Source organism: Nocardia veterana NBRC 100344, assembly GCF_000308855.1.
Taxonomy (GTDB): domain Bacteria; phylum Actinomycetota; class Actinomycetes; order Mycobacteriales; family Mycobacteriaceae; genus Nocardia; species Nocardia veterana.
Genome location: NZ_BAGM01000117.1, coordinates 1 through 230686, shown reverse-complemented (window position 1 = coordinate 230686; position 230686 = coordinate 1). Strand labels below are relative to the sequence as shown.

137 protein-coding genes and 1 pseudogene (1 of these 138 cut by a window edge) are annotated in these 230686 nt (G+C 68.2%); 74 read left to right on the top strand and 64 right to left on the bottom strand.

Features of this window, described 5'->3' with window-relative positions; all coding sequences use genetic code 11:
- Positions 1-140, top strand: partial view of an ArsR/SmtB family transcription factor gene (locus ON37_RS22715; protein WP_040722070.1) — the 3' end only. It extends 250 nt beyond the left edge of the window; 140 of the gene's 390 nt are visible here — the last part of the coding sequence; the start codon falls outside the window, past its left edge; its stop codon occupies positions 138-140.
- A gap of 17 nt (positions 141-157) precedes the next feature.
- Here the strand turns inward: ON37_RS22715 and ON37_RS22710 are convergent, their stop codons facing one another.
- Positions 158-2278 (bottom strand): ATP-binding protein, encoded by a 2121-nt coding sequence (locus tag ON37_RS22710; protein WP_168441198.1) that lies wholly within the window; start codon positions 2276-2278, stop codon positions 158-160.
- A 603-nt stretch (positions 2279-2881) separates the two neighbouring features.
- Between ON37_RS22710 and ON37_RS22705 the strand changes: the two genes are divergently transcribed.
- From ON37_RS22705 to ON37_RS22695, 3 genes are read left to right on the top strand one after another with little or no spacing between them, the layout of a single operon-like run.
- Positions 2882-3235 carry a hypothetical protein gene (locus ON37_RS22705; RefSeq protein WP_157171550.1) on the top strand — a complete coding sequence of 118 codons (354 nt, stop codon included), beginning with the start codon at positions 2882-2884 and terminating at the stop codon, positions 3233-3235.
- A gap of 52 nt (positions 3236-3287) precedes the next feature.
- Positions 3288-3998, top strand: coding sequence for an NUDIX hydrolase (locus ON37_RS22700; RefSeq protein ID WP_040722066.1), 711 nt, complete (start codon positions 3288-3290; stop codon positions 3996-3998).
- A 58-nt stretch (positions 3999-4056) separates the two neighbouring features.
- A complete protein-coding gene (locus ON37_RS22695) occupies positions 4057-4707 on the top strand; it encodes a hypothetical protein (RefSeq protein ID WP_040722063.1) in 651 nt (216 codons plus the stop codon).
- Between the two features lie 11 nt (positions 4708-4718).
- On the opposite strand, the gene ON37_RS22690 is transcribed toward ON37_RS22695, so the two are convergent.
- The gene (locus ON37_RS22690) at positions 4719-5972 is read right to left on the bottom strand and encodes a TetR/AcrR family transcriptional regulator (RefSeq protein ID WP_040722128.1); all 1254 of its coding nucleotides are present in this window, start codon (positions 5970-5972) and stop codon (positions 4719-4721) included.
- 487 nt (positions 5973-6459) lie between these two features.
- Here ON37_RS22690 and ON37_RS22685 point away from each other — a divergent pair, with 487 nt between their 5' ends.
- Positions 6460-6903: an SRPBCC family protein gene (locus ON37_RS22685; RefSeq protein WP_040722126.1), complete on the top strand. Its 444-nt coding sequence runs from the start codon at positions 6460-6462 to the stop codon at positions 6901-6903.
- Positions 6904-6916: 13 nt separating this feature from the next.
- Here ON37_RS22685 and ON37_RS22680 read toward each other — a convergent pair whose 3' ends face one another.
- Positions 6917-7510: an SACE_7040 family transcriptional regulator gene (locus tag ON37_RS22680; protein WP_040722061.1), complete on the bottom strand. Its 594-nt coding sequence runs from the start codon at positions 7508-7510 to the stop codon at positions 6917-6919.
- Positions 7511-7604: 94 nt separating this feature from the next.
- Between ON37_RS22680 and ON37_RS22675 the strand changes: the two genes are divergently transcribed.
- The 6 genes from ON37_RS22675 to ON37_RS22650 are packed head-to-tail and all read left to right on the top strand — an operon-like array spanning position 7605 to position 15659.
- On the top strand, positions 7605-9182 hold the full coding sequence (locus ON37_RS22675; RefSeq protein WP_040722059.1) for a carboxyl transferase domain-containing protein: 1578 nt from the start codon (positions 7605-7607) through the stop codon (positions 9180-9182).
- 4 nt (positions 9183-9186) lie between these two features.
- The gene (locus tag ON37_RS22670) at positions 9187-11232 is read left to right on the top strand and encodes an acetyl-CoA carboxylase biotin carboxylase subunit (RefSeq protein WP_051031923.1); all 2046 of its coding nucleotides are present in this window, start codon (positions 9187-9189) and stop codon (positions 11230-11232) included.
- On the top strand, positions 11229-12389 hold the full coding sequence (locus tag ON37_RS22665; RefSeq protein WP_040722057.1) for an acyl-CoA dehydrogenase family protein: 1161 nt from the start codon (positions 11229-11231) through the stop codon (positions 12387-12389). Before ON37_RS22670 ends, ON37_RS22665 begins: the two co-directional genes overlap by 4 nt.
- Entirely contained in the window at positions 12386-12883 is a 498-nt protein-coding gene (locus ON37_RS22660; protein ID WP_174362140.1) for a MaoC family dehydratase, read from the top strand. Before ON37_RS22665 ends, ON37_RS22660 begins: the two co-directional genes overlap by 4 nt.
- A 9-nt stretch (positions 12884-12892) precedes the next feature.
- On the top strand, positions 12893-13705 hold the full coding sequence (locus ON37_RS22655) for an HpcH/HpaI aldolase/citrate lyase family protein (protein WP_040722056.1): 813 nt from the start codon (positions 12893-12895) through the stop codon (positions 13703-13705).
- A 7-nt stretch (positions 13706-13712) separates the two neighbouring features.
- Positions 13713-15659, top strand: coding sequence for an acetoacetate--CoA ligase (locus tag ON37_RS22650; RefSeq protein ID WP_040722054.1), 1947 nt, complete (start codon positions 13713-13715; stop codon positions 15657-15659).
- A 150-nt stretch (positions 15660-15809) separates the two neighbouring features.
- Here ON37_RS22650 and ON37_RS22645 read toward each other — a convergent pair whose 3' ends face one another.
- Both ON37_RS22645 and ON37_RS22640 read right to left on the bottom strand, forming a co-directional pair.
- Entirely contained in the window at positions 15810-16538 is a 729-nt protein-coding gene (locus ON37_RS22645; protein ID WP_040722052.1) for an ABC transporter ATP-binding protein, read from the bottom strand.
- Between the two features lie 26 nt (positions 16539-16564).
- Positions 16565-17614, bottom strand: a complete 1050-nt coding sequence (locus ON37_RS22640; RefSeq protein ID WP_040722122.1) for an ABC transporter permease — start codon at positions 17612-17614, stop codon at positions 16565-16567.
- Between the two features lie 129 nt (positions 17615-17743).
- Here ON37_RS22640 and ON37_RS22635 point away from each other — a divergent pair, with 129 nt between their 5' ends.
- The 3 genes from ON37_RS22635 (at position 17744) to ON37_RS22625 (ending at position 20174) form a co-directional block, all read left to right on the top strand.
- Positions 17744-19021 (top strand): sensor histidine kinase, encoded by a 1278-nt coding sequence (locus tag ON37_RS22635; protein WP_174362139.1) that lies wholly within the window; start codon positions 17744-17746, stop codon positions 19019-19021.
- Positions 19018-19635, top strand: a complete 618-nt coding sequence (locus ON37_RS22630) for a response regulator (protein ID WP_040722051.1) — start codon at positions 19018-19020, stop codon at positions 19633-19635. The genes ON37_RS22635 and ON37_RS22630 overlap by 4 nt, the downstream gene beginning before the upstream one ends.
- 113 nt (positions 19636-19748) lie before the next feature.
- The gene (locus tag ON37_RS22625) at positions 19749-20174 is read left to right on the top strand and encodes a PPOX class F420-dependent oxidoreductase (RefSeq protein WP_040722050.1); all 426 of its coding nucleotides are present in this window, start codon (positions 19749-19751) and stop codon (positions 20172-20174) included.
- Positions 20175-20183: 9 nt separating this feature from the next.
- Here ON37_RS22625 and ON37_RS34310 read toward each other — a convergent pair whose 3' ends face one another.
- Positions 20184-20858: a cupin domain-containing protein gene (locus ON37_RS34310; protein WP_245553362.1), complete on the bottom strand. Its 675-nt coding sequence runs from the start codon at positions 20856-20858 to the stop codon at positions 20184-20186.
- A 285-nt stretch (positions 20859-21143) separates the two neighbouring features.
- Between ON37_RS34310 and cobM the strand changes: the two genes are divergently transcribed.
- From cobM to ON37_RS22595, 5 genes are all read left to right on the top strand, one after another.
- Positions 21144-21911 (top strand): precorrin-4 C(11)-methyltransferase, encoded by a 768-nt coding sequence (gene cobM, locus ON37_RS22615; RefSeq protein ID WP_040722048.1) that lies wholly within the window; start codon positions 21144-21146, stop codon positions 21909-21911.
- A 390-nt stretch (positions 21912-22301) separates the two neighbouring features.
- Positions 22302-66356, top strand: a complete 44055-nt coding sequence (locus tag ON37_RS22610; protein ID WP_040722047.1) for a non-ribosomal peptide synthase/polyketide synthase — start codon at positions 22302-22304, stop codon at positions 66354-66356.
- Between the two features lie 135 nt (positions 66357-66491).
- Positions 66492-67085 (top strand): Uma2 family endonuclease, encoded by a 594-nt coding sequence (locus ON37_RS22605; protein WP_051031932.1) that lies wholly within the window; start codon positions 66492-66494, stop codon positions 67083-67085.
- Positions 67086-67163: 78 nt separating this feature from the next.
- Positions 67164-67931 (top strand): ABC transporter ATP-binding protein, encoded by a 768-nt coding sequence (locus ON37_RS22600; protein WP_040722046.1) that lies wholly within the window; start codon positions 67164-67166, stop codon positions 67929-67931.
- Positions 67916-69493: a hypothetical protein gene (locus tag ON37_RS22595; protein WP_040722044.1), complete on the top strand. Its 1578-nt coding sequence runs from the start codon at positions 67916-67918 to the stop codon at positions 69491-69493. The genes ON37_RS22600 and ON37_RS22595 overlap by 16 nt, the downstream gene beginning before the upstream one ends.
- 188 nt (positions 69494-69681) lie before the next feature.
- On the opposite strand, the gene ON37_RS22590 is transcribed toward ON37_RS22595, so the two are convergent.
- Positions 69682-70329, bottom strand: a complete 648-nt coding sequence (locus ON37_RS22590; protein ID WP_157171549.1) for a hypothetical protein — start codon at positions 70327-70329, stop codon at positions 69682-69684.
- A 285-nt stretch (positions 70330-70614) separates the two neighbouring features.
- On the opposite strand from ON37_RS22590, the gene ON37_RS22585 reads away from it, so the two are divergent.
- Positions 70615-72324 (top strand): MFS transporter, encoded by a 1710-nt coding sequence (locus tag ON37_RS22585; protein ID WP_083893210.1) that lies wholly within the window; start codon positions 70615-70617, stop codon positions 72322-72324.
- 10 nt (positions 72325-72334) lie between these two features.
- On the opposite strand, the gene ON37_RS22580 is transcribed toward ON37_RS22585, so the two are convergent.
- The 7 genes from ON37_RS22580 to ON37_RS22550 form a co-directional block, all read right to left on the bottom strand.
- Positions 72335-72748 (bottom strand): NUDIX hydrolase, encoded by a 414-nt coding sequence (locus tag ON37_RS22580; RefSeq protein WP_040722042.1) that lies wholly within the window; start codon positions 72746-72748, stop codon positions 72335-72337.
- 22 nt (positions 72749-72770) lie between these two features.
- Complete coding sequence (locus ON37_RS22575; protein WP_245553360.1) at positions 72771-73367, bottom strand: hypothetical protein; 597 nt, start codon at positions 73365-73367, stop codon at positions 72771-72773.
- A gap of 196 nt (positions 73368-73563) precedes the next feature.
- On the bottom strand, positions 73564-74364 hold the full coding sequence (locus ON37_RS22570; protein WP_040722040.1) for a family 1 encapsulin nanocompartment shell protein: 801 nt from the start codon (positions 74362-74364) through the stop codon (positions 73564-73566).
- Complete coding sequence (locus tag ON37_RS22565; RefSeq protein WP_040722114.1) at positions 74361-75413, bottom strand: Dyp-type peroxidase; 1053 nt, start codon at positions 75411-75413, stop codon at positions 74361-74363. Before ON37_RS22565 ends, ON37_RS22570 begins: the two co-directional genes overlap by 4 nt.
- Before the next feature lie 107 nt (positions 75414-75520).
- Positions 75521-75847: a cupin domain-containing protein gene (locus ON37_RS22560; RefSeq protein WP_040722113.1), complete on the bottom strand. Its 327-nt coding sequence runs from the start codon at positions 75845-75847 to the stop codon at positions 75521-75523.
- A gap of 141 nt (positions 75848-75988) precedes the next feature.
- Positions 75989-76495, bottom strand: a complete 507-nt coding sequence (locus ON37_RS22555) for a dihydrofolate reductase (RefSeq protein ID WP_040722038.1) — start codon at positions 76493-76495, stop codon at positions 75989-75991.
- Positions 76492-77304: a thymidylate synthase gene (locus tag ON37_RS22550; protein ID WP_040722036.1), complete on the bottom strand. Its 813-nt coding sequence runs from the start codon at positions 77302-77304 to the stop codon at positions 76492-76494. Before ON37_RS22550 ends, ON37_RS22555 begins: the two co-directional genes overlap by 4 nt.
- Positions 77305-77348: 44 nt before the next feature.
- On the opposite strand from ON37_RS22550, the gene cobF reads away from it, so the two are divergent.
- From cobF to ON37_RS22535, 3 genes are all read left to right on the top strand, one after another.
- A complete protein-coding gene (gene cobF / locus ON37_RS22545) occupies positions 77349-78101 on the top strand; it encodes a precorrin-6A synthase (deacetylating) (protein ID WP_040722111.1) in 753 nt (250 codons plus the stop codon).
- A gap of 120 nt (positions 78102-78221) precedes the next feature.
- On the top strand, positions 78222-79151 hold the full coding sequence (locus tag ON37_RS33710; RefSeq protein WP_174362138.1) for a hypothetical protein: 930 nt from the start codon (positions 78222-78224) through the stop codon (positions 79149-79151).
- 142 nt (positions 79152-79293) lie between these two features.
- Positions 79294-80160, top strand: a complete 867-nt coding sequence (locus ON37_RS22535) for an Fpg/Nei family DNA glycosylase (protein WP_040722035.1) — start codon at positions 79294-79296, stop codon at positions 80158-80160.
- A 3-nt stretch (positions 80161-80163) separates the two neighbouring features.
- On the opposite strand, the gene ON37_RS22530 is transcribed toward ON37_RS22535, so the two are convergent.
- The 6 genes from ON37_RS22530 to ON37_RS22505 all read right to left on the bottom strand — a co-directional run bounded on the left by ON37_RS22530 (position 80164) and on the right by ON37_RS22505 (position 147174).
- Positions 80164-80598: an SRPBCC domain-containing protein gene (locus ON37_RS22530; protein WP_040722033.1), complete on the bottom strand. Its 435-nt coding sequence runs from the start codon at positions 80596-80598 to the stop codon at positions 80164-80166.
- Between the two features lie 93 nt (positions 80599-80691).
- The gene (locus ON37_RS22525) at positions 80692-82197 is read right to left on the bottom strand and encodes a carboxylesterase/lipase family protein (protein WP_040722031.1); all 1506 of its coding nucleotides are present in this window, start codon (positions 82195-82197) and stop codon (positions 80692-80694) included.
- 16 nt (positions 82198-82213) lie between these two features.
- Positions 82214-82459 (bottom strand): DUF2630 family protein, encoded by a 246-nt coding sequence (locus tag ON37_RS22520; RefSeq protein ID WP_040722109.1) that lies wholly within the window; start codon positions 82457-82459, stop codon positions 82214-82216.
- 19 nt (positions 82460-82478) lie between these two features.
- On the bottom strand, positions 82479-143879 hold the full coding sequence (locus tag ON37_RS22515) for an MFS transporter (RefSeq protein WP_083893209.1): 61401 nt from the start codon (positions 143877-143879) through the stop codon (positions 82479-82481).
- A gap of 145 nt (positions 143880-144024) precedes the next feature.
- Positions 144025-145671: a hypothetical protein gene (locus tag ON37_RS22510; RefSeq protein WP_040722028.1), complete on the bottom strand. Its 1647-nt coding sequence runs from the start codon at positions 145669-145671 to the stop codon at positions 144025-144027.
- Between the two features lie 117 nt (positions 145672-145788).
- Entirely contained in the window at positions 145789-147174 is a 1386-nt protein-coding gene (locus tag ON37_RS22505) for an aminotransferase-like domain-containing protein (RefSeq protein ID WP_040722026.1), read from the bottom strand.
- A gap of 94 nt (positions 147175-147268) precedes the next feature.
- Here ON37_RS22505 and ON37_RS22500 point away from each other — a divergent pair, with 94 nt between their 5' ends.
- The gene (locus tag ON37_RS22500) at positions 147269-147955 is read left to right on the top strand and encodes a pyridoxamine 5'-phosphate oxidase family protein (RefSeq protein WP_040722025.1); all 687 of its coding nucleotides are present in this window, start codon (positions 147269-147271) and stop codon (positions 147953-147955) included.
- 94 nt (positions 147956-148049) lie between these two features.
- Here the strand turns inward: ON37_RS22500 and ON37_RS22495 are convergent, their stop codons facing one another.
- Both ON37_RS22495 and ON37_RS22490 read right to left on the bottom strand, forming a co-directional pair.
- Positions 148050-149276, bottom strand: coding sequence for a hypothetical protein (locus ON37_RS22495; RefSeq protein WP_040722023.1), 1227 nt, complete (start codon positions 149274-149276; stop codon positions 148050-148052).
- A 6-nt stretch (positions 149277-149282) separates the two neighbouring features.
- Positions 149283-150056 (bottom strand): crotonase/enoyl-CoA hydratase family protein, encoded by a 774-nt coding sequence (locus ON37_RS22490; protein WP_040722021.1) that lies wholly within the window; start codon positions 150054-150056, stop codon positions 149283-149285.
- Positions 150057-150109: 53 nt separating this feature from the next.
- On the opposite strand from ON37_RS22490, the gene ON37_RS22485 reads away from it, so the two are divergent.
- Complete coding sequence (locus tag ON37_RS22485) at positions 150110-150730, top strand: TetR/AcrR family transcriptional regulator (RefSeq protein WP_040722108.1); 621 nt, start codon at positions 150110-150112, stop codon at positions 150728-150730.
- A gap of 4 nt (positions 150731-150734) precedes the next feature.
- Positions 150735-152354 (top strand): acyl-CoA dehydrogenase family protein, encoded by a 1620-nt coding sequence (locus ON37_RS22480; protein ID WP_040722019.1) that lies wholly within the window; start codon positions 150735-150737, stop codon positions 152352-152354.
- A 21-nt stretch (positions 152355-152375) separates the two neighbouring features.
- On the opposite strand, the gene ON37_RS22475 is transcribed toward ON37_RS22480, so the two are convergent.
- Positions 152376-153146 carry an ArsR/SmtB family transcription factor gene (locus tag ON37_RS22475; protein ID WP_217999954.1) on the bottom strand — a complete coding sequence of 257 codons (771 nt, stop codon included), beginning with the start codon at positions 153144-153146 and terminating at the stop codon, positions 152376-152378.
- Between the two features lie 143 nt (positions 153147-153289).
- On the opposite strand from ON37_RS22475, the gene ON37_RS22470 reads away from it, so the two are divergent.
- Entirely contained in the window at positions 153290-153505 is a 216-nt protein-coding gene (locus ON37_RS22470; RefSeq protein WP_040722017.1) for a type II toxin-antitoxin system VapB family antitoxin, read from the top strand.
- Entirely contained in the window at positions 153502-153942 is a 441-nt protein-coding gene (locus ON37_RS22465) for a PIN domain-containing protein (RefSeq protein WP_157171548.1), read from the top strand. Before ON37_RS22470 ends, ON37_RS22465 begins: the two co-directional genes overlap by 4 nt.
- Before the next feature lie 48 nt (positions 153943-153990).
- Here ON37_RS22465 and pgi read toward each other — a convergent pair whose 3' ends face one another.
- Positions 153991-155643, bottom strand: coding sequence for a glucose-6-phosphate isomerase (gene pgi / locus ON37_RS22460; RefSeq protein ID WP_040722106.1), 1653 nt, complete (start codon positions 155641-155643; stop codon positions 153991-153993).
- A 110-nt stretch (positions 155644-155753) separates the two neighbouring features.
- On the opposite strand from pgi, the gene ON37_RS22455 reads away from it, so the two are divergent.
- Positions 155754-157205, top strand: a complete 1452-nt coding sequence (locus tag ON37_RS22455; protein WP_040722015.1) for an NAD-dependent succinate-semialdehyde dehydrogenase — start codon at positions 155754-155756, stop codon at positions 157203-157205.
- A 138-nt stretch (positions 157206-157343) separates the two neighbouring features.
- Here the strand turns inward: ON37_RS22455 and ON37_RS22450 are convergent, their stop codons facing one another.
- The gene (locus ON37_RS22450; RefSeq protein ID WP_040722013.1) at positions 157344-157652 is read right to left on the bottom strand and encodes a chorismate mutase; all 309 of its coding nucleotides are present in this window, start codon (positions 157650-157652) and stop codon (positions 157344-157346) included.
- 315 nt (positions 157653-157967) lie between these two features.
- Here ON37_RS22450 and pcrA point away from each other — a divergent pair, with 315 nt between their 5' ends.
- Positions 157968-160517, top strand: coding sequence for a DNA helicase PcrA (pcrA, locus tag ON37_RS22445; RefSeq protein ID WP_040722012.1), 2550 nt, complete (start codon positions 157968-157970; stop codon positions 160515-160517).
- Positions 160518-160529: 12 nt separating this feature from the next.
- On the opposite strand, the gene ON37_RS22440 is transcribed toward pcrA, so the two are convergent.
- Together ON37_RS22440 and ON37_RS34305 are read right to left on the bottom strand one after the other, a co-directional pair.
- Positions 160530-161048 (bottom strand): GNAT family N-acetyltransferase, encoded by a 519-nt coding sequence (locus ON37_RS22440; protein WP_040722011.1) that lies wholly within the window; start codon positions 161046-161048, stop codon positions 160530-160532.
- 76 nt (positions 161049-161124) lie between these two features.
- Positions 161125-161934, bottom strand: coding sequence for a M23 family metallopeptidase (locus tag ON37_RS34305; protein WP_245553368.1), 810 nt, complete (start codon positions 161932-161934; stop codon positions 161125-161127).
- A gap of 1083 nt (positions 161935-163017) precedes the next feature.
- Here ON37_RS34305 and sucC point away from each other — a divergent pair.
- From sucC to purH, 6 genes are all read left to right on the top strand, one after another.
- Positions 163018-164184 carry an ADP-forming succinate--CoA ligase subunit beta gene (sucC, locus tag ON37_RS22430; RefSeq protein WP_040722009.1) on the top strand — a complete coding sequence of 389 codons (1167 nt, stop codon included), beginning with the start codon at positions 163018-163020 and terminating at the stop codon, positions 164182-164184.
- A gap of 15 nt (positions 164185-164199) precedes the next feature.
- Positions 164200-165114: a succinate--CoA ligase subunit alpha gene (sucD, locus tag ON37_RS22425; RefSeq protein WP_040722008.1), complete on the top strand. Its 915-nt coding sequence runs from the start codon at positions 164200-164202 to the stop codon at positions 165112-165114.
- A 429-nt stretch (positions 165115-165543) separates the two neighbouring features.
- Positions 165544-166695, top strand: coding sequence for a DUF5336 domain-containing protein (locus tag ON37_RS34505; RefSeq protein ID WP_281004696.1), 1152 nt, complete (start codon positions 165544-165546; stop codon positions 166693-166695).
- 156 nt (positions 166696-166851) lie between these two features.
- Positions 166852-168531 carry a cell division protein PerM gene (locus ON37_RS22415; RefSeq protein WP_040722006.1) on the top strand — a complete coding sequence of 560 codons (1680 nt, stop codon included), beginning with the start codon at positions 166852-166854 and terminating at the stop codon, positions 168529-168531.
- 89 nt (positions 168532-168620) lie between these two features.
- Positions 168621-169241, top strand: a complete 621-nt coding sequence (gene purN, locus ON37_RS22410) for a phosphoribosylglycinamide formyltransferase (RefSeq protein WP_040722005.1) — start codon at positions 168621-168623, stop codon at positions 169239-169241.
- A 7-nt stretch (positions 169242-169248) separates the two neighbouring features.
- Entirely contained in the window at positions 169249-170850 is a 1602-nt protein-coding gene (gene purH, locus ON37_RS22405) for a bifunctional phosphoribosylaminoimidazolecarboxamide formyltransferase/IMP cyclohydrolase (RefSeq protein WP_040722105.1), read from the top strand.
- An 82-nt stretch (positions 170851-170932) separates the two neighbouring features.
- On the opposite strand, the gene ON37_RS22400 is transcribed toward purH, so the two are convergent.
- On the bottom strand, positions 170933-171397 hold the full coding sequence (locus ON37_RS22400; protein WP_051031917.1) for a hypothetical protein: 465 nt from the start codon (positions 171395-171397) through the stop codon (positions 170933-170935).
- Positions 171398-171583: 186 nt separating this feature from the next.
- On the opposite strand from ON37_RS22400, the gene ON37_RS22395 reads away from it, so the two are divergent.
- The gene (locus ON37_RS22395; RefSeq protein WP_040722003.1) at positions 171584-172150 is read left to right on the top strand and encodes a LysM peptidoglycan-binding domain-containing protein; all 567 of its coding nucleotides are present in this window, start codon (positions 171584-171586) and stop codon (positions 172148-172150) included.
- Between the two features lie 72 nt (positions 172151-172222).
- Here ON37_RS22395 and rpsR read toward each other — a convergent pair whose 3' ends face one another.
- From rpsR to rpmB, 4 genes are all read right to left on the bottom strand, one after another.
- Positions 172223-172477 carry a 30S ribosomal protein S18 gene (gene rpsR, locus ON37_RS22390; RefSeq protein WP_040722001.1) on the bottom strand — a complete coding sequence of 85 codons (255 nt, stop codon included), beginning with the start codon at positions 172475-172477 and terminating at the stop codon, positions 172223-172225.
- A gap of 97 nt (positions 172478-172574) precedes the next feature.
- Positions 172575-172880, bottom strand: a complete 306-nt coding sequence (gene rpsN, locus ON37_RS22385; RefSeq protein ID WP_040722000.1) for a 30S ribosomal protein S14 — start codon at positions 172878-172880, stop codon at positions 172575-172577.
- Entirely contained in the window at positions 172880-173047 is a 168-nt protein-coding gene (gene rpmG / locus ON37_RS22380; RefSeq protein ID WP_040721998.1) for a 50S ribosomal protein L33, read from the bottom strand. The genes rpsN and rpmG overlap by 1 nt, the downstream gene beginning before the upstream one ends.
- A complete protein-coding gene (gene rpmB / locus ON37_RS22375) occupies positions 173047-173283 on the bottom strand; it encodes a 50S ribosomal protein L28 (RefSeq protein WP_040721996.1) in 237 nt (78 codons plus the stop codon). Before rpmB ends, rpmG begins: the two co-directional genes overlap by 1 nt.
- 95 nt (positions 173284-173378) lie before the next feature.
- Between rpmB and mrf the strand changes: the two genes are divergently transcribed.
- From mrf to rpmF, 3 genes are read left to right on the top strand one after another with little or no spacing between them, the layout of a single operon-like run.
- The gene (gene mrf, locus ON37_RS22370; RefSeq protein ID WP_040721994.1) at positions 173379-174677 is read left to right on the top strand and encodes a ribosome hibernation factor-recruiting GTPase MRF; all 1299 of its coding nucleotides are present in this window, start codon (positions 173379-173381) and stop codon (positions 174675-174677) included.
- A gap of 4 nt (positions 174678-174681) precedes the next feature.
- Complete coding sequence (locus ON37_RS22365) at positions 174682-174960, top strand: type B 50S ribosomal protein L31 (RefSeq protein ID WP_040721992.1); 279 nt, start codon at positions 174682-174684, stop codon at positions 174958-174960.
- 1 nt (position 174961) lies between these two features.
- Positions 174962-175135, top strand: a complete 174-nt coding sequence (rpmF, locus tag ON37_RS22360; protein WP_040721990.1) for a 50S ribosomal protein L32 — start codon at positions 174962-174964, stop codon at positions 175133-175135.
- An 81-nt stretch (positions 175136-175216) separates the two neighbouring features.
- On the opposite strand, the gene ON37_RS22355 is transcribed toward rpmF, so the two are convergent.
- Both ON37_RS22355 and ON37_RS22350 read right to left on the bottom strand, forming a co-directional pair.
- Positions 175217-175441 (bottom strand): hypothetical protein, encoded by a 225-nt coding sequence (locus ON37_RS22355; protein ID WP_040721988.1) that lies wholly within the window; start codon positions 175439-175441, stop codon positions 175217-175219.
- A gap of 364 nt (positions 175442-175805) precedes the next feature.
- Complete coding sequence (locus ON37_RS22350) at positions 175806-176210, bottom strand: hypothetical protein (protein ID WP_040721987.1); 405 nt, start codon at positions 176208-176210, stop codon at positions 175806-175808.
- A 390-nt stretch (positions 176211-176600) separates the two neighbouring features.
- Here ON37_RS22350 and ON37_RS22345 point away from each other — a divergent pair, with 390 nt between their 5' ends.
- Positions 176601-177251 carry a DUF8020 domain-containing protein gene (locus ON37_RS22345; RefSeq protein ID WP_040721985.1) on the top strand — a complete coding sequence of 217 codons (651 nt, stop codon included), beginning with the start codon at positions 176601-176603 and terminating at the stop codon, positions 177249-177251.
- Positions 177252-177376: 125 nt separating this feature from the next.
- Here ON37_RS22345 and ON37_RS22340 read toward each other — a convergent pair whose 3' ends face one another.
- From ON37_RS22340 to ON37_RS22320, 5 genes are all read right to left on the bottom strand, one after another.
- Positions 177377-178234 (bottom strand): MHYT domain-containing protein, encoded by an 858-nt coding sequence (locus tag ON37_RS22340; protein ID WP_051031916.1) that lies wholly within the window; start codon positions 178232-178234, stop codon positions 177377-177379.
- Positions 178235-178259: 25 nt separating this feature from the next.
- Complete coding sequence (locus ON37_RS22335) at positions 178260-178883, bottom strand: GTP-binding protein (RefSeq protein WP_051031915.1); 624 nt, start codon at positions 178881-178883, stop codon at positions 178260-178262.
- Positions 178884-178965: 82 nt separating this feature from the next.
- Positions 178966-179340 (bottom strand): DUF742 domain-containing protein, encoded by a 375-nt coding sequence (locus ON37_RS22330; protein ID WP_051031914.1) that lies wholly within the window; start codon positions 179338-179340, stop codon positions 178966-178968.
- A gap of 8 nt (positions 179341-179348) precedes the next feature.
- Positions 179349-179759 carry a roadblock/LC7 domain-containing protein gene (locus tag ON37_RS22325; protein WP_040721983.1) on the bottom strand — a complete coding sequence of 137 codons (411 nt, stop codon included), beginning with the start codon at positions 179757-179759 and terminating at the stop codon, positions 179349-179351.
- Complete coding sequence (locus tag ON37_RS22320; protein WP_245553358.1) at positions 179756-182674, bottom strand: ATP-binding protein; 2919 nt, start codon at positions 182672-182674, stop codon at positions 179756-179758. The genes ON37_RS22325 and ON37_RS22320 overlap by 4 nt, the downstream gene beginning before the upstream one ends.
- Positions 182675-183040: 366 nt before the next feature.
- Between ON37_RS22320 and ON37_RS22315 the strand changes: the two genes are divergently transcribed.
- From ON37_RS22315 to ON37_RS22285, 7 genes are all read left to right on the top strand, one after another.
- The gene (locus tag ON37_RS22315; protein WP_040722096.1) at positions 183041-183730 is read left to right on the top strand and encodes a response regulator transcription factor; all 690 of its coding nucleotides are present in this window, start codon (positions 183041-183043) and stop codon (positions 183728-183730) included.
- Positions 183731-183817: 87 nt separating this feature from the next.
- Complete coding sequence (locus ON37_RS22310; protein WP_083893213.1) at positions 183818-185215, top strand: sensor histidine kinase; 1398 nt, start codon at positions 183818-183820, stop codon at positions 185213-185215.
- A 176-nt stretch (positions 185216-185391) separates the two neighbouring features.
- Entirely contained in the window at positions 185392-186915 is a 1524-nt protein-coding gene (locus ON37_RS22305) for a S1C family serine protease (RefSeq protein WP_083893206.1), read from the top strand.
- A 98-nt stretch (positions 186916-187013) separates the two neighbouring features.
- Complete coding sequence (locus ON37_RS22300) at positions 187014-187508, top strand: MogA/MoaB family molybdenum cofactor biosynthesis protein (RefSeq protein WP_083893212.1); 495 nt, start codon at positions 187014-187016, stop codon at positions 187506-187508.
- A gap of 7 nt (positions 187509-187515) precedes the next feature.
- Positions 187516-187734, top strand: a complete 219-nt coding sequence (locus ON37_RS22295; RefSeq protein WP_040721980.1) for a hypothetical protein — start codon at positions 187516-187518, stop codon at positions 187732-187734.
- A 447-nt stretch (positions 187735-188181) separates the two neighbouring features.
- Positions 188182-188859: an MspA family porin gene (locus ON37_RS22290; protein WP_040722092.1), complete on the top strand. Its 678-nt coding sequence runs from the start codon at positions 188182-188184 to the stop codon at positions 188857-188859.
- 60 nt (positions 188860-188919) lie between these two features.
- Complete coding sequence (locus tag ON37_RS22285) at positions 188920-189600, top strand: MspA family porin (protein WP_040721978.1); 681 nt, start codon at positions 188920-188922, stop codon at positions 189598-189600.
- 71 nt (positions 189601-189671) lie between these two features.
- On the opposite strand, the gene mscL is transcribed toward ON37_RS22285, so the two are convergent.
- From mscL to ON37_RS22270, 4 genes are all read right to left on the bottom strand, one after another.
- Positions 189672-190079 carry a large conductance mechanosensitive channel protein MscL gene (mscL, locus tag ON37_RS22280; protein ID WP_040721977.1) on the bottom strand — a complete coding sequence of 136 codons (408 nt, stop codon included), beginning with the start codon at positions 190077-190079 and terminating at the stop codon, positions 189672-189674.
- 145 nt (positions 190080-190224) lie between these two features.
- Positions 190225-190953 (bottom strand): SAF domain-containing protein, encoded by a 729-nt coding sequence (locus tag ON37_RS22275; protein ID WP_083893205.1) that lies wholly within the window; start codon positions 190951-190953, stop codon positions 190225-190227.
- 162 nt (positions 190954-191115) lie between these two features.
- Positions 191116-191433: an FmdB family zinc ribbon protein gene (locus ON37_RS31935; RefSeq protein WP_083893204.1), complete on the bottom strand. Its 318-nt coding sequence runs from the start codon at positions 191431-191433 to the stop codon at positions 191116-191118.
- A gap of 128 nt (positions 191434-191561) precedes the next feature.
- Positions 191562-192221: a 5-formyltetrahydrofolate cyclo-ligase gene (locus ON37_RS22270; protein WP_040721975.1), complete on the bottom strand. Its 660-nt coding sequence runs from the start codon at positions 192219-192221 to the stop codon at positions 191562-191564.
- A gap of 293 nt (positions 192222-192514) precedes the next feature.
- Between ON37_RS22270 and ON37_RS22265 the strand changes: the two genes are divergently transcribed.
- From ON37_RS22265 to ON37_RS22230, 7 genes are all read left to right on the top strand, one after another.
- On the top strand, positions 192515-193480 hold the full coding sequence (locus ON37_RS22265; protein ID WP_245553354.1) for a UTP--glucose-1-phosphate uridylyltransferase: 966 nt from the start codon (positions 192515-192517) through the stop codon (positions 193478-193480).
- Between the two features lie 64 nt (positions 193481-193544).
- Positions 193545-194798, top strand: a complete 1254-nt coding sequence (gene glp, locus ON37_RS22260) for a molybdotransferase-like divisome protein Glp (RefSeq protein ID WP_040721972.1) — start codon at positions 193545-193547, stop codon at positions 194796-194798.
- A 9-nt stretch (positions 194799-194807) separates the two neighbouring features.
- Entirely contained in the window at positions 194808-195458 is a 651-nt protein-coding gene (locus ON37_RS22255) for a GNAT family N-acetyltransferase (RefSeq protein WP_040722090.1), read from the top strand.
- 188 nt (positions 195459-195646) lie between these two features.
- Complete coding sequence (gene sepX / locus ON37_RS22250; RefSeq protein WP_040721971.1) at positions 195647-196864, top strand: divisome protein SepX/GlpR; 1218 nt, start codon at positions 195647-195649, stop codon at positions 196862-196864.
- A gap of 562 nt (positions 196865-197426) precedes the next feature.
- Positions 197427-197735: a hypothetical protein gene (locus ON37_RS22240; RefSeq protein WP_040721968.1), complete on the top strand. Its 309-nt coding sequence runs from the start codon at positions 197427-197429 to the stop codon at positions 197733-197735.
- A complete protein-coding gene (locus ON37_RS33555; protein ID WP_040721966.1) occupies positions 197732-198163 on the top strand; it encodes a hypothetical protein in 432 nt (143 codons plus the stop codon). The genes ON37_RS22240 and ON37_RS33555 overlap by 4 nt, the downstream gene beginning before the upstream one ends.
- Positions 198153-198761, top strand: a complete 609-nt coding sequence (locus ON37_RS22230; RefSeq protein WP_168441197.1) for a TetR/AcrR family transcriptional regulator — start codon at positions 198153-198155, stop codon at positions 198759-198761. Before ON37_RS33555 ends, ON37_RS22230 begins: the two co-directional genes overlap by 11 nt.
- A gap of 14 nt (positions 198762-198775) precedes the next feature.
- Here the strand turns inward: ON37_RS22230 and ON37_RS22225 are convergent, their stop codons facing one another.
- Complete coding sequence (locus tag ON37_RS22225; RefSeq protein WP_157171546.1) at positions 198776-198952, bottom strand: hypothetical protein; 177 nt, start codon at positions 198950-198952, stop codon at positions 198776-198778.
- Positions 198953-199083: 131 nt separating this feature from the next.
- Here ON37_RS22225 and ON37_RS22220 point away from each other — a divergent pair, with 131 nt between their 5' ends.
- A complete protein-coding gene (locus ON37_RS22220) occupies positions 199084-200121 on the top strand; it encodes an AraC family transcriptional regulator (protein ID WP_040721963.1) in 1038 nt (345 codons plus the stop codon).
- A 4-nt stretch (positions 200122-200125) separates the two neighbouring features.
- On the opposite strand, the gene ON37_RS33065 is transcribed toward ON37_RS22220, so the two are convergent.
- The gene (locus tag ON37_RS33065; RefSeq protein WP_157171545.1) at positions 200126-200389 is read right to left on the bottom strand and encodes a hypothetical protein; all 264 of its coding nucleotides are present in this window, start codon (positions 200387-200389) and stop codon (positions 200126-200128) included.
- Positions 200390-200429: 40 nt separating this feature from the next.
- Here ON37_RS33065 and ON37_RS22215 point away from each other — a divergent pair, with 40 nt between their 5' ends.
- Both ON37_RS22215 and ON37_RS22210 read left to right on the top strand, forming a co-directional pair.
- A complete protein-coding gene (locus ON37_RS22215; protein ID WP_040721961.1) occupies positions 200430-202211 on the top strand; it encodes an FUSC family protein in 1782 nt (593 codons plus the stop codon).
- Complete coding sequence (locus ON37_RS22210) at positions 202208-202735, top strand: MarR family winged helix-turn-helix transcriptional regulator (RefSeq protein WP_040721960.1); 528 nt, start codon at positions 202208-202210, stop codon at positions 202733-202735. Before ON37_RS22215 ends, ON37_RS22210 begins: the two co-directional genes overlap by 4 nt.
- A 66-nt stretch (positions 202736-202801) precedes the next feature.
- Here the strand turns inward: ON37_RS22210 and ON37_RS22205 are convergent, their stop codons facing one another.
- Positions 202802-203905 carry a glycosyltransferase family 4 protein gene (locus ON37_RS22205; RefSeq protein ID WP_245553366.1) on the bottom strand — a complete coding sequence of 368 codons (1104 nt, stop codon included), beginning with the start codon at positions 203903-203905 and terminating at the stop codon, positions 202802-202804.
- An 872-nt stretch (positions 203906-204777) separates the two neighbouring features.
- On the opposite strand from ON37_RS22205, the gene ON37_RS22200 reads away from it, so the two are divergent.
- Genes ON37_RS22200 through ON37_RS22180 form a run of 5 tightly spaced genes read left to right on the top strand, consistent with a single transcriptional unit; the run spans position 204778 to position 207310 of the window.
- Positions 204778-205158 carry an ATP synthase I gene (locus tag ON37_RS22200; RefSeq protein WP_040721959.1) on the top strand — a complete coding sequence of 127 codons (381 nt, stop codon included), beginning with the start codon at positions 204778-204780 and terminating at the stop codon, positions 205156-205158.
- Positions 205155-205916 (top strand): F0F1 ATP synthase subunit A, encoded by a 762-nt coding sequence (atpB, locus tag ON37_RS22195; RefSeq protein ID WP_083893200.1) that lies wholly within the window; start codon positions 205155-205157, stop codon positions 205914-205916. Before ON37_RS22200 ends, atpB begins: the two co-directional genes overlap by 4 nt.
- A 55-nt stretch (positions 205917-205971) precedes the next feature.
- A complete protein-coding gene (locus ON37_RS22190) occupies positions 205972-206223 on the top strand; it encodes a F0F1 ATP synthase subunit C (protein ID WP_025352811.1) in 252 nt (83 codons plus the stop codon).
- A gap of 8 nt (positions 206224-206231) precedes the next feature.
- On the top strand, positions 206232-206732 hold the full coding sequence (locus tag ON37_RS22185; protein ID WP_040721955.1) for a F0F1 ATP synthase subunit B: 501 nt from the start codon (positions 206232-206234) through the stop codon (positions 206730-206732).
- Positions 206732-207310: a F0F1 ATP synthase subunit B family protein gene (locus ON37_RS22180; protein WP_051031910.1), complete on the top strand. Its 579-nt coding sequence runs from the start codon at positions 206732-206734 to the stop codon at positions 207308-207310. The genes ON37_RS22185 and ON37_RS22180 overlap by 1 nt, the downstream gene beginning before the upstream one ends.
- Positions 207311-207381: 71 nt before the next feature.
- Here the strand turns inward: ON37_RS22180 and ON37_RS22175 are convergent, their stop codons facing one another.
- The 3 genes from ON37_RS22175 to ON37_RS22165 all read right to left on the bottom strand — a co-directional run bounded on the left by ON37_RS22175 (position 207382) and on the right by ON37_RS22165 (position 209387).
- Positions 207382-208233 (bottom strand): NAD-dependent protein deacetylase, encoded by an 852-nt coding sequence (locus ON37_RS22175; protein ID WP_040721954.1) that lies wholly within the window; start codon positions 208231-208233, stop codon positions 207382-207384.
- A 299-nt stretch (positions 208234-208532) separates the two neighbouring features.
- On the bottom strand, positions 208533-208880 hold the full coding sequence (locus ON37_RS22170; RefSeq protein WP_040721953.1) for a DoxX family protein: 348 nt from the start codon (positions 208878-208880) through the stop codon (positions 208533-208535).
- Positions 208881-208970: 90 nt separating this feature from the next.
- A complete protein-coding gene (locus ON37_RS22165) occupies positions 208971-209387 on the bottom strand; it encodes a hypothetical protein (protein ID WP_085997366.1) in 417 nt (138 codons plus the stop codon).
- A gap of 317 nt (positions 209388-209704) precedes the next feature.
- Between ON37_RS22165 and ON37_RS22160 the strand changes: the two genes are divergently transcribed.
- The 3 genes from ON37_RS22160 to ON37_RS22150 all read left to right on the top strand — a co-directional run bounded on the left by ON37_RS22160 (position 209705) and on the right by ON37_RS22150 (position 212847).
- The gene (locus tag ON37_RS22160) at positions 209705-211069 is read left to right on the top strand and encodes a WS/DGAT/MGAT family O-acyltransferase (RefSeq protein WP_040721952.1); all 1365 of its coding nucleotides are present in this window, start codon (positions 209705-209707) and stop codon (positions 211067-211069) included.
- 93 nt (positions 211070-211162) lie between these two features.
- A complete protein-coding gene (locus ON37_RS22155; RefSeq protein ID WP_040721950.1) occupies positions 211163-211960 on the top strand; it encodes a hypothetical protein in 798 nt (265 codons plus the stop codon).
- 101 nt (positions 211961-212061) lie between these two features.
- The gene (locus ON37_RS22150; RefSeq protein ID WP_040721948.1) at positions 212062-212847 is read left to right on the top strand and encodes an acyl-[acyl-carrier-protein] thioesterase; all 786 of its coding nucleotides are present in this window, start codon (positions 212062-212064) and stop codon (positions 212845-212847) included.
- Between the two features lie 43 nt (positions 212848-212890).
- On the opposite strand, the gene ON37_RS22145 is transcribed toward ON37_RS22150, so the two are convergent.
- Entirely contained in the window at positions 212891-213106 is a 216-nt protein-coding gene (locus ON37_RS22145) for a DUF8691 family protein (protein ID WP_040722080.1), read from the bottom strand.
- Between the two features lie 257 nt (positions 213107-213363).
- Between ON37_RS22145 and ON37_RS22140 the strand changes: the two genes are divergently transcribed.
- The 3 genes from ON37_RS22140 to ON37_RS22130 are packed head-to-tail and all read left to right on the top strand — an operon-like array spanning position 213364 to position 216006.
- On the top strand, positions 213364-213786 hold the full coding sequence (locus ON37_RS22140; protein WP_040721946.1) for a DUF7144 family membrane protein: 423 nt from the start codon (positions 213364-213366) through the stop codon (positions 213784-213786).
- A gap of 21 nt (positions 213787-213807) precedes the next feature.
- Positions 213808-214467, top strand: a complete 660-nt coding sequence (locus tag ON37_RS22135; RefSeq protein ID WP_040721945.1) for a GAP family protein — start codon at positions 213808-213810, stop codon at positions 214465-214467.
- Positions 214468-214515: 48 nt separating this feature from the next.
- Complete coding sequence (locus ON37_RS22130) at positions 214516-216006, top strand: SulP family inorganic anion transporter (RefSeq protein WP_040722078.1); 1491 nt, start codon at positions 214516-214518, stop codon at positions 216004-216006.
- 24 nt (positions 216007-216030) lie between these two features.
- Here ON37_RS22130 and ON37_RS22125 read toward each other — a convergent pair whose 3' ends face one another.
- From ON37_RS22125 to ON37_RS22100, 6 genes are all read right to left on the bottom strand, one after another.
- Entirely contained in the window at positions 216031-217419 is a 1389-nt protein-coding gene (locus ON37_RS22125; RefSeq protein WP_040722077.1) for an MFS transporter, read from the bottom strand.
- A 116-nt stretch (positions 217420-217535) separates the two neighbouring features.
- A complete protein-coding gene (locus ON37_RS22120) occupies positions 217536-218348 on the bottom strand; it encodes a DUF8832 domain-containing protein (protein ID WP_040721943.1) in 813 nt (270 codons plus the stop codon).
- A 272-nt stretch (positions 218349-218620) separates the two neighbouring features.
- Positions 218621-219583 carry a DUF8129 domain-containing protein gene (locus tag ON37_RS22115; RefSeq protein ID WP_040721942.1) on the bottom strand — a complete coding sequence of 321 codons (963 nt, stop codon included), beginning with the start codon at positions 219581-219583 and terminating at the stop codon, positions 218621-218623.
- A gap of 180 nt (positions 219584-219763) precedes the next feature.
- Positions 219764-220696, bottom strand: a complete 933-nt coding sequence (locus tag ON37_RS22110) for an SMP-30/gluconolactonase/LRE family protein (RefSeq protein ID WP_051031909.1) — start codon at positions 220694-220696, stop codon at positions 219764-219766.
- Complete coding sequence (locus ON37_RS22105) at positions 220693-221556, bottom strand: NmrA/HSCARG family protein (protein ID WP_040721941.1); 864 nt, start codon at positions 221554-221556, stop codon at positions 220693-220695. Before ON37_RS22105 ends, ON37_RS22110 begins: the two co-directional genes overlap by 4 nt.
- Positions 221553-222488 (bottom strand): EamA family transporter, encoded by a 936-nt coding sequence (locus ON37_RS22100; RefSeq protein ID WP_083893198.1) that lies wholly within the window; start codon positions 222486-222488, stop codon positions 221553-221555. Before ON37_RS22100 ends, ON37_RS22105 begins: the two co-directional genes overlap by 4 nt.
- Before the next feature lie 79 nt (positions 222489-222567).
- On the opposite strand from ON37_RS22100, the gene ON37_RS22095 reads away from it, so the two are divergent.
- The gene (locus ON37_RS22095) at positions 222568-223452 is read left to right on the top strand and encodes a LysR family transcriptional regulator (RefSeq protein WP_040721939.1); all 885 of its coding nucleotides are present in this window, start codon (positions 222568-222570) and stop codon (positions 223450-223452) included.
- On the opposite strand, the gene ON37_RS22090 is transcribed toward ON37_RS22095, so the two are convergent.
- From ON37_RS22090 to ON37_RS22080, 3 genes and pseudogenes are all read right to left on the bottom strand, one after another.
- Positions 223430-223720, bottom strand: coding sequence for a hypothetical protein (locus tag ON37_RS22090; RefSeq protein ID WP_040721938.1), 291 nt, complete (start codon positions 223718-223720; stop codon positions 223430-223432). The genes ON37_RS22095 and ON37_RS22090 overlap by 23 nt on opposite strands.
- Positions 223720-224268: an RNA polymerase sigma factor gene (locus ON37_RS22085; RefSeq protein ID WP_040721937.1), complete on the bottom strand. Its 549-nt coding sequence runs from the start codon at positions 224266-224268 to the stop codon at positions 223720-223722. The genes ON37_RS22090 and ON37_RS22085 overlap by 1 nt, the downstream gene beginning before the upstream one ends.
- A 203-nt stretch (positions 224269-224471) precedes the next feature.
- Positions 224472-224933 (bottom strand): annotated as a pseudogene (locus ON37_RS22080) (alpha/beta hydrolase); the annotation flags it as partial.
- A 147-nt stretch (positions 224934-225080) separates the two neighbouring features.
- On the opposite strand from ON37_RS22080, the gene ON37_RS22075 reads away from it, so the two are divergent.
- Positions 225081-225281, top strand: coding sequence for a hypothetical protein (locus ON37_RS22075; protein ID WP_040721933.1), 201 nt, complete (start codon positions 225081-225083; stop codon positions 225279-225281).
- Between the two features lie 20 nt (positions 225282-225301).
- Here the strand turns inward: ON37_RS22075 and ON37_RS22070 are convergent, their stop codons facing one another.
- A complete protein-coding gene (locus ON37_RS22070) occupies positions 225302-225853 on the bottom strand; it encodes a dihydrofolate reductase family protein (protein WP_040721931.1) in 552 nt (183 codons plus the stop codon).
- A 230-nt stretch (positions 225854-226083) separates the two neighbouring features.
- On the opposite strand from ON37_RS22070, the gene ON37_RS22065 reads away from it, so the two are divergent.
- On the top strand, positions 226084-226821 hold the full coding sequence (locus ON37_RS22065) for a dienelactone hydrolase family protein (protein ID WP_040721929.1): 738 nt from the start codon (positions 226084-226086) through the stop codon (positions 226819-226821).
- Between the two features lie 237 nt (positions 226822-227058).
- Here ON37_RS22065 and ON37_RS33060 read toward each other — a convergent pair whose 3' ends face one another.
- Complete coding sequence (locus ON37_RS33060; RefSeq protein WP_157171544.1) at positions 227059-227499, bottom strand: hypothetical protein; 441 nt, start codon at positions 227497-227499, stop codon at positions 227059-227061.
- Here ON37_RS33060 and ON37_RS31135 point away from each other — a divergent pair.
- Positions 227492-227818 (top strand): hypothetical protein, encoded by a 327-nt coding sequence (locus tag ON37_RS31135; protein ID WP_210741145.1) that lies wholly within the window; start codon positions 227492-227494, stop codon positions 227816-227818. The genes ON37_RS33060 and ON37_RS31135 overlap by 8 nt on opposite strands.
- A gap of 452 nt (positions 227819-228270) precedes the next feature.
- Positions 228271-228768: a MarR family winged helix-turn-helix transcriptional regulator gene (locus ON37_RS22050; protein ID WP_040721925.1), complete on the top strand. Its 498-nt coding sequence runs from the start codon at positions 228271-228273 to the stop codon at positions 228766-228768.
- 128 nt (positions 228769-228896) lie between these two features.
- Here the strand turns inward: ON37_RS22050 and ON37_RS22045 are convergent, their stop codons facing one another.
- From ON37_RS22045 to ON37_RS33880, 3 genes are all read right to left on the bottom strand, one after another.
- Complete coding sequence (locus ON37_RS22045; RefSeq protein WP_040721924.1) at positions 228897-229427, bottom strand: hypothetical protein; 531 nt, start codon at positions 229425-229427, stop codon at positions 228897-228899.
- 45 nt (positions 229428-229472) lie between these two features.
- Positions 229473-229937: a hypothetical protein gene (locus ON37_RS22040; protein WP_040721922.1), complete on the bottom strand. Its 465-nt coding sequence runs from the start codon at positions 229935-229937 to the stop codon at positions 229473-229475.
- 485 nt (positions 229938-230422) lie between these two features.
- A partial coding sequence (locus tag ON37_RS33880) for a hypothetical protein (RefSeq protein WP_040721920.1) occupies positions 230423-230686 on the bottom strand: 264 nt, incomplete at its 5' end.

The window sequence follows — 230686 nt, the reverse complement described above, 5'->3', positions numbered from 1 at the left end:
GCACCTGGCTCACCGCACTGCTCGATCCGCTGCACCAGCTGGCCAACCCGCTCGACGCCCTCGGCACCGAGATCGCCCGGGGCAAACGCGCACGCCGGGAGGGGCGCGCGTCGGGCGACGCGGGGCGCGCGGCGGGTTAGGAGCGAACGGGTCGGGCTCACGGGGGAATTCCGGCCGCTCGGTCCGCCGGACCGGAGGCGCAGCAGGGGCAGCCGATCGGACACCGGCCGACGGTGGAACCGGTGAGCCGGTCCGGCTCCGGGACCACGCGCCACCGCGGTGCCGCGCCGGCGTGCGGCCGGCGGGCGGCGGGCGACACGGGCTCGGCGCCCGCATCGATGGTTACCGAGCGCGGTTGCGGATGGGCGGGCGCATCCGCCACGCGGATGCCGCCCGGCCCGGTGGTGCCACGGAGCTCGTGCATGCTCCGGTGCATTCCCGCGCGACGAAGGAGCGGAATGCCGGCGAATACCGTATCGCGGATCAGCGTGTGCGCGAAGGCGATTCGACCGGCCGGATCGATCGTCACCAGTCGGGCCCGCTCGGCGGCTCCGAGCAATTCGATCAGCTCGGATTCCGGCCGTCCGGTCACGGCCGCCAGGGTCGCCGGTGCGACGCGGTCGCCGCAGACGGCCGCGTGGGCGAGCACCTCGCGGACGTCGTCCCGCAGCCGCGTCAACTGCTGTTCGATAACACCGCGGGTACTCGGCGGCAGGTCGTGTACCGCACCACCGGCCGCCATCGCGGCGGTCAGTTCCCGGAGGAACAACGGGTTTCCGCCGGTGCGCTCGTGCAACACCGCGAGCAGTCCGGAATCGAGCCGGGTGAGTCCGGCGGCCCGGGCAATCGCACAGGCGCCGTCGTGATCCACCCCGGTGAGCTCGATATGAGCGGCGGTCGGCTCGGCCAGCTCCGCCATCGTCGCGCGCACCGGGTCGGGTGCTTCCACATCCCGCAGGGTGGCGATCACCAGCAGCGGCCGGTCGTGCAACCATGTCATGGCCTGGCGCAGGATCTGCAGGGTCGCCTCGTCGGCGCGATGCAGATCCTCCAGGATCAGAGCCACCGGACCGTCGGCGAAGGCGCCGCGGCAGCCTTCGACGAGCACGCGGGAAATGTGGAACGGATCGCCCGGCCGACCGCTGACGGTCGGATCCACGCCCAATTGGGGAACCATCTCCGCCCATGTCCAGCCCGGCGGCGCGGCGTCGACATCCGGACAGCGGCCGGCCGCGACGGTCCAGCCGCGGCGGCGCAGTTCGTCGGCGATCGCGCCGGTGAATGTCGTTTTCCCGTAGCCGGCGCCACCGCCGATCCAGACCACGCGGGCGCCGTATACCGCCGCCTCGTACGCGGCCTCCAGGGCGACCTTGTGCTGCATCGGATAACCGGGAGCGGCGGCGGGCGCGATGCAGTCGATTCGATCCGTGGGCGGTTCGTCGCCTGGGGCAGTGACCGCGGCGCGCACCGCGATCGGTGCCGTCCGCGGCGTCGGGCGGGGGACCGGCACCGACTGGTTCAGGATCGCGGTCTCCAGATCCTGGATCCGCCGACCGGGATCGAGTCCCATTTCGCGCGTAAGGAATTCGGCGGTGCGTCGCAGTGTGGCCAGCGCCTCGGTCTGCTGGCCCAGCCGGTACTGGGCGATCGCGAGCAGCCGCACACTCTCCTCGCGATCCGGTCGATCTTCGACCGTGCGCCGCAATCCGCTGATCACCTCGGTGGCGCGGTCCAGTTCCAGTGCGGCCTGTGCGCGCAGTTCGCCCGCGGTCAGATACAGATCGGTGAGCCGGGCCGCTTCCGCCCCGGCCCAGCCGCAATCGGCGAAACTCTCCAGCGCACGGCCCTGCCAACATTCCAGCGCGCTGTCCAGCAGCCGGATGCGGGTCTCCGCTTCCGGCGGACGCGCACCGCTGTTCATGTGCAGGTAGGCATCCATCAGCGATTCGAAGTGCCAGGCGTCGACCTCGGTATCGCCCAGTCGCAGTGCGTAGCCGAGCCCTTCGGACACCACGACGGTCGCCGGCGCCCGCGCCGGGCGCTCCGGTTCGAATACCCGGCGCAGGTTGTGGATGTGTACCTGCAGAACCGAGGTCGCCTTCGGGGGCGGACAGCCGTCCCACAATTCGTCGGCGAGACGGTCGGTCGACACCGCATGGCCCCGTGCGATCACCAAGCGTGCGAGCAGCGCCCGGGTGAGCCGGCCGGGCAGCCGGATCGGCGCGTCGTCCAGTTCGATATGCATCGGTCCGAGGACATGGATGCGCCGGTCAGCCATACCTTGCCCCCTGCAACCGTGACATCCCGGACACCTTCCCCATGGCCGCCCGCTGCCGAGATCGGCCATTAGCTGGACATCTGATTTAAATCAGAATTTCTACTATAAATTTACCTTGCTGTCCAACGTTAGCCTGCCAGTTGCCAAATTGTTATATCGGTTCCACTTGGTAGTACCGAGCGTCGCGTTGTGCAACACACCTGCTGTGTTTCCGGTTGCAGCTCAACCTATTCGAGGCCGACCGGCCAGGTCGGACCGAGTCCGTCCGAATGCGACACGACAACGGAACCGTCCGACGACAGCGCCGTCAGCGCTCGGTGTCCCCGGAATTTCCCGACAACTTGTCGATTGCTCGGGAGTCGGACGCGCATCTCGGACCTGTCCGATTCGACCGGAAGTGAATCAGAAGTCGGGTGGACGAGGCTGGTGTTCGCAAACCTGATGGATGGGGAGGTTTCGAATGGTTCGACCGGCGCGCATCGCCGCAACGCAATTCGGTGACACAGGGCAGGGGAAATGATGAGTCAGAGCACGATTCGCCCCCGGCCGATCGTGCCGGACGCGGTGGCCCTCTTACGTGACGATCAGGCGGGAGGAACATCCATGCGTACCGATGCGGTGATCGCGGTGCCGGCCGGTCAGTTCGTGGCCATGGCCCGCGCCGTCGCGCAACTCGCCGGCCGGCCCCTGGTAGCCGGCGGAATTCATGCCGACGGCCCCGGCCAGGGCATCGTGGGCGACGGCGCGGCGTCCGGTGCCGAGCAGCAGCGGAATCGCCGTGAGCCGGCCATCTGCGGTCTGTATGTGGACGGCGACGGTGATATCTGGGAACACGACGATCTCGGCTGGCGGCTGTTGTTGCAGGACGGTGTGGTCGTCGATCCGGTGTCGCATTGGGACTGGATCGGCGGCCACGTCGACGAATTCGGCCCGTTCACCTTCGTCGCCGAGAGCTGAACCGGAATCCGGTCACCTTTTTATCGTCAGACTGACGATTAGAATGCCCGTCATGGGCAGTGGTTTTCGCCTCAATGCAGCGCTCGCGGTCGATTTGGTGGTTCTCACCCTGGGCGCCCGGCACACTGCCAACGACACGCTGTGCGCGCTGCTGGTGCAGCGGCTCTATGCCCCCTATCGCGGAAGGTGGGCGCTGCCAGGGGGTTTCATCCGTCCGGACGAGAGTCTGTCCGCCGCCGCCGTGCGGGAGCTGCGGGAGGAGACCGGAATTCGCGGTGACCGTCTGCATCTGGAGCAGCTGGCGACCTACGGCGAACCCGGCCGGGATCCGCGTGGCCGGGTCGTCAGCACCGCGTATCTGGCGCTGACTCCGAATCTCCCCGCGCCGCAGGCGGGTTCGGAGGCGACCGCCGCCGGTATCTGGTCGGTGGAGCAACTGCTCGCCGACCGCGGCCGGCTGGCGTTCGACCACCGCCGCATCCTCACCGACGGGGTCGAGCGCGCCCGCGCGAAACTCGAGTACACCCCGCTGGCCACGGCGTTCTGCCGGCGAGAGTTCACCGTGGCCGAACTGCGGCGGGTCTACGAGGTGATGTGGGGGACCGATATCGATCCGCGCAACTTCCACCGCAAGGTCACCACCACACCCGGTTTCGTCGTCGCGACCGGTGCGACCACCACGCGTGACGGGGGCCGGCCGGCGAAGCTCTACCGGGCCGGACCCGCGCAGGTCCTGCACCCGCCGATGTTGCGCCCGGCCTGAACCGACGAATTCGCCCGTCGGGCCGCCGTTCCGGCGCACTTGGTGGTACACCGGGAGTATGACGGAGGTCACTACCGGCGCACCGGCTGTCGGCGGCCGGTCGGCGGAGTTCTGGGGATACCTGATGTGGGGGCTGGCGGGCGTCGTGATCGCGGTGCCCGAATTGGCCGCCGTCTTCGAACTGGCGGACTGGCCGACGATTTCGGCCACGATCGGCCATCTCGAGCGCGACCACTCCTGGGTCCGCCTGGTGGTGGTGTTCGTCATCGTGGTGCTCGCCTACTACTCCCTGCCCCAGCTGGCAATGCCGCCGCGGCAGCCGGCCGCATTGCCCGGCCGGGTCACCACCGCCAACGGCCGGGTGACCCCCGACCCCGATGCGGTGCGCACCGAGGGGATGGGCGGCTATCTGGTGCTCGCCTGTGCCGCACTGGCCGCCGCGGTGGCTTTCGCCGGCGGCGCCCGCGCGGTGGACCCGGGCAGCTTCACCGGCGCCTACGTCCTCTACGGGACGATCGCGGTGATGTGGGTCGTGGTGCCCAGCGTGCTGTCGATGTTCTTCGCGCGGGAAGTGCCGTTTCCCACCCTGTTTCGCACGATCGGGTATCTCGAGCATCGGGCCGGATTCGTGGCGGCGACAGTGCTCGCCCTGCTCGCGATTCTGCTGCTCCATCTCGCGCTCTATCCGTGGCCGCGCATGAACAGCTGAACGCCGGGCGACTAGGTCGAGTGCGGCCGGCCGAAGAGCACGATCTCCATCAGCGCGACGACGCGATCGGGCGGGCAGCGATTCTCGTCGTCGCCGTAGACGCGGCCCAGGTCGACCACGAGCGCGAAGGCGGCCTGCACCAGAATGCGGGCCTGTGCCTCGGTGAGCTCGGGCCGCACCGCGATCAGCAGTTTCACCCATTCCGCCACGATCAGGCGCTGGATATTGCGCAGGACCGTGCGTTCCTCGGGCGGGACGTGGCTGAATTCGGCGTAGTAGACGAAGGTCAGTTCGCGTTCGGCGAAGGACCCCGCCACATACAGATCGATCAGCTTCGACAGCGCCTCGGCGGGCGTCTTCGAGGATGCGGTGGCCGGACCGATCGCGCCGGATACCCGGTCGGCGGCGCGCCGGAAGGCGGCGGCCAGCAGATCGCTCTTACTGCGGTAGTACCGATAGACCGCCGACGCGGCCGACAGATCCGCGGCGGTCGCGATATCCTCCACGCTCACATTGGGGTATCCGCGCTGATGGAACAGTTCCACCGATTTCTTCAGCAGCAGTTCGTGTTTGAACGACTGCGGGATCTCGACCGAACCGGACGGCCGGGCGGTGCTCTCGGCCTCGGGCAGATCCGCGCGAATCAGGGCCCATGCCGCCGAATTCAGCACGGCGGTAAGGGATTTCACGGGCAGCGTGGCGTGGTGGTCACCGATACTGCTCACGATGCTGAGTAGTGCCACCGCGCGTAGCGAGCGGTCGGGGCGTGGCAATTCGGGGCGCAGCTCGCCGATGAGGTCGGCCAGCGCGTGGATGGCGGTGGTGAATTGCTCGTTCAGCGTGGCGCGGTCGGTCTCGTCGAGGTAGCGGCCCTCCCAGCGCACCAGGGTGACGGTCGGTCGATTGGCGATCGTCGCCGCGATCACCGCGTCGAGAACGCCGGCCAACCGCTGTTCGACGGGCAGTTCGGCGGCCTCCGGCGCGACCGTGGTCGATTCCGCGGTCAGCGCGCCCAGCCGCAGCAATTCCTCCCGGAACAGCGCGTACTTGCTCGGATAGTGCCGGTAGAGTGCGGCCGAGGAGATGCCGAGCCGGGAGGCGATATCCTCCATGCTGACCCCGTGGTAGCCCAGGGATCCGAAGGCGGCCGCCGAGGTTGCCGCGATCTGGGCGCGACGATTCTTCGGGCGACGGCGAATCACCCGCTCCTGCGGCTTTGTTGTCGCCTGTTCTGCGGGGCTCGTGGTGCCACGCTCTGGGGTCACGGTTTCGGCCTGTCTGTGGTGCGGCGGCACTCCTCGGCACTCATGAATGCCATGGTAGTCATCGGGTGATCGGTCTCCGCTCGGTGTTACCGACGGTTCCGCATCGGGACGGGGTGGAGGTGGGCCGGCTCACAGTGGCACCGGGTGCGCTCCAGCGATCTCGCCGAGCTGCCGCCCGATCCGATGGCAGGTGAGTCCCGCCGGTTCCGGATTGCCCGGGTTGTGGTCCAGGTGCGCCCGGGGGTTGTGTGGTCCTCTTCCCAGTCGCGGCGTGGTCGGTGAAAATCACTATGCCACAACGATTTATCCCGGCCGGTCCGCTGGGCGAGCGACCAGGTCGCTGACGGATATCGAAACCGCATCGTTTCGAGTCGCGCCGCTGGCAGCCGGTGCCGATACCGCCGTAGGCTGCGCTGCGACTCGACACCGATCGGCACCGGTGACCGCTCGGAACGGACGCGACGACGCGGCAGTGAAGGGATACTCGATGCGCACGCTGGACCTGGAACGGATCATCCGGGCACCCCGCGCCGATGTCTTCGACTGGATCACCGATGCCACCAATTATCAGCGCGTTCCGGCGATCCGGCGGGTCACCCCGGTGCGGCCGGGGAATGTCTCCGAGCACGGGGTCGGCGCCGTGCGGCTGCTGGTGACCCCGCTGTTGCGGCTCACCGAAGAGGTCGTCGACTACGACCCGCCGCGCCTGTTTCGTTATCGCGTGGTGAAATCCCTTCCGCCGCTGCGTCATCAGGACGGAACGGTCACCTTCGAGGATCATCCCGCCGGTACGCGGGTGCGCTGGCAGTCCCAATTCGAGGTTGCCGCACCGATTTTCGCCGCGGCCTGCACGCTGGCGCTGTTACCCGCGGTGTACCTCGGCCTGCATTTCGTGCTGGCGACGGCGGATCAGGAATTGCGCCGCGACTGAACCGGCGCGCCCCTCAGCTCAGCGCGGCCCAGGCCATATCGCGCAGGATGGGCCGGGCGCGCCCGGCCAGGGTCGGCGAGGCGCTGTGCGGAGTGGAGTTGATGAGGCCGAATGCCGCATGGGCCATCACCCGGGCGGCGGTTTCGGCCAGATCCGGATGCAGCTCGCACAGCACGCCCACCCAGATCTCCACATACTGACGCTGCAGTCGCCGCACCTGCCGGCGCGCGGCCTCGGGCAGGCTCTCCAGGTCACGATCCTGAATGCGGATGAGTTCGGGTTCGCCCAGCGCGAAGTCGAGGTGGAATTCGATCAGCCCCGACAGGGCCTCGCGCGGTGAGGCGGCCTGGTCGGCCACGGCCCGCCCGCCCTCGAACAGCCGGGTGCTGATTCCGACCAGCAGCTCGACCAGCACCGCCTCCTTGTTGGGGAAGTGCCGGTAGACCGCCGGACCGCTGATGCCCGCCGCCGCGCCCAGATCGTCGAGCCGGACGCCGGGGAACCCGCGATCGGCGATCAGGCGGGCGCCGGCATCCAGCAGCTGTTGCCGCCGCTGCGCCTTGAGTTGTTCGCGGCGCGTCGGGGCGACTGCCTCACTGCTGCCCATCACCCCTCCTATCGGCACGTCTGGACATTTCAGTTAGTCAAGATTATCTTGGATTCCAGTTATTGGCCACTAACCGAATGGGCAGGATGGCGTGATGACCGTTACCCAGGACGTGCAGACCGGTAATCGGGCCGCACATCTGGCGCTGCTCGACGAGCTGCGCGCAAAGCTGGCGGCGAGTGCACTGGGCGGACCCGAACGGGCGCGCGAGCGGCATGTCGCGCGCGGCAAACTGCTGCCGCGGCAGCGGGTGGACCGGCTGCTGGACCCCGGTAGCCCGTTTCTGGAACTGTCCCCGCTGGCGGCCGACGGGATGTACGGCGACGAATGTCCGGGGGCCGGGGTGATCGGCGGCATCGGCCGGGTCTCGGGGCGCGAATGCGTCATCGTCGCCAACGACGCCACCGTCAAGGGCGGCACCTATTACCCGATGACCGTGAAGAAGCATCTGCGGGCCCAGGAGATCGCGCTGCAGAACCATCTGCCGTGTATCTATCTGGTCGACTCCGGCGGTGCGCACCTGCCCCATCAGGACGACGTCTTCCCCGACCGCGAACATTTCGGTCGCATCTTCTACAACCAGGCGACCATGAGCGCCAAGGGGATTCCGCAGATCGCCGCGGTGCTCGGTTCCTGCACGGCCGGCGGCGCCTATGTGCCCGCGATGAGCGACGAAGCGGTGATCGTGCGCAATCAGGGCACGATCTTCCTGGGCGGCCCGCCGCTGGTGAAGGCGGCCACCGGTGAGGTGGTGACCGCGGAGGAGCTCGGCGGCGGTGAATTGCATTCGCGCACCTCGGGCGTCACCGATCATCTGGCCGACAACGACGAGGATGCGCTGCGGATCGTGCGCCGCATCGTCGGCACCTTCGCACCGAAATCGCCGAGTCCGTGGGAGATCGCCGCACCGGTCGACCCGATCGCCGCGCAGGACGAGCTCTACGACGTGGTGCCGGTCGACCTGCGCACCCCCTACGACGTGCACGAGGTGATCGAGCGCATCGTCGACGGCGGGCAGTTCCAGGAGTTCAAAGCCGAGTACGGGCGCACGCTGGTCACCGGCTTCGCCCGCATCCACGGACACCCGGTCGGCATCGTCGCCAACAACGGGGTGTTGTTCGGCGAATCCGCCCAGAAGGGCGCGCATTTCATCGAATTGTGCGACAAACGGGTGATCCCGCTGGTGTTCCTGCAGAACATCACCGGCTTCATGGTCGGGCGTGACTACGAGGCGAGCGGTATCGCCAAACACGGCGCGAAGATGGTCACCGCCGTCGCGTGTGCGCGGGTGCCGAAACTGACGGTGGTCATCGGCGGCTCCTACGGCGCCGGCAACTATTCGATGTGCGGCCGCGCGTACTCGCCGCGCTTCCTGTGGATGTGGCCGAATGCGCGCATCTCGGTGATGGGTGGCGAACAGGCCGCATCGGTGCTGGCGACCGTGCGCGGTGACCAGTTGGGCGAGGCCTGGACTCCCGAACAGCAGGAGGAGTTCAAGGCGCCGATCCGGGACCAGTACGAGCGCCAGGGCAATCCGTACTACTCCACCGCGCGGCTCTGGGACGACGGCGTGATCGACCCCGCGGACACCCGCACCGTACTCGGGCTCGCACTCTCGGTCTGCGCGCAGGCACCCCTCGAACCTGTCTCCTACGGCGTCTTCCGGATGTGATCGCATGCTGAACAAATCTCAACCGGTCTCCTTCGACACGGTGCTGGTCGCCAATCGCGGGGAGATCGCGGTCCGGGTGATCCGGACATTGCGGGCCATGGGCATTCGCTCGGTCGCGGTCTACAGCGATGCCGATGTGACCGCCCGGCACGTGGCCGAGGCCGATATCGCGGTCCGGCTCGGACCGGCGCCGGCGCGGCAGAGCTACCTCGACATCGACCGCGTGGTGGACGCGGCACTGCGTTCCGGTGCGCAGGCGGTCCATCCGGGATACGGCTTCCTGTCGGAGAATTCGGCCTTCGCCGCGGCGCTGGAGCAGGCGGGCATCGTCTTCCTCGGCCCGCCGGTGCGGGCGATCGAGATCATGGGGGACAAGATCGCGGCCAAGACCGCGGTCGCCGCCTTCGGCGTTCCGGTGGTGCCCGGTATCGCCCGGCCCGGGCTCACGGATGCCGAATTGATCGCCGCGGCAACCGGTATCGGGTACCCGGTGTTGGTCAAGCCGTCGGCCGGTGGTGGCGGTAAGGGGATGCGCCGGGTCGATGATCCCGCCGATCTGCCCGCCGCCCTGGTCAGCGCGCGCCGGGAGGCGGCGTCCGCCTTCGGCGACGACACACTGTTCCTGGAACGCTTCGTCGCGACCCCGCGGCATATCGAGGTCCAGGTGCTCGCGGACCGATTCGGCAACGTCGTGCATCTGGGCGAACGGGAATGCAGTCTGCAACGCCGCCACCAGAAGGTGATCGAGGAGGCGCCCTCGCCGCTGCTGGATCCCGAGACCCGCGCTCGTATCGGCGCCGCGGCCTGCAATACCGCCCGCAGTGTCGACTATGTCGGCGCCGGAACCGTCGAATTCATCGTCTCGGCCGACCGCCCCGACGAATTCTTCTTCATGGAGATGAATACCCGGCTGCAGGTCGAGCATCCGGTCACCGAACTCGTGACCGGCGTGGACCTGGTGGAATGCCAGGTGCGCGTCGCGGCCGGGCAGAAGATCATCGCGCAGCAGGACGATATCCAGCTCACCGGGCACGCGATGGAGGCCCGCGTCTACGCCGAGGATCCGGGCCGGGACTTCCTGCCGACCGGTGGCACCGTGCTGGCCCTGTCCGAACCGCAGGGCCCGGGCGTGCGAGTGGATTCCGGCCTACGCACGGGCAGCGTGATCGGCAGCGATTACGACCCGATGTTGTCGAAGGTCATCGCGCACGGCCCCGACCGCGATACGGCGCTCCTCCGGCTGGACCGAGCTCTGGCCGACACCGAGGTTCTGGGTGTGCGGACCAATACCGATTTCCTTCGCTTCCTGCTGGCCGACCCCGACGTGCGCCGCGGCGCGCTCGACACCGGCCTGCTCGATCGACGCGCGGGCGACTTCCGGCCCGCCGATGTCACCGACGAGCAGTTCATCGCGGCGGCCGTCACCCGCTGGCTACGTACCTGGCCGGCCGCGCCGCGCGGGCCGTGGGAGATTCCGAACGGCTGGCGGATCGGTGCGCCCGCACCGACCGTGCTGCGGCTCGAGGGCGGGGATCGCCTTGTGCACGTGGCGATTACGGGGGCGCCCACAGCGGCCTCGGTAGCGGTGGACGACGCCGAACCCCGCCCGCTGACCGCGACCCTGGACGGTGCGGTGCTGACGATGACACTCGACGACATTCGTATCCGGTACCGGGTCGCCGAGGCCGACGGACCGATCTGGGTGGCCGGTGCCGACGGCGTGGTCGCGGTGCGCGAGGTCGCCGAACCCAGCCTGCGCGGCGGAGACGAGCAGCTCACCGACGCCCAGATCCTCAGCCCGATGCCGGGTTCGGTGATCGCGGTGCACGTGCAGCCGGGCACCGAGGTGGCCGCCGGCACCCCGGTTGTGGTGGTCGAGGCGATGAAGATGGAACACACCCTGACCGCGCCCGTGGCGGGGACCGTGGAGCTGTTGGTGGCGGCGGGCGATCAGGTGCAGGTCGAGCAGGTGCTGGCCCGGATCGCCGCAGCGCCCCGACCGGACGGCGAACAGGGCGCCGGCAACAAGCAGAAAGAGGCACACGCATGAGCGATTTCCTGTCCACCGGCACGCTGCCGCAGGAGTACCGGGACCTGGCCCTGACCGTCCGCGACTTCGCGAATCAGGTGGTCGCGCCGGTCGCGGCGAAACACGATGCGGACCACAGTTTCCCGTACGACGTGGTCGCCGGGATGGCCGATATGGGTCTGTTCGGGCTCCCGTTCCCGGAGGAGTACGGCGGCATGGGCGGCGACTACTTCGCGCTGTGCCTGGCGCTCGAGGAACTGGGCAAGATCGACCAGAGCGTCGCGATCACACTGGAGGCGGGTGTGTCGCTGGGCGCGATGCCGATCTACCGCTTCGGTAACGAGGAGCAGAAGCAGCAGTGGCTGCCGCAGCTGACCTCCGGCCGCGCACTGGCCGCGTTCGGGCTCACCGAGCCGGGTGCCGGCAGTGATGCGGGCGGTACCCGCACCACCGCCGTACTCGACGGGGACGAGTGGATCATCAACGGCAGCAAGCAGTTCATCACCAACTCCGGCACCGACATCACCCGGCTCGTGACGGTGACCGCGGTGACCGGTGAGACGGCGGGGAAGAAGGAGATCTCCACCATTCTCGTGCCGACCGACACCCCCGGATTCGTCGCCGAACCGGCATACAACAAGGTGGGCTGGCACGCCTCGGACACCCACCCGCTGAGCTTCACCGATGTGCGGGTGCCGCAGGCCAATCTGCTCGGCGAACGCGGGCGCGGGTATGCCAACTTCCTGCGGATTCTCGACGAGGGGCGGATCGCGATCGCGGCGCTGTCGGTCGGCGCGGCCCAGGGCTGCGTCGACGAGAGTGTGCGCTACGCCGGGGAACGCGAGGCGTTCGGCCGCACCATCGGCCGCAACCAAGCGGTGGCGTTCAAGATCGCGCGAATGGAAGCCCGCGCCCACGCGGCACGCACCGCCTACTACGACGCGGCCGCGCTGATGCTGGCCGGCAAGCCGTTCAAGAAGGAGGCGGCCATCGCCAAACTCGTCGCCAGCGAGGCCGCGATGGACAACGCCCGCGACGCCACCCAGATCTTCGGTGGCTACGGTTTCATGAACGAATACGCCGTCGCCCGGCATTATCGGGATTCGAAGATTCTGGAAATCGGTGAGGGCACCACCGAGGTGCAGTTGATGCTGATCGGACGGGAGCTGGGACTGTGAGCGAAACGGTGGAACCGGTACGCCGGGTGGTGCAGCGCGGGCTCTGGTTCGAGGAGCTGGAAGTCGGTGTGCTGTATGAACATCGGCCCGGCCGCACCATTACCGAGGCCGACAACGTCGGCTTCACGACACAGACGATGAATACCCAGGCCCTGCACCTGGACGCGGCCTTCGCCGACGCGCTGCCGCCGTTCAATCAGCGGCTGGTCAATTCCATGCTCACTCTGTCGATTCTGGTCGGCTTGTCCGTGACGCAACTGACCCAGGGCACCATCGTCGGCAATCTCGGCTTCTCGGAGATCACCTTCCCGAAGCCGATGTACCACGGCGACACCCTGTACGCCGAAACGCTGGTGACGGCCAAACGCAAGTCCGAGAGCCGGCCGGGTGAGGGCATCGCGACCTTCGTCCACACCGGCCGTAATCAGCACGGCGACGTGGTGGCCACCGCGGTGCGCAAGACCCTCATGCGCATGCGCCCGGACGGCGAGTAGGGGGCCGGGATGAGTTGGGAACCTCCGGGCCCGGCCTGGCTGTTCTGTCCCGCCGACCGCGGCGAACGCTACGAAAAGGCTGCTGCCGCAGCCGATGTCGTGATCATCGATCTGGAGGACGGGGTGGCGGCCGGGGACAAGGAGGCCGCCCGCGAGGTACTGCTGGCGACACCGCTCGATCCGGAGCGCACGGTGGTCCGGGTCAATGCCGCCGGAACCCACGACTTCGACGCCGACCTGTCCGCCCTGGCCTCGACCTCCTACCACCGGCTCATGTTGCCCAAATGCGAATCGGCCGAACAGCTCTCGCTGCTGTCCGACTACGAGGTGATCGCGCTGTTCGAATCGCCGCTGGGGGCCCTGCGTACCGAAGCGGTCATGGCCGAACCGAATGCGATCGCCTCGATGGCCGGGGCGGAGGATCTGGTCGCCGGACTCGGCGGCAATTCCAGCCGCCGCGCCGACGGCAGCTACCGCGATGTGGCACGGCAGCTGCGCTCGACCGCGCTGCTGGCGGCGAAGGCGTACGGCAAGCTCGCCCTCGACTCGGTGTATCTGGACATCGCCGACCTCGACGGATTGCGGGCCGAATGCGACGAAGCGGTGGCCGTCGGCTACGACGTCAAGGTGGCCATCCACCCGAAGCAGCTCGCGGTCATCCGAGCGGCGTACGCCCCCGGCGACGACGAAGTGGACTGGGCCCGGCGCGTACTGGCGGAGGTACCCCGCAACCGTGGTGTGTTCAGTTTCGAGGGCCGCATGGTGGACGGTCCGGTGATCCGGCACGCCGAGCGGATTCTCCAGCGCGCGGGAACACGGTAGGAGGCAGATGGTGGAACCGCAGTGGGAGCCCAGCGCGGCGGACGTGGCAGCGGCGCGCATCACCGATTTCGCACGGTTCGCCGGAGCTCGGATCGGGCGGGAGTTCGACGACTACCGGGCGCTGTGGGAGTGGTCGGTCACCGACCTCGCCGGATTCTGGGGCGCGATCTGGGACTACTTCGAACTCGGCGGCACGCCGGAGACCGTCCTCGCGGATGCGACCATGCCCGGCGCGCAATGGTTTCCGGGACAGCGACTCAATTACGTCGACCTGGTCGCCCGCAACGCCCGCACCGACCGGCCGGCCATCCTCGCTGCCGACGAGCAACACGGCCTGACCGAGATTTCGTGGTCGGAGCTGCTGGGACGCACCGCCGCCCTCGCAGCGACCCTGCGGGAGCTCGGAGTGGGGCCCGGTGACCGGGTGGTCGGCTACCTGCCGAACATTCCCGAGGCGGTCGTCGCCTTCCTCGCTTCGGCCAGTATCGGCGCGGTGTGGAGCGCGTGCGGGCAGGACTATTCGGCCAAGGCGGCGCTGGACCGGCTGGGGCAGTTGGAACCGGTGGTCCTGGTCACCGCGGACGGCTACCGCTTCGGTGGGAAAGAGCACGACAAGCGCGACGATATCGCCGCGCTGCGGGCGGGGTTGCCGACCGTGCGCGCCACCGTCATGGTGTCGCGGCTCGGTACCGCGATGCCCGGCACTCTGGACTGGAATGCGGTCGCCGCGCCCGAGGGTGCCGAATTGTCCATCGAGCGGGTCGATTTCGCGCATCCGCTGTGGATTCTGTTCTCCTCCGGCACCACCGGCCTGCCGAAGGGTATCGTGCACGGGCACGGCGGCGTCCTGCTCGAACATCTGAAAGCCGCTGCGCTGCAATCGGATATCGGTCGCGACGACGTGTTCTTCTGGTACACCAGCCCCAGCTGGATGATGTGGAACTTCCAGGTCGCGGGACTACTGGTGGGCGCGACCATCGTCTGCTACGACGGCAGCCCCACCCATCCACATCCGGATTCGCTGTTCGACCTGGCCGCGCGCACCCGCACGACCGTGCTGGGAAGCAGTCCGGGCTATGTCCTGGCCTGCATCAAGGCCGGTGCGGTGCCGCGCCGCGATCATGATCTGTCGGCGCTGCGGTCGCTCGGCATCACCGGATCGTCGTTGCCGCCGTCGTCGGCACTCTGGTTGCGCGACAACGTCGGTGACCGCGTACAGGTCAATTCCATCAGCGGCGGCACCGACGTGGTGTCGGCCTTCATCGGCGGCGTGCGCACGGTGCCGGTCTGGCCCGGCGAGTTGTCGGCGCCGTTCCTCGGCGCGGCGGTGGACGCCTGGGACGAGTCGGGGCGACCGGTGCGCGACGAGGTGGGCGAGCTGGTGATCACCGCACCGATGCCGTCCATGCCGGTATCGTTCTGGAACGATCCGGACGGAACGCGGTATCGCGCCGCGTATTTCGAGATGTTCCCGGGTGTCTGGCGGCACGGCGACTGGATCACGATCACCGACCACGGCAGCGTCATCGTGCATGGGCGATCGGATTCGACGTTGAACCGCCACGGCATCCGGATGGGTTCGGCCGATATCTATCAAGCGGTGGAACAACTTCCGGAGATCGCCGAGGCCCTGGTTATCGGTGTCGAACAGCCCGAGGGCGGCTACTGGATGCCGTTGTTCGTCACGCCGGCCCCCGGCGCCGAGCTGACCGACGAGGTGAAACAGCGGATCGCCGACACCATTCGCCGCGAGGTCTCACCCCGCCACGTCCCCGACGAGATCATCGCCGCCCCCGGGATTCCGCACACTCGCACCGGCAAGAAACTCGAGGTCCCGATCAAAAAGCTGTTCCAGGGCGCGGACGTCGACCGGGTAGTGGAACGCAGCGCGGTCGACAACCCCGACCTGCTGAGCTGGTACGCCGCGGTCCGGGTGCCGACCGCGAGGGGATAGCCCGGCCCCGGCGGCCGGGATCGGTCAGCTCGGCCATCGGCTCGGCATCAGGCGTCGAACACCGCGTCAGCGTGGGTGCGCCGATCGCGCGCTCGACCCAGCGGTCGAGCAGATCCTCGTCGGTGGTCTCGCGGACAGGAAATTGCCTGGTCAAGCCGCCGATTGGGTGGATCGGGCGATCGACAGGCGGCCGTCGACCATGCGGTACACCGCATCCATCCGGTGCAGGTGGGCGGAGTCGTGGGTGACCAGGAGGGTGGCGGTGTCGTGGGTGCGGACCACCTCGAGGAGGAGGTCGATGATGGCGGCGCCGCGGTCCTGATCCAGGGCGCTGGTCGGTTCGTCGACGACCAGCAGGGCGGGGTTGTTCATGAGGGCACGGGCGATGTTGACGCGCTGGCGTTGGCCGCCGGACAGGTGTGCCGGGCGCTTCTGCTCGTGACCGCGAAGACCGACCGCGTCGAGCAGATCCATTGCCTCCGTGCGGGTTCGGCGTCGCAGTCGCGGCGAGACGATCGAACGACCGCCGAGGTGCCGCATCACCTCGAGCTGTTCGACCGCGGTCAGGGCGGGGATCAGGTTCGGCTGCTGGAAGACGATCCCGATGCGCTCGCGGCGCAGGGTGGTCGCTTCGCGCCGGCTCGCGCGGGCCAGATCGATGTGGGTGCCCCCGGTGTCGAGCAGTATTCGGCCGGCGTCCGGACGCACGAGCGTCGACACCGCGGCCAGCAGACTGGATTTACCGGAACCGGATGGCCCGGTGATGGCCGCGATCTCACCACCGCGCACGGTCAACGCGACCCGGTCGAGCGCGGTGACACGGCCGGCGCCGTCCGGGTAGGTGAGGGTGAGGTCGGCGACGGACAAGGTGGTGGACATCGAAAACTCCTGTGCGGTAAGCGGATTCAACGGGCCTGATGCAGGGCGGTCAGTGGGTCGGCGGTGCGGAGGAAGCGCAGGGCGAATGCCGCGCCGAGCAGTCCGAGCCCGATCAGCGCGAGCGCCGGCGCCACCGTCGTCGAGGCGCTGAGCACGAACGGCACCGAGCCGGCGAGGAACGTCCCGGCGATCGCGGTAACTCCGACTCCCGCACCGACGCCGAGGAGTAGCACGATCAGCGCCTGTCCGAGGGCATCGCGGACCAGTTGCGCGGTGGTGGCGCCCAGCGCCTTCAACGTCGCGATATCCGGGGTGCGCTGAATGGTCCACACGGTGAAGAACGCGCCGATCACCAAGGCGGAGATGACGAACAGCATGACCGTCATCAAGGTGAGCGAGCCGTTCTCGGCCTGATACGAGCCGATCGCCCGCAGCGAACCGGCCACGCTGGTCGTACGGGTATGCGCGGCCTCGTTCAGGGCATCGAGATCGGTGACCCCCGAGGCGATGAGCACGGTGGCCGCACCGCCGCGCGGATCGAGCCGCTGCCAGTCCGGCAGCGTGGTCCACACCACGGGAGTGTGCGCGTACCAGTCGTCGCCGCCGATTCCGGCGACGGTGAAGGTCTGCGCGCCGAGCTCGACCTGGTCACCGGTCGTGGCCGAGAGCCGGTCGGCGGCGGCCCGGCTCAGCACCACCGTGCCGGGCTCGGTAACCACTGGATTGCCGAAGGCGCTTCCCGTGACCCCGAACACCGCGACCGGCGCGGGGGCGGAATCCGCTCGCCCGGCCTGGACGCGACCGATGCCCACCGGCTCCACGTGTTCGGAGTTCCGTTGCCAGCGCTGCACCTGGTCCCCGGTCAGCACCGAGGTCTCGAAGGACGGGTCCGTCCCGGTGTCGGCGAAGACCACGGTGCCGCCGGACAGCCGCTGCAGCGCGGAAATATTCTGGTGCGCGAGCCCGGCCGTGAGCCCGCTCAGGAAGCTCACCAGCAGCGCCACCATGGTGACCACCAGGGTGATGAGCAGAAAACGGCCCCGTGCGGCCCGCAGATCTCGCAGTGCGACGAACATGCCTCCACCCTCGCGATGGCGGGCGCCGCGCGCATCGCCATCGCGGACGGTGGTGGCACCATCGACGGTCGACCGGTGATTCCATCTTTCGATGGATGCCGCCACGGTAACCCCGCATAAGCTGGCAGCGTGCACCGCTCTCCGTTGACCCCCGTCTTCGCCGCACTGCAGGTCGGCCTGCACGTGTTGATGACGGCGCTCACGGTGGTCGTGGTGGTGCGTGCGATGGTGCCCGCCGGCGGCGACTCCGCGCACACCGTGCCCGTGATCGTGCTCGCGGCGCTGTTCCTGATCGTCTACTTCGCGGGCGGACTGCTGCGCGGACGGCCGGTCGCCGCGCGATTCTGGCTCGCCGGGCTGACCCTGCTCTGGCTGGCGCTGATCGGTCTCGCGCCGGATGCCGTGTATCTCGTCTTCGGACTGTTCTTCCTGTATCTGCATCTGCTCCCGAGGCTGTGGGGGCTGGCGGCGGTGGTGGCCGCGACGGCGGTGTCGGTGGTCGGTTTCGGGCTGCACAAGGGCTGGTCGGTGGCGGGGGTCGTCGGTCCGGTGCTCGGTGCGATCGTGGCGATCGCGATCGGGCTGGGTTATCGCGCGCTGTTCCGGGAAGCCGCCGACCGGCAAGCACTCATCGACGAATTGCTGTCCACCCGAGCCGCTCTCGCCGAACGCGAACGCACCGCGGGCCGGCTGGCGGAGCGCGAACGGCTGGCGCAGGAGATCCACGACACCGTGGCGCAGGGGCTGTCCAGCATCCAGATGCTGTTGCATGCCGCCGAACGCGACGCGCCGGATCACCCCGCGCTGCCACAGATTCGGCTCGCTCGCGAAACAGCCGCCGACAATCTGGCCGAAACCCGGCAGCTGATCGGGGACCTCACCCCCGCGGCCCTGGAAGGACAGTCGCTCGGCGACGCGCTGGAACGGCTCGCTCGCCGTGCCGAAGGTCCCGGACTCAGCGCGCGCACCGTGGTCGAGGGCACGCCGATGCGGCTGCCGATGCCGATCGAGGCGGCGTTGGTCCGGGTGGCGCAGGGTGCGGTGTCGAACGTGGTGCGGCACGCGCGGGCCGATCGGATGCGAATCACCCTCACCTACGCAGACGACGCCGTACGCCTCGACGTGGTCGACGACGGCATCGGAATCGATCCGGCGGTGTTCGGGCGCGGCACCTTCGGGCTCAACGCGATGCGTAGCCGCGTCGAACAGCAGGGCGGCACGATGGAGGTGGAATCGGAGCCGGGGCATACCGCCGTCGCGGTCTCGTTTCCGCTGCACGCGGCCGACGGTGACGTGCCTGAGCATGCCGCGCGGCTGTCGGGCCCCGCATCGGACGACCGGCGCGGCGTCGTGTCCGAGGTGGAATCCGTTGCGGCCGAACCTTCTTCGGGAAAGGACCGATCGTGATCCGGCTCCTGCTCGCCGACGACCACGCGATCGTCCGGGCCGGTCTGCGGGCACTGCTCGATTCCGGCGAAGACATCACGGTGGTGGGCGAGGCCGCCAGCGCCGAGGAAGCGGTGGCCTTCTGCAGTACCACCGAGGTCGATCTGGTGCTGATGGACCTGCGCTTCGGTCCCGGCAAATCCGGTGTGGACGCCACCGCCGCGTTGCGTGCCCTGTCCGAGCCGCCGAACGTGCTGGTGGTCACCAACTACGACACCGACGCCGACATCCTCGGCGCCATCGAGGCGGGCGCGTGCGGCTACATCCTCAAGGACACCCCACCGGCCGACCTGCTGGCCGCCGTTCGCGGCGCGGCGGCGGGGGAGAGCGTGCTGTCGCCCTCGGTGGCCTCCAAACTCATGACCCGGGTCCGTAAACCGGACAGTACCCTGAGCGCCCGCGAAATCGAGGTGCTACGGCTGGTCGCCGACGGCCACTCCAACCGCGACATCGGCAAGCGCCTGTTCCTCAGCGAGACCACCGTGAAATCCCATCTGGTGCATATCTATTCGAAGCTGGGAGTCAAGTCGCGCACCTCCGCGGTGGCGCGGGCGCGGGAACGCGGCGCGATCTGAGGCCGCTGCGCGGCCGCTCGAACGGGGAGATCCGGTCCGCGGCGGGCCCGCGGGGACATCGCCCGGGGCGTGTCGAGCCCCGCGGATGATTCACCGCTTCCTAGGGTGGCGGTATGCCTTCGATCAACGACCCCGATGTGCGCGAATTCCTTTCCGCCGGAACCCGCACCGGCAAACTGGCGCTCGTGGCCTCCGACGGCCGTCCGATCGTCAATCCGGTGTGGTTCATCCTCGACGGCGACGATCTGGTCTTCAACACGGGCAAGACCACCGCCAAGGGCAAGGCGCTGGCTCGCGACCCCCGAGTCGCCCTCTGCGTGGATCTCGACGAACCGCCGTACGCCTACTTCCAGGTGCAGGGCCTCGCCACGCTGTCCGAGGACCCGGACGAACTGCTGCGAACCGCGACCGCCATCGCCGCCCGATACATGGGCGCCGATCGTGCCGAGGAATTCGGCAAACGCAACGCGGTTCCCGGCGAGCTGGTGGTGCGCGTTCGCCCGGTCAAGATCCTCGGTGGACTGAATATGACCGGTTAGACCAACGGTTCAGCGGCGGCGGGCGTAGTCGGCCGCGGCGGCCCAGTCGATCATCACGCAGGGCTCGTCGCCGAGGGTCCAGGCGTCGTGTCCGGGCGGGCACTGCATGAAATCACCCGCGCCGACGTCGCATTCCGTGCCGTCGTCCATCCGGATGTGCATCCGGCCGGATACGCAGTAGCCGATATGCGCGGCCTGGCAGCTGTCGGTGCCGGCGATCGGCTTGACGTGGGTGGACCAGCGCCAGCCCGGCTGGAAGACGGCCCGGCCGACCGCGCCGGCGGGAGCCTGCACGACCTGGAGTTGCCCGCTGCCGGCTTCGAATTCCCGCGTCTCGTCGGCGGAATCGAAGTTCTTCACCAGCAGTGACGTGGCGGGGTGCGAGTCCATATCGTCCTCGCGCACCAGGTCGAGGTTGCGGAATACCGCCGGTTCGTCGCACAGCGCGGCGAGCGTTTCGGCGAATCCGGTGGTCTCGGGCAGCTCGGAATTAGCCATCGCCTCTTCGTACGACGGGAACTCCACGATCTGCAGATAGGTGTTGTCGCGATCGCGGTCCCTGGTTTCCATCGCGTGGGTCGCCAGGCGCTTGCCCTCGGTGGCGGTCAGCCACTGATCCAGAGTGTGATTGAACTCGTCGAGCCGTGAGGTCTTGAACTCGATGGTCTGAACGAACTTCGTCATCGTGGTCACCTTCGAACTTATGGATGACCCCGGCCACAACTTTACGCCGCTGCGGCCGGGGTGAACCCAGCGAATTCGAGCCCGTTCCCGGCGGGGTGCGTCCGGTGCGGACGGCAACCGCTCCGGCCCGGGCTCGTCGCTCGGTCCCGAAGTCGGCGCGGCACAGCCGATTCGGGTTCCGTGCGCTGACCGAACTGCGGACGGCCGGCACTGCCCGGTCCTGTCCGGCGGTGCCGGCGTGGGCGGCCGCCCTGCCCGCGGTCCGCCCCCACCTACACTCGGCCCATGACCGTGCACTTCATCGGGGCCGGCCCCGGAGCCGCCGATCTGCTGACCGTGCGGGCGGTGACGTTGCTGCGGGAATCACCGGTCTGTCTGTATGCGGGTACCTATCTGGATCCCGAGGTGCTCGGACATTGCGCGCCGGGAGCGGAGTTGATCGACACCCAGGGATTGGATCTGGACGAGATCGTCGAGCACTGCGCCCGGGCGGACGCCGAAGGCAAGGATGTGGCCCGACTGTGCTCGGGGGATCCCTCCCTGTATTCGGCGTTGACCGAGCAGACGCGGCGGCTGGACGAGCGGGGGATCGGCTGGGACGTGACACCGGGGGTGCCGGCCTACGCGGCGGCGGCCGCGGTCCTGGGCCGCGAACTGACCGTGCCCGAGGTGGTGCAGTCGGTCGTGCTGACCCGGACGCAGGCCCGCTCCACCGCGATGCCGGAGTCCGAGGCGCTGGCCGATTTCGCGCGGACCCGGGCGAGTCTGGTCCTGCATCTGGCGATCACGCGGATCCGGACCCTGGCCGTCGAGCTGACGGCCGAGTACGGCGCCGACTGTCCGGCGGTGGTCGTCTATCGCGTCAGTCAGCCGCAGCAGCAGATTCTGCGCGGGACCCTCGCCGACATCGCCGACCAGGTCGAGGCCGCCGGTTTGCGGCAGGCCGCGGTGGTGCTGGTGGGTCGGGCGCTCGCCCCGGCTTCGGACTGCGCGCAGTCGCATCTCTACGACCCGCGGCGGGAGCGGCATCCGATGTCCGGGCGGGGCGCGTGACGTCCTCGTGACATCCCGCGATCGCGCCGAGACACCGGCTCCCACCCGAGGGAGGGGTCGCGCATCACACCCCGATTCGGTTCGAGCAAGCGGGCCTGCGCTGATGTCGCAGCGCTATCGCCCTTCTTGGTTCCTTGTCGGTAGCGGGCGGTAGATTGGTTCGGTGTTCATCAGCGAATGTCGAAATGAGGCCGATCCGTGGCCGGCGGGTGTGGTCGGGCCCATGTAACAAGATCGGCCCGAAGGACGGATAGGTCCTATGAACATTTTTGTCTGATTGCAATCGAAGTGTGTCCCGTGCGCCGGACGCCACGCTCGAATGAGGTGGGCGTCGGCATCGGTGTGCCATCGGGGGAGCGCTGTGTGGCGTTCCGGAAGTGAGGTTACGGGTTGGACCGGCTGGATTTCGGCGGAAACGGCGAAGCTGGCGGCGAGGTAACGCCCGCGGCAGGGTCCGGGGATCGGCTGTTCCCGCTGTCGCCCGCGCAACTCGGAATCTGGTATGCCCAGCACCTGGACCCCCAGGTGCCGATCACGATTGCGCAATACGTCGACCTGCCCGGTGAGATCGACGTCGAGCTGCTGACTCGGGCCAGCCAGGACGCGTCCCACGAGCTGGGCTCCGGCTTCGTCCGCATCGTCGAGCGCAACGGCGAACCGATGCAGTTCGTCGACCACGATCTCGGCACGGACGAGGTCGAACTGGTCGATCTGCGGGCCGAGTCCGATCCGGTCGCCGCCGCGCACCGATGGATGCGTGCCGACTACGGCCGTCCGCTCGATATCGTCGCAGACCGATTGGTTCGTTCCGCGGCGCTGCGGGTCGCCGACGACCGCTGGTTCTGGTACTCGCGTGCCCATCACATCGTGCTCGACGGCTTCGGCGCGATGAACAACATGAACCGGATCGCGGAGCTCTACACCGCCTACCGGTCGGGGACCGAACCCACGCCGAACAAGGCCACCGATCTGGCCACGCTGGTCGAATCCGAATTCGCCTACCGCGACAGCGCCCGCTTCGAGAACGACAAACAGTACTGGGCGCAGCGGGTCGCCGGTCTGGAGGAAGGCTCCAGCCTCACCGGCCGCAACGCCGCCCCGGCGCCGCTGAACACCGTGGTCGGCGCGGCGCTGTCGGATACCCGCAACGATCTGCTCGCCGCCGCGGTCGGCCGGCACGATTCGTCACCTGCGGCCCTGCTGATCGCCGGTTTCGCCGCCTACCTGGCGCAGTGGACCGGCGCCGAGGACGTCATTCTCAGCCTCCCGGTCACCGCGCGAACCACCGCCGCCATGCGCCGTTCCGGCGGTGCCACCTCGAACATCGTGCCGCTGCGACTGCATGTCGGGCACGACACCACCCTGACCGACCTGCTGAAGGCGGTGCAGGTCGAGGTGTCGGGTGCGCTGCGGCATCAGCGGTACCGGCACGAGGACATCCGCCGCGACAGCGCCGCCGCGGCGCTGGCGGCCGGTACCGGTGACGGTGTCGTCACCAAGGAGTTCTTCGGTCCGTGGGTCAACATCATGTTGTTCCAGGACGAGATCGTGCTGGACGAGATCCCGGGCCGGGTGCACGTGCTGTCCACCGGCTCGATCGAGGATCTGGGCGTCAACTTCTATCAGAGCCAGGGCGGGGCGAGCACTCGGATCGACTTCGAGGCCAACCCGAACCTCTACACCGAATCCGAAGCGCGGCAACATCATTCGCGCTTCCTGGAATTCTTCGACCGATTGCTGCAGGCGGACGGCGCCGACCGGCTGTGGACACTGCCGATCACCACGGCCGCGGAACTGGACGCCACCGTCGGGGCATGGAGCTCGAACCCGCACGAGGTCGCCTCGACCACTCTGCCGGATCTGCTGGACGCCGCCATCGCGCGGCACCCGGAGCGGATCGCCGTCGAATTCGACGGCGAGGCACTGACCTACGCCGAATTCGGCGCTCGCGTCAACCGGCTGGCCCGGGTGCTGATCGCCGACGGCGTGGGCCCGGAATCGCTGGTGGCGCTCGGTATGCGCCGCTCGCTGGACCTCGTGGTCGGGATGCACGCGGTGTTGCGGGCCGGTGGCGCCTATGTGCCGATCGACCCGGACCATCCGGCCGAGCGCACCGCCTACATCCTCGACAGTGCCGATCCGGTCTGTGTGCTGACCGCCGGCGAGGGGGAGCTGGAGCTGCCGGATTCGGTGCGGCAGTTGCGCATCGACACCCTCGACACCACGGGAATCGCGGACGCTCCGGTCACGGATGCCGACCGATGCGCGCCGCTGCGCCCGGCCCATACCGCCTACGTCATCTACACCTCGGGTTCGACCGGTCGCCCCAAGGGCGTGGCGGTCACCCATGACGCCATCGTCAACCAGCAGCTGTGGATGCTGCAGGAGTACGGCATCCACGCCGACGACGTCTACCTGCAGAAGACGGCGACCACCTTCGACGTCTCGCTGTGGGGTTACTTCCTGCCGTTGCTGGTGGGCGCGAAACTCCTCGTCGCCGATCCGGACGGGCACCGCGATCCGGTCTACGTCGCGCAGCTGATCGAACGGCACCAGGTCACGGTCACCGACTTCGTGCCCTCGATGCTGACCGTCTTCCTCTCGCACGTGACCGCGGGTCAATGTGATTCGCTGCGTGCGGTTTTCGTCATCGGTGAGGCGCTGCCGCCGGAGACCGGCGCGATGTTCCGCGCGGTGAATCCGGATGCGGGACTCTACAACCTCTACGGGCCCACCGAGGCCGCGGTGTCGGTGACGGCATGGGAGGTGGGCGAAGCCGATACGGTCACCGTCCCGATCGGTGTTCCGGAATGGAATGTCGATGTCTACGTGCTGGATTCGCGGCTGCGGCCCGCGCCGATCGGTGCTCCGGGTGAGCTGTATCTGGCCGGCCGGCAGCTGGCGCGCGGCTATCGCGGGCGCCCGGATCTGACCTCCGACCGATTCGTGGCGAACCCGTTCTCCGAGCACGGCGAACGGATGTACCGCACCGGCGACCTGGTGCGTTGGGTCCGTCGCAGTGTTGAAGGCGACCTCCGCGGGCCCTCCGTGGTTACGCAGGCTGCCGCCTCCGGGCCTGACGCTGCGGTCGCGGACGGGACCGGGGTCCTCGAGTACATCGGCCGCACCGACTTCCAGGTCAAGTTCCGCGGTCAGCGCATCGAGCTCGGCGAGATCGAGACCGATCTGCTGAGCCATCCGGCGGTGAGCCAGGCCGTGGTGCTGGTCGCCGATACCGCGACCGGCCAGCAGCTGGCGGCGTATGTCGTTGCGGCGCCGGGCTTTTCGGTGGACCCGGCCGAACTCACCCGATTCGTCGCCGACCATCTGCCCAGCTACATGGTGCCCGCGTCGATCATGGTGCTGGACGCCTTCCCGCTCAACACCTCGGGCAAGCTGGATCGGAAGGCCCTGCCGGAGCCCGTGTTCAGCGCGGACGCCGCCGGGTTCCGCGCCCCCCGCACCCAGGCCGAGGAGATCGTCGCCGGAATCTTCGCCGACGTGCTGAGCCAGCCGCGGGTCGGCGCCGACGACAACTTCTTCGATCTCGGCGGTAACTCGCTGGTCGCCACGCAGGTGGTCGCCCGGATCTCCGCCGCGTTCGGGATCGCGCTCGGGGTCCGGGCGCTGTTCGAGACCCCGACGGTCGCGGGGATCGCGGCCCGCGCCGAGGCGGCCGCGGATGCGGGCGCCGAGGACGGCGCCCTCGCGCGCCCGCCGCTGGTGGCACAGCATCGGCCCGACATCGTGCCGCTGTCGCCGGCGCAGCAGCGGATGTGGTTCATCAACCAGTTCGATCCGAGTGCGCCGACCTACAACCTGCCGTTCGTGGTGCGGTTGCGCGGCACCGTCGAGATCGACGCCCTGCGCAAGGCGCTGCTGGACGTGATGCAGCGGCAGGAGTCGCTGCACACCGTCTTCCCGGAATCCGGTGACGGTGGATACCAGCAGGTGGTGCCGATCGACGAGGTCGATTTCGTCATCCCGGTGCTGCCCATCGGCGCGGCCGAACTACAGGGCGCGCTGACCGAATTCGCCGCGATCGGCTTCGACGTCTCGCGCGAGCTGCCGATCCGGGTGCGCATCTATCGGATCACCGATTCCGGCGCGGACGCCGACGATTACGCGGTGGCCTTCGTGGTGCACCACATCGCCGCCGACGGCTTCTCCTTCGGCCCGCTGTCGCGCGATGTGGCCGCCGCCTACCTCGCTCGCACCAGCGGCGGGGCACCGCAGTGGGCGCCGCTGCCGGTGCAGTACATCGACTACACGCTGTGGCAGCGCCAGGTGCTCGGCGACGAGGACGACGAGGCTTCGGTCGCCGCGCGCCAGATCGAGTACTGGCGTTCCACGCTCGCCGGGCTGCCGGATCAGCTGGATCTGCCCACCGACCGCCCGCGGCCGGCGACGCAGAGTTTCCGGGGTAGCCGGATCGGGTTCGAGATCGACGCCGACCTGCACGCCCGCTTGTCGAGTCTGGCTCGGGCCCAGGGTGTTTCGCTGTTCATGGTGTTGCACGGCGCCCTGGCGACGTTGCTGGCGCGGTTGTCGGGCACCAGCGATATCGCGGTCGGCACCCCGGTGGCCGGTCGTGGCGAACAGGCCCTCGACGACCTCATCGGCATGTTCGTGAACACGCTCGTGCTGCGGTCGGAGGTCGACGGCGCCGAGTCCTTCACCGACTTCCTCGCCCGGACCCGGGACAACGACCTGTCGGCTTTCGCCCATGCGGATGTTCCGTTCGAGCGGCTGGTCGAACTGCTCAACCCCACTCGGTCCCAGGCGCGGCATCCCCTGTTCCAGGTGATGCTGTCGTTCCAGGAGATGTCGCACGCGGCCCTGGAGCTGCCGGGGCTGTCGATCACCGCCGAAGAACTCGAGATTCCGATCTCGAAGTTCGACCTGCAGTGGACCCTCACCGAACAGCGTGGCGGCCGCGGCGAACCCAGCGGAATCGCGGGCGCGGTGGACTTCGCGACGGATCTGTTCGACGCGGTCACCGTCGAGGCCTTCGCCGAGCGGTTCCTGCGCGTGCTGCGGGGCATCGCCGCCGATCCGGCGGTCGCGGTCGGTGATATCGATCTGCTCGGTGCGGCCGAGCGGACCGAGGTCTCCCGCACCTGGGTGACCTCGGCGCCCGATCGGGCCGAGGGCCGGTTCGCGAATCCCGATGCCACCCTGGTGGATCTGTTCGACGCCGTCGTCGCCGAATACGGCGATCGCACGGCGGTGATCTTCGACGAGCAGTCGCTGACCTATGCCGAGCTGGACGCGCGGGTGAATGCCGCGGCCCGGCGACTGATCGCCGGCGGCGCCGGCCCGGAATCGCTGGTGGCGGTGATCGCGCCGCGCTCGCTGGAGATGGTGATCGCGCTGCTCGCGGTGGTCAAATCCGGCGCCGGTTACGTCCCGGTGGATCCGACCTATCCGGCGGATCGCATCGCCTACATCCTGTCCGACTCCCGGCTGTCCGGCGTGATCGTCGATCCCTCGGCCGAGGTCGCGCCGCCGGCCGGCGTCCCGGTGCTGACCCTCGCCGAACTGTCCGACCTCGACGCCGCCGCACCCGGCGCCACCGCGCCGGTCACCGACGCCGACCGGCGGGCCCCGCTGCTGCCCGACAACGTCGCCTACGTCATCTACACCTCGGGCTCGACCGGCCGGCCGAAGGGTGTGGCGGTCGCCCATCGCAATGTGGTGCGGCTGCTGGCCAACACCGATGCCGACTTCGGCTTCGGATCCCAGGACGTGTGGACGATGTTCCACTCGTTCGCCTTCGACTTCTCGGTGTGGGAGCTGTGGGGGCCGCTGGCCTTCGGTGGCTCCCTGGTGGTGGTCGACTACTACACCTCGCGGTCGCCGGAACAGTTCCTGGAGCTGCTGCGCCGCGAACGCGTCACCGTCCTCAACCAGACGCCGTCGGCGTTCTACCAGCTTGCCGAGGCCGAGCGCAGCGCCGATGCGGCCGAACCGCTCGCGCTGCGGTACGTGGTGTTCGGCGGTGAGGCGCTGGAGTTGCGCCGGCTCGCGGATTGGGTTGCGCGGCACGGGGATTCGTCGCCGGTCCTGGTGAACATGTACGGCATCACCGAGACCACCGTGCACGTGACCTATCGGCGTCTGGACGCCGAGGCGATCGCGAATGCGGCGGGCAGCGTCGTCGGCCGCGCGATCGGCGGCCTGAGCGTGTATGTCCTCGACGACCGGTTGCGGCCCGCCCCGGTCGGCGTGGTCGGCGAAATGTATGTCGCCGGCCCACAGCTCGCCCGCGGCTACCTCGGCCGGCCCGATCTGACCACCGCCCGGTTCGTGGCGAATCCGCTGGCCGGGCCGGAGGCGCCGGGCTCGCGGCTGTACCGCTCCGGTGACCTCGCGCGCTGGAATCGCTTCGGCGAGTTGGAATATCTGGGTCGCGCCGACGACCAGGTGAAGGTGCGCGGTTTCCGGATCGAGCTCGGCGAGATCGAGGCCGCGGTGCTGGCCCAGCCGGGCGTGGCGCAGGCCGCCGTGATCGTGCGTGAGGACCAGCCCGGTGGCCAGCGCATCGTTGCGTATCTGGTGGCCGAGCCGGGCCACGAACTCGACACCGACGCCGTGCGCGACGGGGCGGGCGAGCTGTTGCCCGCCTACATGGTGCCGTCCGCGTTCATGGTGCTGGACGCGATCCCGCTGACCGTCAACGGCAAGCTCGACCGCCGGGCGCTGCCCGCGCCGCTGTTCGAGATCCGAGCCTTCCGCGCGCCCTCCACGCCGATCGAGGAGATCGTCGCCGGAATCTTCGCCGATGTGCTGGACCTGCCGCGGGTCGGTGTGGACGACGACTTCTTCGAACTCGGCGGCAACTCGCTGATCGCCACCCAGGTCGCCTCGCGGCTGGGCATCGCGCTCGACACCCGGGTGCCGGTGCGGATGCTGTTCGAGGCGCCCACCGTGGCCGCCCTCGCGGCCCGGGTCGAATCCCAGGCCGGTGACGGCGCCCGCAAGGCGCTGGTGGCCCGGCAGCGCCCGGCCGAGGTGCCGTTGTCGCTGGCGCAGCAGCGGATGTGGTTCTTGAACCGGTACGACACCACGTCGGCGGTCAACAACATCCCGGTCGCGATCCGGCTCTCCGGTGAACTCGACGTGGCCGCCCTGCAGGTCGCGGTCATCGACGTGATCGACCGGCACGAATCGTTGCGCACGGTGTTCCCGGAGACCGGCCGCGCGCCCGTGCAGGTGGTGCTCGACGCCGCGCAGATCGTTCCCGACCTGACTCCGGTGCCGGTCACCGAGGCCAACCTGATCGAGCATCTGGTCGAGCTGGCGTCGATGGCCTTCGACGTCACCAGCGAAGTTCCGCTGCACGCCAGCCTCTTCGAGATCAGCGAGACCGAGTACGTGCTCGGCATGGTGGTGCACCACATCTCCGCGGACGGCTGGTCGATGGGCCCGCTGGCCCGCGACGTGATGGTCGCCTACGCCGCGCGCACCAGCTGGGAACAGCCGACCTGGACCGAACTGCCGGTCCAGTACGCCGACTACGCACTGTGGCAGCGCGAGACGCTCGGTTCCGAAGACGACCCGAACTCGTTGATCTCCAAGCAGATCCAGTACTGGTCGAACGAACTCGCGGATCTGCCCGACGAATTGACGCTGCCCTCCGATCGGCCGCGCCCGGCGGTGTCGAGCTACCGGGGTGGTACGCACAGCTTCGTGATCTCGCCCGAGATCCAGTCGCGCCTGGCGGAACTGGGCCGTCAGCACAACGCCTCGCTGTTCATGGTCATGCACGGCGCGCTGGCCGTGCTGCTGGCCCGCATCTCCGGCACCTCCGATATCGCCATCGGCACCCCGGTCGCCGGTCGTGGTGAGGCCGCGCTCGACGACCTGATCGGCATGTTCGTCAACACCCTGGTGTTGCGGACGAACGTCGACGCCGGCACGAGCTTCGCCGAACTGCTGGCCGCCGCCCGCAACACCGACCTGCAGGCCTTCGCGCATGCGGATGTGCCGTTCGAGCGGCTGGTGGAGGTGCTCAACCCGGCGCGTTCGCAGGCGCGGCATCCGCTGTTCCAGGTGGCGCTGTCGTTCGAGAATCTGCCCGAGCGCAACTTCGAGCTGCCCGGATTGCGGGTCACCACCGTCGATTTCGACGTCGAGACCGCGAAATTCGACCTGGCCCTGACCCTGCGCGAGGCCGGTACGGTGAGCGAGACCGGCATGCTCGCCGAATTCTCCTTCGCCCGTGACCTTTTCGACGAGCCTACGGTGGCGACCATCGCCGAGCGGTTCGTCCGGTTGCTCGAGGCGATCACCACGGCGCCGCAGGCGCCCGTCGGTGATCTGGACATCCTGTCCGGCCGGGAGCGGGCGGAGCTGCTCGCGCGTTCCGGCGGCGCGGCCGTCCCACCGGCGACCCTGCCCGAGTTGATGTCGGCCGCGGTGGCGGCCAACCCCGACGGTCAGGCCGTGGTCTTCGAGGGCCGCGCGCTGACCTATGCCGAACTGGATGCCGCGGCGAACCGCCTCGCCCGCGTGCTGATCGCGCACGGCGCCGGCCCCGAGGTCGTGGTGGCGATCGCCGTGCCGCGTTCGATCGAATCGGTGCTGGCGCTGTGGGCGGTGGCCCGCACCGGTGCGGCGTTCCTGCCGGTCGACCCCGCCTATCCGGCGGACCGCATCGCGCACATGATCTCCGATTCCGGTGCGCTGCTCGGGATTACGATCGACGCCGAACGGGACGCGCTGCCCGCGCCGGCCGCCGGCGCCTGGCTGGCGCTCGACGATCCGGCCTTCGCGGCCGAGGTCGACCGGGCCGCCGCGGATCCGATCACCGACCGCGATCGCCGGTCCGCACTGCGTCCGGAGAACGCCGCGTACCTCATCTACACCTCGGGCTCCACCGGTCTGCCCAAGGGCGTGGTGGTCAGCCATCTGGGCTTGGCCAACTTCGCCACCCTGCAGGTCGAGCACTACGGCCTCGACCGCGATACCCGGGCGCTGGCCTTCGCCTCGCCGTCGTTCGACGCCTCGATCCTCGAGCTGCTGCTCGCCGTCGGTTCGGCCGGCGGTCTCGTGGTGGTGCCGCCGGGCACCTACGGCGGCGACGAACTCGGCGCCCTGATCGCGCGGGAGCGGGTCACAGTCGGCCTGATCACGCCGTCGGTGCTGGCGTCGCTGGATCCGGCGTCGCTGGCCGGCATGTCGGTCATCATCGCCGGCGGCGAGGCGCTGACGGCCGATCTGGTCGCGAAATGGTCGGTGCTGCCGCCGCATTCGGGTGGGAACACCAACGGTTCGCATCCGCCGGTGCGGCGCCGCTTCCACAACGCCTACGGCCCGACCGAGGCGACCATCGCCACCAACATCAGCGCCCCGCTGCGCGCGGGCGCACCGGTGACCATCGGTGGCCCGGTCCGCGGGATGCGGACGCTGGTCCTCGACAGCCGGCTGCATCCGGTGCCCGAGGGCGTGACCGGCGAACTCTACGTCTCCGGCATCCAGCTGGCCCGTGGCTACCACGCGCGCCCCGGCCTGACCGCCGAGCGCTTCGTCGCCGATCCGTACGGTCCGGCCGGCAGCCGCCTGTACCGCACCGGTGACGTGGTCCGCTGGCGGCGCGACGCCGCGGGCGCGCCCGCGGTGGAGTACGTGGGCCGCAACGACTTCCAGGTGAAGATCCGCGGTTTCCGCATCGAACTGGGTGAGATCGACGCGACCCTGACCAGTCACGAATCGGTCGATTTCGCGGTCACGGTGGGACATCGCGCCGACAGCGGCGCGACCGTCCTGGTGTCGTACCTGCGCGCGACGCCCGGGCACACCATCGACGTCGACGCGGTGTCCGCGTATGCGGCACAACGACTTCCGGCCTACATGGTGCCGACGGCACTGGTGGTGCTGGCGGAGATCCCGCTCACCCCGGCGGGCAAACTCGATCGCCGGGCACTGCCCGCGCCCGAACTCGCCGCGCGGGAATTCCGGGCACCGGCCGGTCCGATCGAGGAACTGGTCGCGAACATCTTCGCCGACCTGCTCGGTGTCGAACGCGTCGGCGCCGACGACGACTTCTTCGCCCTCGGCGGCAACTCGCTGATCGCCACCCAGGTGACGGCGCGGCTCGGTGCCGCGCTGGGTGTCGAGGTCGGCGTGCGGGCGCTGTTCGAGGCCTCGACCGTCGCCGGACTGGCGGCCCTGGTCGGGCTGCAGACGAGTACCGGTACGCGCCAGGCGTTGTCGCCGCGGCCGCGGCCGGAGCGTCCGCCGCTGTCGCTGGCACAGCAGCGGATGTGGTTCCTCAACCGGTTCGACACCGACTCGGCGGCGAACAACATCCCGATCGCCGTGCAGCTGCGCGGCGACCTCGATCCGGTCGCGCTGCGCGGCGCGGTGTCCGACGTCGTCGCCCGCCACGAATCGCTGCGCACCATCTACCCGTCGTACGACGGCATCGGCTATCAGCAGGTGCTGCCGGCGGCGGAGGCGGTGCCGGAGATCGAAACCGTCGAGCTGCACGATGCGCACGACGCCGGGGAGCTTGTCGCCTCGGTGACCGAATTCGCCGAACGCGGATTCGACGTCACCACCCGGCCTCCGCTGCGGATGCGCCTCTACCGTCGCGGCGCCGACGATCACGTGCTGGTGGTCGTCGCCCACCACATCGCCGCGGACGGCTTCTCGATGCGCCCGCTGGTGCGCGATCTGATGACCGCGTACCTGGCCCGCACCGCCGGGACGGTGCCGAACTGGCCGCCGCTGGCGATCCAGTACGTCGATTACGCGCTGTGGCAGCGTGACGTCCTCGGCTCGGAGGACGATCCGCGCTCGCTGATCTCCACCCAGCTGGACTACTGGCGGGAGACCCTGGCCGGTCTGCCCGACGAACTGCGACTGTCGAACCGGCCGCGGCCGGCGGTGGCGTCGTATGCGGCGGGCACGCACCGCTTCCAGGTTCCGGCTCATCTGGTCGAGGCGCTGAACCGGTTGGCGCGCGCCCAGCAGACCACCCTGTTCATGGTGGTGCACGGCGCCTTCGCCACCTTGCTGGCGCGGTTGAGCGGCACCGACGACATCGCCATCGGTATTCCCGTCGCGGGTCGTGGCGAGCAGGCCCTCGACGAGCTGGTCGGCATGGTGGTCAACACCCTGGTGCTGCGCGCCGAGGTCGACTCGACCGCCTCGTTCACCGACCTGCTGGCAGCAGTGCGGGAGCGGGATCTGGCCGCCTTCGCCCACGCGGGCGTGCCGTTCGAGCGCCTGGTCGAGGTCCTGAATCCGGCTCGATCCCAGGGCCGGCACCCGCTGTTCCAGGTGATGCTGACCTTCCAGAACACCGGCCCGAGCGCCCTGGAGCTGCCCGGACTGGCGGTGTCGGAGCTGCGCATCGATCCGCCCACGGCGAAGTTCGATCTGCAGCTGACCCTGACCGACAGCACCGAGCCCGGGGCCGAGACCGTCGGCATGGATGCCGAACTGGTCTATGCCACCGACCTTTTCGACGCGACCTTCGCCCGGACCTTCGCGGCGCGACTGCTGCGGGTGCTCGAGGCGGTCGCCGCGGATCCGGCGATCGTGGTCGGCGAGATCGAACTGCTCGACCCCGCCGAACGCGCGCTGCTGGTGCGGCATTGGAACGAGACCGCATTCGAAATCGATGCCGCCCTGCCGCGCACCTCCGGTGACGCCGCGCAGACGCTGATTTCGCTGTTCGAGGCGCAGGTGGCGCGCACCCCGGACGCACCCGCGCTCACGTTCGAGGGGACAACTCTGTCCTATGCCGAATTCGCCGAGCGGGTGCACCGCCTGGCACGGCACCTCGTCGCCGCGGGCGTCGGACCGGAGTCGGTGGTGGCGCTCGGGATGCGGCGCTCGATCGAGCTGGTGGTCGGAATCTACGCGGTGACCGCCGCCGGTGGCGCGTATCTGCCGCTGGATCCGGATCATCCGGCCGAGCGCATCCGCAACATCGTCGAGACCGCGCGGCCGGCGCTACTGCTGACCTCGACCGCCGACCGGATCGGTGACGCCTTCACCGACCTGCCCGCGGGCACCGCCGTGACCGCCGTCGACGAACTTGATCTGTCGCCGTATTCGACCGAACCGCTCACCGACGCGGACCGGCTGGCGCCGCTGCATCCGGCCGACACCGCGTACGTGATCTTCACCTCGGGTTCGACCGGCCGGCCGAAGGGTGTGGCGGTGCCGCACGCGGCGATCGTCAACCGCCTGGTGTGGATGCACGCCCAGTACGGGCTGGCCGCCTTCGACGTGGTGCTGCAGAAGACCCCGTCGACCTTCGACGTGTCGGTGTGGGAGTTCTTCTGGCCCTTGCAGATCGGCGCGCGGCTGGTGGTCGCGAAGCCGGACGGCCATCGCGACCCGGCCTATCTGGCGGAACTGATCGCGGCCGAGGGTGTCACCGTCGCCCACTTCGTGCCGTCGATGCTGGCGGTCTACCTGACCGCGCTGGGCGCCGACGCCGGGGCGGGCAGCACGTTGCGTCACGTCTTCGCCTCCGGTGAGGCGCTGCCGGCGCAGACGGCCCAGCAGTTGCGTGCCGTGACCGGCGCTCGGTTGCACAATCTGTACGGCCCGACCGAGGCCGCGGTCGACGTCACCTATCACGAGGTGGTCGACGCCGACACCACGACCGTGCCGATCGGCGCTCCCGTCTTCAACACCCAGGTCTACGTGCTGGATTCGCGGTTGCGGCCGGTTCCGGCGGGGGTCGCGGGTGAGCTGTATCTGGCGGGCGCGCAGCTCGCGCACGGGTACGTCGGCCGGGTGGATCTGACCGCGGATCGCTTCGTGGCCAATCCGTTCGGCACCGGTGAGCGGATGTACCGCACCGGTGACCTGGTGTATTGGAGCCCGGCGGCCGCCAACGGCGGTACCGGAGCCGGTGGCGAGCTGGTTTATCTGGGCCGCACCGACTTCCAGGTGAAGTTGCGTGGTCAGCGCATCGAACTCGGCGAGATCGAGTCCGCCCTGACCGCGATGGACGCCGTGGCGCAGGCCGTCGTGGTGGTGCGCTCCGACGATCGGCTCGGCGATCAACTGGTGGCCTATCTGGTCCCGTCCGTCGCCGACCTCGATATCGACGCGGTGAAATCCGGTCTGGCACAGCACCTTCCGGCCTACATGGTGCCGAACGCGTATGTCGTGCTGGACGAGCTCCCGCTCAACGCCTCGGGCAAGCTCGATCGTCGCGCCCTGCCCGCCCCGACCTTCGAGGCGAAGGTGTTCCGGGCGCCGACCACGTCGGTGGAGCAGACCGTCGCCGACACCCTGGCCGAGGTGCTGGGTGTCGAGCGGGTCGGCCTGGACGACGACTTCTTCGAACTCGGCGGCAACTCGCTGATCGCCACCCAGGTGGCCGCCCGCCTGGGCGCCGCCCTGGACACCGAGGTCGCGGTGCGGACGCTGTTCGAGGCGACCACGGTCGCGGCACTGGCCGCACGGGTGGAAACCCACGCCGGCGAGGGCGGCCGGGTGCCGCTGGCGCCGCGCACCCGCCCGGCGCTGGTTCCGCTGTCGCCGGCGCAGCAGCGGATGTGGTTCCTGAACCGGTTCGACAACCGCACCGCGGTGAACAACATTCCGGTCGCGATCCGGTTGACCGGCGAACTCGACGTCGCGGCGCTGACCGCCGCGGTGACCGATGTGCTGGCCCGGCACGAGGTGCTGCGCACCGTGTACCCGGCGGTCGCCGGCGTCGGCTACCAGCAGGTGCTGCCGGTATCCCAGGTCGCCCTCGACCTGACGCCGGAACCGGTGACCGCGGCCGAATTGCCCGCGCGCATCGAACAACTCGTCGGTGTGTTCTTCGACGTCACCACCGAGATCCCGTTCCGGGCGACACTGCTCGAACTCGGTGCGGACGAGCATGTCGTCGTCCTGGTGATGCACCACATCAGCAGCGACGGTTTCTCGCTGCGACCGCTGCTGCGCGATGTCGTCTCGGCCTACGCCGAACGCACCCGCGGGGAGGCGCCGGCCTGGACACCGCTGCCGGTGCAGTACGCCGACTACGCGCTGTGGCAGCACGAGGTCTTGGGCGACGAGAACGATCCGGAGTCCCCGGCCGCGCGCCAGATCGCGTACTGGAGCGCGCAGCTGCGCGATCTGCCGGATCAGATCGAGCTCCCGGCCGACCGGCCCCGCCCCGAGGTGGCGAGCAACGCCGGTGCGACCCATGGCTTCTCGATCGACGCGGAACTGCACGCCGCCCTGACCGAGCTGGCGCGCGCCCGCGGCGTGACGCTCTTCATGCTCGTGCACGCCGTGCTGGCCACCTGGGCGGCGCGGTTGTCGGGCACCGACGACATCGCGATCGGCACCCCGATCGCGGGCCGTGGTGAGGCCGCGCTCGACGATCTGGTCGGCATGTTCGTCAACACGCTGGTGTTGCGCACGCCGGTGCGTTCGGACGCGACCTTCACCGATGTGCTGGACGAGGTGCGCCGCACCGATCTGGCCGCCTTCGCGAACGCGGACGTGCCCTTCGAGCGGCTCGTCGACGTGCTCAGCCCGGTCCGGTCGCAGGCCCACCACCCGCTGTTCCAGGTGGCCTTGACCTTCGAGGCCGCCGGCCAGGCGGACGCGACCACGGTCGCCCTGCCCGGACTGAACCTCGACGTCGTCGAATTCGACGCCGGCACGGCCAAATTCGACCTGCAGCTGACCGTCGGCGAGAACGTCACCGGTGGCCTCGACCTGCTGTGGAACTACGCCACCGAGCTGTTCGATCCGGAGACGGTCGCGGCCTTCTCCGACCGGTTCGTGCGGATTCTGCACACCGTGGTCGAGGACCCCGCGGCCGTCGTGGGCGATATCGATCTGCTCGGTGAGGCCGAGCGCATCGACGTCGCCGATCGCTGGGTCTCCTCGGGCCGCGACAACGTCTCCGGACGCTTCGCGGACGAGTCGGCGACGCTGTCGGATCTGTTCGACGCCGTCGCGGCCGCGCACCCGGACCGGATCGCGGTGACCTTCGGCGACGACGACCGGCTCACCTACGCGTCGCTGGATCAGCGCGCCAACCAGCTCGCCCGCCGCCTCATCGACGAGGGCGCCGGCCCGGGCAGCCTGGTCGCGGTGATGTTGCCGCGCTCGGCCGATCTCGTGGTCGCGCTGCTGGCCGTCGTCAAGTCCGGCGCCGGGTACGTGCCGGTCGATCCGACCTATCCGGCCGAACGCATCGCGTACGTGCTCGAAGACTCGCGGCCGGTAGCGCTCGTGGTCGACGGTTCGGTGACCGTGGATCCGGACGGTCCGGCCGCCGAGATCGTCGCGGCCCTGCCGACCGTCCTGATGGACGATTACGGCATCGACGTCCCGGATATGGTCGACGCGGGGGAGACCCCGATCACCGACGCCGATCGCCTGGCGCCGCTGACGGCCGACACCGTCGCCTACGTCATCTACACCTCCGGATCCACCGGCCGGCCGAAGGGCGTGGCCGTCGAACACCGGAACGTGGTGCGGCTGTTCGCCAATACCGACCGCGAATTCGGATTCGGCGCCGACGACGTGTGGACGCTGTTCCACTCGTTCGCCTTCGACTTCTCGGTGTGGGAGCTGTGGGGCCCGCTGCTCTACGGCGGCCGCCTCGTGGTGGTGGACTACTACACCTCGCGCTCGCCGGAACAGTTCCTGGAACTGCTGCGGCGCGAGCAGGTCACGGTGCTCAACCAGACGCCGTCGGCGTTCTACCAGTTGGCCGAGGCCGATCGCAATGCCGCGCCCGCGGTCTCGCAGCCGCGCCCGAACGTGGTGGCGCCGCTGGCGCTGCGGTACGTGGTGTTCGGCGGTGAGGCACTGGAACTGCGCCGGCTCGCCGACTGGGTGGCTCGCCACGGCGACGGCCACGGCGCCGACGCCCGCCCGGGGTCGCCGAAGCTGGTCAACATGTACGGCATCACCGAGACTACGGTGCACGTCTCGCACCGGGTGCTGGATGCCGAAACCATCGCCACCGCAACGGGTTCGATCGTCGGCCGGGCCATCGCCGGGCTGCGCGTGTACGTACTCGACAACCGGTTGCATCCGGTTCCGGTCGGCGTCGCCGGCGAAATGTATGTGGCCGGCCCGCAGCTGTCCCGCGGCTACCTCGGCCGGCCCGATCTGACCGCGGTCCGGTTCGTCGCCGATCCGCTGGGTGCGCCCGGAACCCGCCTGTACCGCACGGGTGACGTCGCGCGCTGGAACCGGTTCGGTGAACTGGAATACCTCGGCCGTGCCGACGACCAGGTCAAGGTGCGTGGCTTCCGCATCGAACTCGGTGAGATCGAGGCCGCGGTGCTGGCCCAGCCGGGAGTCGCGCAGACCGCCGTGGTGGTGCGCGAGGACCAGCCGGGCGATCAGCGCATCGTCGCCTACCTGGTGCCCGACGGCGGCGCACCCGATCTGGACGCGGTCCGCGCCGGAGCGGCCGAGCTGCTGCCCTCCTACATGGTGCCCGCGGCCTTCGTGGTGCTCGACCGAATTCCGTTGACCGTCAACGGGAAACTGGATCGCCGGGCGCTGCCCGCCCCGGCCGTGCAGGCGCGGGCGTTCCGGGCGCCGCAGACCCCCGTCGAGGAGACGGTGGCCGCGGTGTTCGCCGACGTCCTCGACCTGGACCGGGTCGGGCTCGACGACGACTTCTTCGACCTCGGCGGTAACTCGCTGATCGCGACCCGGGTCGCGGCCCGGATCTCCGACGCGCTCGGCGTCCCGGTCGCGGTGCGGTCGCTGTTCGAGGCCTCCACCGTGGAGGCGCTGGCCGCCAAGGTCGAATCGCATACCGGTGGTGAGGCCCGGCAGCGTCTGGTCGCGCGGCCGCGGCCGGAGCTGGTGCCGCTGTCCTACGCCCAGCAGCGGATGTGGTTCCTCAACCAGTACGACACCTCCGCGGCGGCCTACAACCTGCCGCTGGCGATCCGGTTGTCCGGTGAATTGGACACCGCCGCACTGGAATTGGCGATCTTCGATGTGATCCGCCGGCACGAGTCGCTGCGCACCCGGTACCCGGAGCACGGCGGCACCCCCACCCAGTTGGTGGTTCCGGCCGAACGGATCCCGCTGGATCTGCGTGCCTACCGCATCGACGAGGCCGAGCTGACCAGTGCGCTGGCCGAGTTCGCCGCCATCGGATTCGATGTGGCCGAGCAGGTTCCGCTGCGCGTGCGCCTGTTCGAGGTGCATCCGGACGAGCACGTGCTCGTGGTCGTGGTGCACCACATCGCCGGTGACGGTATCTCGATGGGGCCGTTGGCTCGCGACGTGATGACCGCCTACACCGCACGCACCCAGGGTGGCGCGCCGGGTTGGGCGCCGCTGGCCGTGCAGTACGCCGACTTCGCGATCTGGCAGCGCGAGGTCCTCGGCACGGAGGACGATCCGGAGTCGGTGCTGGCCCGGCAGATCGCCTACTGGCAGCAGGCGCTCGACGGTGTTCCCGACGAGCTGTCCCTGCCGACCGACCGGCCGCGCCCGACGGTGGCCTCGCATCGGGGCGCGACGTTGCGCCGCACCCTCTCGCCGGAACTGATCTCGGCGCTGGAAGAGGTTGCGCGGCAACGCGGTTCGTCGTTGTTCATGGTCGTTCACGGTGCGCTGGCGGTGCTGCTGGCCCGGCTGTCGGGTACCGACGACATCGCGATCGGTACGCCGATCGCGGGCCGTGGTGAGGCCGCGCTCGACGATCTGGTCGGCATGTTCGTCAACACGCTGGTGCTGCGTACCGAGATCGACCGCGGCGAACCCTTCGCCGCGTTGCTCGACCGGGTCCGCCACGTCGACCTCGAGGCCTTCGGCAATGCCGACGTGCCGTTCGAGCGACTGGTGGATGTGCTCGCGCCGGAACGGTCGCAGGCCCGCAACCCGCTGTTCCAGGTGGCGCTGTCGTTCCAGAACATGGAGCGGGCGACGCTGGAGCTGCCCGGCCTGACCGTATCCGCGTTGGAACTCGACGAGCACATCGCGCGCTTCGATCTGCAGTTCACGCTCTCGGAGCAGGACGCGTCGCGGATGGCGCTGGCGTTGACCTACGCCACCGATCTGTTCGACGAGGCGACCGCGGAAGCGATCGTGGTGCGCTGGCTGGGCGTGCTCGAGGCGATCGCCGCCGACCCCGACGTGCCGGTGGGCAGGATCGAGATCCTCGATGCGGCCGAGCGGGCCGATCTGATCTCCCGGACCGGCGGTCCGGCCCTGCCGCCCGGCTGCCTGCCGGACCTGCTGGCTGCCTCGGTGGCCCGTAATCCGTTGGGCGAGGCCGTGGTTCACGGTGATGTCCGGCTCACCTATCGCGAGCTCGACGAGCGGTCCAACCGCCTGGCGCGGCTGCTGATCGCGCAGGGCGTCGGTCCCGAGGATCTGGTGGCGATCGCGGCCCCGCGTTCGGCGGATTCGTATCTCGCCCAGTGGGCGGTGGCGAAGGCCGGTGCGGCCTTCCTGCCGATCGATCCGACCTATCCGGCGGACCGCATTCTGCACATGGTCACCGATTCCGGGACCCGGATCGGCCTGACCACCGCCGAGGCGGTGGACGAGCTGCCCGATTCGGTGAACTGGCTGGTCCTGGAACGGATCACGGAGACCGAACTGGCCGGCTTCGCCGGCGAGGCGATCACCGATGCCGATCGGGTGCGTCCGCTGCACCCGCAGCATCCGGCCTACGTCATCTACACCTCCGGTTCCACCGGTGTGCCCAAGGGTGTCGTGGTGCCCCATGCCGGCCTGGCGACCCTGAACGCCGAGCAGATCGAGCGGTACGGGCTGGACACCGAGTCGCGCACCCTGCACTTCTCGTCGCCCAGCTTCGACGCCTCGATCATGGAGTTGCTGTACGCGCTGGGCCCGGGCGGCACCCTGATCGTGGTCCCCACCGGCGTGTTCGGTGGGTCGGAGTTGTCCGACCTGATCCGGCGCGAGCGGGTGACGCATCTGTTCAGCACCCCGGCGGTGCTGGCAACGATCGAACCCACGGGGCTGGACAGCGTGCGGATGATCGCCGTCGGTGGCGAGTCGTTCACCCAGGATCTGATCGCCAAGTGGGCGACCCCGATCGGTGCCGGCGACGACCGGCGCGTGCGTGGCTTCTACGACATCTACGGACCGACCGAGGCCACCATCGTGGTCAACATCGGCGAACCGTTGCTGCCCGGCGATTCGGTCACCATGGGCGGCCCGATTCGCGGTGTGCGGTCGCTGGTGCTGGACAACCTGCTGCAGCCGGTGCCCGACGGGGTCGTGGGGGAGCTGTACGTCTCCGGTACGGCGGTGACCCGCGGCTATCTCGGTCGTCCGGGCCTGACCGCCGACCGGTTCGTCGCCAACCCGTTCGTTCCGGGTGAGCGCATGTACCGCACCGGTGACGTGGTGCGCTGGACCTCGCGCCAGCTGCCCGATGGGGATGTCGAGAACCGCATCGAATACATGGGCCGGTCGGACTTCCAGGTGAAGGTCCGCGGCTTCCGTATCGAGCTGGGCGAGATCGACGCCGCGCTCGCCTCGCATCCGGCGGTGGACTTCGCCGTGACCGTGGGGCACCGCAGCAGCACCGGCGCCGTCTCGCTGGTCTCGTATGTCACTGCGGCGCAAGGGCATTCGATCGACGTCGGGGCGATCACCGACCACGTCGCCGAGCGGCTGCCCGGGTACATGGTGCCCGCCGCCATCATGGTGCTGGACCGGATTCCGCTGACCCCGGCCGGCAAGCTGGACCGACGCGCGCTGCCGGAGCCGGTCTTCGCCTCCGATGCCGCGTTCCAGGCTCCCCGTACCCCGTTGGAGCACACCATCGCCGAGGTGTTCTGCGAGGTGCTCGGCCTGGATCGGGTCGGTATCGAGGACTCGTTCTTCGCTCTCGGTGGCGACAGCATCGTGTCCATCCAACTGGTCTCCCGGGCCAAGGCCCGGCGCGTGGTGTTCTCGCCGCGCGACGTGTTCGAACAGCGCACGGTCGCCGGACTGGCGGCCGTGGCACGGACCGGTGACGCCCAAGGGGCGGCGCCCGTCCGGCTGGCCGAACTTCCGGGCGGTGGCGTCGGCACCATGCCGTTGACGCCGGTGGTCCGGTTCATGATGGAGCGGCCGGGTTCGATCCGGCGCTTCAATCAGACCGTGGCGCTGGAACTTCCGGCGGGTATCGATCGGGCGGGGATCGCCGCCACGGCCGGTGCCGTCATCGACCGCCACGACATGCTGCGGGCCCGGCTGCGCCGGCACGCGGGCGCGGAGTGGATCGTCGAAACCGCCGAGCCCGGCACCGTGGATGTCGACGCGCTGATCGACCGGGTGGAGTTCGACCCGGCGATCGACGACGACGCCCTGTTCGACCTCGCGACCGCCGCCCTGAACGAGACCCTGGACCGCCTGGATCCCGAAGCGGGCGTGGTGATCCGGTTCCTCTGGCTGGAGCCCGCGCGGTCCGGTGAACGCACCGGCCGGCTGGTCGTCGTCGCCCACCACCTGGTGATCGACGGCGTCTCCTGGCGCATCCTGGTCCCCGACTTCGTCATGGCGTGGGGGCAGATCTCGTCCGGCCAGACCCCCGACTTGGCCCCGGCGGCGACCAGCATGCGCACCTGGGCTCATGCCCTGGAGCGGGTGGCGGCCGAGCGCGCCGGCGAACTCGACCGGTGGCTCGAGGTCGTCGAGGGTCCGGACCCGCTGTTCACCCGACGCCCGATGGATCCGCTGGTCGATGTCTCCGCGGTGCTGGAGCGGCACCGGGTGCAGACCTCCGCCGAGGTGACCCGGACGCTGCTGACCACGGTTCCGGCGCTGTTCCACGGCGGCGTGAACGACGGCCTGGTGACCGCGCTGGTGCTGGCCGCCGCCGCCTGGCGGGCGCGCCGGACCACCCCGTCGGATTCGCTGCTGATGCGGATGGAGGGCCACGGCCGCGAAGAGGATCTGGTCCCGGGTGCGGACCTGTCCCGGACCGTCGGCTGGTTCACCTCGATCTTCCCGGTCCGCTTCGACCTGACCGATATCGATGTCGAGGCCGCGCTGACCGGTGGTCCGGCGATGGGCGCGGCCATCAAGGCGGTCAAGGAGCAGTTGCGTGCCGTCCCGGACAAGGGTCTGGGTTACGGGCTGCTGCGCTACCTGAACGCGGAGACCGCGCAGCGGTTGCCGGATCAGTTGCCCGGCCAGATCAGCTTCAACTACCTGGGCCGGGTCGCCGACGGCGCGATTCCCGACGCGCTGCGCGGATTCGGCTGGATCCCGGCGCCCGAATTGGGTTCGCTGGGTGGCGATTACGACGCCGATATGCCGGTGATGGCGCCGCTGGACATCAACGCCATCGTGGTCGGTGACGAGCTGATCGCCACCATCGGCTACCCGAGCACCCTGCTCGACGCCGAGGCGGTCGCCGAATTCGGTCGCCTGTGGGCCACGGCCGTGGAAGCGGTTGCCCAGCACGCGGAATCGGCGCAGGCCGGCGGCCACACGCCGTCGGACTTCCCGCTGGTGCCCAGCACCCAGCGCGATATCGACGAGTGGGAGCGACGCTTCCCGGCTCTCACCGACGTGTGGCCGCTGTCGGCCCTGCAGGCCGGTCTGCTGTTCCACGCGCAGCTGGCCTCCGCCTCGGTCGACGTCTACACCGCGCAGGCCGTCCTCACGCTGACCGGGCGCGTGGACGCGGCCCGATTGCGTTCGGCCGCACAGGCACTGGTCGATCGGCACGAGAGCCTGCGGGCCGCCTTCGTCTCCGACGCCGAGGGCAATCCGGTGCAGGTCGTGCTCGACGAGGTCGACCTGGCCTGGATCGAGCACGATCGCCGGGCCAGTGGCGAATTCGCCGACCTGATCGAAGCCGATCGGATGCATCGCTTCGATCTGGCCGCCCCGCCGCTGATCCGCTTCACCCTCATCCAGGTCGCCGACGACAGCTGGCGGCTGGCGGTGTCCAACCACCACATCCTGCTCGACGGCTGGTCGATGCCGCTGTTGATGCGAGATCTGCTGGTGCTCTACGCCACGCACGGCGACGCCGCCGCGCTGGCGCCGGTGCGCTCGTATCGGTACTTCCTGGAATGGGCTGCGCAGCAGGATCATTCGGCCTCGATCGAGGCCTGGAAGCAGGCGCTGGACGGCGTCGACGAGCCGACCCTGCTGACCCGTCCCGATGCCGGTCGTGAGATCACCGCGTTGTCGGGCGAGTACGTCTTCGAACTCGGCGAGACGACCACCGGCCGGCTCACGGCGCTGGCGGGCGAACTCGGCGTCACGGTCAACACCGTGTTGCAGGCGGCCTGGGGTGTGCTGCTCGGCCGGTGGACCGGCCACGACGACGTGCTGTTCGGCACTACGGTGTCCGGCCGGCCGCCGCAGCTGTCCGGTGTCGAATCGATGGTCGGCCTGTTCATCAACACGGTGCCGGTGCGGGTCCGCTTCGACGAATCGGAGTCGCCGCGCGAACTGTTGCGGCGCGTGCAGGGCGAACAGGCGGACCTGCTCGACCACCACTATGTGGGGCTGGCCGAGATTCAGGCGGCGGCCGGGATCGGCAATCTGTTCGACACCCTGGTGGTGTTCGAGTCGTATCCGGTCGATGCCGAGGGCATTCAGGCTCAGGCCGCCGATATCGACGGCATGGCCGTCACCGGCCTCGACGCCACCGACGCCACGCACTATCCGCTGACGCTGATCGTGCAGCTGGACACGATCGCCGGTGAACAGAACGCGACCGCCCCGCGGCAGAACCTGCGGATCCGGGCGGGCTATCTGCAGGATCTGTTCGACGAGAGCACGGTCCGGCGGATCGCGGATCGCCTGGTGCGGGTGTTCGAATCGATGACCGCCGCGCCGGACACCGCACTGGGCGATATCGATCTGCTCGAGGCCGGTGAGCGTGACCTGCTCGTCTCGCGCTGGAACAGCACCGAATTCGACACCGCCGCCGCCCTAGCCGATCGCGAGATCGCGCGCGCCGACCTGGTCGCGATGTTCGAGGCGCAGGTGGCGCGCACTCCGGACGCGCCCGCGCTGACGTTCGAGGGGACAAGTCTGTCCTACGGCGAGTTCGCGGCCCGCGCCAACCGCCTGGCGCGCTGGCTGATCGAGCGCGGTGTGGGCCCGGAGACATTGGTCGCGCTGGGGATGCGCCGTTCGCTCGATCTGCTGATCGGGATGTACGCGGTGGCCGCGACCGGTGCGGCCTACGTGCCGCTGGATCCGGACCATCCGGCCGAGCGCACCCGCTACATCCTCGCGACCGCCGATCCGATGTGCGTGCTGACCTCCGAGGCCGATCTCGAGATCGACACCGCGCAGGTCCGGATCGACCTGCTGGATCTGTCGGGCTATTCGACCGAACCGGTGACCGATCGGGAGCGCCGGGCGCCGCTGCGGCCCGAGAACACGGCCTACGTGATCTTCACCTCCGGCTCGACCGGACGGCCCAAGGGCGTGGCGGTCTCGCACGCGGCGATCGTCAACCGTCTGGTCTGGATGCAGACGCAGTACGAGCTCACCGCCGCGGATGTGGTGTTGCAGAAGACCCCGTCCACCTTCGACGTGTCGGTGTGGGAGTTCTTCTGGCCGTTGCAGATCGGTGCGCGACTGGTCGTCGCGAAGCCGGAAGGACACCGGGATCCGGGCTATCTGGCCGAGCTGATCACCGCCGAAGGGGTCACCGTGACCCACTTCGTGCCGTCGATGCTGTCGGTGTTCGTCATGGAACCGGCGGTGGCGCACTGTGTTTCGCTGCGGATGGTGTTCGCCTCCGGTGAGGCGCTGACCCCGAAGTCCGCTCATCGGCTGCGGGAACTCACCGGGACCGAGGTGCACAACCTGTACGGTCCGACCGAGGCCGCGGTCGACGTCACCTACCACCGGGTGGTCGACGGCGACGTCGACACCGTGCCGATCGGCCGGCCCGTGTTCAACACCCGGGTCTACGTGCTGGATGCGCGCCTGCGCCCGGCGCCGGTGGGTGTCGCGGGTGAGCTGTATCTGGCGGGCGATCAGCTGGCCCGCGGGTACGTCTCGCGCGCCGAGCTGACCGCGGACCGCTTCGTCGCCAACCCGTTCGGGCCGGCCGGGGCGCGCATGTACCGCACCGGCGACCTGGTGTTGTGGAATGCCGACGGTGAGCTGAATTATCTGGGCCGCACCGACTTCCAGGTGAAGTTGCGCGGTCAGCGCCTCGAACTCGGCGAGATCGAGGCCGACCTCGCCGCGCTCGACGAGATCTCGCAATCGGTCGTGGTGGTCCGCAGCGATCAGCACACCGGCGATCACCTGGTGGCGTATGTCGTCGCGGCACCGGATCACACGGTCGATCCGGATGCGGTGCGCGACGAGCTGGCGCAGCGCCTGCCCGCGTACATGGTGCCTTCGGTGGTAATGGTGCTTGACGAGCTGCCGCTCAACGCGTCGGGCAAACTCGATCGCCGCGCACTGCCCGCACCGGTCTTCGAGGCCGCGGTGTTCCGCGCGCCGAACACACCGGTGGAACAGATCGTCGCCACCACCTTCGCCGAGGTGCTCGGTGTCGACCGGGTCGGCCTGGACGACGACTTCTTCGCCCTGGGCGGCAACTCGCTGATCGCCACCCAGGTGGCGGCGCGGCTGTCGGCGTCGTTGGACGCTCAGCTGGGTGTGCGGGAGATCTTCGAGGCGTCCACGGTCGCGGCCCTGGCCGCCCGGGCGGAATCCGGAGCCGGGACCGCCGCGCGGATGCCGCTGGTGCCGCAGGTGCGTCCGGAACGCATTCCGCTGTCGCTGGCGCAGCAGCGGATGTGGTTCCTGAACCGCTTCGATCCGGAATCGGCCGTCGACAACATCCCGATCGTGGTGCGGCTGTCCGGTCTGCTCGACCGGCAGGCGCTGCACATCGCGGTCGCCGACGTGATCGCCCGGCACGAGTCGCTGCGTACCCGCTACCCCGAGGTCGACGGCGCGGCGTACCAGGAGATCATGCCGACCGGGGGAGTGATTCCCGATCTGACCCCGGTGGAGGTGACCGAAGCCGAACTGCCGCTGCGGCTTTCCGAACTCGTCCTCACCGGATTCGATGTGACGGCCGAACCGCCGTTCCGGGCCCGGCTGTTCGAGATCACCCCGACCGAACACGTGCTGGCCGTGGTGGTGCACCACATTTCGGGTGACGGGTTCTCGATGGGCCCGTTCGCGCGCGACGTGATGATCGCCTACGGTGCGCGGGTCGAGGGTGGCGAGCCCGGCTGGCGGCCGCTCGAGGTCCAGTACGCCGACTTCGCGCTCTGGCAGCGCGCCGTGCTCGGCTCCGAGAACGACCCGAATTCGACGATCTCGCAGCAGATCTCGTTCTGGAAGCAGACACTCAGCGGGGCGCCGGAACAGTTGGACCTGCCCTCGGATCGGCCGCGGCCGGCCGTGGCGTCCGGGCGCGGTGGCATCCACACCTTCGAAATCGGTGCGGATGTGCAGACCCGCCTCGCCGATCTGGCCCGCGATCGTGGCGCCACCATGTTCATGGTGGTGCACGCGGCACTCGCCGTGCTGCTGTCCCGGTTGAGCGGTGAGTCCGACATCAACATCGGTACGCCGGTGGCCGGTCGCGGTGACAAGGCGCTCGACGACATGATCGGCATGTTCGTCAACACCCTGGTGCTGCGCACGGAGATCGACGGCGCCACCACCTTCGGCGATCTGCTGCAGACGGTGCGCAGCGGCGATATCGCGGCCTTCGGGCATGCGGATCTGCCGTTCGAGCGACTGGTCGAGATTCTCAACCCGCGTCGTTCGCAGGCCCGCAACCCGCTGTTCCAGGTGCTGCTGTCGCTGCAGAACACCCGTCAGACCACCCTGGAACTGCCGGGCCTGACCGTCGGTGGTGTCGAATTGCCCACCGAGACCGCGAAATTCGACCTCGCGGTGGAGCTCACCGAGCGGTTGCGCCCAGCCGAGGCCGGTGGCAACGGCGGGATGGAACCGGCCGGCATCACCGCCAAGTTCGTCTACGCGACGGATCTGTTCGATCCCGAGACCGTCGTCGGTTTCGCTCAGCGTTTCGTGCGCATCCTGAAGGCCGTCACCGCGGCACCGGACCGTCCGGTCGGCGATCTGCCGCTGCTGGACACCTGGGAGGCCGCACAGCAGCTGCGCGGCTGGAACTCCACCGCGGTCACCGTCGGGACGCCGGTGCCGATGTCCGAACTGCTGGACGCGCAGGCGCAGGCGACCCCCGAGGTCGTCGCGGTCGTGGACCGGTCGACCGCCGACCGCGTGGCGGCCGGGTCGATCGCGCCGACGCTGACCTACGCGGAACTGACCGGTCGCGTGCATCGCCTGGCGCGCCGGCTCATCGCCGCCGGTGTCGGCCCGGATGTGCGGGTGGTGCTGGGTATGCGCCGCTCGGTCGATCTGGTGGTCGCGATTCACGCGGTGCTCGCCGCCGGTGGCGCGTACGTCCCGCTGGACCTCGACCAGCCGGAGGAGCGCATCGCGCACGTCGTCGAGACGGCGGCGCCCGGCTGTGTGCTGACCACTTCTCGCGACGCCTTCACCGTGGGTGACGTACCGGCACTGGTCGTGGACGAGCTGGATCTGTCCGAGTTCGCCGACGACCCGATCACCGATGCGGACCGGATCGCGCCGCTGCGGCCGCAGCATCTGGCCTACGTGATCTTCACCTCCGGTTCCACCGGCCGCCCGAAGGGCGTCGGGGTGAGCCACGGCGCGCTGTACAACCAGATGCGCTGGCTCATCACGGAATTCGGTATCGGGGCCGAGGACGTGGTGCTGTACAAGACCCCGGCGACCTTCGACGCCTCGGTCTGGGAGCCGCTGGCTCCGCTGGCGGTGGGCGCGCGCGTCGTGGTCGCGAGCCCCGACGGCCATCGCGACACCGACTTCCTGCGCGAGGTCATCGCCGCCGAGCGCATCACCCTGGCCTCGTTCGTGCCGTCGCTGCTGACCGTGTTCGCCGGTGCCGCCGATGCCGAGGCGCTCGGTTCGCTGCGGGCGCTGCTGGTCGGTGGTGAGAGCTTCACCGGTGACACCGTCCGCGCGTTCCGGCGACTCGGACTGTCCGACGTGATGCTGGTCAACCTGTACGGCCCGACCGAATTCACGGTCAACGCAACCTATTCGGTCGCGCCCGCCGAGGGCGACCGGATCCCGGCGACTCTGCCGATCGGGATGCCGGTGTGGAACACCCAGGCCTACGTGCTGGATTCGCGTCTGCACCCGGTTCCCTCCGGGGTCACGGGGGAGCTGTACCTGGCGGGCGACCAGCTGGCCCGCGGCTACGTCGGGCGCGCCGGGCTGACCGCCGAGCGGTTCGTCGCGAACCCGTTCGGCGCCGCCGGCACGCGCTTGTACCGCACGGGTGACCTGGTCGCCCGCGACCGCGACGGTGTGCTGTTCTACCGCGGCCGCAGCGACTTCCAGGTGAAGCTGCGCGGTCTGCGCATCGAGCCGGGCGAAATCGAATACGCGCTGCTGGAACATGATTCGGTGGCGCAGGCGGTTGTCCTGGTGCGTTCGGGCGAACGCACCGGCGAGCGGCTGGTCGCCTATGTGGTGCCGACCGATCCGGCCGTCGCGCCGCGCGAGCTGGACGCCGAGTTGCGCAGCCGGTTGGCCGGCGCGCTGCCGTCCTACATGGTGCCGTCGGCGATCGTGGTCTTGGACGCGCTGCCGCTGAGCCCCAACGGCAAGCTCGATCGTCGTGCCCTGCCCGAGCCGGCCTTCGAGGTCCGCGAGTTCCGCGCCCCATCGACGCCGATCGAGGAGATCGTCGCCAACACCTTCGCCGAGGTGCTCGGCCTCGAGGCCGGCACCCGCGCGGTGGGCGTCGACGACGACTTCTTCGAACTCGGCGGCAACTCGCTGATCGCCACCCAGGTGGTGGCCCGCCTGGGCAGCGCGTTGAACACCCGGATCCCGGTGCGGCTGCTGTTCGAGGCGCCCACGGTCGGTGCGCTGGCCGCACGGGTCGAGGGCCGCGCCGGTTCCGGCCGCCAGGAATTGGTGGCCGGGCCGCGACCGGACCGTATCCCGCTGTCGCTGGCGCAGCAGCGGATGTGGTTCCTCAACCGCTTCGACCAGCAGTCCGCGGCCTACAACGTGCCGATGGCGGTGCGGTTGACCGGAACCCTGGATATCGACGCGTTGCGCGCGGCGATCGACGATCTGGTGATCCGGCACGAGGTGCTGCGTACGGTCTATCCGCAGACCGACAGCGGCCCGGTGCAGGTGATCCTGGCGCCGTCGCAGGTGGGTATCGAACTCGAGGTGCGCACGGTGACCGCGGCCGAGGTCGAAGCCGCCGTCGTCGAACTCAGTTCGACCATTTTCGATGTCACGCGCGAGGTTCCGCTGCGGGTGACGCTGTTCGAGATCGCCGCCGAACCGGGGCAGCCGCACACCGGTGAGTACGTGCTCGCGATGGTCGTGCACCACATCTCCGGTGACGGTTCCTCGATGGGACCGCTGACTCGCGATCTCATGACCGCCTATGCGGCGCGTTCCGCCGGTGCGGCGCCGGGCTGGGCCCCGTTGCCGATCCAGTACGCGGACTACAGCATCTGGCAGCGCGCCGTGCTGGGCGACGAGGACGATCCGGAATCGCCGGCGGCCAAGCAGATCGACTACTGGCGTTCGGCCCTGGCCGATCTGCCGGATCAGCTGGATCTGCCGGCCGACCGCCCGCGCCCGGCCGTGCAGTCGTTCGCCGGTGGCAAGGTGCCGGTCGAGATCGACGCCGACATCCACGCCGCGCTGGCCGATTTGGCGCGGGCCGAGGGTGCGACGCTGTTCATGGTCGTGCACACCGCGCTGGCGGTGCTGCTGGCTCGCCTGTCCGGCACCGACGACATCGCGATCGGTACGCCGATCGCGGGCCGTGGTGAGGCCGCGCTCGACGATCTGGTCGGCATGTTCGTCAACACCCTGGTGTTCCGGACCCGGGTCGACGGCGGCGAATCCTTCACGGATCTGCTGGCCCGGCAGCGCACCATCGACATCCAGGCCTTCGCCAATGCCGATGTGCCGTTCGAGCGCCTGGTCGAGGTGCTCAACCCGGTCCGGTCGACGGCGCGGCATCCGCTGTTCCAGGTCGGTCTGTCGTTCCAGAACCTGGCGCAGACCAGCCTCGAACTGCCGGGACTGACGGTCTCCGGCATCGACTTCGACACCCGGCTGTCACAGTTCGATCTGCATCTGATCGTCGCCGACACCTACGGCGAAACCGGTACCCCCGAAGGCCTCAGTGGTGTACTCACCTACGCCACAGACCTTTTCGACCACGACACGGTGGTCGGCTTCGTCGAGCGATTCCAGCGCCTGCTGGCCGCCGTCGTCGCCGCGCCGCGGACCGCGGTCGGCGACTACGACCTGCTCGAGCCGGCCGAGCGCCGGGCCCTGGTGGTCGAGCGCAACGCCACCGCGCACGCCGTGGATCAGGAGGCGACCCTCGCCTCGCTGTTGGCCGCGACCGTGGCCGCGCAGCCGAAGGCGGAGGCCCTGGTCGGTCCCGAGGGCGAGACGCTGACCTACGCCCAGCTGGGTGAACGGGTGAACACGCTGGCCCGGCAGCTGATCGAGGCGGGCGTCGGCCCGGAGGCCCGGGTGGCGCTGGCGCTGCGGCGCTCGGTGAATCTGGTGGTGGCCATGTACGCCGTGGCCGCGGCCGGTGGCGCCTACGTGCCGGTGGATCCCGATCAGCCGGCCGAGCGCACCGACTACATCCTCGGTACCGCGGCACCGGTCTGTGTGCTGACCGATGCCGAGACCGCGTTCGACACCGCCGTGGCCCCGGTCGTGCGGATCGACGAGGTGGATCTGTCCGGGTACCCGAGCGCCCCGGTCACCGATGCCGATCGGATCGCGCCGCTGCGCCCGTCGAACACCGCGTACGTGATCTTCACCTCCGGTTCGACCGGCCGCCCCAAGGGCGTCGCCGTATCGCATGCCGCGATCGCGAACCAATTGCAGTGGAAGACAGCCGAATTCGGCCTCGATTCCTCGGATGCCGTGCTACTCAAGACGGCGGCGACCTTCGACCTGTCGGTGTGGGAGTTCTGGAGTGCGGCGGTCTGTGGCGGCCGCCTGGTGATCGCGGCGCCCGATGGGCATCGCGACCCGACCTACCTGAACCAGCTGATGGAACGGGAATGGGTCACGACCCTGCACGTGGTGCCGTCGATGCTGGACGCCCTGGTCGCCGACGGGTTGCCCGATTCGGTCTGGCGCGTGCTGGCCATCGGCGAGGCGCTGCCCGCGAGCCTGGCGCAGCGGCTGCGTACCGAGGCGCCGCGCACCGAGCTGTTCAACCTGTACGGGCCGACCGAGGCGGCCGTCTCGATCACCACGCATCGGGTGACCGCCGCCGACACCACGTCGGTGCCGATCGGCGTTCCGGAGTTCAACAGCGGTGTGTACGTGCTCGACGACCGGCTGCATCCGGTACCGGCCGGGGTGTCGGGTGAGCTGTACCTGACGGGCGCTCAGTTGGCGCGCGGCTACTTCGGCCGGGCCGACCTGACCGCCGAGCGGTTCGTGGCGAGCCCCTTCGGTACCGGCGAGCGGATGTACCGCACCGGTGACCTGGTGGCCTGGAACGCCGCGGGCGAACTGGAATACCGCGGTCGCATCGACTTCCAGGTCAAGATTCGCGGCTTCCGCATCGAACTCGGCGAGATCGAGGCGGCGCTGCTGGCGCTGCCGCAGATCGCGCAGACCGCGGTGGTGGCCAAGACGGATCCGCGCCTGGGCGACCGCCTGGTCGCCTACCTGGTGCCGGCGGACGCGCCGATCGACATGGAAAGCGTTCGCGCCGAACTGCATTCGACGCTGCCGTCCTATATGGTCCCGGCCGCCTTCGTCGAACTGGCCGAGCTGCCGCTCAACGTGAACGGCAAACTGGACCGGCGCGCCCTGCCCGAGCCGGAGTTCGAAGCGGCGGTCTTCCGGGCGCCGGAAACGCCGATCGAGGAGGCGGTCGCGGCCGTCTACGGCGAGGTCCTGTCCGTCGAGCGCGTCGGCCTGGACGACGACTTCTTCGCACTCGGTGGTAACTCGCTGCTCGCGACGCAGGTCGCCGCTCGCCTGGGCGCACTGCTGGACACCCATGTGCCGGTGCGGACGCTGTTCGAGGCCTCGACGGTCGCCGGTCTGGCCGCCAACCTCGCCCAGCACGCGGGTGGCGGTGGACGCCCGGCGCTGACCGCGCAGCCGCGCACCGATCGGGTGCCGTTGTCGCTGGCGCAGACCCGCATGTGGTTCCTGAACCAGTTCGACACCACCTCGGCGGTGGACAACATTCCGGCCGCGATCCGGCTGTCCGGTGCGCTGGACATCCCGGCGTTGCGTGCCGCCGTCGCGGATCTCGTTGCGCGGCACGAGATTCTGCGCACCGTCTACCCGGAAACGGCCGACGGGCCGGTGCAGCAGGTGCTCTCGCCGGCGCAGGTCTCGGTGCGATTCGACATCGTCTCGGTCACCGAGGACGAGGTGATGGGCGCGGTCGCGGATACGGTGGCGACCGGATTCGACGTGACCACCGAGATCCCGTTCCGGATCCGGTTGTTGCAGTTGAGTGCCGAGGACTTCGTCCTGGTGTTCGTGGCCCAGCACATCGCGGCCGACGGCTGGTCGATGGGTCCGCTGACCCGCGATCTGATGGTCGCCTACGCCGCCCGCGCCGAGGGTGAGGCGCCGGCCTGGGCGCCGCTGCCGGTGCAGTACGCGGACTTCAGCATCTGGCAGCGGGACCTGCTCGGCTCCGAGGACGATCCGGAGAGCCTGCTGCGGGCCCAGGCCGACTACTGGCGGTCGGCTCTGGCCGGCCTGCCGGACGAGCTGAACCTGCCCGCGGACCGGCCTCGGCCGACGGTGCAGTCGTTCCGCGGCGGCAAGGTCACCTTCGAGATCGAGCCCGCACTGCACGAGCAATTGCAGCGGATCGCGCGCGAGCACAACGCCACCATGTTCATGGTGGTGCACAGCGCCCTCGCGGTCCTGCTGGCGCGGTTGTCGGGCACCGACGACATCGCGATCGGCACCCCGATCGCCGGTCGCGGCGAGGCCGAACTCGACGATCTGATCGGCATGTTCGTCAATACGCTGGTCCTGCGGACGCATGTGCCGGGCGGATCGACGTTCGAGGAACTGCTCGCCGCCGCGAAGGACGCCGATCTGCAGGCCTTCGCCCACGCCGACATCCCGTTCGAACGGCTGGTGGAACTGCTCAACCCGGAGCGGTCCACCGCCCGGCATCCGCTGTTCCAGGTGGCGCTGTCGTTCGCGAACCTGCCCGAGGGTTCCTTCGAACTGCCGGGCCTGCGGGTCTCGGCGGTCGACTTCGATGTCGACACCGCGAAGTTCGACCTGTCGCTGACCGTCCGCGAAGTCGGCGAAGGCGGCGGTATGCATGCCGAATTCTCGTATGCGCGTGACCTTTTCGACGAGGAGACGGTTGCCGTATTCGCCCGGCGGTTCACCCGCCTGCTGGCGGCGATCACCGCCGAGCCGCAGACGCCGGTCGGCGATCTGGCACTGCTGGACGAGGCCGAATACGAGCTGCTGACCCATGTCCACGGCGACGAGGTCATGGCGACCGGCCTGCTGCCGGATCTGATGAGCCACGGCCTGCGCCTGGGCCGCGATCGCATCGCCGTGCGCTACAACGGCCGATCCATCACCTACGGCGAACTCGACGAGCGGTCCTCGCGGCTGGCGCGGGTACTGATCGAGCGCGGCGTCGGACCGGAGAAGCTGGTCGCGGTGTCGTTCCCGCGGTCGTTCGAGATGGTGCTGGCCGTGCTCGCGGTGACCAAGGCGGGCGGTGCGCACGTCCCGGTCGATCCCACCTACCCCGAGGATCGGGTGCGGCACATGCTCACCGATTCCGGTGCCGTCCTCGGCATCACCGGATCGCGGCATGTCGACGCCCTGCCCGCGGACGTGGATTGGCTGGTCCTCGACGCCGAGACCACGGACGAGCTGTGCGCGGCGCAGCCGGCCACCCCGATCACCGACGCGGACCGGCTGCAGCCGCTGCGCATGTCGCATCCGGCCTACGTCATCTACACCTCCGGTTCGACCGGTATGCCCAAGGGCGTCACGGTCACCCACGCGGGTCTCGGCGGTCTGGCCGACGTGGCGACCGGGCTGTACGAGCTGGAGCCGCACCACCGGTTCCTGCAGATCTGTTCGCCCAGCTTCGACCCGTCGGTGCTGGAATGGGTGTGCGCCTTCTACACCGGCGCGACGCTGGTCATCGTGCCCGCCGAGATCATCGGTGGTCCGGAGCTGGCGCAATTGCTGCGCGCCGAGCAGGTGACCCACACCATCATCACGCCCGCGGTGCTGGGCACGATGGATCCGGCGGGTCAGCAACAGCTGCTGGTCACCTCGGTCGGTGGCGATGTCACCACGCCGGAGCTGCTGGCGAAGTGGCAGCCGGGGCGTAAGTACTTCAACGCCTACGGCCCGACCGAGACCACGATCATCTCCTCCTACGCCCGGTTGTTCCCGGGGCAGCACATCACCATCGGCTCGCCCGTGCACGGCATGTCGGCGCTGGTGCTGGACGCGCGGATGAACCCGGTGCCGCCGGGTGTCGCGGGTGAGCTGTATCTGGCCGGCGGCGCCCTCGCCCGGGGCTACCAGCGGCGGCCGGGTCTGACCGCGGAGCGGTTCGTCCCCAACCCGTGGGGTGCGCCCGGTAGCCGGATGTATCGCACCGGCGACGTGGTGCGCTGGTACGCCGCACCCGAGGTGCGGGGCGGCAATATCGCACGCGACACGGTCCAGTGGGAGCTCGATTACGTCGGGCGCAGCGACTTCCAGGTCAAGATCCGCGGGTTCCGCATCGAACTCGGCGAGATCGACGCGGTCCTCGGGCAGCATCCGGATGTCGAATTCGCGACTACCATCGGCCGCGAAACCGACGCGGGCGCAACGATTCTCGTGTCGTATGTGCTCGGCGCGCCGGGTGCCGCGCCGGATCCGGCGCGGCTGACCGATCATGTGGCCGCGGCGCTGCCGCCGCACATGGTGCCGGCCGCGATCGTGGTGCTGGACGAGATTCCGCTGACCCCGGTCGGCAAGCTCGACCGCAAGGCGCTGCCCGAACCGCAGCTCGCGCCGCGGGAATTCCGGGCACCGGCCACCGAGGTGGAAGCGATCGTCGCGGCGGTCTTCGCCGAGGTGCTCGGTGTCGACCAGGTGGGTCTGGACGATTCGTTCTTCGCCCTCGGCGGTGACTCGATCCTGTCGATCCAGCTGGTGTCGCGGGCCAAGGCGCGGGGCGTGGTCTTCACCCCGCGCGATGTGTTCGAACGTCGCACGGTCGCCGCGCTGGCCGAAATCGCCACCCGCGGTGGGGATTCGGATGTGCCTCGGTTGGCCGAGCTGCCCGGTGGCGGGGTCGGCGAGATCCCGCTGACGCCGATCATGGCCTCGGTGCTGTCGAGCGGCGCGTCCTACCGGCGGTTCTCGCAGTCGGTGGCGCTGCGGCTGCCCGACGGGATCGATCGCGACACCCTGGTCGCGACCATCGCGGCCGTGGTGGACCACCACGACGTGCTGCGCACTCGGTTGCGTGCCGACGAGTCGGCCGCCGGCGGCTGGGTCTTCGAGGCGCTCGAGCCCGGTGCCGTCCGGGTCGACGCCCTGGTGCATCGCATCGACGTTCCGGCCGATATCGATGCCGCCGGACTGACCGCCCTGGCCGGCCGCGAGGCCGACGCCGCGCTCGATCGTCTCGATCCCGCCGGCGCGGTGATGCTGCAGTTCGTCTGGTTCGCGTTCGACGCCGAGGGCCGGGCCGCCGGCCACCGCGACGTGCTGCTGGTCGTCGCCCACCACTTCGTGGTCGACGGTGTGTCCTGGCGCATCCTGGTGCCGGATCTGGCCACCGCGTGGTCGCAGCTGATCTCCGGGCAGCCGGTGGCACTGCCGGCCAACGGGACGTCGATGCGGCGCTGGGCACATGCCCTCGTCGATGCGGCGCACAGCCCGGAGCGGGTCGCGGAACTGCCGTTCTGGCAGGAGGTCTGCGCGACTCCGGATCCGCTGCTGGGATCTCGTGCCCTCGACCCGGCGGTCGACACCATCGCCACGGTGGAGCAGGTGGAGGTCTCCGTCTCCGCCGAGGTGACCGATGCGGTCCTGACTGCTGCCCCCGCCCTGTACCACGGCGGCGTCAACGACGGTCTGCTGTCCGCGCTGGCGATGGCGGTCGCCCGCTGGCGCCGGGAATCGGTCGACAAGGTGCTGGTCCACCTGGAAGGCCACGGCCGTGAGGAAGAGGTGGCGCCCGGCGCCGACCTGTCCCGCACGATCGGCTGGTTCACCAGCGCCGGCCCGGTCCGGCTCGATCTCGCCGGCGCCGACCTCACCGACGCCTTCGCGGGCGGAAAAGCCCTGGGCGACATCGTGAAATCGGTGAAGGAGCAGCTGCTCGCGGTGCCCGACAAGGGCATCGGGTACGGCTTGCTGCGGTATCTGAACGCGGAGACCGCCGGGCAACTCGGCGACAGCGCGCAGATCAGCTTCAACTATCTGGGCCGCGTCGCGACCGGTGCGACCGCGGAAACCGGTGACCTCGCCGCGCAGCTGCGCGAACTGGGCTGGGCTCCGGTCTCGGATCTGGGTCAGTTCGAAGCCGCCGGCGATGCGGATATGCCCGCGCACGGTGTGGTGTCGATCAACGCGATCGTCACCGACGGTCCGGACGGTCCGCAGCTCGGCGCCTCGTTCGCCTACCCGTCCGGCCTGCTGAGCCGGGAGCGGGTGCAGGAGTTCGCCGATCTGTGGACGGCCGCGCTGACCGCTCTGGCCGAGCATGCCCGCCGTCCGGAGGCCGGTGGCCTGACTCCGTCGGATCTGCCGCTGGTCCGGGTCGGCCAGTCCGAGATCGAGAAGTGGGAACGCGACTACCCGTCGCTGTCGGACGTGTGGTCGCTCTCGCCGCTGCAGTCCGGTCTGCTGTTCCACGCGCTGCTGACCCAGTCGACGGTCGACGTGTACACCATGCAGGCGACGGTCGAACTGACCGGCGCGGTGGACGAGCAGCGGCTGCGGGCCGCCGCCCAGGCGATCCTCGACCGCTACCCGAACCTGCGCACCGCCTTCGTCACCGACGCCGACGGCCGCGCGGTCCAGGTCGTGCTCGACCGGGTCGAGGTGCCCTGGCATTCGGTGGATCTCACCGATCTGCCGGAGTCGCAGCGGATGGCGGAGTTCCAGCGTCGCAGCGTCGCCGATCGGGAGAACCACTTCGATCTGGCGGAGCCGCCGCTGATGCGGTTCACCCTGTACCGGACCGCAGCCGACACCTGGCAGCTGGCGATCACCACCCACCACATCCTGCTCGACGGCTGGTCGATGCCGCTGTTGATGCGAGACATGTTGGTGCTGTACGCGGTTCGCGGCGACCAGGCGGCCTTGCCGCGGATCCCGTCCTACCGCAACTTCCTGGTCTGGCTCGCCGAGCGCGACCGGGCGGAATCGCTGCGGATGTGGACCCGCACCCTGTCCGGCGTGACCGAACCGACCCAGCTGGTCACCCAGGCCAAGCGCAGCGCCGACGAGCAGGACCAGATCGGCAAGCTGATCGTCGGCATCGACGCCGAGCGCACCGCGCACATCGGCCGCCGAGCGGCGGAGCTGGGTGTCACGGTGAACACCCTGGTGCAGGCGGCGTGGGGCATTCTGCTCGGACGCCTGACCGGGCGGTCGGACGTGGTCTTCGGTACCACCGTCTCCGGACGCCCGGCGGAACTGCCGAATATCGAGTCGATGGTGGGCCTGTTCATCAATACGCTCCCGGTGCGGGTGCGGATCGACGACCACCGGTCCATCGCCGACTTCCTGACCGGACTGCAGGGCGAGCAGGCCGATCTGCTCGAGCACCACTACATCGGCCTCACCGAGATTCAGCAGGCCGTCGGCGCCGGCGCGCTGTTCGACACGCTGCTGATCTTCGAGTCCTATCCGATCGACAGCGATTCGATCGCCGCGGCGAGTGCCATCGACGGTATGGCCGTGACGGGTGTCCGGGTGGACGACAACACCCACTACCCGCTCACCCTGCTGGTGACAGCGGAGTCGACGATCGAGCTGGCGCTGAAGTACCAGGTCGGCAGCTTCTCCGCCGAACAGGCGCAGACGCTCGCGGATCGGTTGATCGGCGTGCTCGAATCGCTGGTCGGCGATCCCGCCACCCAGGTGGGCGAGCTCGACATCCTGATCGACGCGGCCGAACGCGACCGGATCCTGGTGGAGTGGAACGACACTCGCCGGCCGGTTGCGCCGGAACTGCTGCTCGACGGCTACCGTGCCGCGGTGGCCGCGTATCCGGATCGGATCGCGGTCTCCTACGAGGGTGACGAGCTGACCTATCGCGAATTCGACGAGCGGGTCAATCTGCTCGCACGCCGGTTGATCTGGGCGGGCGTCGGGCCGGAATCCCTGGTGGGCCTGGCGATTCGGCGCTCACTGGACCAGGTTGTCGCCATGTACGCGATCGTCGCCGCGGGCGGTGCGTACGTACCGCTGGACCCCGATCACCCCGCCGAGCGGATCGCGCATGTGCTCGACACCGCGCAGCCGGTGTGTGTGCTGACCCGGACCGCGGATGCGATTCCGCTGCCCGACGGGGTGGCCGCCATCAATCTCGACACGGTGGATCTGGACGGATTCGACACCACTCCGGTGCGCCCGGAGGAGTTGTCGGCGCCACTGCATCCGGCCAACCCGGCGTACGTCATCTTCACGTCCGGATCGACCGGGCGCCCGAAGGGTGTGGCGATCTCGCATGCGGCGATCCAGAATCAGATCTCGGTCATGCTGTCGCGGTATCCGATGTCGGCGGACGACGTCTACTTCCAGAAGACGCCCACCACCTTCGACATCTCGCTGTGGGGCTACTTCATGCCGTTGCGGGTCGGCGCGAAACTCCTGCTCGCCACCCCGGACGGGCATCGCGATCCGCTGTACATGGCGGAAACGATCGCGGCCCGGAAGGTGACGATCACCGACTTCGTGCCGTCGATGCTGGCCGTGCTCGCCGCGCACACCCCGGCGGGTGCGATGCCGACCCTGCGCACGATCTTCTCCGCCGGTGAAGCGTTGCCGCCGGAGACCGTCGTCACGGTCCAGGCGATCAGCGATGCGGCGATCCACAACATGTACGGGCCCACCGAAGCCACGGTGAGTATCACCGAGTGGACCGCCACGGGTACCGAGACGCTCAGCGTCCCGATCGGGCGCCCACAGGGTAATTCGCAGGTCTACGTGCTGGATTCGCGGTTGCGACCGGTGCCTGCCGGTGTCATCGGCGAGCTGTACCTGGCCGGTGATCAGCTGGCCCGCGGCTATGCCCGCCGCCCCGACCTGACCGCGGATCGATTCGTGGCCAACCCGTTCGGGCACGGTGAGCGCATGTACCGCACCGGCGACCTGGTGCAGTGGCGCGAGGAAGCGGGTGAGCGGCCCGGCACGACCATCGGCATCCTGGAATACCTGGGTCGCGCGGACTTCCAGGTGAAGTTCCGTGGCCAGCGCATCGAGCTCGGCGAAATCGAATCGGTGCTGCTCGCGCATCCTTCGGTGAGCCAGGCCGTCGCCCTGGTGGTGCCGTCCGAACTGGGTGAACAGCTGGTGGCCTACGCGGTGCCGCGGCCCGGTCAGCGCATCGAGCAGACACTCCTGCTCGACGCCGCGGCCGAACAACTGCCGTCCTACATGGTGCCCTCGCAGGTGATCGAGCTGGCGGCGTTCCCGCTCAACCCGAGCGGCAAGCTGGATCGCAAGGCGCTGCCGGCGCCGACGTTCAGCCGCCGGGAGTTCCGCGCTCCCGCCACACCGGTCGAGGAAATCGTGGCCGGTGTCTTCGCCGAGGTTCTCGGGGCCGAGCGCGTGGGCGCCGATGACGACTTCTTCGCCCTGGGCGGCAACTCGCTGGTCGCCACCCAGGTCATCGCCCGGGTCGCCGCGGCGATCGGCACGCGCGTCGCGGTGCGGGAGTTGTTCGAGCGTCCGACGGTCTCCGGTTTCGCGGCGGCGATCGAATCGCAGACCCGCGAGTCCGGTGCGCCGCAGCTCGGCAGTCTGCCTCGGCCGCAGCGGATTCCGTTGTCGCCGGCCCAGCAGCGGATGTGGTTCCTGAACCGGTTCGACCCCGATTCCGCGGCCTACAACATGCCTATCGCGGTGCGCCTGTCCGGGGTGCTCGACATCGACGCGCTGCAGGCGGCGATCGGTGATCTGGTGGCGCGGCACGAGGTGTTGCGGACGGTGTACCCGCTCGACGACACGAGCGAAACCGGTTCCGGCGCAACCGAACCGGCGCAGGTCGTGTTGCCGGCCTCGCAGGCGGTGCCGGAACTGGAACTGCGGACCGTAACGACCGCCGAGCTCGAGTCGGCCCTGCTGTCGGTGGTGTCGACCTCGTTCGACATCACCGCCCAGGTCCCGATGCGGGTCGTGCTGTTCGAACTGTCCGATCTGCCGACCACCGGCGATAGGCCGGCGCCTGCCCGGGAATACGTGTTGTCGATGGTCGTCCACCACATCGCGGGCGACGGATCGTCGATGGCGCCGTTGACCCGGGACGTGATGACCGCCTACGCCGCCCGATCGATGGGTGAGGCCCCGAACTGGCAGCCGCTGCCGGTCCAGTACGCCGACTACAGCGTCTGGCAGCGCGAACTGCTCGGTTCCGAGGACGATCCGGATTCGCTGGCGAGCAAGCAGATCGCGTACTGGACCGAGGCGCTCGCCGATCTGCCGGACCAGCTGGACCTGCCGCTGGATCGGCCCCGTCCGGCCGCGCAGTCGTTCGCGGGTGCGACCATTCCGGTCGAGATCGATGCGCAGTTGCACCGGGCCCTGACCGAGTTGGCTCGGGAACAGGGCGCCACCCTGTTCATGGTGGTGCACACCGCGTTCGCGCTGTTGCTGGCGCGGCTGTCGGGGACCGGCGACGTCGCGATCGGCACGCCGATCGCGGGCCGCGGCGAACGAGAGCTGGACGACCTGATCGGTATGTTCGTCAACACCCTGGTGTTCCGCACCCGGGTGGACCCGGCCGAGCCGTTCGTCGGCCTGCTGGCCCGGCAGCGTGAATCGGATCTGCAGGCCTTCGCGCACGCCGACATCCCGTTCGAGCGGTTGGTGGAGGTCCTCAACCCGGTCCGGTCGACGGCACATTCGCCGTTGTTCCAGGTGGGGCTGTCGTTCCAGAACCAGGGCGGTACCACGCTCGAGCTGCCGGGGCTGACGGTCTCCGGGGTCGAACTCGACACTCGGCTGTCGCAGTTCGACCTGAACCTGATCGTCTCCGACAGCTACGACACCTCGGGTGCGCCCAGCGGTATGACCGGTGCGCTCACCTACGCCACCGCGCTGTTCGACGAGAGCACGGTGGGCGGTGTGGTGGATCGGTTCGTCCGGATTCTGCGTGAGATCGTCGACCGGCCCGAGCTGGCGGTGGGCGAGCTCGACATCCTCGATGCCGCCGAACGACGGGCGCTGTTCGCCCGCAACGACACCGCGCACGAGACCGATCGCTCGGCGACCTTGGCCTCGCTGTTGCAGCAGGCGATGGCGGCCGCACCCGAGGCCGTCGCACTGACCGGGGTCGACGGCAGTTCGGTCACCTATGCCGAACTCTCGGCTCGGGTGAACACGCTGGCCCGCTACCTGATTTCGCGGGGTGTCGGGCCGGACGCCCGGGTCGTGCTGGCGCTGCGCCGGTCGGTGGATCTGGTCGTGGCCATGTACGCGGTCACGGTGGCCGGTGGCGCCTATGTGCCGGTCGACGCGGATCAGCCGGTCGACCGCACCGATTACATCCTCGAGACCGCCGCTCCGGTCTGTGTCCTGACCGACGCCGAAACCGGCTTCGACACCCGACTGGCACCGGTGGTGTCGCTCGACGCGCTGGATCTGTCGGAGTATTCGCCGGCCGAGGTCACCGACGCCGACCGGTCGTCGCCGCTGCGTCCGGACAACACGGCCTACGTGTTGTTCACCTCCGGGTCCACCGGGCGTCCGAAGGGCGTGGCGGTGCCCCATGTCGCGATCGTCAACCAGATGCTCTGGCTGGCCGACGAATTCGAGCTCGACGCGCGGGACGTGGTGCTCCTGCAGACGCCGACGACCTTCGACGTCTCGATGTGGGCGTTCTGGTCGCCGGCGGTGACCGGTGGCCGGATGGTCGTCGCCCGCGACGGCGGACAACGCGATCCGGCGTACCTGAACGAGCTGATGGCTCGCGAATCGGTGACCAGTCTGCATCTGGTGCCGTCGCTGCTGGACGCGCTGCTGATCGATTCCGGTGGGCCGCTGGCGGATTCGTTGCGTCAGGTGCTCACCATCGGTGAGGCGCTGCCCGGTTCCGCGGCGCAGCGCTTCCTCGCCGCCAACCGGGCCGGGCTGTACAACGTGTACGGCCCGACCGAAGCGGCGGTGTCGATCACGAACCATCGGGTCACCGAGGCCGATCAGCAGTCGGTGTCGATCGGTGTTCCGGAATGGAACAGCCGCGTCTACGTGCTGGACTCGAGGTTGCATCCGGTGCCCGACGGCGTCGCCGGTGAGCTGTACCTCGGCGGTGTGCAGTTGGCACGCGGCTATTTCGGTCGTCCGGATCTGACCGCCGACCGGTTCGTCGCCGATCCGTTCGTCCCGGGTGAGCGGATGTACCGCACCGGTGACCTGGTGGCATGGACCGCGGCCGGTGAACTGGATTACCGCGGCCGCACCGACTTCCAGGTCAAGATCCGCGGGTTCCGGATCGAGCTCGGCGAGATCGAAGCGGCCATCCTCGCGCTCGACAGCGTCGCGCGGACCGCGGTACTGGCCAAGACCGACGAGCGGCTCGGCGATCGGCTGGTCGCCTACCTGGTGCCGGCCGATGTCGATGCCGGAGTCGACGTCGACGCTGTCGCGGCGGCGCTGACCGAGGCGTTGCCGTCGTACATGGTGCCGTCGGCCTTCGTGGTGCTGCCCGAGCTGCCGCTCAACAGCAGCGGCAAACTCGACCGAAAGGCGTTGCCGGAGCCCGAATTCCGGACCACGCAGTATCGAGCGCCGTCCACGCCGGCCGAGCAGGTGCTGGCCGAGATCGTGCACGAGATGCTGGGCAACGATCAGATCGGCGTCGACGACGATTTCTTCGCCGTCGGCGGCAACAGCATCCTGTCGATCCAACTGGTATCGCGGGCGAAGGCCCGGGGCATCAACTTCGGCGCCCGCGACGTGTTCGAGCGGCGTACCATCGCCGCGCTGGCTGCCGCCGGGCTCGGTGACCAGGAGCTGCTGGAATTGCCGACCGGTCCGCTGGTGGAGGTCGATCCCGAGGATCTGGGTCGCTGGGAACAGGATTACCCGGGTCTGGTCGAGGTGTGGCCGCTGTCGCCGCTGCAGTCCGGTCTGCTCTTCCACGCGATGATGACCCAGTCCACCGTCGACGTGTACGGGCAGCAGGCGATCATCGCGTTCGAGGGCGCCCTGGACATCGACCGGTTGCACTCGGCCGCACAGGCCATGCTGAACCGCTACGACAGCTTGCGGGTGGCGTTCACCGCCGACCACGACGGCCGGCCGGTGCAGCTGGTGCTGGACCGGGTCGAGGTCCCGTGGCAGGTGGTGGACCTGACCGAGCTGCCCGCGGACGCGGGCGAGGCGGCGCTGCGCGAGCGGCTCGCCGAGGATCGCAGCACTCGCTTCGATATGGCTACACCGCCGCTGCTGCGGTTCACGCTGTACCGGGTCGGGGCCGAGGATGCGCGGCAGTGGCGACTGGCCATCACGGCGCATCACATCGTCTTCGACGGTTGGTCGATGCCGCTGCTGATGCGTGATCTGCTGGTGCTGTACGCCACGGGCGGTGATCTGACGGCGCTGCCGCAGGTCAATTCGTACCGGGACTTCCTGGCGTGGCTGTCGACCCGCGATGTCGAGGATTCGCTGCGGGCTTGGCAGCAGGCGCTGGCCGGGGTTTCCGAGCCGACGCAGCTGGCCCCGCCGCTGCAGTCGGCCGAGACCTACGGCGCCGACAAGCTGGTGACCGAACTGGATTCCGCACTCACCCAGCGGCTGAACAAGTTCTGCGCCGACCTCGGTATCACCGTGAACACGCTGGTGCAGGCGTCGTGGGGCCTGTTGCTCGGCCGGTTGACCAACCGCGAAGACGTGGTCTTCGGTGCGACGGTCTCCGGTCGCCCGCCGGAGCTGCCCGGGGTCGAATCCATGGTCGGCCTGTTCATCAACACGCTGCCGGTGCGGGTGCATCTCGACGACCGCGCCACGGTGGCGGAGATGTTGACGGCGTTGCAGCGGGAACAGGCCGCACTGCTGGATCACCACTACGTGGGTCTCACCGATATCCAGCGGGTCAGCGGACCGGCCGCTGCCTTCGACTCGCTCGTCGTCTTCGAGTCCTATCCGGTCGACCGCGAGTCGATCGAGGCGGTCACCTCGATCGACGGTATGTCGGTGACGGGTGTCGATTTCGCCGGCGCCACGCACTACCCGATGACCCTGTGGGTCACCGCGGAAGCGACGATCGGTCTGAACCTGGAGTATCTGACCAGCCGCTTCTCCGAGGCGGACGTGCGTACGCTGGCCGAACGCCTGGTCCGGGTACTCACGGCGCTGGCGGACGATCCGCAGCGGTCGGTGGGCGCGGTCGACATCCTCGATCAGGAGGAGCGCGAACGCATCCTCGCGGAGTCGCGGGTCGCGACCGCACCCGCCGCCGAGCCGACGCGGATCGGCACCCGCACGGTGGCTGCCGCGCTGGGCAAGGTCGTCGAGGAGGATCCGCAGGCACCGGCACTGCTGGCCGGCGAGGCGGAAATCGCCTACCACGAGGTCGATTCCCGCTCGTCGAAGCTGGCGCGGGTGCTGATCAGCCGGGGCGTGGGTCCGGGCGACATCGTGGCGGTCGCGCTTCCGCATTCGGTGGACGCGGTGATCGCGCTGTGGGCGGTCCAGAAGGCCGGTGCCGCGGCGTTGTTCGCCGAGGGACTCTCCTTCGGTGAAATCGTCGCCGCGGGGGCCGGTTTCGGCATCGCGCTGGAGCCGGCGGCCAAGTCGGTGCGCTGGCTGGTGCCGACCGATCCCAAGGTGCGGGCGGAAATCGATGCGGCGCAAGCGCATCCGGTGTCCTATGCCGACCGGGTGCGGACGCTGCAGGACGACCACCCGGCGTTCGTGGTCCGGACCGCGGACGGCACGCTGCGCACGCTGACCCAGGAGCAGGCCCTCCAGCACGCCGACACGCTGCGCGAGGAGTACGAGATCGACTACGAGTCGACCACGTACACCACGGCGGCGGCGGGTCCGGCGGCGCTGGCGGAATTCCTGGTCGCGGCGACCGCGGGCGCACTGTCGGTGCTGCCCACCGGCGATCCCGCGGGTGATCTGGCCGAGGGCGAGGTGAGCCATTGGTTCGCCACCGCGGGTGAGCCGACCGAGGCGGCCGATGGCGAGGTCCGGGTGATCGTCGCCGAGTAGACCGTGCCCGGAGGCGGTCGTATCCCGGCCGGGGTGCGGCTGCCTCCGGAGCCCGGCCCGCGGCGCCGGCCCTCGTCTAGACTCGGACCCAGTTGTCCATCGCGATCAGCGGGCTAGGAGGTGACTGTCGTGGCGATGCCGGTTCCCGAGCGGCCTTCGGCGTTGCAGCCGATGGGTGATCGCTGGACAGCCGCGGATCTCGAACATCTGCCCGACAACGGAATCCGCTACGAGGTGCTGAATGGTCAGCTGGTCGTGAACGCGGCCCCGAAACCCAGGCATCAGGAAGTGCTGACGTGGCTACTTGTCGCGCTCACATCGGCTATGCCGCGCGATATGTGGGTCTTACCAGGAGTCGGCGTGCTGATCGGTGATGACGAGCCGATTCCGGATCTCATTGCGGGCCGTGGGGCCGTCGACAAGGACGAGCGGGGGGTTCGCGTCGATCGGGTGGGTTTGGCAGTCGAGATCGTATCGGCCTCGACAACGCTCCAGGATCGGATGGCCAAGCCGAGCTTGTACGCGCAAGCCGGTATACCCAATTACTGGCGTATCGAAATCAACTCGTTCAAGGGACGTCTACCGGGGGAACAGTTGCCGGTCCTGTTCGCCTACGCCCTCGGTGAGAACGGCGAATACGAACTGGTTCAGCGCGCGGCCGCCGGGGCCGAGGTGACGTTGCACGCGCCGTTCGAGCTCACGGTCGACCCGGCCACCTTGCTGCGGTAACGAAGGGCCGCACTTGCCGGCGACGACTTCACGAGGTGGTCGATCACGGACGCGGGCGGGGCTCGCGGAGGAGGGGAGATGGAAGCCGATGATGTGCCCGCTCTGCGGTTGAGCGGGCTGTACAAGCGATTCGGCGGGCCGTGGGTGGTCGACGGGGTGAGCCTGACGGTGCCGCCGGGTTCGTTCTTCGGTCTGGTCGGCCCGAACGGCGCGGGGAAGACCACCACGCTGTCGATGGCGGTCGGCCTGCTGCGGCCCGACGCCGGGCAGGCACAGATCTTCGGCGCCGATGTCTGGGCGGATCCGGTGCGGGCCAAGACGATCGTCGGGGTACTGCCCGACGGCCTGGCACTGCCGGAACGACTTACCGGACGCGAATTGCTCACCTACACCGGACTTCTGCGCGGAATGCCGCCCGGCACGGTGGCCGAGCGGGCGCAGGAGTTGCTGTCGGTGCTGGAGCTCACCGGCGCGGAACGCACGCTCGTCGTGGATTATTCGGCCGGTATGCGCAAGAAGATCGGGCTCGCGACGGCCCTGCTGCACGGTCCGAAGCTGCTGGTACTCGACGAGCCCTTCGAAGCGGTGGATCCGGTGTCGGCCAGCACTATTCGCACCATTCTGCGGCGGTTCGTCGCGGCCGGCGGTTCGGTGGTGCTGTCCAGTCATGTGATGGCGCTGATGGAGAACCTGTGCGATCATCTGGCGGTCATCGACAAGGGCCGGGTGGTGGCGACCGGATCGGTCGCCGAGGTCCGTGGGGAGGGCAGTCTCGAGGAGGCGTTCGTGCGCCTGGTCGGCGGACGGATCGGGGGAGATGAGGGACTGTCGTGGTTGGCGTCCTGATCCGGATGCGCTGGCGGCTCACCGCCCGCGCGATGAGCGGCGGCCGCGCCGCGGTCGGTTTCTGGATCGGGCTGATCATCGGCGTGCTCGCCGCGATCGTCACCGCCGCGCTGATGGCGGTCGCAGGGTACGGCTGGGACGCCCGCGCGGCGGTCAATGTCGCCGCCACCCTGTACGCGATGTGGACGCTGGGCTGGCTGTGCGGTCCGATCTTCACCGGCAGTAGCGACGAAACCCTGCAGCCCGAGCATTTCCGGCTGTTGCCGCTGAGCTACCGCCGGCTGGCGGTCGGGCTCGCCGCGGTCGCGTTCACCGGCCCGGCCGGGGTGGTGAATCTGATCGCCTTCGGTGGTCTGGTCGCGCTTGCAGTCCAATTGGGCGTTCTCCCAGTGTTTTTCGCACTCGTCGGTGTCGTGCTGCAGCTGATCTTCGTGGTCCTGCTGTCGCGGGTCGTGCTGGCCTGGATCGGGGCGGCGATGCGTTCGCGGCGCGGACGTGACCTCGGTGTGGTGCTCGCCGGCCTGACCGGTCTCGCCTACTATCCGCTGCAATTGCTGGTCGGCTACCTCGGGCCGCGGCTGAAAGAGGTCTCGCCCGGCCTCGGAATCACGTTGCGCGCCTTGCCGTCGGGCTGGGCGCCCTACTCGGTACAGGCCGCCGCCGAGGGCCGCTGGTGGTTCGGCCTCCTGCCCTTGGCCGGCCTCGCGGCACTGGCTGCTCTGTTGTGGCAGGCGTGGGCGGTCCTGCTCCGCCGGCGCCTCACCACCACCGCCGCACCCGCCGGCCCGGTCGGCGAGCGCGCCGGCGCGGCCCGATGGGAGCGGCTGATCCCACCGACTCCCGTCGGCGCGGTGGTCTTGAAAGAACTTCGCACCTGGTGGCGGGACGGGCGCCGCCGCGCGGCGCTGCTGCCGCTGATGCTGATCGGGGTGGTGCTCCCGATCTTCCTCGGCCTGCAGAACGGCGCCGCCGGTGTGCCGTTCGCCGGTGTCTTCGTGGTGTGGTTGGCCGCGATGGCCAGCGCCAACATGTACGCCTTCGACGGAACCGCCCTCTGGCACACCCTCGTCGTCCCTGGCGCCACCCGAGCCGACGTACGAGGCCGCGTGATCGCCTGGCTCCTAGTCGTCGCGCCGTTGGCGGTGGTTCTCACCCTCGTGCTGCCGGGCGCCCTCGGGCGGCGGCAGATGTATCCCTGGGTGGTCTCCGCCCTCCCGGTCGTACTCGGCGTCGGCGCGGCGACCGCGATCTTCCTCTCGGTCTACGCCGCGTATCCCCTTCCGCAGCAACGAGGCAACCCGTTTGCCGGCAATTCCGGCAACCCCGGATGCGCCCGTGCCCTCGTGCAACTGGCCATCGGATTCGGCCAACTCCTCGTCAGCCTCCCGGTTCTGGGCATCGTCGGTCTCGGCGTCTACCTGCACAGCGGGGTCATCGAGTGGTGTGCGTTCCCGGTAGGCATCACCCTGGGCGTCGGCACAACCCTACTGAGCGTGCGACTCGTGACCACCCGAGTCGAGAGCCACGGCCCGGAACTCCTGGCAGAGGTGAAACCGCGCTGAGAAGCCATCGGTTGGGACGCGCGGAGTTCAGCGCCGCCCATGCCACGCATCGGCTCTCGCCGCCGCCACGGCGAACAGATCGAGCGAACCTCGATCGATAGCAGGGAAATCTCCGTTGGCTGCGGCGATATTGGCACGATCTGTTCGGCCCCTCCGGGGACGCGCTCCGATGTGCGTTGGTACGCCGGTCAGATGGTGTTGAACCCCAGCACGGGTGGCATCAACTGGAACGGCTCGTCGGGGATTTTCGGCAAGTTGGATGTAGACAGGCCGACTTCCTTTTCGGCGACCAGCACACTGTCGTATACGTCTTCCATGGCGTCACTGACGGCTTCGGTCATGACCTGCTCCACCGCCAACGACAAACCACTGGCTCTGGTCGAGGAAACCGGCTGATAGTGCGCTGTCGGAGTGGAGCCAGCGGTACGCAGCGTGTGCCGTAATTGCGCCACGGTGTGTTTGATGTCTTCGAGCACAGCCTCGGCGATGGTCGACGTCTGCGCGCTCACCGCATGAATGTCCGGCTCGCGTTCTTGCCAGCGCGCCACATGCGTCGCGATCTGTCCGCGCATCACCTGATACTCCGCAGCAGCCGATCCGACGAAATCATGATCGACGGGCACCGGTTCGGGTGGTTTCGGAGCTGGGGGTTTTCGCGTGAGGGCAGGAGTACCCAGTAAGTCGACCAGCTTCTGCATGGTATTGCGTACCCGATGGATATAACCCGAAAGCAGGGTCGATGCCGCGGGAGGCGGTTCCAGGTCGACTACCCAGTAGTGGCCTGATGCAGCAGTACCTTCGCGCAGGGGATCGGGTGCGGGCGAGTGACCTGTCATGGTGGATGTCCCTCGATATCCGGTTCCTGTTCGAATCAGTGTAAGGACTCTTCGAGCCTCGATGAACGCAAATCTCTCCCGGCGACGAGCGGTGTTCGAGCCTGGAACGGGCTGTCCGAGCAGGCAAGAGCCGCGGACCGGCCGTATTCGGTAGCCGATTACTCGCGATCGCTGCACGGTCCGGTATCACCCTGTCTCGATTGCCGAGATTCGTCCCGCTCGGCTCGTAGACTCGACCGATACGAGTTACTTCCCAGCGACACCGGTCGACGACGGGAGCGGCGCATGGCTGATCACGTTCGAACAGACGCTGAGCCCGATGTGCCGCCCACGGGAGCCAGACGCTGGCCCGCGCTCGCGATCGTCTCGCTCGGGCTGGCGATGGTACTGCTGGACGGCACGGTCGTCGGCGTGTCGCTGCCCGCGATCATCGGTGACCTGGGTCTGGACTTCACGCAGGCACAGTGGGTCTTCTGTGTGTATTCGGTGGTCCTCGCCGTGCTGCTGATCACCGTCGGCCGGATCGCCGATCGGTTCGGTCGGCGCGCGATCCTGGCGCTGGGCGTGCTGGTATTCGTGGGCGGTAGCGTGCTCGCCGCTTCCGCCGATTCGGCGAGTCCGCTCATCTGGGGGCGGCTCGTGCAGGGGATCGGGGGTGCCGCCGTCGTGGCCGGATCGGTGTCCACCGTCTCCGTGCTGTTCCGCGGGCGGGCCCGGGCCGTCGCCTTCACGGTGTGGGCGACCGCGTCGGCCGCGGCCGCGGTCGTGGGCGCCGCGTTGGGCGGCTGGTTCACCAACTCCTTCACCTGGCCGTGGATATTCCTGATCAACGTGCCGATCGGGGTGGTCGTGCTGATCGGCACCCTGGTGCTGGTCCCCGAAACCCGCATCGGTCGCGCCGCGACCGGCCTCGATGTGGACGGATGGCTGCTCAGCACCGCCGGATTCGCGTTGGTGATCTTCGCGCTGATCGAGGGGCAGCGCTACGGCTGGTGGCGGCCCCGGCGGGAGTTCACCCTGTTCGGCCTGACCTGGTCGGTCCAATCGGCGAGTTCGGTGATCCCGTTCGTCCTCGGCGTGGGCGTACTGCTGCTCGTGCTGTTCTTCTTCTGGGAGCGGCACCGGGTGAGGGTGGAACATGCGGCGCTGATGGACTTTTCGCGACTGTCCGATCCGCGACGCTGGAGCGACGGCGCGGCGATGCTGGTGGCGGCAGCCCAGTTCGCTGTGCTGTTCGCGCTACCGCTGTATCTGGTGAACTGTCTCGGGTTGTCGCCGCTGCGGACCGGTTCGATCCTCGTGGTGTTGACCGGCTGTGCGCTCATCGCCGGCGTGCTGACCGCCGGGCCGGCGCGGGCGATACCGCCGTTGTGGCTGGTGCGAGTAGGGCTGGCGATCGCGCTGCTCGCGATCGCGGTGACCGCTCTGGCCCTCACGGCCACGATCTCGGCGTGGGTGCCGACGGTTTTGCTCGCCTGCTACGGGGTCGGTCTCGGACTCGCGGTGGCGCCGCTGACCGTGCGAGTGCGCACCGATCTATGGGCGGGTGCCTCGGATCCGGGATCGGTCACGGCGTTGACCGCTCGCCCCGCCGGTGCGGCGCTCGGGGTGGCGGTACTCGGCAGCACCCTCTCGATCGGACTCGGCCACTTCCTGCCCGATCGGCTCGGCTATGTGCCCGGACTGGCGCCGCGTGCCGCCGCCGCCGTGGCCGCGGCCACCCGGGATTCGGCGGGCGGTGCGATCGTCGGCCTCCGCGGTCAGCACGCGCCCGCGGCAGTGACCGATGCGCTCGCCAACGGGTTCGCCGACGCTACCCGCGTCATGCTGCTCGGCGTCGCTGTGGCGTTGCTGCTGGCCTTCGTCGCGGCGAGTCGAATTCCGTTGGATTCCGGGCAGATCGACGCCGATATGTCCGTACCGGCCGAGCCGCCGGTTCCTGGGGAACAGCCGACCGCCGACTCCGATGCCGGGGCGGCGCAGCCCGAATCGTGAGCCGCGGCGCTCACCAGTCGATCAGATCGAGTTCGTGGAGCCGCCGGAACACCATCATGGAGCCGGGCGCCACATGCCGCATGGCGGCATACTCGCCGACGGTGAAATAGCGCAATTCGGCGATCTCACTGGTCGGGGTGGGTTCGCCGGTGAGGTCGGCGGTGAAGCACGTCATATGCAGGGGCGTGCCGGGCGCGTGCCCGTAGGCCTCGCATTCGAAAACACCGAGTTCGTCGTGCGAGCGCACGCTCACCCCCAGTTCCTCCCGCACCTCCCGGTACAGCGCCTCGACCGGAGACTCGCCGGGATCGATTTTTCCGCCCGCCATGTAGAACACGTCCTTGCCGACCGATCGCGCCTGCAACAGCCGGCGATCCCGGACATGAGCCAATGCGGCGGTACGGATCATCGAGGGAGCCTTCATATCCGACGACGGTACAAAGCGATCAGTGGGCGGCGGGTGCCAGCTTCCAATGTTCGTGCAGTGCCGCCGCGATCTCGGGCAGCAGCGTGACCGGCACGCGCTTGTGCCGCAGGATGCGGCGGACATCCGCGACCTGTTCCCGTTTGCGGTGTTCGTAGGCATTGGAGACCGGGCGGTCGATCGGTGGGATGCTGAGCAGCACCAGTTCGTCGTGTGGCTCGTCCCCACCGGTCAGATCCAACGCGAGCGACCACCGGGACCGCTCGTCGAGCGCGAACCGCCCGGCCACCACTCGATCCCACTCCAGTCGCGATTCCGCCCACGGGGTCCGACGGTAGATCGCGCGATCGGTCAGGACCACGACGTCGCGGCCGAACAGCCACACCAGCACCGCGATCGCCGCCCCCACCCCGACCAGCAGCCCGGTGAAGATCCGGTTCAGCCCGAACAGACCGACCGTGGCCGCGCAGATCACCGCGGCGACCGAAACGGCGAGCGCGCCGTAACCGAGGATGCGGCGGCCGGTGACGACCCCGGCCCGCACCGGGCGCATCGGATCGTCGGACCGGGGCGAGAGGTCGGAGCGCTCGCCGGGGGTCGGCTGCACGTCGTCGTTCATGCCGGCCTCCGCGCGATCATTCGCAGCCGACCGGCCCCGGTGGGCCGCACGATGTCGTCCACGCCGCCTCCACGTTCATCCGGTGCACCCGGCACCCGCTGATATTCCGGGTCCACGGTACCGGCTGCCGGACCGTTGTCCATCTGCCTTTTCGGGGCATGCGGCGACGTGATCACGACGACGGGGCCGCGCCGGTTCAGGCGCGCAGCGCGACCGCCGCCTCTGCGGTGTAGACCAGGAAGGTCAGGCTCTCCTGGAAATACAGCTGGACGGTGTCGGCGTCGTGGGACAGGTAGCCGATCGAAAGATCCTGTCCCAGTTGCAGATCGAAATCCCCACCGCGGGTGGTGAGGACGAAGGCGCCGTCGATCGCGGGGGCCCAGATGATCTGGCCCTCGGGAATCAGGCGTTCGATGTGGGTGCGGATCATATGGCCGTGATCGGAGGTCTCGCTGACCGCGGTGTACAGATCGGCGCTGAGCAGGACCGAATACGGACCGTCCACACCGGCCAGCCGCAGTTCACTGAGGGCCTGGGCGATCGCCTCGGGGATCAACCGCGGATCGCTCGGCGCGGTGACCGGCGTATTGGAGGCCGAGGCCCGGATCCCGGTGATGCCGGCCGCCGGATAGCCCTCGAAGACGGCGCGGTCCTCGGCGAAGGCGATCTTCTTGGCCGCATCCTTCACCGGGTCCAGATCGGCGTCCATGGCGCCGCGCTCGACGTTGTCGAGTTCCTCGCGGGACAGGGTGAACGGCACCCGCAGTTCCACCAGGGGCGCGACCAGCCGCTGGCGCGCCTGCACCCCCTGGTCCGGCGCGTCGATCACGGTGGTGCGACCCAATCCGACCGCGGAGTAGGCGGTGCCGTGCGGGCCGGACAGGTCCACGACCCGGCGGCCGGCGATGTGCCGCCGGAAGGTCCGCGTCGCCTCCTCCTCGATGGCCGACCACGCTTCGGAGGTGATCGGCGCGAGTTCACGGTGCAGATTGTTCATTGGGGGATCCTTTTCAACGTGCCGATACCGAGGGAGCCGTCGCCGGACGGCGCGGCCGCGGGCAGGTCGGTGACACCGACCGCCTCCAGTGCCAGGTCCTGCTCCGAATCCGCCGACGAATCGGGGGCGTCCGGCAGGTCGTCGAAGAAATCGTTGGCCGGGGTGAAGAACAAGGTCCCGGTGATCGCGGTGGAGAAGTCGAGAATGCGGTCGTAGGGCGCCTCGTCGGTGCCGAGGAACATGCGGACCAACATGCGCTCGGTGACATCCGGGGTGGCCGCGTAAGCGATGTAATAGGTCCCGAATTCGCCCTCTCGCACACTGCCGAAAGGCATGTTCGCGCGCAGGATCTGGCGTTCGGTGCCGTCCGGATCGATCAACGTGTTCACCGCGACATGGGAATCCGCGGGCTTGTCCTCGTCGGACAGTTCCAGATCCTCGAGCTTGGTGCGGCCGATGACGAGTTGCTGTTCCTCGACGGTCAGCGAACTCCACGCTTCCAGATCGTGCAGGTACTTCTGCACGATCACGTAGCTGCCACCGGCGAATTCGGGATCCTCGTCACCGATCAGCGCCGCGGCGACCGCGGCGGGGCCCTCGGGATTCTCGGTGCCGTCGACGAATCCGAGCAGATCGCGCTGTTCGAAATACCGGAACCCCACGGTTTCGTCGATGATCGTGGCGGCCCCCTTCAGCCGGGAACCGATCAGCATCGCCAATTCGAAGCAGGCATCGGGCATTTCGCCCTTGATGTGGAACAGTAGATCGCCGGGCGTCGCCGGGGCCTGATGCTTCGGTCCGATGTAGCCCGGGAATTCGTGCAGCTCAGCGGGTTTCGGTCCGGCGAAGAGCCGGTCCCAGGCGGCGGAACCGATACTGGTCACACAGGACAGCCGCGTCTCCGGCACCCGGAACCCGATCGAACGCCGCAAACCCGCGAGATCGGCGAGAAGGTCGCGAACCACCGGCTCACCGCCCTCGTCGATGGTGGCGACGAGGAAGATCGCGGCGCGCGAGAGCGGATCGAGGATCGGCTGCGGCTCACCCATGATCAACAGGGTACGGGGCGCACCCGCCACCGTGCGCGCACGGGCCGCGGTGCGCGCCGCCGACGCCCGCTACCGCCCGGCATCCATCCACTCGGCGCGGGCCGGCCTCATTTGGCGACGGTCAGCAGGAATACCGCGTCGTCGATGGCCTTTACGCTGTGCCGCCCGGACGGGATCACCAGGAGGTCGCCGGGCGATCCCTTCCACTCGTTGGTGCCACAGATCAGCACCAGGGTTCCGGTGAGCACCTGGAGCGTGGCCTCTCCGTGGGTCTCGTGTTCGGCGAGGCTCTGGCCGGCGGTCAGCGCGATCACGGTCTGGCGCAGGCTGTGGGTGTGGCCGCCGTAGAGGGTTTGCGAACTGCGTCCACTCGTGGCGGATGCGGCCAGCTTCAGCTGCTGGCGAGCTACCGCCGTCAGCGATTTCTTGTCCATGATCTGCCTCTCGCGGTTCAGCCGGGATCGGTACGGGGTCACAGGCTGGATATCGGTGAGTATGCCGGACCCGCCTCGCGCGGTCGGGCGTTTCGCCGATGCGATTCGGGTTCGAGACCTGCCGGGCCGGCCGGCCACAGATCAGTGCGCGACGATCGGTGGCTGTTCGCGGGCGAACCGCCGGATCCGATAGCGCAGCCCGGTGCGCGACTGTGTCCACGGCGCGTCCTCGACGTGCCAAGCACCCTCGATGGCGGGGGCGTAGGTATCGCCGGGGATATCGGCGTCGATTTCGGTCACCATCAGATCCGTGGCGTAATCCATTGCCTGGCGGTAGATTTCGCCGCCGCCGATCACCCAGACGGTATCCGAGCCGGCCAGGGTGAGGGCCGCCGGCACCGATTCGGCGCGTTCCGCACCGGGCGCCGACCAATCCGTGCGCCGGGTGATCACGATATTGCGGCGCCCGGGCAGTGGCCGGAACCGATCCGGCAGCGAATCCCAGGTGCGCCGGCCCATCACCACGGGATGCTCGGCGGTCACGAGCTTGAAATGCGCCATATCCTCCGGCACCCGCCAGGGAATGGCGTTGTCCGCGCCGATCACTCCGGCCGCGGTCTGTGCCCAGATCAGCCCGATGCGGTTCATACCGCCACCGGCGCCTTGATCGCGGGATGGTGACGGTAGCCGACGACGTCGACATCCTCGTAGACGTAGTCGAACAGGCTCGGCGCCGGGCGCAGCCGCAATTGCGGGAACGGATACGGTTCGCGGGTCAGCTGTTCGCGCACCTGGGTCAGGTGATTGTCGTAGATGTGGCAATCGCCGCCCGTCCAGATGAAATCGCCGGGTTCCAGCTCGGTCTGCTGGGCCACCATATGGGTGAGCAGGGCATAGCTGGCGATATTGAACGGCACCCCGAGAAACAGGTCGGCGCTACGCTGATACAGCTGGCAGGAGAGCTTGCCGTCGGCGACATGGAATTGGAAGAACGCGTGGCAGGGCGCCAGCGCCATCTTGTCCAGGTCGGCCACATTCCACGCCGAGACGATGATGCGCCGCGAATCCGGATCGGTGCGCAGGGTCTGTAGCACCTGGGCGATCTGGTCGATGTGGGTGCCGTCCGGCGTGGGCCAGCTGCGCCACTGCACGCCGTACACCGGACCGAGTTCGCCGTTCCGGTCGGCCCATTCGTCCCAGATCGTCACCCCGTGGTCGTGCAGCCAGCCGATATTGGAATCGCCGCGCAGGAACCACAGCAATTCGTAGACGATCGACTTCAGATGCACTTTTTTCGTGGTGATCAGCGGGAAGCCGGCGGACAGGTCGTACCGCAGCTGGTGACCGAAGATCGAGCGGGTGCCGGTGCCGGTCCGATCGGCCTTCGGGGTGCCCCGCTCGAGGACGAGTCTCAGCAGATCCTCGTACTGGGTGTCGATTCTCGGCGCGCCGTCCATACCGGCCAGCCTAGCCACGCGTGCGCTGGCTAGCCTTGGGCCCCGTGCGCAAGCTCTATGTGGTCGGGATCGGCGCCGGTGATCCGCGGCAGGTGACCGTTCAGGCGATCGAGGCGATCCGGCAGGTCGACACGTTCTTCGTCATCGGCAAGGGGGAGGCCAAGCGGGAACTGACCGAGGTTCGGGCCGCGATTCTGGCCGAGCATGCGGCTGCGGGCCATCGCGTGGTCACCATCGCCGACCCGCCTCGCGAGCGCACCGTCGACGACGCCACCGACTATCGCGACGTCGTCGAGGACTGGCACCGGCGCCGGGCGGACCTGCTGGCCGAGGCGTTCGAGGCCACCGACGGAGTGGGGGGAATTCTGGTCTGGGGTGACCCCTCGCTCTACGACAGCACGCTGCGGATGGTGCAGCGGGTCCTCGCCGGCGGAACCCGGTTCGACTACGCCGTGATCCCGGGGGTCACCAGCGCCCAGGCGTTGGCGGCCGCGCACCGGATCGTGTTGCACGAAATCGGGGAGCCGGTGCACATCACCACCGGGCGGCGGTTGCGCGCCGAGGGCATTGCGGCCGAGGGGTCGACGGTGGTCATGCTCGACGGCGACTGTTCGTTCGCGGAACTATCCGATACCGACCTGCACATCTGGTGGGGCGCATATCTGGGAATGCCGGACGAAACGCTGATCGAAGGTCCGCTGCGGGCGGTGGCCGACCGAATTGTGCGGCGGCGCAACGAACTTCGTGAATCCAAGGGATGGATCATGGATATCTACCTGCTGCGCAGGGGCGACTGAAAAGCCGGAATTCGCCATTTTCAGCGGAATTTTCCCGGAAATTATTACGAAGCGTGTGATCCACACCACCTGCCGGTTCGAATCACTGTCATTCGATTCGAACCCGACTGGAGGTTTTTCATGGCAGGGCAGCACACGGCGACAACGGGACAGTGGTGTCGGCGCATCGGATCCTCGCTCGTCCTCGGCGCATTGCCGCTGAGTGTGGCACTGTGGCAGACCGGCGTGGCCGGGGCGGCAGCCCCGACGACCGATCCGGCGCCTGCCGCCGGGGCGCTGCCGGACGCCGCCACCGTCGCCGCCGGGGTGTCGGATGCCGTCTCGCAGGCTGTTTCGCAGCTCGTGCCGGCCGATCCCTGGCAGTTCCGCCCGGCCGCCGCGACGGACCCGGCCGTGCCGCCGATCGCCACCCCGGTCGCGGAGCCCACGCCGAACACCGCCGTGCCCGCCGGTAACGTCGCGTCGAATCGCAACGCCGCCAACGGCACCCGCCCGGTACCCGACCTCGCCGCGCCGGCCGCGGTGAATCCCGGGGCGCTGCATCTGCCCGACCTGGCGCATCCGGCCCCGCCGGTGGCGCCCATCCAGGCACCCGACAACACCATCCGGATCGGTTCGATGCAGACGCCGCGGCCCGATTTCGTCGATCCGCAGCTGACCGCGCAGATCAACGATTCGGCCGCACAGGCCGAGGCGGGGCTGGCCCAGGGCCTCGATTCCTTCGGATTCGAGCCGTCGCGTTCGGATCGCATCGCCGCGGACACCCTCGCCGGCGCGGCAGTCGGGGCGAGCGTCGGCAATATCGTCAGCAGCCCCATCGCCACCACCAGTGCGCTGGTCGGCGCGGTCGCCGGCCTGATCGCCGGGGTCCCCTTCCTGCCGGCGGGGCTGGTCGTCATGCCGGTGGTCGGCGCCGCCATCGGCTATGTGGTGATCGCGGCACCGGCCGCTGCCGCGGGCGCCGCGATCGGCGCCGGTGTGGGCGCGATCGAGGGTGCGGCCGCGCCCGGTGTCGCCACGCCGCAGCAGTCGAGCCCGGCCGCGATGTGATCCGGCGGCGCTTCCGGTGATCGGACGGCCGCGTTCCCCGCAGGAGCGCGGCCGCCCCGGTCGCGAGGTACCGCCCGGCCGACCTGCCCTGATCAGCGGGTGAATCCCGCGGAATGTCGGAGCCCGTCGGTAAGCTGCGGGAGTGCCCGAGTTGCCGGAGATCATGGCGCTCGAACAGTTTCTGGTCGAGCATGCTGTCGGCGCGGTCGTCGGGCGGGTCGATGTCGCGGCACTGAGTGTGCTGAAGACGTTCGATCCGCCGGTGACCGCGCTGTCCGGTCGTGACGTCACCGGGGCCGGGCACTGGGGTAAGCATCTGGGGCTGAATTGCGACGGGCTGTGGTTGATCACCCATCTGTCCCGGGGCGGCTGGCTGCGGTGGATCGACGAGCCGGGCGCGTCCCCGCCGAAGCCGGGTAAGGGGCCGCTGGCGCTGCGCGTGCATTTCTTCACCCGTGAGGGCGCGACCCCGGCGTTCGACCTGACCGAGGCCGGCACCAAGAAGCGGCTCGCGGTGTGGATCACCGAGGATCCGCAGTCGGTGCCGGGGATCGCGCGGCTGGGTCCGGACGCCCTCGAAATCTCCGAGGACCGGTTCGCCGAACTGCTCTCCGGTACCTCGCAGCGATTGAAAACCGTGCTGGCCGACCAGACCGTGCTGGCCGGCATCGGCAACGCCTACTCCGACGAAATCCTGCACGCGGCAAGGCTTTCCCCGTTCGCGACCGCATCCTCGCTGAGCGCGGACAAGGTCGCCGAACTGTATCGCGCGATGCGCGACATCCTCACCGATGCGATCACCCGATCGGTGGGCCAGGACGCGGCCCGGCTCAAGGGTGAGAAGCGGTCCGGAATGCAGGTGCACGCCCGGACCGGACTACCGTGCCCGGTCTGTGGCGATATCGTTCGAGAGGTCGCGTACGCGGACAAATCCTTCCAGTACTGCCCGACCTGTCAGACCGGCGGCAAAATCCTGGCCGACCGGCGGATGTCCCGGCTGCTGAAATAGCGATCAATCGTCGCTTTCGGCCCGTTTCTTCAGCGCGTCGTTGAGCCCGGCGAACTCCCGTGCGGTGTTGTCGATCAGGGATCCGGTGAACGGCACCAGCAGTCCGCGGAACTGCTCGGCCTGTTCCAGCAGCGTCCGGCCGGCACCCAGCGGCGTCAGCACGAACCGGTGTTCGCCGTCGAAGATGCCGGGCAGCAACAGCCGGCCGAGCCAGCGCAGCTCCCGATTCGGTTCGGCGACCAGCACGGTGGGCTTGAAGGTCATCGCCCTGCCCTCGGAGGGAACCATGCGCAGCGTCAGCCGCGACCCCACCCGGAGCTCGCCGGATGCTTCCTGGATGAACGGATTCCACAGCGGATAGGTGGACAGATCGGATAACACCGTCCACACCCGCTCGGGTGTGGCATCGATTTCGACAGCGGCGCTGATCTCACGCATCGGCGACTCGGCTTCTGCTAGCTGGGACAGAGACGAAGATTCCGGCTCCCGCCCCGCCGGTCCGGGCGAGACCTCTCGCCCGGACCGAGTATATCACATCAGGGCCGGAACCCGAACCCCTTGCCAGGCGATACGTTTCGTGCGATCGGGATCGACCTCCACCCGCGCCGGGCTGTCGATGATCCGGGTACTGCGCCGCTGTTCGGAGTATTGCGGCCAGGACGGCAGCGGTTCGCCCTTGCGCGCGAACGACAGCCAGTTGTCCTGGAACTCGCGTTGCACCGCGAGAAAGTCCCGATAGCCGCCGGCCGCGGTCAAACTCCGGCCGATCGGACTGTCCACGCCGCCGAAGACCGGGATCAGATCCAGGGCGTGGGTGGCGCCGAATCCGGCCAGCTGTACCGTGCGCGGGGCGAAGTCGAGGCGGTAGGCGTAGGTCGGCGCATGCCGGCTGTGACCCTCGAGCACCTCGACCGTGGGCCGCCAGAAGACGAAATCCCCGCCCATGCGCAGCGCCGCGCGGCGCGACGGATAACCGGGATAGGCTGCCACCACACGCTTTTCGAGATCGGCGCCGCCACACCGGGACAACGCCACGTGCAATTGTTCCGGCGTCGTCGGCAGGGTGCGGTCGAACCGCTTGAACAGCGTCGCCTCGTCCCGGTTGGTGCCGATGATCAGCGGTACGGCGTGGGCCTTCCCGGCGGCGATCGCGTCGATCGGGTCCATCGGCAGGAAGTCGCCGTCGACGACGGGTGCGGCCGGGAAACTGCCCGGCTGCCGCCACAGCACATCACCGATCGCCCGGTCGACCGCCTTGCGAATATCGTTGGCACCGGCCGAGATCAACGCCTGCGCCGCCTGTTCCGGTGCGACGCCGAGGTTGTCGAGGCAGCGGCGGGCGAAGATGCGGGCCTCCTCGGCGGTGAGCGACCAGTCCGCCGGCGCGCTCTGCGCGATGGCGCGGTGGAACAGGCCGGCCGCCGCCGGGGTGGCGAGCAGGCTGACCACGGCGTGCGCTCCGGCCGATTCACCGAAGATGGTCACATTGTTCGGATCACCACCGAAGGCCGCGATATTGCGCTGCACCCAGTTCAGGGCCGCAACCTGGTCGCGCAGACCCAGGTTCGATTCGAAAGGCCTTTGCGGCGTGGCGAATTCACTGAAATCGACATAGCCGAACGCACCCAGCCGATAGTTGAACGATACGACGATCACGTCACCGCGCAGCGCCAGCCGGGCACCCGAATACAGGCGCAGCGCCGAGGTGCCGAGAACATAGCCGCCGCCGTGGATGAACACCATGACCGGGCGCGGGGCGGTCGCCGGCTCCGCGGGCGCGGTGACATTCAGGGTCAGGCAGTCCTCGCTGGTCGGCTGGGGTTTGCGCGGTCCGATCCGGGCGCCGTCGCGCTGCTGCATGGCGGCGTATCCGTATTGGGTCGCCGCTCGCACACCGGTCCAGCTACGAACCGGTTGCGGTGCGCGGAAGCGCAGGTCACCGACCGGCGGTGCGGCATACGGAATGGACCGCCACTGCGCGATCCGGCGCCGTCGGAGACCGCGGACAACGCCGTCGGCGGTCGTGATGTCTACCATCTCCCGATGGTAACTGTTACTGCAGGTACCCCTCGACCTGCTTGACGGGGTTGGCCTGCGCCTCGTCCGGATCGGCGCCCTGGTCGATGCGGGCCCGCCGCTGCCGCAGCAGATCCCAGCATTGATCCAGCATCACCTCGAGATCGGCCAGTTTCGCCCGCTCCGTCTCGGGATCGAGCTCGCCACTGGTGGCCTTGGACCGCAGCTGATGCTCCTGCTTCACCAGGTCCTGGATATGCGCAAGGATGTCCTGTTCGGTCATGAAGTCCATGGTACGGACGTCAGGGCGCGGTGCGACCCTGCCAATGCACCCCGTCGAAGAACTCGGCCATGTTCAGTTCCGACGGCAACTGCTGGAGTCGCTGGGCGCGCTCGATCTGCGCGGCGATCTCCGCCAAGGTCGGGTAGTTGGCGTCCGGAGCGGGGTTCTCCAGGAGCTGCAGGGTTCGTTCCAGCTCCGGTGGCAGCTGCGCCGGATGCCCGGCCAGTGCGATGCCCACCCGGATCCGGCTCGCCAATGCCCACATGTGGGTGGCCAGCAACTCCGGGTCGTTGGCACCGTTCCAGTCGAGTCCGTGATGGATCGCGGCCGCGGCCCCGCGCCGTCCGCGCACCGGGAACGTCACCGCCTCGACTCCGGAGCGGCGCAGGTAGTCCCGCAGCGCCGGGACCAGGTGGCGGCCGGCCCCGATCGGCCCCAGCCACGGCTCCACCCACAGGCGGCCGAATCGCGCGGTGAGCCGGCCGCTGTCGTCGAGCCCGATCGAGAGATCGATATCGCCGGCCTCGACCGGACGATCTCGGCCTGGCACCGTCATGACCCCGCGAATCCGCACCCCGGTCGGCACTCCGTCGCTGCGCAGGTACTCGACGCGGTTCAGGACGAACTCGAGGTCCCCGTAGCGCTGTTGCAAACCCGAAAGTCGCGACAGCAGTGCGTGTTCCGGGGGCGGGGCGGCGAACAGTTCGGAGAAGGTCGGAACCGCGGACAGATCGGGTACCGGCGACCCGCCCGCCTGCTGGGCCCGAGCCGTCGCGGTGCGGGTGTCGAAATCGAGCTCCGGAAGGTGGGCCGGGCGGTGCGTGGGATCGGCTGCGTGCATCAGCAGGTCGTAGACCTGCTCGTAACTGAGCGGTCGGGCACCTCGCGACGACCAGGTCCCGGTGTCCTCGGCGTACTCCCACAGGGTTCGGTAGTCGGAGTAGAACCGGTGGGCCAGCGTCGCGGCCGCGCGGCGGTCACGACGAATCTTCGCCACGAAATCGTTGGAGTCGGAGTACAGCGAATCCAGGCAGGCGATGGCGCGCAACCGCCGGAATTCCCGCACGCCCGATTCGCCGTACAGCTCCCGGATTTCGGCCTCGACCAGTTCCCGCACCTGGTCGACGCGCCCCGGCGGCCACGGGCTCCAGAAGATGGTCACGTAGTCCCAGAGCTTGTGGCGCACGCTCGCGAGATTCCAATTGTCCAGCAGCACTTCGCCATCGGGACGGGCCCACAGATTGCGCGTGGTCACGTTTCCGTGACTGAGGCCGGCCTCCCAGGTGGTATCGCCGGGCACCGAGATCTCGTTCGGCATCGGGATTCGCATCAGGTCCAGCAGCGGATGACGCTGTTCGTACTTGATGCGCTGCATACTCCGGTACAGATGTTCGTGCTCGGCCAGGGTGCGGACCTGCAACTCCGCCGGCAATTCGAGGGACTGCAGCCGGCGCAGTTGTGCCAGCACGCCGCGTAGGAGGTGTTCCCAGTTCGCATCGTCGACGGTGGGAACCTCGCCTTCGCCCATCCGGCGGATCGAGCGATCGCCCCACTGCGCCACCGTTTCCGGAATCAACACCCCGGCCCGGTGGGCCAATTCTTCGGCATAGTCCTCGTCGTCGAGCGGGATGCGATGCAGTTCCCGTTCCCGGTCCAGCAGTTTCGGATGTGTGGGATTGGCACCCAGGTCCTTGCCACCGGGCTTCGCCGTCACCTGCCGAACTTTGTACTGTTCACCGTCGGGACCGCGGACACACCAGTAGCTGATGTGGTGACCGATGCCGTCGGCGCGGAGCATCGCTGTGGTGACCGCGATCTGCGCGGCATGTTCGAGGTTCATACGTCCTGTCTGTACGGCTTCGGTGATATCGGGCAGCGGGTCGAGGCGCCGCGGCCGGATGCGCGGGCGGAGCTCGATCGGCGTCGCCGGGAGAGCCGGATCGGTGAGGTCCTTACCGGCCCACCACTCGGTGTGCAGTACCAGCGGGCCCGCCTGCCGGACCGCGTCCTGCGGGGTGTCGGGCAGCGGGGGGACCGGATCCCCGAGGGCGGCGGCGCTGTCGTCGCCGCCCCGCATATTGTTCGTCGATGCCCGGATCGCGCGCGCCGTCTCGGCACGTTTTGCCGGGTCGGTCGACCACCCGAAGCCGTTGGCGGCCGCGCGCGGGCCCTCGTCGTGGGAAACCCGCACTTCCAGTGCGTCGGCGCCCAGACGGCGAGCCAGATCCTCGCAGACGCCCAGGAGGTACGGGCCGCCGTATTCGCGCGCCAATTCGTCCGAGCCGGGCGCGGGCTCCGGATGGGCGGTGATCCGTCCGGAGCGGTCCAGGTCGAAGCGCACGTGCACGGTGCCGTATTCGTACGGGCCGGCCATCAGTTCGGTGCGGATCACGATTCTGCTCACGAGATCACCGGCCGCATCGGCATCGATCGGTTCGAACCACGCGCGGGCGGGTTCCAGGCGCGGTGGACCGTCGGCGCACCGGACGGTCGGGAGCGCCTCCCGCAGCCGGTCTTCGGCGGCACGCAGATCTTCGCCGCCCGCGCGCAACAGCGTGCGGAGGTCCAGCCGCGGTAGCCGCGCCGCCTCGGTCGGGTAGGGCGCAGCGGTGTCTGCGGTGCTGTCGGAGCGCAGTTCGTCGGGAAGGTTGACCAGCTGACGCGACCATTTCAGCAGCAGGTCGCGAAGCTCCGGTACGGACTGCGGCTCGCGGCCGACCTGCGCCAGTACCCGAGACATGTTGCGGTGCAATATGCGCGCCGCTTCCTCGGCGAAGGCCGGATTCTCGGCGACCCGTTTCGTCAATCGATTACTGTCGCCCGCAACGGATTTCCATGCCTCCAACAGCAGATAGCGGTCGAAGTCCGCCGCGGCGGCACGTCCGTATTTGCGCAGGATCCGGCGTCGGCACCAGTTCTCGACGGCTGCCCGCACCTCGGGATTCGACCACGAACCGCGCGACGCGAACGCCACGTAGTCCCAAACCGGTGGTCCCGGCTGGACGAACTCCAGGTCGATCAGCGCGAATTCGCCGTCCCGGCGGCGCAGGATGTTGCCCAGGGTGGGATCGCCGTGCAGGGTGCCGAGTTGCACATCGTCGGCGGATTGCGGTCGGATGTCGAAGATTTCGCGGAGGCCGGGCATCCGCAACTCGCGATGGAACCGGAACCGATGCTGCGGTTCGGCGGTGTCGTCGTACTCCAGTGGAATGCGTTCGATCTCGCGGACCAGGCGCCGCTCCCATTCGACGCGGTCGGCGGGCATGGTGGCGACGAGTTCGGGATCGTTCCAATCCTGCGGATGCAGTGCGTGCGCGTGATCGAGTGCGTCGAACAGCTTTTCGGCCAGCGGCTGCCACGGCTCGTCGGGCGACGGATTCGTCCCGTCGATGAATTCGTAGTACAGGTAGCGTTCGGGGTGCGGGTCGTGCAGACCGTCGTGGTAGAGCTTCTGGACCCGGACCCCCGCACTGCGGAACAGGCGCTCGGCGGCCTGCTCGCCGACCACCAAGCCGATGCGCGGGTCGAAGTCGGGATTCGCCGTCTGGGTCGCGACCCGAACGACCACCTTCTCCTCGTTGGGCATGGTGACGACCCAGACGCCACGGTAGTTCCCGGTGAACGAAGACCGGCTCTTCACCATCGTGGCGAGCAGATCGATCACCGATTCGGTGAGAATCGGGTCGGCCGCTTCCGGACGCCGGGGCGCGACGCGCGGCGTGGCCGGCCGCTGTTCCGGCTCCGCCGCGGTGTCGGTCGCGAGACCGCCGTCCAACACGCCCCACCAGCGATGGTCGGTCGGCCAGTGGCGGGGCAGATCCTCGAAGTAGTCGGCCAGTTCGGCGAGAGCGGGATGCGCCTCGGCCGGGCGATCGAACCGGTCGAGCATCGGATCGGCCACCACCGGGCAGCCGTGAGCGGTGAGGACCTGTGCGGTGTTGCGGCGGGATTCGGCGAGATGGGCCGGGTCGGGATCCAGCCGCAGACCGTGCCGCGCGGCGACGTGCAGGCCGACGCGGCCGTGCACGGGCATGACGACCCGGCCACCGGTGCCGACGGCCGCTCGCAGCCGAGGGATGAAGTCCTTGGTGAACCCGTGGCCGGTGAAATTCTGGTCGATCACCAGATGGTCGAATGTGACAATGCAGCGGCCGTCCGTTGACGGGCGGATGTGGAACCGCATATCGCCGGCTTCGTCGAGCCGCCTGCGCCCGGATTCGTGCCGATTGCCATCGCCCGCAACGATGGTCGCGGCCACCGTCAGGCAGCGATCCGCTCCGGTTCCGGTGAGCTTCGCCGCGGTGAGGCGTAGCTGGTATCGGTGAGTGCCGTAGGTTCTGTCCACGAGGTCGTCGGCGATCCCGAGCAGGGCAGCGTCACCCGGCTCGGCCGCCGAAGGAAGCGCTGGGCTCGAAGCCGCGGTCGCTGCGCCGCCCACCGGCCGATCGGGCCTCGGCAGCGGCTCCAGTCCGGCCGCCCTCCGGCGCGCGTTGACATCGGACAGAATCAGGCCGCGGACAACGGTGGAGTCCGCCGGCTCCCAGCCACGCAACCGGCACAACCGCCGGTAATCGGAATCGAATCGCTGGATCAACGTATCCGCTTTGCTGGGGTCTTCGGCGATCTGCTCGACGAAGTACTTCGAATCGCCGTAGAGGGAGTCCAGGCACGCCATCGTGAGCAGCCGGTCCAGTTCTACTTCCCCCCGCGCTCCGAACAGGTCGCGGACCTCGGCCCTGATCTTGGCTTCCACCGCGTCGACCAGCTCCGCCGGCCACATGGTCCACAGAATCGTGACGTAGTCCCACAGCGGATGGGTGATCGCCGCATTGTCCCAGTCGATCAGCGTCATGTTGCCGTCTCGATCGATCCGGATGTTGCTCAGCGTCATGTCGTTGTGGTTGAGGCTCGGCTGCCACACCTCGTCGTCGGTATCCGGCGACCACGCTTCATGCGGCGCGACGGCGCACAGGCTGTCGAGCCAGTCCGCTCGATTCCGGTACTTCTCCCGCTGTTTGTCCAGGTAGAGGTACAGATGTTCGGTCACCGACCGCACCCGCAGATGTTCGGGCACCCGGATGTTCAGTAGTGCTCGTTTCGCGGTGAACATCTGGTCGAGCAGACGTTCCATCGATTCCCGGTCCATCGACTCCGGTGCCGGAGTGCGGCCCCCGATCCGTTGCTCGATCCGGTCCCGGCCCTGCCGGTGCAGCACCTTCGGGACCTCGACGGCCGTCGCTGCCAGGTCCACCGCGTCGAACGCATCGAAGTCGAGCGGACGGAACCAGCGCCCGTCGGTGCCGGTGCGGCGCGGGTTGCGGGTGAGGTCCTTGTCGGAGCTGGTGTCCATGGCACGACGCAGGATCACGGGGCTGCCCGACCCGTCCCGGTCGCTCCAGGCCCAGTTGTTGGCGCCGTGGTAGTCGGCGGCCCGGAGCGACGCGCGCAAGGTGATGCGGGCCACGTCCTCGGCCGGCAGCACTCCGACGCCTTCGCTTTCGATGACCTCCATCAGCGACGGGCCGAGTGGCGGCGGATTCACCGGCGGTTCGACCGGTAGCGTTCCGGTCGGTGTCCAGACGGCGTCGCCGGCGTCGGCCACGGTGTGCAGGTCCAGGAAGCCCCACCAGTGCGGCGCGACCGCGGCGGGGTCCAGGCCGAGATCGAGCAGCTGTCGCGGATTCGGCACGCCGCCTTCGCGCAGCAGCCGCTGAGCCTCGGTGACATGGTCGGGGATCGGTGCGCCACGGTAGGTGAGATCGGCGACCACGCGTTCGACGGCGGCGCGCAGGGCCGGCCGAATCTCATCCAGATGGTCGCTGTCCCAATCGAATCCGGCACGCGCGGCCCCCGTTCCGTCGGTGACCCGCAGGCAGAGCCGGTCGGCCCCCGCATCCCGCACGAACTTCAGCACGAGAGAGTCGATCACGATGGACGTGTCCGCTCCTTCGCAGACCGCGGTGATCCGGCCGGACCGATCCAGCTCGAAGCGGATCACGACGTCGTCGTATGCGCGCGTGCCTTCCATGACCACGGCGTCGATGTACAGACGCGCGTGGATGTCGCCGTAGCCCGGGTACTCGAGCCGGGCGCGAGCCGGCTCCAGCCGCAGCGAACCGTCCCATCGTTGCACCGCCGCCAAGGCCGTTCGCGCCTCTTCCGGTTCCGCGCGTACACCCGGCTCCGGGAGCGCGGTCGCGAACAGCCGCCGCACCCAACCCTCCACCGCCTGGGTGTTGGGCGCCTCCTGGACCGGCGGGCTGACCGCCGCGGGCGCGCCCGGCATGTGTGACTGCAGTTCGCGGCGCGACCACTCGAGCAGGAGTTCACGAACCTGTTCCCGGGTCAACGGTTTCCAGCCCGCGGTGCGTCGTACGCCACCGAGGCTCACCAATTCGACATTGCGATGGAAGTCGTCGACCACATCGTCGACCGATACAATGCCGGCGGCGATCTTCTTGGGAAGCCGGTATGCGTCGCCGGCCAGCGATTTGCGTGCCTCCAGTTGGACATACCGTTTGAAATCGTCCACGGTGCCGGGGTATTCGGCTTCGTACTGCGACTCCAGCTTCTCCAGAATGTAGCGGTAGACCTGTTCGCGTTCGGCGTCGTCGGCCCAGTCGTTGATGAGGTAGTACCGCGCCCAATCCCACGCGATCGGTGCGTACTGGGCGGATTTGGCGTCGGTGAAGCCGATGCGGCCGTCCGCGCCACGACGCATCTTGCGACGGATCGGGTTGCCGTGGGTGAACCCCATCGCCCCGGCCGACGCTTCCTCCGGCAGCGGCAGCCAGGTCGCGAACAGGGGCACGCCGCCGGTCAGCGCGTCCAACCGGCGATCGGTATCGGCGCGCTCCAGGCGGCGCACTCGATCCTGCTGCACGCGATCCCAATAGTGTTGTGTCAGATACGAATCCGCTACCGGCATGCTGTGCAGCCGATCCAGCTCATGCTCGGCGTCCGAGGTCGTCCGTTGCCAGCCTTCCTCGGGTGTAACCGGCTCACCGGGCACGTACTCGTGCATGCTGACCCGGGTCGGATATCCGGGCGCCGTGGAACCGGACTGCGAGTCGTAGAGCAAGCGCGGACCGCGGACTCCGGCGGCGTGGAACATATCGGAGGCGTCCGGTGCCGAGACCGCCAGTTCGTCGAGGTCGAATCCGAGTTGCTGGGCCTCGGGCAGATACACCCGGACCGCCACCATCGGGCCGTTCGGATCCTGAGCCGGGTTCAGCGGCAGATACCAGACGCCGCACTGATTTTCGTACTCGTCCGGATGGGTGACGCTCACCCGGCCCATCAACTGGAGGACCTGATCGCGGGTCAGGCGCTGGCTGAGCGCCGGCGTTCCGCCTTCGTCCAGCGGCACCGGGGTGCGGCAGGGCTCACTCAGCCAGGACCCATCGTGGGCCATCGGTGTGAAGCCCGCGTCCAGCAAGCATTCTCGGTCGTACAGCCCGTGGCATGCGGGATCATCCTTCAGCGCGAGCCGGTCCGCGCCGGCCGTCCGCGCGAGATGTCGCATCATGTCGATGAACGAGCCCCGGCCCGCACCGCCGCGCGCGGTTCGATACTCCGGGATGAACTGCGCGGCGGTGACAGGAGCGATATAGGCGGTCACCGTGCCGTCGGCCTCGAGTTCGAAAGCGATATCACGGACGTCGCCGAATTCGGCGCAGCCGATCATCACGGTCGCCCGCAGTCCGATGGATGCCACCACGTCTTCGGCGCGTCCCCGCGGCGGGTTCCATCGCAGGGGAAGGTTGTACGCGCGCAGCACGTTCAGCCGGTGCGTGCCGGTGGTCTGTTGCAAGGGCTGGATCGCCGCCAGCAGCGCCTCGGGATCGTCATCGTTCTCCAGGAGCTCGCGGATCGGCCGGCCGAGTCGTGGCGGTAGCGGCTCGCCCAACCGGGGGACGACCTCGGCACGATGTTCCGGCCGCGCCCAGCCGCGCGCCGCGAGCGCGCACAGCTGGTCCAGGAGGCGCCGGCTGCCCGTTTCGAAGGAGCCGACATGGTCGGTTTCGCCGCTCGATATCGTGAGGTATCTGCCGAGCTCGGCCAGGGCGGCGGACCGCTGGGTGGTGTTGCGGACGATCTCCTGGGGGAGCTGAAAAGCTCTGCGCAGCAATGTGAGCCGCGTATCGATCGCGACGTGGTTGAAGAAGCCGGCCATTGTCGTCGTGCCCGGAGCGTCGTGATGGTCCTGCAGCCGGCGCAGGCACCACTCGCGGACCTGAGCGTGGACCTCGGGCGGCCACGGGTTCCGGGTGAGGAAAGTGGCGTATGCCCACGAGGGCGGACCGGCTTCGGTGAAATCGGATCCGACCCAGACCGGCGCGCCGCCCTCGTTCGCCAGCAGATCGGCCAGGACGGCCGGGGCGTGGAGGGAGATCGCCGGATCCTCGGTTCTGTTGAAGGGACGGAAGGTCTCGGTCAACGTCGAGATCGGCAGAAGCTCCGAGCCCACGCCGAGCGCGGCGATTCGCGCCTCGGCGACCCGAAGGGAGTGGTGTATCCGTCGCTCCCAACTCGTCAACGTGGTATCGGAGCCGGCCGCCTGCGGGGGGACCAAGCGGTCGAAGAGTTCGTCCGCCAGATCTGCCCGGAAGGTCATGTTCGGGCCGATGAAATCCGCGACGCTCAGCCCCTTCCCGGACGCATGCTCCCGGATCAGCATGGTGTCGTCGCGGTACAGCTCCCGAGGCAGGCGAATGCCGTCCACCGGCTGGTCTGCTGCGGATCCCTCGGTTCCGCTGACCGTGTGCAGGGCTGCCCCCACGGCGACCGGAGGACTCGCTGCGCCGTCGGCCTCGGTGCGTGCCACCCGGACCGACACCGATGCACCAGCCCGCCCCGGCCGCGGATCCGGTAGGACCCACACCTGGTAGCGGGCATCTTCCCGGTCGGGCAGCCGCCCCGCTGTCCGGTCCCGCAGCTCGCGGGCCTGCGCCGCGGTGAGCGGTTCGGATTCCCATGACCCACCGTCGGGCGGATGGTGGTATTCCACGCCCGGTTCGTACCTGTCGCCCGGTGTCGTCCGTGTTTCCGCCCCGGAGCGTTTCGGGGCCGGTAGGTCCAATGCCTCGGCTCGATCCGGCGGTGATACCGCGGCGGCCGCGTCGGTCGCGCCGGTGTTCGGTCGGCTCCACGGCGATTGTGCCGCCGGTTCGCGCGTCATCACCGGATCCCATGGCATGCCGTCATCCGGCCGGTGGTGATACGCGTTCGGATCGGGTGCTCGTCTCCGAAACTTCTTGCGGGGCAGATCGAGCGCTTCCTCCGGCGACAGCGGGATTCCTGGTGCGGACGCTGTGGCGGCGCGTGGCCGCGTGCGCCAGGGCGTTTCCTTACCCGGTCGAGCCGATTCGGTGGTGGCGGAGCGTGATTCGGCGGCGAGCGACGCGGGCGTCGGGCCCGGATTATCGATGGAACTGATCCATGGAATTCCCGCCGCCGCCAACGCCTCCTGCAGTTCCCGGCTGGGACGTTCCCCGTGAAAGACGACGTAGGCGATGTCGGACACCGTGACGCCGCCGTGGGTCTGTGCCTGCACCAGGGCTTTTCGATGGAAATCGTCCCCGTCGTAGTTGCGGCCGACACCGGTGAGGCCGACGTAGCCGTATTCGGAATTCGCGGTCGGTGCCGCAGCGAAGGATTCCGGACGCGGATCGGTGATCGCGCTCGGAATAACGTGAGTCTGTGTCGGACTGCCGAGGCAGCCCGTGGTGCGCTCCCGGACCGTGGACTTCAGAACGATGTCCACGTCGCCGTACTCCTGAAGCAGCGGGGAATCGGCTTCGTCGCGCCACCGCCGCCAAGCCCTGCGGATTCGGCTGTGCACCGGCCGCAGTTCCACCGGGAGATCCGGCCCGTACCCGAACAGAGATTGTTCGAGTATCTGCCGGTCCGCCAACGGAAGTTGCGCGAGCACACCGCGTCCGGCGAGCTCGAAAAGCGTCTTGAACCGACCGGATCGCAGAATATTCAACAGCGTCGCGGATTTGGTGCGATGCACGATCTCGCCGTCGAACGCTTGCTCCAGCTCCTGTGACATCACGGTGTCGAGTTGTTCCGCGGCCATCCCCACTTCCGCCGCCAGCGCAGCGGTTCGGCGCGCATTCTCGACATACCGTTCGGCATAGGCACGTGCGGCCTGGTCGGGGATGAGTTGTGCCGCTTCCGCCCGAAGTTGGGCCTCCCTCGGATCGCCGGCCTTCCGCGCATCGAGAATGCGCTCGAACAGTGCGATCGCGTCCTCGCTCGGTCGACCGGGGAACTTCGGCACGGTCGTCGTTCCCTCGGCCCCGTCGCTGGGCTCTGTTGCCGCGGAGTTGTTCGCTTGCTGCGTATTTCGCTGCTGGACCGGAACTTTCGACGAGCGCCATCCGCCCCCGGCCGGATCGTGGTGGAACCCCATGGCCCACATGGGTTCCGCGGGAACATGTCCGGTCGCCGCACGGCCGGCCGCGCCGGCGGGTCGGTCGAGAATTTCCGGGCCGAATTCGGGAGCGAAACGGGTGGCGGGGCCCGGGGGCGGGCCGCCGGCGCCCGTCCGGCGGCCGACAGCCGAGCTGGTGCCGGGCGCGTCGGTCGGCGCCGCCTCGATGATGTTGGCGAGGAACGGCACGCGGGCGACCTCGGCCGCGGAATGCCGCTGCAGGAGGGTTTCGCGCACGGTCCGGACGTAGCCCGCGATCTCCGGATCATTGCGGCGGCGCAGGTAGCGACCGAAATCGTAATCCCCGGCCAGTAGTTCGTCGATTGTCGCCACGAACTGCTCGAGTAGGCCCTGTTCCGACCCGGAACCACTATGTTGCCCTCGGTGGGCGCGCAACGCTCGGTCGAGGATGTCGGCAGCGGCATCCGGTGGCGCGGCCATCAGATCCGCGACCACCGAGGTGAACCAGTGTGCGATCCGATCTTCCGGCGAGACCTTATCCGCGAATCCGTCCCGCAATTCCTCGGCGCAGCGGAGCAGGTACGGCTCTACCCAGTGGTTCAGATAGCGGTCGTATACCGCCGGACAGGCGATCTTGGGTAGCAGACTGTCACCCGCGTACCGCGCGCGGAAGTACGCCGGCAACTGCCGATCCAGCATGCGACAGCCCGGGAAGTTCAGCCCGAACACTCCGTTGCGCGGAATCGTATTGAAGTGCCGGAACTCGCCCGGTGACAAGAACTTTCGGGTCAAATCGAGGTCGACCTGAAGAACGGGCCGTGGGTCCACCAGTTCGTAGTACGCGTACTGCGGAAGCTCGTCTCCCGAGAATGCGCGCAGGAGGCGGCCGATGATGCTGGCATGCGCCGCCGTGTCGGGTCCACTGGGCCGCTCCGGCTCGTCGCCCCGCAGCGTTCCCAATTTGTAGTTCTTCCGTACTTCGCCGGGCGTGCGAGGCCGGTCTTGGACGATGAGGAGCGGGCGGTTGCTGGTGTTGGGCAGACCCAGTGCTTTTTCCGCTTCCAGTGCCGCGGCGGACAACGCGGCGAGCACAGTCAGGCGGGGGCCGCGTTCGGCCAGTTTTTCCAGGTGCCATTTCCAGTAGTCGGGGCTGCGGAGCCAGCCCGGGCCGTGTGACTGGCCCGCCGCGATGCGCAGGAGATCCCTGACGTAGGCGAAACTCGAGTCGAGACCGCATAGTTCCGCGGCGAGCTGGTAGGGGTCGGGTTCGCCCGGCGTCAGAACTCCGTGGTGTAGGTCGAGGCCGACCTGGAGGTTGTTCGGTGGTGACGACGTCGCCGCAGCCGGCGTGGATCGGCCGGGCCGCAAGTCGTCATGGCTCCGCGGATCGAAGCGGTTGACTGTCCAGGGGTTCGAGCCGCCCGGAAGGCGGGCGATCGAAGGATCGGTCTCGACGCGGCGTGGATCGGTGTCGAGGCTGGCAGCGAGGTCGACGCTGGCCGGCATCGCACCGCGGCCGGCATGCACGGTTTCGGAGTCGTCAGCAGTGGCATTTCCGACAGCGTTCCGACCGCGGCTTCCCGCAGGCCGGGCGGGTTCGGTGGCGCCGTCGCGCGCTTCTCCCGTGATGGCCCCCTTTCGTGGCGGCTCACCACGGTCCTCGCGAGGCATACGCTCCTGGGCGTCGTGGAGCTCGCCCGTCTGCTCGGCTGTGTAGAACCGGGCGACGTGGGCACGGGTGATCGTGGGAAACGATTGAGTGAAGTCGTCGGCATCGAGGACACGGGGGATACGCAGCGGTTCCCGATCGGGCTCACCGGCGAGGCGCACGGAGTGCTTGACATTCGTGTCGAAGATGAGGGCGCGGCCCGGGCCGGTATTGGTGATTGTGTAGCAGTGCATTTCGGCACCGTTGTCGATCAGTACGACCGCGGTATCGGTACCGGTGATGTCCTTGTTCTTCACTTCCTCGATGATCGGCTCGAGGGGATCGGCCGTATCGGTGTGAAGCGAGGTTTCGACCAAGCGAGCTTTGATGCGTCTACTCAGAGTCTTGTGGGTTCGGTCCTTGCCACGTGGCGGACCGGCCGCGTCCCTTCCGAGGGCGTGGATGATCCGGGACGTGCGATCCAGGCAGTCGTCGAGCAACTCTTCCCGGGTGCGCTGCTTCCTGCGCCGGCCGTACAGTGCGAGCGAGGTGGCCGCGTAGCCGAGGAACGTGCCGGCCAGAATCGTGTTGGTGTTCTGTAGCCCTATCGCACCGAGGGTCAGCCCACCGACTATCCCGCCTACAGCCGATCCGGCTCGGCTCGGGGTTTGTATGATCGCGGAGGCACCGCTGCGCATTTCTGCGGGAATCGTCGAATTGGCGTATTGTATGTAATTCACCCCGGCAGCGCCGACGGCCGCCATATTGGTGAGTATGCCGAGGAAAAGCCCGCCGGGTCCGGTATAGGTAGCCTGCACCAGCCCCGCCGCCGCCACCCCCACGATCCGGGTGGTATGCCAGCCGTCCACTGTGGTCGGCAGGTGGATCCGGCGCGATGGCCGGGGCGCCGAGCCGTCGACGTATTTCAGCGCTGCGGAGCCGATCTTGGTGCCCAGCTGGAACCCGATCGGGAAGGCGGCGGAGAGAGCACCGCCCTGCCACCAATTCAGATCGGATTCCACGATTGTCGTCGCGGTGCCGAGGGCCTGCACGGAATAGAAGAAATTCGCAGCCGTGACCGTTTCGATATTGCGTACCAGTATCGGATCGTTGCGTACCAGTTGGACGCTGTCTGCGATACCTCGCCGCAGTCCGCGCCAGCTGGTGTCCGTGCGCATCGGTATCGGCAGATCTCGGAACTTCCGGGCCGTCAACGTGTTCCAGGCGAACGCCGCCGAATCGAGTGCCGATGCTATCGGTCGGCCCAAACTCACCAACCCGGTCCCCAGCATTTGACCTGCCAGCTGCGGAACCGCACTGAGGTATTGAGTGAGCTTGCTGTGTGCGGTAATTCGCTCCTGACCGGCGAGGTGGAGTTTCATTTGATTCGAACTGTGGGTGTACACCGCGCTGGCGCCGGCTTTCACCACAGAAGTTGCGAGCAGCACTTCGGGCATATACGGCGTTCCCTCGATGAGAAACGCGGTCGCCAAGGCCGAAGCACCGAAACCGAGTGTTCCGACCAACGGCAGGATTTTTCTCGGATGATGGGAACCCGCGAGGGCGCCGGCCACCGGCTGGAAGACGATGTGTGGGAAGTAGTTGGCGAAAGTAATCGCGCCGGCCCAGCCCGGGCCTGCTTCCGCGGTAACGATCAACCCCGTGGCAATCGTCGTGAGTTGATCACCGATACCCGTGGCAAGATCATTGGCGACGGCGAGACGGTAGAGCGGGGAATCCGTCAGAAGTCGCCAGACGGAATTTCGGTTCGGGTCGGCAGAGTCTCCGATATCGGCGTGCGTCCGCCGCCGTAGGCCCAGGAAGTTGCGAGGAATCGGGCTTACGTCGCCGGAACCGGCGGTCGCTGCGGGGGCTTGCTCGTTGTCGCCGTGGGCGGAGGCGTCCGGCCGCGCCCACTTCTTGCCGAATATTCCCGCGTGCCAAGGCTTTCCGGTACGCGGGTCGCGGTTGAACGCCAAGATTTCCATCGGCGCGTCCCGAGAAATGTGGGCGGCGGTGTGCCGATGGGGGCTGCCGGTGGTCGGGTCGACTTCGGTACCGAGGTCATAGCTTTCCTGCCATGGGAGCGGTGTCGTGCGACCGCCGCCACCACGTCGCTGCGCGGTCGGGCCGTCCGTGTCGTGCCCAACTGCGACATCCGCTGACGGCGCTGCCGAGGTGCGCTGCTTCGCGGATCGACGGTCAGCCGCCAGGATTCGGTCGGCACGCGCATCGAGACCGAGGACGAGCCGCGCCATCGCCTCGGATGCGGTTTTGGCGCCCAGCGCTCGTCGGCCCTCGTTGAGGTACTGCTGAGCTGTCGCCGTGGAAATGCCCATCGCGGCTGCGACTTCGGCAATCGATTTGCCCCGTGATCGATGCAGGAAGGCCAGGCGTTGGGGCGGCCGCAACCTGTCGACGGCATCGGTGTCGACCCGCTCGGGACGAAGATGGCCGCGCCGGAACGCTTCGGCGACCAGCAGCGGTTCTTCGGGACGAATCCCCCACTCCTGGGCCACCGCATCTCTGAGCGCACGGATTTCGTCCGAGCTCAGGTTCAGCTCGTCGACGACAGCATGTTTATCCGCACCGGCGGCCAGCAGTTCGAGCAGTTCTTGCCGATGCTCGGGATTCACCCGCGCCGCAGTGGTGCGGGTCGTCTCGGAGTCCGTCACGGACACCGGCAGCCCGCGGGCGCGAGCGATCGCACGATTGCCGGCTTCGGCCGTCGGCGGGGTGCCCGGCCCGCCTTCGGCGTCGGACGTTTCGGAAAAGTGGGTCGCCGCCAAGTCCAGGGCGTAGGCGATCACGGCTCCGGGGCCGCTATCCATCCGTGTAAATGCCTCGGCAGTAATCGTATTCGCCAGCCGTTCGTCGCCGACCACGGCCCGCACGTCTCGGAGGACTCGCTGCCGAAGAGCGGAACGTGCAATCTGGTCGGGCGACACCGGGAAGGCGGTATCCACTCCCCAAGCGAAATTTGCGGCGCCGAGCGCAGTGTTGATGTACCGGGCCGCATTGTACAGTTTCTTAAGGTCCGGCTCGGCCGACATCGCCTCCTGCATGAGATTGAGCGTGTCGTTCAGGACTCGTGCGACGTCGAGAAACGCGAAAAAGGCTGCGATCTCCGGACTTATCGGTACATCCCGGGCCGAGGTATTCCCCGGGGATCGGTATATGCTTACGGCAATTTCGTATATTTCCGGTCCATATAGCCCCAATGGATCACCGACGACCACGCCGCGGGGCGTCCGCCAAACATTTCCTGTCGTAAGGTCCGCGTGTAGTGCATAAAATCTACGGGGGTGCAGATAGTCGATGAACCGCTCCAATCCTTCGGTAATCGACCGAGGGAAGTGCAGTTCTCTGAACATGGCCCGGTACGGCTCCATCGCCGGGTCTTCCGAATTGTTGTAGTGTTGATAGACCTTTTCGGTATGGTCCATCAGCATCCGATAGAAACCTTCGGTATCACCCGATTCCGGATAGTCGTCGGGAATGAGAAGAACTCCGGGTGGAGCCTGCCCGGCGACTTCCAGGTCGCGGTCCCGCATAACGGGCACTGCTCGTAGTATTTGTCGATACGCCTTGATTGCCGGCCCGACGTCCTGGTCAGCGAAATTCTTTACCGGACCGCCTTCCACACGTTCCTGGATCGCCCATAGAACTTTCCCTTGGGTATCCCGTTCGACGTGCAGAACCCGCGGCAACAGCACCTGCGCCGGCACTGCCATCCCTTCCGCGACTCGGGTGAATACCGCGTGCATTTCGATCTCCGGCCAGACCGAAAAGTCCAGCTTGATTGCGCTACTGTCCTTCTCGGTGAGGATGGCGTAATGGCCGAACAAGTGAACCGTCTTGTAGGTTCCTTCCAGCTGTTGCCCGTACCGGACCGCGACATCGTGCAGGGCGTGGGCCACCTCGCGGGGCATCTCGACGCCCCGGTCGCTCCCGAGAGCCCGGTATTCGCTTGCCGTCAGAACATGCCGCAACGTTGGGAACTCGGTGAGGAGTTCTTCGTTCGCCAGTACGTATATCTGCTCTTCGGTCGGCAGAGAGAGTGCGTTGTGCTCGACCGCGGAGCCCGCCTTCGGTGCTTCTTCGGCGCCGCGGGGCGGCCCGGTGACGGCGCCCGAGCGTGGTGTCGTGAGTTCGTCATCGAAGGCGAAAACCGGTGCAAAGCTGCCGTTGTCGTTTTTCAGGTAGGCGACGTAGGCCTTGTCGGCGCTGCGGTGGGCTTGCGTCCACTTCTCTCGGGTGCGAACGCGCGGAACCTGTTGCGGGTCGGCCCCACCCGTATCGGTGTCGAAGATGACGGCGGTGCCGTCGACATTCGTGACCAGATAGGTGTGCATGCTGTCGCCCGCACCGTGGTCGACGAGAACGACGGCGGTATCGACTCCGCCGGTCTTGTTTTCCACGGCCTCGAGGACGTACGCGAGGGGTTCGTCGGCGGCGGAATCGAATTCGGTCGCAACGAGCTGGGCTTCGATCGCCCGCTGGAGATGTTGCCATTGGTTCTCGCCGGGGCGCAGCGATGCGGCGGTGTGCCCGAGTGCACGCAGTCCCTCGACCACCTGATTGATGCAGTCCTGCAGCACGCGCGGACGGGTCGTCGCGGCGATCTCGCGGTCGAACCACGCCTGCCATTCGGCCTCCGAGCGGGTGGTCAGAGCCGGATACGGCACGCCCTGCATGAGGTCGGACAGACGTTCGTGCAGGAAGTCCAGATAGACCTCTCCGAGCATGACGCCGGAGGCGTTTTCGAAGTGCCCGGCTTCGGTGAGATCGTCGGTGCTCACGCCTCGTATCGACTCGGCCCGATAGAGCTTGATGACGTGGTTGAGCGCCGCGATATCGGCGCCCGCAACTTCGCCCGACATTTCTGCGGCCATGCGGCGTAGGCGGACCACCACCGACATGCGGTTGACGACGGATGGTAGATCGTCCGGGAGCGACAGCGGGAGCTTGTTGATCAGCTCGGTGTAGAGCCGCTCCAACAGCACGTCCAGAGGGCGTGGTCCGGACGCGTCCGGCGACGGCGGTGGGGCTTTTCTCACCACCGCGTCCATTTCCTGCAGGACGCGCTCGTGCCAAGACTTCTTGTTCCGGCGTTCGAACCGCTGCCACCGTTCGACGATATTCCGGCGGTATTCCTCCAGCACTGCGAGCGGCACCGTGTGGTAGTCGCCATCGAGTCGAGCGGAATGCTCGGCCGAGTCTCCCGGTTCCCCAGGGAATGCGAAGCTGTTGCTGAAGTCGAAGGGGCGTAGCAGAAAGTTGAATTCGGCCACCAGGTTCTTGCCCTCGTAGCGATCCCACACGGCGGTCAGCAGGTCGCCCAGACGCTGTCGCTTGGCGGCGGGTAGAGCCACGTAGTCGTGCCAGTTCTCGTGCCCCACATACGGTGACCGTCTCGACGAGCCGACGCCCGGCACGAATTCGGCGAAGATCGTGTGATCACGGTCCGGCCACCCTTCGGTACCGGGGACGTCGGTGGCCAAGCAGGTCGCGACCGGATCGGCACCGACGCTCTCGTAGATCGTCGGCGCCAGATCCTCGGCGGCGGCCTGCTCGGCATTGCGCACGACCTTCGCGACCGCGATATACCCGTTTTCGAAGTCGATGCGATGGACGGACCGGGCCATGGTGGCGTCGCCCTCATCGCCTTTGAGGAGTTTTCTCGACTCCACTCCGGACGCGACAGCCTCACCGAGCTTCACTTCGAACGGTCGCTCATCGATGAGGTCTCTCATCCAGAAGCGGGCGACCTCGTCACCGTAGTAGTGGTCGCCGGTCGCATCGGCGAACCCGGGGTTCGTCGGCGATGCGGGCTCGTCGACGACCGTGCCGTCCGCGGCCAGGGACACGTGCCGGTAGTGGATCGGGACGCCTGCCTTCGCCGCCCAAGCCCGAACATCGTTGCGCAGGAGCCACTCCTGCGGCCCGGAGAGCGGCGCGATGACCACTACCCGATCCGTTCCGACTCCCACGCCCTCGCCCGCCGGTTGCAATCCCTGCGCCCGGATGATGTCCCGGGCGGCCAGGACGGACAGCGCCGTGCGGACCTCTGCCAGGTACCGGTGCGCGTTGACGATCAGCGGTCGCAGCTTCCGGTAGTGGTCGACGGCCTTCACCAACAGCTCGTTCTCGTCCAGCACCGCGGCGGCGACATCGTCCGCGACAAGTCTGCGCAGCGTGTGCTCCAGCCGCCGCATTCGCCAGTCCTCGAGGTGATCGATGAGCGGATCGATCGCGTCGACAGTCTTCAGATGCAGGGGTCCGGTTTTCACGCCCAGCGCCCGCAGTGGGGCCAGCGCCTCCGCGGTCACTTCGGCGACCCGGTGCTGAGCTTTTTGCAACGCGCGGCGAATCGGTGGAGACAGCGGATCGTCGGCTGGGTGTTGCGGAGCGGGGCCTGGTCGCTCGGAGTGGGACTGTCCAGAATCATCGGTCCCGCCGGATCCGAATCGCGTGGCGATCCAGGGCTTGACACCGCCGGGAACAGCTCCGATCGCCGTGTCCGAATCCGCCCGGCGTGATGCGATGTCCAGGGCGTCGGCGATATCGCTCCGACTGGGCGGCATGGCGCCCCGGGCCGGCTGCCGCCACCCCACGCTCGGCTGCGCAGAGGGAGCGGTCGCCTCGGAAACAGCTGCGGGTGCCGCCGCGCCGGGACCTGCGCCGGGGATGGGTGGCTCGGGGCCGGGCCTGGGGTTGCTGCGCGCGTTGGGCCCATACGGATTGTCCGGGTCCACAGCGGTAACCAGTTCGGGAGCGAAACGGTTGCCGGGCAGCTTCGCGATCCAGGTTTCGCCCGCTGGGGACTGCTTCGCATGCGGTGTGCCGCCGGCCCGCGCCGGCCGATGCGCTGCACGACCGATGTCCGCGTGCGAGTTGGTCCAGGGCAGCGTCCGCGGATCCACCCGATTGCGAACGGGCCGGGGTCGCGGTGTGCTCCACGGCGACGAGGCCGCCGCTTTACTCGCCGGTTCTGTGTGCTCGGCGCGGCTCGGCCCCGCGATCAGGACCACGGTGACGTTGTCACGGGTGCCGGCATCGATGGCGGCCTCGGCGAACCCTCGTGCTGCGGCGAGGAGATTCCCCGACGTCCGGGCCAGCTGGTTACGGATCTGGTCAGCGATCGCATCCGGCGTGCCGATCTTCTTGATCGGACCGTCGGAAACGAGCACGACCACACCGCGGCCGGTGGTCGAGTGAGCGGTCGGTTCCGGTTGCCGCCATTCGTATTTCACGCCCAGGCCGCGGGTGAGCGAGGATGCGTGCGGCATGCGCGCGGCCCGTTCCGGGCTGACACCCATGTCGCGGATGTACTTCTCCAGCCCCGAATCGTCAGTGGTCAGCTGGATCGCCGGGCCGTGGTCCAACGGAACCCAATAGGCGCGGGAGTCGCCGACGCATTCGGTGAACACCTGGGTCGGTGTGACCAGGGTCAGCACGATCGTGCTCACCGGTGGCATATCGCAACCGGGGAACTCCTCGGCGATCAGGCGCAGCACCGCGTCCTGAGCCGCCTGCGCGGCCTTTGCCAGGGCGGCCGCCGGATCCCAGGCCCGACCCGCCGCCACGGCCGCGGCTTCCTGCTCGAGAACCGCGCACGCCGCGGCCGATCCCACGGCAGCGGCTCGGTCGCTACGGGTTGCCTCTCCGGAGGTCCCGTCACAGACCGCGGCCAGCGTCACCTGTTCGCCGTTGATCACCGCGGTGGCGATGGCGAAGTCGTCCTGATTGGTCGGCCGGCGACCGATATCGGTGACCCCGGCCGCGTGCCCTAGGTCGGTTTCCTTGTGCGGCGCCGGAAGTGGCAGGTCGAGCCAGGGCTCCCCGTCGACGGCTCGGGTTTGTGGCGGCGACTCGGACGGTGTAGCGAGTACCGGCTCAACGGGTTCGTCGAGTTGGTCCGTCAGGGTCCGCAGCAGCTCGCGAACCCGGCGGTCCGCCTCGCGATAGTCGTCGGCGACGTGAGCCCTACGCTGTTCGGCGGCCGATCTGTGCGCCGCATCGGTACGGTCCACCAGCGCGGCCAGCCATCGCCGTGTCGCGTCGGCGTAGGAGATCAACGCTTCGACGCGGGCGGGGGCAGCGGCCACGGCGTGCGGTTGTCGCGCGAGATTCCAGAGCTCGTAGGCTGCCGTCCAGGCGTGCCGAATCCGCTGGAGTACGGCTGCCTGCGCCGGATCTGCTTCCAGCCGAGCCGATTCCGCGGCCAGCCCCTCGATGGTGTGCGCGAGCGTGTCGAGACGGACACCCTCGAGCGGGGCCTGACTGCGGCGCCACAGTGACGAATAGGCCGGTGCGGCATCGACTTTCGCCGCCTGCTGAGCGAGAGCCTCGGTCGCGGCCCGATATCTGTCGTTGGCTTCGGCAAGGTGGTCTCGTCGAGCGGTGGCAGTATGTGGCACTTGCCCGGCCGACGGCTCGTCGCCGAGATCGGTCTGCGCGATCTGCAGCCAGCGCTCGACGGCACGGGCGAGTTCTTCCAACCGGGCGCGATGCTCCGGCGCGACCGGCGCGGCGCCCGGTTTCAGTTTGTCGAGCTGGGCGAGGATGCGGGCCAGGTGCGCACGCATCGGGCCGTCGGCCGCGCGGAGTTCCTCGGTGATCGCGGCGTGGGTGCGCGCCGGCCAGGGCTCGGCCGCGACCGGTGCGCCGGTCTCGGCCAAGGCGGCGCGGAGCTCGTCGATCGCACGGGTAGCGATCGCGATATCGGACTGCGCCGCACCGGGAGTGGCATTCAGCCACTTGCGCAGGCCGTTGATGAGGTCTCCGGCCTTACCCGCATGCCACCGGTTCCGGGTGGGCCGACCGGTACGGGCCTCGTTGCGGACGACATCCATGATGGTGCCGTCACCGACTCGATTCGGATCGCCGATGCCCTCGTAGATCGCGTCGATCAGTCCCGTCAGAGCGGGATCGGCCGTGGCCGGCCGCCTGGCCGCCGCGCGTCTGCGCATCGAATTCGCGGCCGAATAGTTCGGTCCCGCCACCTCTTCGTGGATTTCGAACCAAGCGACCGCGGGCGCTTCGGCTGTCGCGGCGAGGACTCCGGAGCGATGTGCGAGGGCGCGGAACAAGCCACGAGCCCAGCCACCAGAGATCGACTCCCCGGCACGCTCCGAGTTTCGTGCCTGCAGGTCTGTCCCGCTCACCTCGATACGCAACCGGCGGGTGCCCGCGCTGCCGGTGACGGTCGCCGTGATACGCGCCTGTACCCGGGGATTGTCCAGTGCGGCGGTAGCAAGCTCGGTGAGCAGCAACTCCGCATTCCCGGCGACGTCACCGTCCCGCCAATCGCGCAGCTGCGCACGCAGCTGCGCGCGAGCGGCGGGCACCTGATCGGTGGTCCCCGGATCGAGAACCAGATCCAGCACAGCGCGAGGAGCTCCGGTGGCGGCCGGGCCACCGTTGTCGGCCCGGGCGTCGGCGTCGAGACGTGGATCCGCGGCGAAGACGATGCCCGGGTTGTCACTGTGGCCGGGCAATGCCGTCGGTCCGGGAGTGTATTCGGATCGGCTGCTCCCGGGGAGGCCGAGTGCATCGGCGACATCGGTCGGCGCAGCGCGACCGACGGATGCGGGTACCTGGGCAGCGGCCGGCTTCCCGGTGGCGGCCGTTCCTCGAGGGCGCCGGCTCTTGCCCTTGGGCCGCCGCCGTTCCAATTCGGCGAGCCGTTCTCGGGCGGCGCGTAGCTCATCGGCCGTCAGTTCGCTCCCGGCCCCCGGTACGATTTCGGCCAGCGCCGTCAGGTTCTGCGCCTGCGGGGGAGTGAGCCGCAGGTTGTCGAGCCGTATGCCGGCCACGCGCACCGACGTCGCCGATGCGACGAGCGCCGACAGTTCGGCGAGTATCCGGGAGACGCGCGCCGGACCGACTCCGAGCGCGGTACCGAGCGATCCGATCAGCGAGCCGTCCGCCGCGATGCGCAAGAGCTGCATTTCACCCTCGGACACCTCGACCACCTCGACCACGTCGGCCGGCTCGGCAGTCGTGACCCGAGCGCCGAGTGCGCCCTCGATCCGGTCCACGTAGTCGCGGACGGTATCGCGCGAGATCCCCAGTCGCGCCGCGATATCGGCGTACGACAGGCCGCGGCGCCGCAGTTCGTGCACCTCGGCCAGGCGCGGGGACAGTGTCGCCGTGGATTCGTCCGAGGACCGGGCCACCGGTTCGAGCGTGACGAGCCCGTAGTCGGCGGCGGCGAGCAGTGCCGGGATTCGGCCCGAGGTGCCGAATGCCCGCGCTACCCGCGAATGCGCACCTCGTACCCGGTCCAGGCTGACGTTCAGCTCGGCGGCGATCTCCCGCATGGACCGACCCTGTGCGGACAGCTGCAGGATCTGCTGGTCCAGGTCGGACAACAGCACCGGAGCGGAGGGCCGGATTCGGTATTCGTAGCGGGGCAGCAAGCCGCGGCGGGCGGCGGCCAGCGCCGTGCCGACGAGACCGGTGGCCCCCAGTTCGGCTCCCGCGCGGGCGACGTAGCCGTGCACGGTGTGCGTCGACACTGCCAGCAGGTGAGCGATTTGCGGTACCGAACACCCGAGCGCGGCGAGCAGCACCGTGGTACGCACGCGCCCGATGAGACCCGCTGCGGTGGACTGTGTTTCGAAATCTGCAGCTGCTGCCGCCGGCATCCGGGCGAGCTTACGGAGGGCCATCAGGGCGCGGTCGATGACGGAGGTGGTGTGCGGGTCGGCGAACAGGCGGTCGAAGGTCAGCGCGAACATCCGTTCCGCGCCTTCGGCTCCGCTCGGAACCACGGCGAGCTGATCGTGAAGGTCGCGAATGAGCTGCGCGGCCGGTCGAATGGCCGGAATGTCGGCGCTGAGCATCTCGAACAGGTCGGCCGCGGCTCGCAGATGATCGAGACCCTGCTCGGGGGTTTCGGTGCGGAGCAGCCAGAATGCGGCAGTGCTCAGCAGTCGCGGCAGTCCTGTCGCGGCCCGGCGAAGTTCGCCGCGATCCGGGTCGGACTCGGCCGGTCCGAGGTCCGCCGCGGCGAGCAAGGGCGCCGCTCGGACAATCAGCTCAGCGGTGGTCCGGCAGCCGGTGCGGGTGCGCAGACGAGTGAGAATTTCGAGCAGTTGAGGCTGGGTTGCGCCCAGCGCCACGGCACACTCGGAAATGCTGACATTGTCCGATCTGAGCCGGAGCAGTCGATATTCCGTCGGCGACAGATCATTGACCCGCAAGGCGTTGCCGACCTCGATGAGCCCATGCACCGCGGCGACGCCGACCACGGCGGCGCGATCGTTACGGGTCCCGAACTTCGCCGCCAAGGCAGCGATTCGGCGGCGTACGGTGCCGGTGGTCATGCCCATCGAAGCGGCGATCGCGACCACCGGCTGCCCGTCGGCCAGGGCGCGTAGGATTTCGAGCTGTTCGATGGTGACCGGTCGGAAATCCACAGTGCAGGAGTTGATTCGGAGATCGATGATCCGGCTCCAGGAGCCGAGTTTCAGTCGGAGGAATTTCTTCGAACCGTCGACATCGGTTGGGCTCGCGTGGGGCGGCTGCGAATCTGAGCCCGCGGTCGAACCGTGCAGCGCGCGCCGGATCGCTCGGATTTCGGCGTCGGTGAGACGAACACGCAAGCTCCGCGGATCGAGTATCCCCAACTCTCCCACCCGATCCCGGATGAGAGTTATCAGCGTGTCCGGCGCGAAACGGGGGGTGTTCTCGTCAGCCGCAGTCCGGTCGCCGACTGGCGCGTGCGGTGCATCCCCCTCGTCGCGCCGGACATCGATATCGAGCAATCGCGCGATCGATCGAATCCGATTGCTGACCAACCTGATCGGTAGCTGCAGGCGGTACGAAATTTCCCTGGTCGATAATCCGGCCGCGGCAAGAACCAGCATGTCGATCCCGTAAGCGTGCGGGTCCGGTGTGGGTCTCGGGATTTCTGCCGGTACTGCGCTCGGCGTCAGGTCGAGGTACCGGCAGGTCTTCGCAACCAGTTGCGCGTTCGTTCGGCTCGCGGTTCGCTCGCGCAGTGTAGCGAGGGTCTGCTTCACGGTGGTCACACCGGAATCGAGCGCCTTTGCGATCGCGTGGACGCTTCGCCCCCCGACGAGAAGCTCGAGGACCTGCCGATCGTATTGACTCGCTATCGGATTCGCCGCCGGAGTCGGCGGTTCGATGACCCCGCGCCGGACCGCGGCGGCGACCAGCGCGATGCTGTTGTTCTCGGTGCCCAAGTCTGCTGCGATGCGCGCGGTCCGGTCGAAGACCCACCGCACCCTCTTGTCCAAGGCCGCAGCGATCGCGAGCATGTCTTCCCCGCGCGACAAGGACAACAGAATTCGACGATCCAACTCGGTTTCGGAACCCGTTTCCGCCACGGCGCGGATGGCGAGCGATGTGTATACGTCTCGCCAATCATCGATATCCAGCTTGTCGAAAATCGCACGTCGCAACCGATCGTGTTCCTGCGGCGAGATATTCAGCTGGGTTGCCGCATATTCATCGCTCACGACACTGTCCAGATGAACTTTTATCAGTTCCATCTCGAGATCGGTGCACAGGGTTTCCGCTTGCACCGCGCCGAGCAGGTCCACCGCGCCGATTCGGAGGACCTGCTGGACGAGGAGGTCGGGCACGCTCGTTTCCAGTGTTCGGCCCGCGGCCCACAGCCGCCGTGTCAGGGTGGACTCGACGGTCCCGGTGAGCTCGGCGGCTCGTGACAGTGTCTCGCCCTCGCTGATCAACCGTATCGCGTGAAGTTGGGCAGGGTTCAGACGCCACGGGAGGGGCGAATTCGGGGATCGCGTATGGTCCTGCACGTACTCGACGGCGGCACGGGCGATGGTGGTGAACGTTTCCGCGCCGACTTTTCCCGCCAGCACATTCGTAGCCCGATTCACAGCGGGAACGGATTTGCCGAAGTATTGGGAGATTTTTCGGATGGGTGTGCGCGCAGCCAGCAGTGTGATGAGGTCGATTTCCTCCGGCTCCAGTCGCGGCAGAGCGTTTCCGGCGTCGACCTGCTGTGTCGTGATCGCCACCAGCTGCACCAGGGTGCTCGCATCGGCTCGCGCCTGGAGACGGTGGGCTGTCCGGCGCACTGCGGCAATGTTGAGGCCGAGTGTCGCCGCAGTTTCACGGAAGCTCTTCCCCTCGGCGAGGCAGGTGAGCAACCGCCGTTCGTCGGGGGTGACGACGGCGAGTTTCTGCGGCGGCGGTGCGACGACTCCGGCGCGGATCGCCGCCGCGACGATTGCTCGTTGTCGGTTGGGAGTTCCCAACTTGACGGCCAGGCTCTCCATGAGCCGATTGGTGCGGTGGCCCGATTCATCGAGCCGGCTCAGGGCGTGACCGGATCTGAGAGCCTCGAGCAGTTGTAGCTCGACCGCGGTCGGCGCGGCCCCCGCACTCGCTCGTCCTGGCACAGGCGTTACGTCACGACGGCTGCTCCGCGACGTTCGGCTGCCGCCCCCGTGGGCGGAACCCGCACCGGCCTGCGCCGGCGTCAGGAGAGGTGCGGCCTCGGCGACGAGTTGCGTGATCGTTCTGCTACCGGTTTCGGCCTTCATCTTTCGGATCGATTTGTGGATCGTTCCGACGCTCACCCCGAGTGCCGCCGCGGTCTGGTAGTCTGACCTGCCGACTGCCTTGAGGCGCAAGATTTCCAGGTGGCGAGGGGAAAGGTTCAGCTTCTTCGGCTCGGTGGTGATCATGTTCCGCGCGATGGCCGCGGCCACGACGGCGGTCGCGTTGTTGGCGGTGCCGAATTCGATCGCGAGGTGCGCGAGTCTTACCCGAATCCATTTGGATGACTTGCCGAACCGGTCCGCGATGTCGGAGGGGAGATCGCCGGAAGCCAGCGATCGGATTATGCGCAGGTTCACCTCGGTGTCGTGATCGGATTGGATGATTCCCGCCGCTACGGCCCTCGCAGCGGTCGCGCCCCAGGTGTCCACGCCGAATTTGAAGCGGACGGAGGCATAGAGAGCTTCGTATCTGCGTTTCGAGATGCCCATCGCGCGGGCCACGTCGGCGGGGCTGTTTCCCGCGGCTCGAAGCTCGAGCAGTTCGATTTCCCGCGGGGTGAGAGCGCGGCGGTCGCCCACTGTATCGACGATGCCCCGGGCGACCGCATGCTGAACGACCATATCCCGCAATCGCAGACCGAGACGGTCGCCGATTTCTTCCAGCCGGGCCCGAACCATTGTGTCGGATATGCCGAGGAGGGCGGCGATTTCGCGTCGCGTCCGCCCCGACTCGACAACCTCGAGCAATTCGAGCTGTTTCGGTGTCAGACCGTGGGTGGCAGGCGGCCGGTCGCCCCGACGGAGTTCCGCCGCGCGCTGCGCCAGCGCCACTCGGTAGTCGATTCCGAAATGATCGGCGATGCGTCGCAATCGATTTCGAACGGCTTGCGGGGAGGTGTTCAACCGCGCCGCGATATCGGGGATGGACGCGGTGGAAGCAGCCATGTTGAGCAGTTCGATACTCGCAGCGGTCAGACCGGCGGAAGGCGGTTGCGCGTCGAATGCGGATGCGTTTCGATCCACGAGTGCGATCTCACCCTCGAGAATGCGGACCGCGGCGGACAATTCCAATCCGGAGGCAATCGGAGCGGGGCGATGCTGGTCTCGATCCGGCCAGAGCTGCAACAGAAGTCGCCGTTGGCGGTTATTGAGTCGCTCCGATCGCAGGGCCTGGCGGAACTGTGCTGTGGTGGCGCTCCGCAGGGCGGCGACCTCGGTGCCGGCAGCCTGGGATAGGCGTCGTCGGAATTCGAGGAAGACTCTCTGCTCGGCCATGCGGTTGCGTGCCGTCACCATGACCCACTGTTCGATGGGAGTAGCGGCGGGCCTCCGCCTCAGCGTGTCCACGGCACGCGCATACGAGTCGTCGGCGACCTCCCGGGCGATCGCCGGCTCGGGGAACACTCTCGATACCCACGCAGAGACGGTGGGGTCGAGGAACTTTCGCAACTCGTCGACCGCCTGCTCGGCTTCGCCACGACCGACCAGCTCGAGCACGCGACGGGTGAGTTGTTCGGGCATCGGCGGTATCTCGGCCACCGGCGCTGGTTCCGTCACACCACGCGAGGTGTTGCCGGTATCCCGTGGCGCCGGTCCCGCGGAGCTCTGTGAGCGAACCGCGCTGACGTTCTCACCGCCGCGCGGGTCGTCGGCGAATACCAGCCATGGGTTGGCCAGCTGTCCCGGAAGTACGGCGGGTGCGCGATCGTCTACGCCGTCGAGCCGGTAGAACCTCTCTTCGCCGCGCGCGGCCGAGCCGGGTCGCTGCCGGCGCGCCTTTCCGGCTTTGCCCCGGGGTACGGTGTCGTCGGTCGGCTGGCCGGCGGCGTTTTCCGCCGTATTCGGCTTGTCTCTCGGGTTTTCGGCCGGACCGTCGGCCCGGCGAGGAGCCGGAACTCGGGTACGGACCGCCAGACCGTCACTCACCTCGGCCAATTGCCGAAGCATGGCACGACACGAAGCGCACTCCCGCAAGTGAGTGTTCACCCGGTTTTCGGCGCGCTTACTGCGCAGCGGTCCTCGTACCCACTCGCCGAGCAGCTCCACGGTGCTGCGGCAGGATTCGTTCGGGTCCTGCGGAAGGTGCGCTCGGAGGTATGCCACTCGCAATTCCTCCACCGCCCGGAATCGGGCTTGGGCTGCCGCGTTGGCGGTGGGCGCGTCGATGAGGCTTACCAGCTCCGCCGGCGGCAACTCGTAGTTGCGCAGGATCAACCGGGCCCGTTCGCTCACCGTGTTCAGCGCCTGTTCGAGCAGCTCCCGTTCGAAACGTCGAACTGCGGTGTCGGTGAACGGGATCGGCTCCTGGTATTGAGTCATGTCGTCGCTCAGAGCGACGCGCTCGAAGTAGCTGAGGTTCATCCACATCGCGCGCCTGCGCACGGCCGTCAGTACGTACGAGCGGAAATCCGAAGTCGGTCCCGAACCGGCCAGGAGGGCCCGAAGCGTTGCCTCGAACGCGTGTGACACCAGCTCGTCCACATCCGCGCGCCCGTAGCCGATCCGCGCGTACCGCCGAACGGCATCGATGTGGCGCTCGAAAAGTGGTCCGAACGCTTGTGTGTCCCCGTTGCGCACCGCCTCCGCCAGCTCCGTATCGGTGCGTGGGTCGGCTTCGGCGGACGTCGCTGCGCGGTGTCGCTGCTGGGGGATCACGATCCGGTCGGTCGAGGGCGAATCGTCCGGTTGCCGGGATACCCGCACCTCGCTCGGGCGATCGGAAGCGGGCGCGCCGCGTTCGGCTTCCGTGGATTTCGACTCGGCGGTCGGCTGCGACGGAATCGATGCGGGCTGAGCATTGCCGATTCCGGGGGTGGCGTCCACGCTGGAGTCGCCCGGCTCGGCGCGGCCCAACCGGGTGCCCGGCGACGGAACTTGATTCCAATCGGGAACTTGTTCCCGTTCGTTTTTCGTCGCGTGGTCCGGCGGGCCGATCGGGTTTTCGGGCATGCCGTCAGCGGCGTAGGTGATGGCATGGAAGGTGGCGCCATCCGATTGCTTTTGCCGAAGCTCTGCCAGCCGCGGCCTCGCTCGTTCGCCGTGCAGGTCGAATTCGAATATGTCGCCGCCGCGCACGGGCCGGAGTTCATGCAGCCGCAGTTCGCCGTTGTCGTCGGTGGTCAGCGTGAAGACGTGTCCCTCGATGCGGTCGGGGCGAGCACCTGGGTTCTGCAGGCTGATCAGCGCCAGCCGTGTGGGGTCTTCGTCAGCGGTGATCCGGGCGACGATCTCGTCGAGGGTGGTTTCGGCCCACAGGCCGTGGGCGTATTGGGCGAGTTCACGCGGATGGAAGCCGGTGTAGTCGAGGATGGCGAGGGTTTCGTCATCAGGGATTTCGACGGGGCTGTTCTCGAACTGGTCGCGAATGAACTCGAGTTCGGCGACGCCACAGCTTGCCAGCGTGAAAGTGACTCGTACGGGCGCGGTTTCGAGCGCCCAGCGCACTTCGTTCGCAATCTCGGTGTCGGTCGCGGACGACCCCGCTTCCGTATCTGCCGGTCGCAGTTCTGGCGTGGTGCGGCCTCGTTCGGCCTCGTAGCGGTTCAACTCCTCGACGGTGGGCAGTTCGAGCGCTCGCGAAACCGCTGCTGCCGTGGGCAACTCGGGCTCCGCGTCCGGCACGGTGAGCTCGAAGGGCGTACTGGTGGCCATCGGCATCGGCAGGCGGTCCGTGCCGGCCAGAATCTTCTCGACGGCCCGTTTCAGCTGCGCGATGGACCGGAACGTCGAACGCAGTTTGCGTTCGGGCGGCCGCACCAGGGCGAATTCGCGGGCCATCACATCGGCCATCTCTTTGCCTGTGGGCTGGGCGACGCGCCACCCGGCCTTGGGTACGAACTTGCTCGCTTCCCAGAACTCCACCGGGACGACAACGGTTTCCAACCAGCCGGCTCGGATCGGGACCAGTTGCTGGTTCGCCGCCGGCACGGTGACCGAGGCCGAATCTTCCCAGCCGGGGATCCCGATCTTCATCAGATCGACCGCGACTCGAATCGGTGTCGGTGAGTTGACCGTGTAGGCATCCTGCGGGACGGTCGACAGATCCGAACTGAGCGGCTTCAACCACTTCGAGAATTTCTCGGGCGAATCGGACCCGCGCCGGTACTTCAGATATGCCGCCAGCAGATGCTTTTCCAGCTCCCGACGGAACGCGATTCGGTAGGCGCGTTCCACGTCGGCAGGATCCAGGGTTACCTCGTCGAACCCCGACGGACCTTGCGTCAACTCGATGTACCGGATCCGCCAGCCCGTCCACATCGCGACCGCCAAGCTCGGGTCGGCCTGGACCGCCGCTGCGAGTGCGCGCATATGCCCGCCCTCGTTGGCAACCACCCAAAGTTCTTGCGGTGCACCGGGTACAGCAGCGAAGCGGGCCACCTGCGGTGTGACGACGGTACCGGTGCGCTGCTCCAGCTCGCGCGCGAACAGTTGTTCGCAGGCGGGCACTATCACCCGGGACGCTGCCCGGTCGTAGCGCACGACCAGGGAGTCCAACTCGAGCAGGTCGTTCAATCGGTCTGCCGCGGCGCCACGTCGAATCAACAGCGGTTCGGCCAATGTGGCCTGGGTGGCCGGATCGTCGGAATTCAGCTCCGCCAGGGACGCATCGATTTCGGCGATCTCGGTCTGGACGATCTCGCGGTGCGTCCGGACGAGCCGCCGCCACGCGGCGCGGGAATTGTCGTCCAGGGGTTCGAGGCCGAGTCGATGCCACATCGCCGTTCGGCGTTGTTGCAGCTGGCGGACGTACTCGGCGGTCGGATGCCATGGCTCGCCGGCGGGGTCGAAGGAGATCGCCTGCCAGCGTGCCGAATCCGCGGCCGTGTAGGTCGAGAACCAGCGGGTTGCTCCGGTCCGGGAATCGACCAGCACCGGCACACCGTTCGGTCGATGGATCTCGTATTCCACCGGCCCGTCGGCACCGTGCTCGACCACCCGCATCCATCCGCGTGACCGCCAGAATTCCGCTTCCAGCGTCGCACGATCGTGGTAGGGGAGTGCCCGCCCCGCACGGGAGTCGCCCGGCTCGATCAGTCCGGTCTTCCCGTTCTGTCCGGACTCCGCCACGACGGCCGCAGCCAGGGCGAACTTCTCCCGAGTCTCGAACTCGTGAGTCCGGCCGGTAGCGGGATCGGTTGCCGTCAGGCGCACGATTCGAGCTCCCGGCACACCGGACGTAACGGCGGTCAGGCGTATCGGCCGCACAAGACGGAGATCCAGCGGATCGCCCGGAGTGTGCGTACCGGCGACTTCGAGCAGCCAGGCCGCCGCCGCTTCGGTGGGCTCCCGCGAACCTGCCCATCCCCAGGTGGCCTCCCGCAGTACTTCGTCGATGAGGTGAGAGACCCACGATGCCCGGGTTCCGGTCAGGAGCGGGATATCGGTACGAATCGTCGGCGCAGAGGAGTCGCGGTAGCGCAGTTCCAGGCCGGCTCGAAGCCCGGACGACTCGACGGTCGCCCTGATATTCGGTCCGAACCGACCGGGGACCACCTCGAGGGTGACGGGAATGTCGGTGTGCACATCGAACCGGACAGAGTAAAGGCCGTCTCGACGAACAGTCCGTTGTTTCGACTCCATATCGGAGATCAAGGCGCCGAGGCTCGCCGCCCCCGGCACCGGTTCGGAGCGGCGGGCGAGGTTGCGGATCAGCTCGTGGAAATCGAAGCCGTGATCGTAGCTTCTTCCACCATCGCCTTCCCGCAGCACCATCGAGACCGTGGTCCGATGGCCGGATTGCAGTTCGACCTCGACAAGGCGGCCGGAACCGAACGGCACGTAGAAGATTCGTCGTCCGTCTTCGGTCGTCCGGCCCTCGACCCGGTCATCGCGGTGAGGATCGTGCCCTTGCAAGTCGGCCGTGAATCGCCGCACCGCCTCGACCTGTCTACTGGCCCACCACTGGTCTGCGGCCGGCCAGGACCGGGTTTCACGCGCGACGGCGTCTTCCCCCCGCTCGTCCGGTGCGCGTCGGACGGGCCCGAGTTTGCGCACGGCGCTTTCCCGAAGCGCCCGGACATCTGCCGCCGGAAGCTCGGTGACCGTCGCGATGTCGTCGTCGGTCAGGCCCTGTTCCAGCAAGGCGGCGACTTCGATTTCCCGCTCGGTCAATCGATCCGGATTCGGTACCGGAGCGGAGCCGGCGCCATCCGGGTCTTGCGTGCTGGGCGGGCCGGTGACTTCGCGGCCGGCGTGCTCGGCGGTGAGTTCGCTGTTGGCGAGACGGGTCCGCGGCACAAGTACACCGCCGACTCGGTCGTATCTCGCCGTGTATGCGAAATCGGCTCTCCGGTAGCGGGTATTCCAGTCCCGGTAGGGCCGAATACGGTGCCGCCCGCCATCGATGAGGGTGTCGCAGACGTAGACCTCGTCGCCGATCTTGGTGAGTAGATACGCGTGGGCGCGGTTGTTCCGGCCGTCCTTCTCGGTCGTGCCGACCACGACGGCGACGGTGTCCAGCTTCGGGTCGGCGATCAACTCGTCATATGCCGAGCGCATCGGGTCGTCCAGGTCGTTTTCCGGATCGGCCCACTGCAGACCGGTCGCGATGTTGCGCTCCAGGGCCGCGGCGTTGATCGCTCGGTTCGGTTCGGCCACAGCGTCGTCGAGTCCCAGCATGCGCAGCATGCGGGAGATCCAGGGGACACAGTCGAGAACTTCGGGTGGCAGTTCCTCGGGTGCACGCTCCGGTGCGGCGCCGTCCGGCAGGGCGGCTCGGTAATCCTCGGCCTCGGGGGCCGGTCGGGTGAGCTCGAACCAGACCGACTGCCGCCACGGCCCGGCGTGCTCGCCCAGGAAGCGCACACCAGCGCGGAGGAACGGTGAACCAACCGGTGCCGCAAGGGTTTCCGGGGGAGCAACGGAGTCTCGGTCGTCGACCGCGACGAGTTCGATTCGCACACCGTCGGCGGTGGGCGCTGCCACCAACGAGATCGGACCGCCGAGGGAGCCGAGCATATCGTTGAGGGTGGCGACGATCGTGTCTCGCGCGACAGCCGCGGCCCCGGGCTGCCAGTTCTGGAACTGGGTGAGCAGCCACGCCTCGGCGTGTGGCATCCGCTCCGCCGAGCGGAGGGTGGAGGTGGGCGTTCGTACCGCCACCGTTTCACCGGAGGTTGCCGAGATCGGTTCGGGCGCTGGTAGATACGTGCCGACGCGGTCGTCGGTGGGCACATCCGCTATCCAGGCACCGCCGGATTCCGCCAGCCACGCGCCCAGCCGGGCATGCACCGTCGCCAGCGCCGCCGCGGTTCGCGCCCGGTCCGCTCCCAGCCGCACCGAGTCCCAACGCGCGGTCACGCCGGTGTCGGTCGTCGTGAATTCGATTGTGAAGGTCGCCGGTTCGCAGCGCGGCACGGTGAGGTCGGCGCTGACCACGACGCTGTCTGCCGTGCGGGTGATCCCGGTGACCTGCACCGCCGCCCAGAGCTGGGAAGTCCACGGGGCACGGGTGGGGAAGTAGCCCGCCAGCAGCGCAGCCGCTTTGGAGCCGAGATTCCGCAGTAACGCGGAAGCTGTCTGTGCGGGCCCGCGATCGTTCCACACCGATTCCCGGCGATTCCCACTCGTCGTAGCGCACCGCGACAGGTCGGCACGCGCCGTTCGGAGTGCGTCGAGAATCTGTGCGTGCCCGCGGTAATCGAGCGAGCCGCTCGGTGACAGCTCGGGTGAGAGGTCGATCTCCGTGATCGCTCCGGCGATGCGCCATTCACCCACCCCGGCGATGTCGGTCGGTGAACCGCCCTGCGCGAGATATGCGCCGAGCACACCCATCCGCGGTGCGGCGCCGGTGATGAATTCGCCGGTCGTCGTGACCAAGAAGCCACGTGAGCCGGAGGTGCGATAGTCGGTGCCGCCCGCGCGGACCGGGCGGCCGCGCGGGTCGATGTGCAGCTGTACCAGCTCCAGGTCGTTGTCACCGGAGTCGGGGACGGCGCCGGGCAGCGGAATCGGGGCGTATTCCGCCAGGCTCGTCGGGGGCGCCTCCTCGGGTTGCTCGGCGTCGGCGATGACGTGCTCCGGCGGGTTGAACCCGGCGAATTCGACACCCGAGCGTTCCAGCCAAGGCGCGATCCGATCACGATGGAACGATTCGACCGCCGGGCCTACGAACTCGCGATCGGGACCGTCTTCGCGCACGTAGTAGGCGACCGTGGTTTCGCCCCGGTCGACCAGGTGCAACGCCAGCCGTCCGGGCACCGCATTGCCGCGTAGCGAGCCGACCTCCAGTTCCACAACCAAGCCGTTTGTGGTGGTCCTCGTTTCGACGACGTCGACCCAATGGTCGGTCCCCGCACCGGAAAACATGGTGTCGCCGGCCGGGTCGCCCTCCATCAGCCCGAGCCCACGGCGTTCGATCAATTGGTCGACCGTGGGGACATGGGCACCGGGTTTCCAGAGATAGCCGGCCGTCTCGTTGTGGATGGTGAGCAGTTCGATCGGAACATGCTGCGACAGTTCGAACATCGCCTGAGCCGCGAATCGTTGGCTGCGTGCCGAACGGGGCGCGGATTTCGCGACGAGCCCGCTGCCGAGTACGACCTCGATCAGGCGGCCGTTCACCACCTCCCAGCTCCCGAACGCGAACGGCACATGCCGCGGATCCGGGAACGAACTCCACAGCAGCCAATGGTTGGCGGAAGTGGTGCGGATCGTATCTCCGACGAAGAAGAACTGCTCCGACCCGTCGGAGTTGTAGGGTTCGTCGTTCTCGTCGCACAGCACCCCTTCGGCATTGAAATGCAGATCGTGGTGGGGGAACCGGCGCCCATCTTCGTGGTTGTACGCCGACTGGTCTGTCATCTCGACCGTCGCGTAGGCCGCCCGCCGCGCCGAGTCGGCATCGGCCGCGGTACCTCGGGATGAATTTGCTTGCGATAGCGAATCTTCCGATACGGTGGCCGGCTCGCTCGCAGCATCGCCGCCGGGGTTCGCCGGTCGATCGGCCAGACGATTCAGCACCGTGTTCAGCCAGCGGTCCACCGTGGCGGCGTCGGCGGTTACGAACTCGGGCGGTTGTGCCCGGTAGTCGTGTTCACGCCTGGCGAGGCGCCGGCCGCGCTGGAATTCGTCCTCGAACGGTGGCGCGGGGTCGGCGAGTTCGGCGAGCAACCTTCGCGTGGCTCGGTGTGCCAGTCGCCGGATCGCCGGGGAGTTCGATCCCGCCAGCAACTGGCGAAGGGCCTTCTGCTCGCTCGCACTCAGCTCGAGGTACGCCCGCTCGAACTCCGCAGAGGAAGCCTCCGTCAACCGCTGCAGCGGGTCGCGGACTGGACCGGCGTCCGGTGCGGTCGCGACACGGGCCACGTCGCGGTGCTCGGCCAATGCGGCCAGCTGGGCTGCCTGACCAGGTCCGAGCTTGCGCCGGACATTCGCCAGCGTCGTTCGCACCTCGATCACGGAGAGCCCGGTGGCCGAGGCGATGTTGTCGTAGGTCGCGCCCTGCCGCGACAATGCGAGCACACGCGCCTCGCGAGCACTGAGTATTTTCGCGCGCGGCGCGGTAGCGGGTCGACCGTCGTCCGGAGGATTCGCGCCGTAGCTGGACGGGCCGGTGACATGGCCGCCCTTGCGTGGCGGTTGTCCGAGTTGATCCTTCGGAGTGTCCAGGTTCTGGTCCACGAGTTCGCCGTCTTCGTCGGTTTTGAAGTAGGCGACGTGGGCGCGCTCGATCTTCGGGTAGGACTGTTGCCATTCGTCGGCGGTCAGGACCCGGGGGATTCGGACGTATTCCTCGCGCGGCTCGGCTGCGGTGGGAGTTTTCTGTTTCCGCCACCATCTCCCCTTCGGTCGGGATTTCTCCGTTTCCGTTTCGCCGGAGGAGTTCTCCGCAGGCTCGGCAGCCGCCTCCGGCTTCTCGTGTTCGATATTGGTGTCGAAGACGACGACCTGCCCGCCGCCGACACTCGTCACCACGTAGGTGTGCATATTGTCGCCGTCGTCGATGAGGACTACCGCGGTATCCAGCTTGTCCTCCGGATCCCGGACGCGCTCGATGATCGGGCGGAGGGGATCGGTGCCGGGTTCGACATCGGCCGGGAGTTCGAATTCCTGCAGCTTTCCGCGGATGGATTGCTGCAGTGTCTTCGGTGTCGCGCGACCGCGCACCCGGCTCTTCGCATCGCTCTTTCCCAGGTGGTATAGGACTTCGGCTGCGCGGGAAGCACATTCGTCGACGTCGCGAGAGAACGCGGACACACCCAGCGATGCCGCGGTGGCGGCGCCGAACAGGGCGGTGTTGAACCATCCCATCGCGGATCCCCCGAAGGCGTCGAGGAAGTAGCCGCCGAATGCGCCGCCGATCATGCCGCCGATCCCGTTGGCCGCCATTTGCGTCGCTATCGCGCCGCCGAGGACTCCGACTCGACCGACGCGATCCTCGTACCGCTCGGTAACTTGCCTCTGCCGCTCGCCGAACTTCTGATTGTTCAGCAGTACGGTCGATCCCACCGCCACTCCGCCCAGCCAGAGCGGCCACGGATCGGTGGTAGTGGCGTACAGGGCCATATTCGCACCCCAGGTCGCCATCGCGACCGGATGTGTCCAACGCAGGTTCAGCCGGTCACCGAACTTTCTGACGATCGGTGTCGCGAGCAGGACACCGGTGCTACCGGAGGCGAACAGCGCGCCCGTGGTCCACGGTGAGTAGCCGGACGAGGTCGAGATATCGGCCAATTGGATGGCCGACGAAGTGGTCGCGACGCCCCACGGCAACAGCAGGAGGTGATTGCTTCGCATCAGCCGGTCACGCCACTGCGCGCGTGTGCCGTCGAAAAGCCGGGCGCGTTCGGCCGATGCCTCCGCTTCGGCCTTCTTCTTGTCGTCCACGGTCGCCGGGAGGCCGCGCAGTGCGCGGAGAAAGACCCCGTTGGACGCCGCGTTGCTCAGCAACGGGGCCGCGGTGGAGAGGTCGACGAGCGCCGGGCCGATGGCATTACCGAAGGTGCCCGATGCCTGCCGCTCCACCAGCGTGAGGGTGACCGCGGCCCTCTTCTCCTGATCGGTCTCGGCCAGCTTCTGCGCGTAGAGCGCCGTGGCGTTGCCGCCGATCGTATCGGTGACGGAAAGTGCGACGCCGGAAACGATCGCCGCTTCCATCGCGCCTTCCCAGCCGCTGAGAGCCAAGCCACCGCCGACACCGCTGAAGAACAAACCGGCCTGCAGCGTGCGCCGCATGAGGGGGCGAAGGTCGTTGGAGCGCCCGACCAGATATCCGGCCGGGAATTGTGCCAGCAATGCGGCCATTTGTGTCATGGACGACGCCGCGCCGATGAGTGGCAGCGAAGCACCCATCTGAGTGAGCATCAGCGGCATCGCGCTGCCCAGACTTCTGGTGCCGATCGTGGAGATGATCGAGCCGGTGTACAACCGCGCCAGATTCTTGTTCTTCGGGGAACGGTCGCGAAGCCATTGCCGGAAGCGGGATTCCGGAGATGGCTCGGCCTCCGAATTCCCGCCGGGCTTCGCGGAGCCGCCGGTCTCATCCGGTTCGTTCTTCTCCGCGCGCCCGATCAGCGTGGACGGGGGAGTGCCTTCCGCCCAGGAGGCGTCGGTCGGGTCGGCAGGATCGATGGGGATTTCCGGCTGCCCGTCGGCTCGGTAGGTGATGGCGAAGAAGGCGGCACCCCTCTGCCGGAGTTCCGAAAGCCGTTGCTGTGCCGCAATTCCGCGCGGATCGTTTTCGACGGTCGTCCCGTCCGGGCCGGGGATCACCTCGTGCAGACGAAGTTGGCCGCGGCGGTCGGTGGTGAGGCTGACGAGGTGTCCACCGATGCGGTCCGCGGTCGCGTCCGGATATTGCACCAGCAGCAGCGCCAGATGCGTGGGATGGTTGGAATCGGTTATGCGCGTGGCAAATTCGTCGTCGGGTACGACCTGCTTCCATTTACCGCGGGCGTACTGGGCGAATCCCTTGGGATGGAATCCCCGGTATTCGAGGATCATGCGGGTGTCCGCGTCCGGCAGCTCGATCGGCGTCCGCCGCCGGCCGAGCTGTTTCCGTGCGAACGCCAGCTCTGCCAGGCCGCAGCGCGCCGGTGTGATGGAATCGCCTGGGATGCCGTTGGATTCGAGTGCTTCCCGGATCTCGGCGTCGATGATCGCGGCCGACTTCGCTCGCCGCCACTGCCACCGCTTACCCGCGGGCCGCGGGATCACCGGGTATTCAGCGCGTTCGGCTGCTTCAGGACGGCCGACGAGCACCCAGCCCAGATTGTCGAGGCCGCGGCTCGGCACCCGGCCGGGCTCATCCGCCCACATGTAGTACGAGGCGTGCGGCTTCAGGATGAGGCGCTCGGCGAGGCCCGCCCGTCCGACGGCGTACTTGCCGCCCAGAGGCACTTCAGTGGTGAGCAGGGTCGCGCCGAAGATGGCGGCGGCCGGACTGATTCCCAGACCGGCATTCGCATAACGGCCCTTCCGGCCGAACTTGTGCGCGCCCAGATTGGCTACCGGGTCGGCTTTTTCGCTCAGCACGTAGACCGGCACGCCGATTTCGCTCGCGTGCTGTACGCGCCGGCCCGCGCCCGGAGAACCGGTGAGAATGACCTGGTCGACCTCGCCGGCCAGCCGGGCATCCTGCGCGGCGTAGCAGAGAGTGGTCGATCCGTAACTGTGGCCGATCGCGTTGCGCAGTCGAGGCGTGGGCGCACCACCTGGCTGTTCGGCGTAGAACTCGCGCGTGGCGTTGAACGCCGTGATGTCGCGGGCCACGATATCGCCGCCGGTCTCGGCCATCCGCGGCGAAGCCACCGACAGATTGACCGGGCACTGATAGCCGATATCGACGATGGCGGCTACGCTCGCGCCCGCGCCACGTTGAGTGCTGACCTCGTAGAGACTTTGCGCATACCGGGAACGGTGGTGCAGCCGCTGCGTCGTCGACCCCAGACCGTTGGTCATTCGGTCGATGATCTCCGCCCGATCGGCATCGCCGATGGAGAGAATCACGCGGCCGTTGCCGCCGTGCGCCGCGGCGTCGTAGGCGAGGAGTTGCACCGGCTGATGGCCGGTGAGCTGGGCGGCATCGGCCTCGATAGCGATCAACTGCCGACGCGTGGCGACCAGATTGCTGAACTCCTCGAATTCCGCTCTGGTCAGTATCGGGTTCGGAATCTTCGCCCGCAGATCGGCGCGGGCGCGCCGCAACAGAGCCCGAGCACGTGCGATACCCGTTCCCTCCGGGTCGGCCATATTCGTGCCGATGTCCGGGCGACGTTGCACGAACCGCCGGATGTCGCGGGCGATCGACAACCGATTCGCCTTGTCCCGCACCGCGAACGGGATACCGTCGGCATTGCCGATCGCATGCGGGTGGACGCGCAGCAGAGCGTACTGCTGATCCGACAAGCCGAGCTCGACCTGCAGGGCCGGTAGGTCGGGCCGATCCGGGAGGCCGGTATCGAGCGACTGCCACCACTGCGCGACCTTGTCGGTATGTGCGCGGGAAGCGCCGACCACGTCGGTGGGGTCGACGGCCTGGACCAGAGCGCGCTCATCGGCCTCGGGACCGAAATGCGCCCGTAGCCCGGCCAGCGCCTCCTCGGCGAGCTGCTGTTCCGAGGGGGTCGGGTCGGTGTCGGTGGGCAGCGGCCCCGTGTCCGGCCCGGCGGCGTCGGTGTCGGCTCCCCGACTGCTGTCGGTGGGAGCGGTGTTCGACGTCGCGCCGGTGTCGGTAGTGGTTGTGCCCCAGGGTTTTCCGTCCGCCGGGTTCAGGGCGAACGCGAGCGCTTGTTCGGGTGCGTCGCCGGGTACGTGTGTGGTCCGGGTGCGGGTCGGACGCCCGGTGAGCGGGTCGATCTCGGCGCCGTCGTATCCGACGACGGGTCCCGACGTGGTATCGCGACCGGCTCCTCCGCGCCGGCGCGGTGTCGCCGGATCGATCGGACCGTCACCGGATCGCGTTCCAGCGCCCGACCGGATTGTGCCGGCCTCCGTATCGTCGGCGCGTTGACCGCGTGTTCGGATACCGATCGGGTCGGGCAGGCTGTCCAGTCGTAGCGCCCCTCGCCGGAGCGCTTCGACGACGGCACTCGTCCGGTCCCGCACGCCCAGTTTGGCGAAAATCGATTTCAGGTTCGACTTCACCGTTTCCGCGGAGACCGACAGTGCCGACGCGATATCGGTCGACGAGTTTCCGGCAGCCGCGAGGGCGAGGATTCGGGTCTCACGATCGGTCAGGGCAACCGGTTCATCGGCGAGCGGAATGTCCTCGATCGAGATGTAGCCGGCCTGAAGCGCCTGAACCACCGCAGCGGTTGTCCCGCGCGCGCCCAGCAGGCGGACGGCGTCTTCTTGATCGGCATTCGCCTGTCCGGCCGCGACCATCGCGAGAGCACGTCTGCCATAGGCGCCCGGGACGCGGATCTGTGGCTGTCCCGCGAACGGGATGGCGGTGAGATCCAGAAGGTCGGCGCGCAACGCGCGGACGACAGCTTCTGTCCGGGTGCGAGCGTCCAATATTCGCAGCAGGCGCCGAGTCGTGGCCTCGACCGCCGCTTTCGACAGTCCGGATTCGCCGGCGATATCGGATGCCGTGTATCCCAGGGCGAGAAGCGACAGAACCCTGAGATCGCGGGTATCGAGCCGGCTCGCGAGGTCGGAATCCGCCTTCGGCAGCTTGCTCAATCTGACGAGATGCAGTTTGAGCGCCTGGACGACAGCACTGGTCCGGTCGGCAGCGCCGATTCTCCGGAAGAGGTCGGATATGGTTTTCGCGGTATCGCGCTCGCTCTGCCCGATACTCTGCGCGATCTCCGCATTCGATTTGTCGGCCGCGATCATCGTGATCAGTTCGGCATCGCTCGGAGCCCTATGATCCTTCGTGGCGGCGGCCGACAGTTCGTACGTAATCTCGATCAGGCGGTTGAGGGCGGTCGTTTGCAGAGCCGAGATCCGCTTTCCCATCCGCGCGGCATCGATCGCATATTTGACGCGCGTGCGCTGGACGGGATCCATTTTGGCCATCGCGGCATGCAGCCGCGTGTGGTCAGCCGTGGCCAGCGCGATGATCGGTTCCAGCATTTCATCTGCGTGGACGCCGGCGATGACCCTCGTCACGAATGCGCCTTCGGGAGAGTTTCGCAGACCGTGCAGGGCGGTTCGGCTCATCAGCTGGTTCCCGGCAAGGAGTGCCGTCATGATCAGCCGGCGCTGACTGCGGAAACCAGCGGGCAGGTGCTCCGACGTGGCGGCGAAGATCTCCTCGTCGGAACTCGAAGTGGTGACCCGCTTCTTGCCGGGCACCAGATCCGATCGGTGTGTGAGGCCCAGTTCGCTCAGCAGTCTTCGGATGTCGCGCTCCACCGCGTCGTCGTCTATCTGCAAGAGCCTGGCTATGGCGTTCGCGTCGTTTCCGCGAGCAGTCAGGACGAGAACGGCGATCATACGATTCGTCAGGACTTTCGAATCGCACTGTTGGAGAAGCGCTACGGCGTACCTCGCGGGGCTTCCCTCGAGTTCGGTGCGGTCGGCCACTCCGAGTTTGTCGTAGATCCGCTTCACCGAGCTGTTCACGGTGCTTCGGGGCAAACGGAGTTGTGACGCGATCAGCGCATTGGACTTCCGCTGAACGATCAGCCGGAGAATGTCGAATTCCTGCCGGGTCAGTCTCCGCTTCGTCCGGGTCGCCGACGAGTTCGCGATGCCGTCCGGATCCACGCCCGCCAACTGTCGGCGGGATGTGATGCCCAATCGGTCGAAGATCCGCTTCACTTGACTTTTTGTCGCACTCAACGAGATACCGAGCTCTGCTGCGATCTCGGCATTCGTCTTGCCCGCGCCGACCAGTTGTGCAATCGCGCGCTGGCTCTTGGAAAGCGGACGTACCTGGACCACAGGGTCTTGGGCGGGTGGCGACTCGGGGTCGTCGCTGTTCCGGCGGAGCGCTTCGGCGGGTTCATCCGCCTCTCGGTTCGGTCCGCTCGCACCCCGCGCCGGGCGCCCGTCGTTCGCCTCCTCGTCGCCGAACATGATGGAGTCCGGGTCGATGCGACCGGTCGACTCCTGGTGGCCCCTGTCTCGTACTCCGGGCTCCGGCGCGGTCGGCCGGTCGGTGCGGGAGGTGGACCGCTCGCCCGGTCCGGGTTCGTCGGTGGCCGGCCGTTCCATCTTCGGCTTGCCATCGAGGCCGAACCATTGGAATGTGGCCGTCGAGTCGGTCACCTGCGCCGGCGCCGATGCGGCGGGCCGGGTTGTTGTCTCCGGCAGCTCTTCGACCAGAATTCGGCCGGACAGATCTACCTGCACCCGGCGCACGACCGCCCGCGCCCCATTACGTTCGAGTTCTCCGACGGCAGCGGCAAATCGGTCGTACTCCTGCGCGCGGGTGAAGAATTCGACCCTTCCGTCGACGAAACGTGTGCGGCCGGAGCTGGCTGTGATCACATGGATCGCCAGCTCTTCGGCGCGGGCCCGTGCCTGCTCCACCTGTGTCTCGATGTTCGCGAGCGAACTCAGGGCTCGGCTCATGACCGCGAGTTTCATCAGCGCGGCGTAGGAGACGTCGCTGTGCTCCAACGCATCCGCGACTCGCTGCCGCAGTAGCGGTACGTCCAAGTCGTTGACCGCGGCTCCGGACCGGGCCCATTCGGTGAGGCCCAGCACGTCGATGTTGCCGCCGGCGAGTAACCTGTCGCGGATTTTCTCGAGATAGTGATGTCGGTCGCGCGCCAGATCGCCGAGACGTTGAATCTGTTGCGCCAGTTCGCCTGTCGGCACCTGGTGGTACTCGGTGAACCGAGTGGTGGACCGCGCGTCCACGGCGGGGACAGCCTCGGGATCGACCCCGAACAGCATGCCGCGCTGGCGATCGACCATGCGCGCGAACTCGTCGAACGTAAAGGGCGATCCGGCGGGGACCGTCCATGCCGGCTTCTGTTGCAGGGCCGCCTTCGTAGTCGGCGAGAGGGTGCGCCACGCGCGGGCAACTGTCGCGGTGGGACCGTTGAGGTCGATGCTCACCTGTGGGGACGCCGGATCCGGGATCGGCCCGCGGTCGGCAGCCCTGCGCCGGGCTACCTCGTTGCGCCGGGCTGTGTCGCGCCACACTTCCACCGGAGTAAGCCCGCGAAGCACCGCCTGTAGCGCGTATGCGGGGTGGGAGAAATCGGCGGGGGCGCTTCGTCCGAATGCGAGGTTGGCTTCCGCGAGCGCCTCGGCCGGATAGAGCACCTCTTGGGCGCCGAGACTCGGCATCGGCAAGCCGTCCGGGCCGAGATCATTCTCCTTATGCTTCTCCAAATCCCGAAGAATTGCGGTCAGTTGGGCCTTGTCGGCGGCTTTAAGCCATTTTTTGTACAACTCTTCGAGAGTGTATTTTCCATTTCCGTCCGCGTCGTCGGGAGGCGGTAGTTCGATATCGAATCCAGGTTTGTCCTTTGGTTGCCCGAGCCAATGGACGAATACGGTGAAGAACGCGTCCTCCGACGTGCCGTCCTTCTTTGCGAAACTATATCCGGGGAGTTGTGCGAGCCAATCTTCGAATTCCGTGTCCGGAGGCAACCAGGGGAATTTTCCGAGCTTCTCGGCATCTTCCGCGGTCCAGTCGTCGAAGCCCTTGTCCCGCTGCGCCACAGCCGGATTCTTCAACTGCTGGAAGTAGGTCAGCAGGAAGCCGAAGGCTTTTGCTTCGAGCGACCGTAGTTGGTCCTCGCGGGTGTCCCAGTTTGCTGAAGCGTCCCGCCAGTGGGCGATCTCGTGCCGTACTACCTCGTACGCCACATTGCCGGTGGGGCGCAGCAGTGTGTGATTCGTGGGCGGCTCCGCGTTCGCCGGGCCGTGGCGATGCACGAAATTGTTTTGGTTGATGAATATCGCGCGAACGTTGCGGGCGAAAGGTGGACGCAGCGCGCGTCCGTCGGCCTTGTTGTCCATCGGCACGACTGCGACCACATCGAACATTCGATCCCATCCCTCGGGAAGGGATTCGAGGGCAGCCTTACGGTCCGCGAGTGAGGAATCCACGGTGATTCCGTACCGGTACAGTTCGAATATTTCGTCGTATTCGTCCACGATCGCATTGCGAATCCACAGTGCGTTCTCGGTGGAGAGCTTTTCCAGTCCGAGCACCTCGACTCCGAAGGTGTCGAATATCTCCGCGGCAATTGCTCGGTTGACCGCACGGGCGACCCCATCGGATCGATCGGCGGCCGACCGGTTGTCGCCCGGGTCGGTTCGCTCGGCCGGCCCCAGGTCGGGATTCTCCGGTCCGGGCGTACGGGAAGGACCCGCGGTCACATCCGGTTCCTCGTCGCCGAACACGACGGCGACCGGGTCGATACGGCCGGACGTCACCTCGCGGCGCTCGTCTCCCGGCCCCGGGGTAGCCGGCGCGGTCGGCTCGCCGGCTCGGTAGGCGGACCGTTCGCCGGATCCCGGTCGGTTGGTGTCGGTCGTTTCGGCCTTCGGCCTGCCGTCGAGACCGAACCACTGGAACGTGGCAGGTTGTGCCGGGGACGGCGCCGGAGCTGCAGGCTGGGCTTCGGTGTCCGGGAGTTCTTCGACCAGGATTCGGCCGGCCAGGTCGACGCGTACGCGTCGCACTACCGCTGTGGCGTCCTGGCTTTCGAGGGCACGGACGTCGGCGGCAATGCTGTCGTATTCCTCTGCGCGGACGAAGAATTCGACTCGGCCGTCGACGAAACGTGTGCGCCCGGAGCCCTGAGTGATCGCTTGGATCGCCAGCTCTTCCGCTCGCGCCCGTGCCTGGTCCAGATGAGCGTCGATCGCCGTCGTCGACCTCAAGACCTGGTCCGTGGTCATGAATTTTCTGACCGAGGCAGAGGGGACCTCGTCGTGTGCGAGCGCATCGCTGGCGCGCCGTCGCAACAGAGGTAGGTCCAATTCGGTTGCGGCGGCTCCGGACTGCGCCCACTCGGTCAGGCCCAGCAGGTCGATGAAATCTCCGGCCAGCAGTTTGTCGCGGATCCTTTGTAAAGAGGCCAGCCTCCGCTGCGCCGTGTCCGCGAGCAGTTGAATCTGTTGCGCCAGTTCCCCCGTGGGCACATGAGGGAACTCGACGAATCGCGTGGACTGCTCGCCGGCGGCCGGAACGAATTCCAGGTCGGCACCGAGCAACAATCCCCGCTGGCGGTCGACCATACGTGCGAAATCGTCGTACGGGAAAGGTACTCCGTCCGGAACAGCGAATGTTCCTGGCCGGCTTCGCTCATCGTCCTGCTCGGTCGAGGGAAGCTCGCGCCATGACCGCGCCAGTGTCGTAGCGTAGCCTTCGAGCCAGATGCTCGGGCGGGCGGCTAGCGAGGCGGGCGCCGGTCCGTGGTCGGCGGCTCGCCGCCGGGCCACCTCGTTGCGCCGGGCTGCGTCGCGCCACACTTCCACCGGAGTAAGGCCGCGGAGCAGAGCCTGTAGCGCGTATGCGGGGTGGGAGAAATCGGCGGGGGCGCTTCGTCCGAACGCGAGATTGGCTTCCGCCAGTGCCTCGACCGGATAGAACACCTCTCGGGCCCCGAGACCTGGCATCGGCCAGCCGTCCGGGCCGAGATTATTCTCCTCGTATCTCTGCAAATCCCGACGAATTGCGGCCAGCTGGGTCTTGTCGACGGAATTCAGCCATTTATTGTAATACTCTTCGAGAGTGTACTTTCCGCCGTCTGCGTCGTCGGGAGGCGGTAGTTCGATATCGAAGCCAGGTTTGTCCTCGAGCTGTCCGAGCCAGTGGGCGAATAGTGCGAAGTAGGGGTCCTCCTCCGACGTGTTCGCCTTCGTGGCGAAACTATATCCGGGGAGTTGCGCCAGCCAATCGTCGAATTTGGTATCCGGATGCAGCCACGGAAATTCACCGAGCGTCTTCGCATCTTCCGCAGTCCAGTCGTCGAAGGCCTTTTCTCGCTGCGCAACAGCCGGATTCTTCAACATATCGAAGTGCTTCAGTAGGTAGCCGAAAGCCTGTGCCGCGAGCGACTGGAGCTCGTTTTCGTGCGTGGGCGCATAGCTCAGGGCGTCGCGCCAATGGGCGATCTCGTGTCGCACCGTCTCGTAGATTCGATTTCCGGTGGGCTGCAGAAGATAACTCTGTGTGCCGTGCTTCGTGGCCGGCGATCCGTTCGAAGCGAGAGGTTCGCCGATGAAAACTGCTCGCATACCGGGGGCGAAATTGGTAGGGTCGGCAGCTCCGTGGAACCCGGTGCCCATCGGCGTGACTGCAATCACGTCGATGACGCCGTTCCATGCCTCGGGCATATCGTCCAATATCGCTTTTCGCTCGGCGAGCGAGGAATCCACAGTGATGCCGAATCGATGGAGCTGGAACATGTCGTCGTATTCATCGACGATTGCGTTCCGGAGCCCGTATGCGTCGGCCGTGGAGAGCTTTTCGAGGCCGAGCACCTCGATGCGGAACGTTTCGAAAATCTCCGCGGCAATCGCCTGGTTCACCGCCTTCGAGTCAGGGGGCAGGTCGGTGCCGTCTTCTCGGGTGGAGTTGCCGTCCGGCGCGACAGCGGCCTGACCTGGGTCGACGTGCGGATGAACCGGGCTGGTCGGCGCCGGCTCATCCGGCTCCTCGTCGAAGGAGGGAGAGGCCGGGTCGACGCGACCTCGCGACTGCCGGCGGTCCGCCGGGGCGTTGGTCGATTGCTCGCTATCGGAGACGTGCTCGGCGACAACGACATTCGAATCCGCGAGCCATGGTTCGACCAATTCTGTCCGGATCTGCCTCCAGGCTGCGACGGCGGTGGCGTCGTGAGTCGCGGGGTCGGGCTCGGAGAAGGAGGCCGTGATGGTGTCGCCGTGGCGGATAAGGGTCATCGTTGGTTCGGCGCGGTTGCCGTTCATCAACGTGACCGGCAAGGAGATCGACACCCTTTCCGGCGTCGACTCGATCACGGTGGGGTGTACCCAGAATTCCGGTGTGGCGCAGGCGAGGGTCGCTTGCGCATGCATGTCGGGCCGGGTCATCAGCTCGGTAGCCGAGCCCATCCTCGCGGGCAAACGGAAGATGCTCCCGTGGAATGTGCCCTCGAGACCGATTGCGGCGAGGTCGATTCCGCGCCGAGTGAGCCAGTGCAGTGCCTGCATGACGAACTTCATGCGTTCTTCGAGCGTGTTCGGGAACGACCCGCTGGTGAGAATGGTGCCCTGGGGGACGCCGTTCTCCATCCGCCGCCACAGCCCGGCCCCGATCGGCCCGTGCGTGGGGTCGGCGTAGCTGCTGTGCAGAACCTCGTGTACCCGGACGAGATCATCGGACTCGTCGTCTTCATCCGCTTCCGGGAAGTCCTCTGTGCCCACAACTCGGAAGTCGTCCGCCTGGACGCCGATCAGGAACCACTCGTAACCGGTGCTGTTGTGCGGTGTTCCGTCGGGATCGCAGAAGAGGCCGTCACGGACCGTGAGCTTGTGAATTCGGACTCCGTCATCCAAGCCCGGCTGGTACGGCGAAACCGGTGCTGCCACAGCATATTCCGGTGCCACTTCGTCGGCGCGCCCTGCTGCGTCGTCGGCGCGTGATTCTGTTACGTCACTCGTTTCGACCGGGAATCGCTGAGCTAGTTCATATTTCAGTGCGTGAAGCTCTTCGGACCAGAGCTCCTTCGCCAACGGGTCGTCGAGTCCCTCGATGTGCTGCGCGAGCTCGGCGATCCGGTCCTCGATCCGCTGCCGGCTGATGTTCGCGTTGCCGACGAGCAACTCCCCGCTCAGCTGGCCGTGCCGATAGATGACCGGCTCGCCATACTTCTGATCCAGGAAGTTCCGCTGGAGGATGTAGTGGCTGGAGCCGTATCCGATGAACACGTCGGCACCGCGTTCCAGCCCCCGATCGATCGCGTCCATGATGACCGTTTCACGGTGGTTCACCTCGAAACGGGTGACCGCCCGCACCGGATTCTCGTTGTCCGGGCGATCCGGGTCGAAGATGTCCACAGCTTCGATGGTGGGGTCGAAGGGTTCGCCGAGAGCCTCGCGGTACCAGGCGAGGAGATGGTGGAGGGTATGGGTTTGCGGCCCGTCCGTGCGCGGCCACCGGTTCGTCGCGCGCAGCCGGCGCTCCCGTGCCGCCGCCCAGGTCCGCAACTCGGAGTAGAACTCCTCGTCGTCACGCAACCGCTCCAGCACTTCTACCGGGGGCGTGTCCTTCGCGGCCGCCAGCCGTTCGTTCTGCACATGTCGCACATGGCTCAGGAAGGCTCGCAGGTGATGGAGGACCTCCAGTTCCGGGTTCAGAGCAGTCGGGAACTCCTCCGATTCGACGTCGGCCTGCTCGTTCGGGATGCCGTTGTGAACGGCGAGCCATTTGGTGTGCCACTGGTCTCCCGTTGCGATGGCTTGGTCGGAGCTGAGACCACGGACCTTGTCGTCGTCGATGGCGTTGCCCTCGTGCAGGACGATTCCGCCGCGCTCCGCGGCGCCGTCCCGGAACGCTGTGAAGGCGCTGCGGATCAGCGGGTACTGCGCGTCCTTCGGATCCTTGCTGTGGGCTCGAGCGCTGTACCAGAGCCGGCCGCCGTCCGGGGTCTCGTAGCGCGCGATTCGCGTTGCGTGGCCGAAGATCTCGATCATCTTCTTCTCTTCGGCGAAGCACGCGGGCCGGAGTGCGTTGAACACCCGGTGTTCGGCCGGAACCGGCACCGATTGCGCGCGCAGCGGCACTGCCGGGCTCGTGGCCGGTGGATCGAATTCTGCTGCGTACCGTTCGGCGGCGCGTAGCAGATCCTCGTTCATCGGATAGCCGAGCCAGCGTGCGGCGACGAGGATGATCTGTTCCTTCAGCGTGTGTGTGGGGGCCGGGTGCCGAAGCACCTGGCTGACCATCGATCGCGCTGCGCCCGCAACGTCAGCGATATGTTTCTGCGTCGGCTTTCCGGTGAACCCGCTCTCCAGCAAAGCGCCGTATCGCTCAGTGGCGGCGATGTATTCCGGATTCGGCACGCTACTCGCTGCTCGGATCTCGACCGGATTGTCGGCGAAGTAGTTTGCCAGTACATCGACGAATGTCGCCGCTGGCGCGGACTTCGTCACGAGTGGATCGTCGGTAACCGGCGACTCTCCGGATTCGGGGCGTACCGTCACCGCACCGCTGTTCCGCTGGGGCGCAGCGGGTTCCGTTTCGCCTGTCGACGACAGGTGCCCCAGGGTGTGCAGGTACGACACGGCCCTGTCGATGGCCCGGCGGGTGGCGGTGGTGTCCGTGAGCTCCTCGGCGAGCGTCGCCGCCGAGCCCGGGTCGTCGATGAGGGCACGCCGAAGTCGATGCAGCGGCCCGAGGATGTTCTTGATCTCGGTGACCGCGGGGAACCGGTTGAGCAGCGTGATACTCGCGTCGAACGCCTCGGACAGATGTGTGCGTGCGGTCGCGTGCTGCCCGAGCGAGAGCTCGTACGCCGCGACCGTGACCACGGTGCGCAGGTAATCGGCTCCGGCGGCGGCGAATTCGCCGAGGGAGTCGCCCAGCGCCGCACGTCTGAACCCACGTTCGAGGCCGGGCAGCAGACGAAGCGCGTTCGCGATATGCGGCGGATTGACGATATATACCGGGTCCGCTTCGGCCGCTGCCGCGGTTGCCGAGGTCGGGATACGGTCGAGCGCGCTCAGAGTCATGGCGACGGCTTCGGCATCGCTGCCCGCGCCGAGTTTGCGCACCAACCGCTGCACCGCGCTGTTGACGAAACTCCTTGATACACCGAGTAGTTCGGCTATCTCCTGGCGCGACAGCCGCTCGGTGAGAAGTTGGAGAATCTGTTGCTCACGCGCCGAGAGCGCCGAGAGGTCCGGTACCGCGTTCGGGTGCGGCGGCACCTCGCCGTTGCGGATCGCTTCGATGAGCGCGTAAATGGCCTCGTGGCGCGGTCCGCCCGCGGTGCGGATGTACGCGCGGTAGATGTCGACGCTGTCCTCACGATCGACAGTCTGTGGTGCCTCGGCCGCTGGGGGCGCGCTGGTGGCCGGTCGCGAGGAGTCGTCGGCGTGGCGCACCGCAGTACGGGATCTCGGGCCGGCGCCCGGTTGTTCGGCGTTGAACCGCGCGACAGTCCATGGATTCGCGCCGCCGGGAGGCTGGGCGATGTTCGAATCGCGGGGAGCCTTGTGCCCGGGCGTATCGAGGGCGTCGGCGATCTCGGTGTCGCTGGGCGGCATCGCGCCGCGCGCTTCGCGCTGCGTTCCGCCTGATGTCGCGTCGATACCGCTGGGGTGCTTGCCCTGGGCCTCCAAATCGTACTGACCAGCCTGAACCAGTCGGTCGAGCGCGCCGCGCTGCACGACGGTGACATTGTCGCCGCGCTGCAGCGCGGCCAGTCCATCGGCGACGTGGCGGCGCTGAGTGGCGTTCATCTCCCGCCATCCGGTCACCAAGTTGCTCGCGATGCCACGCAACCATTCGAGCGGTTCGGCCTCCTCGACGCGCCAGCGGTGCTGCTCCGCGATCTCGAATGCCATGCGGTTGAGTCCCTGCGCCACGTGTACCAGTGGCCGCTGCTCGGGTCGCACCGCGGTAGCCGGAATTCCCAGATCGGCGAACAGCGTGGCCAACACGGCACGTCCGTACTGCTCGCGCAGCTCCGCGAAGGCGGCCTCGTCGTTGCGCTGGGCTCGCAGCAGCACATCCTGCGAGTTGGCTTTCGAGCGCCGCCATGGAGATTCACCCGGCGACGAACTCTTTCCGCGTGCGCCGCCGAAATCGATGGCGACCGGGTCGATGCGCGGGCTCGACGCGCCTACTCGGCCCCACGGCGAGGAACGCCCGTCGTTCGAATCGGATTGCCGGGCGGTACTTTCCGGGGCGTCCGTGTCGACGCCGGTGCGCGCCGGGCCGGTGACCGGGCTGCCGGATACCGGCACCAGCGCGGTGATCACGGTGATGTCGTCGTCGCTGCCCTGTTCGATCGCGGTGCGGATCAGCGCGCGGGATCCCGCGCTGGGATCGCCGCCGGATCGCACCAGGGCGTCGCGTACGACGGCGCCGATGGGTTCCGGATCGTCCGGGCCGACCGGGTCCCACATGCCGTCGGTTGCCAGCACGAGCACGCCGCGCCCGGTCGCCTGCTCGGCGGTTCTCGCGTGTGGTTCGATGCCGTCCAGGGGGCGGCCGAGACTGTAGGTGAGACCCTTGCCGACGGAGGAATGCCGCGCCTCCTCGCGGCTCCACCCGAAGGTGTCCATGGCTCGCTGCGTGTTCGAATCGTCGTGGGTGAGCTGGACCGGTGCACCACCGTCCAGCGGCACCCAGTAGGCGCGGCTGTCGCCGACCCAGTCGATGGTGACCTGGCCCGCTCCCATCAGCGCGACCACGATCGTGCAGGCCGGTCCGGATCGGCCAGGGTATTCGGAAGCCAGATCGAGTACCGCGTTCTGGGCTGCCGCGACCGCGCCCCGCACCACCTCCAAGGGTGCGAGGGCACCGTTGCGGTCGGCCTGTCGCAGGGCTTCGGCGATGTATTCGTTCGCGGCGCGGGTGGCGGCGGCCGAGGCGCGGTCGCCACCACTCGGCTTGGAAGTGCCGTCGCTGAGGATCGCCGCGGTGTATTGCTCACCGCCGACGGTCATGGTGAGCAGCGCGAAATCGTCCTCGTTCCGCTCGTGTTCGGGGCCCCGATCACTCGCTGCCGCAACCGGTCCCAGGCTCTCCAGGCGCAGGTTCGTTTCCACATACCGGCGGCCGATCGTCTCGGCCCTGTCCGGTCGGGAATCGTCGGGCGTCGGAGTGGAGTCCTGATCGACGTTGCGTCCGGTGAGCTCGACGCCGGTGTCCTCGCCTGCATTCTGTTCGGCTCGAGGTGTTTCGGCCGGAGTGGTCGCGACGTAGGCGGGTTGGCCGTCGGCACCCGGCCACACGACCGGTGCGGCGGGCTGGGCCGGAGCGATCCGGTCCTCATGGTGCGGTGGCTCGCCCAGTACCCGGGTGAGGTAGCGAACCGCGTTGTCGGCGATACGGTAGTTCTCGCGGGTTTGTTCGGCACGCTGTCGCCGCTGGTCCGCAGCGGTGACCGCCGCCACGGCCTGGCGATGAATTTCGTTGGCCGCCAACAGATCCGATACCGCGCGGAAGTGATCGATCAGCAGGATTCGGCGGGCTCGGCTCATCCTGGTCGAACCGGGGCGCTCGGCGAAGGTCAGCAGTTGTTCCAGCAACTCCGACATCTCGCGCAACGTTTGGTAGCGCCGCATGTCTTCGTCGAGCTGCTCCTGGGGGACCGGGCCGATGCGGTCGGCCGCAATGCCCGCGCGAGTCATTTCGGCGAAGATCACCGCACTCACGTCGCGCAGCCGGTCGAGTTCACCCGGTAGCAAGTGCTCCGCCGGTCGTGGCGGAATGTCCGCCGGTGGTTGACCGAGTCGTTCCCACGCCGCGGAGACGGCGGCCAGTGCCGCGTTCAGCAGCGTCTGTGCGTCGGCCAGCCGGGCATCCAGGGTGGCTCGCGACGCCTCTCCGATTTCCTCGTATTGCCTTGCTGCCTCCGCCATTTCGTCTCGGCGGGCCAGCCATTCCGGTACCTGCTGCGCGAGGCGTTCCAGCCATTGCCGCCGTTCCGCCGCCACCGGCGCTCCGCGCCGGACCGCCACCAACTCGTCGAGCAGTTCGGCGAGCCGGCCAAGTATCGGATCCGGGTTCTCGCCGAACCGTAGGGCGATGACCGCGTCGCGCAGGGTCTGCACGTGTTCGATCTCGGCATCGGTTGTGTCCCTGCCGAAATGGATGGCAACCGGGTCGATGCGCGGGCCCGGTGAGCTGTCCGGCCACTGCCCGGGTGTTGGGCCCGGAGCGTCCCATTCGCCGGGCAGTACGTACCCGTAGACATGGGCGAGACCCTCGTCGTCGACGAACTCCCGGGTCACGAGATAGCGGATCCCGCGCATGAGCAGGACTTCCGGTACGCCGGTGATGGCTTCGGTGGCAAGCATCGGCGTGCCGGCGGGGACGCGGAGATGTTTGACGTCGGAATCGCCCAAGCGCGCCGACGGTGTGCTGCCCACTTCGCCGTGCAGGTATCCCGGCTCGGTGCGGAGTCGGCCGCGCATAGCTGCCGGGTTCCGATTATCGGCCTCGTCCATGATGTTCTCGGCGACGATCCAGATATCGTCGGGCGAACTGGTGCCGAGGATCGCGCCGTCCAGGTTCGGTATGTGGGGCCGGGCGGGATCATCTGCCGCTCTGTCTTGGTGGGGCGTCGCCAGGTAGCGGTTGACCGCCGAATAGCCGAACAGGGTGGTGCCGTTGGGATCCTGCTTCGCCCAGCGGATCGACTCGGCCTGTTCCGGTGCGAGGTTCGCACCGCCGAGAGTCGTTCGGGCGTACGCCGCTCCGTCTGCGGGGTTGTCGAAATCCAGAGTGCCCTCGGCCAATTCGGCCTTCGCGATGGCGTGTTTCTCCGCGACGGGGAGCGCATCGAATTGTGCCTCGGACATCAATGAGCGGTAACCGTACGGGTCCGCATCGCCCGGGTGGTCTTCACTTGCCGTGGGTCGTACGCCGAGACTCTCTTCGGCCGAGGCAACCAGGTCCTCGAAGGCAAGATATCTATCGATCTGCTCGACGACCCGTTGCTTGTCCGCCGACGGCTCCGGTTCGGTGCGCAACTCGTCCTGCAGTCTCAGATACAGCCGTTCGATCTGCCGCCTGCCGAACGCCAGCGGGTGCGCGCCGGCGAACTGTCGGATCTGCGTTCGCAAGTCGTCGCGGATCTCGCGCAGCCGCTCCAGTTGCCGGAGGTTCTGCACCAGCTCGCGGACCGAGGGCAGCGCGCTGTCGTCCGGATCTGCCACGCTGTGAGCGGCGACGGTGCCGTCCATTTCTGCCCGGCTGTAGGTGACGGCGATGTCATCGTCCGGCTCTGTCAGGTGGTATTCGATCGAATGCTCGATGGTGTTCTTGTCGCCGGTGAAAGTGATGCGGCGGACCGCGACGGTGCTCTCGGCGATCATGAGTTGGGTGCCGCGCCCGCCTTCGCGGTCCCAAACCTGTTCGTCGTCGGTCCATTTCGGCAATTTTGCCGCCGTGCCGGGGGCTATGTCGTTGGTGACGGTCAGGTGGATCCGGCGTTCGTTACCCGCCCCGTGCACCGTGAGGTCGATGACTTCCTCCGGGTCGAGTCCGAACATCTCCGCATTGCTGTGCAGATGTTTCTTGGCGTTGGTGACGAGTTCGCTGACCGCCAGGACGACAGTGTCGATGAGGTCGCCGTACACCCCGGGCCGCTCTTGCCGCAGCCGTCTTTTGACGATGTCCCGGATCCCGTGCACCTGGCGTTGATACGGCGGTGTTCCCCCGGCCTCCGTATCGCCGAACATCTCCATGAGGCGGTCGAGGTCGAGCTCCTCGGACGAGACGTCGACCGGCGGTACCGCGGCCCGTTCGACCGGCCCGGGGGTCGGGCCCAGATGCCAGTCGACCCGGACATAGCTGTGGTCACCGGTGATATCGATGAGCCGGATGCGCGCCTCGTCGCCGTCGAGTTCGGCGGTGAGGGAAATGGTTCCGTCGCCCCACCGTACCGAGGCGCCGACGGCTGCCGCGATGTCCCGGACGTACTCCGGATCCGACCAGCCGGTCAGCAACTCGATGATTCGCTGTTCCACCAGGTCGGCCTGCGCTTCGTCACCGTGGGTGAGGTCGTCGAAGCGGACGCGTGGCGGACCTTCCGGGCTGCCGAGGACGATGGCAGCGGGGTCGATTCTCCGGGTGCCGGATGTGCCCAGCCGCGTCCACAGCTCGTCCGGGAGGACGGACGAGTGCCAACGATCGCGGGCCTTCGCCGCAGCCGAATTACCCTGTTCTGCGGACGGTTCGACGATGGCAGCGTCCGGGTCGGGGCTCCCCGGTCGATGGGCTTGCGCGGTGCGGCGATGCTCGGTCTCGAGTCGGGCCAGTTCGTCCAGTACGAAAGCCTGTGAGCCGGCGGCGCGCAGAATGGTGGGCGCCTGATCCGCCTGGGCGGTGCGGTCGGCCGGCGACAGAGCGCGCCACCTCTGCGCGAGCTGTGCCACCCGACCTCCGGGCGCGACGCTGGGGCGGAATTCGGACACGACCGGAGCCAGGCCCGGGTTCTGCGCGCGGGCGGCGGCCAATGCGTTGCGGCGCTCGGCGTTTCGCCAGACCTCCGCGACGGGTACTCGGCGCAACAGGGCTTGGAGGGCGTAGGCGGGATGGGTGAAGTCCTTCGGCGCGCTTCGCCCGAATGCGTTGTTCGCCTCGGCCAGCGCCTCTGCCGGGTTGAAGACGGGGAGATCGCCCAGAGTCGGGGTTCGGGCCGGCTCACTCGCCAGGATCCGGTCACGCGTGCCGGTATCCAGCCGTTGCAGCCACGCTCGATACAGCTCCTGAACGTCGACCTTTCCTTCCGAGAGGGTCAGGCCCGCCTCCCGCGCCCACAGCTCGATCGCCTCCGGGCTGTCGAAACCGCTCGTCCACTCGTCGAAGGCTGCGAACAGCCGGTCCTCCGGCAGCAGTGACTTTCTATCGCGGCTGTAGGCGTCGAGCTTGTTCAGCCACTTGTCGAATCTGGCCTCCCGGGGAAGCACCCCGGCCGCGCGCAGGCCCATGAAGTGGGAATACAGGAAGCCGAAGGCCCGCGCCTCCAACGACTCGTCGTACCAGCCGAGGCGGGCAGCCGGGTCTCGCAGGTGCGACATCTCGTGGCTGATGGCGTCGTACGCCGGATCGCCGGTCGGCGCCATCAATTGGCGCTTCTCATTGGTTCCCCGCCGGCGCCGGGTACGGCGGGTCGCATCGGCGGCGAGGGTGCGGAACTTTTCCGGATCTCCGAAGAGGTTCTCGTTGAGCACCATGACGACGGGCGGGTTGCTCCCGCTGACACCCGCGTCCCAGATGACAGCGCCGGTATTACCGGTCATCGGCGCCACCACAACGGCATCGAGGCGGATGAAGGAGGTCTCCTCGAACGCGTCCGCGATCGCGTTCCGGATCGACAGCGCGGTGGCGACCGAGATGCTGTCCTTGTCCAGCCCGAGCACCTCGACGCCGTAGGTCTCGAACAGCTCTGCGGCCAAGGCTTGTTTGGTGAAACGCTCGGCGTTCGCCTCGGGAACCGGTTCGGCGACATCGACAGTACGACCGGAAACCGGTTCGGGCGTGGTGCGCGGCGCGAAGACCTGCGGTGCCGCACCCGCGACCGCGCGCTGCAGGACTGCCTGCACCACCGTCGGAATCAGTCCGTCGGCGCCGAGTTTGCGGCCGGCGTGGGCGAGGTGGGTGGTGGCGTCGGCCTTGCTGATCGCGAGTTGTTCGGCGATCACGGCGGGCGACAGACCCACCGTCGCCAGTTCGAGCACCTCGACCTCGCGCGTCGTGAGCGTGCCGTGGGCAACGGCTTTCGTCAGCGGGCGGCTGTGGTCGGGGGCGCCGATCGCGAGCTGTCCGCGACTGAGCGCCGCCGCCATCGTCGCGATATCGCCGCGGGTGCCGAGCTTCATGCCGGCGCGGGCGATATGCCCGCGCACTTCTTTCGGCGGCATCCCCAACGTGATGCAGATATCCCCGAGCACCATGTCTTCCGCGACGAGAGCCAGAATCTCCGCCTCGACAGCGGATAGGTCCGGCACCGGCTGCGCGGCGTTGCCCGCCAGCGTGCGCACGTGTTCGGCGAGGTGGGCGACGGCCTCGGTCTGCGCCGGGGTGAGGTCGACGCTGCGAGACACGGCCTCGGCGGCGTCGGCGACGAGTTGCCGCTGTTCTGCCGTGAGGCGATCCAGACCGGCGTGCAGCACATTCCGGGCCGGATCGGATAGTTCCCCGTTGTCCGGGTGGAGTCCGGATTGTGCGGGCGTGGCCCCGTCGACGGCATGCGCCAGCGGCGCGAAGGGTGCGGCCTCGGTGCCGCCGGCACGCAGTGAATCGGTGATGGCCCGAATGACGTTGTCGGCGTCGGTATTACGTCCGGGGTTGGTGGCGGGCGCGCCCAGTGTGCCGACGGGGGACGCGGGTTGTGGGTGCGCCGCGGTCCCGGAATCGAGCTGCGGGGAAACGGTTTCCGGGGCGCCGGCCGGGCGCGGCGCGGCCGCCGTTTGCGCCACACCGTTCGTGGACGGCGTCGAATCAGGTTGCCGGTGAGGACTATTCGCCGAGTGGTCGGTGGGCGTCGAGGAATCCGAGCCGAAGTGCGGTTCGGAATTCCGCTGAGTGCCCGCCAGACTCGAGTTCTCGTCGACCGGAGCATGGTCGGGTGCCGGCTGCGCGGAACTCGCACCGTTCGGCGCGACGGCCGACGACGCGGGCGTACGACCGACCGGAGCATCCGGAATCCCCGTGGCAGTGGCCGCATCCGCACTACCGGCCGCCGGCGCGACGCCCGCTGTCCCGGCGGCGGCCGGAATTCCGGCGGCAACGGGAGCGGGCGTTGCGGCAGCCGCTCTGCCGGCATGATCCGCGGCGTCCGCGGTCGGTGGTGGTTGTTCGGCCGGCTCCTGGCGCGGCCGGGTGGGAGTGGCGGCGGGTTCGCGCGCTGGCGGGGCGTTGGCCAGGTGCGCCGACGCGGGATCGGCACTGGGGTGGCCGATACCCGACGGCTGCAGTTTCGACACCAGCCCCTTGGCATCGGCGGTGGCCGCTTCGAGGAGCTGACGGCTGTGGTCGAGGCTGTTCTCGGCGGCGGCGAGTTTGGCCGCCGTCCGCGCATTCGGCGCGGCGTTGTGTTCGGCGACGGCCGCCTCGTGTTCGGCGACCGCGGACTTGTGCTGTGCTTCGGCCGCCATGTATTTGATTACCGTGATCTGCGCCTCGGCGGTCCTGGTGTATTGGGGAGCACTCAGATCGATGTAGTACTGGACGCTGCCCTCGCAGCCACTGCGCGCGGTCCGGTTCTCACCCTGGACGTCGATATCGTGGTGGATCGCCGACCGGCTGGACTGGATGACGTGCAGCCCGCCACGATCATTGATCGTCAGACCTTGCTCGTTCGGCACGGTGCTGATCGGAATATCGACGCCGCGGGCGCCCTGCCGGTTGATGACGAGGACCGAGCCTTCCTCACCGGCCTTCTTGAAGATCGCCAGCAGATTCGCCTCGGCATCGGTGCCCTGCTCGAGGAACCATTTCGCATCGATGGCGACGTGGTCGATCCCGCGCTCGGTCAGTTTCTTCGACATCGCGGCGACTTCGCTGTTGCGATCGCAGATCACTTCGATCGGGCGGCCGGTGGCATGCACCTCGGCGACGCCGTCGGCCATCGCCTCGTGCTTTTCCTCCAGGCTGCTCACGATGATGTCGTTCTCGGGGTCGGCACCCTTGAGCAGCAACTCCTTGAAGCGCGGGACTTCGATGATCTGGTCGACCCCGGCCTGCTTCAGTTCGGCGTAAGCGTTGTCGGTGGTGCCCGACAGCCCGGTGAACTCGTCGCATTTCTCCGAGGAGAACAACTCCTGCACGGTGACGGATTTGGAACTGGCCGGATCGTCGCGAATCTGAATGCCGTGCTTGGCTTCCACGGCCTGTGCCAGCCCGCCGTTCCAGCGGCTCTCGGTCGAGGTCTCGGGGTCGTACATCACCTTGTGCGTGGTCTGATCGATGATGAAGACCTTGTGCGACTTCGGGTTCAGCACCCGTTCGCCGTCGACGATCTTGGGATTGCCGCGCTCGTCCGTCAGGTATTTCGGACCCAGCTCGGGGTCGTACCACAGGATGTAGTCGTCGTTCTCGTGGTAACGCCATTCCGCCGTGGCGGCCATGGCGATCCGGTGTGCTTCGGACTCGCTCGGCGGACGGCCCAGAATTCCCTCGATCTTCTCGGTGAGGTCCTTGCCCAGAATGTGCTCGACCTTGCCGCGGTCGTTTCCGGTCAAGGTGGTGTGATCTTCCTGGGTTCCGCGAGCGCCCGCGAAATCGGCCTCGCTGAGCAGCCCTTCCTGTACGGCCTTGCGGAGGAAGCCGTGCGCGTCCCGGACCTGTGCGGCGACTTCCGGACTGGCCGAGTTGCCGGCGCCCTCGGAGAGGATGAACACCGAACCCTTGATCGCCGCGTCGACCTCGTCGACCAGCTTGATCCGGCCGGGTGCGATATTGCCGCGGAGTTCGCCGAAGCCGTCCGAATTCAGCGTGCCGAAACACATCGTGGCCTTGCCCTCGGCCACCGGTGCGTACGGGTCGTCGGGGTTCATGAGCCGGATGTCGAATCCGTACTTGCCGAACAGCTTCTGCCCCATGTTGTAGGCCTCGAGCGCCAGGGTGTCGAGCGTGGTGAGTACGCGCACCGGATTGCCCTGGGCGGCCCGCAACGCGGACGCGGCTTGGAAGACCAGCGTCTTTCCCTCACCCGCCTGCATCCGGCCGACATGACCATCGCGCAGGACCAGCATCCCCATCACCTGGGTCCAGCGCAGGACCTTGCCTTCACCCCGGTTGATGATCTCGATCACCGCGAGCGCGGCCTCGCGTTCGTCCGGCCCGAACAGCATCGTCTGCAGTTCGTTGTCCGAAACCTTGGTCCAGTCCCGCGATCCGTATTCGGTGAGGAGTTCCTCGGCCTCGGCCCGATACTGCTGCGCCACCGCCTTCGCCGAGTCGTCGCCGTCCTCGGGAAGATCGCGACCGGTTTCCTGCGTGCCGTCCTCGTCGGCGCGCGCGTGCTGGGGCTCGGGTTCGCCCTGGCTTTCGGTGGTTTCGGCATCGTCGGCCGGTTTCGAGGTGCCTTCCTCGTCCGAAGGGCGCTGCTGCGCTTGGCCTTCTTTGCCGGTGGATTCCGCATCGGATTCGACGCGAGTGCCGGCCGGTTCGGGCTGATCCTTGTTCTGCCGCGCGGGTTCGGCGTCTACGGTGCGCCCGGGTTCGGATTCCGCCGCGCCGCGATCGCTCTGTTTCGCGTTCGACTCGACCACCGGGGGACGTTCCGCCGCAGCCGATTTCGGTGCCGATACCCGGGGCGGGGCGGCTGCGGCCGGCGCCCCTTCGGGGGCGGCCGCCTCGGCGGGAACGGGGCCGCGAGCCGTGGCGGTCGCCGGTTTCCCAGCCGCCTGCGGGGCAGCGGCGGATCGCTCACCGCTGCTTCGTTCGGCCTCGACGGAGCGTGGCGGGGCGGCCTCGGCAACCGCCGTGACCGAGGCGCCCTCCTCGGAATGTGCGGTCGGACCCGCCTCGGGCTCGTCGGCGTCGGCCTGCTCGGCCCGGATCTGTTCGTCGTCGAACAGTTGTGGCTTCTCGGTCGTGGTGCGCGCGGCTTCCTCCACCGGAGCCGGTTGCTTCGATTCCGCCTTCGCCGCGGTCTGCTCGGCGCTCGAATCGCCCTCGGCGGGATCGCGCACCACGGTCCGGCCGGCCTCCACTTCGGCCGGACGGTCGGCACCGACGGCCGTACCCGCTTCGGCCTCGGGTGCCGCGACCGGGCCGTCGTGGGCGCCGTTCGACTCCCCGTGGCCGCGCGCCTGCCCTGCGCCTGCCGTGACATCGACGGGAGGCGTTGCCGCCGTGGTGTTTCCGGCACCCCCGAGTTCCTGCTCACCCGCTGCGGACGGGCGTGCGCCGCCCACCTCGCCATCGGCGGGGTGGGGGGACGCGGCGTCCGCGGCGCTCTCGGCGCTCGCCGGCTGCCGGCCGTGTTCGGCGAGGTGCGCGGCGAGGGCGTCACCGAGCGGACTGGGTGGCGGCTCCGATACTTTCGGTGCGACCGGTTTTGCCTCCGCCGGGGGTGAGGCGGGGAAATCGACGTTCTTGACCGGATTGACGTTGTCGGGCAACGTGATTCGCAAACCCGGATTCCAGTCCGGACTGTTGACGGTCACCTTCGGTGCGGTGGGCTTCGCCGGGCCGTCGTCGCCACCGGCCAGTGCCACGAAGTCCTCGAGTCGCATCCCACCGCGCTCGCCGGGCGATCGGCCCGCTTCGGCATCGGCGGTGCGCCGGTTGGATTCGGGCACCGCGTCGGTGAGAGGGCGTGCGGCAGCGGAATTTTCGGGTGCTGCGGCGACGGGCGGTGCCTCGGCCGCCGGAGGTGCGGTGGCGGACCGGATACCCGCGGCGCCGTGCGCCGCGGCGCCGACGAATCCGCCCGTGATCGCGGGCAGCAGGCCCTCGACCATTTTGTCGAAGGTGAGGGCCTCACCGGACATCTTCAGCGATACCGCGGCGCCCGCCAGACCACCGGCGACGCCACCGCCGGCGCCGATGACAGCCGTGCCGGCGATCTGCACCGCCACTCGGGTGCCGGTGCGGCCGGCTCGTTCGGCCAGCGCCGTCGTCATCGGTATGACCTTGCGGTTGCCGAACCAGCGGCCGAACCCCATTCCGACGGCGCCGCCGACACCTCCCGCCGCCGCGGCGATCTTCGCCGCATTCCAGTCCACTTCGTGACGGTGGTGGTCGGCGACCTGCTTCAGCTGAATCGCGGCGTTGATACCGCCGCCCTGGACGGCGCCGATGACCCCCATCTTGGTGGCCAGCCTGATGAGTCCGCGTTCGGCTGCCAGCTTGGCGCTCTGCCCGGAGATGTACTGCATCATTTTCGCCCAGGCGAACCGCAGCGCGGTGTCGGTGCGCATCTTGGCCACTGCGGCCTCGGCCGCGCCACCTGCGGGGAAGGCGGCGAACATGACCGCGGCATGGGCCAATGTCCAGGCCAGGATCACCGCGAACCCGATGACGGTCCACTTCTGGAGCTCGATGTTGTTGGCGCCTTGGAACAGTTCCTCGGCCAGGCTGTCGGAGTGCTTGGCTTGGCCCTCGTAGAGCTCCGCGAGGTTGCGGAATCCTTTTTCGACCTCGTCGCCCTGACGGCCTCGGATCATCCGGTGTCGCTCATCGGCCATCCGCCGGTAGTCGGCCGCCGCCTTCCGGCATTCCTCGGCCCGCTCCGAGTGGTAGTGGCCGTCCCGGCGCATGGCATCTTCGTCGCCGGTGGGGAAGTGCCCTGCCACGCACTCGATGACGGGTGGGGGTAGCGACTCGGGGAGACGAAGAACCATGGTTAGCCGGACCTGTCAACGGGCGATGGGCGGGCACAGTTGTGACCCCGCCACCGTCATCCGCACCAGCACGCGTGAATTCTCCTGTTTCAGACCCCTACTTCCCGTCGGTGGGAAGGGCGCTCGCGGACCTTCCGGTCCGGTATCACCGCATGTCCAGCCGGGCCATCGTCAACAGCAGCCGATGCAGGACCTTGGCCGGACCGGGGGCCTGGGCACCGCGCTGTTCCACCCCGGCGAACCCCTGGGCCAGGGCGCGGCCCGGATCCAGGACACCGTCGCGGAAGCAGTACTCGCCCAACTGCTTTCGCCAGCGTCGATATCCATCGGTCACCTGGGCCAGGGGCCGGCCCTCGGCGCCCGTGAGCCGCAGATACTCGGTGATCAGCGCTCGTTGCACCGACGTACGCGCCCGGAATCCGCCTTGGAGGTCGACAACCTCGCCGAGTGCTCGCAGCACCTGCGCCTGCACAGGGTGATCCGCGGACTCGACCGGCCGGGCCCGGACCCGGTCGCGGCCCGCCGCGACCCCCGGGTCCGCCAGCGTGGCGCGGTCGAGGACGATCCACGGTTCCGGTGCTGCCGCCGTTCCGCGGTTCTCCACGCGCGCCCCCGTCTCGCCGAGATCCGCGACCGCGACGCCGCGCAGGGGGAGTGGGTACTTGTCCAGCACTGTATCGACGGTCTCGGCGAGTTCCAGCGCGCTCCGGGTGGTGATCCCGGACGTCTCGAAGCCGCTGACCACCAGTTGGTGCCGGGCTGCCATGGCATTGATGATCTGCATGGCTTCGTCGGCCGTGACCGGGCGCGGTGGCGGTTTCGGCGCGGAGTCCTTGCGCTGCCTGGGTTCCTGGGCCTTCTTCGCCGCGTCGGCACGTCGAGACTGCGACGGCCGCGGCTGTCCCGGTTGTGCCGGCTGTCCCGGTTGGCCGGCGGCGCCGGGCTTCGACCACGGCGCGGCGGAATTCCGCGGTGTCGCAGGCGTGGCCGGGTTCGGCCCCGGCGATCGAGTTCCCGGCGCTGTCGGCGCGGACGTCTTCGCCGCGGAAGGGGAACCCGGAGGCGATGCCGGTGCAGAACCGGGAGCGGATGCCCTGGACGGTGGCGTCGCAGTGGACGGCGCGGTCGCGGTGGCCGGGGCGCGGCGCCCGGAAGTCTCGGGATCGGACGTCGGCTGCTGTGCTCCGCCGCTCGGTTGCCGCGAACCGACACGGTTCGGATCGGCGCCCCCGGCGCCGCGACCGGGACGGGGACCGGGAGTAGTCGCCGGCGCGCTCACGGGTGATTGCCCGGCGGGCTGCTGCCGGCCGGGTGCGGGGGTCTCGTCGGCCGCCGGCAGCGGGCCGGTGGCCGACGGGCCGATCGCCTGCCGTCCGGTCTCGGCACCGGACAGGCCCTGGCTCGGGACGCCGAACTGATTCGGAGCGCCGAGCGGGGGCGAATACCCGAGTGCCGGAATCTGCGGATTGCCGAGGTCCGGCAGCGAGTTCCGGATGGCGGCACCACCGGCGCGGTCCTGACTCTCGAAGGTGTCGGCCAGCGTGTGCAGATTCGCGCTCATCGCCTCGATGTTCTGCACGAGGTTCTCGAACCCGGTCAGATTCCGTTCCGACTCGGGGACATACGATTCGGCGAACAACCGTCCCGGTTCGTCGTCACCCCAGCACTCGCCCTCGCGGGCGAGGTCTGCCTTCAACTCCGCCACCATCCGGGCGGTTTCGGCGGCGCGGGCGCGGAGATCGGCCGCGACCCTGCGCAATTCGTCCGGATCGACGTACAACGACTGATCCACACGTACTCCCGCTGTCGCCGCGCTCGCCACGCCAATGCGTGCCTGCGGCGAGCGCCCGTCTTCTACTGGTGCCGGAGCAACGATTCTGCCCGCACGCGCCCGGTCGCGACCGTCTCCTTATTCTCGCCGCTGGGAATTTGCGCCGGCCAGGCATTCGGCGGCGATGGTGATCGCTACTCGCAGCTCGTCGAGCGCAAGAGTCGCGTAGCCGATCGGTGCCCCGAAGGTGTGCGGAATTCCGGCGTGATGGCGCCCCAGGCCGTCGAGCAGGACTCCGCGCGCACGCGCGCGAGCGATCGCCTGCTGCTCGGCCGCCGCCGACTGCAGCGGAACCAGCACGTGGGATCCGGCATTGTCGCCGACGACCTCGAGTTCACGTGCCCGGAGTTCGTCGACCAGCAGAGCCCGCCGCGGCGGCATCTCGCGCCGCAGGCGGCGCAGGTGCCGGGCCAGGTCGCCGTGCCGAGCGAGTTCGGTGAAAACCAGTTGGCCCGCGGGGGCGGGGCAGGTACCGGTGTTTTCGCGGTGGGCGAGGACGGCGTCGGTGATCCGGCGGTCGGCCACGAGCCAGCCGACGCCGAGGGTGGTGGACAGGATCTTCGAGGTGGTGCCCAGGTGGATCACCAGGTCGGGGGCCAGAGCCGCCAACAGGGGTAACGGTGCGCTGTCGTAGCGCAATTCGCCGTCGTAGTCGTCCTCGATGAGCAGGGCGCCGGTGCGGCGGGCGAAGTCGATCAGCTCGACGCGGCGGACCGCGGGCATGCGGGCTCCGAGCGGGAATTGGTGTGCCGGTGTGCAATAGACGGCGCGCACCCGCTCCGGAATGTGGTCGACGCGAATGCCGTTGCCGTCCAACGGGATCGGGGCTACCCGCACTCCGGCGGCTCGGAACGCGCCGACCGCCCGCAGATACCCGGGGTCCTCGATGGCGACGACGTCGCCGGGACGCAGCACCGCTCGGGCGAGTTCGGCCACCGCCGAACCGGTTCCGGCGGTGGCGAGGACCACGGTGTCGTGCCCGGGACCGAGCCCCCGATGGCGCAGCAGGTGTTCGGCGATCATGGCCAGATAGTCCGGCCGGCCGGCACGTTCCTTGCGGTCCGAGGGCAGTCGGTCGCTCGCGGCCCGCCAGGCCCGCCGCCAGGCCGCGCGGTCGATCGCCGCCACGCAGGGTGAGCCGGGGGCGAGGTCGAACAGTTCGAGGGGGCTTGTCGAAAGTGGTGCGGCCACACGGTGTTCCGGCGCGGAGGGCGGGACGGCGGTGAGATAGGTGCCCGACCCGTGCCGGCCGGAGATCCAGCCCTCCGCGTGCAGCTGGTCGTAGGCGGCGGTGATCACGGTGCGGCTGACACCGAGCCGCGCGGCCAGGGCCCGGCTCGGGGGTAGCCGATCGCCCGTACGCAGCCGGCCGGCGGTCGCCGCGGCGCGCACTTCATCCGCGACCTGGACCGAGAGCGGACGCGCCGACTCGCGGTCGATCGACAGCGGTAGCTCGTCGTCCACCGGTTCTCCCCTCGACGGTCGCCCGCAAGTGGCCTGCCGAAATCACGTCCGATTGGCCATTCGGTAATACCACCCGAGGATAGACCCTGGTCGTATGCCAGAAGCCGCCCTGCCCGGAACGCCCAGCCGCCCGGCGTTGTCGTCGACGCCGCGCAGCACTCTCACTCGATACCGGGACCGCGCCGCAACCGACCCCGCGGCCCTTTACGAGGTGCTCGATGCCGGGCTGATCTGCCATATCGGGGTGACTCTGCACGGCACTCCGGTCGTGCTGCCGACCGTGTACGGCCGCCGCGGGGACACCCTGTATCTGCACGGATCCACCGGCGCCGGCAATCTGCGCGCCGCGCTCACCGGCGAAATCAGCCTCGCCGTCACCCTGGTCGACGCGATCGTGTATGCCCGTGCGGCCATGCACTTTTCGATGAACTATCGCTCCGCCGTCGTGCACGGGCGGCCGGTCGAGGTCACCGACCCCGAGCAACGGCTGGACGCGCTGCGCGCGATCGTCGAACATTCGGCCCCCGGTGCTTGGGATACCGTGCGCGCGCCGGACAAGAAGGAGTTGGCCGCAACGTTGGTGCTGGCCATCGACCTGGCCGAGGCGTCGGTGAAGATGCGCACCGGCGACCCGTCCGACGATCCCGCCGACCTCGACCGCGACACCTGGGCGGGGCTGCTCCCGGTCCGGCAGGTCTTCGGCCCGCCGGCCCCCGCCCGCGATCTGGGAGACGGCATCGATATCCCGGCGCACGTGCTGGACCGAGTGCACCGTCGCTGACCCGCTGTTCACCGTCGATCCGAAGGATTTCAGTGGGCTGGACGGGCTGCTCACCGTCGTACCGGTGCTCCATCGGCGAAGATCGCCCGGGAGCTCACCACCTGGTGACCGGTACGTCCAGCCGGTCGAGGGTGGCGTGGGCGATGTCGGCCAGGACGTCGCTCGACGGGATGTGGTCCGGATCGAGGCCGACCAGCGCGAGGGTGTAGTTGTGTCCGATGCGGCACAGGTATCCGGAGAGGCGGGTGCGGGGCAATTCGGTGGCCGGTAGGCCGGGGTGGATCGCGCGTGCGGCAACTCCGGTGCAGCGGTGCGGGCCGAGCTGGGTCAGCGAGGTCGGCAGGGCGCCGATATTGGAGCACAGGATGTCGCGTTCGCCGGCGCCGCGCGCGAGCCGGTGCGCGACCCGGGCGGGAAGTACCTGCAGTAGTTCCGGGGGCATACCGGCAGGGGCGGACATGCGGTATTCGTATGCGGCCCGGCACTTTTCCCGCAGGGTCGCCGGGTTGTCGGTCCGCTCGATGCACACCTCGGTCATGGCCATGTCGTTGTCGACGCGCCGATCGTCGCGGGTGTCGACGGGCACGGCGGCGCAGATCCGGGGCTCGGGAAAGCCGCTGTCCCACAGCATTCGCGCCATCACCGCCAGGAACAGACTGTTGGGTGAGCCGCCGCGGCCGGCTGCGGCCAGCTCCCAGTCGGCGGCCGGAAATTGCAGTACCACACCGATATTCGGCAATGCGGTGACGCTGCGGGTCGCGGCGGTTTCCGCTCGCGGTGGTGCGCCGTGCCGCAGTGCCCGGGCGGTTCCGGACAGTACCGTCGCCCACTGCCGGCCGGCGTCGAACCAATCCGATTGCGGCGCAGCGTATTCGGCAACCGGGCTACCCGACAGGGCGTGATCGACGGCGAGCGCCAGCCCGCGACCGTCGGCGAGCGCGTGCGAGCAGGTCAGGACCACCACCGAACCGCCCTCGCGCAGCGCCGCGGCCGACAGCCGCCAGCCTGGCTCGAATTCGGGATCGAGGTCATGTCCCTGGTCGTCGGCCCAGGTCAGTAGATCGGCCGCTGCCAGTGCGCCGCCCGCGATCCGCAGCGGATGCGCGCTGTCGTTGCGCCGCCAGTACGGTCGCGCGCCGGGAATGCGCGGCCGCACTACCCGCCGCCCGAGCGGTCCCACCCGCAGGGCGGCGTGGATCTGTTCGAGCAGCCGCCGGTCGAGGGGATCGGCTGTGCGCCACAGCCCCTGCAGGGCGCTCGGTGTGCCCAGACCGCGATGCGCGCGCAGGAAGATCTCGTCGATGACGGTGAGCCGACCCATCGCCGTTCAGGCCGACGATCCGTGCCGGCCCGCACCGGCGGCGAACCGCTGCGCACCCTCGAGCGCGCCGTCGGCGAGGGCGCCGAGGCCGTGCCGGAATTCGTTCGCGATCGCCGACGTCTCGTCCAGCCCCCACTGCTCCAGCGCCGACATGCGGTCCGAACGCAGGCAGGTCTGCGGTAGCGCGGCCAGCTCGGCGGCCAATTGCTCGGCGGCCGAACGGGATTCGCCGGGTGCGACGACCCGATTGACCAGGCCCATCTGCAGCGCTTCGGGTGCGGTCACCGCCCGGCCGGTCAGGATCATGTCCATCGCCCGGCCGGCGCCGACGATGCGTGGCAGCCGCACGGTGCCGCCGTCGATCAGCGGCACGCCCCAGCGGCGGCAGAACACGCCGAATGTGCTGTCCTGCTCGGCGACTCGCAGATCGCACCACAGCGCCAGCTCCAGCCCGCCGGCGACGGCGTAGCCCGAGACCGCGGCGATGACCGGCTTCGACAGCGTCATGCGGGTGGGACCCATCGGGCCGTCGCCGTCGGTTTCGGCGCGGTTGGAATTCTCGGTGCCGAGCGACTTCAGGTCCGCTCCCGCGCAGAAGGTGCCGCCGGCGCCCCACAGCACGGCGACCGCCGCGGAGGTGTCGGCCTCGAATTCGCGGAAGGCGTCGGCCAGCGCCCGCGCGGTGGGTCCGTCGACGGCATTACGGGCGTGGGGGCGGTCCAGGACGACCGTGAAGACCGGGCCGCTGCGCTCGATTCGTACGCTCACGAATTCGACCATACGGCCCGTACCGGGCCTTGCGTCAAGAAATGAATCTGTGCTTCACTTCTTGCGTGGCGTACCGCAGAACCCCCGCCGTGCAGGCCCGACTCGACGCGCAATCGCGCGCCATCGTGCATGCCGCGATGAAGGTTCTCTCGGAGCAGGGCTTCGGCGGACTGTCCATGGCCACGGTGGCCGCCGAGGCGGGCGTCGCCACCGGAACGGTCTACAAGAGTTTCAGCGGTAAGGCCGAACTGGTCACCGCGGTGTTCCGCGATGTGGTGACCCGTGAGGTCGCCGCGGTCGCCCAGGCCGGGGCCGAGGGGAGCGTGGTGGACCGGGTCACCGCGGCGGTGGAGACCTTCGCGGGCCGGGCGCTGAAGAATCCCAAGCTGGCGTACGTGCTGCTCGCCGAGCCCGTGGACGCGGCCGTCGATAACGAGCGATTGCGCTTCCGCCGCGCCTTCGCCGAAACCTTCCAATCCGCCATCGCCGACGGCGTCGCGAACGGCCAACTGCCGCCGCAGGATTCACGCACCAGCGCCACCGCGCTGGTGGGCGCCATCGGCGAAGTACTGGTCGGGCCACTCGCACAGCGGTCGCAGAGCGAATCGGTGGTCCCCGAACTCGTCGCCTTCGCCCTGCGCGCCCTCGGTGTCACCGACGGATCCGGCGCGCACGAACAGGAGTAGTCGCATGCCCACGCACGAAGTGTTCAATCAGGTTCCGCCCATCACGCCGTTCGACTTCGCTCGCAATCCGGCCCTGATCGAGGGCCTGCACCGGGAGGGCGCCGGCTGGGCCGAGGCCGAGGTGCGCGAATTGGGCGCGCTGGCCGGCAGCGCCGAGGTTCAGGAGTGGGGCCGGCTCGCGAACGAGTATCCGCCGGTCCTGCACACCCACGACCGCTACGGACATCGGGTCGACGAGGTGGAATTCCACCCCTACTGGCACAACCTGATGGATGTGGCGGTCCGCCACGGCCTGCACGGCAGCCCCTGGCTCGACGAGCGCCCCGGCGCGCACGTCGCGCGGGCCGCGAAGTTCTACACCTGGGGTATCGCCGATGCCGGGCACATGTGCCCGATCTCGATGACCTATGCCGCGGTCCCCGCGCTGCGCCACAACCCCGAGTTGGCCGCCCGCTTCGAACCGCTACTCGGTTCTCGCACTTACGATTTCGGGCTCCGGGAGCCCACCTCGAAGGCCGGTTTGATCGCGGGCATGTCGATGACCGAGAAGCAGGGCGGTTCGGATGTGCGGGCCAACACCACCACCGCCACCCCGCAGTCCGACGGCACCTATCGGATCGTCGGCCACAAGTGGTTCACCTCCGCGCCGATGTCGGATATGTTCCTGACCCTCGCGCAGGCACCCGGTGGCCTGTCCTGCTTCCTGCTGCCGCGAGTGCTGCCCGACGGCACCCGTAATGCCCTGCGGCTGCAGCGCTTGAAGGACAAGCTGGGCAACAAATCCAACGCCTCCTCGGAGATCGAATACGAGAACGCGGTGGGCTGGCTGGTCGGCGCCGAGGGCGCGGGCGTGAAGACCATCATCGAGATGGTGAACATGACCCGTCTCGACTGCGTGATCGGTTCGGCGACCGGGATGCGCACCGGCGTGGTCTACGCCGCCCACCACGCGCGGCATCGAGAAGCGTTCGGCGCCAAGCTGTTCGACCAGCCCGCCATGCGCAACGTGCTGGCCGATCTGGTGATCGAATCCGATGCCGCGACCACCGTGATGATGCGGCTGGCCGGCGCCACCGACCGAGCCGGGACCGATCCGGCGGAGGCGGCACTGCGTCGAATCGCCTTGGCGGTCACCAAGTATTGGGTCTGCAAGCGTGCGCCCGCCCATGCGGCCGAGGCGTTGGAATGTTTCGGCGGTAACGGCTATGTCGAGGATTCCGGTATGCCGCGGCTGTATCGCGAGGCGCCGCTGATGTCGATCTGGGAGGGATCGGGGAATGTAGCGGCGCTGGACGCCCTGCGTGCCATGGGACGCCAGCCCGAAACGGTGGAGGCCTATTTCAACGAGGTGTCGCTGGCCCGCGGCGGAAATCACCACCTCGACGATGCGATCGACCGGGTCGGCAAGGAACTGACCGACCTCACCGATATCGAATATCGCGCGCGCCGCGTGGTCGAGTTGATGGCCCTGGTCCTGCAGGGCGCGCAGCTGGTCCGGCACGGCCACGCCGCGGTCGCGGACGCGTTCTGCGCCAGTCGTTTCGGCGGTGACTGGGGGATCGCCTTCGGCACCCTCCCGGTCGGGGTGGATACCGAGGCGATCCTGCAGCGCGCCGTCGTCTGATCCGGCTGCGAGCGAGCCGGATCAGCCCACCGGCTCGCTCGACATCTCCCACGGCGCCTGCGGCAAGACGTCGCCGGTTTCGAGCAGGGATTTGAGATTGGCCAGCACCGCCGGCCAGCCACTCGAAATCCCCTGCAGCATTTCCTGGTTCGGCAGCTTCTCGTGGGTCACGGTGAGCCGGACGATGTCCTGGTGCGGTTCGACGAGGAAGGTGACGACCGAGGGCTCCCGGTCCTCCTGCGGCGAGTCCTCGAAGGTGATCACCAAGCGCGTCGGCGGCTCGGATTCGAGTACCTTGCCCACGACGTCGACGGCACCCGAGCCGTCGACGCGGCGGTGTTCCCAGGCCGAACCCGGTTGCCAGTCGGACACATTCGCATGTCCCCAGTAGCGGGCGGTGAGATTGGCGTCGGTCAGCGCTCGCCAGACCTGATCGGCCGTGGCGCGGATATAGGTGACGTAGACGTAGTCGGGCACGGTCGTGCTCATGGCGTACTCCTCTGCCTGGTTCTTGATCGCCCGGATCGCATCCAGGCGCGGCCGGTCGAACACGGAAATCCAGCGTCGTTCGATGTCGTGGATCGGCGCCGGATTGATGTAGTGCACCCGCTCCCGGCCGCGCCGCAGCACGGTGACGAGCCCCGCTCGAACCAGGATGTCGAGATGCTGCGTCAGTGACTGCCGCGCCATCTCCACCCGTTCGCACAGCTCCCGCAGGGTCTGCCCGTTCTGCTGACGCAGCCGATCCAGCAGCAGTCGCCGAGTCGGGTCGGCCAATGCCTTGAACACCACATCCATATCGGGTTCGGGTTGCACGGGGAAATTATGCAGGTATTTACCTGCATAAGTCAACGGGGGGTGGGTCATCCATCCGGTGCCCGCGCACACGAGGTGGATATACTGGAGAAGAAATTTGTATATCCGAATGGAGAGTTATGACGAAGACATTGATCGACATCCCCGATGAGCTGATGGAGCAAGCGAGGCAGATCACCGGGGGGGCCACCAAGACCGAAACCGTGCGGGCGGCCCTGCGGCTGCTCGTCCGTCAGCAACAGCAGCACGACGCCATCGCGTGGTTCGCCGAGCGCGAACCGTTCTTATCCGATACCGAGATCGCCGAGGAGAGCAGCCGGCAGTCACCGCGGTGACGTCAGCAGTTCGGGCCTTGTATCTGGCCGACCACAGCGCCCTCTCCCGTATTCAGCGCCACGAATCGGTGCGGCAGGCATTCGATCGGCTGAATTCCTCGGCCGGAATCATCTGTTCGTGTGCCGTCACTACCGATGAGGCCGCGTTCAGCGCGCGCAACCCCGCCGAACTCGGCAAGCTCCTGCAGATCTATACCGAGGCCTTCCGCTACCTGCCGATGGACGCGGCGATCGACCCGATCGCCCGCTCGATCCGGCAGCAGTTGTGGGCTGCCGGGCACGGGCGATCGGCCCAGGCCACAGACATCCTCATCGCGGCGACCGCAGTCCATTACGGTGCCACGGTCTTGCACTACGACAAGCACTTCGAAATCATCGCCGAGGCGTACCCCGGGCTACGTCAGCGCTGGATCGTGCCGCGCGGCTCGGTCTCCTGAGCAGTCATGATCCGTCGCGCTGTCCGATCTCGCGGCATCGCTGCGCGATCAGCGATGTCTGCGGTACCAGCGAATCAGCGCGTCGGTCGACGAATCCGATTGCGGTGCCGGATCTTCGGCGGCGGTCAGCAGCGGCTCCAAGGCGAGGGCCTGCTGTTTGCCCAGCTCGACGCCCCACTGATCGAAGCTGTCGATACCCCAGATGACGCCTTCGACGAAGACCTGGTGTTCGTAGAGCGCGATCAGCTGGCCGACCACCGAGGGGGTGAGCTGAGGGGCCAGGATCGTGGTCGAGGGCCGGTTGCCGGGCATCACTCGATGCGGCACCAAGGCGGGATCGAAACCCGGAGTTCCGCCGTCTTCGGCCTCGATCTCCGCCGCGGTCCGGCCGAAGGCCAGCACCTTCGTCTGCGCGAACAGATTGCTCATCAGGATGTCGTGCATACTGCCGGACCCGTCACGGGTGGCCAGATCGTCGGTGGGCCGGGCGAATCCGATGAAATCGGCCGGCACCAGGCGAGTGCCCTGATGCAGGAGCTGATAGAAGGCGTGCTGCCCGTTGGTTCCCGGCTCGCCCCAGAAGATCTCCCCGGTCGAGGTGGTGACCGGACTGCCGTCGAGCCGAACGGATTTGCCGTTCGACTCCATCGTCAGCTGCTGCAGATAGGCCGGGAAGCGCGCCAGGTCGTTGGAGTACGGCAGTACCGCGCGGGACTGAGCGCCGAAGAAATTCGAATACCAGACGCCGAGCAGACCCAGCAGGATGGGCGCGTTCCGCTCCGGGGGCGCCGTTACGAAATGTTCGTCCACGCTGTGCATTCCGGCCAGGAATTCGGCGAAGCGCTCCTTGCCGATCACCGCCATCATCGACAGCCCGATCGCGGAATCCACCGAGTAGCGACCGCCGACCCAATCCCAGAACTCGAACATGTTGGCGGTATCGATGCCGAAATCCGCGACTCGCTGGGCGTGGGTGGACACCGCGACGAAATGTTTGGCGACCGCGTCCTCGCCGAGCGCCGCGACCAGCCAGCGCCGCGCCGCGGTGGCGTTGGTGAGCGTCTCCAGCGTCGAAAACGTCTTGGACGCAACGACGAACAGCGTCCGCGCCGGATCCAGGCCGTCGAGTTTCGCGGTCAGATCCGCCGGATCGATATTGGAGACGAACCGCGCCGAAATCCCGGCGTCGGCATAGTGACGCAGGGCCTGATACAGCATTGCCGGACCGAGATCCGAGCCGCCGATACCGATGTTCACCACCGTGCTGATGCGCTCACCACTCGCGCCGCGCCACTGCCCCGACCGCACCGCGTCGGTGAAATCGCCCATCCGGCGCAGCACCTCGTGGACCTGTGCGCCCGCATCCGCGCCGTCGATCGTCATCGACGCACCGGCCGGCAGCCGCAGCGCCACATGGCCCACCGCGCGGTCCTCGGAGGTGTTGATGTGTTCGCCCGCGAACATCGCATCCCGGCGTCCGGCGACCCCGGCCGTATCGGCCAAATCGAGCAGCAGATCGAGGGTTTCGCGAGTGACGCGGTGCTTGCTGTAGTCGATGTGCAGATCGCCGACCTCGACGGTCAGCTCGCGTCCCCGGTCCGGATCCTCGGCGAAGAATTCGCGTAGGTGCCGGTCGGCCACGGCCGAATAGTGATCGTGCAGTTTCCGCCAGGCCGCCGTCGCGGTGATGTCGCTGCTCACTCCCGCGAGATTACAGACACCATTCGCTACGCGCAGGTAGTAGCTGCCGACCGGGTGCGCGAACACGCAGCTTGTGTCCCTCCCGGGCGGCCGCGGCCTACCCTGGGCACATGGTGTCGCAAACCGAATTACTGGAATCCGTCCCCACCCAGCTCTGGATCGGCGGACCGGTGGATGCCACCGGTGGCGCCACCTTCGCGGTCGAGAACCCCGCGACCGGACAGACCCTGGCGCAGGTCGCCGACGCCACGCCCGAAGACGCCGTGCGCGCCCTCGACGCGGCCGCGGCGGTGCAGGACAGCTGGGCCGCGACCCCGGCCCGGGAACGCGGCGAGATCCTGCGCGCGGTGTACGAGCGGATCGTCGAGCGCACCGAGGACTTCGCGCTGCTGATGACCCTCGAAATGGGTAAGGCACTCGCGGAGAGTCGCAACGAGGTGCGCTACGGCGCCGAATTCTTCCGCTGGTTCAGCGAGGAAGCGGTGCGGGTGCACGGTCGCTACCAGACCGCGCCCACCGGCACCGGCCGCATCGTCGTGCACAAACAGCCCGTCGGGCCGTGCCTGGCGATCACGCCCTGGAATTTTCCGCTGGCCATGGGCACCCGCAAGATCGGGCCGGCCCTGGCCGCCGGCTGCACGATGATCGTCAAACCGGCCTCGGCCACGCCCCTGACCATGCTGCTGCTGGCGAAGTTGTGCAGCGAGGCCGGCCTGCCGGACGGCGTGCTGTCGGTGATCACCTCCAGCCACTCCGGCGCGGTCACCGAACCGCTGCTCAACGATCCGCGGCTGCGCAAACTCACCTTCACCGGCTCCACCGGAGTGGGCAAGAAGCTGGTGGAGAAGTCGGCGTCCGGGCTGCTGCGCACCTCGATGGAACTCGGCGGTAACGCCCCGTTCGTCGTGTTCGACGATGCCGATATCGATGCCGCCGTGCAGGGCGCGATGCTGGCGAAACTGCGCAACGGCGGGGAGGCCTGCACCGCGGCCAACCGGTTCCATGTGCACAACTCGGTGCGCGCCGAATTCACCGACAAACTCGTCGCCGCGATGCAGGAGGTGAAGCTCGGCCCCGGCGACGACCCGTCGACCACCCTCGGACCGCTGATCAACCAGGACCAGCTGGACACGGTGAGCGATCTGGTCGCCGATGCCGTCGACCACGGCGCCGAGGTCCGGCTCGGCGGGAAGGCCCCCGGCGGACCCGGTTACTACTATCCGGCCACCGTGCTGTGCGAGGTGCCCGAGCAGGCCCGCATTCTCCGTGAAGAGGTCTTCGGGCCGGTCGCGCCGATCGTCGGATTCGACACCGAGGAACAGGGTCTGGCCGCGGCGAACGACACCGAATTCGGTTTGGTCGCCTACGTTTACACCCGCGATCTGGACCGTGCCCTGCGCATCGCCGAGGGCTTGGAGAGCGGCATGGTCGGGATCAATCGCGGGGTCATCTCCGACCCGGCCGCTCCGTTCGGCGGCGTGAAGGCGTCCGGATTCGGCCGGGAGGGCGGATTCGAGGGGATCGAGGAGTATCTGTCGACGAAGTACATCGCCCTGCCCTGAGCGGCCGGCGCCGGAGACGAAACGACCGCCCCGGGGGATCAGCACCCGGGGCGGTCTGGGGTTGCGGAGTTCGTCGAGACGATCGCCGCGTGGTCTCGAAGGGCCGGCCGTCGGTTCAGTGGCCGAGGCGGTGTTCGGTCAGTGGCCGAGACGGCCGCGGCCGAGGCGGAGCAGCAGCATCGCCAGGGTGTGGCCTTCCTGACCCAGTTCGCTGAAGCGCTCCAGCACCTTCATCTCACGCGAGTGCACCAGGCGCGGGCCACCGTTGGCCATCCGGGTGCGGCCGATGATCCGGGAGATCTCGGTCCGGCGCTTGATCGCCGCGAGAATTTCGGCGTCGAGGCGATCGATCTCCTTGCGGAGCTTCTCGATCTCCGCCTCACTGCTCGGCAGCGCGGCGTCGGAGCCGGCTGCGGGCTGATCGATCGGCTCAGTTGAGGTGCTCATACGTTCTTCTCCTCGTGTCAGAACTTCGATCGGCGTGCGGCCCTGCCCCGTTACCGATCTAATTCTTCCACCGTGAAACAGACCTGTTCGGCCTTGCATTGTCCCCCGTCGAGTGTGCGCTCACGTGCGAAATAGGCGACCACGAATACCTTCGTTCGCCCGAACAGCAGAGGTCGTGAGCGCGCTGGTCATGTGGCCAGTCTGCCACGCGAGGCAAATGAGGCAAAGTCTTGCCCGCGTTCTCCTCGTTGAGAACGCGGCGAGGATCGCGCCGGACTACACCATGTCGGTGCCCGCCGGTAGCGTGGATGGACGATGGAGACGACGGTGGCTGGAACCAGGGCGAAAAGTTCGACAGGAACTTCGGGGGCGGGTACGCCGGGGGCGGCGCACCCATCGCACGACGATCGAGTGCAGCGGCTACTCGCGGGGCTGAACCCGCAGCAGCGCGCGGCCGTCGTCCACGCCGGCTCACCACTGCTGATCGTGGCCGGGGCGGGATCGGGCAAAACCGCCGTGCTCACCCGTCGCATCGCCTATCTCCTGGCCGAGCGGGATGTGACACCGGGCCAGATTCTCGCCATCACCTTCACCAACAAGGCCGCGGCGGAAATGCGGGAGCGCGTGATCGATCTGGTCGGCCCGCGCGCGGCCGCGATGTGGGTGTCGACCTTCCACTCCGCCTGCGTCCGGATCCTGCGAATGCAGGCCAATCTGCTCCCCGGGTCGTTGAACTCGAACTTCTCCATCTACGACGCCGACGATTCCCGCCGGCTGCTGGCGATGATCATTCGCGATCAGAACCTGGATCCGAAGAAGTACTCGCCCCGGTTGCTCGCGACCGCCATTTCCAATCTGAAGAACGAGCTCATCGACCCGGACGCCGCCACCGCCGACGCGGAAGCCGACGAGACCGAACTGCCCGGCATCGTGGCCCGGGTCTACACCGAATACCAGCGCCGACTGCGTGCGGCCAACGCCTTCGATTTCGACGATCTGATCGGTGAGACGGTCGCCCTGCTGCAGAATCATCCGCAGGTGGCCGAGTACTACCGCCGCCGCTTCCGGCACGTCCTGGTCGACGAGTATCAGGACACCAACCACGCCCAGTACGTCCTGGTCCGGGAGCTGGTCGGGCATCATCTGCAGGCGCCCGACGACCTCGCCGACGCCGATGCCGGTGCCGAGGCGGCGGATCCGGAATTCACGCCGCTGCGGCGCGCCGACGCGGTGCCGCCGAGCGAACTGTGCGTGGTGGGCGACGCGGACCAGTCCATCTACGCCTTCCGCGGAGCCACCATCCGCAATATCGAGGAATTCGAACGCGACTTCCCCGATGCGGAAACGATTCTGCTGGAACAGAACTACCGCAGCACCCAGCACATCCTGTCGGCGGCGAACGCACTCATCTCCCGCAACGAGAACCGTCGCGACAAGAAGTTGTGGACCGATTCGGGCGACGGCGATCTGATCGTGGGCTACGTCGCCGACAACGAGCACGACGAGGCGTCGTTCGTCGCCCGCGAGATCGACCGATTGGTCGAGACCGGCGAATACAACTACGCCGACGTGGCGGTGTTCTATCGCACCAACAACAACTCCCGGGCGCTGGAGGAGATCTTCATCCGGATGGGCCTGCCCTACAAGGTCGTGGGCGGCGTGCGCTTCTACGAGCGCAAGGAGGTCCGCGATGTGGTGGCCTATCTGCGGGTGCTGGAGAATCCCGACGACGCGGTGAGCCTGCGCCGCATCCTCAACACCCCGCGCCGCGGTATCGGCGATCGGGCGGAGGCGTGTGTGGCGGTCCACGCCGAACAGCGCGATATCGGCTTCGCCGCCGCCCTGCGCGACGCCGCCGACGGCAAGGTCGCGCTGCTGAACACGCGGGCGCAGCGGGCCATCGCCGGATTCCTCGATCTGCTCGACGAGATCCGGGCCGCGGGCGCCACCACCGACACCGATTTCCCCGATGTCGGCAATGTGGTCGAGGCCGTCCTGGACAAGACCGGCTACCGCGCCGAACTGGAGGCCTCCGACGATCCGCAGGACGGCGCACGGCTGGACAACCTGAACGAATTGGTCAGCGTGGCACGGGAATTCAGTTCCGAGGCGCGCAACAACGTGGAAGCCGCGCGGGCGGAAGGACTGGTCCCGGAGGCGGCCGAGGGGGAGCCGGACCCCGGATCGCTGGCGGCGTTCCTGGAGCGCGTATCCCTGGTCGCCGATACCGATCAGATTCCGGACGAGGGGTCCGGCGTGGTCACGCTGATGACCCTGCACACGGCCAAGGGGCTGGAGTTCCCGGTGGTCTTCGTGACCGGCTGGGAGGACGGGCAGTTCCCGCATATGCGTGCCCTCGGTGACCCGGCCGAATTGGCCGAGGAACGGCGCTTGGCCTACGTCGGGATCACCCGGGCCCGGCAGCGGTTGTATCTGACCCGAGCGGTGGTTCGCTCCGGGTGGGGGCAGGCGGTGTCGAATCCGGAATCCCGTTTCCTGCAGGAGATCCCGGGCCATCTGATCGACTGGCGGCGGCTGGAACCCACCCCGCCCGGGGGCGCTCGCGGTTTCCGTCGTCGCGGCGAGGACGACGGGCTGGAACGGGATTGGACGCGCGGCGACGGCTGGTCCCAGCAGCGTCCCGGCCTGCGCGACCGCACACCGGCTCGCCCGGCGGCCGCCAAACACAACAACTCCGGCCTCGTCCTGGCCGTCGGCGACCGGGTCAGCGACGACAAATACGGTCTCGGGCGGGTGGTCGCGGCCGAAGGTTTCGGCGCCCTGGCCACGGTCACCATCGATTTCGGTACCGCCGGCAAGATCCGCCTGATCCCGCAGTACAGCCGGACCCTGGTCAAGCTCTGAGGCGGGGCTCGGCTACCCGGTGGGGAGGAGGACTTTGACCATGATGCGCTCGACCCGACCGTCCGGCGTGGGGTCGCCATAGCTTTCCGTCGACTCAGCGGTTCGGCTCTGGAATTCGAAACCGTTGCGCCGGTAGAGGCCGATGGCATGCTCGTTTCCGGCGAACACTTCCAGCCGGAGCGTCGAGTACCCCCGATCCAGCGCCCAGTTCTCGAGCGTTCCGAGTAAGCGATCGCCGACGCCCGAGCCGCGCGCCGCGTGATCGACCCACATCGAAATGATTGTGGCGGCCGTGCCTTCCGGCTCGGGGACGCCGCTGGCGATTCCGACCGGTTCACCCGAGCGGACGGCGATCAGATCGAGTGCGCCGGGAATGCTCAACCGCTCCCGCCACCGTTGCTCCCGGTCTCCGGGACCCTGCCAATCGGCCAGCCGGGTGTGGTAGGCGTCCGGGGCGCCCGCCAGTGCGGCCAGCCGAGCTCGTCGCCACAAACGCCAATCGTCCGCGGTCACCGCGCGAATCTCGACCATTGCCCAAGACTGGCCGAGCGTGGCGGGCATCGGCAAGGGATTTCGAGCCGCAGGCCTGGGCCGGGCGGTGAATCGTTCAGTCGCGCTCGGGGCCCAGTGAGATGCCGCGGGAGGCGAGCCAGGGCAGGGGATCGATCTTGTCCGTGCCGTGCAACCACACTTCGAAGTGGCAGTGCGGACCGGTGGAGAAACCGCGGTTACCGACGGTGGCGATCTGATCGCCGGCCATGACGTGCTGGCCGACCGAAACGGTCGCGGTGTCGACGTGGCCGTACACGGTGATGGTGCCGTCGGCGTGTTGCAACCGGACCCACATACCGAACCCGGAGGCCGGGCCGGCGCTGATCACCTCGCCGTCCTCCACGGCGTAGATCGGGGTGCCGATCGGAGCGGCGATATCGACACCGAGGTGCTGGACACCCCATCGGCTACCGAAGCCGGAGGTGAAGGTGCCGTTGGCGAACTTCACGAACAGCGGGCGCAGTTTCGCCGATTCCTGGGCCGCGAGCCCGGCGGCGAACTCCTGGCCGTGCTGCAGGATGTCCTGGAACTGGCTGAGATCGGCGACGGGGGCGACATTGAGCACCTGCGGCGACTGCGGATTGCCCTGCGCCTGGGTGCTGACCGCCTGCGCGGCGATTTCGTGAACCTGGCCGGCCGCGTCGTAATCGGCGGTGGCGGTGTGGTGCTGGCCGGTGGTTTCCATACCGGCCTGTCCGGCGGCGACGACCGCGCCCGCGGCGACCGCCACGACGGCGGCACGACCCTTGAGGGCGGCGGGTGGGGCGGGCATGCGGTGGGCACCGCTGAAGCGCCGCGGGTTGGTTCCCGCCGCCTCGCTATCGGCCGCGGTGCCGCGCGAGCGGCCGGGCCGCAGCCGAGCCAGGTCGAACGGTTGGTTGTCGACGGGTTCGTCGTAGTCGTCGCCCGCGTAGGCGGTGTCGTAGTCCGTCGCGGAACGGTCGGCGTACGGGTCGTCGCCGTCGCGCTGCGCCGCAGCCCACTCGTCCGTCCGGGGCCACTGCGGATCGGCCGTCCAGCCACCGTCTTCGGTGGGCTGCGCCTTGGCAGCCCACGGCTGCCAATCTCCGGTATCCGCGGTATTCGCCGAATCCGGTACGGACCACGCGTTCTCGGTGGCCTCGCCGTGGCTGAGACCGACCATGGTGGCGCCGCCGGCGGCGCCGGGCAGCATCCAGCTCTCGGCCCGGCCGGGCCGGCCGCTGACGGGCGCCGGTGCGGGGTCCTCGCTCCGCGAGCCGGCATAGCCGCCGAAGGTGGGATCTGCGCCGAAGTACGGATGCTGGTCCAGGGATTCCGCATCGGCCCGGTAACGGCGAGCGGACTGCGCGCGATGGCCCGGTTGTAGACGACCGTGGGTCATCGGCGGACTCCGGATAGCGGAAGTGCCGGGGACGGGTCGCCAGTCGAGCGGCTCGCTACCTGCGGAGCACTGTGCTGCAACAAGCCTGCCGTCCTCCTGATCGGTGCGTTCTACGCGGCCTCATCCGAGTGTGGGTGCCGATGTCACGGTCGGCCGGACAAGTATTCCCGGTGAACTGTGATCCAGCTGTGACTTCGACCGCATCGACGGTAACGAAACGATTGCAGGTGGGCAAGCGCTGCGCTCGTTCCGGTGGTACATGTGACATTGATCACGTCTGGACGTCGGAATAACTCACCATCGGATGGGCACGCGAGTGAGAACAGGCAACTACACTACGTAGTAGCAAATGTCGCAAATCAGGGCCGTCGTTCCTGCTACCTGGCGGCCGATCGCAAGCTACTCGTCAGTAGCCTTGGCCAGCGGTTTTGCCCGGGCGGATGCCCGCTCGTGACCTGCGCCACTTAGGCTGTATGCGGCTGATTTCGGCGACATCGAACTGATTAGAGTCCGACTCGACCCGCTTCCGACGACGGGCCGCCAACAAAGTCGTTGTCACAACAACGCAGACGAGACGGTGAGTACATGGATCTCTTCGAATATCAGGCGAAGGAACTCTTCGTGAAGCACGGAGTGCCTTCGTCGGAGGGCCGCGTCACGGACTCGGCCGAGGACGCCCGTGCCATCGCGACCGAAATCGGCAAGCCTGTGATGATCAAGTCGCAGGTCAAGGTCGGTGGCCGCGGTAAGGCCGGTGGTGTGAAGTACGCCGCCACCCCGGACGACGCCTTCACCCACGCCTCCAACATCCTGGGCCTGGACATCAAGGGCCACGTCACCAAGAAGATCCTGGTCGCCGAGGCCAAGGACATCGCGGAGGAGTACTACATCTCCTTCCTGCTCGACCGCGCCAACCGCACCTACCTGGCCATGTGCTCGGTCGAGGGCGGTATGGAGATCGAAGAGGTCGCCGCCACCAAGCCCGACCGTCTGGCCAAGGTGCCGGTCGACGCCGTCAAGGGTGTGGACCTGGCCTTCGCGCGCTCCATCGCCGAGCAGGGCCACCTGCCCGCCGACGTGCTGGACGCCGCCGCTGTGACCATTCAGAAGCTGTGGGAGGTCTTCGTCGCCGAAGACGCCACCCTGGTCGAGGTGAACCCGCTGGTCCGTACGCCGGAGAACGAGATCCTGGCGCTGGACGGCAAGGTCACCCTCGATGAGAACGCCGACTTCCGGCACCCCGACCACGCCGAGTTCGCCGATCGTGACGCCACCGATCCGCTGGAGCTCAAGGCCAAGGAGAACGACCTCAACTACGTCAAGCTCGACGGTGAGGTCGGCATCATCGGTAACGGCGCCGGCCTGGTCATGTCGACCCTGGACGTCGTCGCCTACGCCGGTGAGAAGCACAACGGCGTGAAGCCGGCCAACTTCCTCGACATCGGTGGTGGCGCCTCGGCCGAGGTGATGGCCAACGGTCTCGACGTGATCCTCAACGACGCGCAGGTCAAGAGCGTGTTCGTGAACGTGTTCGGCGGCATCACCGCGTGTGACGCGGTAGCCAACGGCATCGTCAAGGCCCTGGAGATCCTGGGGTCGGAGGCGAACAAGCCGCTGGTCGTCCGCCTCGACGGCAACAAGGTCGAGGAGGGTCGCCAGATCCTCGTCGATGCCAACCACCCGCTGGTCACCCTCGCCCAGACCATGGACGAAGGCGCCGACAAGGCCGCTGAACTGGCTGCGGCCAAGTAAAGGACGAAAAACAACATGTCTATCTTCCTGAACAAGGACTCCAAGGTCATCGTCCAGGGCATCACCGGCGGTGAGGGCACCAAGCACACCGCGCTGATGCTGAAGGCCGGCACCCAGGTCGTCGGCGGCGTCAACGCCCGCAAGGCCGGCACCACCGTCTCGCACACCGACAAGGACGGCAACGCCGTCGAGCTGCCGGTGTTCGGCACCGTCGCCGAGGCGATCAAGGAGACCGGCGCCGACGTGTCGATCGCCTTCGTGCCGCCGAAGTTCGCCAAGGACGCCATCATCGAGGCCATCGACGCGGAGATCCCGCTGCTCGTGGTCATCACCGAGGGCATTCCGGTGCAGGACACCGCCTACGCGTGGGCCTACAACGTGGAGAAGGGCAACAAGACCCGGATCATCGGCCCCAACTGCCCCGGCATCATCACCCCGGGCGAGTCGCTGGTGGGCATCACCCCGGCCAACATCACCGGCAAGGGCCCGATCGGCCTGGTGTCGAAGTCCGGCACCCTGACCTACCAGATGATGTACGAGCTGCGTGACTTCGGCTTCTCGACCTCCATCGGCATCGGTGGCGACCCGGTCATCGGCACCACCCACATCGACGCCATCGAGGCGTTCGAGAAGGACCCCGAGACCAAGCTCATCGTCATGATCGGCGAGATCGGCGGCGACGCCGAGGAGCGGGCTGCGGCCTACATCAAGGAGAACGTGACCAAGCCGGTCGTCGGCTACGTCGCGGGCTTCACGGCGCCGGAGGGCAAGACCATGGGCCACGCCGGCGCCATCGTCTCCGGTTCCTCGGGTACCGCCGCCGCCAAGAAGGAGGCCCTCGAGGCCGCGGGCGTGAAGGTCGGCAAGACCCCGTCCGAGACCGCCGCCCTGGCGCGCGAGATCCTGGAGAAGGCGTCGATCACCGCTTGATTTCTCGTGTCCCGCTGCCGTGCGGCAGTGGGACACAGGCGAGTGGTCTCGTCTCGCGGCGGGACGATCGTCTTTCCACTGCGAAGGCCGCCTTGTTTCCGACAAGGCGGCCTTCTTTCATCTCGGCAGGCGAGCGACGTGCTGCTGTAGGCGATAGCAGCTCGCTGCTGTGGGCAGACAGCAGCGGTTGTGGGCAGGGACAACCGTCGCTCAGGGTGCCGGGAGTAGATGGCACAGGCCCAGCGCCCGCACCACCATGCAGAACATCTCCGAAACGTCCACGCGATACCTCCGATCCTCTTCGGTGACAACACGATCGAGGCGGGTATCCGGTTCACGACGAATTCTCGAGGTTGCCATCACTGGCGTCGTGGCCGTGACCGCCGCGCTCGAGTGCAGTAGCGTCAAGGGCATTCAGCCTGAAAGCCGATGAAGGACTCGATAGGAGACGACCACATGTCCTACCCGACCGGGGGATCCGGGTACAACGCGCCCAATCAGACGCCCTCGCCCACACCCTCGTCCGCCCCGAGCTTCGGCCAGCAGCCGACAGGCAGTACCGGCGGCGGTTCCGGGCTTTCGGCATTGAGCGCCAAGGGGCTGACGTTCTACCTGACGGTTGGTATCGCCGCCCTCGGCGTGATCAACTTCCTGCTGGGCCTGCTCGGTTTCGAGTCGGCCGACAAGGGCTCCGCCGCTTCCGACGCACCGGATTCGCTGAATCTGTTCCAGTTCGGCGGCCCGGGGCCGCTGCTGCTGCTGTTGTTCGCCGGCTTGCTGGCCGGAATTTCGTTGCTGCCCAAGCAGGAACCGAAGAACGGCGTCGTGGCCGCCGCATCGGTGGCAGGCTTCCTCGGGCTGCTGTTCATCACCTTCAACACCTTCCCGATGTTCAAGACGGCGGGCATGGCCTGGCTGCTCGTCTTCCTGAGCCTGGTGCAGGCCGCTGCCGCCATCGTGGCGCTGCTGTTCGAGACCGGCGTGCTGTCCGCGCCCGCGGCCAAGCCGGCCGCCGCCGCATCCGGTTTCGGCGGTGGCACGAGCCAGAGCGGCCAGCAGTCCTACTCGCAGGGACAGCAGGCGGGTCAGCAGCAGGCCTCCTACGGCCAGGCGCAGTCCGCGCAACAGTCCGCCTACGGGCAGTACGGCCAGCAGTACGGCCAGGCACAGCAGGGCCAGCCGGCGGCTCAGCCGCAGCAGTCGGCCTACGGTCAGTACGGGCAGCAGTACGGTCAGGGCCAGTACGGCCAGCAGCCGTCGCCGTACGGGCAGCCGGGCCAGCAGCCGTACGGGCAGCAGCCGGGGCAGCAGGGCCAGCAGGGTTACGGCGCGCAGTCGCCCTACGGTCAGCGTCCGCAGGCCGGCGGTGCCGACGAGGCCGCGACCCAGCACTTCGGCGCCGCGGGTCAGCAGGGCGGCCAGCCCGGCCAGCAGTACGGTTCGCTGAACTTCGGTCAGCAGGGTCAGGGCCAGCCCGGCCAGCCGGGTCAGGGCGGCGCCCAGCCGTTCGGTGGCGAGCAGACCGGCAACCCGGCGGCGGACGCCACCAAGGCGTTCCGCCCCGAGGACGACAAGAAGTAGATCCCACTCCACGCATCCCATCGGCGAGTCAGGCGCTACCTCACGGCGCGCCTGACTCGCCGATCCGTTTCCAGCTGACACCCTGACATGTCGGTGGTTCTGTCGTGCTTCGGCGAGTAAACCGGACGAGTCAACCAGGATCCGCGAGGTAGTTCTATGAAGTCCGCACTGGTCCGTTGGGCCGACCTTCGCGAACAGCGGGCCGGCGCGAGACCGGCGCAGCCTCGTTCGAATTCGCCGGCGAGCCCGGGGCCCGAGGGACCCGAGGATCCGGTCTTCCTCTCGTTGAGCCCCGAACGGGCCAAGGTGCTGCTCGTCATCGCCGCTCGCGCGTCGAGTTTCACGGTCGTGGCGATCGTCGCCATCGTGCTGATCACGCTGACCGCCGCCGGTAGCGGCCTGACCGGAGCGTCCGGTGCGATCGCCGCGGGCTGGCTGGCCGTCCATCAGGTGCCCGTGGTGGTCGGCAAGACCTCGCTCGGCCTGCTGCCGCTGTTGCCGACCGGCCTGGTGTTGTGGCTGACCTCGCGGGATTGCGCACACGCTGTTTCGCCGCGTTCGGCGCGGGCGGACCTGGGCTGGATCGTGGGGGCCGCGCTCGCGGGACCGCTGCTGGTCACCGCGGTCTGCCTGGCGGTCGCGGAGGATGCCGCGACCGCGGTGCCGCTGCAGGCGCCCAACACCCTCACCGCGTTCGGCTGCGTCGGCGGTCTGCACCTGCTGGCCGCGATCGCCGGCATCGCCACCCGCTCGAATCCGCTGCGGGACCTGATCGCGTCGGGCCTGCCGGACTGGTTTTTCGCCGGTGCCCGGGTGGCGGCTCGGACACTGTGGCGGCTGCTGCTCGGCGGCGCCGTCCTGACCCTGGTGTCGTTCGTGCTGCACTGGTCGGCGATCGGTGACACCTATGCCGCGGCCGGGAATTTCGTCGGCGTGCTCGGGCTCACCGCCCTGTCGCTGGCCTATCTGCCGAACGTCGTGATCGCGGCCACCAGCGTGCTGCTCGGGGCCGACGTACACATCGGCGCGGGTGCGTTGAGTGTGTTCTCGGTATCCGGGGCGCCGGTCCCGGCGCTGCCGGTGCTGGCGGCGGTTCCCGGCGGTCCCGCGGCTGGGTGGTGGCCGGTGCTGCTGCTGGTTCCGGCCGCGGTGGGGGTACGCGGCGGTCTGGACTGTGCGCGCGAGTCCGCCGACGAACCGCGCCGGCCGGCGGCGACCCTGTTCGCGGCCGCGGTGTCGGCCCTGGTGCTGGCGATACTGGGCGTGGCGGCGGGTGGTCGCGTCGGTTCCTTCGGCGAGATCGGTCCGGGTGTGCTGCTCACCGGTGGCCTGGCCTTCGCCTGGTCGACCGTCGCCGGATACGTCGGATTGGTCTGTGGGCGGCGGTTTCTCGGGATCCCGCCCACCGTGGAGGACTCGGGCCGGTTCGGCGATCGCTCCCGCCGGTACCTCGATACCGGCTACGGGTACGCCGATGCCGAACCCGACGACTATCCGCAGGACGACTATCCGCACGACCACTACGGGCTCGATCACGACGACTACGACGAGCATCCCGAGCCCCGCTACTTCGACCAGCTCTACGACGATCCGCGCTATGTCGAATACGAATTCGCCGACGACGAGTCGGCCGACGACTACCCGGAACCGGCCTATCGGCCCGCCGACGGTGTCGCGGTCGTGGAGGTCGACGGTGAACTGCTCGACGAGGGGGTCGACTCGGTCCGCCCGCACCGGGGTTCGGTCCCCGGCTTCGATCCCGACAACGCCGACATCGTCGATGCCGAAGTGGTAGAGGGCGACCTGCCGGAGGGCCCCGGCAGGGGCGGTCGTTAGGCTCTATCCCGGCGGACATCGGGTCCGCCGCCCTCCGGCAGTCCCGACGCACAGGGAGTAGAGCGCTGACCACCCCGCCCGCCCAGCTGGTGCCTCCGACCGCGCCGGCGACCCTCGTCGTCCTCGCCTCGGGCACGGGTTCGCTGCTGCAATCGCTGATCGCGGCAACCGAGCAGCCCGGGTATCCGGCCCGGATCGCCGCCGTCGGCGTGGACCGGGTCTGCGCGGCGACCGAGCATGCGGTGCGGGCCGGGATTCCGGATTTCCGGGTCGCCCCCCGCGACCATCCCGACCGATCCGCCTGGGATATCGCGCTGACCGACGCGGTCGCCGCCTACGACCCGGATCTGGTGGTGTCGGCCGGCTTCATGCGTCTGTTGGGCCCGAAGTTCCTGGAACGCTTCGAAGGCCGGATCATCAATACCCATCCCGCGCTGCTGCCGGCCTTCCCGGGCGCGCACGGGGTGCGTGACGCACTGGCCTACGGCGTGCGGGTGACCGGCTCCACCGTGCATCTGGTCGACGCGGGTGTCGACACCGGCCCGATCCTCGCGCAGGAGCCGGTCGCGGTGCTGCCCGGGGACGACGAGGCGACCCTGCACGAGCGAATCAAAGTTGTGGAGCGTCGGCTGCTGGCGGAAACCGTCGCCGCCGTCGCCACGCGAGGCATTGTCTGCGACGGACGAAAGGCAGTAATCCCAGATGAGTGAGGCGCCCGTGAGTGAGAGCGAACGACCCGGCGGCACGGGTGAGCGTCGACCGGTGCGCCGGGCGCTGGTGAGCGTCTACGACAAGACCGGGCTGATCGAGCTCGCCACCGGGTTGCACGCCGCCGGTGTGGAGCTGGTGTCGACCGGGTCGACCGCGGGGCGCATCGCCGACGCGGGTATTCCGGTGACGAAGGTGGAAGACCTCACCGGATTTCCGGAAACCCTCGACGGCCGGGTGAAGACGCTGCATCCGCGGGTGCACGCCGGGATCCTCGCCGACACCCGCAAGCAGGACCATGTCGATCAGCTGGTGGAGCTGGGTGTCGAGGCCTTCCAGCTGGTGGTCGTGAACCTGTACCCGTTCACCGAGACCGTCGCCAGTGGCGCCTCGCCCGACGAATGCGTCGAGCAGATCGATATCGGCGGCCCGTCGATGGTGCGTGCGGCCGCGAAGAACCATCCCTCGGTGGCCGTGGTCGTCGATACCGGCGACTACACCGATGTCCTGGCCGCCGTACAGGCCGGCGGTTTCACGCTCACCGAGCGAACTGCCCTGGCCGCCAAGGCTTTCCAGCACACGGCGAGTTACGACGTGGCGGTCGCGAGCTGGATGACGAATGTGCTGGCTCAGCAGGAGCAGCCCGCGGATGCGGCGGCTCCGCGGTTCCCGGCGTGGATGGGCGGGGCCTGGACTCGCGCGTCGGTGCTGCGCTACGGCGAGAACCCGCATCAGGCCGCGGCGCTCTACCGCAACGAATCCGGTCCGGCCGGGCTGGCGCAGGCGAAGCAGTTGCACGGCAAGGAGATGTCGTACAACAACTACACCGACGGTGATGCCGCCTGGCGGGCCGCGTGGGACCACTCGGAGCCGGCGGTCGCGATCGTCAAGCACGCCAACCCGTGCGGTATCGCGATCGGCGCCGATATCGCCGAGGCGCATCGCAAGGCGCACGCCTGCGATCCGGTGAGTGCGTTCGGCGGCGTGATCGCGGCCAACCGGGAGGTGACCGTCGAGATGGCCGAGCAGGTGGCCGAGATCTTCACCGAGGTCATCGTCGCTCCGGGTTACGCCGACGGCGCCGTGGAAGTGCTGCAGCGCAAGAAGAACGTGCGCATCCTGGTCGCCGACGCGCCGCGGCGCGGTGGCGTCGAGCTGCGGCCGATCAGCGGTGGGGCGCTGCTGCAGCAGACCGATATCGTCGACGCCGCCGGTGACGATCCCGCGAACTGGACCCTGGCGACCGGTGAGCCGGCCGATGCCGAAACGCTGGCCGATCTCGAATTCGCCTGGCGCGCATGTCGAGCGGTGAAGTCCAATGCGATCCTGCTCGCCCACGACGGCGCCTCGGTCGGCGTCGGCATGGGTCAGGTCAATCGAGTCGATGCCGTCCATCTGGCCGTGTTGCGCGCGGGTGACCGGGCCAAGGGGTCGGTCGCGGCCTCCGACGCCTACTTCCCGTTCCCGGACGGTCCGCAGCAGTTGATCGCCGCGGGTGTGAAAGCCATTGTGCAGCCCGGTGGTTCGGTGCGCGACCAGCTCACCATCGACGCCTGCCGAGAGGCCGGGGTGACGATGTACCTGACCGGGGCGCGTCACTTCGCACACTGAGTGCGGTCCACGATCTCGAACGGCGCCGTCCGAGGGGTAACCCTCGGACGGCGCCGTTCGTCGTCGTCGCCGATTCGGCGAATCAGCTGGAGCTCAGGACCTTTCGGTCGCCGAGCGGCTTCTTCAGCGGGATCTCCAGGGTCCCGAACACCGCGATCATCGTGCACATGCGACCCACCGCCTCCGGCAGGGTGCCGGCCTTCAGGTCGACGGTCACCGTCGTATCGGTTTCCGTGGTGGTCGCGTCGACGCCGTAGCACTCCGGCGAGCCGATCTGGAAGTTGACCGCGATCCGGTCCGGCGCCACCCGGCTCCAACTGTCGAATCGCAACGGGTGCGAGTTGGTGATCGTCGGATCGGCGGTGAACGCTCGGCCCGGCTGCGGTGGATTCTGTTCGGTCGGTGTGCTCACCGCCGATGTGGTCGTATTCGATTGCGCCCCACCGTTGTCGGAGTTCCCGCACGCGGTGACCAGCAGGGCCGGTAGTGCCAGTAGCGTGGTGGCGGCCGCGGCGATGCGGCGTCGTCGTCCCGGGATGGAGTCCATGAGGCCACCCTAGTGCGCCGGCGATGGCGGGTGTGATCGACGCCCCAATGAACTTTCCGCGACGTTCGGGCGTAATGCCTGCGGGATCGGCGGTCGGCACACTAGGGTTGGCAAACGATTAGCGAATGTAGTTCTGCGCCATCGAATCACCGATCGCACGATCTTCTTCTCGAAAGGATTCACCGCGTGGGCGACACGTTGCAGGTAGGCGGGGAACTCGGCCTGGGTCAGGCCCTTCAGGGCGGCGCATACACGCTGACGCTCCAAAGCGATGGCAACTTGGTGCTTTCCGAGCCCGACGGCACGGTGGTGTGGGCGACGATGACCCATGAGCAGGGTGTCGAGCGGGCCGTGCTGCAGGAGGACGGCAACTTCGTCCTCTACTCGGCGCAGGGTCCGGTCTGGGCCACCGACACCAACGGGCAGGCGGCCGACCATCTCGTTGTGCAACCGGACCGCAACATTGTTCTGTACGGCCGCGACGGCGCCTCGCTGTGGGCCTCGGGGACCAACACCGACAACCCGATCACCGTCGAGGAACCGGCCGCCGCACCGGTCGCCGAACCGGTCGCCGAGGAGGCGCCGCCGGCCGCGCCGCAGCCGCGGACCTACACGGTGGAGCCCGGTGACACGCTGTGGGCGATCGCCGAGCGCTTCTACGGCGACGGCAATCGCTATCGGGAGATCGCGGGTGCGAGCGGGATCGAGAATCCGGACGCCATCGATGTCGGTCAGCTGCTGACGATTCCGTAACGGCTGCGGATACACGAGAACGCCCCGATGCCGTCCTCGATTCGGTGGCGTCGGGGCGTTCTCGCTGTGTTGCTATCGGCTCGTGAACGGGAGCAATGCCATCTCCCGTGCGTTCTTCACCGCCACCGCCACCTGTCGCTGCTGCTGCGGGGTGAGACCGGTGACCCGGCGGCTGCGGATCTTGCCGCGGTCGGAGATGAACGTGCGCAGCAGGTTCACATCCTTGTAGTCGACGGTTTCCACACCGGCGGCGATCAGCGGGTTCTTCTTCGGACGCCGAGCCTGCTCGGCCCGGATCCGCTTCGACGGTGCTCGCTTGACTGCCATGTCGGTTTCCTTTCTCGGCGCGCGCGGCGGGTCCTCCTCGTCACGCGGTTCGCGTGACCGCCCGTGCCGGGTTCCTTCTGACGAGATCTGCGATGGTCTACCAACTCGATTTGTGTACACCGGGCAGCTCGCCCCGATGGGCCAGCTCGCGCACGCGTACCCGGGAGAGCCCGAACTTGCGGAGATGACCGCGGGGGCGGCCGTCGGTGGCGTCCCGATTGCGCAATCGTACCGGACTCGCATCGCGCGGCAGCCGCTGCAGCGCGAGCTGCGCCGCGGCCCGGTCCGCGTCGTGGGTCGCCGGATTCCGGATCAGCTCTTTGAGTTCGGCCCGGCGCTCGGCGTAGCGGGCGACGACCGCGCGACGCTGTTCGTTGCGGGCGATCTTGGACTTCTTCGCCATTACCGGTCCTCCCGGAAGTCGACGTGTCGTCGCAGCACCGGATCGTATTTGCGCAACACCAGGCGATCGGGATCGTTGCGGCGATTCTTGCGTGTGACGTAGGTGTAGCCGGTGCCCGCGGTCGACCGCAGCTTGACGATGGGCCGCAGCTCGTTGTTGCGTGCCATCAGACCTCGATTCCACGAGCCCGCAGCCGGGCGACCACGGCCTCGATGCCGTCGCGGTCGATGATCTTGATGCCCTTGGCCGACACCCGCAGTGTGATGCGACGGCCTGCGCTGGGCAGGTAGTAGGTCTTGCGCTGGATGTTCGGGTCCCAGCGCCGGTTGGTCCGGACGTGGGAGTGCGAGACGGACTTACCGAAGCCCGGCTTGCGGCCGGTGACCTGGCAATGGGCCGACATGGGGAGGCCTTTCTGAAAATCATTTTCGACAATGGCTGCCGCAGACTGTACCGTGGGGCGACAGTAAATGAAAATCATTGTCGAAAGGGGTTTCGGTGGTGTCACGTCCCGACCGCCGTACGCCCGTCGTGCTGCTGGCGGGCTTTCCCGGACCGGTCGCGGAGGGTATGGCTCGAATCGCCGGACTACTGGGAACGGCCCCGGGCACGGTCGTCGTGCGGCACGATCTGAGCTCGTTGCACGAGGGCGTGGTCCGGCGCAGCGTCTCGCTCGACGGCCGGGAGACGGCGAGCGTGCACGAACTCGCGCACGGCTGCGTCTCCTGCACGCTGCGTGCCGACCTGCTGCCGCTGCTGTCCCGGTTGGCGGCGCGGGATTCGGTGCACCGCATCGTGATCGCGCTCGATCCGGCCTTCGAGGCCGAGGCGGTCTGTCACGCGATCGCGAACGTCCCCGTTGTCGGGATCGTCGGGCGGGTGGACGGTCCCGCCGGCCGCGATGTGCGAATCGACGCGGTGGTGACCGGGCTGGACGCGCGCACGTGGGTGGCGGACGCGCTCAGCGACGACACCCTGGACGAACGCGCGGGCGGCGCCGGTGACGGCGATCGGACGGTGGCCCAGCTCGCCGTCGGGCAGGTCGAATTCGCCGACGCGGCCGTCGTTTTCGCGAGCGACCAGGTCTCCGACGGCGAACGCGACGTGCTGCGCTCGGTACTGGATCGGCTGATCCCGACGGCACCGGCGATCTGGGTCGAGGACGGTCGCGAGGTCACCGGCGGGCGGGTGGAGATGTTGCTCGACCGGATTCCGGCCGATTCCCGGCGTGGCCGCAGCTTCGACGCGCACGCACCGCTGCTGCGTGGACAACCGCCGCTGGCCGACGAGAACGGCGTGGCACTGATCGAATTCGCCACCGACCGTCCCTTCCATCCCTCCCGCCTGCACGAGGCGCTGGACGTGCTGTTCGACGGCGTGATCACCGCACGCGGTCGGATCTGGCTGGCCACCCAGCCCGATCGGGTGGTGTGGCTGGAATCGGCCGGCGGTGGGCTGCGGATCGGAGACGCCGGGATGTGGCTCGCGGCGATGAGTCCGGCCGACCGGGCGGCAGCCGACCCGGACCGGCGGGCGCTGGCGGCCCTGCGCTGGCACGAGGATTTCGGCGATCGAGACATTTCCCTGGTGATCCTCACCTGCGGCGCCGACCCGGACGAGATCCGCACGGCGCTGCACTGGGCACTGCTCGACGAGGCCGAGCTGATCCTGCTGCGCAACACCCCCGAACTCGTCGCGCAGTGGGCCGACCCCTTCGGCGAGTTCCATGAGGACCCCTGTGCGACAACGGAATCGGAGGCCGATCGCGGTATCGAGTCCCGATCGAAGGAAAGGTAGGGCAATGAAGTCAGGAATTCATCCGGACTATCACGCGGTGGTCTTCGAGGATGTGAGTACCGGCAAGCGGTTCCTCACCCGTTCCACGGCGACGAGCACCCGGACCGTCGAGTGGTCCGACGGCAAGAGCTATCCGCTGATCACGGTCGATGTCACCGCGGACTCGCACCCGTTCTGGACCGGTGCGCACCGGGTGCTCGACACCCAGGGCCGGGTGGAGAAGTTCGAACGCAAATACGGCAGGCGCGCACCGCGCACCGGCTCTGCCCGAGGGGAGGGCTGAGATGGCGGTGCCGAAGCGGCGAATGTCGCGGGCCAACACTCGCAGTCGGCGGGCGAACTGGAAGGCGACTCCTCCCGACCTGGTGCCGGTCGGTGTCGGTGGAGTCGTATACCAGGTGCCGCGCCGGCTGGTGGCCGCGGTTCGCCGCGGCCTGATCGACCCGGCCCGGTTGTAGGACACAGGGAACCGGACGGGCGCAAGGATTCGGCCCGGGCATCGCCCTTGCGGTGCCCGGGCCGAATCCTGTCGCGGGCGGTCAGCCGGCCTTGGCGGCCAGGGTGGCGAGCGCCGACGCGATCTGGATGTACTTGTTGGAGGCCAGATCGGCCACCGTCTTGACTCCCAGCGCCTCCAGCAGTTGGGCATCGTGCTTCTCGGTGAGGCCGGCCAGCGCCGAGGGTGGGGCGGAGAGGATCTCCTCGAGGGATTTGTTCTCGTAGGCCTTGTCGAGAACCTTGTCGAGCACCACCGAAACTGCCATCGGAATCTCCTTGGGAGCGAGTCGTGTTCGTCGTCCGCCGTGACGATAGCTCGCGGTGTGCTGTCGCGGAGGCGGTTTCGCGATAGTTCACCGGTAAGCCCGGTGTCGGCCGGCGAAATTCTGCACTAATTGCCGGAATCGAGCGATCATTCGGCTATCGAATAGGTCCGCGTCACCAGGAATGTCGCCTCGGGTCTGCTAGCGAGTTGATAGCTGGTAACCGAATTGTGTACTGCTGGTGGGTCTTTGGGCCGGAGAAATTCCCTCGAAACGCTGCTTTTCGGGCCGGGTGCCGGTATCCTCGTGCCTGAGGGCGGGTTCTCCTGGTTGCCAGGAGAACCCGCTCATCGCCACTTCGGGGGTCTCAGCCCCGTTCTGCGATATCGGAGGGCGCTTCCAGCGCCCGCTGTGCCGGCTGTGGAACCGCCGGGTCCGGCTCTCCGCGAAGCTGCTCGAACAGGGCCTCCCATCGCGCGAACTGTTCACCGATCACCGCGCCCGGGTCCGCCAGGAGCGCGGCGAGGGAGGACAGTGGCCAGGGTAACGGGGCCGTGCGCGGCGCCTGCCCGCTCAGCTCCGCCACCGTCGTTTCCAGATCCGCGATCTCGGTGCGCAGCTCGGCGATCTGCCGCAACGCCGCACCCAATGCCTCGACCACGGTCCGTTCCGGGATGCCGTCCTCATCGCCCAACTGCGGCCAGCCGGCCAAGTCCGGGCCGCGCAGCTGCACCTGCACGTCACGCAACATCGCTTCCTGCTCCGGAGTCACATCCGGTACCTCTTTCGTCCGTCCCCGAATCGCCGCGGGATCTGTCCGGCGGCCCTGGCTCTCGGCCTCGGATCACCGGCCTGGACCTGCCTGCGCCGGAGCCCGAGTCGAAGTGCCTGCTCCACACTGTAATTCGCGATCCGCGTCGAGCGGTCGGCCTCGGCGGGCCGAGCGGAGCAGCGGCTGAGCGTTTGCCGAAGCCGTCCTGCCGGCCCGCAAAATGTCCGAATTTTCAGCTTCTTAACATTCCTGGCATTTTCTTGGCGCCTTATTAACGGTCTCTGTTACGTGTTCGTAATGGCTGCGGAGCAGCCTGTTCAAGGGTTTCGATTTCGAGCTCTGGCGCCGGGGTATCGGTGCCGCAAACTGCTGAAGAAAGTTGTATGAGGGATGAAGCTCAGGAAGTTCGCCGCGACATCGGCTCTGGTCATCGCCGCTCTCGGAATCTCGACGGGTACCGGCTTCGCAGCCCCGGCCGCGTCCGACAACCCCGATATTCACTACACCGCAAATGTCGTCGACAAATCCGTTGTCGTGAAAACCGACGCCGGATCGCTGACCACCGAGGGTGACCAGTTCCAGGTTCGCGACAACGCGGGCAAGGTGGTTGCGGGCTTTCCGCTGACCTACCTGCACGACGGGCTGGCCTTCCCGATCGCCGCGCACATCGACGGCAACCAGGCGACGCTGACCCCGAGCACGGATCCGGCCGCGGCGCACCCGGCCCCGATGCTGCACGATGTCGCCAGCCGTGAGGATCTGGACGCGGCCAACCAGAGCGCGATCAACGAACTCGGCATCGCCACCAGCATCGGCACCCTGGTCGGCACCGCGATCGGCCTGGCCGGTGGCTGCGTCCTCGGCGCGGCGCTCGGCACGCCGTTCCTGGTGGTGCCGGGCTGGATCGGCGGCTGCCTGACCGGCGCCGCGCTGGGCGCCCCGCTGGGTGCCGCGGCCGGCCTGGTCGGTGTCGGCGGTGTCTCCGGTGTGCTCGTCGCGATCGAGTACTTCAACCGGATCAACGCCCCCTCGGACAAGTAAGCACGGACATTCCGGATTCGGGGCGGGCTCGCACGGACGAGCCCGCCCCGAATTGTGTCGCGAGCGTCGGTGCGGAGGCCGCGCGCTGGTGCCCGGAACCGTAATGGAACAGACCGGGTGCGGACTCAACCCACCGGCTGCGGCGTGCGTCCCGTGGGGCGAGCCGGAGCCTGGCCGCCGGCCGAACCGCCTGCGACCGAATTACCCTGAGCCGCGGCATTTTTCGCGGCCTGCGCCGCCTGGGCCAATTGCCGTGAGCGGGTGGTGCCGGTCCGGTCGGGGGCAACCAGGACCGCGGTGATCGGGACCGCCAGCGACAGCGTTCCCATCACGAAGACCGGCACGAACAGCGTGAACAGATCCTCGCCCGTCGGCTGCCCGACCGCGGCGTCCAGATCCACGTGCACCCCTGCCTGTCCGAGATAGTGCATCGCGGTGACCGCGAGCGCGTACAGCAGCGCCACGCCCGCGAGCGCCACCATCGCGCGCAGACGCGTGGTCGCCCAGACCAGCCCGACGGAGGCGGCGACGGCCAGCACGGCGGCGGCGAGCGAGAGCCAGATATTCACCTCGACCGATCCCCGCACCCGGATCGCGCCCATGGCGAGCATGTGCATGACGCCGATGCCCACGCCCATCACCACCCCACCGCCGACGACCCGGGGCAGCGCCCCAGCCCGTCCGGCGATCACCAGACCCGCGAGCACCCCCGCCACCGCGATGACCGCCCCAACGACCAGCCGGGTGACGTCGTAGCGCACCTCACCGGAGGAGACGCCGATCCCGAGCATCGAGACGTAGACGGCCAGCCAGGTGCCGACGCCGCCGATGGAGACCGCGGCCGCCGTGAGCCACACCATCCGGAACCGAGCGGTCACCGAGAGCGTCGACTGCCGGATACAGGCCAGCGCCACCACCGCTCCGGCCGCGGACACACCGAATGCCAGGCCCAGCACCCAGTACCCCATCGTGAAGTAGTTCATTGCCCATCCCCTCAGCTCGGAGCGCTCAGCCCTGTCCCACCGTCGCGTGCGTAGCGGTCAGGCGCGCAATCGCGTACTCGGTGACCGCGGCGAGCGCACCGCGCACCTCCCCGGCGTCGCGGGCGTCGATATCGACCACCGGCACGCCCTCGCGGATCGACAGTGCCTCCCGCAGTTCCGCGACCGGGAAGCGCGGCGCGTTCGGAAACCTGTTGACCGCCACCAGAAACGGCAGTCCGCGGGCCTCGAAGAAGTCGACCGCGGCGAAACTGTCCTCGATCCGGCGGGTGTCGACCAGCACGACGGCGCCGATCGCGCCGCGAATCAGGTCGTCCCACATGAACCAGAAGCGACGCTGGCCCGGGGTACCGAACAGGTACAGCGTCAGGTTGTTGGGCAGGATGATCCGGCCGAAATCCATGGCCACCGTGGTGGTTTCCTTGCCCGGTGTCGCCGACAGGTCGTCGATCCCGTCGGACACGCCGGTCACCATGGCCTCGGTGCGCAGCGGCACGATCTCCGAGACCGCACCGACGAAAGTGGTCTTGCCGGCGCCGAAACCGCCCGCGACCACGATTTTGGTCGAGGCGGTGCGGCTGTCGGGCTCCGGCTGAGGTGGTATCGGAGCCGTGGAGTTCTGAAGGTGCATGGAGGGATTCTGGTACGGAAGCGGTTGACGGGGGGAGGAGCTCACGGAATTCGATTGCGATGCAGGAGGATACCGCTCGGTGTCAGAGGGCACGGAGTCCACGCAGGGTCCTCTCCATCAGGGATCGGCGCTCGTCGAAGCTCGCGTCCTCGCTGAGCGTGGTGTGTACTCGCATGGTCCCGGCCACCACCAGGTCGCCGATGACCACCCGGATCATGCCGAGCGGTCGTTGCAGATGGGCGGCGATTTCGGCCACCGAGAGCCGTCCCGCGCCCAGGCGCAGGATATCCGTTCGAATATCGCCTGCGGGCCAATCGAATTGATTGGCGTAGGGCAGGGTTTCCACGACCGCCTCGAGCGGGAGTTCGACCGCGGGTTCGGTGCGCCCCGCGGTCAGCGCATAGGGACGGACGCGTGTGGTTGGCCGGCCGGACCCGGCTCCGAAAGAGCTGGACATCGCAATCGTCAGACCGCCGAACGGGCCGTGGCTTGCACGACCGATCCGACTCGGTCGACCAGCAGGGCCATTTCGTAGCCGATGCGGCCGATATCGTGCTGCTTGTTCGCCAGTACCGCCAGGTGCGAGCCGTTGCCGACGCTCATCACCAAAAGATAGCCGCGCTGCATGTCCACAATCGACTGCATCACCTTGCCGCCGTTGAACAATTGCGCCGCGCCCGCGGACAGACTCGCCAAACCGGCGGTCACCGCGGACAGTTGCTCGGCGCGATCGGCGGGCAGGTGCGGGCTGGTCGCCTGGAGCAGGCCGTCGGCCGAGACGAGCACCGCGTGCGACACTCCAGGCACCTCTCTGGTGAAGCGGGTGACGAGCCAGTTCAAATTCTCGTCGGTGCTGTTCTGCGCAGTGTCGGTCATGCAAAGCCTCCGTCGTTCTGCTGAGCGTCGTTTCGCTGGGCCGTGTCGTAGTGCGCCCGGTCGGTGGTCTCGAATGGCGCCGGGTCGTACTGGGCCGTGTTGTGTTGCGCGCTGACGCGTCCACTGCGGACGCCGCTCAGATGCCTGGACAAGTTGTTGCGGATTTCCTCCGGATCGCGAACATCGACGGCATCGTCCTGCGTCATTCCGCCGGGCACCAGCTGCGCACCGGGCCGGCGGATCGGCAGGCCACCCGGGGTGCGGGTGGTCGCGGTCGGACTGCTGGCATCGGCGGCCGCGGCCCACCCCGCATCGGCGGGCGAGGACCAGGCGCCGCTCGAACCGTCGGCGGACGGTTCGACCAGCCATTCCGACACCATGCGCTGATAGATCGGCGTGGGGGATTCCGATTCGGCCGGCGCGTCACCGTTGGGCTGGTGATCGGCATCCGGCCGGGGTGGCGCGATGGTCGCGCCGTGTCGCGACAGTGGCGCCGGCTCGCGATCGGGAGATCGCTGCGCCGGGGCCATGATCGCCGTCTCGGCCCAGATATCGATGGGCTGCTGTTGTGGTTGCGGCCGCGGGTCGGCCGGGGCCGGGCGCCTGGGCGGCACGGTAACCGGATCGAAATCGCGGTCGGCGGCCGACATCCAGGAATCCGTACCGGGGTCGAATACCGTCACCACCGAGCGGCTTTCGGCCGGCTCGCCGGCGGGCTCGGCGTCGAAGGCCGACTCCCCGCGCCGGGGCACTTCCTCGGGTGGGCTCGGCTCGTCGGGCCGCACCGGCTCGTCCGGCTCGGGCTCGGTGCCGCGCAGCACGGCGTCGGCGAGCGCGTTCGGCGCCGCGCTGTCGGCCGGTTCGGCGGCGGTGTCCGGGATCGGCGTCAGCCGGGCGACCGGCGCCGCGGCCTCGGATTCGGACTGGGTGGTCGGGCGACGCTGAGGCAGACCCGCACTGGTGAACCGCGGGGGCTCGGCACTCTCGCCGAACCGCTCGGGTGGATTCGGCACCGCGGACAGGGTGCGGGCCGGGCCGGGCAATTCGGTGATCGAGGCCGGGAAGTCGGCGATCGGTGTGGTGAAGGAGGTGATCGGCTGCGGGGCCGCGGCCTCCGCCGGGGAGACCAGCGCACCCGGCAGATGCACGCTGGCCGTGATACCGGGCTGCTGGGCCATGGTCGAGGTCCGGCGCAGGCTGACGGTGATGGTGTGCCGGGCGGCGAGGCGGCCGACCACGAAAAGACCCATCCGGCGGGCGGTTTCGATGGTGACCTCACCACCGGAGGCCAGCCGCTCGTTGATCGCCCGCATATCCTCGGCCGACATGCCCAGGCCGCGGTCGGTGATCTCGATCAGATAGCCCCCGTCCACCGCGCGCGAAACCGAAACCGCCACGGGGGTGTTCGGCGGGGAGTAGCGCAGCGAGTTGTCGATGAGCTCGGCCAGCAGATGTTCGATGTCGACGGCGGGCTCACCGGCGACGATACCGTCGGGCACCGAACCGATTTCGACGCGCTGATAATCCTCGACCTGTGACACCGCACTCCACAGCATGTCCGACAGCGGCACCGGCGGCAGATGGCCGCGGCGCAGCGCGGTGCCGGCGAGCACCAGCAGGTTGTCACCGTTGCGGCGCATGCGGGTGGCCAGGTGGTCGAGGCGGAACAGGCTCTGCAGGCGATCGGAATCGTCCTCGTCGCGTTCCAGGTCCTCGATCAGCGACAGCTGCTGTTCGACCAGCGATTGGCTGCGCCGCGAGAGCGTTTCGAACATATTGCTGATCTGCAGGCGCAGGCGAGCCTGTTCCGCGGCGAGGAACAACGCCTGCCGGTGCATATCGTCGACGGCTCGGGCGAGCTGACCGATCTCCTCGGTGGTCTGCACGTCGACCGGGACGATCTCCGGGGTGGCGCCACCACCGCGCACCACCGCGAGCTCGGCGGGCAGATCGGTGTGCGCGACCTGCAGCGAATCGCGGCGCAGGCGCCGAATCGGCACGACCAGCGAACGGGCGACGGCCAGCGCCAGGGCCAGACCCGCCAACAGCGTCACAACCACCAGCGCCACATCGCGGAGCACCGTGCCACGCGCGTCGATCGAACGGGCCGACAGGCCGGAATCGATCAGATCGACCAGATGATCGGTGGCCTCGTTGTAGGTGTCGGTGCTGGTCTGCAAGGATTCCGCGACCCCGGGCACCTTGATCGGCTCGACCGCGTTCTGGCTCATCGCCGCGGTACGGGTCTGCAGCGCGCCGAGCAGCACATCCGGCTTCAACGCCGATTCCGGCTGGACGCTCGCGTACTGGTTGATCATGCTCAGCTCGGCGCCGGTCGCCGTCAGCACCTGAGCCAGGACCGCGGGGTTGTTGCCGATCTCGCCGCTCTCCAGCGCCAACTGCTGCTGGATGAACATCTGGCGAGCGATGGCGATGGCACTCATCTGCACGTAATACCGCTCGATGGTGGTTTCCTTCGGCGTCGCCAGCGACGACACGGCATTACTGATGTGGTTGTTCACCTCGCTCGCCTGCTTCACGACCTCCTGCGGGGAGCCGCCGTGGAGGCTGTTGCGCAGGGTGCGCCCGGCGGCCAGTGCCTCGGTGAGCTGGGTGGCGACGCGTTTGTCGGTCGACGAATTCTGCAGTGCGGTCTGCAGATCCGCCGCGGCCTGATCGAAGCGCGCCGCGGACTGGTCCAGCGCCGACTGGGCGACGTGGTCGCCGTTGCCCACCGCTACGGCGAGATTGTTGGCCGCCGAACCGAAGTCGAGGGTGGGCCGGATTATCCGGGCCTGTTCGGTCGCGGTGTTCAATTGGGCGATGGCGCCGAGTTCGTCCTTGATCCGGAGGATGGCGAATGCCGATGCCAGTACTACCGGCAGCAGTAGCACGATGCCGACCTTGCTGGTCACGGACAGGTTGGACAGACTCCTCTGCCATGGCCGCGGTGCAGTGCCCATCCCGCTTCCGTCGCCTCCGCTCGCGCACGTGCCCCGGGTTCCGGCCGCTGCCCGCATCTGGCCGTCCGGGTCCAACGGGTTGAGAACCAACTAGAGGTCTACTTTTACCGCAGGCAACATACCGCGAGAACACGTTCGCGGCAATTTGGAGGGCGGGTGGTAACAGTCTAAAACGGCTCGGCGCAACAACTTTCGGGCGCAACAGATACTTCTCGGTAGTATTTACGATGAATTCGCAGGTCATCTGTCGTGGTTGTGCGGCGTGTCGAATGGTCGGTTCTCAGTCGGCTCTCAGTCGATCCGGTCAAACTGGAGGCCATGCGCATTCTGGTAGTCGACGATGATCGCGCGGTGCGCGAGTCGCTGCGCCGGTCGCTCACCTTCAACGGTTATTCCGTCGAGCTGGCGGTCGACGGGGTCGACGCGTTGGAGAAGGTGACCGCGTCTCGGCCCGATGCACTGGTGCTCGACGTGATGATGCCGCGGCTGGACGGCCTCGAGGTGTGCCGTCGCCTGCGCAGTACCGGTGACGACCTGCCGATTCTCGTTCTGACCGCCCGCGATTCGGTATCGGAGCGGGTGGCCGGGCTCGACGCCGGTGCCGACGACTATCTGCCCAAGCCGTTCGCGCTCGAGGAATTGCTCGCGCGATTGCGTGCGCTGTTGCGTCGTACCGCCGCCGATCCCGCGGGCGATTCCTCGGAGACGATGCGTTTCGCCGACCTGTCGCTGGATCCGGTGACGCGCGAAGTGGCCCGTGGTGAGCGGGCGATCAGCCTGACCCGCACCGAATTCTCGCTGCTGGAAATGCTGATGGCGAATCCGCGCCGGGTCCTGACGCGTAGCCGAATTCTGGAAGAGGTCTGGGGATACGACTTCCCGACCTCAGGGAATGCGCTCGAGGTCTATATCGGCTATCTGCGCCGGAAAACCGAGGCGGAGGGGGAGCCGCGGTTGATCCACACCGTTCGCGGTGTCGGATACGTGCTGCGCGAGACCCCTCCGTAGGCCGGCGTCGTGGGTAGAGCTCATCCGGGGCACACCGGACGCCCCGATCGCGTGGCGCGGGTGCGGCCCCGCCCGGATCCGCACGAGATGCGGCCGCCGATGCCGCTCACCAGATCGGTGTCGCTGCGGTGGCGGGTGACGTTGCTGGCCGCCTCGGTCGTGGCCATCGCCGTCGCCGTCACCTCGATCGCCGCCTATGCTCTCGTCGCACGGGCGCTGTACGCCGATGTGGACAGTCAGCTGCGCAGCCGTTCGGATGTGATGGTCAAGAACAACATCGATCTGCAGGGTTTCCAGGCGATCATCATGTTCAGCAGCCTGTACTCGAACGATATCGGGATCGCCCTGATCTATCCCGATGTCGATGTGCCCTACGCGCCGCCGCAGCCGATGGACCCGCCGATCGGGCCGGCGGAGATGGCGGTCGCGCACGGTAAGGCCGATGCCTCACTGCGCACCGCCGCCAATCAACGCGTCCTCGCGCGCCGGACGAAATCCGGTGCGACGCTGGTGATCTCGCGGTCGTTGCAGCCGACTCGGGAGGTGCTGGACCGGTTGGCCTGGTTGCTGTTCACGATCGGTGGCTGCGGTGTCCTGGTAGCCGGTGCCGCGGGGGCCACGGTGGGACGTACCGGGTTGCGGCCCATCGCGCGGTTGACCGCCGCCACCGAACGCGTCGCGCGCACCGATGATCTGGCGCCGATTCCGGTCACCGGTGACGATGAACTGGCGCGGCTCACCGAGAGTTTCAACCTGATGCTGCGCGCGCTGGCCGAATCCCGGGAGCGGCAGCGGCGGCTGGTCGCCGACGCCGGCCACGAATTGCGCACGCCGCTGACGTCGTTGCGCACCAATATGGAACTGCTGATCGCCTCGTCCCGGCCGGACGCGCCGCCGATTCCCGAGGAGGATATGGCGGGCCTGCGCTCGGATGTCATCGCCCAGATCGAGGAATTGTCCACGCTGGTGGGCGATCTGGTGGACCTGGCGCGCGAGGACGCTCCGGAAACCGTCTACGAGCGCGTCGATCTCGGCGAGGTCGCCGAGCGGGCACTGGAACGGGTGCGCCGTCGCCGGGTGGATGTGGAATTCTCCGCCGAACCGCGGTCCTGGTTCGTCTACGGCCACGACGCCGGCCTGGAACGGGCGATCCTGAACGTCCTGGACAACGCGGCGAAATGGAGCCCACCGGGCGCGCGGGTGATCCTGACCATGCGCGAGACCGGGCCCGGGCTGATGGAAATCGCGATCGACGACGCGGGTCCGGGGATTCCGCCGGAGGAGCGCGAGCTGGTGTTCGAACGCTTCTACCGGACCACGGCCTCGCGCTCGATGCCCGGCTCCGGGCTGGGGCTGGCGATCGTCAAACAGGTGGTGTCCAAACACGGCGGCACGATCACCGTCGACACCTCCGAACGCGGCGGCACCCTGGTCCGCATCGTGCTGCCCGGTGAGCCCCCGACGCCCGACGATCGCCGGAAGTGAGCCTGTCTTCCCACACCGGAACCACGGGGTGCCCGCCGGCGTCCCCATAAACTGGGGCGGATGCGGCGTACTCCCCGTATGCGGCACGGAGTCATGGAGAACTGAAAGCACGGTCTCAGTCCGCTCTCAGTCGTTGTCACCAGGCTGGGCGACAGACTCGAGGAGAAACGAGAAATATGACCGAGGATTCGAAGGACAGGCGGGACGAGCCGACCGGTTCGACTCCACAGTCGGGGGAGTCTGGTGGCGCTTCGCATTCGGGTGGGACCCCGCAGCCGGGGGCTGCCGGTACGTTTCCGGGGGCCCAGAGTTCGGGGGCGCAGAGTTCGGGGGAGCAGACCGGTTCGGGTGCCGGCCACCCGGGGTACGAGCAGTATCCGGGGGCCGGACACGCCGCGGGTGTACCGCAGGCCGGGCCGGCGACCACGCCCTATTCGGATTATCCCGGTGCCGGTCATACGGCGCCGATGTCGCCGTACAACCCCTATGCGGCCGAGGGACAGGGGCCTGGGCAGCCGGGTCCGTACCAGCCCGGTACCGGGCAGCCCTATCCGGGCGGCGTGGCCGGTGGCGCCGGCCCGGCTGCGCCGCGTCGCGGCCGGGCCGGACTGTTGGCCGGGGCCGTCGTGCTGGCCCTGGTCGCGGGCGGCGTCGGCGGTGCCGTCGGCGCCCTGGTGACGCGATCGGACAGCGATAAGGCCCCGGTGACCAACGCCCTGGACGCACCCGCACCGGCCAGCCCGGCCTCGGCGACCGCGCCGGCCGGATCGGTCCCCGCGGTGGCGCAGAAGGTACTGCCCAGTGTGGTGATGATCCGGGTCGCCGGCGCCCGCGCCGAGGGTGAGGGCTCGGGCGTCGTGCTGTCCTCGGACGGGCTCATCCTCACCAACAATCACGTCGCCAGCGGTGCCGGACCGAACGCCAAGATGGAGGTCGCCTTTCAGGACGGCAGCACCGCCAATGCCTCCGTCGTCGGTGTCGATCCGGTGTCCGACCTGGCCGTCATCAAGGCGGCGGGCAAGACGAACCTGAAGCCGATCGAGCTCGGGACCTCGGCCAACATCATGGTCGGCGAGCCCGTGGTGGCCATCGGTTCGCCGCTCGGACTGGCGGGCACCGTGACCACCGGCATCGTGTCGGCGCTCAACCGGCCGGTGTCGACCAGCGGCGAGGCCGGATCGCAGGGCACGGTGATCTCCGCGATCCAGACCGATGCGGCGATCAATCCGGGTAATTCCGGCGGCGCACTGGTCGATTCGAACGGCAAGCTGATCGGCATCAACACCGCGATCGCGACCCTGGGCGCCGCGGAGATGCCGGGGGCGCAGAGCGGTTCGATCGGTCTCGGTTTCGCGATCCCGGTCGACCAGGCCCGCCGCGTCGCCGACGAGTTGACCAAGACCGGACATGCGACCTACGCGCAGATCGGCATCTCGGTTCGCGCCCAGGACGATGTCAACGGCGCCCGGGTGCTGGACGTGACACCGGACGGTCCGGCCGCTAAGGCTGGCATCCCGTCCGGCTCCATCGTCACCCGGGTCGACAATCAGGTGATCGATTCCGGAAACTCGCTGATCGCCGCGGTGCGGTCGCATCAGCCCGGTGACAAGGTCAAGGTGACCTACACCGATCCCCAGGGACAGAATCCGAAGACCGTCGAGGTGACCCTCGGCGCCGCACCGGCGGAGGGTGGCCGATGATCCGTGAACCACGTCCCTTGACCGTGCTCCCGACACCCGACCTCGACGACGACGGGGGACCGGAGTGGTTGTCGCCCACGGACGCTACGGTGAGCAACATGGAAATCGATGCTCCCGTGGCGGGCCGTGCACTTGTTGTGGTCGTGGACGATCGAACCGCGCATGGCGGGGTGGACTCGCTGGGGCCGTTGGTGACCGAGCTGCTCACCGAATTCGGCTTCCTGGTGGACGCCACGGTCTCGGTGGCCGGTGACGAGATCGAGATTCGCAATGCGCTCAACACCGCGGTGATCGGCGGCGTCGATCTGGTGATCTCGGTCGGCGGCACCGGGATGTCGCCGCGCGACGTGACCCCGGAGGCGACGCTCGAGGTACTCGACCGCGAATTGCCCGGGATCAGCGAGGCCTTGCGCGCCTCGGGTCTGGCGGCGGGCTCGCTGGATGCCGGATTGTCGCGCGGGCTGGCCGGTGTGTCCGGTAGCACGCTCGTGGTCAATCTGCCCGGCACCCGCGATGCGATCCGGGACGGCATGGCCACGCTGGGCCCGCTGGTGAGCCGCGTCGTCGACGAGCTCTCCGGTTTGGCGGAATAATCACGGTATGAGTGAGCGGCCGGCGGGTGAGCGACGGTCGGACGATCCGCAGGCGGATCGCCCGGCGAAGGGGCGCACCCGTTCGGCCGCTGAGGCCGCCCGCCTGGCCCGCATCTTCGGCGAGACGTTGCCGCGGGCGAGCAGCGACGAGCGCGCCCCCGACGGTGAGCTGCCACGCTCCTCGGACGATTGGCTGCGCTCGCAGGTGCCGCCCCACCACGGCTGAGCTAGTCGAAGATTCGGCGACGCCCGAAGAACCGACAGCCGCCGGATATCACGTCCCGACGCGCGCCACATTTGCTGCATTTGCGTTTAATGTCCGGCTTGTCCGATATTTTCCGCCAAATTGATGCACGAATTCTGATATATGCGGTAATAGCCTGTGTCTGATCTCATGAGCTGATTCACGGTTCGATGTTGGCAGCTGTGAGCTCCGACGTTTATTGTCCCCGTCTGGGCAGCTTCACCTGCGGTTCCCGAAGGCAGCAAGCCGACACCTGAATCGTGTCGGCAGCGGAACAACGCCCGGTTCCGACGCCCGCGCCACCGGATTGCCGGAAATCGGTATGCGATCTCCCGATCGTGTGTCGGCCGGTGGCGTCGGCCGATGCCGGAATACCGCATGTCGGCCTCGGTCCTCGAGGTCGACCGAAAGAACCTGATGAGGGGAAATATGAATACGAACCGTGCGAACGGTGTGCGGTGGGGTGCGCGCTTCGCGGGCATCGGCGCCGCCGCGGCCGTGGTTGTCGGCCTGCTCTCGGTCGGTGCCGCCAACGCCGACACCTTCGTGCCGTTGCCGGATGGCCACAAGAACGGTCCCGATGGCGTGGTCGTCTCCCGTACCGGTGAGCACGCGCTGATCTCCCCGTCGATGGCCGCCAACGGCGCGGGTCGAGTGGTGTGGGTTTCGGGTAACGCGCAGGCCGATGTGCCCAATGCGCCGGAGACCGAGGTCGGTCCGAACAACGGCCCGCTGGACGGGCCGGGCACCAACAACTCCTCGACGCACGGCAGCTCGCAGCTCAACACCGGCTACATCGTCGGATGCCAGGTCGATATCGCCAGCGATGCGGTGTCGGCCGGTCTGTCCGGCGGACTGAGCCTCGGCGGCGCCGACGCCAGCGGTTCGATCGGGCTGGATCTGGGCCCCGGACAGGTGAAGTTCGTGCAGATCGACTTCAAGGACATCACCAAGCCGGGCCACTACAGCGTGGAATATCAGGACGCGGAAATCGAGATCCAGGGCTGTGCGGGATACGCGCAGGCCCGCGCGTACACGGTTGTCGAGGTCGTCGGCAATCACTACTCCAAGACCACCCTGTACGGGCAGCCGTTCTCCATCGGCTGATGCGGTCTGTTCCGCCGAAACGTCTCTCGTACAACAAGATTCATCCGAGGAATTCCTGATATGAAGATCCGCGAAACCGTGGCCCGCCTGGCCTGCGCCGGTGCGGTGGCGACCGCCGCGCTCGGTCTGTTCTCCACCGGCGCCGCCAACGCCGACACCTTTGTCCCGCTGCCCGGCGGGGACCTGTCCAAGACGCTGTCCGACGGCACCGTCGTGCACGTCTGGCTGGACGGCGAATCCGCGAATATCAACCCGTCCCTGGGCGCGACGCCGGTGCATCGCAATGCCTGGGTCACGGGCGACGCGCATGTCGAACTCTCCGGCGACACCACCGCCGTGGGCGGCAGCATCTATCCCGGCTACACCGTGGGCTGCCAGGTCGATATTTCCGGTGGCGGGGCCGAGGGCGGTCCGAGTGCCGGGGTGGACTGGAGCGACGGCGAGAACGCCAAACCGAATGCCGGTGGAAATGTCGGCGGCCACCTGACCCTCGGACCGGGACAGGCGAAATCGTTCTATGTCCTCGACCTCGAGGAGTCGGACGACTTCGGCCAGGGCGTGCACAAGACCCGCAACAAGTTCAAGGGCACCAGTGGTTCGGTGGCGTGGTCCGACGAGACCATCGGCCTGACGGGCTGCGGTGGCTACGCGCAGGCGCGCGCGTTCGTCAGCGTCGAGGTCGAAACCGACAATGTCATCTCCTGGGTGACGCTGTGGGGTAAACCGTTCAGCCTGGGCTGAGCCCATCGGAATACGACGACGGGGCCGGTGCGCAACGCACCGGCCCCGTCGTCGTATTCGACCGTGGCGGTTCAGAATTCGTGCCGGCCGCCGGCGCTCTTGCTGCCCTCGGCCAGCAGATCCCGGATCTCGGTGAGGAGTTCGACCTCGGTCTGCACGGCCTCTTTGGTGGTGCCGTAGCGCCGCATCAGGCGGGTCGCGGGCAACACCAGAATGAAGTAGAGGATGGCCGCGATGAGGACGAAGTTGATCACCGCGGTGAGGATCGGGCCGACGGCGATGAACGTGGACGGCTTACTGGAGTCGAGATAGAACCCCCAGCCCTTGTCGCTGGTGCCGCCGAACAGCGCCAGCAGCGGATTCACGATCCCGTCGACGATCGCGGTCACGATTGCGACGAAGGCCGTGCCCAGCACCACGGCAACCGCCAGATCGATTACATTCCCGCGGAGCAGGAACTCCTTGAAACCCTTCAGCATTGCGGCTCCTGTCTCATCTGGCGTGCCCGCGGCCTCGCCGTATGGTCTGGTCGTGGCATCCGAGGCGATTGCTGTCCGCTATCGGATGAGGTATTCGGGATGCTAACGGACAGGTATGGCAAATGCTTGGCGAACACAGCGAACATCAGTGAAACACCACGGTCAGGGCCGTGTGCAACGACGCGGCCGCCACCGCGGTCGCGCGCTGTGAATCCAGGGCGAGCAGCACGACCCGGTCGGTGGAGCGGGTGGGCCGCGACGAGCCGGCGGAGGCGGCGCCGGAAACCAGGACCACGGCGGCATCCGAGGCCAATGTGCGAGGCGCAGGCGCGCGCTCACTCGGGGAGGTGGTTCCGTCGGAGCCGGCGGCTTCCTCGGCCACCACGTCGACACGATCGCCGGCCCGCAGAATGTCGGCAATCGCGTTGTCCGCCAAGCGCATCGGTACGATCCGGGCATCGGGAACGCCGGTGGCGACGGTGGCGAGACGGGAGCTCACGACCCGCAAGTCGGTCAGGACCTCTCCGGAATGCACCGCCCCGGTGGAGGTCGCGCCGACCAGGCGGGCCGGATCGGTGATCGCGCCCTCCGGCGCTGCCGCGGCCGGAATATCGGTGCGGCGTAGGTCCGCCGGGGCGAGAATCTGGCCGGGCATCAGATCACGCGCGGCCACCACCAGCGAGACGTGCCGATCGGCGGGCTGGTCGCGGACGGCCACGACCGCGGCCAGGGCGGCGAGCAGGACGGCCGCCAGCCGCCGCAGCAGCGTCAGGTCGAACCAGGCGGGACGGAGGCGGGCCGCCAGGTCGGCGCCGCCGTTCCGGCCCAGATCCCCGTCTGCGCCGGAACGAAAGTCGAGTCGGATATGCCGCATGCCGCCCACGGTAGGGCGCCGGCACACCGTCGTTTCCGACGATGAGCAGGTCGGCTATTCGCCTGTGGACAACAGGCGGGCTGTGGAAGAAACGGGCGAACGCGCTGCCGGGCAACGCACGCACCGGCGCCGCCGAACGACGACGCCGGGCGGGTGGTCGACTCAGGCGACGGCGGTGCTGGCGGCGGTCGACGAGCTCGACGACGAGGAGCTCGAGCTGCTCGACGAACTGGTCGAACTCGACGAGTCGCCGGACTTGGACTCGCTCGACTTCGCGGCCGGCTCACTGGCCGAGGACGAGCCGTTGCGGCTGTCGGTGCGATAGAAGCCGCTGCCCTTGAAGACGATGCCGACCGAGTTGAACAGCTTGCGGAGCTTGCCGCTGCACTTCTCGCAGGTGGTCAGGGCGTCATCCGAAAACGACTGCACGATGTCGAACTTGTCGCCACACTGCGTGCACTGATACGAGTAAGTAGGCACCTGCGAACCTCCACGGTCTTCGTCTTTTAGCACTCTACAGCCGACAGTGCCAACAGTGCCAATCCGATGTTGATTCCCGGCACCGATCCGGGCCCGCCGCGGCGGACCCGCCGGTGCCAGTCATCTCGTCACGAGCCGGCTGCCGCCTGTTCATCTCGTTCGAGCCGGACCAGTCCGGCCCGCGGCGACAGCACCCACCCCATCCGCCTATCGTGCGCCTCTTCCGGCAGCTCCGCCACCAGTTCCTCGTCCCGGACCACGGCGATCAGCACAGCGTCCGGTCTCGCCGCGGGCAGGGTCCGGTCGTAATATCCGGCGCCGCGCCCGAGCCGGACCCCGCGCCGGTCGACCGCGAGCGCCGGGACGAGAATCACTTCCGGCCACGCGATGGCCGCCGGTCCCAAGGCCGGCCCCGCCGGTTCCAGCAGTCCGTAGCGGGCGCGGCGCAGCTGCTCGGCGCCGGTGTATTCGGCCCAATCCAGCGGTCCCGGCGGCCCCGTCACCGGGACGAGTACGCGGGCGCCCGCGGCCCGTAGCGCATCGAGCATCGCGACCGAGCCGGGCTCCCCGCCCACCGGGATATAGCCGGCCACCCATGGCGCACCGGGAGCGTTTCGTCCGTTCGTCGCCGGGCCGTCGACGGCGGGCCGGTCGAGGTCGAGCACTGCCGCTACGGACCGGGCCAGCGCCGCTGCCTCGGCCTCCCGGGTCTGCGGCAGGACCGCCGCCCGTGCCGCCAGCAATTCGGCGCGCCACCGCTGCTTGTCCCGCTGACCGGCGATCTCCACAGGCCCACCCTAGGTGGGCGAACGGTGAGTTTGCCCGCTCCGGTGTTTCCGGATGCCCGTCGCGGGGAATCGCTGAGCCGACGCGGTACCGCGAACGTGCTGGTACCGCGGCGAAACAGTGGTTCCGGCCGGACCGGCGGCGATCGGTCGCGGGCTCCGGCGGCGGACCTCGGCAGGGTTGCTGGGCCGGCGCTTCGGTGCGACGGCACCGCCGGGTCCGCCTAGGCTTCCCAGATGCCGGACCGGCGCGCGAGCCGGTCCGACGACGAGATCGATGGATAGGGTGTGCACTTATGACAGCTGACGCCGGATCGGACGCGACGCAGGCAGTGCCTTCCGCGATGTCCTGTTTCCGCACCGCGGTGGTGCCCGCGGCCGGGCTCGGGACACGGTTTCTGCCCGTGACCAAGACCGTGCCGAAAGAGCTGCTGCCCGTGGTGGACACGCCCGGTATCGAACTGGTGGCCGCCGAGGCCGCCGGATCCGGCGCCGACCGCCTGGTCATCGTGACCTCGCCCGGCAAGGACGGGGTGGTCGCCCACTTCGTCGAGGATCTGGTCCTCGAGAGCACCCTGGCCGAGCGTGGCAAATTCCAGCTGCTCGAAAAGGTCCGCAAGGCGCCCGGTCTGCTCGATGTGAGCTCGGTGGTGCAGGAGGAGCCGCTGGGTCTCGGCCATGCGGTCGCGCAGGCCGAGCAGGTGCTCGATCCCGACGAGGACGCGATCGCCGTGCTGCTGCCCGACGACCTGGTCCTGCCCTGCGGCGTCCTGGACGTGATGAGCCGGGTGCGGCGTGAGCACGGCGGTACCGTGCTCTGCGCGATCGACGTGCCCAAGGATGAGGTCAGCGCCTACGGCGTCTTCGACGTCGTGCCGGTGCCGGAGGCCGCGAACCCCGATGTGCTGCGGGTCGTCGGCATGGTCGAGAAGCCGGCCCTCGCCGACGCGCCCTCCACCTACGCCGCGGCCGGACGCTATCTGCTCGACCGCGCGGTCTTCGACGCACTGCGCCGCATCGAGCCCGGCGCGGGCGGGGAATTGCAGCTCACCGACGCCATCTCGCTGCTGATCGCGGAGGGACATCCGGTTCATGTCGTGGTCCACCGTGGGTCGCGCCACGACCTGGGCAACCCTGGCGGTTATCTTCGTGCTGCGGTCGATTTCGCTTTGGAGCGTGACGAATACGGCCCCGCCCTGCGCGAGTGGTTGCAGCGTCGGCTCGCTCCGGATTGGAACCCGCAGCTGATCGCGTCGCAATGACGGGATCGGCCGGGTCCCGTCGCCGCGGGATCGGGTGATCAGTCGGAGTAGAGGGAAGGGCGGCATGCGCTCGGTTGAGGACCAGCAGATCAAGGTGACCGCGGCGGCCGTGGCGCCGCGACCGGTCCGGGTCGCGATTTCCGAGGCTCAGGGTCTGCTGTGTGCCGAGGATGTGGTCACCGAACGCCCGCTGCCCGGCTTCGATCAGGCCGCGATCGACGGTTATGCCGTGCGCAGCGTCGATGTGCAGGGCGCGGGCGCCGATATTCGGACCGAGGACGGCGATCCCATCGAATTGACCCTGCCCGTGGTCGGTGAGGTGGCCGCCGGTTCGCGCCAGCCGATCCGGTTGCAGCCACGTCAGTCGGTGCGCATCGATACCGGGGCGCCGCTGCCCACCCTGGCCGATGCGGTGCTGCCGCTGGACTTCACCGACGGCGGGCGCGCCCGGATCAAGATCTACGAACCGGTGCGGTCGGGTGATTACGTCCGCCGTATCGGCGACGATGTGCAGCCCGGCGACATCGCGGTCCGGGCCGGCACGATCATCGGCGCGGCTCAGGTCGGTCTGCTGGCCGCCGTCGGACGGGACAAGGTCCTGGTCCACCCGCGGCCCCGGCTGTCGGTCATCTCGATCGGCGGGGAACTGGTCGACATCGATCGCACTCCCGGCCCGGGACAGGTCTACGACGTGAACTCCTATGCGCTGGCCGCCGCGGCCCGGGACGCCGGCGCGGACGTCAACCGTGTCGGCATCGTCAGCGCGGATCCGAAGCGGCTGCGCGACGTGGTGGAGGGCCAGCTGGTGCGCTCGGAGGTCGTCGTGATCGCCGGTGCGGTCGGCGGCTGGGCCTCCGAGCAGATTCGCGAGGCGCTGGAGGGCCTGGGCGAGTTGACGATCGACCGGGTCGCGATGCATCCGGGGTCGGTGCAGGGCTTCGGCCGGCTGGGCCGCGACGAGGTGCCGACCTTCCTCCTACCGTCCAATCCGGTTGGCGCCCTAGTGGTTTTCGAGATCATGGTGCGGCCGCTGATCCGGATCGCGCTCGGCCGTCGGCATCCGATGCGCCGGGTGGTGCGGGCCCGCACGATCATGCCGATCACCTCGATGGAGGGCCGGCGCGGCTATCTGCGCGCGCAGTTGATGCGCGACGAGCAGACCGGTGAGTACCTGGTGCAACCGCTCGGGGTGAACGGATCGTCGCATCTGCTGTCCACGCTCGCCGAGGCCAACAGCCTGATCGTCATCGACCCGGAGGTCACCGACATTCGCACCGGTGAAGAGGTCCAGGTCGCATTTCTCGCACAGCGCGGGTGAGATGTGGACATGAATGTTTTCCGGGCCGCCCAGCACCCGGGCTGGCCCGCACATCTCGGTCCGGTGCGGGTGGCCGGTGGCCGGGTCACGTTGCGGCCCATCCGGTTGCGCGATGCCGCGTCCTGGTCTCGGATCCGGTTGCGCGACCGCGAACATCTGGAGCCGTGGGAACCGACCGGGCGAGGCACCTGGGAGGCGCGTAATCACGCCTCGAACTGGCCGTCGCTGTGGTCGAGCCTGAAGGCCGAGGCGCGCCGCGGTGCGATGGTGCCGCTGGTGATCGAGGTCGACGGGACGTTCAGCGGTCAGCTGACCATCGGCAACATCGTGCGCGGCGCCCTGCGGTCGGCATGGATCGGCTACTGGGTCGCCAAGGACGTCGGCGGCCAGGGCGTGGCGACCGCCGCCCTGGCGCTCGGGCTGGACCACTGCTTCGGCGCGGTGGGACTGCATCGGGTCGAGGCGACGGTTCGGCCGGAGAATCTGGCCAGCCAGGCGGTGCTGCGCAATGTCGGTTTCCGCGAGGAAGGCATGCTGCGGCGCTATCTCGACGTCGACGGCGCGTGGCGGGATCACCTGCTGGTGGCGATGACGGTCGAGGAGGTGTCGGGAACCGTCGTCGACCGGCTGATTCGCACGGGACGTGCGACTCCGCCGTGATCGACGCCACGACCGGGTTGTGACGGGTGGGGCAGGTGTGAGCGGCGCGCCTGCGGGCTATTCCTGTGACACCGCATTAACCTACGGACGTCGGTGGTGCGTCCGGTGCCAGGACGAAACAGGTGGCGAGAACCTGCCGAGCGGTCGAGAAGGGACAGTGGTCAGGCGGGGACGGAGGTGGGAGCGCGATGCCGAATTCGATCTTGTGGATCGCGTTGGTCGTGCTCTGGGTCTTCGTGTTGTTCCCGATGCTCGCCGACCGGCATCCGCGTATTCGCCGTACGACGGACGCCGCATTGGCAACCCGGGTGCTGCATCGAGGTGGTACCAGACGACGTGCGAAGAAAGGGCCGGCCACCGGGCATGAGACCGATCCGGATTGGGTGCCGTCCTTTCGGCAGAGCAGGCTTTTCCACGGCGATGATGCGGAGGATCGGATGACGAACACGGCCGACGAGCCCGTCACCGAGGAAGACCGGACGTCCACCGGCCGCGCCGTTTCGGCGGGGGAGGCGGCTGACGACGCGGCGGACACCTCGCGGCAGCGCGCCGACCTGGGCGACGAACCAGAGGATGCCGGGCGCGCCGGCGGCCGGCGCGCGACCGCGGCGGCGGATACGGCCGCTGTCGAGGACTTCGACGGCGACGAGGCGCAGCCGGCCGCCGACGCCCTCGAAGACGAGCTCGACGATCGCGGCGACGAATCCGACGGTGCGCCGGCGTCCGATGCCGCCGACTCCGCGGACGCGCAGCGCCCGCAGGCCACGTCGATGGCCCGCATTCCGCCCGCACCGGCCGCGGCGGTGCCGGCCCGGCTGGCGGATACCGAATCCTTCGCCGACGCCGCCGCCGATGCCGCCGACGGCGACGACGTCGAATCCGAGCCCGCCGCACGCGATTTCGTCCCGGTGCGCCGGGGCCGCGGTGGCTACGACCCGGAGGCCGATGCGATCGCCCGTGCCGCCCGATATCGATTCCGCCAGCGCACCGCGCTCGGATTGGTCCTGAGCACATTGCTTTTCGCCGGCTTCGCGGTGGTGGTGAGTGCGACGCTGTGGTGGGGTTGCGCGCTCTCGATCGTGGCGCTGGGTGCCTACCTGGCGTATCTGCGGCGGCAGGTGCGATTCGAGGAGGACATCCGCCGGCGCCGTGCGGCCCGGCTGTCCGGTGCCCGTCGTCGGAGCTCGGAGGCGTCCGAACCGGTTGCCCAGGAGGACATCCGCGCCGAACGCCGGCCGGGGATGGACCGTGAGGCGGCGCGCGCCCTGCGTCGCCGCGCCGTGGTTCTCGACGTCGACGACGAGGATCCGCTGTTCGACCATCTGGAGCCCTTCGACGCGGCCGCCGCCCGCGCCACCCGGCATCGGGCCGCGGGCGGTGAAATCCGCCGCGCCGCAGGAGAATAGCGGTCCACTCGGCGGCCGCCGCAGCGTAGCCAGGAGCCGCGCGGCGGCGGTCGCTCCGGCGTATCGGGGCGGCGCACCGCGGTCGTGAGACGACCTGATGTCCGCGCCGTTCGCGGACGGGCGCCGGTAGTGCGGCCTGCGGCGCTCCGCTCGACGGTGGCGCCGTGCGGTCCGCCGATACAGCCGAATTCTCCGGAGCGCCGGACACATTGATCATCGGCGGTCCACGTGCGTTCCGCGAGCACGCACCGTGGACGGCGTTCGGGATCCGGCGCGGGCCGAGGACGGCGACCTGCTCACTCGCGACGCTGGTCTCATGCGCGGTCCGGTCGATCCCCCTCGGGCCGGGCCGATGATGCGGCGAAGGTCCGGCGCCGCACGCACTGCCTACTCGGAGGATATCGAGGCCGCCGTGGTCGAGGGCCTCGGGCCGGCCAATCGTCTGGTCGCGCCGGCGGGCAACGCGCTCGACGCGCGGATGGTCTCATACGATCGTATTGACGATCGTCCCGTACGGTCGTATGGTCGTTCCTATACGACTGTATGAAAGGGGTGGTCGCAGATGTTTCGTCTCGTCGAACTGCTCGGCCTGTTCGCACCGCTGCTCGGCGCGGCGCTGGTCCTGTACTACCGGCGGCGGATGGGGCGGGCCTTCGGCAGCGCGGCGCTCGCCGCCGTCGTCGCCACGATCGGTTCGGTGGTCGGTCTGGTCACCAGCCGGGCCATGTGGTTCGGGTCCGGTGGCGCCGAGGGGATGACCCACCGGATGGAACTGGGCGCCGGCGTGCGCAACCTCCTGCTGGTGACCGCGTGGGCGCTGCTGCTGGTCGCGGTGCTGCGCCGGCCCGAACGGGCGGAGGCCGGGCGATGAGCGGCGCGGAGCTGATCTTCGGCGCCGGGGAAGTGGCCGTGGTCGTGCTGGCGGTGGTCTCGCTGATCGTCGGTCTCCGCTTGGCGAGCAGCGTTCGCATCGCGGGCTTGTCCCTGGCCGCCGCGGCACTGCTGTGGCTGCTCGCGGAGGGTCTGCGCATGCTGCAACTCGGGGTGGTTCTGCCCGCGCTGGCGGGTCCGGATCACGAATCCGCCCGGCTGCTGGTGAGTCTGCTCGGTGACACTCTCTATTTCGGAGTGGGTGGTATCGGCGTGCTGTTGCTGTTCTTCGCGGCGGTGGTCGATCGTGCGTCGCGGGGCGACGGCCGCCGGGAACCGGTGGCGATGGCGCGCCGGATCGGTGCGCAGGCGTGGCACTACTATCAGGCACGCAATCAGCGGGAGAGGAGTGGCGGTGGTGGGCGCTGACCGAGCCGCGGCGGCGCCGGCGGAGGGTACGCCGGACCGGCGTCGTCAACTACTGGACCGGCTGGCCGATGTGATCGCCGAGGACGGTATCGAGGGCGTCAGCATCCGGACGTTGGCCACTCGGGCCGGGGTGTCGATCGGCACGGTTCAGTACTACTTCTCGACCAAAGACGATCTGCTGCACCGGGTCTGGGAGTACGTGCGGGACGAGGCGGCCCGCGGCTTCGACGCCGAGGCGGTGGCCCGGCTGAGTCCGGCCGAACGATTGGCGCGCCTGGTCGAGCTGCTCATCCCGCCGGACGGTTCGGATCGGCTCGCGCGAGTCTGGCTGGCCCTGGTGGCCCGGGCGGCACACGATCCGGGTATCGCCGCGCTGCATCGCGACCAATGGCGGCGAACCGAGGAACTGATCGCGCGGGCGCTGGCCGCAGTGAATCCGGCGCGCGCGGCCGAGTCGGCGGAGGCCGCGGCGGAATTGCTGGGTTTGCTGGACGGGCTCACCCTGGCGGTTCTGACCGAGCCCGATCGGATGCCGCCCGAGCGCGCCCGCCGCATCGCCGGATCCTGGACCGACGGCTGGGCGGGTCGCCCCCGCTAGGGCAGGTGTACCCGTCAGTGCACGCGCGAGGAGTCCGGAATCAGCCGCCCGGCCTCGACCAGTACCCGCAGCGCGGCCCGGCGCCGCGGACATTCGTCGGTGCGGCAGGTGCGGTGCATCTGCATGATCTGATGAGCCTTCTGCGGTGTGAGATCGAGCGGTTCCATCCAACAGGTACTGAACATGTCCACGGTCTTCTCGCCCTCCTCGATCCCTGCCGGCCGATCGGCCATCCCGTGCCGACGGCGGTTCGTTGAGGTTATGCCCGTCCATTCAGGACGGGGAATGTGCCGAACGGACCGAATATTGGTAATTTCGGACTGTGGTTGGGTTCGGTGCGCCGTCCGATGTGTTACCGCGCGGCAGCGTCAGTGTGCGCATGATGATGAGTGTCGGTCTCGCGCACGGATTGGACGAAACCCTGTTATTGGCCGGCACCGGAATCGCGCCCGCGGATCTGGGCGATGAACAGTTGCGAATTTGGCCGGAGCAGGAATTCGCGGTCGCGCGCAATCTGATTCGCGCCGTCGGTGATCGGCCCGGTCTCGGGGTGCAGACCGCGGCCCAGGCCACCCTCGGCAAGGCCGGTCTGGTCGGCTTGGCGGCGTTGGCTAGCGCGACGATGCGCGATGTGCTGTCGATCGCGATTCGCTATCAGGATCTGGTTTCGGTCTCGGCGCGCTACTGGCTCGACGATTCCGGTGGTGACGAGGTCGCCTTGGTCGCCGATGGTTCGGGCATCCCCGCGGACCTGCGCGGATACTTCCTCGAACGCGAGGTGGCGTTGATCTTCGTCGCCGGCCGGGCGCTCGACGTCACCATCCCCGCCGTGCGTCTGGAACTCGAGCTGGACGCTGCTCGGGCCGACGCCCTGGCGGAGATCGCGACGGTGGAACGGATCCTGCCCGGCAGTGCCCGCACGGCGCTGGTGCTGCCGCGCTCGTTTCTGGATCTGGCCATGCCACATGCGGATTCGCATACCGCGAGCATGATCGAACGGCAGTGTCGCGAGGCGCTGCAGACGCTGCTGGACGGCGGCTGGAAGCTGTCGACGTTGGTCCGCGAACGTCTGCTCCGGGAGCCGGGGGAGGTGCCGTCGATGGCCGAAGTGGCCGCTGAGCTGCATATCAACGTCCGCACCCTGCGTCGTCAGCTCGCCGCCGAGGGGGCGAGTTTCCGCGGCCTGCTCAATACCGTGCGCGAGAGCACGGCGGCGGAGCTGCTGCGGGCCGGTGCCACGGTCGAGGATGTGGCTCGCCGCTTGGGCTACGCGGAAACGGCGAATTTCACCCATGCCTTCACTCGTTGGATGGGAATGTCGCCGCGGGCATACCGCAAGTCGCTCACCGGGGATCGATAGCAGATTACGTTCGAGACCGCAATTCCGGGCTGTCTCGCCGGCCATTCCGGCTGGCGTGAACAAAAGGCAAGGTGATGTTCCAGATTTCCGCGGCGGTATCCACTGCCGCGTAAATTCTGCATTCGCAATATGGCGATTGCGTGCCGATGAATTGCGCGCGGCCGATCGGCGGTTCGTCATGTCTCCGGTCGGCGCGGAGTGAGGGGGAGCGGTTGCGGGGTGTCGGTCCGGGCGGGCTGCCGCGGGCGTCGGCGGTGCTGTCGCTCACGTAGATAGTTTCCCAGTAAAATACCTGTTAACCTTTACCGGTGCAGCGCTCTCCCTCGTCCTCGTCCTCCCGCCTCCGCGGTGCCCTGCGGATGCTGTCGCTGCGTGGTGTGTTCCGGATGCGACCGGTCGCCGACACCTGGTACCAGTCCGCGCTGTGCGCGTTGCTGGCCATCGGCGGCCCGGAGCTCGTCCTGCTCGCGACCGGCCGGGTGCAACTCGCGTTCTACACCAGCGCCGGCGGGCTGTGTGCCCTGTACGGGCACGGCATGCCCTATGTCGCACGTGCGCGGACCTTGGCCTGGGTGGTCCTCGGCATGTTCGCCGGCACGGCCGTCGCGCTGACCGCGTCGGCGCTGATCGCTTCCGCCGCGTCGCGAGTACTGGTGATCGCGGTGCTGGCCGGGCTGTACAAGTTGGTCTGCGACGCCTCCCGGATGGGTCCACCCGGCAACATCATCTTCACGTTCGTGGTGTCCAGCGCTGCCTTCATTCCGCAGCGGGTGGAGCAGCTTCCCGGACATCTCGCTCTCGTATTCGCCGGTGGCGTACTGGCCTGGTGTGTCTGTATGGCTCCCGCCCTGGTCCGCCCGCACGGGCCGCAACGGCTGGCGGTGGCCCGCGCTCTGGAGGCGACCGCTCGGCTGTTGCGGATTCCCGCGGGCGATGCCGGAATTCCTCGTGCGCGCCACGAGGCCGCGGTCGCCGTGCAAGCCGCCTGGAACGCCTTGGATCGCGTTCCGGCCTCGTCGCGGACCGCGGCACCGCGCACCGCACTGTCCGGCCTGCTCGCCCGGGCCGAAACGCTCGCCGCGACGACAAGGCCTACCGAGGCGGCGGCCCGGCTGTACCCCTCGGACGCGACCTCACTGGTCACGTCGCCGGATGCCGGTGCGGCACAACGACCTTCCGGCCCGTCGCCGAGCCGGTCCGTCCTCGACGCCGAGGCGCTCGACCACTACGCCCGGATGCTGCGGCGCGGTCGCGTCGTTCCCCGGATCCGGTGCGCCGCAGCGGAAGAGGCCGAAGTTCGCGGTGTCGCGCTGGGGCACGTCGACGCGGTGCGCGGCGCCGGCCTGCGGCGCGTGCTGCGGGCGTTCCGGCCGGGGGCGCCCGGGTTGCCACTGGCGGCGCGGGTCACTCTCGGCGCGGCCCTCGCCGGGTGGATCTCGTTGGCGCTGGGGGTGAATCGACCGTATTGGGCGGTGATGACGGCAGCGGTGTTGATCGTCGCGAACACCGCGCTGTCGTGGCAGCGTACTGTGCAACGGGTGCTGGGCAATCTGGTGGGCGTGGGTCTGTTCACGGCGGTGGCGCCGTGGGCCCACAGCGCCGTGGCGCTGGTGGCGATGGCCCTGGTGTGTCAGGTGATCGTGGAAGCCACCATCTCCCGAAACTATTGGGTCGCTTCGGTATTCATCACGCCGATGGCGCTCGCGATGGTCGAGTTCGCCACCCCGTTCCCCGCGTCCGAACTCGGACTGGACCGCTGGCTCGACACCTGTGTCGGCGCCGTGGTCGCCGTACTGATCTGCTTCGTGATACCCAATCGTCGAGTCGCCGATCGGGTGACCGCCGCCCTGCACGACCTGGACGCGGCGATCGACCGTGCCCGCCGCGCCGTCGAATCCGGCACCGCGAGCCGGGCCGATCGCGCGCGGCTGGCAGCGGCGTTGATCGAGGTGCGCAGCTGTGCCGACACCGCGGCCGGGGAGTGGTGGAGCGGGCCGCTGCCCGATGAGCGCATCGTGGCGGCCGAACGAGCCGGCCATCAGTTGCTGGATCGGCTGCCGGTGCGGGCGATGGCGGCGGTGCCGGGATGACGGCCGAACCAGTGGCGAACGGCGAGGACGCGGTCGCGGAGGTTATGCGGCAGTGGTCCCGGGCCGCACCGGATCTCGATTTGAGCCCGATCGCGGTGATCGGCCGGATCAATCGCTGTGCGGCGCTGCTGCAGCAGGTCACGGATGCACCGCTCGGGGACGAGGAGCTGACCAGGCCGGAGTTCGACATTCTGCTGGCGCTGCGCCGCGTCGGCGGCGAACTGACGCCGGGGCGCCTCGCGCGCGAGACCTTCGCTTCTCCGGCGGCGGTGACGAAACGGTTGCGTGGGCTCGAACAGCGGGAACTGGTGCAGCGTCGGGCCGACACCCGAGACCGCCGAGTCACGCATATCGCGCTGAGTGCTTCCGGCCGCGCGTTGATCGATCGATTGATGCCGCGTCAGCTGGCCTACGAGGCCGGGCTGCTGTCCGGACTACCGGACGAGGATCGGCGTGAGCTGGCCAGGATTCTGGCCGACGTGCTGGTCCGGTGGGAGGGCCGCCTGGGCGGCCTACCCCGATAACGCCCGCATCCGGTCGTGCGACATGGCGGACCGGATGCGGGTGTCTTAGATGTATTCGCCTGCCGCTCAGGCGTTTCCGACGGCCGAGAGCGGGCGGATCAGTGGCACGCCGTCCGCGGCGACGGGTGTCGGCACCGCAGCGGTCTTGTCGATCGCCGCGTAGTAGGCGGCTTCGTATCCGGCTCCCAGCTGGTCGACCGAGAACCGTTCCACGACCCGGCGGCGGCAGGCGGCCGGATCGAGTTCGTCGGCGGCCGCGATGGCGGCCGGCAGTTCGGCGGGGTCGTCACAGATGATGCCCGTGACGCCGTCGTCCACCACTTCTTCGACCGCGCCGCCGCGCAGTGCGACAACCGGCGTACCGCAAGCCATTGCCTCGATCATCACGATGCCGAACGGCTCCTCCCAGCGGATCGGGAACAGCAGGCAGCGCGCCGAGGCGAGCAGCAGCCGCTTGGCGATCTGGTCGGCCTCGCCGAAGACGAAATCGGTATCGCGCAGCAGCGGCCGCACGGCCGTCTCGAAGTAGGCCTTCTCCGGTGGTTCGTTCATCTTCGCCGCCAACACCAGCGGAATGCCGGCCTGGTGCGCGGCGTGCAGGGCCAGATCGGGACCCTTGTAGGGGGCGTACCGTCCCAAGAACAGGGCGAAATCCTGTTTGCGGGTCTGGAACGGCCATTCGGACGGGCGGACCGTGTTGTAGACCCGGCCCACCCAGTTCAGGTTCTCCGCCAGCGACCGTTGCCGGTCACTGATGGCGACGAACTGCGCGGTATCGGTCAACGAGCCGTAGTACTCCTGAGCTTCCCCGTCGACCGGGCCGTGCACCGTGACGACGGTGGGAATGCCGAGTGCGGAATACATCGGAGCGTTCAGCGGCCCCGCGAAGGTGTGATCGTGGACGACGTCGATCCGTTCCGACTGCGCGAGCTCGGTGATGATGCGCCGGACCTTGAGCGCGTTGAGCACTTCGGGAAACGGGTCGCCGAGGCGGTCGGCGAGGATGTCGTCCCAGACGGGAATGAACCGTGCAGTAGTCCCGGAGCGGCCGGCACCCAGCAGGGTGACTCGGTGCCCGCGTGCAACCAGTGCGTCCGCCAGTTGAGCCACCACGGCTTCGACACCGCCGTAACCGGCCGGCGGCACTTCGAAGTACGGGGGCGCGACCATCACGATGTGCAGTGGCGCACCGGATCCGTGGAGCTGATAGATCAGAGATTCCGAGTCGTCCAGCGAGGCCGAGTACTCCGATTCCGGGTAGTCGAGGGAATCGTCGTACTCGATGGGACTGGAGCCGGACGGGCCCGAGGAATCCGAGCCTGACGGGATACTGCTCATGGTACTGCCTCCTCAACGTGTGAAGCTGCGACCAAGCATGGCGAGAGACCAGAAACCGATAGGCGTCTCTCGGGAACTTCGGTTCCCCTCATCAAGCGAGCCGGGGCGGCCCGGTGGGTGATGTACCCAGCCGCAGACACGGTAACCCCTCGGCAGTAAAATGTCCGGGAATGCCTGGTAGAACGCGAAATTTGTGCAATCGCGCCGGGTCATCCGAACCGCTTTGCCGAGCGATAGGACATGGCGGCGGACCGTGTCGCCGGTGCTGCCGGGGATGTCCGGTCGGCGGGGTGGCGGCGGGTGTCCGGCGGTGCGGACGGCCATCCGCGCCGCGCACATATATATAAGGCATCGGCCCGTACGCCGACCCGTTATGGTAATTCGGTCATTTCGGACAATTCTCCGGACGACGCGCCGAAGTATTTACCGATGCTATATCGAAGTTTGACTTTCGATTTACCATTGCCGCCATGCTGCGCGCACTGCCCTGAATGTCCGGAAAACCTTCACGATCGGCAGGTCGTACGGCGTAGAAATCGATTGCCCGGGGATGGCTGGAACGAATCCCCCGGTGTGTCCACCGCAAAATTCAAGATCAAGTATATGAAGATCAAAAATGTTGTTACGCAAGGAGGTTGGTATGTGTAAGCTGACCTCGATCACGACCTACTACGAGGTGGGATGGCGGCGATGGTGGTGTCGCAGTGAGTATCGACAAACTCCGGTTGCGCCGTGCGGGCTATATGGTAGCCGCATTCGGCGTAATAGCCTTGATGCTGACCGGGCTGTTGGATCGGTTGCTGCTGGGTGTCTTTATCGGTGTCGGACTGGGTTTGGGATGGGCGAACGCGCAATTGACGTTGCGTTCGGTCACCGGTATCACCCGCTCGGAATCTCCGAATAAGCAGGCGCTGGCGCTGTCGACGGCCGCGCGACTGATCATCGTCACCGTGCTGGCGATCGTCGTGGCCTTCCTGACTCGGCCCGACGGGATCGGCATCTTCTTCGGGCTGGCCCTGTTCCAGGTGATCCTCGTCTTGCATACCGTCGTGCCCGAGTGGAGAGGGCTCCGTCAGCAGTCATGAGCAGCACTATCGCGACGATGATCCTGGCCGAGGAAGAGCCGAAGATCGAGGTGGGTCACCACGCCACCGCCGAGTTGTGGGGTATGACGTTCAACGTCGACACCATCCTCTCGACCGCGGTCGCCGCCGTGATCGTGATCGGCCTGGCGATCTTCCTCCGAATGAAGATCACCTCCGGCGTCCCCAACGGCGTGCAGTTGTTCTTCGAGACCATCACCGTGCAGATGCGCGGGCAGGTCGAATCCGCGATCGGCATGCGCATCGCGCCGTTCGTATTGCCGCTCGCCGTAACGCTTTTCACCTTCATCCTGTTGTCGAACTGGATATCGGTGCTGCCGGTGCAGTACGGGCGCGGTGAATTCATCTTCCCGCCGGCCTCGGACGTCAATTTCGTCTATGCCCTGGCATTGTTCGTCTTCGTCTTCTATCACGCGGCGGGTGTCCGGCGGCGTGGTCCGATCACCCATGTGAAACAGTTGCTCAAGGGCCACACCGGCTGGGGCCCGATGGTGTTGATCAACATCATCGAGGAGATTGCCAAGCCGCTGTCGCTCTCGCTGCGATTGTTCGGAAATATGTTCGCCGGCGGCGTCATGGTCGCGGTGATCGCGCTGTTCCCGTATTGGATCGCCTGGGGCCCCAACGCCATCTGGAAGTTGTTCGACTTGTTCGTCGGCGCCATCCAGGCGTTCATCTTCTCGCTTTTGACCGTCCTCTACTTCAGCCAATCGATGACGCTGGAGCACGAAAACCACTGAACGGCAATCCCGATCGTTCCTCGATCGGTCAACGTTGGAGAACAGGAAGAGAATAATGGCAGCAGATCCAGCAATCGTCCAGGGCGCCCTCATCGGCGGTGGCCTCATCATGGCCGGTGGCGCCATCGGCGCGGGCATCGGTGACGGTCTGGCCGGTTCGGCCCTGATCAACGGCGTCACCCGCCAGCCCGAGGCCGAGGGCCGGTTGCGCGGTAACTTCTTCCTGACCGTCGGTCTGGTCGAGGCGGCGTACTTCATCAACCTCGCGTTCATGGCGCTGTTCGTATTCGCGACTCCCGGTAAGTAATCGGCGAGATGTCCGCGCGAACCGATGTGGTGGCCGAGGGGAATTTCCTCATCCCCAACGGCACCTTCTTCGTCGAGCTGATCATTTTCCTGATCGTGCTCGGAGTCATCTGGTTCTTCGTCGTTCCGCCGATCCGCAAGGTGCTGACCGAACGCGAGGAGCGGGTCGAGGCGACCGCCGTCAACGCCAAAGAGGCGAAGCAGATGTTCGCCGAAGCCGAGGCGAAATACCAGAAGGCGCTGGAACAGGCCCGTGCCGAGGCGGCCGACATCCGCAACGAGGCACGGGCCCAGGGCCGGGCGATCATGGACGACCTGCGCACCCAGGCCCAGCGGGAGGTGGACGGAATCGTCGCCGAATCCGCCGCCCACCTGCGTGCCGAAGCCGACCGTGTCAAGGCCGAGCTGCGGCTGGAAGTCGAGCCGTTGGCACAATCTCTCGCCGACCAGGTGGTCGGTGACAGTCGGCATGCCGGTACCGCCGGCCGTAGGAGGGGTAGGGAGTCGTAATGATGGACACCAGCGGCGGTGTTCTTGCCGCAGGCGGATACCAGATCACCTTCGATTGGCCGGTCTTCTTCAGTCAGCTGTTCGGGTTCGTGGTCATCGTCTTCATCATCGTGAAATGGGTTGTGCCACCGGTGAAGCGATTGATGGCCAAGAGTCAGGACGCGATCGCCAAACAACTCGCGGAAAGTGAACACGCCGCCACGCAGTTGGAAGAGGCCAAGCGGTCCTACGCCAATGCCCTGACCGAAGCGCACACCGAACTCGAGCAGATTCGCGCCGATGCGCGCGCCGACGCCGAATTCATCGTGGCGCAGATGCGGGAGGCGGCGGCGGCCGAGGTCGAGCGGGTGCGCCGGCAGGGTCGCGACCAGATCGCCCAGCTGCGTCGCCAGATGGTGCGCGATCTGGAAACGGATCTGGCGGCCGCGATGCTGGCGATCACCGAGGAGAAGGTGCGCGACCAGGTCGGCACTCCGGAGGCGAAATCGGAGAGCATCGAACGGTTCCTGGAGGACCTGGAGATTCTCGCCAATTCGTCACCACCGATCAAGCGGCAAGCGCAACCGGGCTGGAACTGAACACCTTTCGCGAATAGCCGACGGGCGCGGGCCCCTCGGCTATTCGTTCTGCCGGGACTCGGCAGCCGGTGTCAGGGTGCGGGCGCCAAGGCGTCGGCCAGCGCCGACAGTGTCGGTGAGCATCCGGAATCGATACGGGCCGTGGCCAATTCGTCGCCGCGGGTCGCGCCGCGGTTCACGATCACCACCGGCTTACCCGATTTCGCCGCGTGCCGGACGAACCGCAACCCCGACATGACCGTCAGCGAGGAGCCCGCCACCAGGAGTGCATCGGCGCGGTCGACGAGCGTGAACGCCTCCGCCACCCGGTCCTTCGGCACGTTCTCGCCGAAATAGACGATATCGGGCTTCAACATCCCACCGCACCGCTCGCAGTCCACCATCCGGAACCGGTCGGTGTCGACCACCACCGCGTCGGCATCCGGCGCCACCTCGATCCCGGTCGCGGTCGCCAGCTCGGCGAAACCCGGATTGGCCGCTTCCAGCCGATCCGCGAGCGCCATCCGCGACATCACACCTCGACAGCCCAGACAGCGCACCCGGGCGTAGGTCCCGTGCAGATCGATCACCCGCCGATGCCCCGCCTTGGTGTGCAGCAGATCGACATTCTGGGTGATGACACCGCTCACCACCCCCGCTCGCTCCAGCCGGACCAGCGCCCGATGCCCGGCATTCGGCCGCGCCGCATCCATCCGCCGCCACCCCACGTGATTGCGCGCCCAATACCGCTGCCGAAACTCCGCATCCCCCACGAACTGCTGATAGGTCATCGGGTTGCGCGGGGGAGAGTCGGGACCGCGATAGTCGGGGATGCCGCTGTCGGTGGACATCCCGGCACCCGTGAGGACCGCGATCCGGCGGCCGGAGAGCAGCGGGAGCAGCCGATCGACCCCGGTTTCGGTCGCGGTGGCGACGTTCGACATCAGCCCAGCCTACCGACGTCACGGGGCACAGCGCCCGACGCTACCCGGGGTCCTGCACAGCGGCCGCCCGGCGCTCGGCAGCGGGGCCGCCGAGAAATGTGGTGAGCACGCGTGTCACCGCTTCCGGATCCTCGACCCGGCATTGTGCGTCAACACGACCGGATCGCCCTCGCCGTCGCGGTCGAAGACGACCCTGCGGCCCTGGTGCACGAATTCCGCCATGCCGACACCTCGATTCTGCGAACATTGATGTTCGCCGATGGGGAACGGTACCGGATCCGCGTACCGGGCGAGGGGGATCAGCGAGCGAGCTGGAGGGCGAGGGTGGCGGCCGCGGGGACGAGGTACAGGACCGGGAACACCGTCGTGCGGTACGACCGGGCGCGCACGGTGGTGGCGACGGCGCCGAGGAAGTACAGGATCAGGCCGACGGCCGCTGCGATACCGATCGGCGGCACGAAGAAGCCGACGAGCAGGCCGAGCGCGCCGGCGGATTTGGCCAGCGCGAGCGGATTCCACCAACTGCGCGGGACGCCGTAGGTCTGCAACGGTTCGACGACGAATTCGCTCTTGCTGAACAGCGAATAGCCCGAGAAGCCGATCCACAGCGCGGCGGCGGCGCCGACGACGTAGTACGCGATATCCATGGCAGTGGTCCTTTCACCCTGCTCGATGTGGTCATCACGTTGACGACGTCGCGTACCGAGGTGTGACATGCGGGGTGCTGCGGATCGGAATCAGCGCCGCTGCAAGCTGATTCCCGCGATCTGATAGGGGGCGGTCACCGAGGTGGCGGCGATGTTCACCGTGCCGCCCCACTGTCCCTGCCCTGGATCGATATCGCGCAGATCCAGCCCGAGTGGAACGCCTTCGAAGGTCACGTAGGTCTCATCCGGCCCGATCGCGTCCTGCCGGCCGGTGCGCGAGGAATCCCCGCAGGCCAGTACGACCGTCGCGGCGTCCGGGAAAACCTGCAGGTCGCAGTTGTGCAGCGGGGTTCCGAGCACATTGGCCGGGTGCTGGGTGATGTGGTAGGTGCCGGCCGGAAGCACCCCGTTGCGGGGCACATTCGGATCATCGGCGGAGGCGGTGGCTGGTACCGCGCAGAGCGCGGCGGCGGTGAGTGCGGCTCCGGCCGCGACGCGAACATTCACTGATCCGGCTCCCATCGGTTGATCCAACGGATTCACCCCGTATGCCGAGCCACGCTCGGCAACCGGGTCGTGCTACGGGGGAGATTGCCCCGCTCCGACGAACGAAACCCGGAGACGCCACCGCCTTACCGGGACCGGATCGCCGACACGTCCGGCTACGCACCGATCGAGCGCGCCACGAGTGCCACGGTCGGCGCGCCCGGGCGGGGGCTGCGCGGGCGGCGAAACGGTTTCCCCGCGGGTCGATTTCCGCGATGATCGGCACAGGGGTGTAGCCACTCGCCCCCGATCGGAACCGACCGCGATGAGGTGCCGCGATGGCGTTGATGTCACCACTGGATTCGGTATTCCTGCTGTTGGAGTCGCGCGAACATCCCATGCACGTGGGCGGGCTGTCGCTGTTTCGGCCCTCGGGCGCGCAGCCGCATTCACCGCGCCGGCTGCACGAGGAGCTGATCTCCGGCGAGGGGGAACTCGCCCCGGTGTTCCGGCGCCGGCCCGCCCGATCGCTGGCGAGTTTCTCCGCGCTGCAGTGGGAACTCGACGACGACATCGATATCGAGTACCACGTGCGGCTGTTGTCGCTCCCCGCTCCGGGACGGGTGCGGGAGCTGCTGGAACTGGTGTCGATGTTGCACGGATCGCTGCTGGATCGCCATCGCCCGCTCTGGGAGGTCTATGTCATCGACGGGCTCGCCGACGGCCGGATCGCCTTGTACACCAAGACCCATCACGCGTTGATGGACGGAGTCTCCGCCGTCCGCACCTGGCAGCGTGCCCTGTCGGCCGACCCCGACGACCGCGGCTGTCTGCCGCCGTGGCGCAGCACCCGCCCCCGTGGGCACGCCGGCGGAACCACTCTGCTCCGCCGGTCCGCCGATGTCCTGCGTACCGCGGGGCGGATCGGAGCCGCGGTCCCGGAAATGGTTTCGGGCGCGTACGAACTGGCGCGCGACTACCCCGAACCCCGGCCGTTCCGGGCGCCGCGGACCATGTTCAACGTCGCGATCACCGGCGCGCGGCGCTTCGCCGCCCAATCGTGGCCGCTGCCGCGCCTGCGGGCGGCCGGTGCGGGTACCGGCGCGACATTGAACGACATCGTCCTGGCCATGTGCGCCGGTGCGCTGCGCCGCTATCTGCTGGCCGAACAGGCGCTACCGGCGGATCCGCTGATCGCCATGGTCCCGGTGTCGTTACGGCGCGGCCCGGAAACCGCTGTGAGCGAGGGCAACTCGGTGGGAGCGGCGCTGTGTGACCTGGCGACCGACGCGGCCGATCCGGTCGAGCGGCTCACCCGAATCCACGCTTCGATGGCCAATGCCAAGAACACCATGTCGCGACTGACACCGTTGCAGATCCTGGGGATGTCGGCGATCAACGTCGCCGGGCTGGCGCTGCCGGCATCACCGGTCCGGCTGCCGGCGTCCGCGCCGCCGTTCAACATCATCATCTCCAATGTTCCCGGTGCCGCCGAACCGAGATACTGGAACGGCCTGCGACTCGAAGCGGTCTATCCGGCATCCATCCCGCTCGACGGGCAAGCGATCAACATCACGACCGTAAGTTCCGGTGACGCCATGCATTTCGGCATCGTGGGCTGCCGTCGCAGCGTGCCGCACCTGCAGCGCTTGCTCACCGGCCTCGAACAATCCCTCGTCGAGTTGGAGAGTTGCGCTCGATGAGCCGCGGCGAGTGATGCGGGATTTGCATGACTGCGCCTCGTCTCCGGCCTACCGTAGAGATACGAGAATTTCGGTGCGGGCGAGGAGGTTCCGATGATCGACATCATCACGCTGCGTGGGACCGGAGAACCGCGGAATCCGGACGGATCGCCGGCCGGGATGCTGGCCGCCGTGACCGACCTGCTCTCGACCGACAGTTTCAGCTTCTTCGAACCGGACTGGCCCGCCGCCGTCGGCCCGGACCCGAATCTGTGGGGGCCGTCGCTGGACACCTCGGTGCGGATCGGCACGGAGGCCGGGGTACAGGCGATCCAGCAGTCGCCGAATGTCTGTGGCTTGCTGAGCTATTCGCTCGGTGGCATCTGTGCCAGCCGCATTCTCGAGGGCGTGGCCACCGGGGAATACACCAATACCGACGGGAGCCCGCTGGAAATCGCATTCGCCGTCTTCATCGCCAATCCGCTGCGCCGAGCGGGTGATTCGGTGAACGACCTGTGCCCGCCGACCACATTCGGGTTGCACGGCGAGCACGGGACCTGGCCCGCCGAGGTGGCGACGCGCGAATACGCGAATCCGGGTGACATCATCACCGCCTCGCCCGCCGATTCGCCACTGCGCATCATCGACGTGGGGATCTCGCCGTTCTCGTTCGTCGAGGGCGCACGCTTCGGCAACGCGAGCTACCTGATCTTCGCCCAGCTCTTGGAATTCCTGATGCTGAACCCGATCGCCAACCTCGAACGCTTCGCGGCGACGGTGAACGGCGTCATCGGTTACCTCACCCCGTACCCGGACGGGCAGCACGTGCTGTACCCGGCGCACAACATGCCGGGGACCGACGTCACCTGGACAACCGCCGCGGCGAACTATATCGGCGCCGAGTTCGGGTAGCCGGTCGCGGCGAATCGGACGAGCTCCGCCGTGCGCCGTGTTGCGCCGAGCGTGCACAGGATCGGTCGCTACGCTGGCGCGGGACCTGGAAAAGGAGCGCCATGAGCACCGATACCGCCGTCGACCGAGCCGCTGAGATCGCTTTTCCGCTGACTCCGTGTCCGGACGAGAGCCGCGCCTTCCACGAACAGTGGCCGGTCCGGCTCGGGGATACCGATCGCGCCGAGCGGCTGCGGCTGGACGCGGTGGCGCGCTATCTGCAGGACATCGGCTACGACCATCTGAAGGTGGTCGAGGAGGGCGATCTGCATCCCGGATGGATCGTCCGGCGCACGGTGATCGACGTCCTGCACCCGATCGAATTCGGCGACCAGGTGCATCTGCGGCGGTGGCCGTCGGCGCTGTCGAATCGGTGGTGCACTATGCGCATTCAGGTGCGCAGCGAGAACGGCGGTCTGATCGAGACGGAGATGTTCCTCATTCACGTCGATATCGAGGCCGGACGTCCCGCGCGGATGACCGATCGTTTCATGGCGCCGATGCTGGCCGCGACCACCGAACACCGGTTGCGCTGGCGTGCCGCGCTGCGGGCGGACACTCCCGCCGACGCCGAACTGCGCCCCTTCCCCCTCCGGGTGACCGACGTCGACCGCTACGGGCACGTGAACAACGCTGTGCACTGGGAAGCGGTGGAAGAGGCGCTCGCCCGCTTTCCGGACGCGCCGGCCGCACCGTACCGGGTGATCCTCGAGCATGCCGGCCCGGTGCTGGGCGGGGACGAGGTGTGGATCCGCGCCTGGCGGAGTGCACAGGCCCGGCACGTGCAACTGGAGGTCGACGGCAGCGCTCGCACCCTGGCACGCATCGAATCGCTCGCGGATCGGTGACCGGAATCGCCCGGCACGGAGTGAAGGGCGGCCGGCCGCCGAATCAGTCGGGCAGGCGAGACATTTCGATCAAGGTCAACCCGAGGGCGTCGATCCGAGCCAGAATCTCGCGCACGGCCGTGCTGTCGGACATCGATCCGTAGAGCGTGGTCGTCCCGGCGGTGGTCACCTCGCTGCGAGTCAGGTCGGGAAAGGCGGCGAGCGCGCGGGTGGACAGTTCGCCGTCGACGACGAACCGGTATCGGACGACCTTCGCCATGCGGGCCCGCCTTTCGGTCGACGGTGAACACACGCCGCGCTGTTCGGCCTGTTCACCGGCATCGACCCTGACCCGGACGGGCGGCGCCCGCGTCATCCGATCGGGATGATTTCGCCCTGATTCGAGCCGACGGGCGAGCCCCGGCGCCGACGGCGGTACCGATCTTCGAGTGCGGTGTTCTCACCCGCGGTGGGTGATGCGCGGGGCGCAGCGGCGGCGCACAGTCGGCGAACAACCCCGCTCGAAAGGAGTCGGAGATGACCACATCGCCGCAACACGCAGCGCCGGCCCAGAGTCACGCGGTGCGGCAGGGCTTCGCCGCGGGTACCTCGATCGCCGCCGCGGTCCTGCTCGCCACGGTCGGTATCCTGTCCATCCTGCAAGGAATTTCGGCGGTGGCCGACGACACCGTATTCGTCGCCGGACCGGATTACGTGTACAAGGTCGACCTCACCAGCTGGGGCTGGGTCCACATCGTCCTCGGCATCATTCTGGTGCTGTGCGCATTCGGCCTGGCCACCGGCACGGCGTGGGGGCGGGGCGCCGCGATCGGCATCGCGGCGTTGTCGATCATCGCGAATTTCCTGTGGTTGCCGTTCAACCCGTGGTGGTCGCTGATCGTGATCGCCCTCGACATCGTGGTCATCTGGGCGGTCGCCACATGGCGACCGCGGCTGTGAACCCCACCTGGCGTCCGGGGTATGGGCACGCTCATCGGCGATCTGCTTCCGCTGGCGGTCGGTGTCGCGATCTCGCCGATTCCGATCGTCGCCGCCATCCTGATCATCCTGTCCGCCGCTGCCGCACGGGCCGGCACCGGCTTCGCGATCGGCTGGTTGCTCGGAATCGTCGTGGTCACCACGATCTTCGTGCTGCTGTCGAGCGCGCTTTCCGGCTCGGCGGACAGGGAACCCGGCAGCGTTGTGGCCTGGATCAAGGTGGTCCTGGGCATCGTGCTGATTGGTTTGGCGGCGGCGCAGTGGCGGTCGCGCGCCGATTCCGAGGTGCCGGGCTGGATGCGCGCGATCGACACGTTGAGCGCCGCCCGGGCGCTCGGCCTGGGCGCGATGTTGTCGGCGGTGAATCCGAAAAATCTGCTGCTCTGTATTTCCGCGGGGGTGGCGATCGGGACGAGCGCGGTGAGCGCCGGGCAGCAGGTCGTCGCCGTCGTGGTGTTCACCGTGATCGCCGCCGCCGGCGTGCTGCTCGTAGTCGTCGGCTACCTGGTCGCGGCCGATCGCCTGCGCGCGCCGCTCGATCGCACCCGCCGCTGGTTACAGGACAACAACCACATCGTCATGGCGATCGTGCTGCTGGTGATGGGCGCGGTCGTGCTGGGCAAAGGGATCGGCGGATTGTGACGCCGAGGCCCGACGACAGTGGAGGATGCGGTGGCGACACGGTGGGTGGTGTTCGAATCCCTCGCGGGCTATCGGCCGCAATGGCTGCGCGCCGATGTGGTCGCCGGGTTGACCGTCTGGGCGGTGCTGGTTCCGGAGGCGCTGGCCTACGCCTCGATCGCGGGCGTGCCGCCGGTCGTCGGCCTGTACGCCGCGATTCCGTCGCTGATCCTGTATGCCGCGGCGGGTAGCTCCCGGCATCTGGTGGTGGGCCCGATGTCGGCCACCGCGGCGTTGTCCGCGGCGATCGTGACGCCGATGGCCGGCGCCGACGGCGGCCGGTACATCGCGTTGTCGGCGGCGTTGGCGATTGCGACGGGCGTGGCCGGATTGCTGGCGGGCGCGATCCGTCTGGGTTTCGTCGCAGCCTTCATCTCCGAGCCGGTGCTGAAGGGTTTCATCGTCGGGCTGGCGCTGACCATCATCATCGGGCAGGTGCCGAAGCTGTTCGGGATTCCCAAGCACGAAGGCGATTTCTTCGAGCAGGCGTGGGGTGTGCTCACTCGCCTCGGCGATATCCAGTGGCGCACCCTGGTGGTCGGCGTGGTGAGCCTGGCGATCGTGCTCGTATCGAAACGGTGGCTTCCGTTGATTCCCGGGTCGCTGCTGGCGGTCCTCGTCGGCATCGCGGCGGTCGGGCTGTTCGATCTGGACCACAAAGGGGTGGCGATCGTCGGCCATATCGACGCCGGCCTGCCGTCGGTGGGGCTGCCGGGAGTCGAATTCGGCGATTTCGTCGATCTGCTCGGTCCGGCGGTGGGTGTGCTGTTGATCGGATTCGCCGAGGGGCTGGGCGCGGCGAAAACATATGCGGCCCGTGCCGGTTATCAGGTCGATGCGAACCGCGAGCTGCTCGGTCTGGGGGCGGCGAATCTGGGTGCGGGGCTGGCTTCGGGAATGGTGGTCAACGGCAGTTTGTCGAAAACGGCGGTGAACGGGTCGGCCGGCGCGAAGACCCAGGTGAGTTCGCTGGTGGTGGCGGGGCTGACGGTGCTGACCTTGTTGTTCTTGACCGGGCTGTTCGATACGCTGCCGGGCCTGCTGGTAGGCATCGGAATCTCGATGCTGCTACTGGTGTACCGGACGTCGCGGCCGCATGTGGTGCGCGTGGTGCGTTCCGGCACGCTGTGGGTGGATGCGGACCGGCATCCCGAAATCGGTTCGCGCCCCGACCTTCTGGTGGTTCGCGTGGAGTCGGGACTGTTCTTCGCCAACGCCGATCACGTGCGTGAGCAGATTCAGCGGCTGTGCACCGATCACACGCGAATGGTGGTGCTGGACGCCGAAACCTCGCCCAGCATCGATGTCACCGCGGCGGCGATGCTCGCCGACCTCCGTCGCGACCTGGGCCGCCGCGGGATCGACTTCCGCATCGCCCGCTCGATCGGGCAGTTCGGTGACGCGCTGACGGCCGCGGAATCCCGGGCCACCGCGCCGGGGCTGTATCCCACCGTGTCGGCGGCGGTGGCGGACCTGCCGCCGAGCAACGACGAGCCGTGATCGGGGCCGGGAACGGGTCGGCGATCAGGCCGCAACCACCTCGAGGCCTCGCTCGGTGCGCCTCGGCCAGCGCGGGTGGTCGGCGTCGACGACGTAGGGGTGGGTGTGGCGGTAGTACCGTCCGTCGACCAACTCGGCCGTTCCGAGATTTTCCGCGGCGAGCGAGCCGACCGGGTGCAGGTGGGTGATCACCTCGGGATCGTGACGCGGCCACATCCGCAGCGCCACGGTGATTCCCACGACGGCGACCACCGCAAGCGTCGACCAGGTCACGGTGAAACCGACTGCGGTGGTGAGCAATCCGGTCAACGGGTAGGTGAGCAGCCAGGCCAGGTGGGAGAGGGAGAACTGCGCGGCGAAGACGGCGGGGCGGTCACCGGCTCGCGCCGAGCTGCGCAACACCTGCCCGGTGGGTGTCAGGACGGCGGCGGTGCCCATACCGACAACGGCCCACACCGCGATCGCCGCGCCCCAGCGCCAGTCGCCCGACTCGACGCGGGAGAGTGCGATCGCCGCGCCCAGTCCGGTGAGCAGGACACCCCCGCCCAGCATCATCACCGGACGTGCTCCGATGCGGTCGAGTATTCGGGGCAGTGACAGGGCGAGGAGCATGGTGCCGAAGCCGTTGGCGGCCGACAACAGCGCCACTCCGGACTGGCTGCCGCCGAGTGTGTCGCGAACGTAGTTGACGGTGTTGACCATGATCATCGAGCCGGCCGCCGCCACCACGAGATTCAGGCCGAGCAATCCGCGGAGCCGGGGCGTTGCGCCGAAGATCCGCAGCCCCAGGGTGATTCGGTCGCGGAGTGCTCCGTGGGGCGTCGGCGCCGCGTCCGGGATTTGGGTGGCGCGGACCAGCACGGCCGACACGGCGAAACCGAGCGCGGTGCCGACGAACAGCCAGTGGAAGCTCATCACGGCCAGTGCCGCGGCGGCGAGCATCGGGCTCAGCAGGGTCTCCATCGTGGCCGCGAGTTGGGCCGCCGACAGTGCCCGGGTGTATTCGCGCTCGTCGGGCAGGATGTCCGGGATCACCGCCTGATAGGTGGGAGTGTATGCGGCAGAAGCGGTTTGCAGGACCGCGATCAGGAGATAGATCTGCCAGATCTGGTCCACCCACGGCAGCAGCAGGACGACGCCGGCGCGGGCGAGGTGCAGGGCGGTCAGGAAACCACGGCGCGGTAGCCGGTCGGCGTACGCCCCGACGATCGGCGCCACCGTGACGTAGACCAGCATCTTGATGGTGAGCGCGGTGCCCAGCACCGCCGCCGCGGCGGCGCCGGCGAGCTCGTAGGCGAGCAAACCCAATGCGACAGTGGTCAATCCGGTGCCGAACAGTCCGGAGACCTGTGCGGTGAACAGTCGTAGATAGTCGTGGTTGCGCAATAGTGAACGCAGCAGTGGTGCGGACATGGTGGTCACTTTCCGGGTATTCGGGGCGGGTCTCGGCCGGCGGGACAGCGGCAGGGGCACACGGTCGGTTCCTTTCGGGTGAGCGGGCGGAGTCTCGCCCGCTCACCGGTGGTGGGTCATGCGGTCGGCAGGGTGAACGCGGCGGTGCGGACGACGTCCTCGTGCTTGAAATCCAGGAACAACCGGTAGGTTCCGGGGCCGGGGACGACGGTGTGGAAGGTGACGTCCGGTCCCGCCGCCGTGATTCCGTCACCGGGTTCGCCGTTCGGGTGGACGTGCACGTACGCCAGGTCGCCCGCCCGCAGGATCACGAGGTGGCCGTAGGCGGCCAGATAGGGCTGCAGGTCGGTCACCGGCGCACCGTCCTTCCGCACGGTCAGGGTGAGTAGCCGGCCCTCGCCCGGGACGATATCGCCGTCCAGTGTCACCTCGTAGTCGTCGACTCGCGCGGTGCGTGCGGCGGCGGGGGTGGGCTGCGGATCGTAGGTGCCGGCGACGGCCAGATCCGCCCCGAGGGTGATGGTCTTACCGAGTGCCCGCGGGGCGATGTCGGTGAATACCCGGTAGGCCCCCGCCTCGGGGAGATTCAACTTCACCGTCCAGACGCCGTCGGCGGTCAGTTCGGGGTGGACGTGCCAGAACCCGGTCAGCTCCCGCTGCACCACGATCAGATGCAGCTGACGGTCGTGGATCGGGGTGTAGTCGAGGACCGGGGCGCCGTCCGGTCCGAGGATGCGGAATCGGAAGTCGATCTCGCCGGGCGTGATGATCGGCTCCGCGAGCGCCAGGGTGTACCCGTCCTGGGTGATCCGGAGGCCGCCCGGAAGCCCGTCCCCGTGCGCGGCGTGGTCGGCGTGGTCGGCGTGCGCGGTGTGGTTCTCGTGATTGCCTTGTGCCGCATGGTGGTTGGCGTGTGTGTGCGTGGTCATCGCTTCGGTCTTTCCGTTCCTGTATCTGTCCGACACCGACGAGAGTAATACCCCTGGGGGGTATATGCAACCGGCGGCGAGTGAAGTGCCTCACTGGATCGGGAGCGGTCCGAGGAATGGGGCGAGCAGGGCCACGATCGAGGGGTCAGCCACCGGCGACGGTCCGATGGCGCGTCTCTCTACGGAGGTGACTTACGGCAAACGAACGACGGCCCGGCTCGACAGCAGGTCGAGCCGGGCCGGACGACGTCGAGCGTCGGGCGGATGGCCGGTCAGGTGAGGCCGGCGACCTCCTGCGCGATGGCCGCGAGCCGGGTCTGGGCGGCCGAGACGACGCCGTGCCGATTCTTGTGCGCTTCCTCGTAGGCGACGATCGCGCGGATGTCCGCCGGGTCGGTGAGGTCCTTCACCGCGGCGACGGCCTGCGAGACGTTCAGCTCGTCGTAGCCGGCGATCGGCAGTTCGCCGGGCTCGAGCACGCCCGTGGTGGCCCGGATCGAGTGCAGGGCGTCGGCTGCGCTGTCGGCGCCCTCGTTCCGGGTGACCTGTTCGGCGGTTTCGAGCGCGGCATCCCGGGAGGCCGAGAGGGTCTTGACCGCGACATCACCGGCATGGGCGCCCCGGGATAGGAGATCGCCGAGTGCCGGCGGCGTGGAGCGAACCGTGTCGAGTGCTCGGTCCAAGCCGCGAGTCGACCAGCTGACCGGAAGGTTGAACAGTTTCACCGCCGTCCCGGCGGCCGCCTGCAACGGGGTGCGGCGCAGGGCGGCCGGCCCGCCGAGGGCGTCCTCGGCCAGGACGGTGGTCAGCCATTCCACCGTCGCCGAGTGCGCGGTGACCAACCGGTCCGCCAGCGCGATCACCTCGCGTCGCCCCGCGGCGGTCGCCAGGGCCTTGATATAGCGGGCACGGTCGAGCAGTTGGTGTTCCAGAGCCAGGTCACCGAGCAGCGCCTCGTCGAACGGCTGAGCCTGTTCGGCCATCGCCTTGATCGCCGCGGTGACTCGGCCGAGGAACGGGCCCACCACTTCCGGAATTCCGCCCAGATCGCGGATCGCCGCCTCGATGGCCTCGGCCCGGGCCCGCCCGTTGTCGGCATTCTCGGCCAGCTCGCGTCGCACGGCCTCGGTCCGGGCCTGGGCGATACGGGTCTCGGCCACCTGGATTTCGGTGTTGGTGAGTGTCAGCACAGCGCGCAGCTGTGCCAGCAGAGTGGAGGTATCGGGAGTGCTCATGCGAATCTCGTCCTTCGGCGTTGAACGGCATCAGGTCGGGCGCACCGTTGCACCACTCCGGCGACTACCCGCCCACGGCCGTCATTAACACGTGTTGCTGTTTGCCGTCGGTCGGCCGAAGCAGGTGGGTGCGATCATGTTCCACCCCACCACCTTCGAGATCGGCGGATCGTTGCCTGCTCACCACGGTCCGTCCACCGCGACTGCGGAATAGGTCGTGGTCGCCTCCGGCGGCGTGTCGTAGCGCGCGTTCGGCAGGTACAAGCGGGGGCCGAATCGCGCGACCGTCGTCGGGACGTCGAAGCGGGAATCGGTGATTCGCCGCTCGACCCGGCCGGTGGTTCCGGTGGGATCGAGGGTGATCACGGCGATCGCATCGAGCCGGTTCTGGACCACGAGCAGGGTGCTGGCGCGCAGCAGCAGACCGTCCCCGGCGGGCACCGCGTCGGTCCCGAGGTCGACGCGGCGCGTCACACCACTCGCCGGGTCGACGCGGAACAGTTGTCCGGTCGCCGACTGCACGATGAGCAATCCGGTGGCATCGGGGGTCGGCACGATGCCGTTCGCGTTGATCGCATCGGGCTGGTACGTGATGTCGCCGGTGAGCGGCAGCCGCACCACCGCCTCGGGCGGCGGCAGCGCGCCGTCGGAACCGAGCGGCAGGTGATAGAGCACCGGCGCGCGCGAGTCGGTGAACCAGGCGCCGGTCGCGGTCAACACCACATCGTTGACGAATGTGTCCGGCGGGGCGCCGACCCGGTAGCTCGCGAGCACCGCACCCGACCGTACGTCCACGACACGGATATCCCCGGCCGTGCCGCCCGCGACGAAGAGCCGGCCGTGTGAGTCCAGCCGGAGACCGAGCGATGGCGTTCCCGGGCCACGGGTCAGCAACTCACCGCGTCCGGTGACCAGATCGGCTCGATAGATGGATCCGTCCGCGGCCGAGCCGATGTAGGCGACCGGGAGCGACCCGATTTCGATACCCTCCGGCCGGAACCCCGCGGGCAGCTCGATCGTGCTGGGAAACAGGGCCGGTTGCGCCTGCCCCGGGGCGGGTACGACGATGCCGAAACATAGGAGTGCCGCGGCAATTCCGGTGACATGCTTCATCTTTCGCGTTCCTCCTGCAACCAGGTCTCGAGGCGGGACAACTGCGGGAAGCGCTCGCGAAGCGCGGGGATATCGACCCGATAGCCGTGCCGGTCGAGCCAGTCGAACATCGCCGCCAGTTCCTCGGAGTCGCGACGCAACCGGTCGGACGATTGTCGTTCGAACCGGGTCGGGATGCCGTCGGCCTCGGTGAACACCTGCGCGATCTCGCGCACGGTCAATTCGTCACCGGCGATGTCGAGCTTCCGGCCCAGATATTCGGCCCGGTGCGCGAACACGTCCGCGGCGATGTGGCCGATATCGGCCAGCGCGATCATCTGGAGTGCGGTATCCGCGCCCAGCGCCAGTGCGCCGATGCGCTCACCGCCGACGGCCGGTGGAAGCAGATATCGCCAGTTCTCCATGAAGAACACGGGCCGCAACACCGTCGCGGGCACTCCGATGGCATCGATGTACGCCTCGATTTCCGCCTTGGACTCGAAATGTGAGACGCCGGAGCCCGGTCGGGCGGCGACGGAACTGTAGACCAGATGCTCGATGCCCTCGGCCTCGGCTGCGGTGACAACGTTCTTTCCCTGTCGCACTTCGTGTTCCGGTCGCGGGGCGGTGAGATCGGCCGCCTGCACACTGAAGATGCCGGATACGCCACGCGCCGCCGCGCGCACCGAATACGGGTCGTCGAGATCGCCCACGACGAGGTCTGCGCCGATCGCCGCGAGTGCCTTCGCTTGCGGCTTTCCCGGATCGCGAACCAGGGCGCGCACCCGAAACCCGTGGGCGAGCAGGCTGCGGGAGACCGCGCCGCCCTGACCGCCGGTCGCGCCGATCACCAGGATCGCCTCTCGGTCCGTGTTCGTCATCGTCGTGCTCCTACCGGCGCGGGGGTCGGGCGGGCGGGGGCCGGTAGTTGTCCGGCGACGATGGCGGCCAGCGACAGCGCGAATCCGACCAGCTGCACCGGTCCGAGCGTCTGGCCGAGAAGTGCGGCGCCGAGAACGGCGGCGACCAGCGGCGAGAGCAGCACGAGCACCGCGGTGGAGGTGACGGGCAGGGTGGTGATGCCGCGGAACCAGAGCACGTAGGCGATCAGGCCGCCGGCCAGGCCGAGCCACACGTATCCGAATGCCGCCGTCATGTCGATCGCCGGCGGCCGCCCCTCGACGAGGACGGTGAGCGGCAGCAGGAACATGCCACCCGCGGTCAGTTGCCAGCCGGCGAAGGTGACCGGGCCGACGCCCTCGGGGCGGCCCCAGCGCTTGGTGAGCGTCAGCCCGAGCGCCATCGATCCCGCGCTCGCGAGACCCGCCATCACGCCGACCGCGTCCAGTGCCGCCGCCGGTCCGAGCACCACCAGACCGACACCGGCCACCCCGACCACGCCCCAGGCCAGGCGCCACATCGACGCCCGTTCGTGCAGGACGACCACCGCCAGCACAGCGACGATCAGCGGCTGCGCCGCGGCCAGCGTCGCCGCCACTCCGCCCGGCAGCCGTTCGGCCGCGATGAACAGCAGCGCGTTCAGCATTCCGATATTCAGCACGCCGAGCAGCGCGGCCTTCCACCACCATCGCCCGTGCGGCACCGTGCGCGTGATCACCAGCACGACGAGCCCGGCCGGCAGTGCCCGCAGCAATGCCGCGAACAGCGGGTGGCCGGGCGGCAGCAATTCGGTGGTGGTGATGTAGGTCGTGCCCCAGACCGCCGGGGCGAAGGCCGTCAGCGCGGTGCGCGGCAGGTCGCCGGGGCCCGCACCCGCACCGATCGAAAACCGCAGTGCTCCTGGACTTTTCATATCGACTATCTCACCCGGAAGGGATTGATGAGTCCAACACATGTTTGTCACCGAATCAATCGCGAATCATGATTGATGCATGGAGCTCCAGCAGATGCGGTACGTCCTCGCCGTCGCCGAGACGAACAGCTTCACGCGCGCGGCCGAGCGGTGCCTGGTCGTTCAGTCCGCACTCAGTCACCAAATCGCGCGTCTGGAACGGGAACTCGGCGCCAAACTCTTCGAGCGCACCAGCCGCCGAGTGCGTTTGACGCCTGCCGGTGCGGCGTTCCTGCCCGCCGCACGGCAATGCCTGGATGCCGCCGAACGCGCGGCCGCCGAGGTCGCCGCCGCCGTCGGCGAGATCCGCGGCCGCCTGGCCGTGGGGCTGATCCCGACCGTGGCGGCAGTCGACGTCCCGGACGCTCTGCGGGAATTTCGGCGACGGTATCCGCACGTGCGGATCAGCTTGCGGGTCGGCGCCAGCGATGATCTGACCGAGCAGGTGCGTGACGGCTCCCTCGACATCGCCTTTCTCGGATTGCCGACGACCGCGACACCCCAGGGTGTCGCGGTCCGGGAGCTGGCCCGCGACCGGCTCGTCGCTGTGGTGGCTCCGGACCATCCACTCGCCGCGGAAGCAGCGGTCGACCTGCGTCGGCTGGCCGCCGAGGTCTTCGTGGATCTTCCGGCCGGAACCGCGGGGCGAATGCAATCCGACCACGCCTTCGCCGCCGCCGGGCTCGATCGCGAGGTCGCCTTCGAGGTGACCACCGCCGACTACATCGCCCGCCTCGTCAGGCCGGGCCTCGCCGTGGCCATGCTCCCCGCCGCCTACGCACCCCAGCTCACCGGAGTCGCCACGGTCGACGTCTCCGATGCGCCGGCGCGAGTGGAATACGTCATCTGGAGCCGCACCACCGGCACACCCGCCGCCACCGCATTCCTCGGCATCCTCGGCATCAGCGCGCCCGACGGCCGGTGAGGATTCCGCCGCGGCCGGTGGGCACCAGTTCGCACCTGCCGTCCACACATTCGCGCCGAAGCCGTCCGGCGGAAACGGTCGCCGTCAGGCCGACGATCCAGCACATCGGGCAGCCGCGCAGCACGAGCAGGCCGATCGGTGCGAGCAGGAGCGCCGCCGGGCCGAAGACCGGAATCAACGCGAATGCGCCGATGATGGCACCGAATCCGAGCGCGCCGCGCAGCAGGTGGCGGGGTAGCGACGCGCTGCCGAGGTTGTGATCGTCCATCACCGTTCACCGCTTCCGGTTGCGTCGGGCAGCTGGTCGCGCACCGCGGCCCGGGCGCGGTGCAGGCGCGACTTCATCGCCGCGGTGCTCAGGCCGAGCGCATCGGCGACCGTTCGGCCGCTGTAGCCCTGAACGTCACGCATGATCAGCACCTGTCTGTGATCCGGCGGCAGGGCCGCGATCGCGGCACCGACCCGTTCGGCCTCGAGCCGCCGCAGCACATCGTCCTCGGCCGACGGCACCGACCGGGCCGGCTCCGGTTCGAGCGGAAGACGCAGCAGCCGGGCCCGCCGCAGGCATTCGTGCCGGACGATCCGGAATACCCACCCGGCCAGCGCGCCGGTGGCGCGGAGGGTGCCGATCTTGCGGTAGAGAACGATCAGTGCTTCCTGTGCCGCGTCCTCGGCGTCCTCCGGTGTGGCGCACAGCGTTCGAGCGAACCGTCGTACGTGCGGGTACGAGCCGGATACCAGCGCGGCGATGGACTCGGCGTCGCCCTCGACCGCCGCCGCCACCAATTGCTCACTCGCCCAGGTCGATTCAGCCACGGGAACGCTTCCGCCGACGCAATGCGACGGTGCACGTGCAGACGAGCAACGCCGTCACGGCAATTCCGATCCCGATCGCAACCATCTCGTACCTCCGTTGTCGATGCCGGCCGTGTTGCCGGCACGAATACAAGAGGTTCCGGGCACCGGAAAGGATTCGACCAATCGAACGGGGCGAACGAGGAGCAGACATCGAGGATCGGTCAGGAGCTCACGGCGTCCGCCGCCTCTTCGATGAGGTCGGTGACCGGGCCGGGCTGGGAGGCGAGGGAGGCGTGACCGGCCGGGAGTTCGATGATGCGGCGGGCGTGCATCCGGGTGGCCATGCGGCGTTCGTTGTCGGGGTGGATCATGCGATCTTCGGTGGAGATCTGATACCAGGCGGGTTTGGTTTTCCAGGCGGGCGTGGTGACCGCGTCACCGAAGGTGGAGGCCAGGGGCGCCTTCTGGGTGACCGCCATGACCAGCGCTTCCTCAGCGGTGAGGTCCTGGGCGAAGCTCTCGTGGAATGCGTCGGGTCTGATCCACAGGTAGCCGTCGGAGTCGGGAGCGATGGAGTCGAAGGCGGCGGGCGGGTTTTCCTGGCTGATCGCGCCGGGGCTTTCCCCGGCGGCGCCACCCCAGAAGCCGTGAACCAGAACGATTGCCGGTTTGTCGGCCATATCCGTTTCCTTCCGTGCTGCCGATCGATGGGGAAAATCGTTCGAGGCTCGAGATTGCGACGGGAAGTGTGCTCGTCAGCGTAGCCGCCGGCCGATGTCGCGGGACGAATGCCGATGACACCGGCTGCCGCGCGGCGATAGCCTCGAGGTATGGCCTTCGTGGTGTATCTCGCCGATTCGACCGTCGTGAACTACGGCGCCGGCTACAGCTACAGTTTCGGTCCGAGCGGGAACCTCGCGGTCAGCGCTGCCGGTGTCACCCGGTTCTACGCACCCGGCTACTGGACCCAGGTCGACGAATACACCACGGACGAGCCACCGACCCGGCACGCGAACGAGCCCCGATCCTGACGTGGGACGAGCCGGGCACGTCACTCGACGAGATAGCGCAGCATGACCGCCTTGGCGAAATGCCTGGTCTCGACCAACCGGAGCTGAATCCGCTCCTCCAGCGCGGGCAAGAACGGTGTGCCGCCACCGAGTACCACGGGCAACAGGAAGACCTGGTATTCGTCGACGAGCCCGTGCGGTATCAGCGAGGCCGCGAGACTCGCACCGCCGACCTCCATGACGCCGTCGCCCCCGGCCTTGAGCCTGCGGACCTCCTCGACGGCATTATCGCTGATCAGCGTGCTGTTCCAATGCACCTCGGTGAGCGTCCGGGAGAACACGACCTTCGGCTTCTCCGTCCACAGCCGGCTGAACTCCCGCTCGATCGGCGGCGCGTCCTCGCGCACGTGCGGCCAGTATTCGGCCATCAACTCGTACAGGCGACGGCCGTGCAGTGAGATCTCGACGTCGCGGTAGCGGTCGTTGTGGAACTGATGCAGTTCTTCGTCCGGGTCGGTGTAGTCGATATTGCCGGCCCGGTCGTTGATGTAGCCGTCCAGAGACACGCTGAATCCGTAGATCAGTTTCCTCATGACCCGTAGACGTCCTCCGTGGTCGAAACTCATCGGCGTCCGCTGCGAAGGTCCGTCGAAAACCTGTTGGTGGACTGCGGTGTCCGCTGCTACCGTTCCGGAAGCCGTGCCGGACAACGAGGAGGTGGTACCCGTGAACACAGTTTCTACCTGGGTGCTCCCCTTCGGGGTCACGGTCGGGCGATAGGTCGTCCGGGAGCGCCGCACGAGCCCTCCCGAAAGGCACGATCATGCAGTTCGTTTCCGAAAACCGCCTCGCCGACGGCGTACGCGAGCGCGAATTCACTCTCGGTGGGATTCCCGGCGTCCTGTGGCTGCCCGAATCCGCCGCCTCCGCGCCGGTCCCACTGATCCTGCTCGGCCAGCCCGGCGGCTTGCGCCGAATGTATCCGCGGCTGGCCGGCCGCGCCCGGCAGTGCGCGGCGGACGGCTTCGCCGCGGCCACCATCGAACTCCCCGGCAGCGGCGAGCGACCGCCCTCGGCCGAGGCCGAGCAGGCCCGCGCCGATCTGCGCCGGGCCATCGGGGCCGGCGAACCGGTCGACGACGAGATCGTCGACCGGCTCATCTCCCCGCTGGTCGACCAGTCGGTCCCGGAATGGCGGGCCGCGTTGGACACCCTCCTCACCCTGCCCGAGATCGTCGACGGTCCGGTCGGTTACTCCGGCGGAGTGATCGCCATCGGTATCCGGCTGGCGGTGGTGGAACCGCGCATCACGGCGGCCGTGCTGTTCGCCGGTAGTTACGTACCGCGGGCCACGGTGGCGGAAGCCCGGCAGATCACCATTCCCCTCCATGTTCTGTTGCAGTGGGACGACGAAGGAAACGACCGGCGCCTGGCCCTGGAGCTGTTCGACGCCTTCGGCTCGCAGGACAAGACGCTGCACGCGAATATGGGCGGGCACACCGGCGTCCCGCAGTTCGCCGGAGAAGAGGCGGGCCGCTTCCTGGTCCGGCATCTGAGGTAGAGGCGAGGTCGCTGTCGGAGTGCGCACGACGATTCGGCCGACCGCCATCCGCCGACGGGCCACGGCTCGGCGGATTCCGGAGGTGGATCGTTTCGCCGTGCGCCCGCCGAGGCGGCGGTGGTGGGCAGCCCGGGGAAGTGGCGAATTATCCGTCACAAATGGGTTGATTCGAATTCGGATGCAAAGAAATAAGCACCACGAAGAAACTTGTCGCAATTAACTTTCCGAAGTGAATATCTAACCGCGGAAAACTATCTTCAGTGCGTCTATTGAAATGTCGAATTCGACGACATATAGATGAGAACAGGTTATATTTAAAACCTCTCGATGCGGCTCGACATCCCGTCGAACCGTTGCTCGACATTTCCTGGAGATAGCCATGAGATCGTTCTCTTCTCTGTTTCGCGTCGGCGTCCTCGCGCCGGCGGCCGTCGCTACCGTCTTTTGTCTGGCAGCACCGGCGAATGCCGCGCCGGTCAGTGTGAACTGGAGCTGCAAGGGCACGATCCTGGGTATCGGCCAAACCTCGAGCATGACCACGACGGTGACCGGCACCGCGCCGAGTTCGGCCGCGTCCGGCTCCGCGGTGGCCATCACCCTCACGCCTGGCTCGTCGTCGGTTCCCAGTTCGGCCTCCGGCTTCACCGTGAACAACATCAGCAACCTGAAGATGACCATCCCGACTCCGGCCAATTCGACACTGGTCTCGGCGTCCGCATCCGGTGGCACAGTGGCCGGCACCGTCTCGACCTCGGGCGGGAACGTCGTTCTGACCGTGCCGGGTCCGATCGCCGGCGGGACCAGCTTCACGCCGCCGGCGGTCACCATCAACGTCACCGCCGGCGCCGCCGGAACGCCCATCACCAGCAAGTACGCGGGGACCAGCTACACCAGTCCCGGCATGACCATGACGACCAACGTCGCATTGGTCGGCAATGTGGCAACCGCCTGCTATCCGAACCCGTCCCCAACCCTCACCACCACGACCGTCAGCTGACCCCGTGGTCGTGAACATCGGCGTTCGCACCGGCAGCCGGTGGTGAACCGGCCCGGGCCGGGGTGCCTCGGCAACCCGGTCCGGGCGGCTTCCGAGCCGAACCGGGCACCCGCTGTTCGCCGACAGTGGTTGCCTCGCTTCGGGTTTGACGGGGCGAGCACTTCGAATCGAATTGTTCGATGCGCGGCACGCGCGGGCCGCGATGTCGTACAGTGCAGGTCCGGCAGTGCCCACGGTCGCTGTCGATGGCCGGAGCGGTGCCCGCTGTCGTGACCGTTCGCCGGCCACGGTTCGGGCTGCCGGCCGATCGAGAGGAGCCTCGTGCCTGCGTCAATCGCTCGGAGGCGGTCGCTGCGGCAGGCAGCGAGTACTCGCGCTGCCCCGGGCTCTCCACCTCGACCGGTGATTTCACCTGTGCGGTCTCATGTTTCGAGTGATCGAGGGGAAAGCTTGTGTGCCCCAGTCCAACCGAACCCGCCCGGCTCTCGGCCGAGTTCACCAGAGCCCTGGAGTTCTATCACGGATCCGTCGAGGACCTGATCCGCGAGTTGATCAGGGTATTGGGCGTGAACGAGACCGATCGGCGGGCATTGGAGATCGTCCTGCTCGACGACGAGAAGTCCACGACGCCGGGAATGCTGGCCCAACGCCTGGGCCTCACGTCCGCCGGCGTGACGATGATGCTCAATCGGCTGGAAAAACAGGGCTACATCGCCCGCTCGCTGCACCCGACCGATCGCCGCCGCGTGATCGTGATGGCCACCGACCTCGCGGCCTGCCGTGTGCGGGAACTCGTGGTCCCCATGATCATCGACTGCTACAAGATGTTGTCGAGCTGGTACGACTCCACCGAACTGGAAATAATCGCCGACTTTCTCACCCGTGCGGGTGAACTGCAAAGAATTCACCGGCAACGACTGCGCGATCTGACGCCCTATACGAGGCCGTGAAACTGTTCGCAGCATCCTCGTGAACCGACACGGTTTCGAGTTGCGCCGCGACGCGTGCCCGGCATTTGCCGCGGAATGTGGATCCGTGCTGCCCGGGCATTGCATTTTCGTAGCCCGCAGTCGGCGCCTCACGAAGAAGAAAGCAGTACCGGGTTGCAAACCGTCGATGAAACCGAAAAGAAGACCGTACCGGCGAATACCGATCCCGCGGTGCCGACTCGCATTCCGATGTGGTGCGGGCGGCCGGCCACTGCGCCGTCGACCGACCGCAACCGCCGGCAGATGTGTCGTGCCGGCGCCGTGGCCGCGCTGGTGACCACGATGATCGGGATGACGCTCGTGGTCCGCGCCGATTCGAGCCCGCCGGTGCGGGCGAACACCGTGGAAGCGGTCGCGCGGGACGCCATCGAACCGGCCCTCGGCCACGGCGCCGACCGACCGGCCGACGCGAGCACGATATCGGTCGCCTCGAGCGAACTCTCCGTACCGCGTGACATTGCGAGCACGGACCCGGCTGCCGATGCCGAGACCGCCCAGCCGGTGCCGGACTCGTCCGACCCCGGCTCCGGCACGCCTCCTCCGGCCGAGTCGACGGCGACACCGGATCCGCCGGCCTCGAACTCCGCCGGCGCCTCGATGAGCGCGAGTTTCTCTGCCACTGCGAGCTTTTCGCTCCAGTTCACGCTCGGTGTGCCCGCCCCGGATCAGGTGGCGCCGACCTCGACATCCACCCCGACCTTCACGGATACGCCGCCGGTCACGGTCACCGATGCGCCGAGCACGGCGACGGTGTCGCCCGGCCCGCCGGTCGTCACCTCCGGCGCCCCCACCACCCTCCCGCCCACCATCACCACGACCACCACACCGGCCGCGACGACCACGGGGTCGTCTCGGACCACGACGACCGCGAAGCCGGGGAGTACCACCGCGCCGACAACGACCCCCGGGTCGTCGGAGGACACATCGGCACAAGTGCCGGCGGTGACGTCGACGCGGACGCCGGCCGTGACATCGGCGGTGACTTCGCCGCGGACATCGACGCAGACGTCGGCGGTGACATCGACGCGGACGCAGGCGGTGACACCTGCGGCGCCGAAGACGACCCCATCCGCCGCCCCGGCCAATCGAACGCGTCCGACAACGCCGTCGATCGCTCGTCCTCCGACCACCTCACCGGGGCAGAACTGACGCTTCGCGGCGCAACGAACCCGCGGTCGGCCCGACACCGGTACGGAGCGGTGATCCCGATCCCGTCCACGCCTGCGCCACAGCAGGATTCGGCTCAAACCTCGGTGCCGCGCGATGACCGAAACTTGCTTCTCGCCCATCCGGCCGGCTGAACCGACTATTCGGCGCTCAGGCATGAAGTATCGTCGAATGCCGCGGTGACGAGTTGCTTGTGCTGGACGAGATCGCGATGGTCGAAGCGGCGATCGTCTTGTGCCGGAACATGAACGCCGCGATGGCGCGTCCTTACACCGCCTTCACACCCTCGCTGACAGTGACTCCGAACTGTTGACCGCCCGCGACGCCGCGGACGTCGCAGACTTGGCGGCTCGCGCGAACGCCCCTTCCGCAAGCTGGGCCGACGCTGGTGCCGACACCGTAAGCCTCGACTTAGCCGGCCGAGGGTAAGACGGTGGCGTGGCCCGAGTCATTCAGTACCGATGACTGGACCATCGGGCCAATACGCCATCAGCTCGACGGGAGTGTGCGGTGCCTGATAGACGGCGCGCAAGATCTGATCCTTCGGCGCACCAGGAGTGTCGGCGAGGCGAACGAACCAATCTATTCCGGCGGAGTAAGACCACATGTAGGACCGCAACAGAGTGTTCGCGCCACGGTCCGTGAGCAAGTCGGCGATCTGAGCGTCGGTCCAGTAGGGCACGCTGCGCCGGGCGCGCTCGGCTAAGATCTT

Excerpts from the sequence above, each read along its gene's own strand:
- ON37_RS22340 (WP_051031916.1), bottom strand. The coding sequence starts at position 178,234 with ATGAACTACTTCACGATGGGGTACTGGGTGCTGGGCCTGGCATTCGGT.
- sepX (WP_040721971.1), top strand. The coding sequence starts at position 195,647 with ATGCCGAATTCGATCTTGTGGATCGCGTTGGTCGTGCTCTGGGTCTTC.
- ON37_RS22400 (WP_051031917.1), bottom strand. The coding sequence starts at position 171,397 with ATGGACTCCATCCCGGGACGACGACGCCGCATCGCCGCGGCCGCCACC.
- ON37_RS22550 (WP_040722036.1), bottom strand. The coding sequence starts at position 77,304 with ATGGACGGCGCGCCGAGAATCGACACCCAGTACGAGGATCTGCTGAGA.
- ON37_RS22305 (WP_083893206.1), top strand. The coding sequence starts at position 185,392 with ATGACCGAGGATTCGAAGGACAGGCGGGACGAGCCGACCGGTTCGACT.
- ON37_RS22530 (WP_040722033.1), bottom strand. The coding sequence starts at position 80,598 with ATGCGTGAGATCAGCGCCGCTGTCGAAATCGATGCCACACCCGAGCGG.
- ON37_RS22525 (WP_040722031.1), bottom strand. The coding sequence starts at position 82,197 with ATGGTAGACATCACGACCGCCGACGGCGTTGTCCGCGGTCTCCGACGG.
- sucC (WP_040722009.1), top strand. The coding sequence starts at position 163,018 with ATGGATCTCTTCGAATATCAGGCGAAGGAACTCTTCGTGAAGCACGGA.
- ON37_RS22600 (WP_040722046.1), top strand. The coding sequence starts at position 67,164 with ATGGAAGCCGATGATGTGCCCGCTCTGCGGTTGAGCGGGCTGTACAAG.
- rpmB (WP_040721996.1), bottom strand. The coding sequence starts at position 173,283 with ATGTCGGCCCATTGCCAGGTCACCGGCCGCAAGCCGGGCTTCGGTAAG.
- ON37_RS22495 (WP_040722023.1), bottom strand. The coding sequence starts at position 149,276 with ATGGGTCGGCTCACCGTCATCGACGAGATCTTCCTGCGCGCGCATCGC.
- mscL (WP_040721977.1), bottom strand. The coding sequence starts at position 190,079 with ATGCTGAAGGGTTTCAAGGAGTTCCTGCTCCGCGGGAATGTAATCGAT.
- ON37_RS22090 (WP_040721938.1), bottom strand. The coding sequence starts at position 223,720 with ATGGACGATCACAACCTCGGCAGCGCGTCGCTACCCCGCCACCTGCTG.
- sucD (WP_040722008.1), top strand. The coding sequence starts at position 164,200 with ATGTCTATCTTCCTGAACAAGGACTCCAAGGTCATCGTCCAGGGCATC.
- ON37_RS22100 (WP_083893198.1), bottom strand. The coding sequence starts at position 222,488 with ATGAAAAGTCCAGGAGCACTGCGGTTTTCGATCGGTGCGGGTGCGGGC.
- ON37_RS22210 (WP_040721960.1), top strand. The coding sequence starts at position 202,208 with ATGACGGCCGAACCAGTGGCGAACGGCGAGGACGCGGTCGCGGAGGTT.
- ON37_RS34310 (WP_245553362.1), bottom strand. The coding sequence starts at position 20,858 with ATGACGAAGTTCGTTCAGACCATCGAGTTCAAGACCTCACGGCTCGAC.
- ON37_RS22700 (WP_040722066.1), top strand. The coding sequence starts at position 3,288 with ATGGGCAGTGGTTTTCGCCTCAATGCAGCGCTCGCGGTCGATTTGGTG.
- ON37_RS22625 (WP_040722050.1), top strand. The coding sequence starts at position 19,749 with ATGCCTTCGATCAACGACCCCGATGTGCGCGAATTCCTTTCCGCCGGA.
- ON37_RS22065 (WP_040721929.1), top strand. The coding sequence starts at position 226,084 with ATGCAGTTCGTTTCCGAAAACCGCCTCGCCGACGGCGTACGCGAGCGC.
- ON37_RS22515 (WP_083893209.1), bottom strand. The coding sequence starts at position 143,879 with ATGGTTCTTCGTCTCCCCGAGTCGCTACCCCCACCCGTCATCGAGTGC.
- ON37_RS22145 (WP_040722080.1), bottom strand. The coding sequence starts at position 213,106 with ATGGCGAAGGTCGTCCGATACCGGTTCGTCGTCGACGGCGAACTGTCC.
- glp (WP_040721972.1), top strand. The coding sequence starts at position 193,545 with ATGCGCTCGGTTGAGGACCAGCAGATCAAGGTGACCGCGGCGGCCGTG.
- ON37_RS22170 (WP_040721953.1), bottom strand. The coding sequence starts at position 208,880 with ATGGATATCGCGTACTACGTCGTCGGCGCCGCCGCCGCGCTGTGGATC.
- ON37_RS22710 (WP_168441198.1), bottom strand. The coding sequence starts at position 2,278 with ATGGCTGACCGGCGCATCCATGTCCTCGGACCGATGCATATCGAACTG.
- rpsN (WP_040722000.1), bottom strand. The coding sequence starts at position 172,880 with ATGGCGAAGAAGTCCAAGATCGCCCGCAACGAACAGCGTCGCGCGGTC.
- ON37_RS33710 (WP_174362138.1), top strand. The coding sequence starts at position 78,222 with ATGGCAGGGCAGCACACGGCGACAACGGGACAGTGGTGTCGGCGCATC.
- ON37_RS22295 (WP_040721980.1), top strand. The coding sequence starts at position 187,516 with ATGAGTGAGCGGCCGGCGGGTGAGCGACGGTCGGACGATCCGCAGGCG.
- ON37_RS22590 (WP_157171549.1), bottom strand. The coding sequence starts at position 70,329 with ATGACAGGTCACTCGCCCGCACCCGATCCCCTGCGCGAAGGTACTGCT.
- ON37_RS22185 (WP_040721955.1), top strand. The coding sequence starts at position 206,232 with ATGTCCGCGCGAACCGATGTGGTGGCCGAGGGGAATTTCCTCATCCCC.
- ON37_RS22490 (WP_040722021.1), bottom strand. The coding sequence starts at position 150,056 with ATGGTCGAATTCGTGAGCGTACGAATCGAGCGCAGCGGCCCGGTCTTC.
- ON37_RS22555 (WP_040722038.1), bottom strand. The coding sequence starts at position 76,495 with ATGAACCGCATCGGGCTGATCTGGGCACAGACCGCGGCCGGAGTGATC.
- ON37_RS34505 (WP_281004696.1), top strand. The coding sequence starts at position 165,544 with ATGAAGGACTCGATAGGAGACGACCACATGTCCTACCCGACCGGGGGA.
- ON37_RS22500 (WP_040722025.1), top strand. The coding sequence starts at position 147,269 with ATGCCAGAAGCCGCCCTGCCCGGAACGCCCAGCCGCCCGGCGTTGTCG.
- ON37_RS22480 (WP_040722019.1), top strand. The coding sequence starts at position 150,735 with ATGCCCACGCACGAAGTGTTCAATCAGGTTCCGCCCATCACGCCGTTC.
- ON37_RS22110 (WP_051031909.1), bottom strand. The coding sequence starts at position 220,696 with ATGAAGCATGTCACCGGAATTGCCGCGGCACTCCTATGTTTCGGCATC.
- ON37_RS22415 (WP_040722006.1), top strand. The coding sequence starts at position 166,852 with ATGAAGTCCGCACTGGTCCGTTGGGCCGACCTTCGCGAACAGCGGGCC.
- ON37_RS22345 (WP_040721985.1), top strand. The coding sequence starts at position 176,601 with ATGAAGCTCAGGAAGTTCGCCGCGACATCGGCTCTGGTCATCGCCGCT.
- ON37_RS22640 (WP_040722122.1), bottom strand. The coding sequence starts at position 17,614 with ATGTTCGTCGCACTGCGAGATCTGCGGGCCGCACGGGGCCGTTTTCTG.
- ON37_RS22285 (WP_040721978.1), top strand. The coding sequence starts at position 188,920 with ATGAAGATCCGCGAAACCGTGGCCCGCCTGGCCTGCGCCGGTGCGGTG.
- ON37_RS22290 (WP_040722092.1), top strand. The coding sequence starts at position 188,182 with ATGAATACGAACCGTGCGAACGGTGTGCGGTGGGGTGCGCGCTTCGCG.
- ON37_RS22325 (WP_040721983.1), bottom strand. The coding sequence starts at position 179,759 with ATGACCGACACTGCGCAGAACAGCACCGACGAGAATTTGAACTGGCTC.
- ON37_RS22680 (WP_040722061.1), bottom strand. The coding sequence starts at position 7,510 with ATGGGCAGCAGTGAGGCAGTCGCCCCGACGCGCCGCGAACAACTCAAG.
- ON37_RS22470 (WP_040722017.1), top strand. The coding sequence starts at position 153,290 with ATGACGAAGACATTGATCGACATCCCCGATGAGCTGATGGAGCAAGCG.
- ON37_RS22160 (WP_040721952.1), top strand. The coding sequence starts at position 209,705 with ATGGCGTTGATGTCACCACTGGATTCGGTATTCCTGCTGTTGGAGTCG.
- ON37_RS22120 (WP_040721943.1), bottom strand. The coding sequence starts at position 218,348 with ATGACCACGCACACACACGCCAACCACCATGCGGCACAAGGCAATCAC.
- ON37_RS22240 (WP_040721968.1), top strand. The coding sequence starts at position 197,427 with ATGTTTCGTCTCGTCGAACTGCTCGGCCTGTTCGCACCGCTGCTCGGC.
- ON37_RS22650 (WP_040722054.1), top strand. The coding sequence starts at position 13,713 with ATGGTGGAACCGCAGTGGGAGCCCAGCGCGGCGGACGTGGCAGCGGCG.
- ON37_RS22675 (WP_040722059.1), top strand. The coding sequence starts at position 7,605 with ATGACCGTTACCCAGGACGTGCAGACCGGTAATCGGGCCGCACATCTG.
- ON37_RS22570 (WP_040722040.1), bottom strand. The coding sequence starts at position 74,364 with ATGAACAATCTGCACCGTGAACTCGCGCCGATCACCTCCGAAGCGTGG.
- ON37_RS22645 (WP_040722052.1), bottom strand. The coding sequence starts at position 16,538 with ATGTCCACCACCTTGTCCGTCGCCGACCTCACCCTCACCTACCCGGAC.
- ON37_RS22115 (WP_040721942.1), bottom strand. The coding sequence starts at position 219,583 with ATGAGCACTCCCGATACCTCCACTCTGCTGGCACAGCTGCGCGCTGTG.
- ON37_RS22255 (WP_040722090.1), top strand. The coding sequence starts at position 194,808 with ATGAATGTTTTCCGGGCCGCCCAGCACCCGGGCTGGCCCGCACATCTC.
- ON37_RS22330 (WP_051031914.1), bottom strand. The coding sequence starts at position 179,340 with ATGTCCAGCTCTTTCGGAGCCGGGTCCGGCCGGCCAACCACACGCGTC.
- ON37_RS22560 (WP_040722113.1), bottom strand. The coding sequence starts at position 75,847 with ATGGACAAGAAATCGCTGACGGCGGTAGCTCGCCAGCAGCTGAAGCTG.
- ON37_RS22355 (WP_040721988.1), bottom strand. The coding sequence starts at position 175,441 with ATGGCAGTTTCGGTGGTGCTCGACAAGGTTCTCGACAAGGCCTACGAG.
- ON37_RS22365 (WP_040721992.1), top strand. The coding sequence starts at position 174,682 with ATGAAGTCAGGAATTCATCCGGACTATCACGCGGTGGTCTTCGAGGAT.
- ON37_RS22670 (WP_051031923.1), top strand. The coding sequence starts at position 9,187 with ATGCTGAACAAATCTCAACCGGTCTCCTTCGACACGGTGCTGGTCGCC.
- ON37_RS22455 (WP_040722015.1), top strand. The coding sequence starts at position 155,754 with ATGGTGTCGCAAACCGAATTACTGGAATCCGTCCCCACCCAGCTCTGG.
- ON37_RS22695 (WP_040722063.1), top strand. The coding sequence starts at position 4,057 with ATGACGGAGGTCACTACCGGCGCACCGGCTGTCGGCGGCCGGTCGGCG.
- rpmF (WP_040721990.1), top strand. The coding sequence starts at position 174,962 with ATGGCGGTGCCGAAGCGGCGAATGTCGCGGGCCAACACTCGCAGTCGG.
- ON37_RS22585 (WP_083893210.1), top strand. The coding sequence starts at position 70,615 with ATGGCTGATCACGTTCGAACAGACGCTGAGCCCGATGTGCCGCCCACG.
- ON37_RS22190 (WP_025352811.1), top strand. The coding sequence starts at position 205,972 with ATGGCAGCAGATCCAGCAATCGTCCAGGGCGCCCTCATCGGCGGTGGC.
- ON37_RS22575 (WP_245553360.1), bottom strand. The coding sequence starts at position 73,367 with ATGAACGACGACGTGCAGCCGACCCCCGGCGAGCGCTCCGACCTCTCG.
- ON37_RS22520 (WP_040722109.1), bottom strand. The coding sequence starts at position 82,459 with ATGACCGAACAGGACATCCTTGCGCATATCCAGGACCTGGTGAAGCAG.
- ON37_RS22315 (WP_040722096.1), top strand. The coding sequence starts at position 183,041 with ATGCGCATTCTGGTAGTCGACGATGATCGCGCGGTGCGCGAGTCGCTG.
- ON37_RS22665 (WP_040722057.1), top strand. The coding sequence starts at position 11,229 with ATGAGCGATTTCCTGTCCACCGGCACGCTGCCGCAGGAGTACCGGGAC.
- rpmG (WP_040721998.1), bottom strand. The coding sequence starts at position 173,047 with ATGGCACGCAACAACGAGCTGCGGCCCATCGTCAAGCTGCGGTCGACC.
- ON37_RS22275 (WP_083893205.1), bottom strand. The coding sequence starts at position 190,953 with ATGCGGCATATCCGACTCGACTTTCGTTCCGGCGCAGACGGGGATCTG.
- ON37_RS22705 (WP_157171550.1), top strand. The coding sequence starts at position 2,882 with ATGCGTACCGATGCGGTGATCGCGGTGCCGGCCGGTCAGTTCGTGGCC.
- atpB (WP_083893200.1), top strand. The coding sequence starts at position 205,155 with ATGAGCAGCACTATCGCGACGATGATCCTGGCCGAGGAAGAGCCGAAG.
- ON37_RS22175 (WP_040721954.1), bottom strand. The coding sequence starts at position 208,233 with ATGTCGAACGTCGCCACCGCGACCGAAACCGGGGTCGATCGGCTGCTC.
- ON37_RS22655 (WP_040722056.1), top strand. The coding sequence starts at position 12,893 with ATGAGTTGGGAACCTCCGGGCCCGGCCTGGCTGTTCTGTCCCGCCGAC.
- ON37_RS22335 (WP_051031915.1), bottom strand. The coding sequence starts at position 178,883 with ATGCACCTTCAGAACTCCACGGCTCCGATACCACCTCAGCCGGAGCCC.
- ON37_RS22070 (WP_040721931.1), bottom strand. The coding sequence starts at position 225,853 with ATGAGGAAACTGATCTACGGATTCAGCGTGTCTCTGGACGGCTACATC.
- ON37_RS31135 (WP_210741145.1), top strand. The coding sequence starts at position 227,492 with ATGACCATCCCGACTCCGGCCAATTCGACACTGGTCTCGGCGTCCGCA.
- ON37_RS22605 (WP_051031932.1), top strand. The coding sequence starts at position 66,492 with ATGCCGGTTCCCGAGCGGCCTTCGGCGTTGCAGCCGATGGGTGATCGC.
- ON37_RS22135 (WP_040721945.1), top strand. The coding sequence starts at position 213,808 with ATGGGCACGCTCATCGGCGATCTGCTTCCGCTGGCGGTCGGTGTCGCG.
- ON37_RS22150 (WP_040721948.1), top strand. The coding sequence starts at position 212,062 with ATGAGCACCGATACCGCCGTCGACCGAGCCGCTGAGATCGCTTTTCCG.
- cobM (WP_040722048.1), top strand. The coding sequence starts at position 21,144 with ATGACCGTGCACTTCATCGGGGCCGGCCCCGGAGCCGCCGATCTGCTG.
- pcrA (WP_040722012.1), top strand. The coding sequence starts at position 157,968 with ATGGAGACGACGGTGGCTGGAACCAGGGCGAAAAGTTCGACAGGAACT.
- ON37_RS22440 (WP_040722011.1), bottom strand. The coding sequence starts at position 161,048 with ATGGTCGAGATTCGCGCGGTGACCGCGGACGATTGGCGTTTGTGGCGA.
- ON37_RS22565 (WP_040722114.1), bottom strand. The coding sequence starts at position 75,413 with ATGGGTGAGCCGCAGCCGATCCTCGATCCGCTCTCGCGCGCCGCGATC.
- ON37_RS22075 (WP_040721933.1), top strand. The coding sequence starts at position 225,081 with ATGGCCTTCGTGGTGTATCTCGCCGATTCGACCGTCGTGAACTACGGC.
- ON37_RS22310 (WP_083893213.1), top strand. The coding sequence starts at position 183,818 with ATGCGGCCGCCGATGCCGCTCACCAGATCGGTGTCGCTGCGGTGGCGG.
- ON37_RS22580 (WP_040722042.1), bottom strand. The coding sequence starts at position 72,748 with ATGAAGGCTCCCTCGATGATCCGTACCGCCGCATTGGCTCATGTCCGG.
- ON37_RS22155 (WP_040721950.1), top strand. The coding sequence starts at position 211,163 with ATGATCGACATCATCACGCTGCGTGGGACCGGAGAACCGCGGAATCCG.
- ON37_RS22450 (WP_040722013.1), bottom strand. The coding sequence starts at position 157,652 with ATGAGCACCTCAACTGAGCCGATCGATCAGCCCGCAGCCGGCTCCGAC.
- ON37_RS22125 (WP_040722077.1), bottom strand. The coding sequence starts at position 217,419 with ATGTCCGCACCACTGCTGCGTTCACTATTGCGCAACCACGACTATCTA.
- ON37_RS22685 (WP_040722126.1), top strand. The coding sequence starts at position 6,460 with ATGCGCACGCTGGACCTGGAACGGATCATCCGGGCACCCCGCGCCGAT.
- ON37_RS22095 (WP_040721939.1), top strand. The coding sequence starts at position 222,568 with ATGGAGCTCCAGCAGATGCGGTACGTCCTCGCCGTCGCCGAGACGAAC.
- ON37_RS22205 (WP_245553366.1), bottom strand. The coding sequence starts at position 203,905 with ATGGTCGCGCCCCCGTACTTCGAAGTGCCGCCGGCCGGTTACGGCGGT.
- ON37_RS33060 (WP_157171544.1), bottom strand. The coding sequence starts at position 227,499 with ATGGTCATCTTCAGGTTGCTGATGTTGTTCACGGTGAAGCCGGAGGCC.
- ON37_RS22265 (WP_245553354.1), top strand. The coding sequence starts at position 192,515 with ATGACAGCTGACGCCGGATCGGACGCGACGCAGGCAGTGCCTTCCGCG.
- ON37_RS22300 (WP_083893212.1), top strand. The coding sequence starts at position 187,014 with ATGGAAATCGATGCTCCCGTGGCGGGCCGTGCACTTGTTGTGGTCGTG.
- ON37_RS22180 (WP_051031910.1), top strand. The coding sequence starts at position 206,732 with ATGATGGACACCAGCGGCGGTGTTCTTGCCGCAGGCGGATACCAGATC.
- ON37_RS22140 (WP_040721946.1), top strand. The coding sequence starts at position 213,364 with ATGACCACATCGCCGCAACACGCAGCGCCGGCCCAGAGTCACGCGGTG.
- rpsR (WP_040722001.1), bottom strand. The coding sequence starts at position 172,477 with ATGGCAGTCAAGCGAGCACCGTCGAAGCGGATCCGGGCCGAGCAGGCT.
- ON37_RS33555 (WP_040721966.1), top strand. The coding sequence starts at position 197,732 with ATGAGCGGCGCGGAGCTGATCTTCGGCGCCGGGGAAGTGGCCGTGGTC.
- ON37_RS22105 (WP_040721941.1), bottom strand. The coding sequence starts at position 221,556 with ATGACGAACACGGACCGAGAGGCGATCCTGGTGATCGGCGCGACCGGC.